Source organism: Mesorhizobium sp. M0016, from assembly GCF_040324035.1.
GTDB lineage: Bacteria > Pseudomonadota > Alphaproteobacteria > Rhizobiales > Rhizobiaceae > Mesorhizobium.
On sequence record NZ_JAMYVM010000003.1, the window covers coordinates 111,819 to 329,454 of the forward strand.

Annotated in this window: 248 protein-coding genes, 9 tRNA genes, 1 other RNA gene and 1 pseudogene (2 of these 259 only partly in view); 98 read left to right on the forward strand and 161 right to left on the reverse strand. The window is 61.4% G+C overall.

Annotated features, from left to right (window positions below; translation table 11 throughout):
• Window positions 1–718: the 3' end of a xanthine dehydrogenase family protein molybdopterin-binding subunit gene (locus NKJ88_RS05540; protein WP_352443687.1), read on the forward strand. Its footprint begins 1,586 nt before the window's first position; only the last 718 of its 2,304 coding nucleotides appear in the window; its start codon lies off the left edge, out of view; it ends in the stop codon at window positions 716–718.
• A 10-nt stretch (window positions 719–728) separates the two neighbouring features.
• Window positions 729–2,036, forward strand: coding sequence for a c-type cytochrome (locus NKJ88_RS05545; RefSeq protein WP_352443688.1), 1,308 nt, complete (start codon window positions 729–731; stop codon window positions 2,034–2,036).
• A gap of 15 nt (window positions 2,037–2,051) precedes the next feature.
• Here the strand turns inward: NKJ88_RS05545 and NKJ88_RS05550 are convergent, their stop codons facing one another.
• The gene (locus NKJ88_RS05550) at window positions 2,052–3,548 is read right to left on the reverse strand and encodes an AMP-binding protein (protein WP_502904729.1); all 1,497 of its coding nucleotides are present in this window, start codon (window positions 3,546–3,548) and stop codon (window positions 2,052–2,054) included.
• A 47-nt stretch (window positions 3,549–3,595) separates the two neighbouring features.
• The gene (locus NKJ88_RS05555) at window positions 3,596–4,411 is read right to left on the reverse strand and encodes a p-hydroxycinnamoyl CoA hydratase/lyase (RefSeq protein WP_023701859.1); all 816 of its coding nucleotides are present in this window, start codon (window positions 4,409–4,411) and stop codon (window positions 3,596–3,598) included.
• Window positions 4,412–4,563: 152 nt separating this feature from the next.
• On the opposite strand from NKJ88_RS05555, the gene NKJ88_RS05560 reads away from it, so the two are divergent.
• Window positions 4,564–5,037 (forward strand): MarR family winged helix-turn-helix transcriptional regulator, encoded by a 474-nt coding sequence (locus NKJ88_RS05560; RefSeq protein WP_031199558.1) that lies wholly within the window; start codon window positions 4,564–4,566, stop codon window positions 5,035–5,037.
• 305 nt (window positions 5,038–5,342) lie between these two features.
• Here the strand turns inward: NKJ88_RS05560 and NKJ88_RS05565 are convergent, their stop codons facing one another.
• On the reverse strand, window positions 5,343–6,425 hold the full coding sequence (locus tag NKJ88_RS05565; RefSeq protein ID WP_352443690.1) for a transposase: 1,083 nt from the start codon (window positions 6,423–6,425) through the stop codon (window positions 5,343–5,345).
• 297 nt (window positions 6,426–6,722) lie between these two features.
• Between NKJ88_RS05565 and NKJ88_RS05570 the strand changes: the two genes are divergently transcribed.
• Together NKJ88_RS05570 and NKJ88_RS05575 are read left to right on the forward strand one after the other, a co-directional pair.
• Entirely contained in the window at window positions 6,723–7,448 is a 726-nt protein-coding gene (locus NKJ88_RS05570; RefSeq protein WP_023824096.1) for a 3-keto-5-aminohexanoate cleavage protein, read from the forward strand.
• A 171-nt stretch (window positions 7,449–7,619) separates the two neighbouring features.
• Window positions 7,620–8,663 (forward strand): acyltransferase family protein, encoded by a 1,044-nt coding sequence (locus NKJ88_RS05575; protein ID WP_081726871.1) that lies wholly within the window; start codon window positions 7,620–7,622, stop codon window positions 8,661–8,663.
• Between the two features lie 314 nt (window positions 8,664–8,977).
• Here the strand turns inward: NKJ88_RS05575 and NKJ88_RS05580 are convergent, their stop codons facing one another.
• Window positions 8,978–9,829, reverse strand: coding sequence for a hypothetical protein (locus NKJ88_RS05580; RefSeq protein ID WP_023727808.1), 852 nt, complete (start codon window positions 9,827–9,829; stop codon window positions 8,978–8,980).
• A gap of 442 nt (window positions 9,830–10,271) precedes the next feature.
• Here NKJ88_RS05580 and NKJ88_RS05585 point away from each other — a divergent pair, with 442 nt between their 5' ends.
• The 6 genes from NKJ88_RS05585 to NKJ88_RS05610 all read left to right on the forward strand — a co-directional run bounded on the left by NKJ88_RS05585 (window position 10,272) and on the right by NKJ88_RS05610 (window position 15,114).
• On the forward strand, window positions 10,272–10,781 hold the full coding sequence (locus NKJ88_RS05585; RefSeq protein ID WP_023670324.1) for an Lrp/AsnC family transcriptional regulator: 510 nt from the start codon (window positions 10,272–10,274) through the stop codon (window positions 10,779–10,781).
• Entirely contained in the window at window positions 10,778–11,941 is a 1,164-nt protein-coding gene (locus NKJ88_RS05590; RefSeq protein ID WP_023824098.1) for a saccharopine dehydrogenase family protein, read from the forward strand. The genes NKJ88_RS05585 and NKJ88_RS05590 overlap by 4 nt, the downstream gene beginning before the upstream one ends.
• A gap of 108 nt (window positions 11,942–12,049) precedes the next feature.
• On the forward strand, window positions 12,050–12,838 hold the full coding sequence (locus NKJ88_RS05595; protein WP_023824099.1) for an ABC transporter substrate-binding protein: 789 nt from the start codon (window positions 12,050–12,052) through the stop codon (window positions 12,836–12,838).
• Window positions 12,839–12,966: 128 nt separating this feature from the next.
• Window positions 12,967–13,644: an amino acid ABC transporter permease gene (locus tag NKJ88_RS05600; protein WP_023693902.1), complete on the forward strand. Its 678-nt coding sequence runs from the start codon at window positions 12,967–12,969 to the stop codon at window positions 13,642–13,644.
• Window positions 13,641–14,315 (forward strand): amino acid ABC transporter permease, encoded by a 675-nt coding sequence (locus tag NKJ88_RS05605; RefSeq protein WP_023684787.1) that lies wholly within the window; start codon window positions 13,641–13,643, stop codon window positions 14,313–14,315. Before NKJ88_RS05600 ends, NKJ88_RS05605 begins: the two co-directional genes overlap by 4 nt.
• A 70-nt stretch (window positions 14,316–14,385) precedes the next feature.
• Complete coding sequence (locus NKJ88_RS05610; protein WP_023670319.1) at window positions 14,386–15,114, forward strand: amino acid ABC transporter ATP-binding protein; 729 nt, start codon at window positions 14,386–14,388, stop codon at window positions 15,112–15,114.
• Window positions 15,115–15,323: 209 nt separating this feature from the next.
• On the opposite strand, the gene NKJ88_RS05615 is transcribed toward NKJ88_RS05610, so the two are convergent.
• From NKJ88_RS05615 to NKJ88_RS05655, 9 genes are all read right to left on the reverse strand, one after another.
• Window positions 15,324–16,391: a cyclic nucleotide-gated potassium channel gene (locus tag NKJ88_RS05615; protein ID WP_023684786.1), complete on the reverse strand. Its 1,068-nt coding sequence runs from the start codon at window positions 16,389–16,391 to the stop codon at window positions 15,324–15,326.
• A 144-nt stretch (window positions 16,392–16,535) separates the two neighbouring features.
• Window positions 16,536–17,606, reverse strand: coding sequence for an adenylate/guanylate cyclase domain-containing protein (locus tag NKJ88_RS05620; RefSeq protein WP_023824100.1), 1,071 nt, complete (start codon window positions 17,604–17,606; stop codon window positions 16,536–16,538).
• 3 nt (window positions 17,607–17,609) lie between these two features.
• Complete coding sequence (locus NKJ88_RS05625; protein WP_023670316.1) at window positions 17,610–18,104, reverse strand: Rab family GTPase; 495 nt, start codon at window positions 18,102–18,104, stop codon at window positions 17,610–17,612.
• An 11-nt stretch (window positions 18,105–18,115) separates the two neighbouring features.
• Window positions 18,116–20,794 (reverse strand): OmpA family protein, encoded by a 2,679-nt coding sequence (locus NKJ88_RS05630; protein ID WP_352443691.1) that lies wholly within the window; start codon window positions 20,792–20,794, stop codon window positions 18,116–18,118.
• Window positions 20,795–20,801: 7 nt separating this feature from the next.
• Window positions 20,802–21,467 (reverse strand): hypothetical protein, encoded by a 666-nt coding sequence (locus NKJ88_RS05635; protein WP_023670314.1) that lies wholly within the window; start codon window positions 21,465–21,467, stop codon window positions 20,802–20,804.
• 196 nt (window positions 21,468–21,663) lie between these two features.
• On the reverse strand, window positions 21,664–22,065 hold the full coding sequence (locus NKJ88_RS05640) for a GFA family protein (RefSeq protein ID WP_023670313.1): 402 nt from the start codon (window positions 22,063–22,065) through the stop codon (window positions 21,664–21,666).
• A 20-nt stretch (window positions 22,066–22,085) separates the two neighbouring features.
• The gene (locus NKJ88_RS05645; protein ID WP_352443692.1) at window positions 22,086–23,144 is read right to left on the reverse strand and encodes a Gfo/Idh/MocA family protein; all 1,059 of its coding nucleotides are present in this window, start codon (window positions 23,142–23,144) and stop codon (window positions 22,086–22,088) included.
• A 103-nt stretch (window positions 23,145–23,247) separates the two neighbouring features.
• Window positions 23,248–24,033, reverse strand: coding sequence for a ThuA domain-containing protein (locus NKJ88_RS05650; RefSeq protein WP_352443693.1), 786 nt, complete (start codon window positions 24,031–24,033; stop codon window positions 23,248–23,250).
• Between the two features lie 187 nt (window positions 24,034–24,220).
• Complete coding sequence (locus NKJ88_RS05655) at window positions 24,221–25,735, reverse strand: tlde1 domain-containing protein (protein ID WP_032911240.1); 1,515 nt, start codon at window positions 25,733–25,735, stop codon at window positions 24,221–24,223.
• 530 nt (window positions 25,736–26,265) lie between these two features.
• Between NKJ88_RS05655 and NKJ88_RS05660 the strand changes: the two genes are divergently transcribed.
• The 3 genes from NKJ88_RS05660 (at window position 26,266) to NKJ88_RS05670 (ending at window position 27,933) form a co-directional block, all read left to right on the forward strand.
• The gene (locus NKJ88_RS05660) at window positions 26,266–26,817 is read left to right on the forward strand and encodes a cytochrome c (protein WP_031198104.1); all 552 of its coding nucleotides are present in this window, start codon (window positions 26,266–26,268) and stop codon (window positions 26,815–26,817) included.
• Window positions 26,818–26,947: 130 nt separating this feature from the next.
• Window positions 26,948–27,370, forward strand: coding sequence for a hypothetical protein (locus NKJ88_RS05665; RefSeq protein ID WP_023684778.1), 423 nt, complete (start codon window positions 26,948–26,950; stop codon window positions 27,368–27,370).
• A gap of 146 nt (window positions 27,371–27,516) precedes the next feature.
• On the forward strand, window positions 27,517–27,933 hold the full coding sequence (locus NKJ88_RS05670) for an FCD domain-containing protein (RefSeq protein WP_081731252.1): 417 nt from the start codon (window positions 27,517–27,519) through the stop codon (window positions 27,931–27,933).
• Between the two features lie 159 nt (window positions 27,934–28,092).
• Here NKJ88_RS05670 and NKJ88_RS05675 read toward each other — a convergent pair whose 3' ends face one another.
• On the reverse strand, window positions 28,093–29,025 hold the full coding sequence (locus NKJ88_RS05675; protein WP_023695542.1) for a dimethylarginine dimethylaminohydrolase family protein: 933 nt from the start codon (window positions 29,023–29,025) through the stop codon (window positions 28,093–28,095).
• Window positions 29,026–29,044: 19 nt separating this feature from the next.
• Entirely contained in the window at window positions 29,045–30,646 is a 1,602-nt protein-coding gene (locus NKJ88_RS05680; protein WP_031198106.1) for a zinc-binding metallopeptidase family protein, read from the reverse strand.
• Between the two features lie 83 nt (window positions 30,647–30,729).
• Here NKJ88_RS05680 and NKJ88_RS05685 point away from each other — a divergent pair, with 83 nt between their 5' ends.
• From NKJ88_RS05685 to NKJ88_RS05710, 6 genes are all read left to right on the forward strand, one after another.
• The gene (locus NKJ88_RS05685) at window positions 30,730–31,626 is read left to right on the forward strand and encodes a LysR substrate-binding domain-containing protein (protein WP_023684774.1); all 897 of its coding nucleotides are present in this window, start codon (window positions 30,730–30,732) and stop codon (window positions 31,624–31,626) included.
• A 103-nt stretch (window positions 31,627–31,729) separates the two neighbouring features.
• Window positions 31,730–32,821, forward strand: coding sequence for an ABC transporter ATP-binding protein (locus NKJ88_RS05690; protein ID WP_023701872.1), 1,092 nt, complete (start codon window positions 31,730–31,732; stop codon window positions 32,819–32,821).
• A gap of 83 nt (window positions 32,822–32,904) precedes the next feature.
• The gene (locus NKJ88_RS05695; protein ID WP_023705216.1) at window positions 32,905–34,020 is read left to right on the forward strand and encodes an ABC transporter substrate-binding protein; all 1,116 of its coding nucleotides are present in this window, start codon (window positions 32,905–32,907) and stop codon (window positions 34,018–34,020) included.
• Window positions 34,021–34,041: 21 nt separating this feature from the next.
• Window positions 34,042–34,875: an ABC transporter permease gene (locus NKJ88_RS05700; protein ID WP_023670301.1), complete on the forward strand. Its 834-nt coding sequence runs from the start codon at window positions 34,042–34,044 to the stop codon at window positions 34,873–34,875.
• Complete coding sequence (locus tag NKJ88_RS05705) at window positions 34,875–35,681, forward strand: ABC transporter permease (RefSeq protein ID WP_352443694.1); 807 nt, start codon at window positions 34,875–34,877, stop codon at window positions 35,679–35,681. Before NKJ88_RS05700 ends, NKJ88_RS05705 begins: the two co-directional genes overlap by 1 nt.
• A gap of 107 nt (window positions 35,682–35,788) precedes the next feature.
• On the forward strand, window positions 35,789–36,403 hold the full coding sequence (locus NKJ88_RS05710; protein WP_245261757.1) for a LysE family translocator: 615 nt from the start codon (window positions 35,789–35,791) through the stop codon (window positions 36,401–36,403).
• A 46-nt stretch (window positions 36,404–36,449) separates the two neighbouring features.
• On the opposite strand, the gene NKJ88_RS05715 is transcribed toward NKJ88_RS05710, so the two are convergent.
• Window positions 36,450–37,340: an alpha/beta fold hydrolase gene (locus tag NKJ88_RS05715; RefSeq protein ID WP_023742343.1), complete on the reverse strand. Its 891-nt coding sequence runs from the start codon at window positions 37,338–37,340 to the stop codon at window positions 36,450–36,452.
• Window positions 37,340–37,675 carry an antibiotic biosynthesis monooxygenase family protein gene (locus tag NKJ88_RS05720; RefSeq protein ID WP_031246330.1) on the reverse strand — a complete coding sequence of 112 codons (336 nt, stop codon included), beginning with the start codon at window positions 37,673–37,675 and terminating at the stop codon, window positions 37,340–37,342. The genes NKJ88_RS05715 and NKJ88_RS05720 overlap by 1 nt, the downstream gene beginning before the upstream one ends.
• A gap of 130 nt (window positions 37,676–37,805) precedes the next feature.
• Here NKJ88_RS05720 and NKJ88_RS05725 point away from each other — a divergent pair.
• A tRNA-Cys gene (locus NKJ88_RS05725) sits at window positions 37,806–37,879 on the forward strand.
• Window positions 37,880–37,899: 20 nt separating this feature from the next.
• Here the strand turns inward: NKJ88_RS05725 and NKJ88_RS05730 are convergent.
• Window positions 37,900–37,976: transfer RNA gene (locus NKJ88_RS05730), tRNA-Arg, on the reverse strand.
• 60 nt (window positions 37,977–38,036) lie between these two features.
• Window positions 38,037–38,342, reverse strand: coding sequence for an ETC complex I subunit (locus NKJ88_RS05735; RefSeq protein ID WP_023670294.1), 306 nt, complete (start codon window positions 38,340–38,342; stop codon window positions 38,037–38,039).
• Window positions 38,343–38,515: 173 nt separating this feature from the next.
• On the opposite strand from NKJ88_RS05735, the gene NKJ88_RS05740 reads away from it, so the two are divergent.
• On the forward strand, window positions 38,516–39,700 hold the full coding sequence (locus tag NKJ88_RS05740; protein WP_023742341.1) for a flavin-containing monooxygenase: 1,185 nt from the start codon (window positions 38,516–38,518) through the stop codon (window positions 39,698–39,700).
• Window positions 39,701–39,751: 51 nt separating this feature from the next.
• A tRNA-Pro gene (locus tag NKJ88_RS05745) sits at window positions 39,752–39,828 on the forward strand.
• A 6-nt stretch (window positions 39,829–39,834) separates the two neighbouring features.
• Here NKJ88_RS05745 and NKJ88_RS05750 read toward each other — a convergent pair.
• The 31 genes from NKJ88_RS05750 to NKJ88_RS05895 all read right to left on the reverse strand — a co-directional run bounded on the left by NKJ88_RS05750 (window position 39,835) and on the right by NKJ88_RS05895 (window position 56,992).
• The gene (locus NKJ88_RS05750; RefSeq protein ID WP_352443695.1) at window positions 39,835–40,962 is read right to left on the reverse strand and encodes a tyrosine-type recombinase/integrase; all 1,128 of its coding nucleotides are present in this window, start codon (window positions 40,960–40,962) and stop codon (window positions 39,835–39,837) included.
• Window positions 40,963–41,480: 518 nt separating this feature from the next.
• Entirely contained in the window at window positions 41,481–42,200 is a 720-nt protein-coding gene (locus NKJ88_RS32980; RefSeq protein WP_502904730.1) for a DUF7227 family protein, read from the reverse strand.
• A 74-nt stretch (window positions 42,201–42,274) separates the two neighbouring features.
• Complete coding sequence (locus NKJ88_RS05755) at window positions 42,275–43,039, reverse strand: hypothetical protein (RefSeq protein WP_352443696.1); 765 nt, start codon at window positions 43,037–43,039, stop codon at window positions 42,275–42,277.
• The gene (locus NKJ88_RS05760; protein ID WP_352443697.1) at window positions 43,036–45,096 is read right to left on the reverse strand and encodes a hypothetical protein; all 2,061 of its coding nucleotides are present in this window, start codon (window positions 45,094–45,096) and stop codon (window positions 43,036–43,038) included. The genes NKJ88_RS05755 and NKJ88_RS05760 overlap by 4 nt, the downstream gene beginning before the upstream one ends.
• 3 nt (window positions 45,097–45,099) lie before the next feature.
• On the reverse strand, window positions 45,100–45,417 hold the full coding sequence (locus NKJ88_RS05765; RefSeq protein ID WP_352443698.1) for a hypothetical protein: 318 nt from the start codon (window positions 45,415–45,417) through the stop codon (window positions 45,100–45,102).
• On the reverse strand, window positions 45,414–45,632 hold the full coding sequence (locus NKJ88_RS05770; protein ID WP_352443699.1) for a hypothetical protein: 219 nt from the start codon (window positions 45,630–45,632) through the stop codon (window positions 45,414–45,416). Before NKJ88_RS05770 ends, NKJ88_RS05765 begins: the two co-directional genes overlap by 4 nt.
• Window positions 45,633–45,690: 58 nt before the next feature.
• The gene (locus NKJ88_RS05775; RefSeq protein ID WP_352443700.1) at window positions 45,691–46,218 is read right to left on the reverse strand and encodes an HD domain-containing protein; all 528 of its coding nucleotides are present in this window, start codon (window positions 46,216–46,218) and stop codon (window positions 45,691–45,693) included.
• Window positions 46,215–46,502, reverse strand: a complete 288-nt coding sequence (locus tag NKJ88_RS05780) for a hypothetical protein (protein WP_352443701.1) — start codon at window positions 46,500–46,502, stop codon at window positions 46,215–46,217. Before NKJ88_RS05780 ends, NKJ88_RS05775 begins: the two co-directional genes overlap by 4 nt.
• Window positions 46,499–46,789, reverse strand: a complete 291-nt coding sequence (locus NKJ88_RS05785) for a hypothetical protein (RefSeq protein ID WP_352443702.1) — start codon at window positions 46,787–46,789, stop codon at window positions 46,499–46,501. Before NKJ88_RS05785 ends, NKJ88_RS05780 begins: the two co-directional genes overlap by 4 nt.
• The gene (locus NKJ88_RS05790; RefSeq protein ID WP_352443703.1) at window positions 46,776–47,681 is read right to left on the reverse strand and encodes a zinc-binding metallopeptidase family protein; all 906 of its coding nucleotides are present in this window, start codon (window positions 47,679–47,681) and stop codon (window positions 46,776–46,778) included. Before NKJ88_RS05790 ends, NKJ88_RS05785 begins: the two co-directional genes overlap by 14 nt.
• Entirely contained in the window at window positions 47,678–48,901 is a 1,224-nt protein-coding gene (locus NKJ88_RS05795; RefSeq protein WP_352443704.1) for a hypothetical protein, read from the reverse strand. The genes NKJ88_RS05790 and NKJ88_RS05795 overlap by 4 nt, the downstream gene beginning before the upstream one ends.
• Window positions 48,902–48,966: 65 nt before the next feature.
• Window positions 48,967–49,344, reverse strand: coding sequence for a hypothetical protein (locus tag NKJ88_RS05800; protein WP_352443705.1), 378 nt, complete (start codon window positions 49,342–49,344; stop codon window positions 48,967–48,969).
• Between the two features lie 220 nt (window positions 49,345–49,564).
• Window positions 49,565–49,774 carry a hypothetical protein gene (locus NKJ88_RS05805; protein ID WP_352443706.1) on the reverse strand — a complete coding sequence of 70 codons (210 nt, stop codon included), beginning with the start codon at window positions 49,772–49,774 and terminating at the stop codon, window positions 49,565–49,567.
• Window positions 49,775–49,813: 39 nt separating this feature from the next.
• Window positions 49,814–50,169, reverse strand: a transfer-messenger RNA (tmRNA) gene (gene ssrA / locus NKJ88_RS05810).
• 229 nt (window positions 50,170–50,398) lie between these two features.
• Window positions 50,399–50,470 (reverse strand) — tRNA-Ala (locus NKJ88_RS05815).
• Window positions 50,471–50,610: 140 nt separating this feature from the next.
• A tRNA-Pro gene (locus NKJ88_RS05820) sits at window positions 50,611–50,687 on the reverse strand.
• A gap of 52 nt (window positions 50,688–50,739) precedes the next feature.
• Entirely contained in the window at window positions 50,740–51,678 is a 939-nt protein-coding gene (locus tag NKJ88_RS05825) for a M28 family peptidase (RefSeq protein WP_352443707.1), read from the reverse strand.
• Window positions 51,678–53,039: a hypothetical protein gene (locus NKJ88_RS05830; protein WP_352443708.1), complete on the reverse strand. Its 1,362-nt coding sequence runs from the start codon at window positions 53,037–53,039 to the stop codon at window positions 51,678–51,680. Before NKJ88_RS05830 ends, NKJ88_RS05825 begins: the two co-directional genes overlap by 1 nt.
• Before the next feature lie 67 nt (window positions 53,040–53,106).
• Window positions 53,107–53,259: a hypothetical protein gene (locus NKJ88_RS05835; protein ID WP_352443709.1), complete on the reverse strand. Its 153-nt coding sequence runs from the start codon at window positions 53,257–53,259 to the stop codon at window positions 53,107–53,109.
• The gene (locus tag NKJ88_RS05840) at window positions 53,256–53,438 is read right to left on the reverse strand and encodes a hypothetical protein (RefSeq protein ID WP_352443710.1); all 183 of its coding nucleotides are present in this window, start codon (window positions 53,436–53,438) and stop codon (window positions 53,256–53,258) included. The genes NKJ88_RS05835 and NKJ88_RS05840 overlap by 4 nt, the downstream gene beginning before the upstream one ends.
• Window positions 53,431–53,634, reverse strand: coding sequence for a hypothetical protein (locus tag NKJ88_RS05845; protein ID WP_352443711.1), 204 nt, complete (start codon window positions 53,632–53,634; stop codon window positions 53,431–53,433). The genes NKJ88_RS05840 and NKJ88_RS05845 overlap by 8 nt, the downstream gene beginning before the upstream one ends.
• The gene (locus tag NKJ88_RS05850; RefSeq protein WP_352443712.1) at window positions 53,619–53,795 is read right to left on the reverse strand and encodes a hypothetical protein; all 177 of its coding nucleotides are present in this window, start codon (window positions 53,793–53,795) and stop codon (window positions 53,619–53,621) included. Before NKJ88_RS05850 ends, NKJ88_RS05845 begins: the two co-directional genes overlap by 16 nt.
• Before the next feature lie 28 nt (window positions 53,796–53,823).
• Window positions 53,824–53,900: transfer RNA gene (locus tag NKJ88_RS05855), tRNA-Glu, on the reverse strand.
• Window positions 53,901–54,051: 151 nt separating this feature from the next.
• Window positions 54,052–54,128: transfer RNA gene (locus tag NKJ88_RS05860), tRNA-Glu, on the reverse strand.
• Between the two features lie 239 nt (window positions 54,129–54,367).
• A complete protein-coding gene (locus NKJ88_RS05865; protein ID WP_352443713.1) occupies window positions 54,368–54,556 on the reverse strand; it encodes a hypothetical protein in 189 nt (62 codons plus the stop codon).
• A 19-nt stretch (window positions 54,557–54,575) separates the two neighbouring features.
• Window positions 54,576–54,652 (reverse strand) — tRNA-Glu (locus NKJ88_RS05870).
• Between the two features lie 3 nt (window positions 54,653–54,655).
• Entirely contained in the window at window positions 54,656–54,985 is a 330-nt protein-coding gene (locus tag NKJ88_RS05875) for a hypothetical protein (RefSeq protein ID WP_352443714.1), read from the reverse strand.
• Window positions 54,982–55,110 (reverse strand): hypothetical protein, encoded by a 129-nt coding sequence (locus NKJ88_RS05880; RefSeq protein ID WP_352443715.1) that lies wholly within the window; start codon window positions 55,108–55,110, stop codon window positions 54,982–54,984. Before NKJ88_RS05880 ends, NKJ88_RS05875 begins: the two co-directional genes overlap by 4 nt.
• 156 nt (window positions 55,111–55,266) lie before the next feature.
• Window positions 55,267–55,473 (reverse strand): hypothetical protein, encoded by a 207-nt coding sequence (locus tag NKJ88_RS05885; RefSeq protein WP_352443716.1) that lies wholly within the window; start codon window positions 55,471–55,473, stop codon window positions 55,267–55,269.
• Window positions 55,455–56,765 carry an RtcB family protein gene (locus tag NKJ88_RS05890; protein ID WP_352443717.1) on the reverse strand — a complete coding sequence of 437 codons (1,311 nt, stop codon included), beginning with the start codon at window positions 56,763–56,765 and terminating at the stop codon, window positions 55,455–55,457. The genes NKJ88_RS05885 and NKJ88_RS05890 overlap by 19 nt, the downstream gene beginning before the upstream one ends.
• Window positions 56,744–56,992 carry a hypothetical protein gene (locus NKJ88_RS05895; protein ID WP_352443718.1) on the reverse strand — a complete coding sequence of 83 codons (249 nt, stop codon included), beginning with the start codon at window positions 56,990–56,992 and terminating at the stop codon, window positions 56,744–56,746. Before NKJ88_RS05895 ends, NKJ88_RS05890 begins: the two co-directional genes overlap by 22 nt.
• Before the next feature lie 186 nt (window positions 56,993–57,178).
• On the opposite strand from NKJ88_RS05895, the gene NKJ88_RS05900 reads away from it, so the two are divergent.
• Window positions 57,179–57,367, forward strand: coding sequence for a DUF982 domain-containing protein (locus NKJ88_RS05900; protein ID WP_352443862.1), 189 nt, complete (start codon window positions 57,179–57,181; stop codon window positions 57,365–57,367).
• Window positions 57,368–57,781: 414 nt separating this feature from the next.
• Here the strand turns inward: NKJ88_RS05900 and NKJ88_RS05905 are convergent, their stop codons facing one another.
• From NKJ88_RS05905 to NKJ88_RS05995, 19 genes are all read right to left on the reverse strand, one after another.
• Entirely contained in the window at window positions 57,782–58,069 is a 288-nt protein-coding gene (locus tag NKJ88_RS05905; RefSeq protein WP_352443719.1) for a hypothetical protein, read from the reverse strand.
• On the reverse strand, window positions 58,066–59,067 hold the full coding sequence (locus NKJ88_RS05910) for a hypothetical protein (protein WP_352443720.1): 1,002 nt from the start codon (window positions 59,065–59,067) through the stop codon (window positions 58,066–58,068). The genes NKJ88_RS05905 and NKJ88_RS05910 overlap by 4 nt, the downstream gene beginning before the upstream one ends.
• Window positions 59,064–59,273, reverse strand: coding sequence for a hypothetical protein (locus NKJ88_RS05915; protein ID WP_352443721.1), 210 nt, complete (start codon window positions 59,271–59,273; stop codon window positions 59,064–59,066). Before NKJ88_RS05915 ends, NKJ88_RS05910 begins: the two co-directional genes overlap by 4 nt.
• Window positions 59,274–59,531: 258 nt before the next feature.
• A complete protein-coding gene (locus NKJ88_RS05920; protein WP_352443722.1) occupies window positions 59,532–59,729 on the reverse strand; it encodes a hypothetical protein in 198 nt (65 codons plus the stop codon).
• 115 nt (window positions 59,730–59,844) lie between these two features.
• A complete protein-coding gene (locus NKJ88_RS05925; RefSeq protein WP_352443723.1) occupies window positions 59,845–60,222 on the reverse strand; it encodes a hypothetical protein in 378 nt (125 codons plus the stop codon).
• Window positions 60,182–60,526, reverse strand: a complete 345-nt coding sequence (locus NKJ88_RS05930; protein ID WP_352443724.1) for a hypothetical protein — start codon at window positions 60,524–60,526, stop codon at window positions 60,182–60,184. Before NKJ88_RS05930 ends, NKJ88_RS05925 begins: the two co-directional genes overlap by 41 nt.
• Complete coding sequence (locus NKJ88_RS05935; protein WP_352443725.1) at window positions 60,523–60,858, reverse strand: GNAT family N-acetyltransferase; 336 nt, start codon at window positions 60,856–60,858, stop codon at window positions 60,523–60,525. The genes NKJ88_RS05930 and NKJ88_RS05935 overlap by 4 nt, the downstream gene beginning before the upstream one ends.
• Window positions 60,855–61,214 (reverse strand): hypothetical protein, encoded by a 360-nt coding sequence (locus NKJ88_RS05940; protein ID WP_352443726.1) that lies wholly within the window; start codon window positions 61,212–61,214, stop codon window positions 60,855–60,857. Before NKJ88_RS05940 ends, NKJ88_RS05935 begins: the two co-directional genes overlap by 4 nt.
• A 168-nt stretch (window positions 61,215–61,382) precedes the next feature.
• Window positions 61,383–61,592 carry a hypothetical protein gene (locus tag NKJ88_RS05945; RefSeq protein ID WP_352443727.1) on the reverse strand — a complete coding sequence of 70 codons (210 nt, stop codon included), beginning with the start codon at window positions 61,590–61,592 and terminating at the stop codon, window positions 61,383–61,385.
• Entirely contained in the window at window positions 61,589–61,804 is a 216-nt protein-coding gene (locus NKJ88_RS05950; RefSeq protein WP_352443728.1) for a hypothetical protein, read from the reverse strand. Before NKJ88_RS05950 ends, NKJ88_RS05945 begins: the two co-directional genes overlap by 4 nt.
• A complete protein-coding gene (locus tag NKJ88_RS05955) occupies window positions 61,798–62,124 on the reverse strand; it encodes a DUF6197 family protein (RefSeq protein ID WP_352443729.1) in 327 nt (108 codons plus the stop codon). Before NKJ88_RS05955 ends, NKJ88_RS05950 begins: the two co-directional genes overlap by 7 nt.
• 336 nt (window positions 62,125–62,460) lie before the next feature.
• On the reverse strand, window positions 62,461–62,595 hold the full coding sequence (locus NKJ88_RS05960) for a hypothetical protein (protein ID WP_352443730.1): 135 nt from the start codon (window positions 62,593–62,595) through the stop codon (window positions 62,461–62,463).
• Window positions 62,596–63,027: 432 nt separating this feature from the next.
• Entirely contained in the window at window positions 63,028–63,312 is a 285-nt protein-coding gene (locus tag NKJ88_RS05965) for a hypothetical protein (RefSeq protein ID WP_352443731.1), read from the reverse strand.
• A gap of 48 nt (window positions 63,313–63,360) precedes the next feature.
• Window positions 63,361–63,451: transfer RNA gene (locus NKJ88_RS05970), tRNA-OTHER, on the reverse strand.
• A 66-nt stretch (window positions 63,452–63,517) separates the two neighbouring features.
• Window positions 63,518–64,018 carry a hypothetical protein gene (locus NKJ88_RS05975; RefSeq protein WP_352443732.1) on the reverse strand — a complete coding sequence of 167 codons (501 nt, stop codon included), beginning with the start codon at window positions 64,016–64,018 and terminating at the stop codon, window positions 63,518–63,520.
• 194 nt (window positions 64,019–64,212) lie between these two features.
• Entirely contained in the window at window positions 64,213–64,797 is a 585-nt protein-coding gene (locus NKJ88_RS05980; protein WP_352443733.1) for a hypothetical protein, read from the reverse strand.
• 323 nt (window positions 64,798–65,120) lie between these two features.
• Window positions 65,121–65,348, reverse strand: a complete 228-nt coding sequence (locus NKJ88_RS05985; RefSeq protein ID WP_352443734.1) for a hypothetical protein — start codon at window positions 65,346–65,348, stop codon at window positions 65,121–65,123.
• A 48-nt stretch (window positions 65,349–65,396) separates the two neighbouring features.
• Window positions 65,397–67,847, reverse strand: a complete 2,451-nt coding sequence (locus tag NKJ88_RS05990; RefSeq protein ID WP_352443735.1) for a phage/plasmid primase, P4 family — start codon at window positions 67,845–67,847, stop codon at window positions 65,397–65,399.
• Window positions 67,844–68,293 (reverse strand): hypothetical protein, encoded by a 450-nt coding sequence (locus NKJ88_RS05995; RefSeq protein ID WP_352443736.1) that lies wholly within the window; start codon window positions 68,291–68,293, stop codon window positions 67,844–67,846. The genes NKJ88_RS05990 and NKJ88_RS05995 overlap by 4 nt, the downstream gene beginning before the upstream one ends.
• A 186-nt stretch (window positions 68,294–68,479) precedes the next feature.
• Here NKJ88_RS05995 and NKJ88_RS06000 point away from each other — a divergent pair, with 186 nt between their 5' ends.
• The 16 genes from NKJ88_RS06000 to NKJ88_RS06075 all read left to right on the forward strand — a co-directional run bounded on the left by NKJ88_RS06000 (window position 68,480) and on the right by NKJ88_RS06075 (window position 87,016).
• Entirely contained in the window at window positions 68,480–70,150 is a 1,671-nt protein-coding gene (locus tag NKJ88_RS06000) for a phage terminase large subunit family protein (RefSeq protein ID WP_352443737.1), read from the forward strand.
• 146 nt (window positions 70,151–70,296) lie between these two features.
• Window positions 70,297–71,649 carry a hypothetical protein gene (locus NKJ88_RS06005; RefSeq protein ID WP_352443738.1) on the forward strand — a complete coding sequence of 451 codons (1,353 nt, stop codon included), beginning with the start codon at window positions 70,297–70,299 and terminating at the stop codon, window positions 71,647–71,649.
• A gap of 2 nt (window positions 71,650–71,651) precedes the next feature.
• Entirely contained in the window at window positions 71,652–71,960 is a 309-nt protein-coding gene (locus NKJ88_RS06010; protein ID WP_352443739.1) for a hypothetical protein, read from the forward strand.
• Window positions 71,957–73,390 (forward strand): SGNH/GDSL hydrolase family protein, encoded by a 1,434-nt coding sequence (locus NKJ88_RS06015; protein ID WP_352443740.1) that lies wholly within the window; start codon window positions 71,957–71,959, stop codon window positions 73,388–73,390. The genes NKJ88_RS06010 and NKJ88_RS06015 overlap by 4 nt, the downstream gene beginning before the upstream one ends.
• 73 nt (window positions 73,391–73,463) lie before the next feature.
• Entirely contained in the window at window positions 73,464–74,594 is a 1,131-nt protein-coding gene (locus tag NKJ88_RS06020; RefSeq protein WP_352443741.1) for an ABC transporter C-terminal domain-containing protein, read from the forward strand.
• 19 nt (window positions 74,595–74,613) lie between these two features.
• Window positions 74,614–75,012 (forward strand): hypothetical protein, encoded by a 399-nt coding sequence (locus NKJ88_RS06025; RefSeq protein ID WP_352443742.1) that lies wholly within the window; start codon window positions 74,614–74,616, stop codon window positions 75,010–75,012.
• 18 nt (window positions 75,013–75,030) lie between these two features.
• A complete protein-coding gene (locus tag NKJ88_RS06030; RefSeq protein ID WP_352443743.1) occupies window positions 75,031–76,218 on the forward strand; it encodes a phage major capsid protein in 1,188 nt (395 codons plus the stop codon).
• 75 nt (window positions 76,219–76,293) lie between these two features.
• Entirely contained in the window at window positions 76,294–76,659 is a 366-nt protein-coding gene (locus tag NKJ88_RS06035; protein ID WP_352443744.1) for a hypothetical protein, read from the forward strand.
• 3 nt (window positions 76,660–76,662) lie between these two features.
• A complete protein-coding gene (locus NKJ88_RS06040) occupies window positions 76,663–77,388 on the forward strand; it encodes a hypothetical protein (RefSeq protein ID WP_352443745.1) in 726 nt (241 codons plus the stop codon).
• A 4-nt stretch (window positions 77,389–77,392) separates the two neighbouring features.
• Window positions 77,393–77,941: a hypothetical protein gene (locus NKJ88_RS06045; protein ID WP_352443746.1), complete on the forward strand. Its 549-nt coding sequence runs from the start codon at window positions 77,393–77,395 to the stop codon at window positions 77,939–77,941.
• Window positions 77,941–78,843: a hypothetical protein gene (locus NKJ88_RS06050; RefSeq protein ID WP_352443747.1), complete on the forward strand. Its 903-nt coding sequence runs from the start codon at window positions 77,941–77,943 to the stop codon at window positions 78,841–78,843. Before NKJ88_RS06045 ends, NKJ88_RS06050 begins: the two co-directional genes overlap by 1 nt.
• On the forward strand, window positions 78,843–79,286 hold the full coding sequence (locus NKJ88_RS06055) for a hypothetical protein (protein WP_352443748.1): 444 nt from the start codon (window positions 78,843–78,845) through the stop codon (window positions 79,284–79,286). Before NKJ88_RS06050 ends, NKJ88_RS06055 begins: the two co-directional genes overlap by 1 nt.
• Window positions 79,287–79,568: 282 nt before the next feature.
• The gene (locus NKJ88_RS06060; RefSeq protein ID WP_352443749.1) at window positions 79,569–80,369 is read left to right on the forward strand and encodes a hypothetical protein; all 801 of its coding nucleotides are present in this window, start codon (window positions 79,569–79,571) and stop codon (window positions 80,367–80,369) included.
• 83 nt (window positions 80,370–80,452) lie between these two features.
• Window positions 80,453–80,854, forward strand: a complete 402-nt coding sequence (locus NKJ88_RS06065) for a hypothetical protein (protein WP_352443750.1) — start codon at window positions 80,453–80,455, stop codon at window positions 80,852–80,854.
• 430 nt (window positions 80,855–81,284) lie between these two features.
• Complete coding sequence (locus NKJ88_RS06070; RefSeq protein ID WP_352443751.1) at window positions 81,285–86,636, forward strand: phage tail tape measure protein; 5,352 nt, start codon at window positions 81,285–81,287, stop codon at window positions 86,634–86,636.
• Window positions 86,636–87,016: a hypothetical protein gene (locus tag NKJ88_RS06075; RefSeq protein WP_352443752.1), complete on the forward strand. Its 381-nt coding sequence runs from the start codon at window positions 86,636–86,638 to the stop codon at window positions 87,014–87,016. The genes NKJ88_RS06070 and NKJ88_RS06075 overlap by 1 nt, the downstream gene beginning before the upstream one ends.
• On the opposite strand, the gene NKJ88_RS06080 is transcribed toward NKJ88_RS06075, so the two are convergent.
• A complete protein-coding gene (locus tag NKJ88_RS06080; RefSeq protein WP_352443753.1) occupies window positions 87,013–87,354 on the reverse strand; it encodes a hypothetical protein in 342 nt (113 codons plus the stop codon). The two genes, NKJ88_RS06075 and NKJ88_RS06080, sit on opposite strands and share 4 nt — an antisense overlap.
• 90 nt (window positions 87,355–87,444) lie before the next feature.
• Between NKJ88_RS06080 and NKJ88_RS06085 the strand changes: the two genes are divergently transcribed.
• From NKJ88_RS06085 to NKJ88_RS06145, 14 genes are all read left to right on the forward strand, one after another.
• Complete coding sequence (locus NKJ88_RS06085; protein ID WP_352443754.1) at window positions 87,445–87,930, forward strand: phage minor tail protein L; 486 nt, start codon at window positions 87,445–87,447, stop codon at window positions 87,928–87,930.
• The gene (locus NKJ88_RS06090; RefSeq protein WP_352443755.1) at window positions 87,927–88,421 is read left to right on the forward strand and encodes an NlpC/P60 family protein; all 495 of its coding nucleotides are present in this window, start codon (window positions 87,927–87,929) and stop codon (window positions 88,419–88,421) included. The genes NKJ88_RS06085 and NKJ88_RS06090 overlap by 4 nt, the downstream gene beginning before the upstream one ends.
• A gap of 1 nt (window position 88,422) precedes the next feature.
• Window positions 88,423–88,716, forward strand: a complete 294-nt coding sequence (locus NKJ88_RS06095; RefSeq protein WP_352443756.1) for an MPN domain-containing protein — start codon at window positions 88,423–88,425, stop codon at window positions 88,714–88,716.
• On the forward strand, window positions 88,713–89,270 hold the full coding sequence (locus NKJ88_RS06100) for a tail assembly protein (protein WP_352443757.1): 558 nt from the start codon (window positions 88,713–88,715) through the stop codon (window positions 89,268–89,270). The genes NKJ88_RS06095 and NKJ88_RS06100 overlap by 4 nt, the downstream gene beginning before the upstream one ends.
• Window positions 89,270–90,334: a hypothetical protein gene (locus tag NKJ88_RS06105; protein ID WP_352443758.1), complete on the forward strand. Its 1,065-nt coding sequence runs from the start codon at window positions 89,270–89,272 to the stop codon at window positions 90,332–90,334. Before NKJ88_RS06100 ends, NKJ88_RS06105 begins: the two co-directional genes overlap by 1 nt.
• A 48-nt stretch (window positions 90,335–90,382) precedes the next feature.
• Window positions 90,383–94,621: a TipJ family phage tail tip protein gene (gpJ, locus tag NKJ88_RS06110; protein WP_352443759.1), complete on the forward strand. Its 4,239-nt coding sequence runs from the start codon at window positions 90,383–90,385 to the stop codon at window positions 94,619–94,621.
• A complete protein-coding gene (locus NKJ88_RS06115; protein WP_352443760.1) occupies window positions 94,618–96,219 on the forward strand; it encodes a hypothetical protein in 1,602 nt (533 codons plus the stop codon). The genes gpJ and NKJ88_RS06115 overlap by 4 nt, the downstream gene beginning before the upstream one ends.
• A 67-nt stretch (window positions 96,220–96,286) precedes the next feature.
• Entirely contained in the window at window positions 96,287–98,464 is a 2,178-nt protein-coding gene (locus NKJ88_RS06120; protein ID WP_352443761.1) for a hypothetical protein, read from the forward strand.
• A gap of 110 nt (window positions 98,465–98,574) precedes the next feature.
• Window positions 98,575–99,351, forward strand: a complete 777-nt coding sequence (locus tag NKJ88_RS06125) for a hypothetical protein (RefSeq protein ID WP_352443762.1) — start codon at window positions 98,575–98,577, stop codon at window positions 99,349–99,351.
• Between the two features lie 91 nt (window positions 99,352–99,442).
• The gene (locus NKJ88_RS06130; RefSeq protein ID WP_352443763.1) at window positions 99,443–99,808 is read left to right on the forward strand and encodes a hypothetical protein; all 366 of its coding nucleotides are present in this window, start codon (window positions 99,443–99,445) and stop codon (window positions 99,806–99,808) included.
• A 5-nt stretch (window positions 99,809–99,813) separates the two neighbouring features.
• On the forward strand, window positions 99,814–100,038 hold the full coding sequence (locus NKJ88_RS32985; protein WP_502904735.1) for a DUF7940 domain-containing protein: 225 nt from the start codon (window positions 99,814–99,816) through the stop codon (window positions 100,036–100,038).
• Between the two features lies 1 nt (window position 100,039).
• Window positions 100,040–100,621: a glycoside hydrolase family protein gene (locus NKJ88_RS06135; protein WP_352443764.1), complete on the forward strand. Its 582-nt coding sequence runs from the start codon at window positions 100,040–100,042 to the stop codon at window positions 100,619–100,621.
• Window positions 100,622–100,727: 106 nt separating this feature from the next.
• The gene (locus NKJ88_RS06140; protein WP_352443765.1) at window positions 100,728–101,126 is read left to right on the forward strand and encodes a hypothetical protein; all 399 of its coding nucleotides are present in this window, start codon (window positions 100,728–100,730) and stop codon (window positions 101,124–101,126) included.
• Complete coding sequence (locus NKJ88_RS06145) at window positions 101,071–101,394, forward strand: hypothetical protein (RefSeq protein WP_352443766.1); 324 nt, start codon at window positions 101,071–101,073, stop codon at window positions 101,392–101,394. Before NKJ88_RS06140 ends, NKJ88_RS06145 begins: the two co-directional genes overlap by 56 nt.
• A gap of 103 nt (window positions 101,395–101,497) precedes the next feature.
• On the opposite strand, the gene NKJ88_RS06150 is transcribed toward NKJ88_RS06145, so the two are convergent.
• The 26 genes from NKJ88_RS06150 to NKJ88_RS06275 all read right to left on the reverse strand — a co-directional run bounded on the left by NKJ88_RS06150 (window position 101,498) and on the right by NKJ88_RS06275 (window position 120,692).
• Window positions 101,498–103,660: a ribonucleoside-diphosphate reductase gene (locus NKJ88_RS06150; protein ID WP_352443767.1), complete on the reverse strand. Its 2,163-nt coding sequence runs from the start codon at window positions 103,658–103,660 to the stop codon at window positions 101,498–101,500.
• Window positions 103,661–103,762: 102 nt separating this feature from the next.
• Window positions 103,763–104,290: a nucleoside triphosphate pyrophosphohydrolase family protein gene (locus NKJ88_RS06155; protein WP_352443768.1), complete on the reverse strand. Its 528-nt coding sequence runs from the start codon at window positions 104,288–104,290 to the stop codon at window positions 103,763–103,765.
• Window positions 104,287–104,913, reverse strand: coding sequence for a dATP/dGTP diphosphohydrolase domain-containing protein (locus NKJ88_RS06160; protein WP_352443769.1), 627 nt, complete (start codon window positions 104,911–104,913; stop codon window positions 104,287–104,289). The genes NKJ88_RS06155 and NKJ88_RS06160 overlap by 4 nt, the downstream gene beginning before the upstream one ends.
• Window positions 104,913–105,476 (reverse strand): hypothetical protein, encoded by a 564-nt coding sequence (locus NKJ88_RS06165; protein WP_352443770.1) that lies wholly within the window; start codon window positions 105,474–105,476, stop codon window positions 104,913–104,915. Before NKJ88_RS06165 ends, NKJ88_RS06160 begins: the two co-directional genes overlap by 1 nt.
• Window positions 105,473–105,883 carry a helix-turn-helix domain-containing protein gene (locus tag NKJ88_RS06170; protein ID WP_352443771.1) on the reverse strand — a complete coding sequence of 137 codons (411 nt, stop codon included), beginning with the start codon at window positions 105,881–105,883 and terminating at the stop codon, window positions 105,473–105,475. Before NKJ88_RS06170 ends, NKJ88_RS06165 begins: the two co-directional genes overlap by 4 nt.
• Window positions 105,864–107,909, reverse strand: coding sequence for an AAA family ATPase (locus NKJ88_RS06175; RefSeq protein WP_352443772.1), 2,046 nt, complete (start codon window positions 107,907–107,909; stop codon window positions 105,864–105,866). Before NKJ88_RS06175 ends, NKJ88_RS06170 begins: the two co-directional genes overlap by 20 nt.
• Window positions 107,893–108,153 carry a hypothetical protein gene (locus NKJ88_RS06180; protein ID WP_352443773.1) on the reverse strand — a complete coding sequence of 87 codons (261 nt, stop codon included), beginning with the start codon at window positions 108,151–108,153 and terminating at the stop codon, window positions 107,893–107,895. Before NKJ88_RS06180 ends, NKJ88_RS06175 begins: the two co-directional genes overlap by 17 nt.
• Complete coding sequence (locus tag NKJ88_RS06185; RefSeq protein ID WP_352443774.1) at window positions 108,143–109,102, reverse strand: metallophosphoesterase; 960 nt, start codon at window positions 109,100–109,102, stop codon at window positions 108,143–108,145. Before NKJ88_RS06185 ends, NKJ88_RS06180 begins: the two co-directional genes overlap by 11 nt.
• Window positions 109,099–109,473: a hypothetical protein gene (locus NKJ88_RS06190; RefSeq protein ID WP_352443775.1), complete on the reverse strand. Its 375-nt coding sequence runs from the start codon at window positions 109,471–109,473 to the stop codon at window positions 109,099–109,101. Before NKJ88_RS06190 ends, NKJ88_RS06185 begins: the two co-directional genes overlap by 4 nt.
• Complete coding sequence (locus NKJ88_RS06195; RefSeq protein ID WP_352443776.1) at window positions 109,470–110,051, reverse strand: 3'-5' exoribonuclease domain-containing protein; 582 nt, start codon at window positions 110,049–110,051, stop codon at window positions 109,470–109,472. The genes NKJ88_RS06190 and NKJ88_RS06195 overlap by 4 nt, the downstream gene beginning before the upstream one ends.
• The gene (locus tag NKJ88_RS06200; protein WP_352443777.1) at window positions 110,024–110,464 is read right to left on the reverse strand and encodes a Holliday junction resolvase RecU; all 441 of its coding nucleotides are present in this window, start codon (window positions 110,462–110,464) and stop codon (window positions 110,024–110,026) included. Before NKJ88_RS06200 ends, NKJ88_RS06195 begins: the two co-directional genes overlap by 28 nt.
• Before the next feature lie 56 nt (window positions 110,465–110,520).
• Window positions 110,521–111,417, reverse strand: a complete 897-nt coding sequence (locus tag NKJ88_RS06205; RefSeq protein ID WP_352443778.1) for an FAD-dependent thymidylate synthase — start codon at window positions 111,415–111,417, stop codon at window positions 110,521–110,523.
• Complete coding sequence (locus NKJ88_RS06210) at window positions 111,414–111,683, reverse strand: hypothetical protein (protein ID WP_352443779.1); 270 nt, start codon at window positions 111,681–111,683, stop codon at window positions 111,414–111,416. The genes NKJ88_RS06205 and NKJ88_RS06210 overlap by 4 nt, the downstream gene beginning before the upstream one ends.
• On the reverse strand, window positions 111,680–111,952 hold the full coding sequence (locus tag NKJ88_RS06215; RefSeq protein WP_352443780.1) for a hypothetical protein: 273 nt from the start codon (window positions 111,950–111,952) through the stop codon (window positions 111,680–111,682). The genes NKJ88_RS06210 and NKJ88_RS06215 overlap by 4 nt, the downstream gene beginning before the upstream one ends.
• Window positions 111,952–112,347, reverse strand: coding sequence for a hypothetical protein (locus NKJ88_RS06220; RefSeq protein ID WP_352443781.1), 396 nt, complete (start codon window positions 112,345–112,347; stop codon window positions 111,952–111,954). The genes NKJ88_RS06215 and NKJ88_RS06220 overlap by 1 nt, the downstream gene beginning before the upstream one ends.
• Window positions 112,344–112,598 carry a hypothetical protein gene (locus tag NKJ88_RS06225; protein ID WP_352443782.1) on the reverse strand — a complete coding sequence of 85 codons (255 nt, stop codon included), beginning with the start codon at window positions 112,596–112,598 and terminating at the stop codon, window positions 112,344–112,346. Before NKJ88_RS06225 ends, NKJ88_RS06220 begins: the two co-directional genes overlap by 4 nt.
• Before the next feature lie 159 nt (window positions 112,599–112,757).
• Window positions 112,758–113,891: an ATP-dependent DNA ligase gene (locus tag NKJ88_RS06230; protein WP_352443783.1), complete on the reverse strand. Its 1,134-nt coding sequence runs from the start codon at window positions 113,889–113,891 to the stop codon at window positions 112,758–112,760.
• The gene (locus tag NKJ88_RS06235) at window positions 113,888–114,061 is read right to left on the reverse strand and encodes a hypothetical protein (RefSeq protein WP_352443784.1); all 174 of its coding nucleotides are present in this window, start codon (window positions 114,059–114,061) and stop codon (window positions 113,888–113,890) included. The genes NKJ88_RS06230 and NKJ88_RS06235 overlap by 4 nt, the downstream gene beginning before the upstream one ends.
• Entirely contained in the window at window positions 114,058–114,270 is a 213-nt protein-coding gene (locus tag NKJ88_RS06240; protein ID WP_352443785.1) for a hypothetical protein, read from the reverse strand. The genes NKJ88_RS06235 and NKJ88_RS06240 overlap by 4 nt, the downstream gene beginning before the upstream one ends.
• Window positions 114,271–114,320: 50 nt before the next feature.
• Complete coding sequence (locus NKJ88_RS06245; protein WP_352443786.1) at window positions 114,321–114,536, reverse strand: hypothetical protein; 216 nt, start codon at window positions 114,534–114,536, stop codon at window positions 114,321–114,323.
• The gene (locus tag NKJ88_RS06250) at window positions 114,533–117,208 is read right to left on the reverse strand and encodes a DNA polymerase (RefSeq protein ID WP_352443787.1); all 2,676 of its coding nucleotides are present in this window, start codon (window positions 117,206–117,208) and stop codon (window positions 114,533–114,535) included. The genes NKJ88_RS06245 and NKJ88_RS06250 overlap by 4 nt, the downstream gene beginning before the upstream one ends.
• Window positions 117,205–117,411, reverse strand: coding sequence for a hypothetical protein (locus NKJ88_RS06255; RefSeq protein ID WP_352443788.1), 207 nt, complete (start codon window positions 117,409–117,411; stop codon window positions 117,205–117,207). The genes NKJ88_RS06250 and NKJ88_RS06255 overlap by 4 nt, the downstream gene beginning before the upstream one ends.
• Window positions 117,396–117,650: a hypothetical protein gene (locus tag NKJ88_RS06260; RefSeq protein ID WP_352443789.1), complete on the reverse strand. Its 255-nt coding sequence runs from the start codon at window positions 117,648–117,650 to the stop codon at window positions 117,396–117,398. Before NKJ88_RS06260 ends, NKJ88_RS06255 begins: the two co-directional genes overlap by 16 nt.
• Window positions 117,650–118,414, reverse strand: coding sequence for a hypothetical protein (locus NKJ88_RS06265; RefSeq protein ID WP_352443790.1), 765 nt, complete (start codon window positions 118,412–118,414; stop codon window positions 117,650–117,652). The genes NKJ88_RS06260 and NKJ88_RS06265 overlap by 1 nt, the downstream gene beginning before the upstream one ends.
• A gap of 64 nt (window positions 118,415–118,478) precedes the next feature.
• A complete protein-coding gene (locus NKJ88_RS06270) occupies window positions 118,479–119,159 on the reverse strand; it encodes a hypothetical protein (protein ID WP_352443791.1) in 681 nt (226 codons plus the stop codon).
• A gap of 93 nt (window positions 119,160–119,252) precedes the next feature.
• Complete coding sequence (locus tag NKJ88_RS06275; protein WP_352443792.1) at window positions 119,253–120,692, reverse strand: DEAD/DEAH box helicase; 1,440 nt, start codon at window positions 120,690–120,692, stop codon at window positions 119,253–119,255.
• Window positions 120,693–120,708: 16 nt separating this feature from the next.
• On the opposite strand from NKJ88_RS06275, the gene NKJ88_RS06280 reads away from it, so the two are divergent.
• Window positions 120,709–120,969 (forward strand): hypothetical protein, encoded by a 261-nt coding sequence (locus NKJ88_RS06280; RefSeq protein ID WP_352443793.1) that lies wholly within the window; start codon window positions 120,709–120,711, stop codon window positions 120,967–120,969.
• 5 nt (window positions 120,970–120,974) lie between these two features.
• Window positions 120,975–121,286 carry a hypothetical protein gene (locus tag NKJ88_RS06285; RefSeq protein WP_352443794.1) on the forward strand — a complete coding sequence of 104 codons (312 nt, stop codon included), beginning with the start codon at window positions 120,975–120,977 and terminating at the stop codon, window positions 121,284–121,286.
• 1 nt (window position 121,287) lies between these two features.
• Here the strand turns inward: NKJ88_RS06285 and NKJ88_RS06290 are convergent, their stop codons facing one another.
• From NKJ88_RS06290 to NKJ88_RS06310, 5 genes are all read right to left on the reverse strand, one after another.
• Window positions 121,288–121,554: a hypothetical protein gene (locus tag NKJ88_RS06290; protein WP_352443795.1), complete on the reverse strand. Its 267-nt coding sequence runs from the start codon at window positions 121,552–121,554 to the stop codon at window positions 121,288–121,290.
• On the reverse strand, window positions 121,551–122,006 hold the full coding sequence (locus NKJ88_RS06295; protein WP_352443796.1) for a hypothetical protein: 456 nt from the start codon (window positions 122,004–122,006) through the stop codon (window positions 121,551–121,553). Before NKJ88_RS06295 ends, NKJ88_RS06290 begins: the two co-directional genes overlap by 4 nt.
• On the reverse strand, window positions 122,003–122,626 hold the full coding sequence (locus tag NKJ88_RS06300) for a hypothetical protein (protein ID WP_352443797.1): 624 nt from the start codon (window positions 122,624–122,626) through the stop codon (window positions 122,003–122,005). Before NKJ88_RS06300 ends, NKJ88_RS06295 begins: the two co-directional genes overlap by 4 nt.
• Window positions 122,623–122,958, reverse strand: a complete 336-nt coding sequence (locus NKJ88_RS06305) for a hypothetical protein (protein ID WP_352443798.1) — start codon at window positions 122,956–122,958, stop codon at window positions 122,623–122,625. The genes NKJ88_RS06300 and NKJ88_RS06305 overlap by 4 nt, the downstream gene beginning before the upstream one ends.
• A 164-nt stretch (window positions 122,959–123,122) precedes the next feature.
• Entirely contained in the window at window positions 123,123–123,560 is a 438-nt protein-coding gene (locus NKJ88_RS06310; RefSeq protein ID WP_352443799.1) for a hypothetical protein, read from the reverse strand.
• Window positions 123,561–123,908: 348 nt separating this feature from the next.
• On the opposite strand from NKJ88_RS06310, the gene NKJ88_RS06315 reads away from it, so the two are divergent.
• Window positions 123,909–124,220: a hypothetical protein gene (locus NKJ88_RS06315; RefSeq protein WP_023824106.1), complete on the forward strand. Its 312-nt coding sequence runs from the start codon at window positions 123,909–123,911 to the stop codon at window positions 124,218–124,220.
• A gap of 380 nt (window positions 124,221–124,600) precedes the next feature.
• On the forward strand, window positions 124,601–124,861 hold the full coding sequence (locus NKJ88_RS06320; protein WP_023684764.1) for a hypothetical protein: 261 nt from the start codon (window positions 124,601–124,603) through the stop codon (window positions 124,859–124,861).
• A 307-nt stretch (window positions 124,862–125,168) separates the two neighbouring features.
• Here NKJ88_RS06320 and NKJ88_RS06325 read toward each other — a convergent pair whose 3' ends face one another.
• The 5 genes and pseudogenes from NKJ88_RS06325 to NKJ88_RS06345 form a co-directional block, all read right to left on the reverse strand.
• Complete coding sequence (locus NKJ88_RS06325; protein WP_023824107.1) at window positions 125,169–125,585, reverse strand: type II toxin-antitoxin system VapC family toxin; 417 nt, start codon at window positions 125,583–125,585, stop codon at window positions 125,169–125,171.
• Window positions 125,582–125,836 (reverse strand): FitA-like ribbon-helix-helix domain-containing protein, encoded by a 255-nt coding sequence (locus NKJ88_RS06330; RefSeq protein ID WP_023670289.1) that lies wholly within the window; start codon window positions 125,834–125,836, stop codon window positions 125,582–125,584. Before NKJ88_RS06330 ends, NKJ88_RS06325 begins: the two co-directional genes overlap by 4 nt.
• A gap of 123 nt (window positions 125,837–125,959) precedes the next feature.
• Window positions 125,960–126,664 (reverse strand): DnaA regulatory inactivator HdaA, encoded by a 705-nt coding sequence (hdaA, locus tag NKJ88_RS06335; protein ID WP_023670288.1) that lies wholly within the window; start codon window positions 126,662–126,664, stop codon window positions 125,960–125,962.
• A gap of 2 nt (window positions 126,665–126,666) precedes the next feature.
• Window positions 126,667–127,860 (reverse strand): AI-2E family transporter, encoded by a 1,194-nt coding sequence (locus NKJ88_RS06340; protein ID WP_023711891.1) that lies wholly within the window; start codon window positions 127,858–127,860, stop codon window positions 126,667–126,669.
• Window positions 127,832–128,373 (reverse strand): annotated as a pseudogene (locus NKJ88_RS06345) (CDP-alcohol phosphatidyltransferase family protein). The gene NKJ88_RS06340 and the pseudogene NKJ88_RS06345 overlap by 29 nt, the downstream one beginning before the upstream one ends.
• A gap of 187 nt (window positions 128,374–128,560) precedes the next feature.
• On the opposite strand from NKJ88_RS06345, the gene purM reads away from it, so the two are divergent.
• Genes purM through NKJ88_RS06365 form a run of 4 tightly spaced genes read left to right on the forward strand, consistent with a single transcriptional unit; the run spans window position 128,561 to window position 131,225 of the window.
• Window positions 128,561–129,640 carry a phosphoribosylformylglycinamidine cyclo-ligase gene (gene purM / locus NKJ88_RS06350; protein ID WP_023689059.1) on the forward strand — a complete coding sequence of 360 codons (1,080 nt, stop codon included), beginning with the start codon at window positions 128,561–128,563 and terminating at the stop codon, window positions 129,638–129,640.
• Window positions 129,637–130,344 (forward strand): phosphoribosylglycinamide formyltransferase, encoded by a 708-nt coding sequence (gene purN / locus NKJ88_RS06355; RefSeq protein WP_023684759.1) that lies wholly within the window; start codon window positions 129,637–129,639, stop codon window positions 130,342–130,344. Before purM ends, purN begins: the two co-directional genes overlap by 4 nt.
• 22 nt (window positions 130,345–130,366) lie before the next feature.
• Window positions 130,367–130,699, forward strand: coding sequence for a hypothetical protein (locus tag NKJ88_RS06360; RefSeq protein WP_352443800.1), 333 nt, complete (start codon window positions 130,367–130,369; stop codon window positions 130,697–130,699).
• A 10-nt stretch (window positions 130,700–130,709) separates the two neighbouring features.
• A complete protein-coding gene (locus NKJ88_RS06365) occupies window positions 130,710–131,225 on the forward strand; it encodes a SixA phosphatase family protein (RefSeq protein WP_352443801.1) in 516 nt (171 codons plus the stop codon).
• 192 nt (window positions 131,226–131,417) lie between these two features.
• Here NKJ88_RS06365 and NKJ88_RS06370 read toward each other — a convergent pair whose 3' ends face one another.
• The 6 genes from NKJ88_RS06370 to NKJ88_RS06395 all read right to left on the reverse strand — a co-directional run bounded on the left by NKJ88_RS06370 (window position 131,418) and on the right by NKJ88_RS06395 (window position 137,241).
• A complete protein-coding gene (locus tag NKJ88_RS06370; protein ID WP_023727317.1) occupies window positions 131,418–131,651 on the reverse strand; it encodes a DUF680 domain-containing protein in 234 nt (77 codons plus the stop codon).
• Window positions 131,652–131,887: 236 nt separating this feature from the next.
• A complete protein-coding gene (gene dapB / locus NKJ88_RS06375; RefSeq protein WP_023727318.1) occupies window positions 131,888–132,661 on the reverse strand; it encodes a 4-hydroxy-tetrahydrodipicolinate reductase in 774 nt (257 codons plus the stop codon).
• 62 nt (window positions 132,662–132,723) lie between these two features.
• Window positions 132,724–133,527, reverse strand: coding sequence for an agmatinase (speB, locus tag NKJ88_RS06380; protein WP_023727319.1), 804 nt, complete (start codon window positions 133,525–133,527; stop codon window positions 132,724–132,726).
• A 96-nt stretch (window positions 133,528–133,623) separates the two neighbouring features.
• The gene (locus NKJ88_RS06385; protein WP_352443802.1) at window positions 133,624–134,796 is read right to left on the reverse strand and encodes an amidohydrolase; all 1,173 of its coding nucleotides are present in this window, start codon (window positions 134,794–134,796) and stop codon (window positions 133,624–133,626) included.
• Complete coding sequence (locus NKJ88_RS06390) at window positions 134,789–136,036, reverse strand: Zn-dependent hydrolase (protein WP_352443803.1); 1,248 nt, start codon at window positions 136,034–136,036, stop codon at window positions 134,789–134,791. Before NKJ88_RS06390 ends, NKJ88_RS06385 begins: the two co-directional genes overlap by 8 nt.
• Window positions 136,037–136,038: 2 nt before the next feature.
• A complete protein-coding gene (locus NKJ88_RS06395; protein WP_352443804.1) occupies window positions 136,039–137,241 on the reverse strand; it encodes a diaminopropionate ammonia-lyase in 1,203 nt (400 codons plus the stop codon).
• A gap of 103 nt (window positions 137,242–137,344) precedes the next feature.
• Here NKJ88_RS06395 and NKJ88_RS06400 point away from each other — a divergent pair, with 103 nt between their 5' ends.
• Window positions 137,345–137,821, forward strand: a complete 477-nt coding sequence (locus tag NKJ88_RS06400) for an Lrp/AsnC family transcriptional regulator (protein ID WP_023689068.1) — start codon at window positions 137,345–137,347, stop codon at window positions 137,819–137,821.
• A gap of 57 nt (window positions 137,822–137,878) precedes the next feature.
• Here NKJ88_RS06400 and NKJ88_RS06405 read toward each other — a convergent pair whose 3' ends face one another.
• The 6 genes from NKJ88_RS06405 to NKJ88_RS06430 all read right to left on the reverse strand — a co-directional run bounded on the left by NKJ88_RS06405 (window position 137,879) and on the right by NKJ88_RS06430 (window position 144,881).
• Window positions 137,879–139,987, reverse strand: a complete 2,109-nt coding sequence (locus tag NKJ88_RS06405) for a molybdopterin-containing oxidoreductase family protein (RefSeq protein ID WP_352443805.1) — start codon at window positions 139,985–139,987, stop codon at window positions 137,879–137,881.
• A 225-nt stretch (window positions 139,988–140,212) separates the two neighbouring features.
• The gene (locus NKJ88_RS06410; RefSeq protein ID WP_023824113.1) at window positions 140,213–142,090 is read right to left on the reverse strand and encodes an ABC-F family ATP-binding cassette domain-containing protein; all 1,878 of its coding nucleotides are present in this window, start codon (window positions 142,088–142,090) and stop codon (window positions 140,213–140,215) included.
• A 135-nt stretch (window positions 142,091–142,225) separates the two neighbouring features.
• Entirely contained in the window at window positions 142,226–142,672 is a 447-nt protein-coding gene (locus tag NKJ88_RS06415) for a Ros/MucR family transcriptional regulator (protein ID WP_023670270.1), read from the reverse strand.
• Between the two features lie 167 nt (window positions 142,673–142,839).
• Window positions 142,840–143,073: a hypothetical protein gene (locus NKJ88_RS06420; RefSeq protein WP_023684750.1), complete on the reverse strand. Its 234-nt coding sequence runs from the start codon at window positions 143,071–143,073 to the stop codon at window positions 142,840–142,842.
• Window positions 143,066–144,034: a DMT family transporter gene (locus NKJ88_RS06425; RefSeq protein ID WP_245260073.1), complete on the reverse strand. Its 969-nt coding sequence runs from the start codon at window positions 144,032–144,034 to the stop codon at window positions 143,066–143,068. The genes NKJ88_RS06420 and NKJ88_RS06425 overlap by 8 nt, the downstream gene beginning before the upstream one ends.
• Window positions 144,035–144,047: 13 nt before the next feature.
• The gene (locus tag NKJ88_RS06430) at window positions 144,048–144,881 is read right to left on the reverse strand and encodes a hypothetical protein (RefSeq protein WP_023824114.1); all 834 of its coding nucleotides are present in this window, start codon (window positions 144,879–144,881) and stop codon (window positions 144,048–144,050) included.
• Between the two features lie 111 nt (window positions 144,882–144,992).
• Between NKJ88_RS06430 and NKJ88_RS06435 the strand changes: the two genes are divergently transcribed.
• Window positions 144,993–145,961, forward strand: a complete 969-nt coding sequence (locus NKJ88_RS06435; RefSeq protein WP_023670266.1) for a LysR substrate-binding domain-containing protein — start codon at window positions 144,993–144,995, stop codon at window positions 145,959–145,961.
• Window positions 145,962–146,201: 240 nt separating this feature from the next.
• Here the strand turns inward: NKJ88_RS06435 and NKJ88_RS06440 are convergent, their stop codons facing one another.
• Window positions 146,202–146,354 carry a hypothetical protein gene (locus tag NKJ88_RS06440; protein ID WP_023701894.1) on the reverse strand — a complete coding sequence of 51 codons (153 nt, stop codon included), beginning with the start codon at window positions 146,352–146,354 and terminating at the stop codon, window positions 146,202–146,204.
• A gap of 136 nt (window positions 146,355–146,490) precedes the next feature.
• Here NKJ88_RS06440 and NKJ88_RS06445 point away from each other — a divergent pair, with 136 nt between their 5' ends.
• From NKJ88_RS06445 to NKJ88_RS06455, 3 genes are all read left to right on the forward strand, one after another.
• Window positions 146,491–146,658 (forward strand): hypothetical protein, encoded by a 168-nt coding sequence (locus NKJ88_RS06445; protein ID WP_023684745.1) that lies wholly within the window; start codon window positions 146,491–146,493, stop codon window positions 146,656–146,658.
• A 50-nt stretch (window positions 146,659–146,708) separates the two neighbouring features.
• Window positions 146,709–148,790 carry an ATP-dependent helicase gene (locus tag NKJ88_RS06450; protein ID WP_352443806.1) on the forward strand — a complete coding sequence of 694 codons (2,082 nt, stop codon included), beginning with the start codon at window positions 146,709–146,711 and terminating at the stop codon, window positions 148,788–148,790.
• 160 nt (window positions 148,791–148,950) lie between these two features.
• Window positions 148,951–149,253 (forward strand): DUF982 domain-containing protein, encoded by a 303-nt coding sequence (locus NKJ88_RS06455; RefSeq protein WP_023670262.1) that lies wholly within the window; start codon window positions 148,951–148,953, stop codon window positions 149,251–149,253.
• 359 nt (window positions 149,254–149,612) lie between these two features.
• On the opposite strand, the gene NKJ88_RS06460 is transcribed toward NKJ88_RS06455, so the two are convergent.
• From NKJ88_RS06460 to NKJ88_RS06470, 3 genes are read right to left on the reverse strand one after another with little or no spacing between them, the layout of a single operon-like run.
• Entirely contained in the window at window positions 149,613–150,740 is a 1,128-nt protein-coding gene (locus tag NKJ88_RS06460; protein WP_196813603.1) for an acyltransferase family protein, read from the reverse strand.
• 34 nt (window positions 150,741–150,774) lie between these two features.
• Window positions 150,775–151,554 carry a methyltransferase domain-containing protein gene (locus NKJ88_RS06465; RefSeq protein WP_155923276.1) on the reverse strand — a complete coding sequence of 260 codons (780 nt, stop codon included), beginning with the start codon at window positions 151,552–151,554 and terminating at the stop codon, window positions 150,775–150,777.
• Between the two features lie 16 nt (window positions 151,555–151,570).
• On the reverse strand, window positions 151,571–152,167 hold the full coding sequence (locus NKJ88_RS06470) for an acyltransferase family protein (RefSeq protein ID WP_155923277.1): 597 nt from the start codon (window positions 152,165–152,167) through the stop codon (window positions 151,571–151,573).
• Window positions 152,168–152,644: 477 nt separating this feature from the next.
• On the opposite strand from NKJ88_RS06470, the gene NKJ88_RS06475 reads away from it, so the two are divergent.
• From NKJ88_RS06475 to NKJ88_RS06485, 3 genes are read left to right on the forward strand one after another with little or no spacing between them, the layout of a single operon-like run.
• Complete coding sequence (locus NKJ88_RS06475; protein WP_245260074.1) at window positions 152,645–153,577, forward strand: class I SAM-dependent methyltransferase; 933 nt, start codon at window positions 152,645–152,647, stop codon at window positions 153,575–153,577.
• Window positions 153,578–153,585: 8 nt separating this feature from the next.
• The gene (locus tag NKJ88_RS06480; protein WP_196813604.1) at window positions 153,586–156,855 is read left to right on the forward strand and encodes a glycosyltransferase; all 3,270 of its coding nucleotides are present in this window, start codon (window positions 153,586–153,588) and stop codon (window positions 156,853–156,855) included.
• Window positions 156,856–156,857: 2 nt separating this feature from the next.
• Window positions 156,858–157,640, forward strand: a complete 783-nt coding sequence (locus tag NKJ88_RS06485; RefSeq protein WP_352443807.1) for a hypothetical protein — start codon at window positions 156,858–156,860, stop codon at window positions 157,638–157,640.
• Window positions 157,641–157,675: 35 nt separating this feature from the next.
• On the opposite strand, the gene NKJ88_RS06490 is transcribed toward NKJ88_RS06485, so the two are convergent.
• From NKJ88_RS06490 to NKJ88_RS06500, 3 genes are all read right to left on the reverse strand, one after another.
• Window positions 157,676–158,461 carry a GGDEF domain-containing protein gene (locus NKJ88_RS06490; RefSeq protein ID WP_023824123.1) on the reverse strand — a complete coding sequence of 262 codons (786 nt, stop codon included), beginning with the start codon at window positions 158,459–158,461 and terminating at the stop codon, window positions 157,676–157,678.
• 397 nt (window positions 158,462–158,858) lie between these two features.
• A complete protein-coding gene (locus NKJ88_RS06495) occupies window positions 158,859–159,509 on the reverse strand; it encodes a hypothetical protein (RefSeq protein ID WP_023824124.1) in 651 nt (216 codons plus the stop codon).
• Window positions 159,510–159,953: 444 nt separating this feature from the next.
• Window positions 159,954–160,466, reverse strand: coding sequence for a DinB family protein (locus NKJ88_RS06500; protein ID WP_023673440.1), 513 nt, complete (start codon window positions 160,464–160,466; stop codon window positions 159,954–159,956).
• Between the two features lie 276 nt (window positions 160,467–160,742).
• Here NKJ88_RS06500 and bluB point away from each other — a divergent pair, with 276 nt between their 5' ends.
• The gene (bluB, locus tag NKJ88_RS06505; RefSeq protein ID WP_023824126.1) at window positions 160,743–161,378 is read left to right on the forward strand and encodes a 5,6-dimethylbenzimidazole synthase; all 636 of its coding nucleotides are present in this window, start codon (window positions 160,743–160,745) and stop codon (window positions 161,376–161,378) included.
• A gap of 12 nt (window positions 161,379–161,390) precedes the next feature.
• Here the strand turns inward: bluB and NKJ88_RS06510 are convergent, their stop codons facing one another.
• The gene (locus NKJ88_RS06510) at window positions 161,391–161,615 is read right to left on the reverse strand and encodes a hypothetical protein (RefSeq protein ID WP_023824127.1); all 225 of its coding nucleotides are present in this window, start codon (window positions 161,613–161,615) and stop codon (window positions 161,391–161,393) included.
• Between the two features lie 236 nt (window positions 161,616–161,851).
• On the opposite strand from NKJ88_RS06510, the gene ndk reads away from it, so the two are divergent.
• The gene (ndk, locus tag NKJ88_RS06515; protein ID WP_023701900.1) at window positions 161,852–162,274 is read left to right on the forward strand and encodes a nucleoside-diphosphate kinase; all 423 of its coding nucleotides are present in this window, start codon (window positions 161,852–161,854) and stop codon (window positions 162,272–162,274) included.
• 85 nt (window positions 162,275–162,359) lie between these two features.
• On the opposite strand, the gene NKJ88_RS06520 is transcribed toward ndk, so the two are convergent.
• Window positions 162,360–162,815 (reverse strand): MarR family winged helix-turn-helix transcriptional regulator, encoded by a 456-nt coding sequence (locus NKJ88_RS06520; protein WP_023711913.1) that lies wholly within the window; start codon window positions 162,813–162,815, stop codon window positions 162,360–162,362.
• 64 nt (window positions 162,816–162,879) lie between these two features.
• On the opposite strand from NKJ88_RS06520, the gene NKJ88_RS06525 reads away from it, so the two are divergent.
• Complete coding sequence (locus NKJ88_RS06525) at window positions 162,880–163,356, forward strand: cupin domain-containing protein (RefSeq protein ID WP_023711914.1); 477 nt, start codon at window positions 162,880–162,882, stop codon at window positions 163,354–163,356.
• A gap of 3 nt (window positions 163,357–163,359) precedes the next feature.
• On the opposite strand, the gene NKJ88_RS06530 is transcribed toward NKJ88_RS06525, so the two are convergent.
• From NKJ88_RS06530 to NKJ88_RS06555, 6 genes are all read right to left on the reverse strand, one after another.
• The gene (locus NKJ88_RS06530) at window positions 163,360–164,127 is read right to left on the reverse strand and encodes a YbaY family lipoprotein (protein ID WP_023824128.1); all 768 of its coding nucleotides are present in this window, start codon (window positions 164,125–164,127) and stop codon (window positions 163,360–163,362) included.
• A 70-nt stretch (window positions 164,128–164,197) separates the two neighbouring features.
• Complete coding sequence (locus NKJ88_RS06535; RefSeq protein WP_023689088.1) at window positions 164,198–164,671, reverse strand: molybdenum cofactor biosynthesis protein MoaE; 474 nt, start codon at window positions 164,669–164,671, stop codon at window positions 164,198–164,200.
• Between the two features lie 4 nt (window positions 164,672–164,675).
• The gene (gene moaD / locus NKJ88_RS06540) at window positions 164,676–164,930 is read right to left on the reverse strand and encodes a molybdopterin converting factor subunit 1 (RefSeq protein WP_031193534.1); all 255 of its coding nucleotides are present in this window, start codon (window positions 164,928–164,930) and stop codon (window positions 164,676–164,678) included.
• 1 nt (window position 164,931) lies between these two features.
• The gene (gene pgsA, locus NKJ88_RS06545) at window positions 164,932–165,528 is read right to left on the reverse strand and encodes a CDP-diacylglycerol--glycerol-3-phosphate 3-phosphatidyltransferase (protein ID WP_023673449.1); all 597 of its coding nucleotides are present in this window, start codon (window positions 165,526–165,528) and stop codon (window positions 164,932–164,934) included.
• 170 nt (window positions 165,529–165,698) lie between these two features.
• Window positions 165,699–167,774 carry an excinuclease ABC subunit UvrC gene (gene uvrC, locus NKJ88_RS06550; protein WP_352443808.1) on the reverse strand — a complete coding sequence of 692 codons (2,076 nt, stop codon included), beginning with the start codon at window positions 167,772–167,774 and terminating at the stop codon, window positions 165,699–165,701.
• Entirely contained in the window at window positions 167,771–168,535 is a 765-nt protein-coding gene (locus NKJ88_RS06555; RefSeq protein ID WP_023824131.1) for an SDR family oxidoreductase, read from the reverse strand. The genes uvrC and NKJ88_RS06555 overlap by 4 nt, the downstream gene beginning before the upstream one ends.
• 411 nt (window positions 168,536–168,946) lie before the next feature.
• On the opposite strand from NKJ88_RS06555, the gene NKJ88_RS06560 reads away from it, so the two are divergent.
• Window positions 168,947–169,597, forward strand: a complete 651-nt coding sequence (locus NKJ88_RS06560) for an outer membrane protein (RefSeq protein WP_023673452.1) — start codon at window positions 168,947–168,949, stop codon at window positions 169,595–169,597.
• Window positions 169,598–169,660: 63 nt separating this feature from the next.
• On the opposite strand, the gene NKJ88_RS06565 is transcribed toward NKJ88_RS06560, so the two are convergent.
• From NKJ88_RS06565 to NKJ88_RS06580, 4 genes are all read right to left on the reverse strand, one after another.
• Window positions 169,661–170,257: a glutathione S-transferase family protein gene (locus NKJ88_RS06565; RefSeq protein ID WP_023689091.1), complete on the reverse strand. Its 597-nt coding sequence runs from the start codon at window positions 170,255–170,257 to the stop codon at window positions 169,661–169,663.
• A 340-nt stretch (window positions 170,258–170,597) separates the two neighbouring features.
• On the reverse strand, window positions 170,598–170,987 hold the full coding sequence (locus NKJ88_RS06570; protein WP_023673454.1) for a hypothetical protein: 390 nt from the start codon (window positions 170,985–170,987) through the stop codon (window positions 170,598–170,600).
• A 331-nt stretch (window positions 170,988–171,318) separates the two neighbouring features.
• Window positions 171,319–171,861 carry a DinB family protein gene (locus NKJ88_RS06575; RefSeq protein WP_348528140.1) on the reverse strand — a complete coding sequence of 181 codons (543 nt, stop codon included), beginning with the start codon at window positions 171,859–171,861 and terminating at the stop codon, window positions 171,319–171,321.
• A complete protein-coding gene (locus tag NKJ88_RS06580) occupies window positions 171,862–172,095 on the reverse strand; it encodes a hypothetical protein (RefSeq protein WP_348528141.1) in 234 nt (77 codons plus the stop codon).
• Window positions 172,096–172,157: 62 nt separating this feature from the next.
• On the opposite strand from NKJ88_RS06580, the gene NKJ88_RS06585 reads away from it, so the two are divergent.
• On the forward strand, window positions 172,158–172,781 hold the full coding sequence (locus NKJ88_RS06585; RefSeq protein ID WP_031193538.1) for a TetR family transcriptional regulator: 624 nt from the start codon (window positions 172,158–172,160) through the stop codon (window positions 172,779–172,781).
• Between the two features lie 96 nt (window positions 172,782–172,877).
• On the opposite strand, the gene NKJ88_RS06590 is transcribed toward NKJ88_RS06585, so the two are convergent.
• From NKJ88_RS06590 to NKJ88_RS06610, 5 genes are all read right to left on the reverse strand, one after another.
• Window positions 172,878–173,324 carry a hypothetical protein gene (locus tag NKJ88_RS06590; RefSeq protein WP_023711921.1) on the reverse strand — a complete coding sequence of 149 codons (447 nt, stop codon included), beginning with the start codon at window positions 173,322–173,324 and terminating at the stop codon, window positions 172,878–172,880.
• A 155-nt stretch (window positions 173,325–173,479) separates the two neighbouring features.
• Window positions 173,480–173,878, reverse strand: coding sequence for a VOC family protein (locus NKJ88_RS06595; RefSeq protein ID WP_352443809.1), 399 nt, complete (start codon window positions 173,876–173,878; stop codon window positions 173,480–173,482).
• A gap of 109 nt (window positions 173,879–173,987) precedes the next feature.
• Window positions 173,988–174,425 (reverse strand): MarR family winged helix-turn-helix transcriptional regulator, encoded by a 438-nt coding sequence (locus tag NKJ88_RS06600; RefSeq protein WP_023731122.1) that lies wholly within the window; start codon window positions 174,423–174,425, stop codon window positions 173,988–173,990.
• A 192-nt stretch (window positions 174,426–174,617) separates the two neighbouring features.
• Window positions 174,618–175,466 (reverse strand): 23S rRNA (adenine(2030)-N(6))-methyltransferase RlmJ, encoded by an 849-nt coding sequence (locus NKJ88_RS06605; protein ID WP_023731123.1) that lies wholly within the window; start codon window positions 175,464–175,466, stop codon window positions 174,618–174,620.
• A 7-nt stretch (window positions 175,467–175,473) separates the two neighbouring features.
• Complete coding sequence (locus NKJ88_RS06610) at window positions 175,474–176,088, reverse strand: hypothetical protein (protein ID WP_023731124.1); 615 nt, start codon at window positions 176,086–176,088, stop codon at window positions 175,474–175,476.
• A gap of 182 nt (window positions 176,089–176,270) precedes the next feature.
• Between NKJ88_RS06610 and NKJ88_RS06615 the strand changes: the two genes are divergently transcribed.
• Entirely contained in the window at window positions 176,271–177,428 is a 1,158-nt protein-coding gene (locus tag NKJ88_RS06615) for an ATP-grasp domain-containing protein (RefSeq protein ID WP_352443810.1), read from the forward strand.
• Window positions 177,429–177,486: 58 nt separating this feature from the next.
• Here the strand turns inward: NKJ88_RS06615 and NKJ88_RS06620 are convergent, their stop codons facing one another.
• From NKJ88_RS06620 to NKJ88_RS06670, 11 genes are all read right to left on the reverse strand, one after another.
• Complete coding sequence (locus NKJ88_RS06620; protein ID WP_023672747.1) at window positions 177,487–177,780, reverse strand: addiction module antidote protein; 294 nt, start codon at window positions 177,778–177,780, stop codon at window positions 177,487–177,489.
• Window position 177,781: 1 nt separating this feature from the next.
• Entirely contained in the window at window positions 177,782–178,069 is a 288-nt protein-coding gene (locus NKJ88_RS06625) for a type II toxin-antitoxin system RelE/ParE family toxin (RefSeq protein ID WP_023727340.1), read from the reverse strand.
• Between the two features lie 52 nt (window positions 178,070–178,121).
• The gene (locus NKJ88_RS06630; RefSeq protein ID WP_023731126.1) at window positions 178,122–179,126 is read right to left on the reverse strand and encodes a Rieske 2Fe-2S domain-containing protein; all 1,005 of its coding nucleotides are present in this window, start codon (window positions 179,124–179,126) and stop codon (window positions 178,122–178,124) included.
• On the reverse strand, window positions 179,123–180,256 hold the full coding sequence (locus NKJ88_RS06635) for a GNAT family N-acetyltransferase (RefSeq protein WP_352443811.1): 1,134 nt from the start codon (window positions 180,254–180,256) through the stop codon (window positions 179,123–179,125). Before NKJ88_RS06635 ends, NKJ88_RS06630 begins: the two co-directional genes overlap by 4 nt.
• Window positions 180,253–181,509 (reverse strand): F390 synthetase-related protein, encoded by a 1,257-nt coding sequence (locus tag NKJ88_RS06640; RefSeq protein WP_023731127.1) that lies wholly within the window; start codon window positions 181,507–181,509, stop codon window positions 180,253–180,255. Before NKJ88_RS06640 ends, NKJ88_RS06635 begins: the two co-directional genes overlap by 4 nt.
• Window positions 181,506–182,330 carry an MBL fold metallo-hydrolase gene (locus NKJ88_RS06645; protein ID WP_352443812.1) on the reverse strand — a complete coding sequence of 275 codons (825 nt, stop codon included), beginning with the start codon at window positions 182,328–182,330 and terminating at the stop codon, window positions 181,506–181,508. The genes NKJ88_RS06640 and NKJ88_RS06645 overlap by 4 nt, the downstream gene beginning before the upstream one ends.
• A complete protein-coding gene (locus NKJ88_RS06650; protein WP_031239295.1) occupies window positions 182,327–183,331 on the reverse strand; it encodes an NAD-dependent epimerase/dehydratase family protein in 1,005 nt (334 codons plus the stop codon). The genes NKJ88_RS06645 and NKJ88_RS06650 overlap by 4 nt, the downstream gene beginning before the upstream one ends.
• Entirely contained in the window at window positions 183,328–184,266 is a 939-nt protein-coding gene (locus NKJ88_RS06655) for a 3-oxoacyl-ACP synthase III family protein (protein ID WP_245271483.1), read from the reverse strand. The genes NKJ88_RS06650 and NKJ88_RS06655 overlap by 4 nt, the downstream gene beginning before the upstream one ends.
• 142 nt (window positions 184,267–184,408) lie before the next feature.
• The gene (locus NKJ88_RS06660; RefSeq protein ID WP_023733866.1) at window positions 184,409–184,858 is read right to left on the reverse strand and encodes a DNA polymerase III subunit chi; all 450 of its coding nucleotides are present in this window, start codon (window positions 184,856–184,858) and stop codon (window positions 184,409–184,411) included.
• Between the two features lie 8 nt (window positions 184,859–184,866).
• Window positions 184,867–186,357: a leucyl aminopeptidase gene (locus NKJ88_RS06665; protein ID WP_352443813.1), complete on the reverse strand. Its 1,491-nt coding sequence runs from the start codon at window positions 186,355–186,357 to the stop codon at window positions 184,867–184,869.
• 49 nt (window positions 186,358–186,406) lie between these two features.
• Window positions 186,407–186,700 (reverse strand): hypothetical protein, encoded by a 294-nt coding sequence (locus NKJ88_RS06670; protein WP_155923279.1) that lies wholly within the window; start codon window positions 186,698–186,700, stop codon window positions 186,407–186,409.
• Between the two features lie 32 nt (window positions 186,701–186,732).
• Between NKJ88_RS06670 and lptF the strand changes: the two genes are divergently transcribed.
• From lptF to NKJ88_RS06710, 8 genes are all read left to right on the forward strand, one after another.
• Window positions 186,733–187,932, forward strand: a complete 1,200-nt coding sequence (lptF, locus tag NKJ88_RS06675) for an LPS export ABC transporter permease LptF (RefSeq protein WP_023672737.1) — start codon at window positions 186,733–186,735, stop codon at window positions 187,930–187,932.
• A 2-nt stretch (window positions 187,933–187,934) separates the two neighbouring features.
• Window positions 187,935–189,017, forward strand: coding sequence for an LPS export ABC transporter permease LptG (gene lptG, locus NKJ88_RS06680; protein ID WP_023695591.1), 1,083 nt, complete (start codon window positions 187,935–187,937; stop codon window positions 189,015–189,017).
• On the forward strand, window positions 189,017–191,467 hold the full coding sequence (locus tag NKJ88_RS06685) for an LPS-assembly protein LptD (RefSeq protein WP_023685694.1): 2,451 nt from the start codon (window positions 189,017–189,019) through the stop codon (window positions 191,465–191,467). The genes lptG and NKJ88_RS06685 overlap by 1 nt, the downstream gene beginning before the upstream one ends.
• Window positions 191,468–191,558: 91 nt before the next feature.
• Window positions 191,559–192,488, forward strand: a complete 930-nt coding sequence (locus tag NKJ88_RS06690; RefSeq protein ID WP_023685693.1) for a peptidylprolyl isomerase — start codon at window positions 191,559–191,561, stop codon at window positions 192,486–192,488.
• A gap of 12 nt (window positions 192,489–192,500) precedes the next feature.
• Window positions 192,501–193,529 (forward strand): 4-hydroxythreonine-4-phosphate dehydrogenase PdxA, encoded by a 1,029-nt coding sequence (gene pdxA, locus NKJ88_RS06695; protein ID WP_352443814.1) that lies wholly within the window; start codon window positions 192,501–192,503, stop codon window positions 193,527–193,529.
• Window positions 193,530–193,553: 24 nt separating this feature from the next.
• Complete coding sequence (gene rsmA, locus NKJ88_RS06700) at window positions 193,554–194,390, forward strand: 16S rRNA (adenine(1518)-N(6)/adenine(1519)-N(6))-dimethyltransferase RsmA (protein ID WP_023705356.1); 837 nt, start codon at window positions 193,554–193,556, stop codon at window positions 194,388–194,390.
• Window positions 194,391–194,458: 68 nt separating this feature from the next.
• A complete protein-coding gene (locus NKJ88_RS06705) occupies window positions 194,459–194,764 on the forward strand; it encodes a type II toxin-antitoxin system RelB/DinJ family antitoxin (RefSeq protein WP_023672731.1) in 306 nt (101 codons plus the stop codon).
• Window positions 194,761–195,054 (forward strand): type II toxin-antitoxin system RelE/ParE family toxin, encoded by a 294-nt coding sequence (locus tag NKJ88_RS06710; RefSeq protein ID WP_023672730.1) that lies wholly within the window; start codon window positions 194,761–194,763, stop codon window positions 195,052–195,054. The genes NKJ88_RS06705 and NKJ88_RS06710 overlap by 4 nt, the downstream gene beginning before the upstream one ends.
• Before the next feature lie 33 nt (window positions 195,055–195,087).
• Here NKJ88_RS06710 and gmk read toward each other — a convergent pair whose 3' ends face one another.
• The 7 genes from gmk to fabD all read right to left on the reverse strand — a co-directional run bounded on the left by gmk (window position 195,088) and on the right by fabD (window position 201,884).
• Window positions 195,088–195,762 carry a guanylate kinase gene (gmk, locus tag NKJ88_RS06715; protein WP_023672729.1) on the reverse strand — a complete coding sequence of 225 codons (675 nt, stop codon included), beginning with the start codon at window positions 195,760–195,762 and terminating at the stop codon, window positions 195,088–195,090.
• Window positions 195,763–195,768: 6 nt separating this feature from the next.
• Window positions 195,769–196,659: a YicC/YloC family endoribonuclease gene (locus tag NKJ88_RS06720; protein WP_023685689.1), complete on the reverse strand. Its 891-nt coding sequence runs from the start codon at window positions 196,657–196,659 to the stop codon at window positions 195,769–195,771.
• A gap of 263 nt (window positions 196,660–196,922) precedes the next feature.
• A complete protein-coding gene (mltG, locus tag NKJ88_RS06725) occupies window positions 196,923–198,182 on the reverse strand; it encodes an endolytic transglycosylase MltG (protein WP_023672727.1) in 1,260 nt (419 codons plus the stop codon).
• A 201-nt stretch (window positions 198,183–198,383) separates the two neighbouring features.
• Window positions 198,384–199,646: a beta-ketoacyl-ACP synthase II gene (gene fabF, locus NKJ88_RS06730; RefSeq protein WP_352443815.1), complete on the reverse strand. Its 1,263-nt coding sequence runs from the start codon at window positions 199,644–199,646 to the stop codon at window positions 198,384–198,386.
• 34 nt (window positions 199,647–199,680) lie between these two features.
• On the reverse strand, window positions 199,681–199,917 hold the full coding sequence (locus NKJ88_RS06735; RefSeq protein WP_006203723.1) for an acyl carrier protein: 237 nt from the start codon (window positions 199,915–199,917) through the stop codon (window positions 199,681–199,683).
• 221 nt (window positions 199,918–200,138) lie between these two features.
• On the reverse strand, window positions 200,139–200,876 hold the full coding sequence (gene fabG / locus NKJ88_RS06740; protein ID WP_023685686.1) for a 3-oxoacyl-[acyl-carrier-protein] reductase: 738 nt from the start codon (window positions 200,874–200,876) through the stop codon (window positions 200,139–200,141).
• Window positions 200,877–200,936: 60 nt separating this feature from the next.
• Window positions 200,937–201,884 carry an ACP S-malonyltransferase gene (fabD, locus tag NKJ88_RS06745; protein WP_352443816.1) on the reverse strand — a complete coding sequence of 316 codons (948 nt, stop codon included), beginning with the start codon at window positions 201,882–201,884 and terminating at the stop codon, window positions 200,937–200,939.
• 277 nt (window positions 201,885–202,161) lie between these two features.
• Here fabD and NKJ88_RS06750 point away from each other — a divergent pair, with 277 nt between their 5' ends.
• The 13 genes from NKJ88_RS06750 to NKJ88_RS06810 all read left to right on the forward strand — a co-directional run bounded on the left by NKJ88_RS06750 (window position 202,162) and on the right by NKJ88_RS06810 (window position 216,178).
• Complete coding sequence (locus NKJ88_RS06750) at window positions 202,162–204,090, forward strand: LTA synthase family protein (RefSeq protein WP_023695600.1); 1,929 nt, start codon at window positions 202,162–202,164, stop codon at window positions 204,088–204,090.
• Between the two features lie 312 nt (window positions 204,091–204,402).
• Entirely contained in the window at window positions 204,403–204,903 is a 501-nt protein-coding gene (gene rpsF, locus NKJ88_RS06755) for a 30S ribosomal protein S6 (protein WP_023672722.1), read from the forward strand.
• Window positions 204,903–205,151: a 30S ribosomal protein S18 gene (rpsR, locus tag NKJ88_RS06760; RefSeq protein ID WP_006203718.1), complete on the forward strand. Its 249-nt coding sequence runs from the start codon at window positions 204,903–204,905 to the stop codon at window positions 205,149–205,151. The genes rpsF and rpsR overlap by 1 nt, the downstream gene beginning before the upstream one ends.
• 267 nt (window positions 205,152–205,418) lie before the next feature.
• Entirely contained in the window at window positions 205,419–206,006 is a 588-nt protein-coding gene (rplI, locus tag NKJ88_RS06765) for a 50S ribosomal protein L9 (RefSeq protein WP_352443817.1), read from the forward strand.
• 186 nt (window positions 206,007–206,192) lie between these two features.
• Window positions 206,193–207,542, forward strand: a complete 1,350-nt coding sequence (locus NKJ88_RS06770; RefSeq protein WP_023672720.1) for a cyclopropane fatty acid synthase — start codon at window positions 206,193–206,195, stop codon at window positions 207,540–207,542.
• A 157-nt stretch (window positions 207,543–207,699) separates the two neighbouring features.
• Entirely contained in the window at window positions 207,700–208,677 is a 978-nt protein-coding gene (locus tag NKJ88_RS06775; protein WP_023705362.1) for a small ribosomal subunit Rsm22 family protein, read from the forward strand.
• Between the two features lie 221 nt (window positions 208,678–208,898).
• Window positions 208,899–210,392: a replicative DNA helicase gene (locus NKJ88_RS06780; RefSeq protein ID WP_023672717.1), complete on the forward strand. Its 1,494-nt coding sequence runs from the start codon at window positions 208,899–208,901 to the stop codon at window positions 210,390–210,392.
• A 230-nt stretch (window positions 210,393–210,622) separates the two neighbouring features.
• Window positions 210,623–212,026 (forward strand): DNA repair protein RadA, encoded by a 1,404-nt coding sequence (radA, locus tag NKJ88_RS06785; protein WP_023672716.1) that lies wholly within the window; start codon window positions 210,623–210,625, stop codon window positions 212,024–212,026.
• Window positions 212,027–212,074: 48 nt separating this feature from the next.
• Entirely contained in the window at window positions 212,075–212,740 is a 666-nt protein-coding gene (locus tag NKJ88_RS06790) for a CvpA family protein (protein ID WP_023672715.1), read from the forward strand.
• 108 nt (window positions 212,741–212,848) lie between these two features.
• Window positions 212,849–214,330: an amidophosphoribosyltransferase gene (gene purF, locus NKJ88_RS06795; RefSeq protein ID WP_023672714.1), complete on the forward strand. Its 1,482-nt coding sequence runs from the start codon at window positions 212,849–212,851 to the stop codon at window positions 214,328–214,330.
• 30 nt (window positions 214,331–214,360) lie between these two features.
• A complete protein-coding gene (locus NKJ88_RS06800) occupies window positions 214,361–215,116 on the forward strand; it encodes an SDR family NAD(P)-dependent oxidoreductase (protein WP_023705364.1) in 756 nt (251 codons plus the stop codon).
• Between the two features lie 77 nt (window positions 215,117–215,193).
• Window positions 215,194–215,823 carry a hypothetical protein gene (locus tag NKJ88_RS06805; protein WP_352443818.1) on the forward strand — a complete coding sequence of 210 codons (630 nt, stop codon included), beginning with the start codon at window positions 215,194–215,196 and terminating at the stop codon, window positions 215,821–215,823.
• 133 nt (window positions 215,824–215,956) lie between these two features.
• A complete protein-coding gene (locus NKJ88_RS06810) occupies window positions 215,957–216,178 on the forward strand; it encodes a hypothetical protein (protein WP_023689120.1) in 222 nt (73 codons plus the stop codon).
• Between the two features lie 152 nt (window positions 216,179–216,330).
• On the opposite strand, the gene NKJ88_RS06815 is transcribed toward NKJ88_RS06810, so the two are convergent.
• A complete protein-coding gene (locus tag NKJ88_RS06815; protein ID WP_352443819.1) occupies window positions 216,331–216,837 on the reverse strand; it encodes an OsmC family protein in 507 nt (168 codons plus the stop codon).
• Window positions 216,838–217,126: 289 nt separating this feature from the next.
• On the opposite strand from NKJ88_RS06815, the gene NKJ88_RS06820 reads away from it, so the two are divergent.
• A protein-coding gene (locus NKJ88_RS06820) for a S10 family peptidase (RefSeq protein ID WP_352443820.1) crosses the window boundary here: on the forward strand, window positions 217,127–217,636 show its 5' portion. The gene runs 996 nt beyond the window's last position; only the first 510 of its 1,506 coding nucleotides appear in the window; the start codon lies at window positions 217,127–217,129; its stop codon lies off the right edge, out of view.

A 217,636-nucleotide genomic window follows, 5' to 3' on the forward strand; every position in this document is an offset into this window, starting at 1 on the left:
TGTCTTCGTGGTCGAAAGTTTCATGGACGAACTCGCCCATTCGGTGGGCAGGGATCCGGTAGAGTATCGCCGGGCGCTGACGAAGAACCAGCCGCGGGCCGCAGGCGTGCTCGAGCTTGCGGCCGAAAAGTCGGGATGGGGCTCGCCGCTTCCGGCCGGCAGCGGCCGCGGCATTTCCCTGCACGATGCCTTCGGCAGCTTCATGGCCGCGGTGCTGGAGATCTCGGTTTCAGCGGCCGGCGAGATTACGCTGCAGCGCGCGGTGGTGGCCGTCGATTGCGGCATCGCCATCAACCCAAACACGGTCGAAGCCCAGATCGAAGGCGGGTTGATCTTCGGCCTGTCGGCGGCGCTCTACAGCGGCATCACTTTCAGCAATGGCCGCGTCGACCAGAGTAATTTTCACGACTACCGCATCCTCCGCAACAATGAGGCGCCGAAGATCGAGGTCTATCACGTCAAGAGCCTGGAATCGCCCGGCGGCATCGGCGAGACGGCAACGGTTTCGGCCGGGCCTGCCCTTGCCAACGCGATCTTTGCCGCGACGGGAAAACGCCTGCGCAGCCTGCCCATCGACCGCAACCAGCTGAAGAGCGACGGCGCCGATAAGACCAGCGTGTCGATGGTGCCGCCGCCCTCAGCACCCTTGCTGGCGGTGCTGGCGAACAGCAGGGAGCGCCCGGAGACCGGCATCGAAACCGAAGCCGAAGCGCTGTGAGGGCCAGGCCATGAGAAGCTTGGTCCGCATCCTCCTCGCTGTCGTGGTCGTCATCGCCGCCGGCGTTGCGATCTTCCTGTTCAAACCGGCGTCGCTGCCGGACGTCTCCGTGGCGGCGGCGAAACTGCCGACCGGTCAGGCGCTGATCGATCGCGGCGAATATCTGACGCGCGCCGCCGATTGCGTCGCCTGCCACACAACCGGAGGCGGCCAGCCCTATGCCGGCGGCGTTGCCTTCAAGCTGCCGTTCGGCACCGTCTATTCCCCAAACATCACCGCCGACAAGGAAACCGGCATCGGCGACTGGAGCGACGCGGAGTTCGCGCGTGCCTTGCATCAGGGCATCGACAAGCAAGGCCGCAATCTCTACCCGGCCTTTTCCTATGCGGCCTACGCCAGGATGACCACGGAAGATGCGCTGGCGATCAAGGCCTATCTGTTCAGCCTGCCGCCGGTGCACGCCGAGGCGCCGAAGAACGATCTGAGTTTTCCGTTCAACCAGCGTTATGTCCTGCGGTTCTGGAACCTGTTGTTCGTTCCCGACGGTCCGTTGCCGCAAGACGAAAAGCAGAGCGCGGAATGGAACCGCGGCGCCTATCTCACCGAAGCAATGGCGCATTGCGGCGAATGCCACACGCCACGCAACCTGCTCTATGGGCTAGACAACAGCAAGAAATTCGCCGGCGCCGAATTGCAGGGCTGGAAGGCCTACAACATCAGTTCGGACAAGACGACCGGCATCAGCAGCTGGAACGATCAGCAGCTGTCCAACTATCTCTCCAAGGGTCATGCGGAAGGGCGTGGTGCGGCCACCGGCAACATGGGCGAAGCCGTCGACTACAGCCTGCGCCATTTGACGCCGGAAGACATCAAGGCGATCGTCGCCTATGTGAAAACCGTGCCGCCGCAAGTCAGCAGCGACAAGGCGATCGTCGAAGTCGAGCCGCCGGCAACACTGACGACGTCCGTCGCCTACGCTCCGTCTGCCGATTCAGTGGCGCAAGGCGGGCTCGGCCTGAAGCTGTTCCAGGGCGCCTGTGCCAGCTGTCACGGATGGAACGGCGAAGGGCTGCAGACACCTTATGCGGCGCTGGGCGGCAGCCGCACGGTCAATGACCCCGATGGCACAAACCTCATCCAGGTCATCCTGAAGGGCGCGCATATGACGACGCCGCTCGGCAAGCAGGCGATGCCGGCTTTCGCCAATGCCTATTCGAATGTCGAGATCGCGGCGCTCGGCAACTATGTGCTGGCGCATTTCGGCGGCAAGCAATCCGCCATCACACCGGCCGACGTGGCCAAAGCGCGGGCGCAGTGAAGGACGGCGGTGGGGTCACCGGCAGCCGCGCAAAATGTGTTTCTGAATCTTGCCGGAGGCGGTGCGGGGCAACGCGTCGGTGAGCAGGAATTCCTTCGGCACCTTGTAGCGGGCGATGCGAGCCGCACAGTGCGCCGCGAGCGCCGCCGGATCGAGGACGCAGCCAGCCTTCAGCACGACGAAGGCACGCCCCACCTCGCCCCAGCGCTCGTCGGCGATCCCGACGACAGCGACTTCCGAAATGTCGGGATGATCGAGCAGCGCCATCTCGACCTCGGCTGGATAGACGTTCTCGCCGCCCGAAATGAACATGTCCTTGCGGCGGTCGACGAGGGTGACGAAACCATCTTCGTCGCGGCGCGCAATGTCGCCGGTGCGGAACCAGCCATCCGATGTAAAGGCCTGCGCCGTCTCATCGGGCCGGTTCCAGTAGCCCGGCGTGACATTGGGGCCTGACAGCCATATCTCACCCGGCTCGCCGGCTGCGGCGTCGTGGCCATCTTCGTCCACGATGCGCAGCGACAAAGACGGCGCCGGCAGGCCGGCGGAGCCGGCCTTGCGGGCGATCTGGTGTGCCTCGACCGGCATGCCGAGCACGGTGCCGGCTTCGGTCATGCCGAAGCCGTCGACCATGCGCACGCCCTGCTCCAGCCACCAAAGGATGTCGGCGGCGGGATTGGGCGCGCCACCGGTAAAGATGGCCGTCAGCGTGGCCCAGTTCGCCGGCGCGAACGCGGTGCCGTCGCGCAGCATCCGTGCCATTTGCGGGACGCAGAAATAGTGGGTGACGCCGAGGTCCGGGTCAGCCAGACGGCGGTTGGTGAGACCGGCCTCGAAGCCGGACGAGATCAGCACCGTGCCGCCCTGCAGCAAGGGCGGACGCAGGCTGGTGATAAGGCCGATGACATGGAACATCGGCGCGTCGCAGAGGAAGATGCTGGAATTGCCGACGCGGCCGAGCACGCCGAAATTGACCGCGGTGGCGAACGCATTGGCCTCGGTCAGGATGACACCCTTGGGCCGGCCCGATGTGCCGGAGGTGTAGAGGACGATCGACGGTACATCGCCCGCCGGCAAAGCGCGTCGTAGCGCGGGCGCTTGCGCTTCGACCGCCGCGGCAAAGGCCCTGACCTCCACAGGTACGCAGCCTTTTGGCAGCGCCGTAATCAGCGCCGCGTCGTGCAGCAGCAGCACCGGCTCGCAATCGGCCAGGACCGTCTGCTGCTCGACGGCGGAAAGGCGCCAGTTGACCGGCACGAAGATGGCGCCGAGCCGCATGGCGGCCTGCTGCGCGATGAGTAGATCGGCGCTGTTGCGGGCGAGCGTCGCGATGCGTTGTCCCGGCTCGATGCCGTAGTCTTCCAGCACAGCCATGGCGCGCTGGATGGCCTCGTCGAGCGTACGGTAAGTCCAGCGCCGCCCGGATGCGAGATCGACGCAGGCGACGCGCTGCGGCTGCGCGCCCGCGTGCAGCGCCACGGGGTCTGAAGTCGTCCAGGCCGGCATTCGCATCTTCTCCCGGATTGCGCCCTCACTCTCGGCTCAGTCGGTCGCCGGGATCACCTCGCCTTGTCATAGGCGCCGAGCCCGGGCTTGTAGCTCTTTTCGTCGATGAACTGGCGGATGCCTTCCTTGCGGCCGTCATTGTCGTAGGAATTGGCCGCTTCCTGCGCGCGCACCAGATAGTCCTCGGCATTGTCGTAGGTCATCTCGCCGACGCGGCGGATAGCATCCTTGGTCGCCTTCAGCGCCACCGGGTTTTTCTTCAGCAGGATGTTCGCCACCTCGGTAACTCGTGGCTTCAGCTCCGCCAGCGGCAGGCTTTCATTGACCAGCTTCCAGGCCGCCGCCTTCCTGCCGTCGATCAGCTCGCCGGTCAGCGCGTGATACATGGCGTCGCGCATCGACAGGAGATCGACCACCACCTTGGTGGCGCCGCCGCCGGGCAGGATGCCCCAGTTGATCTCCGACAGAGCGAATTGCGCCTCGTCGGCGGCGAAAGCGAGGTCGCAGGCAAACAGCGGGCCGTAGCCGCCGCCAAAGCACCAGCCATTGACCATGGCAATGGTCGGCTTGCGATACCAGCGCAGCCGCCGCCACCAGCCATAGGCCTCGCCTTGCGCCTTGCGGACGGCGCCCAGCCCCTTGGCCTCGGTTTCGCGAAAATACTCCTTGAGGTCCATGCCCGCCGACCACGCACTGCCCTCGCCCGACAGCACCAGAACACCGACATCGTCGCGGTATTCCAGCTGGTCGAGCACCTCCATCATGCGCCGGTTGAGCGCCGGGTTCATGCAATTTCGTTTTTCAGGCCGGTTGAAGCGCACCCAGGCGATGCCGTCCTCGATGTCGAAGGCAACGGTCTCTTCGGTCATGGCAACTCTCCTCCGGCTTGCGTTCCTGTGGCGGGGAGAAGAGTTGTGCTCTTCCCCTGCATCAATCGCTATGTGACATAGCTTTTAGAATTGCTATGTTGCATAGTCTTTTTTGCTTGACAAGAACCTTGGTCGCAGCGATCGGTTGCAGCATGGACGAGACATCGGACCGCAGCGGCAAGGTGGCTAGGGTGGCGCCTGAAGACAGGCTCGACGCACAGATCGGCTACAATCTGCGGCGCGCTTCGACCCTGGCGCTCAATGATTTCGCCGCCGAGATGGCCGATGCCTCACTGCGCCCGGTCACCTACGGGATGCTGGCGCTGATCGACGAACGGCCCGGCATCAGCGCCGGCGAGCTTTGCCGCCGGCTCGGCATGAAAAGCGCCAACATGGCGCCGCTGCTGGCCGAACTCGAGGAGCGCGGGCTGGTCGAGCGCAATGACCATGCGCAGGACAGGCGCGTGCAGGTGCTCGCTCTGACCAAGGCAGCCAAAGCCGCCATGCCGGCATGGCGGCTCAAAGTGCGCAACCACGAGGACCGGTTCCTGCAACGGCTGACGAAAAAAGATCGGGCAACACTGCTGCGGCTGTTACGGCTGATCTGGAGCGAGGACGGCGATTGAAAGGGAGGCCGGGGTGCTTCGGTGCTGATCGTAGCGATGATGGGCGCGGCGACGCCGAACACCACCTGAGGTTTACGCGAGACACCCCCCTCTGCCCTACCGGGCATCTCCCCTCAAGGGGCATAGGCGCTAAGATAGCTTTGGCATGGACTGAAATTTGCGCTTTCGTGGTGGTTCGCGCCAGCGATATCGCAAGGCATGGAGATTTTGGCGCAGGGCCGCCAAGGAAGGTTGAGTAAAGATGGTCGCGATCAGAGAGGCGACGATCTGGCGGGTGGCGCGCCACAGTAGCGGGCGCCCGTCGCTCAAGGGGGAGAGACACCCAACTCCTGCGAGAGGGGTTCGGTCACAAGCGCGATGAGGAAGTGTGCAAGGATCCAAGACCTTGCGATCCTTGGGTCTTTGGCGGGAGGAGAGCGCAGCCCGATCAGGCTCTTCAGGCGCTTGAAGGCGAGTTCGATGCGCCAGCGCATGCGGTAGAGCTTGAGGACCGTATCGGCGGGAAACTCCTCCCGGTCAAGCGAGGTCACAAGCAGGACGAAGCCGGCCGCAATCAGCGTCTGCGGTTGAACCTTGTTGCCCTTGGCCCTGGCTTCCTTGTTGATTTTGCGCCGCGCTTCTTGTGCCGCGGCCTCGGATTTGCGCAAGGCGATCAGGCGCATCTTCACAGGCTCGCCCTTCTTGAGTGCCAGCCGGGCAGGCGTTTCGCAGACTTCCTCCCGGCAGCTCTCCAGGTAGCCGATGAGATCGAACGCCCTGCCGTTGGCGTCGAGCCATCGCGCGTTTTTCCACGACGCGCGCACAACAACATCGCCGCCTTGCGCCATCACCTTGGCGATCCGCTCGGCCTGCAGATAGGCGCCGTCACCGATGCGGATCTCGCCCGCCACCACCGGCACGCGGTCGATCAACTCGGCCTCGCTCTGGTCGGTGATCTCGAGGAAGTCGAACTGCTCGCGCTCAAGCTCGAAGGCGCAGTGCATGCGCCAAAGACCATTGTTCTTCTTCTCATACGCACCGGCCTTGGCAACCGCTGTCGCATCGAGGATGCGGATCAGCCGGCCTTTGGCCAAACCTGCATCCTCGCGCTTCAAAAGGTGCCCAATCAACTGCTGCAGCCATGGTCCTGCATTGCGCAGCCGGCCGAGCAACGCCACGTCCGAAATGTCGGCAATCCCGCTCGCCGCCGCCCAGGCCACGACGCCCCGCATGCCAACCTTGCCAAGGCAGTAAGCCAGTGTCAGGCGCAACAGGTCGCTCGCCGACCTGACGCCGCGCGGGCGCAGGAACGCCTTCGTCTCGCGGGCACTTCCTGCGATCAACTCTTCGCCGCCCAGAAGCTCAATCGTCTCGGCCCAGCCGTCATCAACAAGCGATTCGTGTGTCATCGCAGCGTAGAATCACACCCGATTCCGCAAGGCAATACCTATCTTAGCGCCTATGCCTCAAGGGGGGAGATTGGACCTCACCTCTGCCTTCGCCAAATCTCCAACGTTGCGACGCCGTAGGCGCAGATGATCTCCCCTCTTGAGGGGGAGATGGCCGGCAGGCCAGAGGGGGGTGCGAAGGAACTCGGCATTGCCCAGGTTTGGCGCAACACTCTGCCAGCAGTCTTCACCGCGCCCGTTTCCTCTCCACCCTGCTCTTTGCTAGGCTCGCCCATCGGCAACCGGATCGCGAGAGCCATGATCGTCCAGACCTGCATCAACGGCGCGCGCGCCGCCGATTTTCACCCCACGCTGCCGCTCGATGCCGAGGCGATGGCGCGCGATGGGGCGGCTTCTATTGCCGCGGGCGCGGCCGAGTTGCATGTCCATGCGCGCGGAGCGGACCGCCGCGAAAGCCTTTCGCCGGCGGCGATGGACCCGACGATCGCAGCACTTCGCCGCGCATGCCCCGGTACGCTGATCGGCGTCTCCACCGGCGCCTGGATCGAGAACGACGACGTCAGCACGCTGGTCGCCATCGCCGCCTGGCGCGAACTGCCGGACTATGCCTCGGTCAATCTCAGCGAGGCGGCAGCACCCATCGTCATGGAAAGCCTGCGTCAGCGCGGCATCGGCATCGAAGCCGGTCTGGCTTCAGTCGCCGACGCCGAGCGTCTCGTCAGCCTCGACCATGGCGGGCGCGTGCTGCGCGTCCTGATCGAGATTTCCGAGCAGACGCTAGACGAGGCTTTTGCGGTCGCCGACGGCATCGAACAGGTCCTGGAGCGCGCCGGCATTCGCCGTGCCATCCTGCTGCATGGCGAGAACGCGACGGTGTGGCCGTTCGTGCGCCGTGCGGCGGATCGCAACTGGTCGACGCGCGTCGGGCTGGAGGATGGGAAGCATCTGCCGGATGGCACGGTTGCGGCCGGCAATGCCGCGCTGACGGCGGCAGCGGTGGCGATCTTCCAGGCCGGGCGATAGCGCATACAAGCAGCGCGCCAAGGCATCGCCGAGACGATGGCGATCGCAAGGCCCGGGCCGCGAAAGTCGGTGGAAGCTATTCAAATTTTATGTATTAATTAAACCGGCAGTTAATAGTCGCATCAACGGTCTCATCTATGTTAATATTCTCCCGCATCGGGGACTTTTTTAATGAACGTCATTCCGGATAATGATCACGCTGCGCCGCGTCGGATTCAACAATATACATCGATACAGACCCTGCGGGGGCTAGCAGCCCTTATGGTTGTTATCTATCATCTTCCGGCCGCACTAGGCGTGCTCGATTTGCCTATTCCCATTCTAAACAGCGGCGTCGACCTGTTTTTCGTCATCAGCGGTTTCGTCATGGTTCTCTCGACGGAGAACAGACATCGCGACCACCGTGCTTTTTTGATGCAGCGGTTCACGCGCGTCGTTCCGTTCTATTGGGTCATGACCTTCCTCATGGTCGCCGCACTTTGTCTGTTTGCCGGTCGTGGAGTGTCCTTTGAGCAGATTGCCAACAGCCTGCTTTTCGTACCCTATCTCGATACGGCCACAGGCTATGTCCAGCCAGTGCTTGGCGTGGGTTGGACGCTCAATCTGGAAATCCTGTTTTACATTCTGTTCGCGGCGACTATGGGTTTTGGTGCGCTGACGCAAATGGCCACCATTGGAGTTGTCTTTGCAATCGCCGTAGCCGCACGCATTATCTTCAAACCCGCCGCCGACACTGTGCTGTTTTTCTATACCACGCCAATCCTGTTTGAGTTCCTTGCCGGCATGGCTGTCGGCCATCTGGTCGGCAGACTGGTGCGTTTGCCCGCTTTCCTGGGTGCCTCGGCTGTCGGGTTCGCTATTGTGTCCACACTGGTGATGGTACTTGGCTTCAACTTGCCGCGAACCCTTGCTCAAGGTATCCCGGCGCTGATCCTTGTCGCGGGTTGCATCAGCCTGGAGAGCTACTTCCGACTTTTTGCTCCTCGCGTGCTGGCAAGGCTGGGAGATGCTTCCTACTCTCTCTATCTGACCCATCCTATCGTGCTGCTCGCGATCGCTCCTGTCGTTGCAACCGCCAATGTGTCACCATGGCTTGCAGGCATAGCTATTGTCACCGCCTGCATCGCCGTGTCCCTGGCGAGTTATAGTTTTATTGAAAGGCCGCTTTTGGCCATGTCGCGAATGAGCCTCTCCGCTTATCAGGTGAAGGCGTGAGTTGCGGCTACGCCGCAACTCGGTCGGCCTGCTACGCGGGTGCGTTGCTCACTACGACCTCGCGTCGCGTTCAAGCGACCACGGCGGCGGCAAGATCGTCTTCGAACTCCGTCGCCTAGTGCTGTCGCGCACATCCTCGACTGCCTGTCGCCCCAAAATGCACAGCGGTTTTGGGACGACGACATGCATGAACAGAGACTTAAGCGCGTCGCAGGGGTCCCGTTCAAACGCGACGTGCTCAAGTGCAAAAAAAGCTGCCCCGTTTGGACCCGAAGCAGCTTAGTGTTTTATGCGCCAGGGCAATTTGGCAGTAGCTATTTTGCGATCAAATAGGCATCGTCCGTATAGATCTTGCCAACTCCACCATAGTGACCCACGCCAAACACAAATGACTGAGGTGTACCTGATCCGTCTGAATCCCGCCCGACCGGCCACGTTGCGTTTGACGATGATTGCCAAAACACCCCGTCCAGATACCAATCGATGCCCACCCCTTCATAGAGATCCGCGCGCAGCTGAAACCAACGGCCCTTCGGTGCGGGAACATCATTAGCCGGATTGTAGGTCCCGGCTGCCGCATTTTCCACATGCAGCAGCAGCAAATCCTCAGTCTGACTGTCGCGCAAGTTGACCCACCACGTTGGTTCCTGCGAGAAAGGCGATTGCTCGGTCACCTTGAACTGGAAGATATTCGTCCAGCCATTGGCCGCCTGGTAATTGGACGGAATGAAAAACCACGAGACATAGGTCCCATCGATCCCTGATGGCGACACGGCCTGGAGCGGACGTCCGAAAGCGTCGTTCTTGGCCAGGCCGCCTGGAAAGAGCCACTCTTTGTAGACTTTGGAATGGGGCTTTCCAGCATTGATGGCAGCCACCGTCGTTTCGAACTTTCCGAAGCTGTTGCCGCCGTGCGAGGATACATTCCCCGCGCCGGTCGAGACCAAGCCGCTGACAATTGCGTTCAGGTTGGGATCAGCTTCCGCGGGATCCTCCGCCTGAACGAAAGACCAGTCGGTATAGCACGAGGCTCCGGTGCAAGGCCCCTCCTCCCAGTCCGCACGCCAGTAGGGCGCATTCTGGGCATATGCGGCGCCAATTGGCACCATGGTAGCAGCAATGGTGCAGATTGCAGTTAGCACCAACAGATGAAAAATCTTCTTCATATCGATTCACCATTCCTTTCCATGAAATTCGAAGCACACCTCTTGCGCCGTTTGCTTTTTCGCCTTCGAACACAGCGCCCCGAACGGCGCTGTCCCGCCAGCCTCAAAGGCGGCGATGAACCTTCAAAGGTATGCTGAAAACAAAAAACCCGCCTCGGAAGGCGGGCTGGCGGCGCGAATCAGCACCTACCCCAAATTAGTAGCATAGCTGCTGGAACAAAACAAGAACAAATGTGGCAACCTCGACGAAACTAGCGATTTCCCTCTTGTGAGGAGATGTCCAGCAGGACAGAGGCCCCTGATCCTGTCTAGCCCGAACGCACACGGAAGGGACACAGAGGGATGACATAGCTCTTGCTGCTGTAAAAAATTCCCCATAAGGTATTTTTCATATCCGAAAGAAAATCCCATCGTTTCTTTCCCTTTATGAAAGCCTTGCCTTTTGCGTGAGCATCTCGATCAAACCGATCGACGGCTGGTAAAGCTGTTGTCGCAAGATGCCCAGCCCGGCATCAACCGGCTCGCCGAGACGATGGCGATCTCAGTGCCGACGGTGCGCTCAAGGTTGCGCAATCTGCTCGACCGCAACCTCTTGAAGATCGTCGGGCTGCTCAATCTGACCGAACGCCCCGAGCTGATCTCGGCCATTGTCGGCATCAACGCTCAGGGACGTGGCCGCGCCCGGGAACTGGCGCAGCGCATTGCCGAACTGCCTTTCGTCAACTCGGCCTCGGTGGTTACCGGGCGCTTCGACATCATCGTCGACGTGACCGTCGCCGGCGATGTCGCCGACCTCTACCGCATCACCAGCGAGCTGATTCCGGGCGCCGGCATTCCCGGGGAAGTCGTGCGCAGCGAAACCTTCGTCGTCATGGCTTCATGCAACAAATGGGTCAGCCTTCCCGAAGGCTGCTGGTCGGAAGAAACACCGTCGCGCAAGGAGCCGGCATGAGAATAGCTGTTCTCGGCGGCCTCGGCCTGCAGGGACGGGCGGCCATCGCCGATCTCGTCGCCAGCGCCGGCGTCGAGGAAGTCGTCTGCGTCGATACGTCGGCCGACGGCCCTGCCCGGCTTGCCGGCCTGACCGACCTTTCCCGCGTGCGTTTCGTCATGCCCGAGGGCGCGATCGGTCCGGCGCTTGCCACCGTGCTGGCGGATGTCGACGCCGCCATCGATCTGCTGCCGCAACCATTGATGCGTGAGGCGGTGCAGGCCGCGATCGCAACGCGCACACCGCTGGTCACTACCAATTACGGCAAGGCAATCGCCGACCTGGCGCCGGAGGCTGAACAGGCCGGCGTTTCGATCATGACCGAATGCGGGCTCGACCCCGGCATCGACCTCGTGCTCTACGCGCGCGCCGCAAAGCAGTTCTCTAGGATCTCCTCGATCGATTCCTATTGCGGCGGCATCCCCGAACCGAAGGCGATGGCCAAGCCGCTCTGCTACAAGGTGAGCTGGAATTTCGACATGGTTCTGGTCAGCCAGAACCGCGACAGCGTCATGATCGAGGATGGCAAGCGCGTCGAAGTGCCGGCCGGGCGGCAACACGACAATCCCTTCATCCACGAAATCGAGGTCGCGGGCCTTGGCCGACTGGAAGCTTTCCCCAATGGCGACGCGCTGCACTATGTCGAGATGCTGGCAGCCGCCAAGGGATTGCAACGCTCGGGCCGCTATACGCTGCGCTGGCCGGGATGGTCGGCGTTCTGGGCGCCGCTGAAGGAACTCGGCTTCCTCTCCGAAGACAAGGTGCCCGGCACCAGCGCCAGCCCGCGCGAATTTCTCGGCCGGCTGCTCGGCCCGCAACTGCAATATGGCGCCGACGAGAAAGACCTTTGCGTGATGCGCAATGTCTTTTCCGGTCTCGAAGGTGGTCGCGCCAAGACGGTGACATCGGACCTGATCATCGAACGCGACCTGGCATCAGGCCTGTTCGGCATGAGCCTCGGCGTCGGCTATCCCGCCAGCATCGTGGCGCAGATGCTGGCGCGGCGCGAGATCGCCACACCTGGCCTGCTCAACCCGCTGCTGCATGTGCCGGACGAACCCTTCTTCGGCGAGCTGGCGAGGCGTGGCATCAAGGTGACCGAAACGGTGGCCTGGGAGTGACGATTTTCGAACGGTGGCTGCCGCCGGCAAACGGCGCTGCCGCTCAAAAAACACCCAAAAGGGTGGAATAACAAAGTGGAACAACAACGATAACAGGAGGAATGCCAAATGAAGATTGCCAAGCTTTTCATCGCCGGACTTGCGCTTGCGGGTCTGACCGCTGCTGCCAGTGCCGGAACCCTCGACGAGATCACCAAGCGCGGCGAGCTGCGCGTCGCGGTGCAGACGCAGGGACCGCCCTTCTCGCTGGTTGGCGCCAATGGCGAACGCACCGGCAGTTCGGTCGAACTCGCCGAACTGATGGCCAAGGAAATGGGCGTCAAGATCACCTTCCTCGACTATGACTGGGACGGGCTGATCCCGGCGCTGCTTTCGGGCAAGGCCGACCTGCTCGTCGCCGACATGACGCCGACGCTGGCGCGCGGCATGAAGGTCGCCTTCACCACACCTTACATGTATACCGGCAGCACCGTCTTCACCAAGGCCGACAGCAAGTTCAAGACAACCGAGGACTGCAAGGCCAAGGGCACCAAGATCGCCGTGCTGTTGGGCGCCACCGGCGAAAAGGAAGCCAAGAACGCCTTCCCGGATGCCGACATCAAGAGCTACAAGGGCGGCGGCCCGCTGCTGCTCGACGCGGTCAACAACGGCCAGGCCGATTGCGGCGTCAACGACGTCTCGGCGGTCAAGGGTCAGTCGACAGCCTATCCCGCCGGCACCTTCACCATCATGCCGGACCTGTTGTCGAAGGAGCCGCTTGCCTTCGCCACCCGCTACGACGAGCCGGACCTGTTGATCTGGATGAACCTGTTCCTCAACCAGGTCAGCATCGACGGACGCCTGCAGAAGAACCTCGACTACTGGGTCAATTCCGACGCCTGGAAGAAGGATCACTAAGCAGAGGTAAGCAGGGAGTAGTGAGTAGGAAGTAGTGAATGGTGAATGGTGAATGGCCATTCCGGACGCCCTTCACTGCTCACCACTCACTACTCACTACTGCCCATTACCATTCACAATTCACCGCCATGCTCGAAAATTTCAGCTTCCGCACCATCATCGAATATCTGCCTTTGTTCGGGCAGGGTCTGATCACGACCGTATGGCTGTCGGCGCTGTCCTTTGCGGGCGCGCTGGCCGTCGGCATCGTGCTCGCCGCCATGAACCTGCAGCGCGGCCAGCTGTTTCGCGTGCTGGCCAAGGGCTATATCGATGCCGTGCGCGCCACGCCGTTGCTGGCGCAGCTCTACTTCCTCTATTTCGGCCTGCCGCGTCTCGGCTTCGTCCTGCCCGAGCTGGTCGTCGGCATCATCGCTCTGTCGCTGAACAGCGGCGCCTATGTCGCGGAAATCATCCGCGCCGGCATCCTGTCGATCCCGCGCGGCCAGGTCGAGGCCGGCGTCGCTTCGGGCATGACCTATGTCCAGCGCATGCGCCTGGTCATCCTGCCGCAGGCGTTCAAGGTGACGATCCCGCCGCTGCTCGGCCAGGCGATCGTGCTGGTCAAGGATTCCGCGCTGTTGTCGCTGATCTCGGTTTCCGAACTGACGCGCGCCGGCCAGTTGCTGGCGTCCGACCGCTTCATGCCGGCCGAAGGTTTCATCACCATCGCCGCTTTCTATCTGCTGCTTTATTACGGCCTCAAAGGACTGGCGGGGCTGTCCAGTCGCTGGCTCGGTCTGCAGCCGGCAAGGAGCAGCACATGATCTGGCAACAGCTGCAAAGCCTGGCCGGCAGCTACCCCCTCGCCTTGCGCGGCCTCGGGATGACCGTGATGCTGTCGGCGATCAGCCTGGTGCTGGGCACGCTGCTTGGTTTCGGCCTCGGCATATTGCGCACCGGCGGCAACCGGCTGATCTCGAGCGTGATCGGCGCCTGGGTCGACCTGATCCGCGGCACGCCGTTCCTGGTGCAGATCTTCCTGATCTTCTTCATCCTGCCGGAATTCGGCATCGAGCTCGATGCCTTCACGGCCGGCATCATCGCGCTCACCAACCTCGCCGCGTGCTTCATCTGCGAGATCGTCGCCGCCGGCATCCGCTCGGTGCCGACCGGCCAGGTTGAGGCAGCTCTGGCGTCTGGCCTGTCGCGCTGGCAACGCATGCGCCAGGTGGTGCTGCCGCAGGCGATGCGCATCGTGCTGCCGCCGCTGGTCGGGCAATATGTACTCTTGATCAAGGATTCCTCCGTCGTCTCGGCGATCGGGCTGACCGACCTCACCCGCGTCGGCTGGCTTGTGGTGCAGCGTGTGCCCAACGGCCTGCTGGTCTTCTTCCTGGTCGGCGTCGGCTATTTCGTCGTCTGCTATCCGCTGATCATGCTCGCCCGCCGGCTGGAGCGCCGCATGGGCGCGGCGCATGGCGAGGTGCAGCTGTGACATCGAACCCAAAGGGCTGACCGCCATGACCAATCCAAGCCCGACCAAGACAAACCTGACCAAAACGGGCATGATCGACTTTCGCGGCGTCAACAAATGGTTCGGCTCGCTCAATGTGCTGAAGGACATCACGCTCAGCGTCGAGCCGCGCGAAGTGGTCGTCGTCTGCGGCCCAAGTGGTTCGGGCAAGTCGACGCTGATCCGCTGCATCAACGGCCTGGAAGCGATCAAGGATGGCGACCTCGTCGTCGACGGCCAGCGCCTCGGCGACCCCGCCACCAACATGACGCAGCTGCGCACCGAGATCGGCTTCGTCTTCCAGTCGTTCAACCTCTACCCGCACAAGACGGCGCTGGAAAACGTCACGCTGGCGCCGATCCATGTGCGCAAGATCCCCCGTGCCGAGGCCGAGCAGGCCGGGCGCGACTTGCTGGCCAAGGTCGGCCTCGCCGACAAGGTCAACGCCTACCCGTCACAGCTGTCCGGCGGCCAGCAGCAGCGTGTGGCCATCGCGCGCTGCCTCGGCATGCGGCCCAAGATCATGCTGTTCGACGAGCCGACCTCCGCGCTCGATCCCGAGATGATCTCCGAAGTGCTCGACGTCATGGTCGCGGTGGCCGAGGAAGGCATGACCATGATGGTGGTGACGCACGAAATGGGCTTTGCCCGCAAGGTGGCGCAGCGCGTGGTGTTCATGGACGCCGGCGCCATCGTCGAAAGCGGCACGCCGGAGGCGTTTTTCTCCGACCCGAAGACCGACCGCAGCCGGGCTTTTCTAAGCAAGATTCTAAGGCATTAGAGTTTAGCCAAAGCCGGTCGTCCGAAAGGCCGCGGGGCAGGAACTGTCGACGCACAGCGCCAAAAAAACGAGCCGCCGGTAGAGTGGATCGGCTACGTTTAGGTCTCCGGCTACGCCTCTGGGACCTTCCACGTGCCGTCCAGAACCTTCGCGCGTGGTCGATAGAGCCGTACCATCCAGTTCCAGCCGGGCCACCATCGGCTGTACGGTCAAGCCACCGGCGCCGCGCCGCGCCGCTCGAGCGCGGTCCTGCGGATGATTTCCGCGATCTCCGGGCTGCTGCTGCACAGCATCTGGAAATCCGCCGCGTGCAGCGATAGGAGTGAGACCGAAGTTGCGGCAGTGACGGTCGCCATACGCGGTTCGCCGCTGATCAGCGCCATCTCGCCGAAGAAGGCGCCAGGGCCAAGCTCCACCGGGTTCGGCGTCGCGACGCTGACGCGGCCCTCCACGACGAAGAACATCCGATCGCCGGTCTCGCCGCTGCGGCAGATCACGGCGCCCGCCGGCACCGTGCGGGGTCTTAACGCGCGCACGATCTCGACCAGCGTGGCCGGGCCAAGCTTCTGAAACAACGGAACGCCGGCAATCAATTGCCAATTGCGGACGAAATCCTCGCGACGGACTTCTTGATAAAAGCCGGAGGCAAGAATGCCGGCCCAGAGCCCGAAGATGCCGATGCCACACATCATGACAGCCCCGGCAAGGACGCGGCCGGCGAAGCTTTGCGGAATGTCGTCGCCGTAGCCGGTAGTGGACAGCGTGACCACCGCCCACCACATTGTCTCGGGGATGCTGCCGAACTTTTCCGGTTGGACGTCGCGCTCGATGACATAGGCCGCGAGTGCGACACCGAACAAAACCAGGCCGAAGACCGTGGTGACGCCGACCAGGTTGCGCGCTTCGTTGGCCAGAACCCTGCCAAGCAGCGGGAAGAAGGTCGAGTCGCGCAGCGGCTTCAGCAGCCAGACAGCACAGTAGAGGCTCCGGTCGGGCGTGCCGTCGAGCAGAAATGCGGCGACTGGAACCAAAACCGCGAGCACATCGATCGCGATTGCCGGCGTCCTGTCCCTGAGGTCTCCCGCCCAGCGCTTGAGCAGGGTCTCGGCCATCTGCAGAAGATAGGCGGCCCAAATGACAGCGAGCACGGCAGCCAGAGCCAGTCTGCTTCGTCCGGACATGTTCGGCATCGTGAGCGCAGCCACCGCCAGAAGCCCAGGCGCAGCGAGCACCGCATTTAGCGGTGCGTAGATTCTCAGAAAAGGCAGTACCGACATTCTATCCCACCAGCGGCCACTGTGCTCCAGAATAGAGGCCTCCCGGGCAAGCGCAAAGGGTGCTTTGCGATCGCAAGATCAGGTCACGCCAATGGCTTTCGGGCGCCGCTATCGGCGCTCCACGGTCGCACCGCAGGCGACGGATCAGCTCGGGAGCCGCCACATTCGCACGCGACCCGCACCGCGCAATTCCGTTTCCTCGAGTGGGTCGCAAGCAAATTTCGGTCCAAGCAGTTGGCAAGTTGCATCGGAAATACGGATTTCATCGGGCTCCGCGGACGTTTGAATACGTGAGGCGAGATTAACGGTCTCACCCCACAGGTCATAGGCGAACCGCCTCTTGCCTATGACGCCGGCGACGATCGGTCCTGAGTGAATTCCAATTCTCAGCCTTATCGGTTCTCCTGCGAAGCGTTCCCGCTTGACCGCCTTGCGCAGCTCAATCGCATAGCGCGTGAGGGCCTTTGCATGATCGGATCGCGCCGTGGGCAGGCCGGCGACCACCATCACACAATCGCCAATTGTCTTGATTTTTTCGCAGCCGTATCGCTCAGAGAGCCGATCCGCCGCCTTGAAGAAGTAGTTTAAAATAGCGAGCGTCGTCACCGCTCCGACGCTGCGCGCTCTTTCGGTAAAGCCGACGATGTCGGCAAAAAGCACACTCACCTCCGCATGGTTGTCGGCAATTTTCTTTTGCGCTTTCAACCGCTCCGCGATGGATGCCGGAAGAATGTTGAGGAGCAGGGTTTCGGCGCGCTGGTATTCACGCGCCAATCCCTCCTGGCTCTTTCTCAGTGCCTCGTTCGTCGATTGCAATTTTTCGTTGAGTTGACGCTCCCTCTCTTGCAGGAGCGTCATTTCATAGGCCTTCTGTTGAAGCCGCTGCCTGTTGTCTCGTTCGGCAGTGGCGTCCAGAAAAAGCAGCCACACGCACGCATTGTCAGCAAAAAAATGAAGGTCGGCGACACGCCCGCCGGGCAGTTCGATCATGTCCATGCGAAACGGAAGCTCCGGGCAAGGCAGCAAACCTTCCATGAATTCAAGCTGCCCCGCAACAGGCTTGCCGATGCGAAGCGATGACAGCCCGTAATGTTCAACATTACCGCCCTTGGCAGCTATGCAAAGCTCAGCGTCGATTTTCAGATAAGCGACAGCGTGCCCGTCGAAGAAGAAATTGAAAAACCAATTTCTGACTTCTTTTGGCAATTCATGCATGGTCTATTTGGTGACCATCAAGGCAAGTTGACGAAAGGCGTCATCGACCTGCTCGCCCGAAAGCGCACTTGTTAGATAGATTTGCCATCCACGTTGCCTCAACTCGTTGATCTCACCATCCGATATCGCCCACCGATCGGCCAGATCGGACTTGTTGAACAGCAATACGAACGGCATGGCGCCGAATTCGGCCTCGACCCGTTCGCGCAGCGTGAGTGCCACGGCAAGAGTAGCAGCGCGGGTTCCATCGACGACTAGCACGAGCCCGGTTGCACCGCGAACATAGCTGACGCGGAATGAGCCGATATCGTCCTCGCCGGCCAAATCCCACAAAATCAGATCCACGGTTTTGTCCGGGAGCGCGACGCTCTTCTTGTCGATTTTCACTCCAACGGTGGTCAAGTAGGTTTCTGAGAAGATGCTCTGCACAAACCTGCGGACCAGACTCGTCTTTCCGACAGCGAAACCGCCCAGCATGCAGATCTTTTTTTGCAACATGTTGGGCTCCGCTAGTCCAGGTTTACGGTAATCGAAACCCGGCGATTGGTGGAGCTACCGGTTAGACTGTTTTCAGGTACAGCCGGCTCAAAAGTGCCCGCGCCCCGAACCAGCAGCAATTCGGGAGCGACGCCCCGCTTGTTGAGAAGCGCACGAACTGTCTCGGCGCGGGCGGCGCTGATCGACGCGTTGGCCGTCTCACGGCCCGTGGTGTCCGAATGCCCGGTCAACATGAACCGCGCCGTTACGCCGGAATTGCGGGCACTCTGGGCGAATTCCTTTATTTGATCCGCCAACCTGTCGAGAACCGGCGTCTGCTCCGGTCCCGGCACAACCTTGCCGGAAGAGAAGAAAATATCGGTCGTCTGGATGGCCTGCCTCAAATGATTAAGTTCTGCAAGGTTCAGTTCACGCAGCTGCGAGACATCCAGAACCACTCCGTCCGCCGAAAGTTGTTCAGCGGCGGCCCGCGCGCGGTTGATCCAGCCGGCAGGAGCCTCACCCACGGCCACGATGCGACCCTGGATGATCGAGAGCTGAACGGTTTTCGGCGGGGACAGCGCCGCCGTCAGCCGCTTCACCACAAACTTCGGATCAAGGCTCTGATAGAATTGCCACTGTGCATGAACGCGGGCAGGATCAACGTCCGTTCCGGAGAGCAGGGCTTGCGGGTCGGCGGCAAGCGGGTCTCTCAAGCCGGAAATGTAGAAATGTCCGCCCCTCGCGCTTTGTTGGGCGACGATGATTCCCGATTGGGCCTCAAGTCGCGACACATAATACTGCCAGTGCTCCGCCGCGCGTGCTTCGGGGCTCACGTCACGAACCTTGGAGATGTCGAATTCGGGTCCGCCTGCCGAAAGCTGCCGGGCCGCTGCGCGCGCGCGATCGATCCAGGTGTCGGGAGCCTCACCCTCGGCAACGATGCGATCATCGACGATCGAAAGTCGTACTGTATCCGGCGGATACAGTGACGCCGTCAGCCGCTTCAGCACGAACTCCGGCTCAAGGCTCTGATAGAAATGCCACTGCGCATGAACCCGGGCGGGATCGACCTCTGTTCCCGACAACAGCGACTGCGGATCGGCGCCAAGCGGGTCTCGCAGGCCGGCAATATAGAATTGGCCGTCGCTTATCTTTTGGTCTGCAACGATGATGCCCGGCTGGGTCTCCAGTCGCGACACATAGGCGTGCCAGCGCTCCGCCTCGCGCACTTGGGGACTTACGTCACGAACCCCCGAGATATCGAAGACCGGCCCGCCTGCCGAAAGCTGCTGGGCCGCCGCGCGCGCCCGGCTGATCCAGGTGTCGGGAGCCTCACCCTCGGCGACGATGCGGCCATCGACAATCGAAAGTCGCACTGAATCCGGCGGAGCCAGCGACGCCGTCAGCCGCTTCAGCACGAACTCCGGCTCAAGGCTCTGATAGAATTGCCATTGCGAATGAACCCCGGCCGGATCGACTCCCGTGCCTGACAACAGCGACTGCGGGTCGACGGCAAGCGGGTCCCTCAGGCCGGCAATATAGAACTGGCCATCGCGTACCTGCTGTTCGGCAACGATGATGCCCGGCTGGGCCTCCACTCGCGACACGTAAGCCTGCCAGCGCGACACGTAAGCCTGCCAGCGCTGCGCTGACTGCCAGGAAAGAAAGTACCAACCGCCTGCCAGACTCAAAAGCAGCAGGGCAACGGCCGCCACCAGCCACGGAAATCCGTCGTTTGATTCCTCCTGCTTCAGCTCGACGCAGGTCTGCAACTGCGCCTCTACGCTGGCCAGCTGCGAACCGTCGCCGTCAAACTGCTCTAAGGCCTGTGAGCTTTCCTCATGGATGCGAAGCAACACATCGCGAACGATTTCATGCAATTCCTCCGGCGGATTTCCCCGGATCACCGAAACCAGGGTCGCAAACGGTCCAACTTCCGACCAGAGACGAAGCTCGCCGAAACGGATTGTGTCCAGGCCGCTCTGCTCTTTCTCGTTAAATGAGTCCTTTACAAAGTCCTGAATCGCACTGAGCATCGAAGAAATGAGCTGAGGATCTTCGCTCGTTGCATTGTGGGCCGTTACATGCGCTATCAAAAGGCCGGAATTCCGATGAATGAGAAACGCATGTTCCACACGGTAGACAAGGGAATGCTTCAGAACAACTGCCGAGAAGCTTGCCCCTGTTCTCCAGGCTTCAAGTCTCCACTTGAGCCCGTGCCAGGTGAATATGTGCCTTAGAGTTTCATTCAGCGACTGAAAGGTCTGGTCGATCTTTTCGCCGATCGACTTGCGAATTGCCGGCAGAAACACCGGGTACAATATGTCCGTCAGCGTGCGCGGGCTCTTCTGGATCGACCGTTGCACAGCCCGTTCGACAGCCGGCGCAAGCGCCTCGCCGAGTTGCGCGTAAGGCGCTCGTCCGGCAGCACTGGGAAGAACGTCGCCCACGGCCGCCGCAAGCTGCTCGGGTTCGTCGAGCAGATGCGTAACGCGTGAAAGCTCCGAGATTTCGCGGCTGACCAGCAACTGCCGCAGCGTTTCCATGCGCGGATCGGCGGTGGGAACCGCCTCGAACTGCGCACGGTAGTCCGGATCAACGTTCCGGGCAATTTCGATCAAAAGACGAGCCAGAGCCTCGCGATCAATCTCTGTATCGTTCGAGGCTGTTCTTTGCGGAAGGTTGAATGGGTCGACGGTGGACGTCAAGGTCCCATCAACTCACTTTCCAGCTACGGTCCGAGTTGCTCTTGCTCCCGACGGGATCCTGATTGAGACACTTTGCAACCTCGACAAACAGGCCAGCCAAAAGATTTCGGTCGGTCTTGACGTTGCTGAGGTCGGCAAACATCTTCTCGATCAGCATCTGAACGCCTTCATTCTTCTGCTTGATTTCCTCACGCAGCAAATGATCGTTTCGATTTATCCGGTCGGAAACGTCGCGCTCGAGCGCGCTCAACTGATCCGACAACGTGCGCACCTGCTTTTCAAGAGCCTGGTTTTGCTCGCGAAGATTCCGGTCGATCTCCTTGTCGGCATCGGCTCGTGAATCTTTTTCGCTCCGCAATTGCCCTGCAAGCGAATCGATCTGCTTCTTTGCATTCGACTCGTACATTTCGAGATTGCGCTTGGCCTCGGACTCGACATCCTTGAAGCGCTGCAACACCCGTTCTTCAAGCTTGGAAAAACGGCGGTCATAGTCCTGCATCTGGTTGCCGAACAGCAGGTCACGGATCTTGTCGACACCGACGGCGTCGCCGGCGGTTCCGTTTTCGCGGGCCTGAACTCCCATGAAGTTCAGCCCGTTTCCTTCTGTGTTACCTATCAGATTTACGTCCGCCTTCTTTTCTGAAGAAGCTGAATTCGAAGATTCCTTAGCCATCCATATACCCCCATTGAACACATGCCGTCAGGTAAGCATGTCAGCAATCGGGCCGCAAGCCGGATTCGTCTTGACTTATGCCTATTCATGGGGCAGCCGAGCGCGATGGCTAACGGCCCGGCAATGGCAATCAGGGGCGATGCCCTCTTGAAGGCGCGGAGCGTGCGGACGGTTCCGGGTATCCAAAAAGCGGCCTTCAGTCGAACGTCGCCAGCGGCTCGGCGTTGATCTCGACCCACTCACAGCGACGGCTTTCGTGGTAAAAAGACTGGAAGGGCGGCGGGAACGACGGGTCGGCGAAGGCGCCGACGGGAATGGCGATCACACCGGGCTGCGTGTCGATGCGATAGTGGACGGCGGCGCCGCACTCCGGGCAGAAATTGTAGATGACGCGGCCGCCCTCGTCGCCGGTGCGCGTGAACTGCTTCGCCCGCCCCTCGATCGATACATCAGCTTGCGCAAACCGGACATTGTAGCTGAAGGCGCTGCCGGTGCGGCGCTTGCAGTCGAGGCAATGACAGACCGAGATGCGCACCGGCTCGCCCGAACAGACGGCTGAAAGCTGGCCACAGAGACATTGCGCGCGGCGCGTGACCATTGTTTCTTCCTCCCTTCACATCACTGCGTATCGGCGCTGGCCCTCAGTTCCGTCCGCTTCTGTTCCGAAACCATGGCTAGATCCAGCACCTTCTGCAGTTCGGCGGCATGGTGGAATGAAGGCTCGGCCTGCACGCCGCTGCGAACCGCATCGACGAAGCGCTGGTAATTGGTCGGCACCGTGCCGGCGTCGAGCACCTGCCATTTGGCGTTCTCGATATCCTCGCCGACACACGCCTTCAGTTCCGAACCCTCGAGATTGTGCACGACTTCGATGCCGCCCTTGTCGCCATAGATGCGCAGGCGCAATTCGTTGATGTGGCCGGTCGCCCAGCGGCTGGCGTGAACGACGCCAAAGGCGCCGTTGGAGAAATCCAGCGTCATGGCGAAGCTGTCATTGGCGTCGAGGTCGTATTCGCCGATGCGGTTGCCTGGCGCCTTGTCGAAGGTGCGCAGCCGGCAAAACACGTGGTCGATGTCGAGTGCGGCGCCATAGCTGGCGAAATCGAGGATGTGGATGCCGACATCGCCGAGCACGCCGTTGGAGCCGTGGTCGCGCGACAGCCGCCACAGCCATTTCGGGTCGGTGCGCCAGTCGCCCCAGAATTTCGAGACCAGCCAGCTCTGCAGATAGGAGGACTCGACGTGGCGGACGGTGCCGATCTCGCCGGCCAGCACCATCTGCCGCGCCTTCTGCAAGGCAGCGACATTGCGATAGGTGAGATTGACCATGTTGACGATGCCGGCGGCCTCAGCCGCTTTGGCCATCTCGCTTGCCTTGCCGAAGTCTTCGGCCAGCGGCTTTTCGCACAGCACCGGCTTGCCGGCCGCGATCAGCGCCATGGTGGTCGGGTGGTGAATGCGGTCGGGCGTGACGTTGGCGACCGCATCGAACTCGCCCCACGCCAGCGCGTCTTCCAGCGACGCGAATCGCTTCGGTATCTTGAACCCGTCGGCAAATTCGCCAACGCGCTTTTCATCGACGTCGACAGCACCGACGATCTCGACGCCGTCGATGCCGCCGAAGCGGCGGGCATGCTCCTGCGCCATCCAGCCGGTACCCAGTATCAAAAGCCGCATTCTCTGCACTCCGAGCGAATTGGTTCGATTCAATCATATGGCGCAGATACGGTCTAGGAAACCCATGCGGAAAACCGCTACGCCTTTTTTCCTGGATTTTGCTTTAGCGGAAGCCGGCCTCGCCCGAAGCGTGCAGCTTGCCGCCGCGCTCGACGATCGGCTCCAGCGCCTTCTCGACCGGCACGTTCGGCGCCTCGAGGATCGCCGACTTGGTGCCCTGCGGATTGTGCGCCCAGTTCACCGCATTGCGCAGCACCTTGTGCACATTGGCGTCGTGATAGGTCGGATAGGTCTCGTGGCCCGGGCGGAAGTAGAAGACATTGCCGGCGCCGCGGCGATAGGTCAGCCCAGAACGGAACACCTCGCCGCCCTGGAACCAGGAGATGAAGACGGTCTCCAGAGGTTCGGGCACGGCGAACTGCTCGCCATACATTTCTTCATTCTCGAGCTCGAAATATTCGCCGACGCCCTCGGCGATCGGATGGCTGGGACTGGTCACCCAAAGCCGCTCGCGCTCGCCCGCCTCGCGCCATTTCAGCGTGCAGGGCGTGCCCATCAGCCGCTTGAAGATTTTCGAGAAATGGCCGGAATGGAGAACGATCAGCCCCATCCCCTCCCAAACGCGGCGGGCGACGCGCTCGACGATCTCGTCGGCCACCGCGCCATGGTCCTTGTGGCCCCACCAGACCAGCACGTCGGTCTCGGCCAGACGGCCGGCCGGCAGGCCGTGCTCCGGCTGCTCTAGCGTGGCGGTCGAGGCGGAGATCGTATTGTCGGCGTTCAGCGCCTTGGCGATGGTCGTGTGCATACCTTCGGGATAGAGGGCGGCGACCACCTCATTGGTCCGCTCATGGATGTTCTCGCCCCAAACGACAGCGCGTATTGTCATGATGTCCTCGTGGTGAAGCCGACCCGCAGCGGTCACTCATAGTCTGCCTGGGGGTCAAAAGGGAATAGGCAGTGGGGAATAGGCTATAGGGGCAGAAAAACAAGGAACAGGCGGTGGACGCTCCTGGGCCCTACTGCCTACTGCCTACTGCCTACTGCCTACTGCCTACTGCCTACTGCCTACTGCCTTACGCTCCTCGGCCTTCCTGAGCGACCCGCGTCAGCGGCTTGGTCAGGCGCGGCACGACGACGAGGCGTTTGATCTTGCCCTTCTTGTAAGCGGCAAGGAAGCGGGCGTAGTCCTTGAAGACGACACAGCCATTGGATTCCGCACGGCCGCCGCGCAGCATGTAGGTGTGGGCGAGCAGGCCGTCGCGGCCGTATTTGTTGCCGCCGCTGACGGGAGTGAGACGGAGCGCCTCGACGCCATGGAAGCGGGATTCGCGCAGCCGCAGATCATAGGTGTTGGGCGGCGTCGGGCCGACATTCTTCTTGTGCACGAAGCGCGGCTGGTCGACCATCGAACCCAGCCCCGAATGCGCCTCCAGCCGCGAGCCGTCCGGCATATAGACGGTCTTGGCCGAGATATCGTAGACGGCGACGCCGCCGCCCATTCCGGGCGTGGCGAACAGATCCTTGAAGGCGCGACCGACACCGCCCGCCGGGACGTCCGGCTTGGCATAGGCCAGCATCTCGCCGGCCTGTGTCTTCGACCGTTTGCCAGGTTTGATCCGGCTTGATTGGATGCTCTGGCTTTCTGGCACGCCAGGCAGTGCGGCAACCTCCGAAGTACTGCGTGGCGAGCGCGGCGACGAATTGCCCGGCGACTGGGGTGCGGGGCTCTCGGCCGTCCTGTCGGTCTGTGGCTTGACTGCCCTGGGTTTGCTGGCTTGCCGAGCCTCGGCAGGCTGAGCGGTTTCGGCGCGTGGACGCCAACCCGGCAACGCAATGTTGTCGGGCAGATCGTCCTGCGGCGGCAGCGAAGCGACCTGAACCTCGGCCTGCTCAGTATCCTGCCCTCCGGCGATTGCTTCAACGGCCGGCGGCGGGGCCAGCATGTCAGCGTCTTCCGGCAAGCTGTTGGCCAGCGCCAGCGCCAGGCGCGACGAGCGTTCGATCTCAGCCACTTCCGGCCCAAAGCGTTCCGAGGCGGGGCCATGCTGATCGGGCAGCCGGACTTCGGCGAAACGGGCAGCGACCGGAAGGCTAGCAAGCATGAAGGGCGCATTCGAGGCCTTGGCGAAGGCGGCAGCCAGCTTTTGCGGCGACAGCTCTGCCTTGGCCACCACGCCGTCGAAGCGCATGCCGCGCGAAGTGGCGAGAGCGACGCTGGTGTTTGGCGCAATGTTTGAGGCGACACTGCTCGGGGCCACAGCGTGCGCGGCCGGCTTCAGCCGCGCCATCTTGCCGTCATGCGCGAAGTTCGCGGCGGCATGCGCGCAGCCGGCGTCGCAATGGCTGAGCAGCGAGGCCTGTGATTTTTGCGCCGAAAGCCGCGGCGCCCACGAATTGGCGAGGCTGCGGCGCGAATCGGCAAGTGCTGCGTTCGGCAGAAGCAGACTGTGCGGAAGGCTGTTGGAGGCTGCGGTGAGCGAGGTACCGAGCGAATAGAGGCCGGCCATGGTTGCCACCGACCACAGCGCCAAGGCCGCGCCGACAACCGGCACTACCACCCAGCGCTGGCCGGATCTCTTCGAAGTCAAACCCCGTTCAGGAGTGTCGCCCCGGTCTTTCAAACGCAAAAACGCCATACAACCACTCTCAATCGGCATGCAGGCTTGCGACCCTCGCATCCGTGACATCCACAGTTCGCTGGTGCCCCCTGCACCTTTCGCGTCTGTTGCCGATTGAATCAAAAGATGGACAAAGTTGGTTAACCAATCCCTCCATCAGCCACCGATTATGCGGCGCCTGATACGAAAAAAAGAGCACTCCATGGTCTGCGCCACGGTATAATGCTCTCCCTCACCCCCGCCTTGCTGCCCGTTTTTGCGATCCAAGTCAAGGAAACGCTGCGTCAGCTTGCTGCAAGCCTGTGCTGATTGCCCGCTGATCGGCCTTCTCAATCAGTTGACCTTCCGGTGGCTGGAAGGTCTATCCGCTCAGACACGGAGACTTCCGGCGACGGAAATTTACCGATGAGAACCGGCATCACGACCGAAGAATCCGACTGCAGGTCGAACCCCTGCTGCGGCTGGCTGATCACAGATGGATGGGGCAAGGACATGGCGCCGTGAGATGGACTGTGAAAGCGGCGCTGCTGTGGCTGGTCTGTGCCCTTACGATGGCCGCCTCCGTCGGCGGCGGACCGATGGTCGCGGCCCGCCAGGCGTCGATGAAGGAGATGGCGGCGGCTGCGAAAACCATTGCCGGCATGTTCGACCGCAGGCAAGCCTATGACGCCGCAGCCTTCAAGGCGGCAGCGGACACGCTGCGCGCTCGCACCGGCCCTGCCCTGATTGCCGAATTTCCGAGCGGCTCGCTTGGACCGCCTTCGCAGGCCAGGCTGGAGATCGATCAGTCACGGGCGGAATTCGAGGCGCTGGCAAATCATATCGGGGCGCTGGCGCGCGCGCTGGCCGCCAAGGCCCAAAGCGCGCCGGCCGTCATCACTGATGACATGCGCATGGGCACCGGCACGGCAATGGGCGGCGGCAGCCTGCTCGGCAAGCGGCCGAGCACCGTGGAAGTCGATCCTACCAAAGTGCCGGCGGAGCATCTCCTGCACCTGATCCTGCAGGATTGCTCGAGCTGTCATTCGAAGTTCCGGCGGAAGCTACAGTGAAATAGACTTACCCGCCGGAGCGATACCCTTTGCTGGCCTGCGCCCCAGCCGCTTGCATACAAGTAAATTCGCTCGTGCTAATATATCGAAGTCATGCATATCCATGCATGACGAGCATCGGGAGGATGCAATGAAAACCATGAATCGCAGGTCTGCAATTGCCCTCGGTCTGACGACCGCCGCGGTAGCGCCTTTGTTCACCTTGGCGGCATCGGCAAAAATCAAGAAATACGGCCCGAAAGAGGGCAAGGAGATTGCGCCCGGTGTCAGGGTGGTGGAGGTCGGCACCGGCAATGCAGACATTCCCGCCTACAAGAGCATCGCAATTATCGACGTTGTGTTTCAGCCCGGAGCACATGCTCCTCAAACCGTGATGGACAACGACATGGTGTGCACCATTACCTCAGGTGCATTCACGATCAAGAAAGCGGACAAGGAATTCAAGCTCAAGACGGGTGATATGTACACCTGCTCCAAGGGCAAGACCGATGAAGCGACGAATACAAGCAAGGAGGTCGGCGTGCATCGCATCGCCGTATTGATACCCGCATAGCAGATGGAACTCCGGCCGGACCACGCCGTCGCGAGTCCGGCCGGCCAGACGAGGCGATCTCGTTCCGTCGTCAGCGCGGCCATCTCACGCCAGCCACTCCCTGATCGCCGGGCGGGCGGGAACGGCGCGCATGTGGTCTTCGCGCTATGGCTTTGTTTGGGCATGATCTTTTGGGGAAGCTGGCTTGGTTTCAAAATCAACGGCTAGGTCGAATGGCTGATCAATCAGCGCATCCACGTGGCCAATACGGAGATCGAAACCGCACGAGTTTTGCCGGCCACCAGGCGGTGTTCGAGGCGATCGAGCGCCGCGACCCGGAAGCGGCCGGCCAAGCGATGCGGGCGCATCTGGAAAACGCCCGGAGCAAGTTCAATTCAGGTTCGGGCAGATTGGACTGGCCGGCAGACGCGGCAGCGCTCTGGCGCAAAGCAAAAAGCCCGCCGTTCAAAGCCGGCGGGCTCCCTTCAATCATACAGCGCGATCCGGTCGCCGATAACCAGGACGACCGAATTTCGGCCTTCAGCGGCTGGTTGCGCTCAGGGGGCGGGCTTCGACGGGTTTGAAGCGACCAGCGATCCGAGTTTGCCGGCTTTGGCCAGACTCGGCTTTTCGTAAGTTTTCTTCACAGAATCCCTCCTCTAATGGCATCAATTTCCTCTGCCAGGCCTGTTTTGTCAAATCTGGCAGCAGTCCGTCACAGGTCCCGGCGGCAATTCGTGCCGTTACGCCGGCTCGCGCTTCAGCGCCTGCGCCATGCAGTGAATGCCGCCGCCGGTCTTGGAAATCTCGCTCATGTCGACGGCAGCAACCTCGAAGCCGCGCGCTTTGAGTTGGCCGATCAGCGACTGGCTCGACGTCGGCGCGATCACCCTGTCCTTGCCGAGCGACATGAAGTTGCAGCCGAGCGCCATCGTGTCCTGGAAGGGCACGTCGATGATCTCGTGGCCCTTGCCCTTCAGCCAGTCGACGATGCCGGGCTCGGTGCAGGCGAGGCACACCGCGGTGAGCTTCTCGGCGACCGGCACCACCATCAGGTCGATATGGACGTAATATTCGTCGATGAAGGCGAGGCGCGTTTCCCAGCCTTCCTTTTCGAACCAGTCCTGCACCTGGCGGGCGCCCTCTTCCTGCGTGCGGGCGCCGCCGCAGCCGATCAGCACCACGCCCTCCTCGATGACGTTGAAGTCGCCGCCTTCGAAGGTGCCAGCCGTGACCATGTCGTAGATGGGTATGCCGAGCTTTTCATAGGTGCGGATGGCGGCATAGTTCTCGCCGCGCCGCCACCAATTGGCCATGGCGGTGATGAAGGCGCCGTAGGGCGTCATGACGCTGGAGTCTCTGGAATAGACCTGCATCGGCAGTTCCGGCGTCGGCTCGTGCCAGTGGATGTTGACGCCGAAATGCTCATAGGCGGCGACGAGGTCCTTGTGCTGCGCCTGGGCGATCTGAACGTTGCAGGGCGCTTCGCGCAAATGCTTGCGCGAGAGCGAGCTGGTCGAGAGGTGGCGCAGGAAGTTTGGCGAGCCGAGCAACACGTCTGTCAGCACGTCGGTCTCGTTGGCAAAGCCCCATGATGTCAGCGGCTTGGTGCCGCCGGCGGGATTGCGGCGCTGCAGCGAGAACGGTTCGGCGATGATGCGATCATGGACGGTCATAAGGTTCTCCTCGATTTGACTATGCAGCTTGATTGGATTGGCTGCTCGGAATCCACCAATCGCGTCCGCGCGCGGTGGTGACATATTCCGGCCAGCGGAAATTGATCGGCGGGTCATAGTCGCAAAGCGGCGCGATCCAGTTGGAACCACCAATGCCGCCGCCGGTGCGGGTGACGAATTCGTCCATGGCTGCATCGCGCGCGGACTTGTCCTCGAGCAGGCGGAGGGCTGCAAGCGCAACCGTCTTGGCGGCGCAAATGACCATCGGGTCGATGGTGGCCGAGATACCGCCCAGCGCGTTCATCGCCCAGGATGGATAGGCATGGCCATTCGCCGAGCGCAGCGCCGGGCGGGCGACATAGAAGCGTGCGGTCGGCGTGTGCCACGACATGTCGGTGTAGTCGTCGGAGGTCGAGTTGATCTGCGACGGAGGCAAATCGCGGCGCAGGATTGCCTCGGCCTCTTGCGGCGCAACCAGCCGCTCCATCTCGTCGATGAAAGGGTTGTCGGTCGCGGTGCCGCCGGCATTGACCTGGACCTCGCGACCGATCGCTTTCGCCGCCTCGTCCCAGCTCGGCGCGCCGACGGTGGACAGCGCCTCATAGGCAATCCCCGCCATGACGTGATTGGCGAGGCCCGGCCGCGACTTCGTCACCCAATGGCGCTCATGGCGACAACCGCTGATCGCCGCGGCCGCGGCCGCATTACGGTCGAGCACCGCGGTGACCTGCTCTGCCATGGCAATGGTCGGCACGCGGATCATGTACTGGATCTCGGCCAGCCCCGCCGGCAGATTGTCGGCGGTCGCCTGCCCGGCGGTGAGGATCGCCTCGCTGATCGACCAGCCGCCCTGGTGGGGTAGCATGGAATCGCGCAGCGCCTTGGAGGCCATGTACATCGTCATCAGCGCGTCATTGGCGCCGGGCGCCCGCACCGCCGAATGCGCCTGCGGGATCGGCGCGCCATCGCTTGCGCGAACCCAGTTTTCGGGTTCGTCGCAGACAAAACGGTAGATCATCGCGTAGGCCGCGCCGCAATGCGTGTCCCAACGCGCCGTGTTGCAGAGCGGCAGCATATAGAAGGGATGGAACGAGATCATGCCGGCAAGGCCGTCATAATAGCCTTTGGCTGCATGGATCGGCTTCGAGCCCCTGACCTTCTCGGCCGGCTCGCCGGTGAAGCGCAGCGTCCCCTTGATGCCGTGGCGTTGCATTGCCGCCTTGGTGGCGAGAAGTCCGCCGAGGCCGGCAATGCCAAGCCCGGAATGCGGATCGGTGTGGCCGCCGGCCTCGCTGCCGAGGCCCGGCCGCGATCGCTTCACCGTTGCCGCGTCCTGGCAGTTGCCGGGCACCGCGTCGTATTCGCCGTACATGCCGATGGTCGGCCCCGGGCCATTCGTCCAGTGGGCGCAAAAGGCGGTCGGCATGCCGGCCGACCCTTCCTCGACCGAAAAGCCCTCATGCTTCAGCCGCGCGACATACCAGGCCGCCGACTGGTATTCGCGCCAGGCTGTTTCGCCGAAATCGAAAATGGTGCGCGTCCACGCCGACAGCGACGGCTGGATGCTATCGAGACAGGCAAGCGCGGTGGCTTGCGCCGAGGTCGTCACCGGTTTCTCCATGCGGCCCAAGAAAGCAGTGAAGCGGCATTGCAAAAAGTGATATGTTTTTCCGGTTCATGCAAATTCGGTTCACCTGAGGCCTCTTGCGAATACCTTCCACACAGGCGTTGCGCGCCCTCGACAGTTTTGCCCGTCACGGCAGCGTCTGGCGCGCAGCCGATGAACTGCATTTGACCCGCAGCGCCGTCAGCCATCAGTTGCGGCTGCTCGAACGCGACCTCGGCTTCGACCTGCTGGAGCGCATCGGCAAGGGCGTGGCGCTGACACCGCGCGGCCAGCGCTATGCCGCCGATGTGAGAAAGGCGCTGACGGTGCTCGGCGATGCGGTGACGCGCCAGGCCGGCACGGGCGTCGGCGGCTCGTTCGCCGTTTCCTGCACGCCGGGCTTCGCCTCTCTGTTTTTATGCACGCATATCGGCGAGTTCCGGCAAATGTATCCGGACGTGGCGCTGTCGATCCTGACGCCCAGGCGGCTGGACGATGTCAGCAATCCGGACGCCGATGCCTTCATTGCCTTTGGCGTCGGCAACTGGCCGAACCGCTCGGTGGAGTTGCTGTGCGAAATCTCGTTCACGCCACTTTGCAGCCCGACACTGCTCAACAAGGTCGGCGGCTTTTCAAAACCGGCCGACGTGCTGCGCGCCAATCTCCTGCATCTCGGCGACACCGAGGACTGGGCGCGCTGGCTGGCGCTGTCCAAGGTGGAAAACCCCGACACCGAAGGCGGCATCTTCTTCTCGGACATGAACCTCGTTTTTTCCGCGGCGATCGCCGGCCAGGGCATCGCCATGGGCGACGAGCTGACCAGCCGCCGGGCGCTGAGCGAAGGCCGTCTGGTGCGCCCCTTCGATATCGCGATCCCCTCGCCGCGCTCGTATTTCCTGGTGTCGGAACATGCCAAGGCCAGCCACCCGGTGCTGGAAGCATTCAATGGGTGGTTGAGGTCGAAGCTGTCGGAGAACCGGATCAGCCCGTACTAGCCTCCCATCCGTGAATCAAATTTGCCGATCAGGCGAAAACTATTCGGTTGCGGTGAGCCGGGGCCCTGCCCTACGCTCAAGCTACGACCAAGGAAGAGGCAGGATGCAGCAACCCGGCCGGGCCGCAGAGATCAAGGCAATCGGGATCGGCAAGAGCTTCGGCTCGTTCCGGGCGCTGGACGACCTGACGCTCAATATCGGCCGTGGCGAGTTTTTGACGCTGCTCGGCCCCTCCGGCTCGGGCAAGACCACATTCCTGATGATCCTCGCCGGCTTCGTGCAACCGACCGCCGGCAAGCTTTTCAGCGACGGCATCGACATCACCGAGCGGCCGGCCGAACAGCGTGCCGCCGGCATGGTCTTCCAGGGCTATGCGCTGTTCCCGCATATGTCGGTCGAGGCCAACATCGCCTTCCCGCTCAAGGTACGCAAGAAATCGGCTTCCGAGATCAAGCGCCGCGTTGCCGAGATGATCGAGCGCGTCGGCCTCAAGGGCCATGAGACGAAACTGCCGGCGCAGCTTTCCGGCGGCCAGCAGCAGCGCGTGGCGTTGGCCCGCGCTTTGGTGTTCGAACCCGGCGTGCTGCTCCTCGACGAGCCGTTCTCGGCGCTCGACAAGAGCCTGCGCGGCCAGATGCAGGCCGAGATGAAGCGGCTGCATCAGGAGACCGGCACCACCTTCGTCTTCGTCACCCACGACCAGAGCGAGGCGCTGGCGCTGTCGTCGCGCGTCGCCATCTTCAACCACGGAAAATTGCTGCAGGTCGGAGCGCCGGACGAGGTCTACGACCGGCCGGACAACCGCTTCGTCGCCGAGTTCCTTGGCGAGATCAACATGCTGCCGTTGAAGGGGGTCAAGCCCGCCGACAATGGCTCGACGGGCCTCTGCGAGGACCGCGCGGTCAACATGCTCTGCAAGGCCGAGAAGGTCCGTGGCGATGCGATCCTGGCGATCCGGCCCGAGCATATGTCGATCGCGCGCGAAGCCGCCGCCGGCGAGAATGGCATCGCCGCCACCGCCATCGGCTCGACCTATCTGGGTGCGGCGACCAAACTCGATCTGACGACGCGCCAGGGCGCCAAGGTGACCGTCTCGGTGCCGAACGAGGTCGCGGCGGCGGCGCTGAGCAAAGGCAATTCCGTCTGGCTGACCTGGCCGGCGGAAAAGGGTTTCCTCCTTCCGGACGGAGGATGACGACGAGAACGGCGAAGTCTTCCAGCAAAGAATCTGGAGCGCGCCATAACCACCGGAACCAACAACGAAAAAGGGGAACTAAAATGACAGACCAAAGCAAAAAACAAGCCATGGACGCGCTATCCGCCCGGGCTGTGCGCGGCGAGATTTCGCGCCGGCAATTCACCCAGCTTGCAGCCTTCGTGCTGGCCGGCACGCCGATGCTGCTGCGCTCGACCGGCGCGTTTGCGCAGGCCAAGGAACTGGTGCTGGTCAACTGGGGTGGCGATGCCCTCACCGCTTATGACGCCGCCTATGGCCAGGCCTTCACTAAGGAGACCGGCATCGCCGTCAAGATGGACGGTTCGGGCCCGACCGAAGGCGCGATTGCCGCACAGTTCAAGAGCGGCGCGCCGACCTGGGATCTCGTCGATGTCGACCCGTTCTCGGCCATCACGCTCGGCGCCCAGGGTGCGCTCGAGCCGATCGACTACGCCGTCGTCGACAAGAAGAAGATGCGAGAAGGCTTCGGCTGGGAATACGCGGCCTCGACCTATTTCTTCTCCTACGTCATCGCCTATGACTCGGAGAAATACGGCAAGGACGCGCCGACCGGCATGGCCGACTTCTTCGACGTGAAGAAGTTTCCGGGCAAGCGCTCGCTCTACAAATGGGGCGTGTCGAGCTGGGAAGCAGCGCTGCTTGCAGACGGCATCGCGCCGGCCTCGCTCTACCCGCTCGACCTGAAGCGAGCGCATGACAAGATCGCCGCTTTCAAGGAAAACGTCGTGGCTTACTGGGGCGGCGGCGCCGAGAGCCAGAGCGTGCTGCTCAACGGCGAAGCCTCGATGGCGATCGTGTGGTCGACCCGCGCCTCGCTGATCGAGCAGGACTCGGGCGGCAAGATCAAGTTCATCTGGGATCAGGGCCTGATTTCGCCCGGCGCGCTGGCCGTGCTCAAGGGCAACCCCGGCGGCAAGGACGCAGCGATGAAGTTCATCGCCAGCGCCCAGGATCCGCAAAAGCAACTGGTGATGTTCGACAAGCTCGGACAGGGTCCGGCCAATCCGGCCGCCGATGCGCTGATCCCCGCCGACAAGAAGCGCATCAACCCGGTCGATCCCGAAAACATGAAGAAGCAGATCGCGCTCGACATGGACTGGTACGCCAAGAATTACGGGGCAGCACTCGACGAATACACCAAGATCATCTCGGCCTGACCAGGCCGGGCACGAGCTTCGATGAGAGGCACCCTCTCCGACAGGATGGGCGCGGCGGTGCTGATGGCGCCGCTGCTTCTGTTCCTTGTGCTGGCCTACGCCTGGCCGTTCCTCGGCGTCGTCAAGTGGAGCGTCACCTTGCCGACACCGGGGCTCGGCCAGTATGGCGCGCTCGCCACCGATGCCCTGGTGCAGTCTGTGTTCATCCGCACGCTGCGCATCGCGCTGATCGTCACCGTGGTTTCCGTGGCGGCGGCATACGCCATCACCATGGTGTGGGTGCGCGGCAGCCCGGCACAGCGCATAATCGCTGAATTCTGCATTCTCGTCCCCTTCTGGATCTCGGTGCTGACCCGCGCCTTCGGCTGGGTGGCGCTTTTGTCCAACCGCGGCCTGATCAACACCTGGCTACAATCGATCGGCTTCATCTCCGAGCCGCTGGCGCTGGTGCGCAACGAGTTCGGCGTCATCGTCGGCATGACGCATTTCCTCATTCCCTTCGCGGTGTTCCCGCTGGCCTCCGCCATGCGCAGCCTCGACGAGCGCGTGCTGCTCGCGGCGCGCGGGCTCGGCTCCAGCCGTATGCGCACCTTCTGGACCGTGTTCGTGCCGATGACGCGCTCCGGCATCATCGGTTCGGCGATGATCGTGTTCGTCTTCTCGCTCGGCTTCTTCGTCACGCCGGCGATCCTCGGCGGCGGCCGCAGCGTGATGATCGCCGAGCTGATCTATCTGCGCATCTTCCAGAGTCCCGATTGGGGACTGGGCGCGGCGATCAGCGTCGTGCTGGTGCTGTTCGTCGGCGCGCTCATGGCGCTGCTGTTCCGCTATGTCAGACCGAAGCAACTGATCTGATGCCGACCTATCGCCCCGGTCCCGTCTCGCTGATCCTCGCCGTGCTGGTGGCACTGTTCCTGCTGCTGCCGCTGCTGGCGGTCATCCCGGTGTCGCTGACGCCAAGCCGCATGCTGGCTATGCCGACGGGCGAACTGTCGCTGCGCCACTACCGCGCGCTGATCGAGGATCCGCGCTGGCTCGACGCCATCCTGCTGTCGATCCGCATCGGCATCGTCAGCAGCGTCATCTCCACCGTGCTGGCGCTGTGCTTCAGCCTTGGCGTCTGGATGTTCCAGCCGCGCTTCACGGCCACCCTTGTCGGCTTCGTGGTGTTGCCGATGGTGGTGCCGCCGGTGGTCTCGGCGATCACGCTCTACTTCCTGCTGACGTCGATCTCGGGCATGAGCTCGTTCTTCGGCTACGACACCTGGCTTGGCGTCGCCATGGCGCATTCGGTGATGACGGTGCCTTTCGCCACGGTGCTGATCCTGGTCTCGCTCAGCCAGCTCGACCGCCGCATCGACCTTGCCGCGCGCGGCCTTGGCGCCGGCGTGTGGGAGCGCGCCACGCGCATCATCATGCCCAACATCATGTTCGGCATCGTCACCGCCGCGCTGCTGTCCTTCGTGCTGTCCTGGGAAGAGATAGGCGTCACCCTGTTCATCACCTCGGTCAACGCCATCACGCTGCCGCGGCTGATGTGGATGGGCCTGCGCGACAACATCGACCCGGCGATCGCCGCGCTCTCGGTGATCCTGATCATCATCACCGTGCTGGTGCTGGCGGTGAGGACTGTGGTGGTGAAGATGCGCGGCGGGCACTGAGCCAAGGTGGCCAAAAACAATCGGCGATAGCCAAGCCGCTGTGTGAAGGGCGTTACGGACGGTGAGCGCCGGGTACATTACGCGGCGTCATGGGAAACCTGCCGCTGGTGACATTTGCCTTCGTGTCGGTTCTCGGAATGGCGGTTCCGGGACCGGACGTCGTGCTCGCCATTACCAACGGCTCCCGCTACGGTTTTCGACGCGCGTTTCTCGGCATGGCCGGCGTCGTACTGTCTGATTTCGTTCTTATCAGCATCGTCGCGCTGGGCTTCGGCGCTCTTCTGCTGGCTTCGGAATTCTATCTCTCGGCTCTCAGGATGTTCGGCGCGGGCTATCTGCTTTTCGTCGCCATCGGTACCCTGCGCACCGCATCCCGACCTTCGTTCAACCCTAACCTTCCCGAAACACGCCATTCAGCCAAGGCACTCATTGGGCGCTGCTTCCTGGTGGCGGTCACAAATCCGGCGGCCTGGCTGCTTTTCCCCGCGATCCTGCCGCATTTTGTCCGCGTGGATGAGCCGATCGCGATCCAGTATGGCATCCTGGCCATTATCGCCGCGCTTGCCGATGTGTTTGTGCTGACGTTTTACGCAGCCCTTGGCGCGCGGGCTGCAAGGCTTCTGGCTGGGCCGAACGCCGTGTGGATCGACCGGTTTTACGGTATCGCCCTGCTTGGTCTTTCGAGCACTTTGATCCTGCAATCCCTCGGCCATCTGAGATAGTCGACACAGGAACACACAGGCCCGGATTTTAGCAATCGGCCCGTAGTCAGCTTGCGAAGAATCTCGACAGCCTTGCAGCCGTGTCTTCGGGGTGCTCTTCCGGGAAGAAATGCCCACCCTTGACCGAGCCGCCTCCGACGTTATCAGCCCATTGCCGCCAGATCGCCAACGGGCCGCCCTCCTCCGCATACCAGTTCTCCAACCCGCCCTCGCCGCTCCAGAGCGCAAGCAGCGGGCATCTGATGCGACAGCCATCAGCCTGGTCCTGCGCGTCGTGCTCGCGGTCGATGCCTGCGGCGGCGCGATATTCCTCGCAGATGGCGTGGGCATGGGCGGGATCACGCAGCGCCTCGATATAGGCGGCCCTGACCTCAGCGGGAAAAGCATCTGGAGCCGAGCCCCAGCCGGCGATCGCATTGTCGACAACTGCGTCGGGTGCTGCGGACAACAGGCGCTCAGGCAGCGGTTCCGGCTGGGCGAGCAGGCTCCACGGCCAGAAGGCCAGCGCCAACCTGGCATCGGCCCGATCCCAGGCGGAGGCCGTGGGGACGATGTCGAGAACGGCGACCTTCGATACGATTTCACGGTGGTCGAGCGCCATGCGGTAGGCGACGCGGCCGCCACGGTCGTGGCCGGCAACCATGAAGCGGTCGAAACCGAGTGCGTCCATAACCTGCACCATGTCGCGCGCCATCGCTCGTTTGGAATAGGCGGCATGATCGGCTCCGGAAGCCGGACAACCACTTTGGCCGTAGCCCCTGAGATCGGCGGCAACCACGCTGAAGTTCGGCGCCAATGCCACGGCAATGTCCCGCCACATAACATGCGTTTCGGGAAAGCCATGCAGGAGCAGCAGCGGCGGCCCTGAGCCACCGGCCCTGACGAAGATCGATGTCTCCTCCATTTGAACGGTCCTGGCGTCAAAGCCCGCAAACATCAGCTGCCGCCAACCATTCCGTGGCTGGAAAGGATGCGCAACACCTGGACACCCTTCGGCAATTCGATCAGGAACTCCTTGTCGCGGTCGAGATGGTGGATGCTTTGCGGATCGCCGCCGGTAAAGGCGGCCATCGCCTCGACGCTCTCCCAATAGGAGATGGTGATGAATTCCGAATGCGTCGGCGTGTCCTCGCGAAAAGTCTGCACGCCCAGCGCTTTCTCGATCAGCGGCTTGATACCGACCTCGTAGTTGTAGCGCTCATAGGCGTCGGCCTTGTCGGGCAAGGTCCTGCCGCGCCAGATGCGCGCAATGGTCGGGGTTGTCGGTGCCATCAGCAACAAACGCCTGAACGCGAGCCGCGTTCCGAACATCTCGACTGGTGGCAGCCGGATCGCGGTCCGAACCTGCGAGCAGAGGCCGGCCAAGTTGACTAGCTGTCGCGGTCAATGCACAAGGAGCCATGGTCTGAGGGCGGGACGGTGACGCATCGGTCTGCAAAACCGACGTAGTGGGTTCAATTCCCACTCAGGCCTCCACACTATCTCTTTGAAGTTGTTGGCGATCCCGACAGGATTCGAACCTGTGACCATCGGCTTAGAAGGCCGGTGCTCTATCCAGCTGAGCTACGGGACCGCTGGCCGGCATTTGATATCTTGGCCGGCTGATGTCTATGTGCCAGGCGCTGACCGCCGGTCAATGCGTCCAGGGTATCCTGCGGTCATAGCGGAAATTTTCCGCATAGGAAATCTGCCGGCGCTTGGTCTCTTTCGGCTCCTCGACACGGAAGGCCAGCCCCTGCTTTTCGGCATAGGCCACCGCTTCTTCCCTGGTATCGAAGGTCAGCCTGATCTGGCTCAGCATGTCGCCCGATGTGGTGTAGCCCATCAGCGGGTCGATCTTCTTGCGCTGGGCGGGATCGAATTCCAGCACCCAATGGCCGGTCTTGGCCTTGCCGGACTGCATCGCGGTTTTGGCTGGGCTGAAAATTCGCGCGGACATGGGCACCTCGTAGCTGCGTTGGCGGTAGCGCCGCCTTATTTCAGTCAATACTGTGCAACACTGCCGACGGCAAGGCCGAAGCGGCCTGCAACCAGGCCGCTTCGGCAGCGGCATAGGCTGGATACACTGGCGTAGCATCAAAAGTCATGGTCATGATGGCGACACAAAGAGGCATGGACGCAGGGATTTTGCACGCCGAGGCCGACAGCCAAGCGATTTTCGACGGCGCGATCGTGATCGGCGCCGGGGCAGCCGGCTTGACCGCAGCCCATGCGCTGCTCAAGACCGGCGTGCCTGTGATGGTGTTGGAAAAGGAAGCCCAGCTGGCCGAGCCATGGCACGGGCGGCACGAGCGACTGCATCTCAACACGCATCGCGACCTTTCGGCGCTGCCGGGCGTTTCCTTTCCTGCCGGCACCCCTGCCTTTCCGCACCGAAACACCATCATCGGCCATTTGAACGAATTCCACGCCATGCACCGGCTGCCGGTCGAGTTCGGCATCGCGGTCGAGGAGATTGGCTTCGAGGGCGACCACTGGCTTGTGCGGACCAGTGCCGGGCCGCGGCTGGCGCGCCATGTCGTCATCGCCACCGGGCGCGACCGGCAGCCCTTCATCCCGGCCTGGAAAGGCATGAAGGCCTTTGCCGGACGCATCATCCATTCGGCCGCATTCGGTAACGCCAAGGCCTATGCGGGCAAGAAAGTGCTGGTCGTCGGCGCCGGCAATTCCGGCTTCGACGTGCTCAATCACCTGGCGGCAGCCGGCACGGGACAGATCTGGCTGTCGGCGCGCAACGGTCCGGCACTGCTGCCCAAGCGCCTCGGCCAGATCGCCGTCCACCGGTTTTCGCCGATCCTGGCGCGGCTGCCGTTCAAGCTCGCCGATGCGGTGATGGCGGCGACGCAGCGATGGGCCTTCGGCGACCTCACGGCCTACGGCCTGCCGCCGACGCCTTCGGGCGGCGCAAGCCGGCTGGCGTCGGATTATACCGCCATCGCCACCGATGACGGCGCCGTCGATGCCATCAAGGACGGCAGGATCATCGTGCTGCCAACCGTGCGGGAATTTACCCGCGACGCGGTCGTTTTCGACGATGGCGCGACGATCCAGCCGGATATCGTCATCGCCGCGACCGGCTACCGCACCGGGCTCGAGGCCATGCTGGGCAAGCTCGGCGTGCTCGACCAAAAGGGCGTGCCGCTGTTCAACGGCGCCGACAGCGACCCGAAACTGCCGGGCCTGTGGTTCACCGGCATGCGGCCAAGCATCCGCGGCTGCTTCGCCAATGCTCGCATCCAGGCCAAGGCGATCGCAGCCAGGATTGCGCGGGAGCGCAGACCGCCAAGCCCCGTTTGATGTTTTAGGGGTTGCGCGACAGGGTCCGGAACCGTATACGCCGCAGGGCCTCGGAGTGTAGCGCAGCCTGGTAGCGCATCTGGTTTGGGACCAGAGGGTCGCAGGTTCAAATCCTGCCACTCCGACCACCTAACTCATTGTTTCTTCTTGGATTGCCTCACACGACGCGGCAGTGTTTTTTCGAAACCAGAGGGTCCTGTGTCCAATTCTGTGTAACCCTCTAATCTCCGAATAGCCTCCTTCAGCTGAGTCGGAGAGGTATGCGCGTACCGTTTGACCATCGAACTGGTCCTGTGGCCCAACAGCGCCATCGACGGAATTTCTCCCGTTTCGGTCTGGTTCAGCCACGACGCAAACGTATGTCTCAAATCGTGAAATCGAACTCCCTTCAGTTTTGCTCGCGTTGTCACACCCTTCCACCAGGTCTTTGTCGTGGTCATGTGAGTGTCCTCGTCGGACTGGATCGGCGACGGGAATACCCACACAGATTTCACCGTGCGTTGTGTGTGCAAAAGTGCGTCAAGGCACCTATCACTCAGGTAGACCAGCTTGATGTCGCCGTTCTTCGTCCGGTTCCACTCATGGTTGCCGACGATGATTTCACGTCGTTTGAAATCGATGTCGGCCCATTGTATCTTCTTCAGCTCACCCGACCTCATGCCGGTGTCGACCGCGAGGTAGATGAAAAGCTTCTGGTAGGTCGCCGTGCAGGCGTCGAGCAGCTTCTGAACATCACTTCCCCGCAACCACGTCTTCCGCTCCACGGCCTCAGGAAGGTCCTTCTGGCTGTATAGCGCTATGACGTTGGGGAGCTTCTCCGCTTCCCAATCTTCCGCTGTCTTATAGAGAGACGACAGGAAGCCCAGGTCCCGGCGGATCGCGACCGACCCAACGGTTCTGATCCTGGTTGCAACGTAGGCCTTGATGTCCTCAACGGTAAGGCTGCGAAGGGCAAAATCTCCGAGTACCCTATAGATATTCGAAATATTGCTGTTGTAGTTGACGACCGTCTTCGGTTGGAGCTTCGTCCCTTTTGAAAGGAAGAACCGATCACAGGCGTCGACGAACCGCAGGCCTGCCTCGGCTTCGGCTGCGATCTTGGCAGCTTCGGCCTCGGCGTTCCGCTGTTTCTCGACTAGGTCAGCCCTTATTTGGGCAAGCTTTCTAGTCTTTTCCTGAGTGCTGATACGTGACCTAACGCCGGCGACGGTGATGTAGGCTTGGATGTAGGGGGACTCGGGTCGCTTATATAACTCTGCCATGCTACGCCTAACTCATGTTTCTGTTGGAGCCAAAGGTTGTAATCTCGCGCCCGCACCTTCCAGTGCCGACCCACTTTAATCGCTCCAGGAAGCATGTTTCTCTGTGCCCAGTAGGCGAGAGTCCTCGTCGACACCTTCAAATCAGGTGCGATTTCGCTAAGTTCAAGATACATTTTGAGCGCTTCCCAAGTGTGAGACAAAACAATGTCCCCCGGAAGGTATTAGCCCTTCCTTATATTATTGCCGGTGCATATTATAACGACGTAGAATGTGGGTGTAGCTGTCTGGGACATCGAAACCGTTCTTCGATATCAGCTCAGCTGCGGACTTCATTCGGTTGATGGTTGGAGTCAACGCGAAGAAATCGCCGTCTTCATAATGAAGGTCTATTTCGGACGCAAGCTCTCTTAGGAGGTCATTTATCACCTCCGCAGTCGGAGCATCGATTACGCTACTCATGTGTATGCCTCAATGTTTCGGGCGATGTTGCGCCCCGGTGAAGTTGATCCACCTACTTTTTACCCTGTTTTAATTTGTAGTTTTCGGGAACCATGAACTGGGAACCCGACGACAACACCATTACGGTCGTGATTGGAGCATATCCGACATTCACTACACCGAGTGTCAGTGTACGTTGCGGGACAAACTGCAATTCTGCGATGCTTAGGCGTAGTTTTCGGGAGCGATTTGGTTCTCTCCCGATATTCGGAAATCGTCTCACCCCACTCTTTGCCTCTGGTCTTTCGAGCGTACTCGATTGGCAGGACCACGACGACAGACTGATCCATATCACAGAATGTATCAGCCTCTAACATATTGTCGGCCGACAAATTTACCTTAAAGCCCAGCTCGGAAGCTAGTTGGAGCGCTGTAAGATTTTCTAACGTCGGCGGCTTGTGAGTGAAGGCAATGACTGGTCGGTTTTGGTTGGCCTTGGCCAACTCAATCAGCTGCTCTGTATCAATTTTATCACCCTTCCCCGGCAGGTCCCCTGCTTGTCCATACCGCCAAAGCCCGTGTCTAGGCAATTTTTTAACCTTCTTGGTAAATTCCCCGAATGATACACCCTTTTGCTGCTTGGTGACCGCGTCCCAGTGAATACGAAGTGGACCGTGCTCCGCGTAGCAGCCGGCGCCAAGCAGCGGACAGCTGGTCGGGCACGACTCGTTCGAAATTGTTGCTACCGGAATTGGGCCAGTTTTGGAATTCGTACTCACCTCCGTCAAATGGAAGTGCATTTTTGAAGGTTCCTGTAAAATGCAAAAAGGCCCGCCGAAGCGAGCCTTTTTGAAGGGATAGGAGGGGTGGACGGCTAGGCGGCGAGCGGCTGGCCGGCGAAGGCGAACTCCGTGTGGACCTGGTCGATTTCGCCCACGACCTTGTAGGTCCAGGCTCGGCCCTTGGAGTTGTTGAAGTCGGAGGTGATCGCCACCACGTCGGCCGGGTTGACCTCGACGATGATCACCCTGCCCTGCCCGCCCTTGTATCTCGGCAGATAATGCCAGGAGCAGAAGTGCAGGCCCTGGCTACAGGTAGCGTCTCGGTTGTCGTCGACCTCGTTGCGGGGCATCGAGGGGCTGGCGCCGATCCGGTTATCGACAGAGGTTCCGTCCGCATTCAGGTGGAACGACGTGAAGTCGTCACGCACCTTCTTGTAGGCGAGGAAGTTGCCGTTGGTGGTGATCGGCATGTTGGCCTTCTCCAGCCACAGGAACAGCTCGTCGACCGCCGTCTTCGACGGGTTGAGATAGAGCTTGTCCATGAACCTGGCCCACGGGCCGATGTCCTTGCCGAGGGCCATGATCGCCAGGATGCTCTTGGTCAGGTAGGTGTTGACCTCCCTCTCCTTATAGAGAATGCAATCCAGGCCAACCGACACGTCGCCGTACTTGGCGGCGACCGCCTTCAGCTCCTCGCGATACGAGACGAGCTTGACCAGCTCGTCCTCATCGGCATCGGTGCCGAGCATGTCACGCACCTTCTCGTAGTTCGGGTGCGTGGCGTTCATGGAATGGGGGACGCCCTGGAGAAAGACCGTCAGGGCGTCCCCCGAGATGGTGTAGGGGATCGTATTCATCGTGCCAGAAGCTCCATGTAATAGTTGAATTTGGGCGTGTTGGAGATCGTGTGGTTGAAGAGCGGGAACTCCTCCAACATCTCCTGGTAGGCCTGGACGACCGGGTCGGCTCGTGACGCGGCACGGGAATATTCCGTGGGGTAATAGCGCCGGTAGACCTCCATCAGCGGATGATCCGACGCCATTGTATCCTTCGGCGCATCGGCATCATCGACCACCATCTGGCAGACCGATTTGATGCCCACCGGCACCGGAACGTCAGCGACCAGGGCCTTGCGGCAGTTGGCTACTCGTTCGGTGACGGTCCACCCGCTCTCCGGCAGACGCAAAGTCGATGCGTCCACCATGTTGCCGAGCTTTTCCTTGGCGAATTCGCCAAGGTCGATCATGTCGACATCATCCAGGATTTTCTGGGAGGCCTTGTTCAGGAGGTAGATCTGCTCCCCCCGAGCGATGACGCCGGCCTTCATCAGGCCATTGATCGCGTTGTGCAACTGGACCTTGCTGAGGCGTGAGCCGTTCAGAAAGAAGTCAGCACCGTCCTGCTTGACGAAGAACATGTCTTCGGTCGGGATCAAGGTATCGTAGCGAGCGGAGAGGTTCGACTGACGCTGGACGCTGTCCGTCGGCGACATGTATTGCAGCCGGCGAGCTTCGGTCTTGGGTCCACTGATCCACTTGAGCGGCTCGACGATGCTCAGGTCGATCCATACCGGGTTGCCCAGGTCCTGGAGCATTCGTGATGCCGTCTCCAGATCGTTGGCCCTGATCCAGATGATGTCCTTCTTGTCGACGTTGTCCATGATGGCCTGACGCATCCGGGATGGGCCAAACCTGGTGCCCTCGAACTCGACGTAGACCAAGGTCTCCAGCATCTCTTTCGGGGTGCGGTAGATGGCACTGATTAGGCCGGGCCGGTGTGCTACCGACTTGCGAAGCTCACCCATGGCGATCCGGCCGGCAAACAGCTCGGATGCGTGGGCACCGAACCTGTGAGCATCACAGGTGATCATCTCCCTGAGGGCTTTTCCGCCCCAGGTCAGATGGTTGCCGACCAGGTCGAACAGCGCCTTCTTCGGGCTGTTGAACGCCTTGCCTTCCGCGAGGATGGCGCATGCCTCCAGGTAGCTGGCGGCGGCGCCGACTTCGTCCTTCAGCATGTCGGTCATGCCGGCAATGGTGTCATTGATCCGCTTGGTGAGCGTGGCCACCGTGCGGCTGTCGTAGCCGAGAGCTTCGCGAGAGGTGGCAACCTCCAGGTCGCCAATCGGGAAGTCGATCATGACAGCCCAGTTGAACAAGGTGGTGGCGATATCCAGCGGAGCCGCCGAGATCGGGTAGAGGACGCAGCCCTGACGGGCCATGAGGCCGTCAAACGGCACGGTCGTCTTGTCGTAGAGCGTCCAGCCATCGCCCTGGTAGAGGACGACAGGCTCCGGGCGGACGAACTGCTCGTTCAGGATGTTGGGGAAAGGATCGAAGCCGAACAGCACGTCAGGAGCGACGGCGCGGAACCTGGCAACGTCCTCGACCTTGACTGGGAACGAGACCTCGATGCCATCCGGCTCTGTGGTCTCGCACATGTCGAGCAGAGCGATCTGCGGGACGCCATCGGTACCGATGAAGGCTGAGTAGGTCCGCTTGTATTCGCCGAGGTAGGCGATGACGGTGAAGACCGAGGTGTAGGCCCAAGGCGACTTCGAGCCCAGACCCTTGTTCCCGACCTCCAGATTGGAGCCGCGCTTCGACGAAGCGAACATGGTCGAGTAGAGGCCCATGATCTGCTCATGGGTGAGCGAGATGCCATAGTCGCGGACCTTGAATGTCGGTTCCAGCACGGAGGGCAAGAACACGTCGAAGGGCTGGTCGAGATTGCCCTTGGCGGCATGACCGTCCCTGGCGTTGGTGGTGATCTCGCGAAAGGGCGCCCTGATCTTGTCGGCGTAAATTCCGTTGATGACCGTGTCGAACAACATGGCGTTCATCTCGACCTTGTAGGTCGCCGTCTCGCCGAGATTGCCGGTGCGGGTCTCGTGCTGGGCCGAATTGATTTGCATGGGTTAATCCTCGAAGGTTTGGGCAAAGTCAGAGACTGGCTTCAGCACGGTCTCCAGGTTTGTCGTGTAGTCGCTGATCACATCCCAGCCGGAGTTGCCGTAGATGAACCAGACGTAGGCGAAGTGGACGGTCTCACCGGGGCGGTAGACCAGCAGGTAGTCCTCGTCGGTGGCGAACATTTCCTTGAAGATGGCGTCAGCATCCGTGGAACGTTCGATGACGGTCTCTTCACCGTCGTTGACGCCGAGCAGGTAGCCGGCCTCCAACAGTTCCTTGATCGCCCGCTTGGCGACCTGTCGTTCGATCTCCTGCCGCTTCATGACGCCATCCTCACGGTGGCGTTGAGGGCCGACGTGGTGTTGAACGCCAGCTGGTAGTCGGTGAAGTCTGCGATCTTGTGAGCGCCCTGATAGACGCTCCAGTGATCCCATCCGTAGTCGAAGGGCAGCTTCATCTCAGCTGCGACTTCGGGACCGAAGATGTCCTCGGTCCCGTCGAGTTGTGGCTCCACTGCGTAGAGCTGGAAATTTGACATGCGTTTTCCTCTCATGACTTGTCGTCATGCTGTGTGTTCCCTGGTGATGGTGGGGTGGTTAGTCGGCGGCGGCGAAGTAGGCGTTGACCATCTCGTTGGCTCGCTGCCAGAGGAGCGGATGCCCCTCCTTCAGGACCTGGAGCAAAGCCACCTTCTCGGTCATGTAGACCTTGGCGAAGGAGGCGTCGGCCTGCATGATCGACGAAGCGTTGTCGATGATGTCAGCCAGCTTGATGGTCTTGGCTTCGGGCGAGGCGCGAGAGGTGTGCTCAAGGTCTATTGCCCGCCGGGCGGCACGCTTGCCGTCCGAGGGCTTCGATGGGTCGGTGAGCTGCTCGACCAGAGCGGCAATGTCCCCGCCGAAATATCGGTCTATCTGACCGAGCGTGACCTTGGTGTCTTCGACCACGTCGTGCAGCCAGGCTGCACAGGTCGAGATGATAGGCCTGCTGGCCAGGGGATGCACCAGAGCGGCGACACGCTTCGGATGGTTGATGTAGTCCTCGCCGCAGTATTTCCGCTTCTGGCCTACCGCTGCGTGGGCGCCAGCGGCGAACATGCGGGCTTCGTAGATCAGGATGCTCATGTTGGTGCCTTCCGTGCAGCGATCACTTGCTTGCAAATCTCGTTCATCTGTTCGAGGCTCTTGTCCGCGAAGGTGATCTTGATCAGGTTGTGCAGATCATCAGGCGCACCGCCGAGTTGCTCGACGGGGTTGGCGAGTGCAGCCTCACCACGGGCCAGAGCCCGCCGGCCGCCGGCCTCGGCATGCTTCCATGCTTCGGTGTCGAGGTAGCGCTGCCCCGGCTCGTAGAACGCCATGATGAACCGGAGAGCGCCGGTCAGGTCTTCAACCAGTGGCCGGGTCATTGCTTCAGCACCTTTCCCACCGCCTCGTTGGCGATGATTGGTCCCCAGCCAGCCCCGGTCATCTCACGATGGTACTCGTCGGCTGCAATGTAGAAGCCCGTGTTCGTCCAGTAGCCGAGGTCGAGGATGTCGACGGTGCCGGCGGTGGGCTTTCCATGAGCCTTGGTGTGTTCGTCGAGGTCGAACTTGACGATGTCGGAATAGTCCGCAGGGGCTTTCAGGACGGCACCGGTCTCGGCGTTGGCCAATATCGTGCCCCAGCTGCCGGAGACGCTAATGTGACTCATGGATGTGTTCCTCCAGGTCTCTGGCCGTGAGGCCGTACATTTCGAGAAGGTCGGCGACCGCGCCGGGGTTGGCGCGGATGAGTTGCTCCAGGGTCCGGGGTGTTGTGGACATCCAGTCGTCGAACTTGCTCGACCGCAGTTCGAACTGCGGCTTGTAAGGCTGGAAGCCGGTGTCCTTGAGGTCGCGGGAGAACCGCAGCTTCTTGGTGTCGAGCTTGATCATCCGATCCTTCAGTTCGTTCAGGAACTTCAGGCTCTGGTACTCCCGGCTGGTGTGGTGGCCCATGTAGCCGACCGAGATGTTGGTGCATTCCGAAACGTGGTCGACATAGTTCGCCGTGTCGGTGAACAGACCACCGTCGTCCTTCTCGGTGCCTGGCAACTGCTCGACCAGGCTGTCGGCGAAGTCATCGGAGCAGCACCGGCCCCACTGGTGGGTGATGACCGAGTTGTTGCCGAAGCGGTCGAAGGCGATGGCCGCGTCGATGCCCTTCAGAATGTCCGGGGTCTTGTTGGCGATGTGCATCGAGCCACCGCCGCCGTTCTCTTCGTCGCGATGGAAGACGTAGAGGCCGGGGACCTTGGCCTTGATCATCTCCGTCATGACCCAGACGCCGGCTGTGCAGTCGGCGCCAAGACAGTTCGACTTGGTCGCCTCCGGCAAGCACACGATCTCGTCATTGTGGACGACCTTTTGCAGGCCCTCTTCCCAGTGAACGGTGTCGGTGTGCGAAGACCACAGGATGTTCGGCTTGTCGCCGATCTCCAAGATCAGGTTGCCGAATTTGTCGGTCTTGGTGCCGAGCGGCCGGATGAACTTGTTGACGAAGATTTCCTCCGTGGACGAGAACGCCGGCCGCTTGTGGCGGATCATCTCAATGAACGTTTTCATGCTGCTCGTGCTTCCTTGGCCAGGTATTCGTCCAGGCCCTCTTGAGAGAATTTGTCTCCCCGATAGAGGACCGCCTCCGAGGTGAGGTATCGCTGCCCATTGCCGAGGCAGACGAACGTGTGATGTCGGTGGCCGTAGTAGCCAACGTAGCGACCACCAGCGAGTGAGTAGGGAGTGGAGTCGATCCCGATGTAGTTTTGCTCGTAGGCACAGACCTTGCGGTACTGATGGGCGCAATCCTGACAGACTTCTTCGGGGTGCTGGCCGGTCTCGTAGAACGAGCCACGGTTCCGCATCTCCTTGCAGTGCCAGCAGTGTTTGGCATTGTTCTCGGCGACACCGGACTGACTCTGACACTCGTAGGTGCCCTTGCGGGTCACGACGAGGTAGCCATTGATGGGCTGAACGCTTTCGGCGAAGTCGATGTAGGGGCAGAGATACCCTTCCATATATTCGTCACCCTCATCGAACCGTCCTTCGGCCTTGCGGAGCAGAAGCCGAGCGCCTTCGAAGGCAGCGAAGTCGCAGCGATAGCCGAGCTTCATCAGCTCGGGGAGCAGCTTCTCTTCGTCACCATAGATGCGGGAGTAGATCTTCTTCTCCGGCCAGCAGACGGTTCGAGCGACAGGCTTGCCGTGACTCCCGACGATGTAAGCGATCTGGAGATCGGGTCCTCCGTAGGCCCAGGTCGGGTTCTGCCCTGAGGCATAGAAACCGGGGCTATGGCTCGTGCAGGAGTTGGGGCCTTCCTCGTAGACCTCGACGATATCGTCCGGGTTCGAAGCGAACCTGAGGTTCTCACTCAGGTCCTTCCCAGTGAACAACCACACCAGGCGCCGGCGCTCATCGATGTTCAGGCCGGTGTAGAATTCCAGCAGGTATCGATTGACGTGAATGCTGGTCCGCCGGTCGAGCTTCCCTGCATTCTCGCTGGCGAAGTAGGCGACCATGTCCGGGTCCTTGTCCGACACGATGGCGAAGTGATCCGGCTTCGCGAGAAGGGCATCGCCCCACGGGAGCGGCGGATGGTTCTTGTCCAGCTCGCGCTTACGCCAGTCGGCCGAAACCATGATGGGCCTCGGCTGATACTTCTTGTCGGGGTTGAAGAGCAGCATCGATGTCACGACGCCCGCCGCCATCTTGCCATCAGGGAAGATGCCAAGGTGTGGCTGCGGGATGGTGCCGTCGGCGGTCACTTCAACGATTTCGAACGAAGCCATTTTCACTTTTCTCCAAGAAAAAACCCGCCTCGCGGCGGGTCGGGTCGAACGACAGGGTTGGTGGATCAGGCCGCTTCGGCTTCGTCTTCCGGCTCGCTGGCCGGCAGCGCGACCGACTCCGACAGGAGCTTGCGTCCCTTCAGTGTGCCCTCGACCTTGGGCGACTTGGTGTCGAGCCGGATGATGTAGAGCAGAGTGCCGGTCGGGGTCAGGACGACATCGCCCTTGTCGACCGAGCCCTTCTTGGTGATGTAGTGCCGGGGTGAGCCGCCACTGACTGCGGCCACGGTGTAGGGTCTCACCTCTTCGACCTCGTCCTGGTTGAAGGCCTGGACGTTGGCGCCAGCGCCCTTCATTTCGAGGACGATCTGGCCGGCGCTGTTGTAGGCGAGGAACGAGCCGAAACGGTTGGGATCGGCGATGGTCTGGTAAAGCTTCGACATGGTGATGGTTTCCTTGGTTGGGAATTGAAGGCGGACAAAGTCCGAGTGTCTGCGGGGTTGTGGGGTGCCGTACGATCTGCCCTGAGGGTCAGATTTGTAGCGAGCGATGAGGTGAGTTTCGCCGGCGTCGATGACGATCATGGACGCTGTTCCGTAGCGGAGGCGGACGATGTCTCCTGGCTCGAAAACCTCGCTGGTCTCTTGTTCCTTGCGCCATGGTCTACGCACCGGTCGGCTCCAGTCTCGGGAGGCCGAGGGCGTCGGTGTTCCGGTCACAGAGGTCGCTGCCGGGGTAGCCGCCGGTATCGTCGTAATCGAGATGCCACTGGTGGTTCTCGCGGATCACCTCAACCAGTTGCTGGCGAGCTATTTCGACATTGCCAAGAACGGTAACGTCATCCAGAATTGTGCGTATCGCGTCGAGGGTCATGGGGTTCTCCAAAAGAAAAAGGCCCCGTAACGTGGGGCCAGGCGGGTCGTTCTGTTTCCAAGTGACCGGCTCATGTCGAACTACGCTGCGAGGCGCATTTCGGCGAAGGGTGCGTTGTCGTTTGCACTTAGTGGTTTGACCCGATGACGGCGGTATCATGCCGAAACGCACAAGCAGTTTTCAATTGACAGTCGATCCTATTTCAGCCCCATCAAGAACACATCAGCTTCAGATTATCACTTTAACTGAGCCCAATCTTTACGCGCTGGGTACTGATGTGTTTTTGGTGGAGCTGCGGGGTACTGCCCCCCGGTCCTGTCCAACCTATTAGTGCTTCTGACTTACGCTTATCCAAACCAGTCAATGCAACCCCGCGAGTTTCCCGAGTCGCGGCTCGGGTTGGATGACACCGACTGGTCAGGATAGGCGTAACTCGCGCTCTATCCACCAGATCACGGCCAATTACCGGCTTGCGCCAGGAAGGAGGGTGGCCGCTCTGACTGCCGGTGTTACGTGCGCCACCGCCGGCTGGGCTAATAAGTTGGCGGGAGCTACCCGCCGATGAGGACGATAGGCGTGGACCGACGCCTCGTTTTACGTCACCGCTTGCGCGGCCTGATTAGCGGGGGGCGACAGGGATCGAACCTGCTACCTCTCTCCTGCACGGAAAGCGCTCTCCCGATGAGCTACGCCCCCAAACCCAGGTCAGTTCTCGTTCCTCTGATTACCGGGAGCGAGCCGGTTGTCCGATATTGAGGCCTCGGGACCGGGCCTAGGGGCGACCTCATGCGGCGCCCTCCACCACTACCCGTTTTCGCACACGGGGAGCCTTGAATTGGTCTGAACGGTAGGATTTGAACCTACGACCCGATGCTTCCAAAGCACCTGCGCTACCGGACTGCGCTACGCCCAGGGACCATAGATAGTCGGTCAATCCCTGGGCGGTAGAGCTTACGGAGCTTAGTCTATTGGGTCTTGGTTTTGGCGTTCGACGCGACCCGACGCTTGCGCTTGTAGATGTCGATGTCGAGCTTGTCGTAGTCGTAGCCGGCGTCCCGCAAGATTTCAGCAACCGCCGTCGGGTCCCGACGGATCAGGTTGACGAAGGCGCTGAAGTCGTACTGGGCCTGGTCCCACTGCATGAAGTCGTACGGGTCGTAGGCCGGCTCGGCCGCCGCGTCCCGCTTGAATACGAGGGTGCTCTGGTCGAATTTGACCATGACATCCCGCAGCCACTTCAGATGGTTCAGGTCCTGGGTCTCGGCGGTGCTGTGCTGGCGATAGTAGCCGACGCCGATGTTCGTGCATTCCGACACGAGGGCGGCGTAGGCCTTGGTGTCGGTATAGACGCCCAGCGAGCTTGGCTTGTATTCGCCGCCGAGGATCGCCGCCAATGAGGTGGCGAACTCGTTCGATGCCGTGCGGCTACCCTGATGGGTGATCACCTCGTCGGTGCCCATACGGTCGAATGCAATGGCAGCGTCGATGCCTTCAAGCATCATCGGGGTATTCCTGGCCAGCCATGAGCTGCCCAGCATCCCCCTTTCCTCCGCACGAGCGAAGATGTAGCGGCCGGGGACGCCGGCCTCGATCATCTCCAACATCAACCACACGCCAGTCGTGCAGTCTGCTCCCAGGCAGTTGGAGAGCTTCTGCCCAGGAGCGACACGGGCAAATCCATCCTTCTTGCCGACTTCGATGTGCTGAAGCCTGCTTACGCGATGGACCGTATCGGTGTGTGAGGACCAGACGATATTGGGTTTGGACCCCACATCGATGATCTGGTTGCCGTAGCCGTCCTCGATGGGCCGATGAGGCACACGGAGATACTTTTCGACAAAGGCTTCCTCGTAGACGCTGCCGGCAGGCCGGCAGAACGTCAGCATTTCAAGGTACTTTTCCATTATGCTGCCAACTGCTGGAGGACACGGGCGTAGTTCTTGCCCTCGATGGTCACGCCCTGCTCACGGAGAGCGCTCGGGTGCCACCAGGCGCCGTGTTCCATCCACTTGGCCTCGGTCTTCAGCACAATCGCCCTGGTCGCCTGGCAGACGACGAAGTCGGTGTAGAAGTGCTTGTTGGAGACCCAGCCCAGGTGGGTCGAAACGCCTCCTCCGGTCGTGAGGTGGTACTCCTGGGAGATGACGCACTTGCGGTAGAAGTGAGTGATGACACCACGCGGCAGACGAACGTCACCGTTCACGACCATGTAGTCGTTCTCGTTGTCGGTCTTCAGCCAATAGCTGCCGTTGTGGTATTCGGTGTGCTCATCCCTGAGATCAGCGTGGATGTACTTCTCGTAACCATCGTAGGGCGCCAGGACGGAGGCCAACTTGTTAGTTGGTATGGTGTCTCCGGTGACGGCGCACTTATACTCGTAGATCGAGATGTAGCCCCCGGTGTTGGGTTCCTTGCGGTCGAAGCCCTCCTTACGGCCCATGACTAGGTACTCGCCGTTGTCGTAGCAGACGCCGGTGTCGTCGAGGTACGGGCAGGCCAGGTAGAGCTGGTCGGAGTGGCGGCGCTGCGGGAGCCGGGTCATGCGGGCGCCTTCGAAGCCACCCTTGGTGTAGCCGGCGGCGGTCAGGGCAGCTCGCATCTTGTCGTAGTTGCCGTACAACGAGCCGTAGATCATCTTCTCGGGCCAAACGAGGCCACGGCCGATCAGTTCGCCATCGGGGTCACGAATGTAGGCCAAGGCCAGGTCGGGGCCGGCATAGGCTCGGGTCGGATGATCCTTCATCCACGAGTTCCAGTGACCGCTGTCGATGGGATGGCTCATGCAGGAGCCGACGGGGCCGTCGTGGCTCTCCTCGTAGATCGACTGGATGTCGTCGGCGCTGTAGGCCAGCTGGAGTTCGACCTTCAGCAGCTTGTTGAAGATTGTCGTCGACTGGGTCGTGACATCGTCATCCGTCAGCTGCGGATAGAACTGCTTCAGATAGCGGCCGAGCTTGGTCGGCGACGAGCGGCGGCCTTTGGCGCCGGCCCATTCGTCGACGAAGTAGGTGACGTAGACCGACTCCAACGAGTTCTCCTCGTCGATCAGCAGGAAGTGATCCTTGATTGCCTCGAAGCCGAATTCGCTGAGGTCGAGCGTCGTCACACGCCGCCAATCGTCACGCCAGTTGTCGTTGTGCAGGTAATGGGTACGCTGCCAGTTGGGGCCGATGAGGGCCAGGCCATCGCAGGCGGCGTAGTAGTTGGTGTAGGCGGGGCCGGTGGGTTCGTTCGTCTTGTTGTCGCGGATCGTGTAGCTGGGCATTTTCTTCTCTCCAAAAGAAAAAGGCCCGCCGAAGCGAGCCTTGTTGATGCGGTTGATGTTGGGTGGGTTACTTTTCTCTGGTGTGGTCTCGACCGAGACCACTGCCGTGGCCGAGGCCGGCGAGGCGCCGGCCGCTAACCTTGCTGAAGAAATCGATCGCTTTGTTCAGGACACGGCGCTGGATGCGACGGCCTTGGATCTTCGTTTTGGCTTTACTCACGAGAACCTCTCCAGTCCGTTCCACATCTCGACCTTCTCGTTGCCACAGCAGTCAGCTTCGGCAACGGCCTTGGATGGGAACTGTTGTGCTTTCCTGATGTCGCCCGTGAAGCTCTTCTCGCTTCCGGGTCGGGCGACATATTTGCGTTGGGTGAGGTTCCAGATGACGGCCTTACGCATCCACCTTTTCCTCTTCGAGCTTGTAGAAGTGGCCCGACCACGTCGTGGCGTAGCCGGCGCTGCGGTTCAGCTCCTTCACACGGGCGGTGTGAAAGGGCTTGCCGTAAGCGTCTGTGCCCCAGACGGTGTTGGTGTAGGGCTCCAGCGTCCAGTTGCGGATGATGCCGGTGAACTGCACGGCTAATAGGCCCCGCACATCAGCAGCTCGTCCATGGCGTAGCCACAGTTGCGGGCATAGTCGCGGTTGTTGCCGTTGTAGGCGTTGCCGTAGAGGTTGTGGCCACCGCCTTCGTTGTAGCGTGGGGTGCCGCAGCCGGCGCACAGGAGTGCGGCGACCAAAACGATGATCTTCTTCATGTCAGTTTCCTCGTGAGGTGGGTGGACTTGGTACTCCCTGCGGGGATCGAACCACGCTTTTCCAGCCTGAGAGGGCTGGTGTCCTGACCGGTAGACGAAGGGAGCGAAGGGCCGCTGACGCCTCGTGTTCGAGCACGAGCCACCCTGATGGGGTGCAGTTAAGTCAGCGGGTTGCTGGGGAAAAGTGTTATGAAAACCCCAGCACTAGTGAATGAGCTGCTCGCACCGCTATCCTAGGTCGGTGCCATATTCAAATTGGTACTCCCTGCGGGGATCGAACCGCGCTTTTCCATCCTGAGAGGGATGGTGTCCTGACCGGTAGACGAAGGGAGCCTCTTGATCTCCTTCACGATGCGGATCGCATCGTTGTGTCGAATGTGGTGTCGAGCTTCCAAGGCCTGGATGGCATAGTAGCCACCCCTCCTCTGGCATATATCGGCCAGCTGCTGGACCTCGCGTTCTGACAGTTTGAGGGAGATTGTGAATTCATGCATCTGCTACTCCAAATCAACGCTGCGGATGATGAGAACAATAGCAGAACATTTCGTACGACGCTAGTGCGTTTTGTACGATCAGGCGGTGATTTTCCGGATCAGGGCCACGGCATCGCCGTGGCTCAGTCCCTTGTAGGTATTTTCGAGGTACTGGACCGCCGCATAGCGGCTCTGCTTGGCGATGAGCCGGATCAGGCTCAGGTCCGTCGGTGTGATGTGCAGCCGAATTTTGACCGAGACGCCGCAGTCATCGTTGATGACTTTCATCATTTTCTCCTTCTAGAATTGGTACTCCCTGCGGGGATCGAACCACGCTTTTCCGCCCTGAGAGGGGCGGTGTCCTGACCGGTAGACGAAGGGAGCGGATTAGTCTCCTACTCTTTCGGAGGAGACAAGTATTAATTTGTCCGCCGCTAATCTAGCGTAAGCAACGCGGACTTTGCCGACGACCGCGGCGTGGGTCTCTTCCCAGCCGTAATCGACGTGTTGACGCCATGTGGACATGGCTCGACCGATCAGGTTCAGCTCGTCGAACGTGAACTGCGGCGTGTTGAATTGCCGTTCGATCAGGTCGCTCATGGTTGGGTGAGGTTTCACCCAGATGTGGGCCACGGTGCTGGTCTCGCCCTTGGCACACGGCTGGTCGTGGCAGATGACCATGTCGCCGTCGCGGTTCTGGATGGCTCGGAGTTTCATGCCCCGACATCCACAACGCACTGGACCACGCCGGCCGGCCGGTAGGCCTCGCAGTCTTCCTTGGTCAGGCCGCTATCGAGGACGAAGACCTGGCCGAAGAGCCAGGCGGTGAGGAGGTAGGACATTTTTCAATCTCCGTTAGGTAGAGGTGTTCAACCACGAACCGGGCGTCGGCCTCGGTCTTCTCACGGCCAGATTGCACCTTGTAAGGGTGCAGCTGCATGTATCGGTAGAACGAGACCCGATAGTCCCACCGGGTCCAGAACCAGAAGATGCGGCGCTCAACGACCGAGGCTAAGCACTGATAGTTGTCGACCAGATAGTAGCTTCTCACGGCTCTCGTATCCCTTCTTGACGATGCGGAAGCCTTCGAGCCTGGGGTGGTTCCAGTCGATCTTGAAGGCTTCCGCAGTGTGGGTGGTGCCGTCGGTGTGCTTGACCTCGACGTGGTCGGTGGGGTCGGGCAGCTCTACGAAGGCCGTTTCCATGCCGTGTCTCCTGCCATGATGTTGCCGTACGGCAGGACACGGTCGGTGATCGTGGCCAGGTCGTACTTCTTGATCTGGGCGATCACGCCGGCTGCGGACTTGTAGGCCTCCGGCAGTTCCGACGGGTCGGGCATGCCGGTGTAGTAGCGGATGTCGATGTTGGCCGGCGGTTCCGGCATGTAGGAGCGGAGGAATTGCGTCCTGCTCATGTTGCGGCCGGCGCCGTGCGGGGCGAAGCTCAGGGCATCCTCGTTGTTGGTCGGAGCCGTGATCAGGATCGGCTCGGCCATGTTCATCGGGATGAGCGTCCGCTCATATCCGTTGTACGAGGGTGTCGCACCCTTGGCATGGTAGAAGAGCCCATCGTCCCGCTTGAAGACGAAGTTGTGCTCGTTCCAGAAGGCGTCGACCATCGCATTGCCCATCCGCCTGGCGATCTCGTGGTGGATGGCGAAATGGCTCTGGTAGGTCCATTCGCGGACGGTCTGGAGCGCATCCCAGTAGGCCAAGCCCTGCTCGGACGTGGCGTCGAGCCACGCAGCTGCCGGTGGGGCGCGTCGAGCCACGATGGCGGTGTGCCGGCGGGCGGCGAGCATGCCACGCTTGTAGAGCTGCGCCCCGAGCCCACGGGAGCCGTGATGGGTCACCATCGCCAGCTGGCCCGTGGACTCCAGGTGTCCAACAAACAGGAAGTGGTTCCCATCGCCCTGGGTGGCGAAATGGGCCTGGGCGATGTCCTCGCTTTGGGCGAGGAAGGGGTTGCCCTTCATCATGTCGAGCACATGCTTCGGCACCTTGATCAGGTCCGAGGACTTGCGCTTCTCAGGGCCGAACTTGGTCACTCGCATGGCGGTGTCGAGCAGCTTCTTCGGGTCGTCGTTGCGCTTGAAGACGGTGATCGCCATCGAGCAGCAGACATCGGCCGAGTGGAAGCCGGGATGGATCGCATCCTTGGTGGCGACGACGCCACCCACGGGGATGACACCAGCTGGGCAGGCATCGGGCATGACCACGGCCTTGACCACGGTCGGCAGGCGCATCAGCACGTCCATCGTTTCGAGGACTGACTGCTTGTTCGCCAGCTCGTCGTGGGTCGAGGCATCAAGGAACACGCCAAACGGCCGGCTGGTCGAATGGAATTCGAGCTGCGGGATGGGCGTGGGTTCCATCTTGGCGACCCATGCCTTGATCTGGTCTTCGGGAAGATCAAGGGAGTTCGCCACCCGGATCATGTCCGGGAACAGCGGGCCTGGCTTGAAGCCCCAGGCGATCAGGTCTTTGCCGGTGTACATTCTGCGAGCTTCCTTGTTTCGGACCAGCCACGCGAGGCTAGGACCATGGAGACGTAGCCGCCGACGTGGTTCTCGTCGAGGTGATTGGTGACCTTGAGGGCGCACCAAGCGCCGATCCAGAGGTTGAACACCTCCAGCTCGAACGCCTTGCCCTTGCGAGGCGTCTTGCCGTGGACGTTCTCGATCCGGTCGACGATCTGCTTGGCAATCAGTTTGAGGGTGCTCATTTGCGTTGTTCCTCGGTTGCGCTGTGGATCAGGTCCTGTAGAAACTGGACCTTGGTTTCGTGGTCGGTGCCTGGGCGCCAGATGATCCGAACCTTCCGGAGCGGACGCTTCCACCCCAGGCTGACCAGAGGAGTTGCTGAAATCATGATCTGGTTCTCTCCAGTGGTGCCCGTTCGAGACGGGATGATGAGATACAACGTGAGCAACGTTGAGGGTGCGGCGGAGCAGCTGCTTCAGTTCAAGAAGCATGGTGCTCACTGGCGCCGGGCGACAGAGGCTTGCATTGCCGCGATGGAAGGCCGAGCTACCGCCCAAGAAGTCAGGCGGTGCTTCAGGCTGGCGGCGAAGGCTGAGGGTGTGCTGCTGGCTGGGTAGAAAGCTTTTCACGCCAGACAGCTGCACCACCATAAAAGGTGCAGCCGGGCATCGGGCCTACGATCCTCGCGTCATAGTGCGAAGGGTCCCAAACCATTTCAGCGCCACATCCCACGACGGCGTGGCACGTGTTCTGGCTCGTCGCGCCGTAGAGTATGTAGGGGTACTCGTCGCCCAGCCATTTGTGCATCGTACCGAAAGCGTCCGTGGGAGATGCCGCTTCGAACCAAGTTTCCCTGATGTCGAAACCACGCTCGCGTAACCATTCGGCCGCTGCCGCAGACTGTCCCGGCCCATCGCTGGCCGGGAACAAAGGTACGTCGTCTCGATCCAGTTCAAGGATAACTGCGATGGAGGTCCGGAAACAGTCGCCGAGGTCAGGATCGGCTGTGTTGTATCGTTGCTTCTGAAACCTCATGGCTTTGCAGCCGGGATGACGAGGTCGAGAACAGCACGGGCGGCTTTTTCGGCGCACTCTTCGAGAAGCGCGGTCTTACTGGCATTCGTCCGGAAGTCGCCGTCGGACCCCTCATGGCCAAAGTCTTTCAACTGCATGGCTTGGATGATCAGTCTTTTCGCCGCCGAGCGCAGTGTGTCGCTCTTGGCTGCGGCTCTGGAAGCTCCTGTCTTCGATGACCGCGGAGCGAAAACAGCCGACCCATCGGATTGCTTTCCGTTAATATCGGTCCAAGTGGTGCTCATGATTTAACCTCCGTTTGACGAATGGTCTCGTCATCGACTGACGAAAGCGTGTTGAAACGTGACGTGTCCTTCGACAGCGCATGCTCCGTGGCAGGATGGGCCACAGCCGCGACTAGGGCTGCGCGCATCCTGTGGCGGCGAAACTGTTGAGGCGACATGCCTAGTTCGTCACGACTGAATGGATCGATGTTGTTAACCGCTACTAGAGCGCGCTCAACCATCGCATCCATGACCGCCACCCCCGCCGCAAGGACCGGGCTAGGGAACATTTCATACCCTGCTCCAATCTCGCCTTCCTCGCCGTCCGCCTCAATCTGTCGCTTCAATGTTTCCCTGTCAAAATGCAACCGCAAGGGCGCCACCGGTTGAGGCTGCGCATCGAACTCGTCGCCGAACGACTGACCGGGTATCGGCCCGCTATCACCCCACGCCACCCCTGCCTCATCTGAGGGCTGGATGGCGGAACGGATGCGGGTTTCGAAGTCGGCTTGCGCGGCGGCCTTGGCGCGATCGAGAGAGGCGTAACGACAGCCACAGCACAAAAAAGCGTGGTCATCGTTTCTGATGATCCATGAGTAGCCGAAACTAACGGCTAGCCATTTGACGGCGCGCCCGTCCAACCAACCATCTTCGTTCCACTCCAGCGGCTTGATCTTCACCCCCACCACTTCAGGGTGATCGACTGGAGTGACGAGGGCTGCGATCTCGGCGGCGAACTCGGAAAAATGCTGCTTGATTACGAAGTCCGGCACCCCGACTATTCGACCATACATTGAGGTCGCGTATTTATCGACCATCTGCGCCAACCCCGCCGCTTCCAGTTCTCCACTTCCTAGAGAGGTGCCCACGGCGAGATGGGCGCGGATGGCGGCAGCAGCAGGACCACAGGTCATTTGCGTGTATGGGAGCATGACGCCTTTGCGCTCAGGCTTCTCCCAATTCAGCAGCATGAGCAGCAACCTTTCTGCGTCAGTCAGCTTCGGTTTGGTGTCACTCATGATTTCTCTCCTGTGGTCGATCCGGCCAGGGCGGCATGGTCCAGACCAATGGCAATGTTTCTCGCCTTGGCCTCCGAAGCGTAAGGGCCGTGCAGTTCATCGGATTTCACATACCAGCCGCGTGTCATGTGGTTGCCGTTGCCGTCAGCCCTGACCTGTTCGCCGCGCACGCCAGAGGCGTAAAAGATGTTCTTGAAGTTGGTCACGACTGCTTTCCACCTATCGATCCGGCGGCATCACGGCATGCCGGGTAATAGCCCTCGCAGTTGCAGTATCGGTCGAGGTGTTTCTCGCAGGGCTTGAGCGTCTGAGCCGGCGCCCCGAGAACTAGGCGGACCTCCGCTGGTGTTTGAAGGGAGGCCAGATACGCACGTATCGCTGGCTCCAAACTATCCATAGGCCAAGCGGCATCCCTAGCTTTACGAGCCGCTTCTAATGCGGTTGCGTTGAGCATAGTGGCAGTGTCAGACATAGCGAAGCACTCCCAGGAGGGCGACGGCCATGATGCCGGTCACCAGCTTGAAGATTGATCGCGTGATGATCACGCGGGTGATGGCCTCATGCTCGTGAGTGAGCATGAACCTGGGCTCGTTCGTCGCCTTGTAGAAGACGACGTTGTGCCAGAACGAGCGGGCGAACTGATATCGGCCGATCATACCCATAGAACAACTCCGAACCAGACCAGGAAGATGGCCGCTGGTACGTTCCCGATTGCGGCAGCACCTATAGACAAGAGCATCAAGGTGAAGCCGGTGGAGCGAATGATCCGGTCGGCGGTCACCGGATCACCTCGAAGTGCTTCCGGAGGAACCAGCCCGAGCGGCCGACGAGCTTGACGCCCTTCTTGTCGTCGACAGCCTCGATCACGCCCTCGTCGCCGTGCTTGATCCGCTCAGTGTCGGCGCCGATGCGGCGGACACGGATGCCGCCCACGGGGACGCGGGGGACACGGGTCAGGTATTGGGGATCGACCGGCCAGCGGCAGTTCTCGCCGAACGGGATGCCGGGGATATAGAGGACGGGCCAGAATGGGCCTTTGACTTCCACGACTGTCCCGACCGTGTTCGGGTGCAAGTCCAGCTCCGGGTCGTTGATGGTGACCTTGTTGCCGACCTTAAAAGTTGGTGCGGAGGTGGTAGCCTTTGGCGACACCATAGAGCTGTTCCTTCCATTGATCAGGGTGATAGTCGTCGTGGACGCTCTGGAGATCGTCCAACAACGCCTCGCTGACATCGGTGAAGAGGCCGTGGTAGCGCTGGATGTCGCCCGGTGACTTGCCCTCCATGACGGAGGTGTATTTGTCAGCCGGGATCAGGATGCCGACAGCGCATCGATGGCCTGTGTTCGGGTCGAGATAGACACAGCCGGGGCAACCGCTACCGAGATCGGTCTTGGCCTGGGCGTTCTGGGCCAGGAGGTGGGTGGCCACGATGTTGAAGGCTTCTTGGTTCGCGGTCATGGTGTCAGCTCCATCCAATCAGTGCCGTATTCGCGGTTGTAGACCTTGAAGCCCACCTTCTCGTAGAAGGCCCTGAGCTGCTTGTTGGTCATGGGCTTGTCGCGGAAGGCGCCGACATACAGGACCAGCCGGCGCTTGTTTCTCTTTGCCCAGCGACGGAGGGCACGGAGCAGTCTCGTCGCGGCACCCTTGCCGCGATGCTCAGCTGGCGTGTAGAGGCCAGTGATGATCACGGAACCGGGTTCGCGGAAGGTGTCGATGTCACATTGGGCGCCATCGAGGTGGATGGTTTGGTAGAGGCCGTAAGGTCCAGACCTTTTGACCAGTGTCATGCCGGCACCGTCAGCTCGTAGTCACGAGCCACGGTCGCCATATTGGCGCGGAAGGCGTCGAGGAAGTCCTTGCTGGTGTCAGCAGCCTGATCGTGAGCGGACTGAAGTTCGTCGTAGAAATCCAGATCGGCCTCGATGAACCTGGCCGGCAGAGCGCCAGCGCGGAACAGTTTTCTGACGCTCGTGTCGTCGCTGCTGTCCAGACCTTCCGCTTCCTTGTTGGTCAGCAGCTGGCCGATGTCGCATTTGCGGCGATTAGGACCGCGGTACACGCAGCCGCCGCCTTTGGTCATCGAGGGCTTGCCCTTTTTGATGACGCCGAGATAGGCGGTGTCGAAGGCTTTCTGACGGTTCATGATCTTGTCCTCTTGATGAGATCCATCGTGTCAGCATTACGCTTGGTAATGATGCACTTGGCGTGTTGGGGGAACCGGTCGAGGTAGGACTTGACCGACTCGCCTGTTTTTCTGGATCGCTCAGCGGCGGACGGGACAAGCACAACGTCCTCGCCGCAGAGGCTGCATTTACGATGGGCCATCGAGCTTCTCCACGATGTCGTAGGCGCTTTCACTGAAGCGGACCCACTGTCCCTCGCCATGCCATGAGCCGAAGAACTCGTTGGGGCCTGGGTTGACCACACCTCTGATGGGTTCTCCCGAGGGATAATCGATCTGCTTGATCATCGCGGTCGAGCCGTTGCGGAGCCGGAACTTGCCGATGCAGGCGATCATCATCGTTCGATTTTCTCCACAATGTCGAAGGAGCAATAAGGGCGACCGTCGTCGCTCCACGTCCCATCGATGCGCCAACATGTTTGGTACATGACGCCATCGACGTTGCCCCGGATCGGCTCGTTGGGGCGTGAGGCAGGTGCATCATCGAGGGAGGTGACAATGACCACCTGGCCGGCACGGTTCTTGTATTTGCCGAGGAGCGCGATCAGCATGGTGCCCGCTCAATGGCGATGTCCAAGACGCGGAGGACGCCGGCGTGGGTGGTGTCCTTGTGGTCGTTGAACGCAGGGGCGTTGATGAACCGACCCTTGAACCGGTGGAGGATGATTTTGGTGACGAACGCGACCAAGCTGCTGAATGCTGGGTCGTCGGGGGTGTCGTCGGCGCGGAGTGTGCCGACGAGGCAGAAGCATGTGGCCTTCGGGTCAGCGGGGAGGACAGCCTTACCCGTCGCGGTTCGAGCGAAGTGACCTTGAAGCCAGTTCTCGGGCTCGGCGATGCGGGCACGGGCAGCGATGAGACGGTCGCGCATAGGTTCTCCTCGGCTGGGAGTAGTGCCAGCGGGTGATTAGAGTGGGAATGGGGTGCGTGGGCTGATGGCCGGAAGGGTGTTTGCTGAAAACATTCAACAATTCGCCCTGTTAAAAAGGCCTATCGAAAGCCCCGACTTTGTATAAGTCTATTGGATATAACCTTTACACCCATAGACTAAAAATTCCATGGCGTTTCAATGATCCGAATTAACGTGGACCGTACACCGTATATTCTAGCCCTCCTTTTCCTCCTAACGTGTAAGGAAGGAAAAGAAAAAGAAAGAGTATATATTAAGAGGGGACTACCAATAGACTAAGCGAAAATCCCCTTGTTTTTAAATGAGAATTCGCCGCCCGGCGAGCTTTGCGGTCTGAATTTCCACCTTTTTGAGGAAGGCGGTGATCTCCTCGCGAAACTCGCGCCGTTGTCTGGCAACAGCGGTCTCATAGTACGGATGCAAGGACGACATAGAGAGTTCCTCCCATGAGGATGATGAGTTGCGACAGCGGCCAGAGGTGATCTCGGCCGATTGGATTGTTTACGCCACGCATGTCGAACTCCGTTCAGTTATGGAGACCACATCCACCAATCGGGGGAGGACTGGAGCCACTGGCGTGGCAACAGGATGTGGTCACCATAAATGAGGGACGAGCAGTTTTATGAGGCTTGCTCAGGCCTGACGTGGGATGATTAGAGCATGATGGTAGGGCTCCTGTTTTGTAGGCTTGGTGAGCAGTTTTCCTGACTTGCTCAGGTCAATCCATTGGACCGAATTGGTTCAACCAGCTCGGCAACTGGCAGGCCGTAGTCTCGGACAATTGGCCTTCATCCTATTTATGTTACGGCGCCGGTGTCCTAGTGGCGCTCAGATACAGAACCAAGTCATTGGTCGACGCTCCGTTCAGCAGAGTTTGCCCATCTTGCGATATGGGCTCAGTCTTCGGTGGAAATCGCGGCCATACTCCCGAACCTGGATCATGGCGTTGGTGCGCTTCAGATGATCGAGCAAGCCGGCTTCACCCAGCTTGTCGAGCAGCTCCCTCATCATGTTCCATGCTGGAGGCACGGACATGTGATAGAGGATGAATTCCTTGAGCTTCGGTGGCAGATCACGCCGGAAGCGATGTTCCTCGTCGAGGGTCATTGCTTTCCAGTGGACGACCTCACCGGGACCTACGTTGTCCATGGCAATCCTCATGTTGTGCAACTGTCGCGTATGTCAGATACGGGATAGTCGACCCGGTGGGTGTCGAACCCACGCCTTCAGTTTGATAATCAAACGCCACGCCTTACGAGGCGCCGCTCTACCGCTGAGCTACGGGTCGATTTCATTGAACTCAGGCATAAATTATAGCCTAGGCTATACTCCACAGAACGTGGGCACCCCCGCCTCATTCCTGTGCCGACTTTATCTCCAGGTCCGCGATGGTGCCGCCTTGGGAGATAGCCAGCCGAATGGCCTCGCCGACCACATGTTCGTGGGAGCCGACGCAGCGGGCCAGAACCTGGCCGGTGAGCTTGTCGACGAAGAGCACATGCTCCCCCTCTTCATGGCCGTTTACAGGCGCATACAAGCGTTTCTCGTTTCGACGCCCGATGCTCGCGGCAACAGGCCGAAGGCGCTGTGGCGCCTCGCCTGCCGCCCTGTCGACGAATTTAGGCTCGGGTGGCCGGTGCTCATCCAAATCGGGCCTGGTTCTGGCCCAATTGACGCTGCCCTCGCTCATGTAGAGCGCATTGGGATCGAATGGCGCCGGCCGCATGTAAACGCGCCTCGCACCGGGATGTTGGGCTCGCATGGGAGCCTGCGCCAGATCGGGGAGAACCTGGCCCCCTGCCCTAGGCTTGGGAGCCACGACGAAGGTTGCCAGTTCAGCGAAGGATTTCAGCATGAGTTTCCCCTTGCGGGGATTTCGAAACCCCGCTCTTTGCGAATACCAAGAAGGCTCCGCGCTAATGTGCATGGGCGAGAAGATGCCCTCGACCCGCTGGAGGCAGGGTCGAGGGCAAGCGCCTAGGCCACAGGGACGTGAGGCCTAGGAAGAGGCACCTAGGGCGTGTGCCCTAGGTGGTAGTGGCGTAGGGCCTAGGCGGCGATCTTGGTCTCCTGTATCGAGACCATGCGGCCGGTGAGGTAGACCGCGAGTTCGTTCATCTCATCCATCGACATGCCGTCGATGAGGAGCTTTGCCGCGATCACCGGGCTGGGCAGCTCGGCAGGTGCGCCGGTCTCGGCTTCCACCGTGGTGGAAACCTCTTCGGCTTCCGGTTCTGTGGCGTCGGCTTCCGGTTCGACTTCCGCCACCGGGATGTCGGCCTTGCTGGCGTACTGGCAGACAAGATCGTATGCGGTGCGGCCGTTGACGTCCAAGGCCGTCATGTGATTGGCCAGAATGGTCGACATCAAGGCGACCGCGTCATCGATGCCGCTTTCGGCAAAGGTCGCCTTGTGGTCGACCGTCACCTGATGGAAGAGGTGCTTGGCCCGCGACCATGCGTTGTTGAAGTCTTTCGTCGGCTTGTCCTTGCCGAAAACTTGCGTTTCCAGCGTGGACTTCTTGGAGCCCTTGACCTGCCCAAGGCAGGCAAGCGCGGTGTAGTTCTTCCACTGGACAGAACTGTCGATCTTCTGGATGCGCCCAGCGAGCGCCGCAATCGTGAAACCGGTCATAACCCTTTTTCCTTCGTTTGTTCCCCCGTGGGGGAAAGTTTGCTTCAGACACACCTCTCCCAGTCCTGTCCCTAGAGGGGAGAGGCAAGAGAGGCGAGGCCGGCGGCCCCGGCCCGAAGGCCTAAATACAGAGTACCATACGGGGATGTTGTGGGTTCGACTAAGGAGTACACCTTTTTCCTTATGCAGCATGGGGTTGCGGGCACTATGGTCCCACATTCACCGCTAGAAAAATTTTGAAAATCCATTTTTTACCCTATAGACTTAGATACGAAAAAGGCCCGCCGAAGCGAGCCTTGTTCCTTGATCCAGTCGGGAGACCTTTAGTGGAAAGTGACGATGTCCAGGACATGTCGCATCCGCTCTTGATCCCCGTCCAGAACCACGAAGTGCTCTTTCAGGTGAGCTATACCTTCGTCGATATCCTGCAACTCGGCAATGTTGAGTTTTGCCAATTCCAATAGACTAAGAGTTGTGAACTCGCACACGCTCAGGCCGGAAGCCTGGAACGCCATCCAAAGCCTGTTGATGGTTTCATTTCGATGCGCCAAGATACAACTCCCTTTCCCATTCCCACCATGCCTTCTCAAGCACGACGACTACCTCGTCCGAGGAGCAAGTGTGATCGACTCGTACGAAACTGTCGGGGCAGCTAAAGCCTTCGGCTCTAAAGCCTCGTGAAACGCGAAAACGACCTGCAACTCTTTCATCATTTTCTGAAAACCCTGTAATGAAACACGCTGGGCAATGCCCATACCGATGCAGAAAGACCAATACTCGCCGTGTAACTCCCCCAACGAAATGCGTGTCTTGGACTGCCCCACCATCTTCGCCTGACCGACGATGATCGTGGGGCAATTGGCCAAAAAATATCGCACCGAGTTGTTGTCGGTTGCCATCTGGTCGACGCATGCGAGATGCGAGGACGGAAGCGTGTATTCGTTGTTCTTGACCAGCCGCTGGAAGCCCTCGACCGCCCAGGCAACGATTGCCTCTCGCTCGTGCTCCAGGATGATCTGGTCGAGATCGACGATCTTCTTGGCCGCGTCGACACGACGGTTCCATTCCAGGATCAGCCAACGGCGGTTGAAGCCGTCGGAGCTGTCCCTGGTCTTGGGCAGATGGTTCGAGGAGAACCACTGGGCGCACATCGGCCGGAATTCGAAGGCCGGCATGTTCTTGTGCTGGGCCGAGATCGTTTCGCCGGTGACGATCTTCTTGAAGCTGTCGCCTGGAATGGACTTGCTCTCCGACAGCTCGCCGGCAAAGTTCAGCACCTTGCCGTGCATCTGGGCCGGCAGGAACTTGTCACCCCAGTCGGTCGGCGGGATCGAGGACACTGCATTGGGCGGCAGCAGCCCCTGAAGGATCGCGGTGACCCTGGACTTGCCCGAACCCGGCGCACCGAACAGGCAGACCGCCCGCTGGTAGGTCGTGGCATGGCCGAAGATCGTCGAACCGATGGCTTCCTGAAGCGCGGCGACCTTGTCCATGTAATCCGGGTCGTGTCCCCAGCTGTCAGCCAGGAATTGGTTGAAGATCGGCATGTGGCCGGCCAGCTCGGGCATGTATCGGAACGGCAGGATGTAAATCATGCCCTGATCGGGGTTGTGATCGACCAATTCGAAGTTTTCGGTGAGGAAACCGTTGGCGAAGTTCAGGCCCTTGAGCATGTTCTGCTTGAGGGGCTTCTGAGCCAGGGACTGCATGACCTTGAGGACGCCTTGGTAGTCGGAATAGCGTTTGCAGGCCGGATACGTCCCGAATTCCATGGAAATGACCTTTAGGAGGTCACTTGGGTCCCTTTTATCCCAAAAAGCGCCCTTCCACTGCCACCAAGAGCCCATATCGAAGCGATGTTCGCCGTATTCGTCGACGAATTTGAGCACCGCGTCGGCAATTTCCTGATGATTTTCGCCCGCGATGTCACCACGACGCAGGGAATTGATCATCTTCTTAAGCGTGGCGATGGTGATCGAGCCCGCCGACTGGCCGGTGATGAACTTCATCACCCGCTCTTCGTCGAGAACGCTCATCGTTCCAGCAGCTCGGGCCACCTTGTCGAGCGCGACGTTGATGGAATTCAGCCTGCCCTCCGAGTTGTGGTCGGAGAACCGCTCGAACTCGACAGCCAGGTAGTTCAGGATTTTGTCGGCCGTCCACTTTTCGTCGTCCTCGGTGAAGGCCAGGCCGAGCTTTTGCTTGTCGTCGTCCGTCAGGCCCTCGTCCCAGCCGATCGGCAGGCCGACGCGCTTCTCGCCGGTGACATCGCGGACCAGGAACTCGATGATCTTGGACTGGGCTTTCTCGACCGAGAGCGGGTCACCAATGACCTTCTCGATGAAAGAGGTGACCCAATGCTCCATCTCGCCCAAAGCCTCCAGGAGCGAGCGCTCGCCCCGCGTAACGGCACGAGCGAGCAGGCCGGCATGCCAGACCATGGTGTTGTCGCGGGCGCCGGCCGGAACGAAGGTCGTGACCTTGTTGTTGCCGCCGCCGACCGAGACCTCGATGCCCAGGTCCTGCAAGCAGCCTCGGATCAGATCCTCGATGCCGAGCGGGAGCGCCGGAATGGCGCCGATCACGTCAAAGAGGTTGCAGTTGGCGGTGTAGGGCCGCTTGGTCTCGGGGTGGATCGAGGGCGGCAGCACGATCTGCGTACCCTTGGACAGGATTTCGCAGATCATCGTGCCGTCGGAGTGCTTGATGCGGCACGTCCGCTCACCGACGAAGCGGTAAATCTTGACCATGCCCTTCTTGCCCACGCGCGTCCAAGGCGTCGGCGGCAGCAGGCCGTTGAGGACGTGGATGATCTTCGGGTCGTCGGTGTCGATATCGATTGCGACGAGGCCGGAAGACGGACCCATCGGCATGCCGATGTTGCCATCATGGAAATGGTCGACCCAAACATCCATCTCTTCCTGGGAGGGCTTGGTGTCGGCGAAGAGCTGCCAGCGGTTGATGGCCGGGCGCTTCTCACCCTTGATCAACGGAATGGCAGGCAGGCCTTTGGCCCAATACAGCGGGGCGTTGTCGGCGAAAATACTCATGTGACTGCTCCATCCAACCGGCGCATCAGCTCGGTCACTTGATCTTTGGTGAGGACTTCGTTCATGAAGCCGAGGATGGTTGAGCGGAACTCGTTCAACTCCTTGAGCGTGAATGCCCGCTCTCTCATGCTGATCAGCTTCTCGAACAGCAGGGTCTTGGTCTTGAAGTAGGCGAGCTTCTCGGTCACGTCTTCGGAGCCGAGTGCTTGGCCGAAGCGTTCCAGATCGTTGATGATCTTGAAGATTTGGGTGTCGATGACCTGAACCTCGTCATCGTCCGCGAAGATGTCGACCGGGGCCGCTTGCACGGCGCGGGTGAAGAACTTCTTGACCACATCCGAGTACGGGCAGTCGGGACTTGTCAGATAATTGGGGTCTTTCTCAATGCTTTGAACGATGACGTTCAGCATCAAGACCGTTTCGTCTTTGACGGTCGGGTAGAACATATGTGTGCTCCAGTGAAGGAGCTTATCTCGTGTTAAAAAACCAAATCACAAGCCACCGCGGTTCTTAGTCTATAGGGTTTTGCCCTCGAACACTCATCCCCATTTACGCTGGGAATGAAGAACAACCCCTACCTAAAGGACTTCAGATCACAGGTACGGACTCGGTTCGCTGAAGACAGCGACAACATGACCATGTCCGACTGGATCATGAAGAACACCAAGCTCCGAAAGAAGCCCTTTTCGTTCGACGGATACGAGTTCCAGAAGCAGATCGTCGACGACATGCACCCGAACCTGAGCTGCATCAAATGCTCTCAGATCGGCCTGACTGAAGTCCAGCTCCGCAAGTTCGCTGCCTTCCTGGCCCGCAACGTGGCCGTCAGCTCTATCTTCACCCTGCCCGACGACATCCTGATGAAGCGCGTGTCCCAGACCCGCTTCGGTCCCATCGTCAACGGCGAGCGGGTCTTCAACCTCGGCTATGACAAGCCGATCCGGTCGATGGGCCTCTACCAGATCAACCAGTCCTTCGGCTACTTCACCGGCAACAAGGAAGGTGACGCAACCTCCATTAACGCGGACGCCCTGTTCCACGACGAAGTCGACCTGTCTGACCAGGAGATGCTGGCCCTGTTCCAGTCCCGCCTCCAGGGATCGGACTACCGTATCACCCAAGGCTTCTCGACCCCGACCTTTGAAGGCTTCGGCATCGACGCCTCCTACAAGGCCAGCGACCAGCACGAGTACATGCTTCGCTGCCACCACTGCCGGCACCACAACATCCCTGAATTCAACCCCAACTTCGTCCATATCCCCGGCCTGAGCGGTGACCTCAATGACCTATCTGAAATCGACAGCAACATGGTTGAGAGACTGGACCTCACAGGTTCTTTTCTCCATTGCGAACGGTGCCATAATCCTCTTGATGTACATGATAGCTCTCTCCGTTCTTGGGTTCCCCGTTTTCCGGGTCGCAAGTCTCGTGGTTATCGCGTTAGTCCTTTTTCTACTCCTCGTCTGACGGTCGAATACGTCGTCGAGCAGCTGATCCTCTACAAGCAGAAGGACGCCCTGCGCCGCTGGTACAACACGGTGCTCGGCCAGTCGTTCAATGACTCGAACGCTCGCCTGAGCGAGGAAGACATCCGCGCCGTGATGAAGGGCTCAAGCCCTGTCACCTATACCGGACCCGTGGTCATCGGCATCGACATGGGCATCGTCTGCCACATCGTGCTGATCGGGCTCGGCCAGAAGGAGCCGGTGATATTCGACTTCCGCCAGGTCGCGGCCGACAACCTCCTCGACGAGGTCAAGCAGATCAAGGAGACCTACGAGCTGGTCGGCGGCTGCATGGATCGCCACCCCTACACCCCGCTGGCGAACAGCATCTTCGACGAGACCGACGGCCTGGTGATCCCGGTCGAGTACGCTTCGTCGCCCACGTCCGCCGCCGTGCAGCTGGTCAAGGATGAGCTGGACAACATCTCCCACGTCCGCGCCAACCGGACGATCATGATCGACACCGTCGCCACCATGGTCCGGAAGCGCCGCTTCCAGATGATCGGCTACGGCAAGTTCGAACACCTCCTCGTGGCCCATCTCCAAGACATGGTCCGCATCGAGAAGGAAGACACTTCGGCCATCTGGCAGAAGCTCACCGGCAATGACCACTTCTTTCACGCCATTGCGTACGGCATCTTCGCGACCCGCGTCAACGACGCCCTCCTCTACCGCTCCGACGCGGACCCCCGCTCGATGTTCACCACATCAAACCTCATCGTAATGATGAAGGAAGGCGGGGCCATGGGTGTGCAAACCAGGCGCAAAGAAGCCATATCACTGGGAACCATTAGTTAGGACATCCTTTGGCCTCTACGCTGGGCAAACTACTCGCTATTGTTGCGCCAAAGAAGTCTGCCAAAAAGGGAGGTGTCGCCGCTACGGCGACGTTCAACCCGGCGGCAGCTGAACGTGTCCTGACCGCTCCGCTCTACCAGGAGCACTTGACCGACATCTTCGCGTCTCGGCAGTCGGATGACAGCCGCACCCTGCTCAAGGGTCTCTTCAAGACCGACCCCGATGTCTCGGCTGCTGTCTTCTCCTATCTCACGATGGCGAACACCGAGCCGCTGCTCCTCGTCCGCGACATGGACGGCCAGATCGACCGTGACCAGACGAAGGCACTCGAACAGGCGATGAAGTTCCTGACGGTGCCGACCGACTACACCCTCGGCTTCCAGCTGAAGAAGAACCTCAAGACCATCGCCGAAGAGATGCGCTACATGGGCCTGCTCCGTGGTGCCATCGGCGTCGAACTGGTCCTGGACGACAAGCTCGCGCCGTCCGAGCTGCGGACGGTCGACATGGCCAGCATCCAGTGGTTCGAGAAGAAGCCTGGGCAGTTCAAGCCATTCCAGAAGGTGCCAGGCGTAACCGACCCTGGCGTCAATCTCGACATCCCTACCTTCTTCGTCTCGTTCTTCCGGCGCGACCCGACGGACATCTACAGCTATTCGACGTTCGTCTCGTCGATCAACACCATCGCTGCCCGGCAACAGGTCATCAACGACCTCTACCGGATCATGCAGAAGACGGGCTACCCGCGCCTCGATATCTCCCTGGTCGAAGAGATCATGTTGAAAAACATGCCTTCGAACATCAAGAACGACACCGAGAAGCAGAAGGTCTGGCTCGAAGCTCGCATGAGCGAAGTGCAGACCACCTTCGGCAACATGCGTCCCGACCAGGCGTTCGTTCACTGGGACTCGGTCGAGCCGACGATCCTGAACGACAAGAACCCAGGCATGGGCGTCGACATCTCCAAAATCATCGAGACGCTGAACGCCCAGAACCAGGCCGGGCTCAAGACCATGGCGACCGTCATTGGTCGCGGCGCCTCTGGCGTCAACACGTCTTCGGTCGAGTCGCGGATCGCGGCCATGAACGCCGATGAGCTGAACGAGCCGGTCGCCGAAATCCTGACCAACGTCGCATCCTTCATCTTGCACCAGTCCGGTTACCAGGGCTTCGCCGAGCTGACGTTCGTCAAGGCCGAGCTGCGCCCCGACCTGGAGCTGGAACCGCAGCTGATGCTGAAGTCGTCCAGGCTTCGCCAGGACCTCAGTGACGGGCTGATCACCGACGACGAATACCACATCCAGATGTACCGCCGGCTGCGGCCGGATGCAGCTCCGGAACTGTCGGGCACCAAGTTCGCCGGCGATCCCGGCGCCATCGACGCCAGCAAGGCCTCACCGAACGGCGATCCGCTCGGCCGCTCGCTCTCCGCGCCTGGCAGCAAAGCAGCCAAGTCCAACGCGGTCAAAGCCGCTCTCTCCATGATCCTTGAGGCCTAACCATGAGCACCCTGAACATCACCCGAGGTATCACCCTGCACCAGCAACATGGCCTGGGTGCCTTCCCGCTGATGAGCGACCGCTTCTCGGCCTCGGAGATCAAGACCACGTCCGCAACAAGCGTGGTCTCGGATAACCCGGCAGCGGGCGGTGAAATTTGGAACCTCACGCCAGTCGGCGCCGATGTCTGGATCGCCTTCGGCCCTGGCACCCCCGTCGCAGTCGTCGGCTCCGGCATGCTCCTCAAGGACGGCAGCACGTATCAGTTCTCGGCGACCGCCGGCTACAAAGTGGCGGCAATCCTGGCATGATGCACACCCGGCTCAGACTTGGCTTCCAGCGGCAGCATAAGCGGTCCTCAACCCCAATTGTCCTCCCTACATTTCTTCCGACCGTCTCGGCCGCCCCATCCTTTGTCGTAGGCACCTCGAAGCTCCTCGCGACGTATGCCGGTGCTGCGGGGCGGGTTCAGCGCGTCTCGGATGATGTTGAAGCGGATATCCCTTTCGGCTCGAAGTTTGCGAACGTGTCCGGTCTGACGTTGTCATCCCATCAATGGAAAACGCTCTACGACCAAACAGGTAATGGGAACCATATCGCTCAGGCGATCAAGGCGAACCAACCATCAGCCAGCAACCTGCTGGTCAATGGACTTCAGCCTGCCGTCCACTTTGATAGCTCGCCACTCGCCGTCGGGGTGAAGTCAAAATACATGGGCACGGCCAGCGGCCCGACGACCGAGAAGTCGGCCTTCACCATGTTCCTACTCATGGTCCCGAGCTTCTCGTTCAACGACAACTACTATGCCTGTCAGCCTGATAGCGCCACTACGCTCTCGCTGTTCACGTCGTCGGCAAATGTCGGCCTTCGAGGCAACAACACCTCACCGTTCAATTCGACCCGTAAGATGCCTCGCATCCAGCCTCAGGTGCTCCGCTGGCGTGGTAGTTCCGCTGGCAAGCAGTTTGCCGTCAATGGGTCGGCACAGCTTATCGCGACCGCGCCCGCCGCCGGGACGGTCACAGGCATTGCATTTGGCCACCACAGCACTACCGCCAGCTATGATGGCGAGTTCGATCTCATGGCCGCAGTGGTCTACAATGCGGCGCTCTCGGATGCGGACTGCCTCCAGGTCGAAACGGCGCTTTATGCCCAGTGTAACGTCCTGACCACAGCGAGCAATCTCATCATTTTCGACGGCGACAGCCGCACCGAAGGCAGCGGCCACTTCCTTAATCAAACATGGGCAAAGCGTGTTCTCGGATCGCTGAGCAAACCTGCACATGCCATCAACATGGGCATTGGTGGGCAGACGCTGCAATCCATGGCAGGTGCTGTCGCAACTCGCATCACAGCTCTCTATGACGCATCCTACGCCAAGAACGTTGTAGTCATGGGCGGGCCGGCGATCAACGACTTCACGGCGGGCCGCACTGCGGCGCAAGCCCAGGCCGATGCTCAGTCTTACTGCGCCGGCGTCCATGCCAATCAGGCTCTCATCGTCGCTACGTGTCCATTCCGTTCGACCGAAAGCGGGACAGCTCGCACCGACTATAACACCTGGCTGCGAGCCAACTATGCGTCCCTAAAGTCCGGTGCGATCCTCGTAGACCTCGCAGCTATTCCTCAGCTTGCGAGCTACTCGACAGATTACTATGCCGACATCGTACATTTCAACGACGCGGGTCAGCAGCTTTGGGCTGCGGCGTTCAAGCCCGCTATCGAAGCGGCTATAGCATAACTCATCATACCTCATCGTCACGACTCACCTGAAGTTTGCATCCATACCCCTGGCTGCACATCTTCAGTGAAGAATGAAACAGGTAGTAAAGACCCCCGATATCCTAGCCCGTCTCCGCGCTGCGGTGGGCAACGACATAGCGGTCGACAACCTGGCTGTCTTCGAGGCGATTGCACTCAACACGCTCCCGCTCCGCAAGAAGCATCCGCTCTACAACAAGTCGGTTGTGGACCGTGGAATGCTGATGGAAATGGCCGCGTCTCTGTCGCAGGAGAGCGTTCCACTTCAGGTCATGCACGACTCCGAGGTCCTGCCGAAAGGCCGCGTCTTCCACGGACAAGTGGTCGACACCGGTGCGAATTCCGAGCTTCGTGTCTTGTTCTTCGTGGATGAGACCGAAACCGACACGATCAAGAAAATCGACGCCGGAACTGTAGACCAGGTTTCTGTGTCGGTCCTCTCGAAGAAGATCATCAACAGCGTTTCCGGGTTCGACTATCTCGGCGCCGACTCGACCTTCGACAACGTTTGGACTGGCACTGACCCTGATGGAAACACTCTGGGCGAGAACGGCTGCTACGGCAAGCTTGTCGGTCTCGACGTCTGGTTTGAAACGTCACTCGTAGGAAAGGGTGGGGCGCAGAACGCCCGCATCGTTCCTCGTGACCAAGCACACTTTGGGTCCTCGTATCAGAAACTCGCCGCCAGCGGTTTGGACCCGAACATCTTCATCTTGGCGGCATCTACGAGGAACGACCAAATGGATCTTACCACTCTCGTCGCCAGCCTGAACGAAAAGAGCGTCGAGCTTGCTCTGAAGGTCTCTGCCTTCAGTGCTCTCGAAGCGTCCGTGGCCGGCAAGGACACCGAGATCGCTGCTCTCAAGCTTCAGCTCGCTGATGCTGCGAAGCCCGAAGTGGCCGCTGAACTCGCCACTGTCAAGACCGATCTGGAAGCCAAGAACGCTGAGCTGGCCGTCGCGATGACCGCCCTCAAGGGCATCGCCACCAAGGTCACGACCGCTGCTGGCAAGCTGAACATCACGGTGCCTGAGACGGTTCCGGAGATCGAGGCTCTCCTGACCGAGACGACCACGAACATGGCCGCTCTTCTGGTCGCCGGCGGCAAGGCGCACGACGCTGCCGAAGGCGAAAAGAACGCGGCTCCTGCCAACCTCGGCGCCTTCCGCGTCCGCAAGAACTAACCCACGGAGATTTTGAATTATGGCCGGCACTCCTTTCCACACTTCTGTCAGTCTCGCGGGTTTTCACTTCGAAGACTTCAGCCTGACCTTCAAGCTTACGGCCGGCATCACTGCCGCTGACGTGGGCAAGGCTATCTCGATGAGCGCGGTCGCGAACACGGTCAAGCTTTCCGGCGATGGCGATGCAATCATTGGTCGTCTCGCGACGGTCGAAGACCGCACCATCGAAGGCACCCTCGTTGGCGCCGTCGAGCTGAAGTTCGCCAACACCTTGCCGATCAAGTCGGGTTCCACGGTCATTGTCGGTGACACCGTCATTGGCGCCGGCGCCGGCGAAGTCAAGGCAGGCACCGCCAACCACAACGTCAATTTTGTCACTGAAGTCGTTGGCCTCGTCGCCACCGTCGTCAAGCTGTAATCACGGAGAACGAAACCAATGTCGACCAAATCACTCACCGAGGTTCGTCGCCGTGGTGTGCATGAACTGAAGCCTCTGCGTAGTGCAAACTCGCAGGAGTCGGTTCAGGCAGCTCTGACGCTCGTTGCTGAAGCCCGCAGCTTTGGCCTCGGCCTCCGCGACTACCTTGACCTGGCCATCGATGTGCCAGCTTCCGAGACCCCGGAGCGCTATCGCGACAGCGAAGGCTATCTGTCGGGCTACGAAGCCTCGCTGGCCATTCTCGGCCTGCCGGTTGCGAACGACTTCTCCCGTGGCATCGTCCTCGACGCCGCGTCGGACACCTTCCAGACGTACGCCGGCACTCGCGCCCTGTTCCCACAGGTTATCGACGACCTGGTGCGCTACAAGTACCGTCAGGACCAGCTGGAGAATACCGCCGCCCTCGTGTCGCAGTCCCGCACGATCAACGGCATCGAGATGGTTTCGACCGTCGTCGACGACGCTGAAGGCGACTACCAGGTGGTTCGCGCAGTTGCTGAGCTTGGCCGCATCCCGGTCAAGACGATCCGCACCGGCGAAACGGCTGTCAAAATCTACAAGCATGGTGGTGGCTATCGTATCTCCTACGAGTTCCAGCGCCGCGCCCGCCTGGACATGCTCACGCCTTTCCAGAACCGTATGGCCCGCGAGACCGAGCGCTCGAAGGTTTGGACCGCCACTGGCGTCCTGATCAACGGCGACGGCGTCAACCCGGCCGCTGGCACCGTGGCTCAGGCCACGTTGGCATCCGGCACCTCGGCTGGCGTCATCAGCTGGAAGGCTCTGATGGCTTGGCTGATCAACCGCGCAAAGGCCGGCGTTCCTGTCGACACCGTGGTTGGCAACTGGGATGCTTACGTCGCCTGGCTGATGCTGTTCGCAGTGCCGACCTCGGCGAACAACCGTACGGATGCGAACAACCTCGCAGCCACGGGCTTCCAGATCGGTGGCGTTCCGATCCTGCAAGGCAAGGTGGACTTCGCTCTGTCGAGCGCAGTGCCTGCCAACCAGCTGATTGGCTTCTCGCGAGGCGACACCCTCGAAGAGCTGGTCGAAGCCGGTTCGAGCATCGACGAGTCCGAACGCGCCATCCAGAACCAGTCGATCACTTACGTGAAGACTGAGAACACCGGATACAAGCTGTCCTTCGGCGATACGCGCTCGATCTTTACCTTCGCCGCGTAACGAAACCGCACTTCGAAATGGGTCCACCGTTCAGCTCCTGGGCGGTGGACTTTTTCTTTAGAGGAACCTCCACCCATGAAAATCCTGTGTGAAACCAATGGTGAATTTCAGCTTATTGATTTCGGAAATGGCGGCAACATTGTCGCGGCTCACCGGCCCTCGGTTGTCAGCGGTTCTCCCTTTATCTCTGCTCGCGCCGCTCTCGGCCAGATCAAGGTCCTGGGAAATCTAGCAGACGAAGCGACGGACGAAGAGTTCGTCGAATACTTCGTCGCTGCCGAAGACGCTGAGCTGGCCGTCGCATCCTTTCTCGATGCCTACGCTCCCGAGGGGACCAAGAAGGTCGCCACGAAGGGTAAGGGCAAAGGCAAGGGAAAGACCGCCGAGCCCGAGATCGAACCTGAAGCCGACAAGACTGACGACGACAACAGCGGCGAGTAAGCCATGAACGACTTCCTCGCCGGCACCGATGTGACCTTGATGGTCATGCTGACTGACGCTGGAACTCCTCTTGTCCCGGACGCTGGGTCTATGACCTATACCGTTCGGGACCAGGAGGGTGTGGCGATCCCTGGACTTTCAGGCATCCCGATCACCACCGGCCCAACCACGTTCAGAGTGTCGGTCGTTGTCCCCGCCATCAACAATTCCATTGCCGCTGAGAAGCGGTTTGAGAAGCGAGTGGTCACCTTCAACTATCTCGTGGGCGGCGTGGGCAAGCAGCAGAGCGAAACCTACCGCCTCACCGCTTTCCTCAACCACATCGTCAATGGTGGACAGGTCAGGGGCTTCATCGGTGTCCAGCAGCACGAGCTGCCCGACGAAGAGATCGACCTGATGGTCGCCTACCTGAAGGTGGAGAAGGTGGTCGGCCTGGTCGATCTCGGGACCGCCCTCGCCTCTGGCACAACGCTGGAGCTGGCGGCGAACGAGATGATCCGCATGCAGGCTGTCCTCGATGTGCTGCCATCCCTCAAGCAGCGCATCGCCCAGTCCGAGACCAATGGCATCAAGGGCTTCTCACGCCCGGCCATCCGCGACTTCGCTGAGGTCGAGCAGAAGGCGAAGGATCGGTATGCCGATGCCCTCGCAGAGACCACCGGTCGCACCACCGACGCGACCCACACGTTGGCTGTCCTCACTCAGGATACCGACCCAGTCACGGGGTAACGCAATGACCATTGGCCTGAACAACAGCGGGCGTCGATTTGAAAGCCTGATGACCACCGTTGGTGGCTTTCCTTTCGTCGGCGACGTGCAGGCCATGGATGAGGGCCACGTCCCGTCCTACGACTACAGCGACCCCAGGCTGGTCCTGCGGGTTCGGCACCTCTGCCCAGTGGGCACGGGCGCCATGATCCTCGACGCCGCCGGCCGGCGATACCTGCTCGGCGAGCACGACTCGGCCAACGATTACAACCAGGTCCACTACCGCACCCACCGCATGTTCCACATGAGCCGACTGGTATCCTGGAAGCGGGAGACGCAAGTCGTCGACCTGGCTACCGGCCTCAAGAAGGGCAGCGGCCGGCAGCTGATCTCCAACATCTGGGTGCTGATCGAGCGCATGACCCGCGAACCCACCGGCGGGCCGATGGGGGTCAAGGAGCAAATCCGGCAGCTGATCACCGGCGAGGACATCCAGCTGGGTGACATCGTAGACGACATGATCGTGAAGCGGCTCGACGTAGTGCTCGGAGTGAACGTCGCGGAAATCCAGTAATGAGCGCGAAGAACCGCATCAGCATCAACTTCCGGATCGGCAAGAACTCTGGCAGCAGGGACGCGAGTGGCACCGGAGCTGCGGCTGCGATCACCGACGCGGTCGCAGCCGCGACCGGGAACTTCGCCATGGAACGTGTGCGGGTTGGCTTGAAAACCCTCAACGCACGGCTCCAGCGGACCATCGAGACTGAGTATGCTCTCGGTGTGAAATACGCCGCCGACAACCTGATGGGTCAGCTCTCAGCCTACGGCTCCGACCACAGCCCCAAGGTCTTCTCTTTCTCGGACGCCGCCGGCGCGGTGATCAACACCAAGATCGCAAACAGCAAGCGCTTCCAGATGTCCACGCAGCCATTCGCCCGTGGTCAGATCAGCTGGGCTCGCCTGACCGGCAACACCATCCGCCGCAAGGTCGCCGGCGGGCTGAGCGTAGATCGGGCCAGGCGGTTCTATCGAAACACTGGCAGGCTGCGCCAGGAGCTGCTGTCGCAGTCCAGGCAGATGGTCAAACGAACCGGCGTGGTCAGGATCACGATGAACAGCTCGGGGCGGTTCGTCACACGCGCCAGGGGCGCCACCATTCCGGTCGGCCAGCTCAGGATCACGCTGATGCCGAACGTGTCGAGATCGTCCCTCCCCGGCCTGATCTCTGGCAACCTTGGCGATGTGAACCAGAACATGAGCTTCGAGCGCTCGCTCGGAATGTCTTCCGATGCGATCACCAAGCTTCAAGGCCCGATGGCGGGTGGGCACAATCTGTCCCATCGCCCCCTTCTCCAACCAGTCTTCACCTACTGGAGCCTGTTCAAAATCCCGCAAAAAATCGCGGCCGCTCTCAACGACAGCATCGTCTCGGCAACCCAGAGCGGCGTCGAAGATTACAGCACTGGAACATCATAATGATTATCGAAGACGCATGGGTCTCCATCGTGAAGGTTTGCCAAGGCATCATCACCGAGGTGGAGGCACTCTACCCCGACACCGAGATCAATTTCTTCGACTGGGAAACGCACTCCAACGTCGCGGAGCTGCCGAACAGTGACCTGATCGGTCCAACGGCGCTCGCCTTCACTGAGCAGTCGCCGGGATTGTCTGAGGCGGTATTCGCTATCGCGGCCTCGACGTATGGTGACGACACGAACCTGTTCCGTCACCGGAAGATCATGTCGCTGATCTTCGAGCGGCTGCGGCCGACGAAGACGATGAAAATTTATGACGCCGGCTCGGCGTTGGAAAAGGGCTTCATGGTGTTCACTGACGGAACCACTCTGGTCCCGATGACGCGGTCGGAAGCTAGGCCGTGGCAGTATGTTCAGGTTCAAGCTCTGTTGGGTGAGGAATAGAACCCACTCCACCCTGAGCCTGCATCAGGGTCCGAATGATCGACAGGTTGCCGTCGATCTCTCCAGCCAGGGCGCACTCAATCAGGAAGACCACTTCATGGTTCATGCTGCGGCGATTGTATTTCGCCCGGCTCTGCAACAGTGCGTACAGCTCCGGTTCTAAGGTCGTCGTAAATCGAGTCATAACTCACCATTCTGGTTCGTGGCTTCTTAGGTGATATGGGGAGGAGTTTCTATCTTACAAGTGAGCAAACTCTCTATGTAAAACTCAAAGGAAACACCATGGCCGGCACCGCCCGCACCGACAAGTTTCTGCTTTCGACCGCGACCGTCATGGTCGGTGCTTTGGCAGACCTCCACGCCTTCCAGCCCAGCACTCACTCCATCGGCCTGGTGAAGAATTTCACGATCACCTCCGATCCGGCGTATGTCGAGCTGACGCAGGGCATCAAGAACAACATCGTCATGTCTGTCCGCAACCAGGACGGCATCAAGGCGTCTTGTGAAGTGTACGAGTACACTGCTCGGAACCTTGCCTACGGCGCCGGTCTCGATGCCTCCGGCACGTCCTTCGATCCGATGCCGAACATGTGGGCTTCCAGCAACTCGGTTGCTGCGGCTGGCCTGACTGTCGAAGTCGCTTCCGACATCACGACCGACCTCGCTGCCGGCGATTACATCTTCCTCCAGGATGGCATCGACGACGCTGTCCACATCGCCAAGGTCCTGACCGCCGTCTATGCGACGACCAAGACCACGATCACGTTCGCCACTGGCTACGCGACTCCACCTGTGAAGGTGTGGCCGATTGGCACCCGCATCGGCAAGATCAAGCGTATCGATCTGGGCGGTGTCTCGTTCCAGCCGGAGCTGGCCGTCAAGATCGTCGGCATCCTGCCGAAGGACAACTCGCCGTTTACGATCCTCCTGCCCAAGGTCAAGATCACCAAGGGTATGAGCGTCGGCTTCCAGACGGACAACTTCGGCAACCTGCCGTTCGAGTTTACGCCTTACGCCGGCGTTCCGACCGATCCGATGTACTCGTTCTACGGTGAGGCTGCGGCCGTTCTGTTCCCCCGCTAACAGTCGCTGTGTCCTTGTAGATAAGCACGTCACTCCCCACATGAGTGACGTGCTTTTTCTTTAACAAATAGCGGGAACTCCTTGTGGCAAATTCACCAACACTCACGATCAAACTGGACGAGGCAGAACGCGAACTGTTCATGTCTTTCGGCCTTCTGAACGAACTCTCCATCCTCGTCGGCGACCCCGGTCGCATCGCATCCGTCCCGGTCAACTCTGACATGCGTCGGGACATCCTCATGGCATGTCTGGCCGTCCGCAAGAAGAGCGGCAAGGTCGAGAAACCAGTGGCCGACTTCGACGATCTTGACATCTCCATCAGTGATGTCGAAGCGATCCTCACCTGGACCATGGATCACCTCATGGATTTTTTCGTGCGGTCACTCAAAAAGGTCAACCAGGTGATGGCAACGCACAAGACCGATCTGGACACCCTAGCATCCTCCTTGGCTGGCTCACCGGACTCTCCTTTGAAGATAGCATAATCTGGACGCTGGGCATCAAGCCCAGCGACCTCCGTGAGGTCCTATGGTCTCACACCCACTACGATCTCCAGACAATCGTCGGCCTTAGAACACAATACGAGCTAGCTCTCGGGTATCAGACCTTCGAGTCGTTCCGGTTGGTAGCTCAAGAGGTACTCGGCGGTGGCAGCAAGTCATCGTCCCCGGCGGTGCCGGCGTCCGATGCAATCGGCAGTTTCGACGAGCTGGCTGCGGCCTTCTCCAACATCGGTGGCCTCATACAGTAGGAGTGACTCGTTTCGAGTCACTCCCCTCTGCCCCGACCCAACAATTCCCCTCCTAAGTCCTTATCTAACCTGGATACTTCAGACAGTATCGGGGTTCTTGGTTGTCCAACGACGGTAGCATCAATGTTGACTATGGATTAGATGCTAGTCGCGCCTCCGCTGAGTTGAAAAAGCTCCAGGCCGATCTTCAAGGCGTCACCGCCAATCTCCTCCAAGCCCAGAAGATCATCGAGACCCGCACCGACAACATGGTGTCGAAGCTCAGCGCCGCCATGGCGAAGGTCAACGCCGGCTCGGCCAACTACACCCGCAACATCCAGCGGCAGGAAGCCGCCCTCGGCCAGAACTTCGCAATGGCCGGCAAGGGGGGTCTCAGCGGACAGGCAAACGAGGCTGCTCTTCGCTCCATCATTGCCGACGCGAAGTCGACCACGAAGGCGGTCACCGCCCGTCTGACCGACGAGCTGGTCAAGGGCTTCTCTCAGAACCTCCGCACCATGGACGCTGCCGTCCAGGCTCGCCTGCGGCAGGCTCAGTACAGCACCAACAAGCTGGTTCAGAACGCTTCCCCTCAGGTCCTGAACGCGAAGGCGATCCTCGACCAGCGCCGCACCGAGAGCATGCTGTACGAAGCAGCTAATGGCAAAGCAGCGCTGACCAGCCGGAACATCTCCGAGCGGATGAACGCCAATGGTGGCGCTGACATCGTCGGCATCCAGAGCCGGCTGTTGATTGGCTACCAGGCCCTGTCCCTCGCCTTCAATGCAGCGAAGGGTCTGAGCACGTTCGTAGTGCAGCTCGATGCCGAGTTCCACCAGTTCCAGGCGATCACCGGCGCGACCAATTCCGAGATGTCGGTCCTCAAGGATCGCCTGATCGAGGTGTCGCAGGCCAGCAAGTTTACAGCCCTTGAAATCGCAAAGGCCTCGACCATCCTCGGCCAAGCCGGTTTCTCCGCACGAGAAGTCGCTGACTCGATTGGCGCCATCAGCGTCCTGGCGACCGCCGCTGGTACCGACCTTGGTTCGGCCGTCGATGTCACGTCCAGCGTTCTATCGATCTTCAATCTGCAAGTCGACCAGACCGCCGACATAGCGAACACCCTGACTGCCGCCCTGAACCTGAGCAAGCTGACCATCGACAAGCTTGCGCTCGGCTTCCAGTATTCCGGTAACGTCGCCGCCCAGATGGGCGTCACATTCCAGGAGCTGACCGGAGTCCTTGGTGCTCTGTCCAACTCCGGTATCCGGTCGGGCTCCACGCTCGGCACTGGCCTTCGCCAACTGCTGATCGACATCCAAAACCCAAGCAAGGAGTTCAAGAAGACCCTCGACGGCCTGAAGCTGTCCGAGGAGGACGTGAACATCGAGAGCAACGGCCTCGTCAATGTCCTGAACAAGTTGAAGACCGCTGGCTTCACCAGCGCCGACGCCTTCGGTGCTTTCGAGGTTCGCGCTGCTTCAACCTACTCGGCGCTGTCGAACAACCTCGACCTGGCTTCCAAGCTCCAGGCTGAGTTCACGCTAAGCGCCGCCGCCGTCGAAGCCAACGCGATCCAGATGGAGTCGCTCGCCAACACCTCGACCAAGTTCGGTTCGGTCGTCGGCTCGCTGACCTACAAGGCATTCGCTCCGCTGCTCACGGTCTTGCAGAAGCTACTCGACGGGGCCGCGAAGGTGCTGTCGGTCCTCAACGAATTCCCAACTGTCCTGAACCTCATCGCCGTGGCGGCGACCGCCGTCGGCACCGCCCTCGCCCTGATGACCGCATCAGCGGTATTCCGCGGTCTCCTCCAGCTGGTGCCAATGATCGGCAGCTTCGCCGCTGCCACCGCTGGTGCCGCCGCCGCTACCGAGGGTCTTGGTGTCGCTGCCGCCGCTGCTGCGGCGCCCGCCGCCGGCCTCCTGGCTATCATCGGCATTCCGGTTTGGGTTGCCGTTGCTGCCCTCGCCACAGCTGCGGCTGTCGCTTACGTCGCGTTCGGCTCCAGCGCCCTCACGGCTGCTGACCGCGTCGACATCCTGCGTGGCCAGGTCCAGGAGCTGGAAGGCGATCTCGCTGCCACCACTGGCCAGGTCGAAGCCATCGACCAGACCATCGCCAATCTCGTGCGCCAGAAGGCGGCTCTTGATGCCGATCCTCTCCAGCGCCGGGCGAAGATCCTCGAAATCAAGCAGGCCTTCAAAGAGCTGGCCGGCGAGATCGACACCAGCACGGCTTCTGTCCAGGATCTGATCGAGGCCCTCGACAAGTTGAAGTCGGGTGACTTCTCCAAGAACGCCAAGGTGTACGGTGCCCTGATCGAGGCCGAGAAGGCTTTGCTCGAACAGAGCCAGCGCAATCAGTCGACCCTGCTGGCAACGTCCGACACCTACGCCATCGGTGACAAGGCTGCGAAAGCAGCTGGCATCACCGGCGGCTCTGCCAAGCGTTCTGACTTGCCGTACCTGGTCGAGCAGGCGCTCGGTCCTCAGTTCAAGGACATCGCCGCGTTCATCGCAGGCCTGAGCGGCCCTCCGAAGGACAGCTCCCAGGTGCAGGGCTACGGCGCTCAGATCAACCTGACCAAGGCTCAGAGCACTCGTGAGCTGAGCACCCTGATGGCTCAGAAGGAGCTGGGCAACTCGACGCCGGATATGGAAGCCCGCATCGAGCAGCTGACCAAGACCGTCGATTTGCTCGATGCGCTGCAAGCCGGCCTCACCCCGCTCATCACGCTGTCCACGCAGATCGACGCATCCAAGGCGAAGCTCGACCGGCTGAACACCGAAGACATGCTGAACGCGGTGAAGAACACCGAGGCGTTCGCCGACATCAGCCAAAAGGTCGTGTCGCTGTCGGCCGACCTGGCTCGCGACACCAGCAAGGCGTTCCGCGACACCCGTGGCAAAAGCTCCAAGCAGATCATGGACGGGCTCAATGCCCTGTCCGATGTCTACGCCGGCCGCATCGCCGACATCCAGCGTCAGGGCTCGACCTTCGTCAACGACATCATGAAGGCCAACCCGACCTTCGACCGCTCCAAGGTCGAGACGATGGTGAAGCAGTATTTGACCGACGCCACGGCTTCGATCACGAACCGCATCTCCGCTCGCGCCACCACCGAGAACAAGCTCTACCAAGCAATCCAGGAGGATGTGCTCAAGGAACAGCAGAGCACCATCGACAAGGAAATCCAGTCGCTCCTGAAGCTGACGGGCAAGAGCTACACCAAGGAAGAGCTGAAGATCATCGAAGACGCGATGAAGGCGAAGTTCGACCAGAAGCGGAAGCTGACGGCCGAAATCTTTGACGCCAAGATCGCAGCCGCCAGCGACGACGCCAACAAGACCGAGCTGGAGCTTGGCCTTCGCGAAGATCAAAAGCAGATCAACCAGGCTGAGCAGGATTTCCAGAACGCGATTGCCGATCAGGCTCAGCAGAATGCCGTCAACCAGCTGAAGGCCATGAAGGAAGCCGTGGACGCCGATGCCAGCGTCCTCGAAGGCAAGATCAAGAACCTGATCGAAGCTATCCGCAAGTCGCGCCCAGGCCCGGCCATGGACGCGCTGATCGCTCAGTTCAACACGCTCGCCGCCGAGCTGGCGAAGCTCCAGGCGTCCTCAGGCTCGCTCGACATCCAGGCGATGACGCTGACCGAAGGCAAGCCTCTGGCCGGCTCTGTGGCCGACCGCGCCGCTGCCGACATGAAGCAGTTCATCCAGATGGGTTACAGCCAGGCCGCAGCCTCCGGTTTGGTTGGCAACTTCATCACCGAGAGTGGCTTGAACCCCGGCGCGACCGGCGACGTTAGCGACAAGACCGGCCGGCCGACCGCGTTCGGCAAGGGCCAGTGGCGCTTCGACCGCTGGGACAACTTGCAGACGTTCGCCGCCGGCCAGCACGGCTCGCCGTACGACAGCTCGATCCAGAACCAGTTCGCGGATCAGGAACTGAAGACCAAGTTCCCCCAGGTCTACGCCGCCCTGATGGCTGCGAAGACGCCGGAGGAAGCTGCCCGTATCGTGATGAACGGCTACGAGAAGCCGAACGCCGACCCGGCGATCAACCACATCAACGACCGTATCGGCAACGCTGTCACTCTCGGCAAGGGCGACTACGCCGCCGACAACCAGAACATCGAAGACGCGATCAAGGACCGCACGAAGGCCGAGCTGGATGCCACGACCAAGGCGATCAAAAGCTCCACCAACTTCTCCGTCAAGAACGCAACCGAGCAAATCCAAACGCTGGTCGCTCAGTCGAAGCTGGCCTCCGACCCTGAGACGGTCAAGAAAATCCTGACCTCGGTCAACGATCAATATCAGCGGATCATCGACGCCAAGACCAAGGCGTTCGACCAGGAGAATGCTCAGGGCCTGACGGACAAGGACGAGGATGTCATTGCCCAGCGCACCGACATGCTGGAAGGCCTCCGCTCCGACCGCAACCAGAAGGTCGCCGGCCTGCTGGAGGAGTATTGGGACCAGCTCGACAAGAAGACCAACGAGCCGGTGCTTGCCGCTCAACGCGCCCTCGACGCCGCCCAGCTGCCGGAGAACGCCAACAAGTTCACTGGCTCCCAGATCATCGACCTCAGCAACAATGTGAAGCTCGCTGAGCGCAAGCAGCTGCTCGACCAGACCGCAGCGGCCGAGCAGCTCCTGACCCAAATCCAGAAAGAGCATGCTCAGGCTGAAGCCACCTATGGCGCCGCCTCGGCCGAAGCGAACTTCTGGCTGTTGCAGGAGATCGCGGCCAAGAAGCGAGCTGTCGATCTCGGCTTGCAGAAGAACGCTGTCGATGCCGCTACGGTGCAGCAGGGTCCGTCGATAGTCGCCGCGATCCAGAGCGCGAACCGTGCCTGGGAAATCCAGAATGGTCTCGTCGACGAAGCCGGCAAGATGGTCCCGCTCGCGTCTCAGGTCGAGAAGGCCTGGGGTCCGATCCTCGACAACCTGACCAACTCGTTCCAGACCCTGTTCATGGACCTGGCCAGCGGTACCATGTCGGCGACCGAAGCCTTCAAGGCATTCGGCCTGAGCGTCGTCCAGTCCCTGATGCAGGCCATCGCCAAGGCGCTCGCCCTCCAGGTGGTCATGAGCCTACTGGGCGGCAGCGGTGGCGGCGGCTTTGGTGGCGACATCCTGGGCGGGCTGCTGGGCTCCGTAGGCATGGCTCTGGGTGGTGGCGTGAAGGGCGCGGCCCTTGGTGAGATGATCCAGGGCACCGGCGCCCGTGACAGCGTCCTGCGCAAGCTTATGCCTGGTGAATTCGTGCTCCGTCAGTCGGCGGTCTCGGCCATCGGCACGGACAAGCTCGATGCGCTAAACAACGCCGGCAACAACATCCGCTCGGAGAGCCTGACGCCGCCGACGAACGACAACAAGTCCAGCGGCACCGTCTTGAACGTGTGGGTGGTCTCGCCTGACCAGGTGCCGGGTCCGAGCCCGACCGACATCATCGCCACGGTTGCCGACAACATCCAGCGTCGAGGCAGCTTGAAGACGCTCATCCAGCAAGTGGTGGCAGCATAATGGACACGTTCAACTTCCCCATGCACACCCTTGCGGCGAAGTATCCCGAGAGCAGCGCCAAGATGACTTTCGGCCGAGGCTACGAATTCGCCTCCAAGCCGAAGGGACCGGACCAGCTGACCTACACGCTGGCCTTCAAGGGCATGTGGTTCTTCCTGAACAGCAATGGCACTCTGGACTTGGCCACCCGGCCAACCCTTAACATGGCGGTGCTGGAGAACTTCTACGTCGCCCACCGGCTCTACGAGAAATTCATCTATCCCCACCCAGCGCTCGGCAACGTCACCGTTCGCTTCGACGTGCCGCTCGACTACAAGATCATGGAAGGTGGCAACGGCCTCGTTGAGCCGTTCACCATCCAGCTGCTGACCCAGCCTTAGGAAGCGCCGGCGCACTCGGTGTAGTAGTTCTGCGGGGAGTTGATGCCCACGTCGGTCACCTGACCGTGGCTGAAGGTCACGAAGGCCACCGTCGGCCCGTAGCCGCCGAAGCTGTTCTTGGCATAGAACGTCGCGCAGACTTGCCACTTCCCGTTGTTGCCCACGCCTGAGTTGCGCTCGATGTAGGGCTTAGTGACCTTCATCTCCTTGACTGAGAACGGGTCCTTGAGCCGGGGCGTGATCGCCGCGATAGCCTTCTCTCTGTAGCCGGCCGGCGCCGGCTCTGCCGCCACCGAAGCTGAAACACACCCACTCAACAGCGCAAGCGTAACGATCAAGTATCTCTTCATATCAAACCCCAGTTGCTTAACCCCATAGACTAAGGGGCACGACTGGAATGTTCAAGGCCTCGTCACTATTTAAAGACCATGACGGCACCGGTATCCCATCTTGCCGAGGCTCAGAAATTAACCGCTGACGCCCAGGTCGACCTCTATACGATCAAACTTCGAAACGAGGACACCTTCTTTCGCTTCAAAGAGGGGGAGACTAAAACCTGGCAGGGCAATCCCTACGAGGGAGTAGCCGTCAAAATCTCAGGCGACACTCGCACCGCAGACGGTGAAGAGTCCAAGCCGCAGCTGGTGGTCATGAACCCCCTCGGCGTCTTCAACCTCGCGGCCAAGCGTGGCGATCTCGACCTCGCCTTCGTCACCCGCAAGCGTGTCCTCCTCGTGAACCTGGAAGCCGACGCCAACATCTTCGAACAGCGGATGTGGCAGATCGGCCGCGTCCCCCAACTGATCTCCGGCCAGTCGATCACGTTCGAGCTGAAGAACCTCACTGAGGGTGCCAACTTCCAAATCCCTGTGCGGATTTACATGCCGCCGGAGTTCCCCACGGTGTCACTATGACCTTGAAGCACCAGCATCTCCTCGGTCTTCCCTTCGATTATGCGAACGTCAACTGCTACACGATGCTGCGTCGGTTCTATGCCGACAACTTCGGAATTCACTTCCCCAACTATGCCTGCCCAACCGAGTTTTGGAAGCACGGTCTGGACCTCTACATCACTCGCGCACAGCGGCTCGGCTTCAAAAGCCTCGATTGCCACCCGTCCGAGTACCAGTTTGGCGACGTTTTCATCATGTCTATCGCTTCATCTATAGGTAATCACTGCGGTATCCTGGTTGAAAACGGGCAGATGCTCCACCACTTCTACAATCAATTGTCCGACATCACTCCCTACAAAGGGGTTTATCGGAATACCACGGTCGCGGTGTTCCGTCACAAGGATGTCAAGCTGAGTGGATCACAGGACACCACACCACTTAAAGACCTCGTCTCTTCTAACACTCGGCGGAAAATTGATGAAGCCCTCAAGGATGTCAAAGTCCCTTCTTAGCATGTACGGCGGCGACGTTGAGCGTGTTGGGTTTGTCCTGAAGAACGGTAAAGTTATCGAGGTCCAGAATATTTGTGAGAACCCGGCTGAAGGGTTCGACGTGAGCGGCGAAGACATCGCACTGTATGCGTTGACCGCCCGTGCTACTTGGCACACTCACCCCAATGCCAGCCACAACCTGTCTGCCAACGACTTCAACACTTTCCTGAACTGGCCCGAGCTGGATCACTACATCATCGGCAACGACGGTATCCGCAAGTATATCGTTGAGGACGGTGAGGTCCTGATCGCATGAGGCAAGTCTATCTCCACGGATACCTGTCTGCCTTCCACGATGGTCCGATCTCGGTCGAGGGCAGCACCGTGGCAGAGGTGGTCGAGTCGATCACCCGGCAGCTCCCCGGCTTCGCCCCGCGCCCGGTCCTCGGCCGTCATCGCATCAAAGTGGTGGGCTGCGAGACGGTCCAGTCCCTGCACACTCCCCTTGGCGATCAGGAGATCATCCACATCGTCCCGCAGCTCAATGGCGGCAAGAGCGGTGGCCTCGGTCAAATCCTGATCGGCGCCGCCCTCATTGGCTTGGGCCTCTTCACGTTTGGCGCGACAACGTTCTGGGGCTCGATGCTTCTGAAGGTCGGCGCATTGGCCGTCCTGGGCGGCATCAGTCAGCTCCTGGCCCCGACGCCGGAGAACGACACCAGCAAAGATCAGAGCCGCTACCTTGGCTCCCCCAAGAACACTGTCGCCATCGGCACCCGCATCCCGGTCCTCTACGGCGAGGACCGCGTCTTTGGGCAGTTCCTATCCTTCGACATCAACGCCCGTGAATTCCGGAGAGGCAGCTCATAATGCGACCACAAGAACAGATCATCCGTGATGCCATTCAACTCATGGGCGGCTTCCGCCCAGCTGCCCGGTACTTGCGTGAGCAGGGTTACGACATCAGCGAGTCGGGCATCCGAGGCATGAAAGCCCGTTGGCAGGAACCCGAGTACGACGACGTGGAGCTGGAGCGCGAGTTCCCGCAGGCCTATGAGCCGACCCCGGCCATCGACATCGAGGAGCTGGTCGCCCGCCGCATTGGCCAGTTCGCCCGCAAGAAGGAAATCTACGACCGGGACAAGTTGATCCAGGTCCGCGTCAACCGCGACGGCCCCATTGGTCTTGGCTTCTTCGGAGACATGCACCTTGACGACGATGGCACCGATCTCGCCGAGGTCATGGACCACGTCTCAATCTTCGACGGTTCGGTCCCAGGTCTCTACGCTGGCAACGTCGGTGACGCTTTCAACAACTGGGTAGGTCGCCTTGAGCGGCTCTACGCCGAGCAGAGCACGACTTCGAACGAGGCACTGGCCTTGGTCGAGTACGTCCTGAAAAAGATCAACTGGCTCTATTACACCGACGGCAACCACGACCTGTGGAACAAGGGTGGCGACATCCTGAAGATGATCCTCAAGGGGAACACGCTGGTTCACAAGAGCACCAAGGTGCGGCTTGCTCTGCGTCTGCCGAATGGCCGGAATGTGAAAATCTATTCGGTCCACGGCTTCCGTGGCCGGTCGCAGTGGTCGGACGTGTTCGGCGCTGGCAAGCAGGCGCAGCTCGACGGTGAGCATCACGACATCTACGTCGCGGGTCACACCCACGTCTCCGGCTACACCCACGGCATGCGGCCCAGCTCGGAGCGTATGTGGCACGGTCTCCAGATCGCGTCCTACAAGAAGATCGACCGCTATGCAGAGGAACTCAATCTCGATCCGAAGGACCTCTACAACTGTCCCGTCGCCCTGATCGATCCTCACGCAACCAACGAGGTGAACTTCATTCGCTTCGAGTTCGATCCCCATGAAGGTGCCGAGCGTCTCAAGTGGATGCAGCAGCGGTACCAGGCTGGTAAATCAGCCTCCTAACTACCATATGCGGACGACCAAACACTACGGGTTGAAATGACGCTTCACATGAGCCGCCCCCTGTCTGGATCAGCAGGGGGTAGCAAGCCAAAGAGAACTCCTGACAACCTATTTTCTACAGACTCTGTTGAGGTCGTTCTTGGCCTTTCTGAAGGCCCAATCGAAGGTCTCGTCGACGGCGGTAAGACCTTCCTCATCGGCGAGACCCCACTTCAAAACGTAGACGGCGAAAACAACTTCGACTCGTTCGAGCTGATCATTCGTGAAGGCTCCGAGATCGGCGAAGAGATCGTCTCCCGGTCGGGCGGCTTCGGCTCCTCCACCGATGTCTCCACCGAGCTGACCACCAACGTCCCGGTCATCCGCCAGGGTCTCCACACCAACATCGACTACATCGACTTCCGAGTGGTGATCAACCACCTGGAGAAGGTCACCGACAAGGGCAGCTTCAACAACACCGGTAAGGTGAAGTTCGAGTACCGCGCAACGGGGGCCTCGTCCTGGATACCCGTCAGCACCCTGGCACCGCCATCCAGCATCATCGGCGACGGCTTCGCTGCCTTCTTCGGCATCCTGAACAAGGTCACGTCCAAGGCATCGCCGGGCGACCGCACGACCTTCTGGACCTCGTCCACGCCGATCACCACTGAGGACAGTGGTATCTGGTTCAACAGCGGTTCTCTCAATCACCCCAAGACCTGGAACGGCACGGCTTGGGTCGAGTTCGGCGGGATCGCTTCAGCGACCGTCGGTGCCTACCTGGTCTACACCTGGTCGGAGAAGTCCTCGTGGGGAGCCGACAAGGCGACCAAGGCCTACACTGGTGGGCTGCTGCCGCCGACCGGCGTCGAGCAAGGCGACTACTGGCTGAACGACAGCGACAGCATCGTCTACTTCTTCAACGGCTCGACCTGGATCGTGGCCGGCTCCTCGCTGGCGCCTGGCTCGTTCGGTGGGTCGGACAACGATACCGTCGTCAACGGCGAGCTGCTCATCACCGGCAAGACGACCAGCCCGTTCGTAAAGGAGTTCCGCTTCGCGGTGCCGAGGAGCGAGACCGACACCTACCAGCTGCGTGTCACGAAGACGAGCCCGGCCAACACGACCCAAAAGTTCTTCGACGTGACCTGGGAGAGCTTCCAGGAAATCACCGCGGCGCCTTTCAAGTTCCCTGGCCTTGCCACCGCCCAGCTCACGGCTCGCGCCTCTGACCAGTTCTCGTCGATCCCGGACTTCTCCGGCATCTACCGGGGCCGGATCATCCGCATCCCGAGCAACTACAACCCGACCACCCGCGTCTACACCGGCGTCTGGGACGGCACCTGGGTGCTCTCCTATTCGAACAACCCGGCGCTGGTCGCGAACGACCTGGTGCTCAACGACCGCTATGGCATGAATGCCTACTACCCGGTCGTGCTCAACAAGTACGATGTCTACGAAGCCGCCCAGTGGTGCGACACGCGCAACGCCAACGGCAACCCTCGCTTCACCTTCAATGGACAGATCACCGACCCGACCAACGGTCGCGAGATGATCGACTACATCTGCGGCATCTTCGGCGGCCGGTTCTTCGATGATGGCAACGGCAGCGCCGTCATCCGTCTCGACAAGGACACGAACGCCGTCGCGATCTTCGCGCCGGAGAATGTCGAAGGCGGCATCTTCACCTACTCGTTCACCGAGATCAGCACCCGCTTCAACGACATCACGGTCACGTTCGTCAACCCGGACCTGAACTACAAAGAGGACCGCCGCCGGGTCTTCGACCAGACGCACATCGACCGCTATGGCCGCATCCCGAGCAACTTCATCGCCGTGGGTTGCCGCAGCGCCGAAGAGGCGATCACCCGTGGCCGCTACAAGCTGATCACCGGCGTCTCTGAAACCATGATGGTCAACTTCAAGACCAACCGCATGGCTCAGTTCATGAACCCCTATGACATCGTCCTGATCTCGGACGATGACATGGACGCCGGCCTGTCAGGCCGCGTCAAGGAGTTCGCCAGCGCCATCCACATCACGCTCCGCGATGCGGTCTACCTGGAGCCGGGCTTCAACTACAAGATCGTGTTCCAGTCGATCAACGAGACCACCGGCCTGTATCAGGTCGAGGAACACAACATCATCCCCGGCACCAGTGGCGCCGTCAGCGACCTGACCCTTACGGCTCCGATCACGGCCGACCTCCCGGACAATGCGGTGTTCGCTATCCGCACGACCGACGACACGGCGGCACCAATGGCCTTCCGCGTCGTGAGCATCGCCGAGGTCGAGGGTGATCCCGACGCCGTCGAGGTGTCCGCGATCTACGTGAACCGCCTGAAGTGGCTGTACGTCGACGGCATCATTGAGGACTACGAGAACGCCCAGAACTACGACGTGCGGGCAAACGTCAAGCCTAACCCGGTTCCCAATCTCCGCGTGTCGGCGACGACCAGCATGCAGGGCGCTGTCCCGATCTACAATATCCTGCTCGACTGGGATAACAGCCCCAACAACCTGGTCACGCGCTACCAGGTCTTCGTCAGCAAGGACAACGGTCCTTTCGGCCTGCTCGGCGAAACGTCGTCCAGCGCCTACCAGTGGGACAACGTCCCGCTCGGCGAATACGTTTTCAACGTGGTGGCGATCACCGTCAGCGGTCGCGAGAGCGATCCGGCCGTCATCGAGCACCGCTTGGTTGGCGACTGGCGATCGATCCCCGGCGGCTCGGGCCTTCGCTTGCAGGACGAGCCTTTTGAGACTGTCTTCGAAAGCCGCTCGCCGAAGTTTGCGTGGGACCCGGCCACCTATCCTGAGCATCAGGATTACCGCATCCGCATCATCAACGACTCGTCCTTCGTCCTCTACGAGACGTTCACCACCGAGCTGTTCTTCGTCTACGAGCAGACCCTGAATACCACGCTGAACAGCGGCACCCCGGCCCGTTCGTTCACCATCGAGGTAACCTCTCGCGACCAGTACGGCACCATTGCCGGCGCTCAGCAGCTGTCGGTCAGCAACACCGCCCCGGCGGCGCCCTCGCACCTGATCGCCGATCCGAGCGCCGACCAGGTCATCATCCAGTTCGAGCAGCCGACGATCCGCGACTACGCTGGTGTCCTCGTCTACAAATCGACCGTCCCGGATTTCACGCCAGCCCCTGGCGACCTCGTCTACCAGGGCGCGAACAGCAACATCTCGATCCAGTGCGACCGTGGCCACACCTATTATTTCCGCGTGGCCATCTATGATTTCTTCGGAACGCAAGGGCTCAACTTCGCCCCGCAGCTGTCCGTCGTCGTACCGACCGAGGCTCAGGAGATCAGCGCGACCGTCGTGTCGATGCTTGCCGGCATCTCCGGCCAGGTCTCGTCGCTGTTCGACTACGTCGAGATGGTCGCCGGCAACTCGGCCATCCACAATGCCTCTTCCGAGATCGTCCGACAGGACATCACCCAGAGTGTGGCCAACGCCTTCGCCACCATCGCCAAGGAGTCAGAGGTTCGCGCCAACGCCATTCAGGCCGTCGCGAACGACGTGACCGTGCTCCAGACGCACGTCACCGACCTGGAGACGCTCTCCACCGGCCAGGCATCGGCCATCAGCAGCCTCCAGACCCAGGTCAGCGCCAAGCCGGCGGTGTTCCTCCAGGCGGCTGCACCGGCCACCACCGGCCCTACTGGCTCGATCTGGATCGACAGCGACGACAACAACAAGATCTACATCCTGCAAGCCGGCGCGTGGGTCGATGCCTCGGTCGCGGGCATGACGGTGTTCTTCCAGGCTAGCCCGCCTACCACGACCGTGCTGGGTGCCCTGTGGTACGACAGCGACGACAACAAGCGCATGTACCGCTGGAACGGTACTGTGTGGCAGGATGTGAGCGACAGCCGCGTGTCGGCCCTCGCGACCGCCATGACGGCGGTCGAGGCCGGGGTCGATGATGCAACTGCATCTGGGCTCTTCAAGATCGAGACTTCGGCCGGCTCTGGTTCGGTCCTTGCCCGCCAGACGATGTACGTCCGCGCCAGCTTGTCCGACACCTTCAAGCAAGCCGGCCTGGTCATCGAGGTCTACACGTTCTCGCCGGGCGTTTTGAAGACCCGCATCGTTCTGAACGCCGACCAGATCGTGATGACCGACGGCACCACGACAACCAACCCGTTCATCTACGAGGGCGGTGTCCTGAAGCTGGTCACAGCCAAGATCGGCACAGCCATCATCGACAAGTTCCAGACCACTTCTGGCAAGACCCAGATCGGCACGTTCACCGGCGGTGCCGAGGGCGTGAGGATTTTCACATGAGTTCGATCTTCGCGATGGAGTCACAGCCTGGGATCGGTCCCGTGCTGCGGATCATGAACGACGCCGCCTGGGACCCCTTCACCACCGACCCCTCCGAGATCGGCAAGATGCAGTTTGACAGCCGCCATGGCACCAAGCTCAGCTACGTCTACGACATCTACCTACAAAGCTATGACAGCCGCTACAACGCGGGCGGGTCCAACCGATACTATGGCTTCGACAACCACGATTTCGATACGGTTGTTAGCACCAGTTTTTCCGCCCTAGCAGACCGCTCCGCAGGTATCATCTGGGGCCAGTCCGGATCGGGGTCACAGCAAGTCCAGTTGTACAAGGAGTGGTGGAACTTTGGGTTCATGCCTATTGTGGAAATTCGGAGTCGCTTCAATCAACTCCCAGGCCACTTCGATGGCGCACATGTGCAATACGAGGTCCCTGACGGGATCGGGGGAGGCTATGGCAACGTCACCAGCGGTTCTGCTAATTCTATTGGAACTTCGATACAGATTTTCCCTGATATGACTAGCAAGGAATGCTACTCATACATCACGAAGACTGCGACGTCCGGCACTCATATCGATTACCTACTTTCAGTCTTCCAACTCCCCCTCCACAATGATCCTATCCCCGACAACTCCACCACTGTGATAGGTGGACAGGAGGTTCTTTGCATCCTGCCCACGAAGGCCAGACTGGCTCTACCGGGCCGGGATGTCTACGACACAAATCCAGAGAACTACATTTTTCACGAGGACAAAATCCCGGCGAAGATTATGCGCGCCGGCGACGTGAACGTAGCGGGCAGTGGCACCGCCGACATCATCTGCCCCCTGCCTTTGACACCGTATACCTACATGGACTTCATGGTGAAGAAGCAGGCGGACCCCGAGTTCTGGCACCCACCATATTTCAACGGTGTAGCATCCAATGGCGACTACGCCTTCAACTACGAAGTGAAGAGCGACCGCATCACCATCACGAACTTGACCAGCACTGCGATCACCGTTCGCTTCGTCATCCATGCGGACAGCGAGGCTGGCTACACAACCGGCGGCAGCAAGGTGCTGGTCGTCGAGCCCACCTATGTCCAGCTCAAACGCCCTGGATCATCGGACACTGCTCCGAGCATGAACGATATCATCGTCGACACCCGACTGGCATACATGCCCATCTTGGCTGAGGGATACTTACCGTGGAACTCCACGGGCTTCCCAACGGTGATCACCGGAAGCAACCGCTTCAAGGGCGAGCGGATGGCAACCGTCAGCATCCCCAATCCAGACCCTAAGCTCAAACTGTTCATTAAATCTGCCGTGCTCTTCGACCTTCGCGCTGAGAACCCGGCTGTTGGTGGATACCACAGGGTGTTTGCCGACAACACCGGCTCCTGGATTGGCCGCGCCAGTTGTGACAGCTCATGGGCGAACGTCCATGCCGACGAAACGGCAGTCGACTTTTACATGTCGGGGGACAACCCACGTTTCGTAGACTCCGGCGGCGCGTCATACATGACCAAGTTCCGCCCCAACGACACTCCCGTCAACACACCGGCCTTGGGCCTCCGCTATTACGTCTTCGGCATCCCCCAGAGCCTTTAGTCTATAGGGGTGCAGGAGCAGGGGCACGTCCCCATATAACTCCCACCCTCTCAACCCAGCCAGGTGCATGTTTTACTCAGCCGGAACTGTCTCGACACTCAATGGTTCAAAGACGATTTTGGGTGATGGCACTCTCTGGCAAGTGGCGAAAATTGGTGGAGGCATTCTCTTCCTTGAGGGTCAACTCCCGGCCGCAATCGATACAGTAACGGATGATGGTGAAGCCGAGCTGCTCGCTCCTTGGACCGGCGCCACGCTGTCCAACGCTCCCTACTACATCCTTCTCGCGACCGCCCAAGCGGCGAACGTCATCTTCTCGCACCAACTGCTAGCCGAGCTGTCGGCCGCTCTCTATGCGAAGACCCTTTTCAAACCCGACGCCTACGGCACCCTTGCCAATCGCTCGGCCTTCAACACCGCCGCCGCTGGTTTCATCTATGCGGTCCTGCCTACGGTAGAAGGCACCGGCCTGACGTTCTATTTCAAGCAATCGGTTACCTCGGGCGACTGGTCGCTCGGCGCTACGAATAGCGGCCCTGCTGGCCCTGCCGGTGTTGGCCTGACCTGGCTGACCGCCCCGTGGACCATCGGCAACGGCTATCTCGCCAACCAGGCCCTCGCCTACAACGGTTCCTCGTATCGCGTGAAGACGCCGCACACCGCAGCCTCGACCAACGAGCCTGGTGTCGGCGCATCCTGGACCACTTACTGGCATCTGATCGCTCAGAAAGGCAACACGGGCGCTACCGGTTCGACCGGCGCTACCGGTTCGACGGGCTTGACCGGCGACAAGGGCTGGGCACCCGCATTCTCGGCTGTGACCGACGGTGCTCGACGTGTGCTTCAGGTATCGGATTGGGTCGGCGGCACAGGGACGAAACCCGCCATCGGTGACTACGTCGGCGCAACTGGCCTGACCCCTACCCTCGCTTCAGCCGTTGATATCCGAGGGGCCACGGGCGCAACCGGCTCCACGGGCACGACCGGTTCCACCGGCTCTACAGGCGCGACCGGCGACAAGGGTTGGGCTCCTGTCCTGTCCGTTGTCTCCGACACCACGCGGCGTGTTCTCCAGGTCGCTGACTGGGTCGGCGGAACTGGCACGAAGCCCGCCACCGGCGACTACGTCGGCCCGTCAGGTCTCACGTCAGTCCTCGCGAACGCTGTGGACATTCGAGGTGCGACCGGCGCGGCCGGCGCCGGCTCGGGTGACATGACGATTGCTGTCTATGATCCGAACGGCAAAGCCGCTGACGCCTTCAGCATGACCAACATGGTCGAGGGCGCCACCAACAAAATCCTGACCTCAACCGAGCGGGCGAAGCTCGCCGCCATAGCCGCTGGGGCGACCGCCAACGACACCGACGCCAACCTCAAGAACCGCGCCAACCACACCGGTTCCCAGGTCGCCTCGACGATCTCCGACTTCGCAGCTGCGGTTGGTGCCATCCTCTCGGCCGCTATCGGCTCCACGGTCCAAGCCTACAGCTCGGTCCTCGCTGCCACGACTGCCGCGTTCACCACGGCCCTCGAAACCAAGCTGTCGGGCATCGCAACTGGAGCCACGGCCAACAGCACCGACGCAGCTCTGCGGGCTCGGTCGAGCCACACCGGCACCCAGACGCTGTCGACGATCTCGGACGCCGGCACCGCCGCGTCGAAGAACACGGGCGTGGCCGCTGGCAACGTCCCGTTGCTGGACGGCAGTGGCCTGCTGGACACGTCCGTCCTGCCGGCCATCGCGATCACCGACATCTTCACGGTTGCAAACCAGGCTGCGATGCTCGCGCTCGTTGCCCAGAAGGGTGACATCGCCATTCGGACGGACTTGAACAAGTCCTTTGCGCTCTCGACCAATTCGCCAACCACGCTGGCCGACTGGAAAGAGTTGCTCACGCCGACTGACGTTGTCCTCTCCGTCGCTGGCCTGACGGGCGCGATCTCCGCTGCGGCCCTCAAGACCGCGATTGCGATCACCGTTGCAGACATCACCAACGCTTCGGCCAACGGTCGTTCGCTGCTGTCAGCCGCCGACTACGCGGCGATGAAGACCTTGCTCGGCCTGGTCGTCGGCACCAATGTCCAGGCCTACTCTGCGGTCCTGGCTGGTACGACCGCCTCCTACACGACGGCTGAGCAGACCAAGCTTGGCTTGGTCGGCACGATGGCCAACCGGGCTGTCACGATCTCGACCGCAGCGGCCAGCGGCGGCGCCGACGGCGATGTCTGGTTGCAATACGTCTAATGGCTCGGATTGCAACTAACGTGGCTGGCGTCTGGAAGCCTACGTCGCCTTACGTGAAGGTCGCTGGTGTGTGGCAACCTGTTAGGCAGGCCTACACACGGGTCGCCGGTGTGTGGAAGCCGCTGTTCAATTTCAAGGATCAGCTCGACCACCTTGGCTTGTCGACCAATCTGAGGCTCTGCCTCGACGCTGGCGATGCTGTATCGCTGCCAGCGGCCTCGACCAAGTGGGTGGATCTTTCCGGCAACGGCTACGACTTCTTCCGTGGTGCAACCATCGGTGCTGAAACCAGTGATCCAACTATCAATGGCACCCCCGGCGGTCTGTCGTCCGCTGAGTATCTGTCCTTCGACGGCGGTGACTACCTGAAATACGATACCACTAACGAAACGTGGATGGAGAATTGCCATAAGGCCGGCGCTAAATTCACGTTCTTCGGCTGGTTCAATTTCAGCGGCTTTTCGGCAACGCAACGGCTGTGCGGCAACAGTATCTCGTCCAATGCCGCAAACACTGGCACCCGCTGGAATATGACGACAACTACCCAGCAGCTATTTATTTCCCGCGCTGGTGGGCAAGTCCTGGCGTTTGTAGCTAATCATGGCTCACCTACCGGATGGCAGTGCCTGGCCGTATCTATAGACGCGGCTGGTAACGCCGGCATCATGATGCAGAATGGAGCGTTCACGACGGGCACCGCTACTTACGCGACACCGTCTACCGGCGCGTCGACTGAGGGTTTTTGCGTTTGCGCCGCCGGAAATGGCGATGGCCCGCTACTAGCTGGCGGTCGCTGCGCTGGATTTATGGCTTGGGAAGGTCGCGCTTTGACCCAAGCTGAAATCACCAGTCTGTTCACCTCTACACGCGGCCGGTTCGGGGTTTGACACCGACCCGGCACGAGTCACTATGAGTCACGGGCGGCAAACACTCCCTTCCCCAACGTATTATATTGGTGGGACCAACTAGGGGTCCCTTATGCAACACGAAACGATCTCCCCCGCGAGATTTGAAGCGATGGAGCGTTCCATTACAGCCATGTCCGACCAGGTTGGTCGGGTGGCCTCGTACATGGAGCGACTCGTTCTCGTCGAGGAGCGCAACAGCACTCTGGCTATCTCGTTTCGGGAGCAGCGTGAGGAGACCAACCGACAACTCGAAAGCATCAATAACGTCTTCACCAAGGCCATGGACAAGCTGTCACTGGATCAGAAGGAAGATCGCGACAAGCACGAAAAGCTCTCGACCAACGTCACCCGCATCATGGCCGTTCTGGGTGTGGTCTCTTCCATCGTCATGGTCATCGTCCCGATCTTCATCGTCAATCTGGTCAACCGTCTGTAGCCACCATGTTCGCCAAGCTCACTCGCATCCATGAGAACTGGGACTCAATCCTTCTCAGAGCATGGAGCGTACGCTTCACCGTCTTGGCTGTGGCTTCCGAAATAATCAATCAGGCCTTCCCCTACCTGGATGGCTATCTCCCAATTCCCCAGCCTGTGTTTGGTCTGCTTGTCGGCCTCTTCGGTGGCCTCGCGATCTACGCCCGCTGCGTACCCCAGAAGGGCCTGTAACATGGCAATCAAATCTTCCGGCCGGGCTTCCAAAGCCATCGCCGCTGTCGTCGCTGTCGCCACCTCAATTGGCGGCGTTCTCTACGTCAACCAGACGCCGGCATCGGTGGAGCTGGCCGTCAACGCCTTGATCATCCCTTGGGAGGGTCTAGTGCTCAAGTCTCACTGGGACAAATACTCGAACCGGTATGACATCTGCCACGGCGACACGCTGATCAACGGCAAGCCGGTTCCGCCCCACATGACCAAGACCAAGGAACAGTGCCACGACATGCTCATGACCCGTGTGGTGAACGACTTCTACAAGCCGCTCACGCGCTGCATCAAGGGCTTCACCAGCCTGCCGGTGAGCCTCCAGGCCTCGCTGATCTCTGGTGCCTACAACTTTGGCGTAGGCGCACAGTGCAAATCCAGCGCCGCTCGGTTCGCTATGTCGGGTCAGTTCAACACGGCCTGCCTAGCCCAGATGGCCTTCAACAAGGCCGGCGGTCAGGTGGTGCCAGGATTGGTCAATCGACGGGGCATGGGTGACAAGCAGCGCATCGGCGAGGCCGAGCTTTGCGTGACGGGGTTGGCGAAATGATCGAGTTGGCCAGACCTTACGTCTTTGCATTTCTCCTCGGAGCCGCCGCTGGCGCCTTCACAGTTCTGGCCGTGGAGGGGCTCATTCTCTGGGTGTACCTCGCACAATGACCCTCATCGCTGAACTCTTCATGCGCTTCGTGTGGCCGGTCCTCAAGTTCGTGATCCCGGTCCCGATCTTCGCGGTGCTGGTGATCGCCGGCAGCGCCTGGATTTACAACGCCACCTCGATCCACACCGCCGTCCGCGAGGCGGTCACGGAATACGTTCACTCGGCCCAGGTCGATGCCCTGCAAGCGACCGTCGCCGAGAAGGATCGTCAGGTCACTGCGATCACTCAAGCCAAAGAAGAGCTTCAGGCCAAGGTCGACGCGGAGAACCGCGCTGATGCCCTGGCCGAGCCACAACGGACAAAGGACGACAACGCTTATGACGCTCAGGACAAAGCTGGTGCTTGCAGCCCTACTCTCAGCGATGCTGATATCGAGTTCCTGCTCAAGCCTTAACAAGCAGCTGCACGACGCCTCGGTCACCAAGGGCAAGATCGAAGCCGGTATCGACATCGGGGAAGATCCAGCAATCTGCGGTCAGACGGAAAAGGACGCACCCCTGGTCAAGGGTGTGTCGAAGACCGTCATCCTCAAGCAGCAACGACGCATCACGCACGTCCTCAACAACCGAATTACCTATTGCCACGAGTATCGAGGCACGTTGAGGGAGAAATTCCTCAATCCGGACCTGAAACCGGCCAAGAAAAAGAGAGGGGCGCAGTAGCGCCCCTTTTAGTACCTTGTAATCGTTTTGTTTTTCTAGGTCATCTCAGTCCAACCTCCCCCGCGAAACCTCTGTACGGCCTTCTACGGGGGAGACTTATTTCCTATTTGTTGAAGTCTATGGGGCATGCGCCCGCTTCGCAGTCAACGTGGACCTGATCCACGTCTTCCACCATCGCTTCGATGCCCGCGACGATCTCCGCGAACCGCTCAGCCGAAATCTCTTCCTCTGGCGTGTACTCATAGCTCAGCGAGTTGATCTGCGGCAGCACCGACACGGCTCTGACCGTCGGTACGTTGGCCCGCATCACCTTCTCGAACTGCGAGAAGGACACCACGGTCGGATCGTACTTCAGCGTGTAGCTGATCTGGTTGCCTCGGGTGTCGCCGAGCCAATATTTTTCCAGCAGCCTGATCCAGCGGAACTGTTCGGCCGGCGTTGCCTCCGCAGCGGTGACCAGCTTGTCGCCCATGCCGAGCGTCGTGATGACCGGCGCCGTCGGGAAGCCAACGATGGTCGTGCCGGCGTAGGTTTCCAGCTGCCGGATCGGATAACCCTTGGAGGCATACTCGGCCACCAGCGGGTCGTCGTTGCGGAACTGGACCCAGCGGAGGTACTGCCGGAGCGCAGGAAGGTGGACGCCCTCGGTAAGACCGAACAGCTTGCTGGTGGTGCCAGCCGGCTTGGCGGTCTTGTTGGTGTGAGGCACGACCACGCCCAAGACGAGAGCGTAGGCTTCTGCCTCGTCATCGACGGCATCGCCGAACCGCTTCAGCATGTTCCAAAATTCCGCGGCCTTCTCTGACATCGGGAAAGCCACTGCCTCGCGGAAGCCGAGACCGAACCTGGTCCACATCCACTCGTGCAACCCGGTCAGGCCGACGCCAATGCGGTTGGTGCGGGCCACTTCCAGATTGTAGATCGAGTCCATGAGGTTCACCCGCATCAGGGCGCGGGTTGCCACCCGGAAGGCGTCCTCGGCATCGTCGTCACTGCTAGCATGGAACGGCACCACATCGGCGATCACGCAGAAGGCTCCGAGCATGAACAGGACGATCTCACCGCATGGGTTGACGATGTAGTGGTAGCTGTGGGCGAGCACACGCTCGGTCAGCTCCTGCATGAGTTGGAGAGTCACGTCATCAGGCTGGTAGAGCTTCGAGCCGGCGAACGCCCGCGAACGGTACTGCTCGATGTCGGTGTCGTTCATCGTGAGCTTGTGAACGTTCAGGAAGCCCGGCTCGCCGGTGCCGTCGCCGTGCTGAGCTGCCATGACGGCATCCCAAACCGCTCGTGCGTGGAGCCGGTCGGCCTTTGACGACTTCGGGTGGTTCTCCAGCGCGTTCCAGAAGTCCTGGTCGACGGCCACGGAGTTGTTGGAGGACCAGAGGTGGGACTGGAAGAACCCAGTCGACCGCATGGCTTCGACCTCTTCACGGGTCTTGCCCCGAAACTCTAGCGGACGCTTCAGATCGATGAAGTCGAAGATGGTCGCGTCACGCCAGAACTTGGTGGCGATACGAGCTGCCCGGCGAGCGCCGCCCACCAGGACGCATTCGGCCTGGAAGTGGTCGGCATACATCGCCGCCTTCCACCGGGCCATGTCGGTGCCCCTGAGGCGCGACACGTTCACAATGGCGTCCATGAGCGGCCCCGGCCCTGAGGCCGGCCGGTTCTGCATCCCCTTGATCGGCGAGCCGAAGCCCCGCACGGCGGTGAAGTCCAGGATGAGGACGTGGTTCGTCAGCTGCTGGTAGGCCATCTTCTCGATCTGCTCGATGGCCTTGGCCCAGCCTTCACGGCTGTCGGGCACATGGAACACGACGATGTCGCGGCCCTCGTACAGATGCTTGGCGTCACGAAGGCTGAGGAAGCCCTTCACGCGCCCGCTGACCACGTCAGAGTGGCTGGGATCGAGGACAGGGACCACGTTCGGCTGCTTGGTCCAGTCGACAACCATCAGGTCGTCATCGTAGGAGCCGCCGACCCCGGAGCCCGACAGCAGGAGCTTGAAGTTGAGAAAGCGCAGCATGGCCGTAGAGCAGTTGGAGAAGACCTCCATTGGCCGACCTGGCTGGCCTACGTCGCCGTGCTGAAGGTGCCGACCTGACATGAGAGTGGATGCTTGAAGAAGGTGATGGGAGAGGGCCGGATAGTCGTTGACCTTCTGGTCAAGGAGAGAATTGCCGAGGGCAACTCTGTGGGCTACGTCGGGCCAGCGTTCGCCGGGGCGGTTGATTGTACGGTCGGCGACGGCTTTACCCATGCCGGGTTCATAGTCTCTGGACATAAAAAATTACCTCAGTCTTTCGGGGAAAGACTGAGGTAAGAAGTCTGGTTTCGGATGTGAGTGCTGGCGTCTCTAGGTCTATTGGAAGACGACCCTTTCAGCGGCGTCGTTTCGATGAGTGGTGGCCAGCTCCGCGTCGAACTTGTCGGGATAGCGGACCATCAGTTTGGCGATGTTGCGTTCACCAACCTCCTCGAAGGAAGTGCCGAGTTTGCGATAGAGCATCGCGAGATACCACTGGAGGTCGCCGGCTTCATCCATGAACTTCTCACGGTCGATCACGCCGGTGTAGAGATACCTGGCGAGCACTTCCATCAACTCCGAAGCCTCGCTATCCACGCCAAGAGCGGCGTGGATCACGTCGGGCTCGATGCCCTCCGGGTATTCGAGGATGGCGCCGTCGTCCTTCATGATGTCAGTCACGAGATCGTGGAAGATGGGCTTGCTCTTCCCATAGAACAGCGCCTTCTTGGCACCGTCGACCATGTGAGAGGCATCGATGCGAGCCTCCACAATGGCAACGAGGACCGACCATGGCACCAGCCCGGTGAAGACAGTGCCGGCAGCGGTGCGGGCGGACGAGATGAGATACTGCTTCATGGTCATAGCGTGGTGTTCCTGAGAGTTTCGAGGGGCGGCATCGTTGCTCGGAGCGCCTCTTCCATATGAGGACCAAGGTCCGAAACGAAAGTGGCGATGAGCGGCAGCTGGATGTGAGCGTTCGGCGACGACCCAGGCACGATGCCGGGGTTCAGCTCTTCGTAGTGCTGCGCCAGGAGATCGGTGGCTTCGTTCAGGCTGAAGCCGTCGCCGTCCTTCCACCGCAGGAGGTGGTCGTAGATGTCGTCGAACGGATTGCCCGGACGGTTCTCGTCCATGTCCCACATCTTCGGCAGGACATAGCGGTCGTCGATGCCGCTGGCCTGTTCGAAGAACTCCATCTGGAACGCGATGTTGCAACCGACGTGGGCGTAGTGATGCAGCCCGCTCTCGTCGTCGTGGGTCTCACCACGAGCGATCTTGTTCATGTGCCGGAAGGCACAATCCATGACCGTGTTCCAGGACCCACCCTTGCGCCAATTGTTGGCCGAGTATTTCTTCTGGCCGAAGTCCAGGACGCGAGCGACATCCTCGACCAGTCGGGTTCTCCCGAACCCGATGGTCTTGATGAAGATGGTCGGAACCAATGTGATCGGCGGCTTGCCGGCGTTGTAGCGAAGCATGGCCATCAGAGCACCTCCGCAAGCGTGTCGATCCAGATGACAAAATCATCCACACCTTCGATCTCGTGCTTCCTGTTGTGAGCGCGTCTCAGGATGAACGTCTTGTGACCAGCGGTCTGACCGATGAGCGCGTTCTTGTAGTTGTCCTCGATCCAGATGCCGGGGCGCAGAACCTCAAGCCACTGGGACTTGGACTGGCCAAGAGGCAGGCAGATCAAACGGGGGAAGGCATCGCCGAAGCAGTCATGAAGGTTCTTGGCGCGGCGGTTGACGATGTCTGGATCGTCCGAGCAGCTGGTGAGGACCGTCAAGGTGTGCCCTTCGTCCTTCAGCTGATTGACCATCGCGAGAGCGTCGTCGTATGGCTTAAGCTGACCAAAGGCTGGGGAGGAGTTGAAGGTCTCGATCAGGCGGAAACATGCCGCCTCGTCGATGCCAATCCACTGGCCCATGGACCAATCCCCTGGTCTTGGCTCGGTGGGCGTATGCCCGATGCTCACGAGGAAATCGCGGAAGCCGCCGGTCCAGTCGAGCAGAACGTCGTCACAATCAAAGATGAAGTGTTTCATAGCATCGGCACCATGGTTGAGAAGAAGGTTCGTGACACCGCTCGCGAGGCGCGAGGGATCAGGTACTGGACGACCCAACCATCGTTGGGGGTCTGGAACATTTCGTGGGTTCCAGCGTCGAACTTCTTCCGAGCATCGGCGATGATGGCATCGAACTTATCCGGCCAGCGGCAACCGGCCTTCTTCACTGCGATCACGTAGGGTTCGTAAGACGGACGCCCTAGTGTGCGGATGTCCAGGGGCTCTGGACCGACGGCCGGCCGGAATGGAGTGTAGGACGGCTTGCCGTATTTCTGTTGGAGGTAGAAGTAGTCGAGGCCAAGAACACGGGCGACACGAGAGATGTTGCCGTCCGTCTTCTTGAGTTCCTCATTGATTAGCTGCTCTTCACGGCTGTTCACATTCATTATTTTCACCCAAGTTGACGTAATAGTCTGCTTGGGGATATTTGTGAGTCACGAGCAGTATTTGCGAGATGCGAGATTTGAGTGTCTGTAGGGTATTCGCAGTATTCTCGGCCCTGTCCTTGTCCATAGACGCATCGATCTCATCGGCCATGAAGAGGCTGAAGACATTGTTCGTCAGGACCTGGCCGAGGCCTAGTCTCAGAGCCAGATTGGCGACAGCTTTTCCCGACCCTGAGAGGGTAGAGATTGACTGCCCGTCGACCGAGACATTGAACTCGTCGTCGACCTCGATGACCTGACGTTGACCGCCGGTCATCTGCTTGATCAGGTGGCTCGCCACTCGGTTGAGGGACGGCACCAGATGCTGCTTCACCATCGTGCGGAGAGTGGTCAGGGCCTCCTTCGCCTTCTTCCACTCACTGGACAGCCCCGCGAAGTAGGCGATGCTCTCCAGCGCCTGCCGGTAACGCTCGGCAAGCTCGTCATAGTTTTCCTTCGCGATCTCGTAGTTCATCGCGAGATGGTATGCGTCCTGGAGAGCCGGCAGCTGGATGACCGAGGCCTCCAACATCACTGACCGCACCAGCTTGGCAGCTCTCTCGGTCTTCCAGCTCTCGAACCCAATTGTGTCGTTCTCGAACTGGACCATTTTGGACTGATGGGCATTGGCCTCGGCGAGCATGGCCTGGAAGTCTGGCATGTCCGCAAGGCGCTTGGTGTAACCAGCGAGGGTGCTTGTGAGCGTTTCCCGCTGGGCGGCGGCAGCGTTGGCCCTGCGATGACCATCGATCTGTGGCCCCGTCAGGAGAGGCTTGCTGGCCTCGGGAACCACCTCTGGACTGACACCGCTTTCGAAGTGCCTGATCTTCACCAACTCGGCTTCGATCTGAGGCTCGTTGAGAGGAGCCGGATAAGAGTCCTCTTCAATGAACTCAGGCCACCGTTTGTCCCGCAGCTTTTGGATGTCAGCCGCAGCCACCGGCCACTTGTGTTCACATGAGGGGCACTCGTGTTGACCATGGCTTTCCAGGTGGGCGATCTGCTCCTGGTCGGCGCGATAGTCGAGGTAGGTGCTGTAGCCGACACACTGAGCGGTGTATCGGGCCAGCTGGTCTCGGGTGTAGGCCGGCGTCGGATATTGAGCCCTGAAGCGGACCAGCTCCTGCCACTTGTCATAGGCGGCGAGCTGCCCCTCGAACTTGTCCAGCTCTTTGTCCGAGTACGGCGACATCGCCGGCAGAGCATTGAGCTGGATCGACAAGGCCCGCTGCTGAGCCTTGGCCTCGTTCTGGCTGTCGAGCAGCGACTGGATGGCCGAGAGCGGCATGTCGATCTTGCTGACGGGACGAACCGGCGGTGCCCGCTCAACCGACAGCCAGCCTTGTAGCTGGTCGTACTCGGTCTTCAGGGTCCGGATCGAGACCATGTCGGCCTGGATGTCGGCAGCTGGCCGATAGCCTTCCGGCTCGACCGGCTCCACGGGCTCATGCAGGGTCGTCTTCAGATCTTCCGCCCTACGAGAGAACGCCAGCGCCTCGTCACCGGCCGACTTCGCCAAGTCCTCGATCACGCCGAGGCCTATAACGCTATCGACCATGCGCTTGCGCTCGGTCGGTCGCATCGCTCCCAGCTTCTCCAGGTCGCCCTGGTTGGCCACGCAAGCGATATCGAACACGTCCATGCCGAAGGTCAGCAGCTCGACGATCTTCGCGTTGACCGGCTTGGTGCCGACAGCGATCTGATCCGTGCCTCGGAAGAGCTTGGCGTTGGTGATCGTCCGCCACACGCGATACTCAACATCGCGGATCGTGAACGTCAGCTCACCATTGAGCTTCTTGTAGTCCGGGACCGTGCCCCGCAGGGCGGCGGTGCCGAAGAACAGCCAGCGGATCATCTCGATGATGAACGACTTGCCGGCCTCGTTCGGGCCGGTGATGGCGCCGAAGCCATCCTGGAACTCTACGGTCTCGGCCAATGTCCTCCCCGTGGTGGGAAAGGTGACCGAGTAACTAAGCGACTTCAGCATGCTTTTTCCATTCTTTGCAGAGGCCTTCGGCCCGGCCTTTGGAGACGCAGTTCCAGATGACGAGGGCATAGTTCCGCATCATGTGGGCGCGGGCCTCGTCGAACTCGCCGATGCTCTTCGCGGCGGCATCCCGAAGGATCGAGATCAGCGCCGTCTCGAAGTTGGTGAGCTTCTTGCAGGTCAGCCATTCCGACATGGCTTCGACGTACTCTTCAGCAGTTCGCGTGAGTGGATTAAGAGCCATCGGCCAGCCTCTTCATGTTGAACTGTTGCAGGAGTGTTTCGGTGATCTCAGGATTGACCTCCGCGAAAGCAGTGCGGAAGAGCTTCTCCATATCGAAGTCGCCGAGGACCACGGTGGGCATCTCCTCGTCGGCACCGTCGAGGCGCTTGATCGTCAGCGAGAGACAGTCGATTTCCTCGTCGAGGATTTCACCTGGCTCCAGGACGACGCGGACGCACTTGTCGTGCAACCCGCCGGTCAGCTCAGCCTTGGTCAGCGTGACGTAGAGATCGTCGTTGCTTTCCTCGCCATGGGCATAGGGCTGCATCGAGCCATTGACCTGGACGAAGATACCATCCCGTTCGAAGTCATCCTTCTTGTGGATGTGACCGGTAACCGCGATCTGGAAGCCGGCAGCGGCCAGCTGCTTGGTCGGGATCAGGTTCTCGCCGGCGCCGCCGAAGCTCTCAACATCCCAGTGGCCGAAAGCGATGGTTGCGTCTGTGTGGTTCGATTTCGAAACCATGTCGGCCGCTAGGATGGTCGGGTGCCAGGCGAAGAACGCCAGCTCGTCCCCGAACACCCACCGGGTAGTGACGATGAAGATGTTCTGCATGTGCTCGACGATGGCGGCGAACATGTCGAAGGCCGAATGCCGATCCAGATCGCGGACCCAATCATGGTTCCCCTTCAGGATGACGAACGAGCAGTCGGGGTTGTTGGTCGCCGCCTCGATGTAGGCCTGGGCAGCTTTCATGATCACGTCGTAGGAGACGTAGGCCTTGTCGAACAGGTCGCCCATGTTGACATGGACGTCGGCCTCGGTGTTGGCGAGGCTGTCCCTGAAGTCAGCCCAGACCCTGGCCTCACGGTCACCGCGACGGTGAAGAGGTACCCCATGAACAAAAGAGCGACCCAAGTGTGGGTCGCCCAATGTTTCGATTGTGAGATCGTTGTGTTTGATGATCATGCATCCTGACCTTTGCCCACGAGGGCTTTCTTGAAATCGCGAACCTGCATGCCGAACATCTGGCAGCTGACCAGATCGTCGTCGGGGGTGAGACGCTGGAGCGGGAACACAAGGACGGAGTCGTCCTTCTGGTCGAACCACACGTCGATCCGCTCGACGCCAACGAGGTCCGGATTGCTGGTGAAGCTGGTCAGCTTGTCGGCCAGCTCCTGGGCCTGCGGGTTCCCCATGGTCGACTGCGCCACGAAGACCCGCTTCTCGACGGCGTCCCGCATCTTCAGCTCGTACGGCAGGAGCGGCATGCAGGCGTACGCCGAGTGGCATACGGTCACGAGGAGGATAAATGCTACGGCTGCGGCAAATTTGATCATGATGCATGCTCCAAAACCGGGGTTGGTCGGAAGTGCTCGGTCGCCTTGAACACGGCATCGATCTGGTTGATCGTGTCGTAGATCGCGTTGTGGGCATCGCCGACGAACTCGGTCTTGAACGTCGGTAGGCTGCTGTCGCCGGCCATGCCTCGGATGTAGGAGTTCATGTCGGTGGCGAAGCGGAAGTGGAACGGGTTCATGATCTCGAAGTCGGTGAAGTACGAGGCGATGAACGAGAAGTCGAAGCTGGTAGGCTTCGCCCAGAAGCGGAGCGGTTGGATCGGCGAGTAGCCGGCCCAGTCAGCGAACGCCTGCATCACGGTGCGGGGGTCTTCCATCCGGGAGTAGATGTCCTGGAGGATCGAGCGCTTCTGCTCGCCCCACCATGAGCGGGTTCCCTCGTCCCAATAGCGGCCCGGTGGGATTAGCAGGCAGCGGTCGAACATCGATGTGGTGTCGACCGTCTTCTCCGCGAGGTTGAACTTCACGGCGGCGATCTGGAGGATAGGAGCATGGTCGGGTCGAGTACCACCGGTCTCGATGTCCACCATCACGTCGCAATAATTGCCAGGTTCCATTTGAATTCCTTTAGGTCAGCCCACGGGATGGAAGACTTCCCGTGATCCTTGACGATTTGAATGAGGTCGTACGGGACCCGGTACCAAATGTTCCGGGTGAGATCGTGCAGGTAGACGAAGTAGGAACCGCCGGCCGCAAGGATCATCTTCGCGGCAGCGGACTGCTTGGTGCGAAGAAGACCAAAAGGAAACGAGGTTTTTTCCTGGGTTGATTTAACCTCCGCGAAGGAGGTCTTGCCGTCGACCACAAGGATGTAGTCGCTCGGCTGGGGGCGGACATGACCCATTCGTCCTGTCCGCCCCCTCACTTCAGCTGCGTCGACAAGTCGGCAGTAGTATGCCCGCTTGCCTAGAGTGTCGTGGATTTCCTCGAACGTTTGTTCAGAAGCTTTGCCGGTGTTCTTTTTCGCCATGCTCGATATGTGTGAGCGGCACCGGTAGTGTTCGAGAGTTGTTAGGCGTTAGTCTATTAGATGTTCTCATTCGGCAGGGTCTTGCGATACTGAACCCAGCCGACGAAGTTGCCATGGAGATGCGGTTCCTGCCACACCTCGTTGTACGGATTGAAGGCATCAGGCGTGGCCTGATGCTCAGCCGGCGAGGCGTGGAGTGGTTCGGAGCCGACCAGACGATCATAGAGAGCCAGGTCGCTGGCGATGTCAGGCTTCTTGCCGTCGTGGGTCAGGTACGAGACCCGAGCACATCGAGCGACTGAGAGCTTGATCGCCAGTGTCTTGAGATCGAGGTTGTTGGCGATGCCATAGTCCCAGATTTCCTTGTCGTTGTCAGCGACGTAGGGAACGTGCCACTGGCCAGGGCCGAGCTTCACCGGCTTCGACCCCAGCATGGCTTCAATCATGCAGTCGGCCAGCTCCCGGATTTCCGGCTGAGCACCACTGTGGCGCCGGAGGCCGAAGAAGTTCGACCACTCGGTGGCGGTGACCACCACGTTGATATGGCTGAACGGTTCGAGCAGCCGGTTCACGATCTGCTTGTGGTAGCCGGCCTCGTCGAAAGCACGAGCGAACTCGATAGCTTTGTCACGAGCCTTGTTCCAAGCCTCGTCATGGTCGCGAGCCGACACCATCCCGTCAACAACGGATACGTAGACCGGAGCGTCGTGCTCCTCGTCGGCCTGCATACCCGGCTGGTTCTTGCCCCAGTGGATCGGCATGGCCGTGTCGTCGATGATGTCCTGGATCAGGCGCTCGACGGGGATCGCTCGCGAGGAAGAGGCGTTCCGGCTGAACACCCGATGGGTCATGAACTCGGCATGCACGAACCGTGGGTATCGGAGCTGCATGGTGGTGATGCGCTTGCCGGCGTTGGGGATCGAGTCGGCGATGATCTTGGCAGAAATGGTCATTGGGCTAGGCTCTCCGATACACGACCGACGCTGACGTTGAAAACCTGACCGATGTCCTGGTACCGGAGGTCAGGGTTGCACTCAGCGTACCACTTGATCTTCTTGGCCAGCGCCTCGGACATCTTGGCCGACGCCGCCGGTGCCCGGCGGACGCACGGCGCTCGATACATTTCCTCCTGGACGATGGTCAGGATTTCGACGCCGAACTCGATTGGAACGCGATTGGCCAGCTCTTCGAGCTTGTTCCTGGCTGTGATGATGCTCATTTGAATACTCCGTAGAGGCCTGGGGCCAGTTCCTGAACTTCTCCCAGGACCACGATCTCGTACCCCTGGTTTCCGTCACGCCAGTCGCCGGCGTTGTCGCGTTTGATGATCTTGACCTGGGCGGCTTCGCCGGCGAACCGGGTCATCTCGAAGCCGGTGACGGTACCGATCCACTTGAAGTTGTGATCGCTTGCCATGCAGCCGTCGCAGTTGAACTGGATGACGAGAGAGTCCTTGAGCTTGCGCTTCAGTCTGAAGTTGTCAAACATCACCAGGCCTTCGGCTTCGTTTTGCTCTTGGCCCTGATCTTCTCGATCCGACCATAGGCTTCGTCGACTGACGCGTGGCCCTCCTTGATGATGTTGGTGCCCAGAGCGTTGGCCACGCCTACGAGTGTGAACACGACGCCACCCAGCTCCTGGGTCACGTCGCCGACTGGCCGGCGGAAGACGTACCAGAGCAGCTTGAAGGCCTGCCAGCGGGTCACTTCCATAGCCTGAGCCAGCTCCAAGGCTTCCTCCAGGAAGCGATAGACACGGACCTTACCGCGAACATCAGGGTCTTCCGGGAAGCAGTCGATCAGGAATTGGGAGACGCGGCGCTGGAGAACGTCTGCGGCGGCGTTGGAATTGAAGACGAGAGGGACGGTGACGTGCTGGTTCATATGATGTGCTCCGATATGAGGTTGACCATGGCCTGGGCCGAAGGGAATGGTTGTCCCTTCGAGTACCAGCGGTCGTATTCTTTCCAGTAGGTTTCGTTGAGGGCGTCAGCACAGGCCTTGGCTTTGACCTGGGACTTGAACTGTATCTCCTGAGGAGGCGAACCATCGGTGAAGGACATCTTCGTGATGGTTCGCCCCTTGCGGAGACAGAGACGCCATTTGCCATCTTCCTGGCGGGCGCCGAAGGCCATCAGAAGAGACCTAGGGCTGTGCCGAACACCGCCCCAGAGAAGCAGAGGCTGATCACCAGGAAGGCGTAGGCGACCCACACGGGCGGTAGCTCCGGCGGCGGACCAGACCGCCGCTGTTGTTTCTCGGCTTCAAGCATGAACCAGATTGCGGGCCACATCTCAGTCCACCCGGTCAAAATCGATGGCGACGGGGAACCGCGGAATTCCAGCCGGCGTGTAGTTGAAGAACTTCACCTTCACCGACTTGCCGACCAGGCTGTCCTTGCGAGCAAGGAGGTCCTTGGCAAACGCCTGGGTTCCTTTGATGCCAGCCTTCGGTCGTTCGCCGCTCTCCGTGCGCTTGTCGCCAGGGAGCATGAACTCGACGAACTTCGCATAGCCCGCCCAATTGCCCAGGCCCTCGCCGATCATCGAGATTTCGAACTCCTCATCCTGGAATTCCTTCCGCTTCAGGAGGTTCTTCGAGCGCTTGTTCTCGTAGGGACCATTGAGGCGAACCATCTGGCCTTCGTAGCCGGCCTCGATCCAGTTCAGGTACAGGCCGTCGAGGTGGGCCTGATCGACCGCCGCCCTGGTGTCGACCAGCTTGATCGGGCTTCCCGAAGCCAGCCCGGTGAAGATGGATTGCAAGACAGGCTCACGCTCGCTGGCAAATATTGTCCGCAGAGCTGCCTGCCGGGTTGCGGTGTTACCCTGGATCGAGGGCAGATCGTAGACGTGGTATTCGACCAGCTCGGCCGACGCGGCGATCTGCTCGGCCGTCGGCTTCTGCTTCTTCACGGCCGACACGATCTGGTTGAAGTCGTCCTTCAGGTCGTGGTTGTAAAGCTCGCCGTCGAAGATCAGGCCGGGGTTCAGAGCGAAGACCTCAGCCAGGGCCTCTTCGATGTGAGGTACGCCGAGGAAGCGCTTGCCCTGTCGCGAGAACAAACCCTTGGCCGTTGCGATGCAGCGGACGCCATCGAGCTTGGGCTGAGCGAAGCAAGGGAAGCTCACCGTCTCGTACGGCTGCGCCAGCATCGGCTTGAACATCAACGGGGTGTCGATGTCGGCGATGTCGCGGTGATAGTCCCGCTCCAGCTTCTTGGTCATGTCTGCGTTGGCCTCGAACAAGGCCTGCTCGTGAGCAGTGGCCTGGCTCTTGGGAGTGCAGATGGTCATGGCCGTGGTGGTCTTCATCCCGTCCTGCAATCCGGACGTGGTGCGGTAGCCGTCGCCGACCACCTCGTAGAACCAGACCCGGACGTTGCCGACGCTGTCGCGCTTGTAGATTTGATCAGAAATAATTGTCATGCGTGTAGGCCTTTCATGGCTCTTTTCAGGTAGGCCAGCTCGGCGGCGTCGAACTTCTTCGATGCCCTGAACATGGCCAGTTGCCGGCGGCGCTGCTGCCGGGTGGAGTGGGGAGGCTCAGGAGGAGCCGTCATGTTGTTCGTCAGGTGTTCGGGTTCAGGAGGGCTCATGCTGATGCCTTTCGGTATTTGATGATGAAGCCAGTGAGCACCACGTTGGCGGCGCACATGCCGTAGGCGCCGACGGTGCTCCACCACTGCCCGAGAGCCGGGAAGTAGTAGAGGTTCCAGAAGCCCCAGGAGAGGAAGAAGCCGGTGGTGGTCAGCGTGTGGCCGGCGACCGCCTTCTTCTTCCAGATGTCGGCAATAGAAAGGGCCACGAATAGGCCCCCTGAGAGTTGGAATGCTGCGTTGATCAGGTCCATCATGGCTAGAACGACACCGGCTCGGAGGGAGCGGACCAGGTGATGGCCACCCAGCCTCGGCGCGGGTAGTGCGTCACGCCCTCGGCATCGAGGACGCGGTGACTGTCTCCGCGATCATCGGTCTTGAACCAGAGGCTGCGAGGGTTCTCGATCCGATAGGTGTCGCCATTGGCGTAGCGGTATTCGCGCCAGACTTCGGTAGTGATTTCAACGTTTGTCATGCTGCTAGTTTCCTTTGATCGAAGAGGTAGTCGACGACACCACGCATCTGGTCGTCATTTGCTCTTCCGTTGACCGGGCCGCATCCGATGTCGGGCAGCTCGTAGAGTTCGACCTGTCCAATCAATGCATTCTTCTTGTTCCAAGGCTCGAAGGTCAGACCCACGGATGGGCTGGCGTCGAGCATGCAGTGCTTGAACATGTCGGGGTGGGTGATCATGATCTTGCGGGCACCGTTCACGAACTCCGGAACGATGTCCTTGTGGACCGAGTAGAGCAGCTCATCGTGGATGGGCATGAGGAAGCGAGCCTCGCGGTCCTTCCAACCCTGCTGGCCCTTCCAGTCGTCGATCCTGATGATCGATCGCTTGGCGATGGTGGCGCAGGAGCCCTGAATGTAGGCGTTGACGGCCTGGTTGTGTGCCCGCTTCTGAATTTTGCGGGCGATCCACGAGATGATCGAGTTGAACTTCGACAGCTGGTCATCGTCCCGGTCGACCGGATACTGGAACTTGCTGCAAAAGTAGTCGTTCCACAGGTGGGTTGCCTCGAACCGGACGCGGCGGTGGCCGTCAGGCAGGGTGATAAACCCGTTCTGCTGCACCTCTGCGATCAGGTCAGTCCGCCAACGCTCGGCAACATGGAACCGCTCGCGGTAGCGCTCGGTCGCCTTGCCGGTCTTCTCCGTCGACCAGCCCATCCGCTCGCCGATGGTGCCCAGGAAGCCGGAGTACCAATAGTTGAAGTTGGCACCCTTCCCGACTTCCGTGCGCCAGTATTTGTAGGTCTTGCCGATGTCCAGGTCCTGACCCTTCAGGTCGGTGAACAGGCGGTTGGTGTTGGCCAGGTCACTGCCGTAGTGGTCGAGGAAGTCCTGGGCCTGCTTGAAGTCTCTCAGGCTCTTGAAGATATCCTCAGTGAGACCTGGAACGTCCACCGACAAGATGTCGGCGGCTGCACCGGCGTGAAGGTCTTGGTGGGGGATTTGTCCGAAGGCCTTGATGAATTCCGGGTCAGCAGAAAAGTCCCCAATCTCCACAAGCTCAATGCCAGACCAATCAATAGAGACGAGGACGTGGTCGTCGTAGTCGGCTTCGAAGAAACCTCGGACATAGGTGGACTCTCCTCGCTTGGCGAGCTGCATGACGTTCGGCACAGAGCCGGCCATGCGGCGGGTTGCCAGCATCGACGAGACCACCGGGTACATCTTGCCGGTCTCAGGGTCCATCAGCTGGGTGTAGGGCGTCAGGTAGAGCTTCATGCGCTGCTCGACGCCGGCGATCTCGTTGATGGCGTCGATGATAGCGACGGCATCCGGTCGGTCACCCAACCGCTCTTTCAGCTTGCCGCGAGCCTCACCGTCGGACTGGATCTTCCCCTCAGACCGGATCGCCTTGGTGTTGATCAGGTCGTAGAGCAGAACCCGCATCGGCATGTAGTGCGAGAAGTTCGGGCCATTGCTGCCCGGCTTCCCCTTGTCGATTGCCCAGGCGTTCGACACCGGCCCGCGAACCTGCTGGCACTGGGTGAAGTCGTCGTCGCTGTCGGGCATCGCCGCCCACTCGATGATCTGCTCGCGGTACTTCGGCTGATACCACTTCTCCTCCCGCAGCACGGCGCTCGGCGTGTCCGAAAAAGGTAGCATCTTTCGGACAGTGGCCTTCATCCGGCGAAGGATGTCGGCCATGGTCGACCGCTCCAGGTCGCGGCGGGCGAAGACGTTGGTCGTGTTGACCACCATGCCTCCGGTCCAGATGTTGGAGAACTTCTGGACCATCGGGTTCTCTTGGGAGAAGAACGTCGGGATGGCATCGGGCGAGTTCTTCGCCATGTAGGTCATCAGGTGACGGAACAAGCGAACGGCCCAGTAGGCGTCGTCGGCACCGTAGTCGCACACCTCAGGGCCGGTCAGCTCGCCCATGTGGGCTTTCTCGCCGAGCACCTCTTCGAAGGTCGTCATCTTGTGGTCGAAGAAAGCCTTGACCAGCTTCTTCAGGCCGTAGCTGTAGGCGATTTCCTTGACGAACCCGTTGTAGGAGAACGTCGAGGTAGAGGCCTTGCCGATGATCTTGTAGACCACGTCCGCCAAGGCCGGCGGCAGATCGTTGCCCTTCGCCGGATCGTAGAACCGCGACTCCTGCAACAGAGCGGGGATCAGCTTCCTGATCTCGCCCTGGCCGGCGCGGATGAAATCGTTGAGGTCGTACTCGTCCGCACCGAAGGCCGACACCGCCAGCTGCATCGAGCAGATGTAATTCGGGATGTCATAATCGTAGCAGGCCTTGAACACCGTCAACTCGTAGTTGGCGTTGTGAGCGATCCATAAACTCTCGGCCGGCAGGGCATCGAGCAGCATCTTGGCCTTGGACCAAGGGATGCGGTTTTCGATGTCGGCGTGGTTGAGGTTGATGTAGTAGGCGGTGTCGTCGCCCTCGACCCAGATCGAGAAGCCCGTCATGATCGTGCGTCGGATGTCGAACACCAGTTTGGTGGTCGCCGCCTTCTTGCCGGTCTTCGGATTGTATTTGCAGTAGGTGTTCAGCCCCTCGTGCCGGTTGCTGTCCTGGGTTTCGGTGTCGAGCCCGACAAACGTTGCGGCCTTGATCTTGGCGATCAGGTTGAACGCATGCTGCTCGAAATTGCTGGCGTCGATGAGCTGGGTCTTAACGGTCATCCAAAAATCCCCACATGGCTAACCTTCAGGTGCTGCTTGTCAGCCTTGGGCAGAATTCGCAGCGCCTCCTCGGCACCAATCCTGGTCCAGTAGCGGGGCACATCAGCCGTGCTATCGGACCACATCGCCCGCCCGTTGTGGCGGCTGAAGAAGTACGGCTTCTGCTGCGGGTGAGCCCGCACGTATTCTAGGACGTAGCGCATCTTGCCTCCTGAAAGGTCATGGGGTCGATAACGGTGAAATCGGAGCTGGTCTCGATCCAGGCACGGGCGCCGCAGCGGAGCTGGTCACCGCTGTAGACAAGCTTGGAGGGACCATTGATCTGGACCTCGCGGCCATAGAGCGTTCGGCCGTCGTCGGTCTTGATGGTGTAGACGGGGCGGTTGCCACCGTCCTTGGCATTCATGCCGATGTGTTGGCGGTTCACATGGATGATGGTCATCACAGGAACCACTGCTTCAGGTAGGTATCGGCCGCTTCGTAGTTGCGCTTGCCGACGGTCATGTGGTCGGAGATCACCGCAAGATCGACTGGAATAAACCCGACGATCTCCCAAAAATGTTTGACCAGAACTCTATTCTCCGCGAGCCAGGTATGGCACCGCTTGGGGAGGTCGATCTCAGGGAGTTCGGTCTCGGCGACACAAGCGTCCACAAGGGCTTGAAGCTGAGCCTTGTCGGCGTTCCTCCAGGTGACATCACCAAATCCACCGATGCCAGGAATGTTGTCAGAAGGATCACCAACGCACGTCTTGTAAAGGCGGACGAGCTTGGACGGCACGTCGGCCTTGGGCCTGGCGCCGGAGAATACGTGATCGGGGAACTCAGCCGAGAGTTGGAGGAAGTCCGCGTCCGTGGAGTAGACGGCGACCTGTTCTTTGCGTCGGCCATAATTGCGAGCGAGGGCAGCGATAACATCGTCGGCTTCATATCCTGGGACCTTCACTTGAATGACTGGGGTGTAATTGAGGACTTCCTGCACGGTCTCGAAGCCGGCGTAGATGTCCTTCTTCAGCGGGCTGCGGTTCCGCTTGTATTCGGGATAGACCTCACGGCGCTTGGCGTTGCCCTTGGCACCGTCCCAGACCCAGATGGTCGGTTCCTTGGCGTCGAGAAACTTGTCGAGCACTGTCCGGGGTGCGAGACCGGTGACGTCGGTCTCAAGCATGATCCGGAAATAGTTGTTGCCGTCATAGATGTTGATCATGGGGTGCCTCCGATAAAGGAAGGGGGAGGCAATGCCTCCCCCTTAGTCCTACTGTGAGGGGTCGTTAGACGACCACGGCCACGTCCGTGAAGACGAGAGTGCCCCAAGTTCCCTTGGCGTTCTTCTCGACGTTGTAGCCGATCTTCAGGGCGATCTTGGCGCCCCGGATGTCGATGCCCTTGCCGGCGATGTCGCGGATGAACTTCTGGAAGCCCTTCCAACCGGTCATGGAGATCGAATGGCCCAGCGTCTTGCCGTCCTCGATCAGCACGTCGCCCTTCTTGTTCTTGTAGTCACCGACCACAGTGAAGGGGATGTCTGCCGAGCGGAACTCGCCGGCCTTCGGATCGATACGCTGGGCTTTCGCCAAGGTGTCGAACCACGAGCCACCGCCGCGAGCGTTGGTGAGTCGGTCGTAAGTCTTCTCGTACGTCGCCGGATTGCCGTAGCGCACCGAGTAGCAGTACGAGATTTCGCTGAGGTCGAGGATGGCGTCAACGGTTTCGAACAGGGTAGTGTCGGCGCCGATCTGGAGGCCGTATTCGTTCACCTTGAGCCAGGCATCCACGTTGATGGAGCCGCCCAGCATGTCGTCGACGCCCAGGGCGGGGCCGCGCTGTGCCGGGACACTCGGCTGCTGGTAGTTCTGAACCTGTCCACCACCACCCATGTTGGCATTCGCTTCGGCCGGGGCGTTAGCGGCTGCGTTCTTGGCGGCGGCAATAGCTGCTTCGATATTCGACATTTGATAGTCCTTTGTGCAGTTGACATAAAAATAACGACGACACTTATTTGGTGTCGCCGTTGGTAGTTGCGAGAGCTTCTGAGCGTTAGTCTATTAGTAGTCCTTCATTGAGTAGTCCTTCTGATAACCGGATAGTTGCAGGATGGGATTGGTGGGATCGACCTTGTGAGCATCGACGCTCTTGCGATAGACAATGCCCAGCACATGCTGGTCGACACTGTCCTCATATTCGAGGATCGAGACCCGGAGAGGTGTGGTTCTCTTGCCCCGGATGCCTCGACGAACACCTTGCCGGAAGGCGGTGTCGCGGAAGTCCATAGCGGTGAAGATCATGTGGTCCAGCTCCTGTTTGCCGCAGAACTGCCAGTTGAAGCCGACGGCGGCGCACAGTGGTGAGCAAACAATGTCGTCGATCTCACCATTCTGGAACGCCAGATCGGCTTCATCTCCCTCCTTCATGGAGGTCTGGCCATTGATGATTGCGTACCGCCGGCCGGCTCTTTCCAGCATTCCAGCCAGACGCCGCTGCTGGGGCACCATGGAAGAGAACACGACCATCGGCTTGCCGGTATTGACGTGGTCCTCGATGTGGATCTGAAACAAGTCCTCCTTGCCCGGCATTTCACCCGGCATGATGTCGATGAACTTGCCGGGGTTGGTCAGGTCGGGGAACTCGTTCGGATGTTCCATGAGCTGTCGGGCTCGAAGGAACGCGACACCTGGCTGAGTGCCGTCGAGATAGAACTTCTCCAGTTCGAGCACCGCTTCGTCGTGGAACGTGTCGTACATCAGCCGCTGTTGAGGGTTCATCGCGACCACTTCAGGGATGATGACCGGCTCCTGGTCCCCGAAGATCGAGGCGAACGTTCGCCGGATCGCATGCCGGCCGAAGATCGCCGACAGCTTGGCGTGTCCCTGCCAGCCGATGATCTTTCCGTCGTAGTCCTTGACGGCATGCTGGTATTCGAAGGCCTCGGCCGAGGGGTAGTATCTCGGCTCGACGATGTGGATCGCGGGATAGGCTGAGCTGAGCTTGCCGTCGATGATCGACCCGGTCATCGGCAGGAAGTATTCGAAGTGGAAGTTCATGGCGTCGAACAGAGCCAAGGTCGCAGCCGAGTTGGCGTTCTTGAAGCCCATGTGGAACTCGTCGACCTGGAGGGCCTTGACGAATGAGGGCATCAGCTTCCACGAGATCGTGAACCGGCGGAAGCCCATCAGGAAGACCTTGGCACCAGATGCTAGTTGGGCTGCTATCTGTTTCGGAGTGCCATCGACGATGACGACATCCTCATCCTTGAAACCCGTGAAGCGGTGGATTTCTCGCTTGTTCTTCTTCAGGAGACGTTTGGGCATAGCCCAGCAACTGCCGACCTGGAGCTGGCTCCAGAGATACCATTGGAACACGACGACCGATGGGGTCTTGCCGGCGCCGGGGTCGGACAAGTTCATGACGCGCTTGTCCCTCATGTAGAAGGACAGGTCCGCGACTTGATCGTCGCGCAGAGTCGGTGTATCGAGGGCGTCCAACATGAGGGAGCCTTTCCAGATGAAACTGAGTGAGATCGATGCCAAGATCGCCGAGCTTCAGAAGCAGCGGGACAAGGCCCTCGCTGAAGAGCGAGAGGCAGAACTGGCAAAGAATTTCGATGAGGCTCGCGAGATCATCTCGAACCTGGCACCGACGTTGCAGAAGCTATTTGATCTCGGCTATTGCCCGCCTCGCCTGAAAGAGGCGCTGACGGATGGCCAGGGCAAGTTCAACCCCGGCATGTATATCAAGAGGCCGAAGAGCCCCCGAGAGGTCTAAACTCGTTGAACATCCGCTTTCACCCTTACAAGGACGAATTGATCTTCCCGGACATCGACGATGGTCAGAGGTTGGAGGTACACGTCTCCGAGATCGTCTGCGTGGACAACGGGACCAGCGGTGTCGGTGGTGTGATGCGGCCTTCGGTCATGCTGCGCATCGAACTAGCAGACGGCAAGGTAGGCGTGGCGATGACCTCGGCGCGGATGCTCTGCATGTTCGCCAAGATGATCGAGGCCCGCCACCCTACCCTGTTCGAGGACACCAAGCTTCGTTGGCGTGATCATTTTGCTCACTTGTTCACCAGATGGATCTGACTCATTGCTTGTCCGCCCATAGTTCCATCACCTCGGCGATACGTTCTACGGCGCTGAGGACACGCATGAACTGACGCTGCATCTCGTCGTCGCGGTCGAAATCGAACTCCCGCTTCTGCTCAGCTCGCAAATCGTTCTCGATGCGGAGCCGGCGGCGCTCGTCGTATTTCTGTTTCGGGGTCATTGTTGCTTCTTGTTTGGTGATACCAAACGCCTCGGCGCACTGCCTGGCTGCGGCTCGTTGAACTGGGTTGAGGTAAGAGGTCATCCGATCACCTCATGATAAAGTTTCTCCCAGTCCTCAGCGCTCGGAACCTCTTCCGCAGCCGACATACTGTCGTTCTGAGCCTTGGCGAAGTTCCTGATCCCCTGCAAATCGACCGAGTCCTGGATCAGGACGGTGAGGTATTGCTCGACCCCTCGTCTGGCATTGGTCACACGCTTCTCATCAGCCATCTGGGTTTCCCTGCTACCGTTTCTGGCGGCAAGCCTGGCATCCGCGTAAGAGCTGACTCTGCCCATCGCTACGGCCATCTGTACCTGCCGTGGGTCTGGTGGAGGCGGCGTCGGCGAGAGGGCCTCGCGGACGGCAGAGAGAGCGTCCTGGACCTGACGCACATTCTTGGACACGCCGTCGCCCAGGTACAGGTCTGCGGCCAGCGCCCTGGCTTCGCCGTAGGCCAGGACCTTCTTCAGAACGTCGTCTATATTAGGGGTCATCGTTTCATCATCCTTTGCCGGAGCCTTGCAGCGCCGATCTGTTCGAGTGGGAGGTGGGCCACGTCCTCGATCTGGGCCGATGTCTTGATCCGCTCGGCCTCCTGTCGAAGCACGGTCCACTGCGGACCCATGAAGATCAGGCGTCGGGGAGAAAACATTGCGGCCTCCAGAAGCTTGGACAGGGCCATTTGCAGCTCGTTCCGATAGCCGAAGACGACCAGCGGTTGGAGGTTCGTGAGGTTCAGCAGGGTCGAGAAGACTTCCGACCGGTACATCCAGAGCGGCGCCAGCGCGGCCGACGCCGTCGGGGTCGACAGGCGCAGCAGCTGGTGGACCAGCTTCTTGTTCTCGACCGTGTCCTCGACGAACATCGCCTTCTCGCCCAGCTCTTTGGGGGTCGGGAGGAAGGCGTTCACGAGGGGATCGTCTGGCAAGTCGCCATCAGCGGTGGACCCCAGGCTGATGTCGTGGGGACAGGTGAAGGCATGCCGGCGTGGCGGAATGACCTTCACGTCGAAGTCCATCTGCACACCCAGGATGTGATCCACGCGATCCTGCTGGATGAGGAGGGCGATGTCGCCCTCGATCCAGTGCAGGCCGTAGTGGGCGACCTGGATCATGCCGCCAGCTTGACTTCGACGCGGGACTTCGCGGCGCGGGTCATCACGTCTTCGTAGGCGACGAAGCCCTTCTCAAAGACCTCCTGGAAAGTCTCCTTGGTCAGCTTCGGCAGGACGCTCTGGTCGACGGTGAGCACCGTGCTTTTCTTGACCGACACCGACGGCTCGGACACGGTGACCTCACCAATGCCTGGGAACGGGTAGGTGTCGGCACCGAAGCCACGGATGGCTTCCTTCAGCTCCTCCTTGCGGGCTTCGAGTGGGGCGAGCTTCCTCTCGATCTGAAGCAGCTCGGCGACGATGTTAGCCTGGACTTTGAGATTTTGCTCCATGGCGTAGGGACTCCGTTGCGTAGAAGTGGGCGATCTTGCCCCGCGTGAATGGGTCCGGATGTGAGATCGAGTTTGAAAACACAAACCCCGCCAACATGGCGGGGCGCTTCTCCGGGGCGGATTGGTGGTAGGTCGAGATGATCCGAAAATATTCTCTGTATTTGTCAGTCATGCTTCACCGGTGGTGCTCCCCTTGGTGTGCTCATCCTGAAGCTAGTCGTCATTTCGACGAGAGTGCTCCCGAGCAGTTCAGATATCCGATTGAGCTGGCTGAGCGTAAAGTCGTAGCAGCCTAGCTCCATGTACTTCAGCACATGCCTGCTGACGCCAATGATGGCGGCTGCATCGCTGTAGTTTCGTGTCCCGCGAAAGATGCTCAGCCTCGTTCCGAGCGCCTTGTGCTGGGGAGAGATCGCGGTCATGTCCACTGCCTTGCGGGCACCCTTGGCGATGGGTATCCGCCGCAGCACCTTATGGAGCCGCGCCAGCTTGATGATCGTGTCTCGCGACCTACCGTATTTTTTAGCCAGTTCGGCGTACGAAAGGTCTGAATTCTCCAGGTCTCCGATGACCTGGGTATGCCACTCTAGGTTGTCCGCCATTTTGGAGCTTCTCTGTCTCTGTGCCCTGGAGTGTGTCGTTGAAGACAGCTAAACTCGGGAGCTATTGCCGCTAAACGCAGCGCCGAAACGGAGGAAATCCTTTTAAAAACAATTCGTTAGGTCACTTTGTCAGTCTGGTTTGGGACCAGAGGGTCGGGAGTTCGAATCTCTCCACTCCGACCATTTTTTCCCACAAAGCCAGTCCTTGCCCAAGGTCGCCAATGACTGCCTCGCCGGTAGCGCATGGCGGCACGCATTGCCCAAGCAGCAGCCGCTCGCCGATCGGACCCTACATTGGAACACCAGTTCGCTCCGAGAGTTGTGTATGTTCAACCCAAGGAGCCAACAATGAAAACCCTTCTCATCGCCTCGATGATCGCGTTCGCCGGAACGGCGGCTTTGATCGCACCGGCGCAAGCCGCCAGTCTGATTATCCAGTCCGACGACGGCGATCAATATTCGTCCGACGATGGCGATATACAGATTCGTCGCCATCACCAGCGCCACAAAGACTATAGCGACGATTATGGCGACGACTACAGCGACAACCAGGATGGCCAATGGCGGCGCCACCACCGCCATCACCGCTGCCATATCGAACTGGTCAGGCACTGGCGCCATCACCACAGGGTCGTCGAAGAGGTCAGGGTCTGCGGCTGATCCGATCGCTTCGGACCTGCTACGGCCGAGTTGGCGGCCGGAGCACCAATCTGACCTAAAGCGCGTCTCATTTGAACGGACTCACGCGACGCGCTTGAGGTCTTGTTTGATGCATGCGGTTCTCTCAAAACCGGGTCCACTTGAGCGACATGCATCAGGCGCCCGTGTCATCGAACAGCATCCCTTCGGCGGGTTTTGCTGAAAATCGACGCAGGGATAATCCCCTCGCTTCCACCTCTATCGCCGGTCTAAAAGCGCGTCGCGCTGAAACGTATCCAGGCGACGCGCTTTGATTTTTGTTTTGATGCATGTCGTTCTCTCAAAACCGGGACCACTTTTGAGCGACATGCATTAGACTCCGGGCAAAGGGGAGATTCTGGATGCTTGGTCTCGAGGCATGGCTTTCGCTGATTGGCCCTGCCTACTTCGCTTACATCGGCATCACGGTTCCGTTCGTCGTCGTCTGGGCCATTATCTGTGCAGCCCTGTGGATCTGGAACAACCGGCCGAGCAAGAGGCAAGGCCGTCCCCGCTCGTGGCCCGCCAGCGTGCTGTTCTTTGTCGTCGTCGCCGCGTGCTACGTGGCAGCGCATACGGTGGTCTATCTGCTGGTCCGGTATCTGGCGGCGTTGTGGCTATAGGGCACCCTTCCGGACACTCCGGTGACTGCTCTACGAAGGTAAGCTCGCCGGGCGAGAACCCCAATCATCACTCCCGGCGAGCCTACAACCCGATCAGGAACGCGACCAGGACCGGGGTCAGCCGGCAAGTTCCCAGGTGCAAGACGGATGCCAGATAATGTTTCCCGAAATGGGACAGCGGCCCTCATGCGGCGGTGGGCACGGAGAGATCGAGTGTATTCATTCGAACACGCTGTCGTCGCTGTAGAGGAAATCCTGCGGAAACGCATGTTCGCAGCTCGCGCTCTGGTCGGGCTGCCGTACCTGGTTACGGCTGCCAAGGATCGATGACAGGCACGCCGGCCGCATGGAATGGCGCCGTGTCACGCGAGGCGACATGAAAGCCGTTTGCGGAGGCGATTGCCGCGATGTAGCCGTCGGGCACAGGAAACCCCTTGCCGGCTGCCCTCGCCTTCACTGCAAGTCGGGCATAGTGCCGGGCCGCCTCGGTATCGAAAGGCAGGATGCGGCGCTCAAACACGGCGCACGCACCGGCGAAGGTTTCAGCGAGCGCAGCCTTGCGCCGACCCGCCGGCATGGCCTCGATGCCGAACAGCACTTCGGCGAGCGTCACACTGGAGAGGTAAAGCGTTTCCTCGGCCTGGTCATCAAGCCAGGCCAACACAGCTTGATGCGGTTCGGGCTTCATGGCCTCCGAAACGACATTGGTATCGAGGAGGATCATTCGAACCCCAGCGGTTCGGCCGGCGCCTTGTCGCGAGCCTGCTCCAGGACCTCCACGTCTTCATTGGTCAGCCCGGCGCGTCGGGCAATGTCTGCCAGAACGGAGCCGAGTTTCACACGGCCGTCCGGCCGCACCGCGTTTTCCAGAATGTCGCGTATCTCGGCCTCGGTGCTGCGACCGTGCAAGGCCGCCCGTACACGCAGAGCTCGGTGGGTCGCTTCCGGAAGATTTCGGACGGTCACTGCAGGCATTGATATCGCTCCGATGTCATTGATTGAAAGTATCATATTATTTCAGGTGATGTCACCATGCATGTTTTGAAAACGTCGCACGGGCGGGATCGACAATCGCCGTCCAGGGAATTGCAGCAGGATCTAAACCTCGAACTCGCCCTGCCCTTCGTCCATTGCGCTGACGGTTTCGGCGGCGAGCGCCCTGGTGATCGGCGTCTTGCGCTCGAGCGCGGTGCGGTCGAGGCGTTCGACCACGCGCATGGCGGTGGCCAGTGAGCGCTCGATGCGGCGCACCAGATATTGCACGACATGCGGCTCGACCTCGACCTGGCGGTCGGCGAAGAGTTTGGTGATGACACCAGCCAGAAGCAAATCGTCCGGCTCATGGATCTCGACCGTTGCCGCCGCCTTCAGCCGCGAGGCGAGATCGGGCAACGTCACCCTCCAGGCGGCGGGGAAGCGCCGCGCCGTCAACAGCAAGGTGGCCCCGGCGCCGCGCACTTCATTGATGAGATGGAACAGGCCCGCCTCGTCGATGGCTGTCTTGTCGACATCGTCGATCAGCGCCGGCCTGCCGCCAAGCCCGGTGATGGCATTGCCGATGCGCTGGGTATCGACCGCCACAGCGTTGGCCCGCGCTTGCCAGATCGAACCCAGATGTGTCTTGCCGGAACCGGCCGGGCCGGCGAGCACGATTACCGGCGACGGCCAGTCCGGCCAGCGGTCGACAAGGGCTGCCGCCTCGCGGTTGGTGGCCGACACCACCAGTTCGTCGCGCGAGTAGCCGGTGCCGTGGCCAAGGTCGAGCGGCAGCTGGCGCGGCGGTTCGGTCTTATGATCCGTCACGTTCAGCCGCGCGGCGACCGGTGGCCCCCGCCGCGAGCGGCGGGCAGCGGCGGGACGGGCTCGGTGGAGTGTCCCTTGTAGAGAGGCGATTCGAGATAGCGGGCAATGGCAAACCGCACCAGCACGGCAACCGCCGCCGAAGCAGGAACGGCGATCAAAAGGCCGACGAAGCCGAACAGGGCGCCGAAAGCGAACAGCGCAAACATCAGCCAGACCGGGTGCAGGCCGACGCTTTTTCCGACCAATCTGGGCTGCAGGATGTTGCCTTCGATGAACTGGCCGATGAAGAACACCACGGCGACAGCAACGATCATGGTCCAGTCCGGCCAGAACTGGACGAAGGCGACGCCGACGGCCAGGACCAGTCCGGTCAGCGAGCCGACATAAGGGATGAACGAGATCAGCCCGGCGAAGAGGCCGATGAGGATGGCGAAATTCAGCCCGGTCAGCGTCAGGCCGGTGGCATACATGCCGCCGAGCACCAGGCACAGCGTGCCCTGGCCGCGCACGAAGCCGGCGGTCGCGGTGTTGATGTCCCTGGAGATCGCCCTGACCGTCCCGACATAATCGCGCGGCACCCAGCTGTCGACGACCGCCACCATGCGATCCCAGTCGAGCAGCATGTAGAAAGCGACAACCGGAGTGACCACGAACAGGCTGACCACCGACACCAGAGCAACGCCGGAACTCCAGATCGAGGTGAAGACGGTGCTCAGCAGGCCGAAACCGGAAGTGAGCAGCGAATTCAGCCCGTCGCGCAGGCCATTGGCATTGACGCCGAATTTCTGCTCCAGCCATTTCGGATCGAAGCTGGTGATCAGCGACTGCAGCCGGGTCAGATATTCCGGCAGCTTGCTGGCGAAATCGGCCATCTGCGTGGCCAGTACCGGAACCAGGATGACGAAGGCCAGCACCAAAAGGACGATGAAGGCAATCAGGATGACCACCGTCGCCATCAGCCGGGAGAGGCCGAGGCGTTGCAGCCGGTCGGCGACCGGGTCGAGAAAATAGGCCAGCACCATGCCGGCAACGAACGGCAACAGGATGCTGGAAAAAATGTAGAGGAACAGCGCCAGGAAGATTGCCGTGCCCAGCCAGAAGAAAATCTGGCGGCGAAACGCCAGGGACGCAGCCGCGTCTGCTAACGCGGCAGTCGCGGCATTCTTGTCAACTACCCGGGGTGGAGCCTTCGCCATAGCCGCTCATATGCCTCAGCCAAGCCACGAGATAGGCCGCGGCCGAAGCCACGGTCAAGACCCCGGACAGCAATATGAGCGCAGGCCTGAGCGGGTCGAGGCGGAGGCCAAGGGCAAGTTCGCCCAGCACACGGCGCCAGCACGATCTGGGCGGCGGTGTTGGCCTTCGACACATAGAGCGGCTTCATCTCGACCGGATGCGCCATGACCGTGGACAAAAGCACGGCGCAGATGATCAGCGCACGCGTGACACCATGGTCACCACCAGCCACAGCGGCAATTGCCCGATGAAGCCCATGACCACGAACACCGAGACCAGAAGCACCTTGTCGGCCATCGGATCGAGATAGGCGCCGAGTTCGAATGCTGGTTGAAGCGGCGGGCGATGAAGCCGTCGACGCCATCGGAAATTCCGGCAACGAGAAATCCGGCAAAGGCCCAGTCCCAGCGCATGTTCAGCATCGCCAGCACCAGCACGAAGCGCAGGATGGTGATGAGGTTGGGAATGGTCAAAGGCATGTCCCGCCATGCTTGTTCTGCAGATCGATGGTGGAGATGGATTGTGGCTGCAAGGACCAGCGGTGAAGGGGCGACTGTCCACGTATTTATCTTGGGCAAAAGCCCGGTATCCTGTCGTCATCCTTGCCCCCCGAAACCATTCATGCGAAGAGCCGCCGAGGGAAACAGGGATGCGCCGACGATGAGCAAGGGCGACCGGGCCAAGCGCAAGAACGGGCTCACCTATGCCGAGGCGGGCGTCGACATCGATGCCGGCAACCTCATGGTCGAGAAGATCAAGCCGCTGGTGCGCGCGACGCGCCGGCCGGGCGCCGATGGCGAGATCGGCGGTTTTGGCGGCCTGTTCGACCTCAAGGCGGCGGGTTTCACGGATCCGGTGCTGGTTGCCGCCAATGACGGCGTCGGCACCAAGCTGAAGATCGCCATCGATGCCGGCAAGCACGACACGATCGGCATCGACCTCGTCGCCATGTGCGTCAACGACATCGTCGTGCAGGGCGCCGAGCCACTGTTCTTCCTCGACTATTTCGCCACCGGCAAGCTCGACCCCGACCAGGGGGCGGCAATCGTCGGCGGCATAGCAATCGGCTGCCGACAGGCCGGCTGCGCGCTGATCGGCGGCGAGACGGCCGAAATGCCCGGCATGTATCACGACAAGGATTACGACCTGGCCGGTTTCGCCGTCGGTGCTGCCGAACGCGGCCAGTTGCTGCCGACCGACGATATCGTCGAAGGCGACGTGCTGCTTGGCCTGGCTTCCTCGGGCCTGCATTCGAATGGCTTTTCGCTGGTGCGCCGCATCGTTGGCGTCAGCGGTCTTGCCTGGGGCGATCCGGCGCCGTTCAACGATGAGGCGACGCTGGCAGAGGCGCTGCTCGAGCCGACCCGCATCTATGTGAAGTCGGTCCTCAAAGCGATCCGTGGCACGCACGGCATCAAGGCGCTGGCCCACATCACCGGCGGCGGTTTCCCCGAAAACATCCCGCGCGTCCTGCCAAAGGACTTTTCCGCAGAGCTCGATCTCAATGCCATCGATGTGCCGCAGGTGTTTTCCTGGCTGGCGAAGACTGGCGGCGTGGCGCCGGAGGAGATGATGCGCACCTTCAACTGCGGTATCGGCATGATCCTCGTCGTCGCCTCCGGCCAGGCCGCACAGGTCGCAGCCGTGCTGCAGGAGGCCGGCGAGACGGTGACGCCGATCGGCCGCATCGTGCCGCGCCGCGACGCCGGCGTTATCTATCGGGGCTCGATCGGCCTATGAGCAGGAAACGCACGGTTGTTTTGATCTCGGGACGCGGCTCGAACATGACGGCGCTAATCGCGGCGGCGAGCGACCCGGCCTATCCCGCCGAGATCGTTGGCGTCATTTCCGACCGGGCCAACGCCGCCGGCCTCGGCATCGCGGCCGCGCGCGGTATCCCGACCAAGGTCATCGTGCGCGCCGACCATGCCAGCAAGGAAGCCCATGATGCGGCGATCGACGCCGCGCTGATTGCATTCAACGCCGAGATTGTGGCGCTGGCCGGCTATCTGCGCATCCTGTCCCGCGGCCTGGTCGAGAAGTGGCAGGGGCGCATGATCAACATCCACCCTGCCCTGCTGCCGGCCTTCAAGGGCCTGGATACCCATGCACGCGCATTGCGCGCCGGCATGCGTATCCATGGCTGCACGGTGCATTTCGTTACGCCTGAGATGGATGACGGCCCGATCATCGCGCAAGCCGCGGTGCCGGTGATGGTCGGCGACAATGAAGACACACTGGCCGCCCGCGTTCTGAAAGCCGAGCACCGGCTTTACGCGCTGGCGCTCGGCCTCGTCGCCGACGGCAAGGCGCGCATGGAAGGCGGCCGCACTGTGCTGGCGCATTTCGCTGACGATGCCGAAAACGGAACTTCGGTGGTGATGGCCCCCGACCCGCTGCGCGAAGAGCGCGATCTCGAACATCTGGCGCGGATCACGCCGTAGGCGCTTCAGGACCTGAAAGCCCTTGGATATTTTTGACAGCGCGATCCGGAGAAAAGGCGATCTCGCCGGCGTCTTTGAATATGACGACACTGAAGGGCCAGCAAACGCCACGGCTTATTTTTACCTATACGAAGCGCATGACGAGGTAGTTGGGCGGATCATCGGCGCAATTCATATTCGATCGGGTGCCTGGGCGATCACCGAAGCGGATATTGCCGTCCAATGGGACAATGATGAGAGGCGCGTCGGCTTTTTCGTCTTCGGCACTTTGTCGGCAGCCTTTGATGCCGCTACGGGCGCTAAATACGGTGGCGGATACGGCATGGACTTCCAGCGCGAAATTCCCTGGTCCTGAGATCTAACAGATGAAACAGCTGCTTCTTCTTCGCCACGCCAAGTCGAGCTGGGACGACCCGGCGCTTGCTGATTTCGACCGGCCGCTCGGGCCGCGCGGGCTGAAGACGGCGCCGCTGATGGGGCGCGAACTGGCCCGGCGCAGTTGGCTGCCTGACCTGGCGCTGGTGTCGCCGGCGCTGCGTACGCGCGAGACATGGCGGCTGGTCTCGGCGGAACTGTCGGCGAGCGTAACGGTGGAGTTCGCCGAGGCGCTTTTCGAAGCCACGGCTGGCGACATTCTGGCCGAGCTGCAGCAGGCAGTCGCATCGGCTAGCTGTCTCCTGGTGCTCGGCCATAATCCCGGCCTGGAGGACTTTGCCCGCCGGCTCGCCGGTCCGCGATCGGGTGTGGCTGCTCTAAGGAAACTTGAAGAGAAACTCCCGACCGGCGCCCTTGCCCGCTTTGTCATCGACGGCGACTGGGCGGATCTCGGCTTCGGCGCGGCCCGGTTGACGCATTGCATCAAGCCGAAGGATCTAAGCTAGACCAAGCTGCTTAACGGGCTAGCCGCAGGTGACAGCCGCAAACCGTGTTTTGAAAAGACCACGGTCAAACAAGGAGATAGGACCAATTGCTGGCGGATTGATTCAAGATCTTTGCGGCCCGAGTCGATTGCATAAAAACAAGAGCGGTGGGCCGGGCCCACCGCTCTTTGTGGTCGTAGATTTCTCAGAAAATCAACGACCCCAGATGCCCTGGCCGGATTCCGGCTGGTTCGAGTCGCCCTTGATCGTGAAATCGCCGAGGCTGGCCGGCTTGCGGATCGAGGCGGTATAATTGTGATCGATGTTGCCGGCGGGCGCTGTCACAGCAGGCTGGTTGACGCCGTCGGAGCCGTAGTGGTCGCTGCCTGCGAAAGCGGTGCCGGTGGCAAGGAGGATGGCAGCAGCGGTAAGTGCGATCTTGGTCATTTCAGGTAATCCAGATTTTTCAGTTCTGTCCGTCAAGTGGCGTGCCTTGGGAGGAATTCGCGTCGCTCGGACCACCCCGAAATGGGTGTGCGTTGCTGCCATTGCCAATCACAAAAATGTGCGAACCGAACCGTTCGGTTCGGTGTTGGAAGGCGCGAAATGGCGTAGTTGTTGCTATATTCTATTCTCTAGGCGGCTCCGACCTCCAACGCCCCTCGTTGCGTTACCCTTGCATCTCAAAAGGTCGTGAAGCCCAGTACGTCGCGCATGTCGTATTCGCGGGGCGGCCGGACGGCGACCCAGCGTGCTGCCGCAATGGCGCCGCGCGCGAACATCGAGCGGTGGCCCGCCGAATGGGAAAGCGTGAGCGTCTCGCCCTCGGCCAGCAAGCTCACGCTGTGCTCGCCGACGATGCTGCCGCCGCGCAGCACGGCAAAGCCGATCTCGCCGGCAGGGCGTGGACCTGTAAGGCCGTCGCGGATGCGTTTCGCCACATCGTCCAGCCTGACGCCATGTCCGCGAGCGGCCGCCTCGCCCAGCATCAGCGCCGTGCCCGACGGTGCGTCGACCTTCATGCGGTGATGCGCTTCCAGGATTTCGATGTCGGCGGCGGGACCAAGTGCTCGCGCCGCCTGCTCGACCAGCCCGGTCAGCATGCTGAGCCCGAGCGAGTAGCTGCCGGAGCGAACGATGGCGACGGACTTCGAAGCAGTAGCGATGGCGGCGAGATCGGCCGGCTCGAAGCCGGTCGAGCCGATGACCAGCGCCGGGCCGCCGCGGGCCGCGCAAGCTTGTGCAAGATCGACGGAGGCCGAAGGCGTGGTGAAATCGATGACGACATCCGCAAGCGCCAGTGCTTCGTCGCGCTCGACCAGCCCCTCACCGATGCTGCCCGGCCTGTGAAAGCGGGCGACGAGCGTCAGCCTGGGATCGGCCTCGACGGCCAGCGCCATCTGGCTGCCCATGCGGCCGAGCGCACCGGCTATGGCTATCTTCAACAGATGCGGCATGGCGGCTTTCACTGGAAATGCGAGTCACAACAATGATCTACATGCCGCCCTGCCAGATTGATTCAGCCGGCGCCATGCGTCTTGAGCATCATGCCGGCGATCTCCTTGACCAGCTTGGCGGCAACCAGCGCGGTGAGATTGGAGACATCCTGGCTTGCATTGTATTCGACGACATCGGCGCCGACGATGGGCTGGTCGATCCGCTGGATCAGGTTGATCACTTGCCGGGTTGTAAGACCACCGGGTTCGCGGTGCGACACGCCGGGCGCACAAGCCGGGTCGAGGCCGTCGAGATCGACCGAGAGATAGACCGGCGTCTTGAGATCGAGCTGCAGATCCTCGCTGAAATGCCGCGCCTCGATCATTTCGACGCCGAAGCGCTTGAGCTGGTCACGAAGCTCATCATTGAGGGTGCGCAGGCCGATCTGGATCAGCCGGCCAGCCAGCCCCTCCTCCAGGATGCGCGCGAAGGACGAGGTGTGGGACCGCCTGTTGCCCTGATAGGCATCGTAGATGTCGGGATGGGCGTCGATCTGGACGATCGTTAGCCTGGCATGGCGGCGGCGCACGGCACGCAGCACCGGCCAGGCGATGGCATGATCGCCACCGAGGCTGATCAACGGGTGGCCGGCATCCAGCGCGCGGCCGACCTCGGCCTCGATCCGCTCCCATGGACCGCCGGCGCCTGAAAAGTCGATGTCGCCGTGGTCGACGAAACTGTCCGCCACATCGAAGCCGGTTTCGCTCCACGAGCTGTGCGCGTCGCTTTTGAGTTCCCGCCGGATCAGGGCCGGCGCTGCGGCCGCGCCCTTGAGATAGGACGAGTTCTCGTCATGCGGTATTCCCAGAAGCGAAACCCTGGTCATCGGCGTGCGATCTCCGGCAACAGGCAATCTCCCTAAACCCGGCAGCTGGCTGGCGATAGCAGTGCCGCTTGGGCCAGTTGCGAAGGCGATCAGGCGTCATTTCCCGATCGCGCCGCACAGTCTTTGCCTGACGATCGCGATATGGAAATCCGTGCCGTGCAACAGCCCGTCATCGTTGAAGTCGTAGCTGGAATTGTGCAGCGGCGGCGAGGTCTCGCCATTGCCGAGAAAGACGAAGCAGCCCGGTACGTGATCGAGGAAGCGGGCGAAATCCTCCGAGGCGGTCATCGGCTCCGCCGCGATGCTGGCGGCGCCATAGGCCAGCACGCGCCTTGCGGCGACAAAGGCCGCGTCCACCAGGTCGGCATCGTTCTGCAGCGGCACGAATTCCCTGCTATAGGTCACGTCGGCGGTGACATTGTAGGCAGCGGCGGTGCCCGCCGCGATGACCCGCATCTGGCGCTCGATCTCGGCGCTGACCTCGGGACGAAAACTGCGGGCGTCACCGAGGATGCGGGCGAGGCCGGGCAATGCGTTGCGGGTGCCGTCGGTGATCAGCTCGGTCACCGAAACCACCGAAATGTCGGCGGGACTCAGCCGGCGCGAGACGATGGTTTGCAGATTGGTTACCAGCGCGCAGGCGGCGACCAGCGTCTCGTTCCCGGAATGTGGACGCGCCGCATGGCCGCCGATCCCCTTGAGCACGATCTCGAAATTGTCCTCCGCCGACATGAACGGGCCGGCACGGGTCTCGAAATGTCCAATGGGCAGGCCCGGCATGTTGTGCAGGCCAAAGATCTCGTCGAAGGGGAAGCGCTGCAGCAGCCCGTCATCGAGCATTGCCAGTGCGCCCTTGCCCCACTCCTCGGCCGGCTGGAAAACGAAACGCACGGTGCCGTCGAAACCGCCCTCGGCGGCGAGCAGCTTTGCCGCGCCGAGCAGCATGGTGGTGTGGCCGTCATGGCCGCAGGCATGCATGATGCCGGGGTTCTGCGAGCCATAGGCTGTCGCGGACTGCTCGGTGATCCGCAGCGCATCCATGTCGGCCCTGAGCGCAATCGCCCGGTTGCCGCTGCCGCGCTTCAACGTGCCGACGATGCCGGTGCCGCCGACCCCCTCTGCAACGTCGTCCAGCCCGAATTCGCGCAGCTTCGCGGCGACAAAGCCAGCGGTGCGCTTTTCCTCGAAACCGAACTCGGGGTGCGCGTGCAAATCGCGCCGCCAGCCCGTCATCTCCCGCTTCAGCGCATCACGATCGAGTTCAGCCATTTTTCTCCCCGACCTCTTTTGCAAGCTCACTGGCGACATCAAGCAGGATGTTGGCGCCGGCGACAAGCTCGGCATCTTCAGTGTGTTCGCGCGAATTGTGGCTGATGCCACCGGCGCTCGGCACGAAGATCATTGCCGCCGGCGCGAGGGGGGCCATCATCTGCGCGTCATGGCCGGCGCCCGATGTCATGCGCCTGACGCCGAGACCGCGGTTCTTCGCGGCCGCCTCGATCAGTTCGACGATGCCGATGTCGAACAGCACCGGTTCGAAGCGGGCGAGCCGCTCGACCGAGATCGATACGTTCTCCGAAACCTCAAGCTCCTCGAGATAGGCAGCAAGGGCCGCCTCATGCGCCTGCAGGCGCTGTTCGTCGGGATCGCGCAGGTCGATGGTGAAGACGGCGCGCGCGGGAATGACGTTGATGGCGTTGGGTTCGAAGCGCATCGTGCCGACCGTGGCCACGGTTGGCCCATTTGAAGCCCTGGCCCGATCGTGCAGGAAGGTGATGATGCGGGCGGCGGCGTGGCCGGCGTCGCTGCGCATCGACATCGGCGTGGTGCCGGCATGGTTGGCGGCGCCGTCGATGGTGATGCGCTGCCAGGAAATGCCTTGCAAATTCTCGACCGCGCCGATCGGCACGCCTTCACGCTCCAGCACCGGCCCTTGCTCGATATGAAGTTCGAGATAGGCATGCGGCTTGAGGAAGCCGGGTTCGCGGTCGCCGGCATAGCCGATGCGGGCGAGCTCCTGGCCGAGCACGCTGCCATCCGTGCCGATGGCGGCCAGCACGGCCTCGGCGCTGACGCCACCGGCATGGCATAGCGAGCCCATCATGTCAGGCGTGTAGCGCACGCCTTCCTCATTGGTGAAAGCGGCGACCGCGACCGGGCGCGACGGCGAAAAGCCCGAAGCCTGCAGCGTCTCGATCACCTCCAGCCCGGCCAGCACGCCGTAGCAGCCATCATAGATGCCGGCATCGATAACGGTGTCGATATGCGAACCGATGAGCAGCGGCGCCTGCCCGGCATTGTCGGGGCTTTGCCAGATGCCGAAGATATTACCGACCCGGTCGATGGCGACTTCCAGCCCGGCCTGCCTGAGCCAGCCGACAAAGAGGTCACGGCCCTGTCTGTCTGTGTCGGAGGCGGCGAGCCGGATCAGCCTATCCTCACTGTCGCGGCCAACGGCGCCGAGTTCCCGGATGCGGCCAAGCAGACGCTGTGCATCGATCCCGATCATGGCTATGCCTCGGCCTTCAGCTTGCCGGCCAGCACATCGGCGGGGCTCTGCCCGACCAGCTCGGGATAGCGATGCGGGTCTGTGGCGCCTTCGGTGTTGATCAGCAGCACGCGGGATTTGTCGTCGAGCCCGAGCGCGGCCTTGTGGTCGGCCACCGCCCGGATCAGCCCGGCCAGACCGACGCCGCCGCTTTCGCCGGCGACGATCACTGGATCATTGCCAGCCGGCCGTGCCAGCCGCCGCATCACCGCGACCGCCTCCTCCTCATCCACTGTCATGAAGGCATCGGCAACCCGCGCCAGAACGCGCCAGGCAACTTGCGAGGCCTCGTAGCATTCGAGCATCGCCATCACCGTCGGCTGATCGTGTGCGACCTTGACCAAGTGGCCCGCCCGGGCGGCTGCGACAACGCACGCGGCGCGGGCCGGCTCGACGACGATGAAGGTCGGCCTGGCGTCACCGAGCACGATGGCGAGATGGCCGGCCAGGGCGGCGGCAATGCCGCCGACACCGGCCTGCACGAAGACATGGGTCGGCGGCTGCGGCAACTGGCGCAAGGCTTCGCGCACGATCGCCGTATAGCCCTGCATGACCAGACCGGGGATGCGCTCGTAGCCCGGCCAGGAGGTGTCGGACACCACGGTCCAACCTTGCTCAGCTGAAACCTCGGCGGCCTGCCTGACCGAGTCGTCATAATTGCCGTCGACGCGGATCATCTCGGCGCCATAGCGGGCTATTGCTGCAATGCGCGCCTCGCTGACGCCGGCGTGAACGAAGATTGCCGCTTTCGCGCCAACCAACTGTGCACCTTGCGCGACCGAGCGGCCATGATTGCCGTCGGTGGCGCAGGCAACCGTCATGCCGGCAGCGACCGCCCGGACGTCGAACCGGTTGAGATCGGCCACGTCAACGGGCCGACCAAGCGATCGGCTCGCCTCCTCCAGCACCAGTCGAAAAACGGCATAGGCGCCGCCGAGCGCCTTGAAACTGCCGAGACCGAGGCGAAAGCCTTCATCCTTGATGTGGACGGCGCCGAGGCCGAGTTCGCCGGCCAGCGTCGGCAATGCATGCAACGGAGTTGCGAGGTGATTGTCGCGATGGGCAAGAAAGCGCTCGACCGTATCGGCACCGGCATTCCCCAGCGTTTCGGCATCGACCGGATCGAGCGGCCGGCGGTGCAAGGCATTGCTGTTGAGCAGGAACACGGGTGGCCTCCTTTGGGTGTGACGAAATCATATTGCAGCCGAGGCGCAAATAGCGCTGTTATTGGCGCTTCGAAATGCAAGTTTGTTTCGCCAGGATAGCGCTTTGCCTCGATCGCCTTCGCTCGACAGTTTCGACCTCGCCATCCTTGCCATCCTGCAGCGGGACAACACGACGCCGCAGCGGCTGATCGGCGAAGCCGTCAACCTGTCGGCGCCGGCGGTGCAGCGGCGCATCAAGCGCATGGAACAGTCCGGCGTCATTGCGGGCAATGTCGCCGTGGTCGACCCGGCGGCGGTCGGCCATCCCATCACCATCTTCGTCGAAGTGGAACTGGAGAGCGAACGCTCGGACCTGATCGACGCGGCCAAGCGGCAATTCTCGGCAGAGCCCGAAGTGCAGCAATGCTACTACGTCACCGGCGAGGCCGACTTCATCCTAGTCATCACCGCGGCCGACATGGGCGCCTATGAAGCGCTGACGCGCAGACTGTTCTTCGACAGCAAGAATGTCCGAAAATTCCGCACCTTCGTTGCCATGGACCGTGTCAAGGTGGGGCTGACGGTGCCTCTGCCGGGATAGCCAGTCACTTCTATGCAATTCCGGACGGAAACCGCTCACACTTTTCCTGGAATTGCTTTAGCCCGCCGGCCGCAGCCAGACCTTGTTGTCGTGGAAGGCCGCACCGCCATAGGGCGCTGGTGCGTCGGCGCCGGTGAGCACATTGATGCCTTCGCCACGCTCATGGGCGCTGTTTGGCCAGATGCCCTCGGCGATCACCACGCCGCGCTTGATGCCATCGAACAGCTTTGCGTGCAGCACCACCTCGCCGCGCCGGTTGCCGACCTCGATACGGTCGCCGTCGTCCAAGCCAAGCGCGGCAGCGTCGTCCGGATGCAACAGGAGTTCCGGCCGGCCTTCCTTGGCTCTCGACACCGGTGTCTCGGCGAATGTCGAATTGAGAAAATTGCGCGCCGGTGATGTCGTCAGCCGGAACGGATGCTCGGCATTCGCGACCTCGATCAGGTCGACATGGTCGGGGAATTCGGGGAGTTCCGCCACCGGCCCGAACAGGCCCATGCTTTTCGGCGGCCGGTTGGGCGCCGCCTGCCCGCTCCAGTTGGCGCGGAAGTGAAATTTCTTGTCGGCATGGCCGAAACCATCGATGAAATGCGCCGCCTCGAAATCCGGCTGCAGGTCGACCCATTTGTCTTCCTTGAGGCTGGCGAAGGAGCCCAGCCCGCGCTTGCCGAGGATGATGTCGATATGCTGCTGCTCGGTCAGGCCAAAGCCCGGCCGGTCGGAGACGCCGAGACGCTGCGCCAATTGCTCGATGACGAAGTGGTTGGTGCGCGGCCCTTCCGGCGGTTCGATCAGCTTGGGACCGAGCGTGATGTGCTGGTTGCCACCGCCCTTGTAGACGTCATCATGCTCGAGGAACATCGTTGCCGGTAGCACGACATCGGCAAGCTTTGCCGTGTCGGTCATGAACTGTTCGTGCACGCAGGTGAACAGGTCATCACGGAGAAAACCATGTTTCACCAGCCGCTGCTCGGGTGCGACATTCACCGGGTTGGTGTTCTGGATCAGCATCGCCGTCACCGGCGGGCCACCGTAAAGCGCGTCCGCTGCGCCGGTCAGCACCGGACCGATGCGCGACTGGTCGAGATGGCGAATATTGGGATCGCGCATCGCGGTGCCTTCCAGCACATCCTGGTTGAGCTTGAAGATGCCGGAATTGGAATGGAAGGCGCCGCCACCCTCATATTGCCAGGCGCCGGTGACGGCGGCGATGCAGGATGCCGCGTGCATGTTGACCGCGCCGTTGCGCTGGCGGGCAAAGCCATAGCCGAGGCGGAAATAGGTTTTCCTCGTCGTGCCGACGAGGCGTGCGAAAGCCTCGATCTCGGTGACGGCAAGACCGGTGATGGCGGACGCCCATTCCGGCGTGCGCGTCTCCAGATGCGCTTCCAGCCCCTTCGGATCGTCGGTGTATCTTTCGAGATAGGCGCGGTCGGCCATGCCTTCCCTGAACAGCACATGCATGACCGCGCAAGCCAGCGCGCCATCGGTGCCGGGCTTCAGCACAAGGCCCATATCGGCCTGCTTCATCGTCGCGTTCTCGTAGACGTCGATAACGACGACCCTGGCGCCACGCTCCTTCCGCGCCTTGATGGCGTGGGTCATGACATTGACCTGCGTGACCACGGCATTGGTGCCCCAGATCACCAAGCAGTCGGACTTCGCCATCTCGCGCGGATCGGGACCGCGCAAGGCGCCCGCTCCCATCATCCAGCCGGTCCAGGCCAGATTGGTGCAGATCGAGCCGAAGAAGCCGGAGTATTTTTTCGCATGGCGCAGCCGGTCGATGCCGTCGCGCTGCACTAGCCCCATCGTGCCGGCATAGAAATAAGGCCAGACGGTCTCGGAGCCGTATTTTTTCTCGGCCGCGATGAATTTCTCGGCGACGAGGTCGAGTGCCGCTTCCCAGCTGGATTCCTTCCAGACGCCGGCGCCCTTGGCCCCGGCGCGAACAAGCGGCTTCAGCAGCCGGTCGGGATGGTGGACACGGTCGGCATAGCGCGCGACCTTGGCGCAGACCACACCAGCCGTATACGTATTGGACTTGGCGCCATGGACACGGCCGATGCGGTTGCCATCGAGCAGTTCGACCTCGAGCGCGCAGGTCGAAGGGCAATCATGCGGACAGGCGGAGTGGCCGATTCTGACCTTGGCGTGCTGGTTCATGCGGCGTTTTTAGCGGGTTTCGCGGGCGGCGTGTAGGGCCAGATCTTACCCTCCCCTTGATGGGGAGGGTCGGCGCGCAGCGACGGGGTGGGGTGCGGCGCGGAGCCCCCCCCCCCCCCCCCTCGGGGGGGCGGGGGGCGCCGCGGGGGGGGGGGCGGGCGGCGGCGCGGACCCCCACCCCGCTCCGCTTCGCGGATCGACCCTCCCCACAAGGGGGAGGGTAAATCACTCCGCCGTGCCTTCCTCGTACTCGGCCGACATGGTCAGCCACTTTTCCTCGTGACCGGCAAGCTGCTGTGCCAGTTGCGAGCGCTCCTTGGCCAGCCGGGTCGCCGTCGATGGATCCTTCTCGTATACCGCCGGATTGGCGAGTTCATCCTCGATCAGGTCGATGCGCTTGCGGATGCGGTCCATCAGCGCTTCGGTGGCGCGGATTTCCTTTGCCAGCGGCTCGAAGGCGGCGCGGCGCGCCGCGGCATCGCGGCGGCGATCGGCCTTGGATGCCTTCTCGGCCTCGCGCTTGCCGCGTCGGTTGCCGGACACGCCGGTGACCAGCGTCTTGTAGTCCTCAAGGTCGCCGTCATACGGGTTGACCGCCCCGTCCTTGACCAGCCACAGCCGGTCGGCGGTCGCTTCCAGCAGATGGCGGTCATGCGAGATGAGGATGACGGCGCCGGGAAACTCGTTCAGCGCATGGATCAGGGACTCGCGGCTGTCGATGTCCAAATGGTTGGTCGGTTCGTCGAGGATGAACAAGTTTGGCCCCTCAAAGGCCGACAGGCCCATCAGCAGGCGCGCCTTCTCGCCGCCGGACAGGTCCTTGGCGGCGGTGTTCATCTTCTCGGTGGTGAGACCGAACTGGGCGACGCGGCCACGTACCTTGGATTCCGGCGCCTCCGGCATCAGCCGGCGGACATGCTCGTAGGCGTTTTCATCAGGCCTGAGATCGTCGAGCTGATGCTGCGCGAAGATCGCCACCTTCAGGCCCGGCGCCACCGTCATGGTGCCGGTTTCCTGCTTCAGCCGGCCCGAGAGAAGCTTGGCGAAGGTCGACTTGCCGTTGCCGTTGGCGCCGAGCAGCGCGATGCGATCGTCGGCATCGATGCGCAACGTCATCTTCTTCAGGATCGGCTGGCCCTCGGTGTAGCCGACATTGACGTTGTTCAAGGCAATGATCGGCGACGCCACCGTTTTCACCGGTTCGGGGAAAGAGAACGGCCGCACCGTGTCGTTCACGATCGCGGCAATCGGCTTCATCTTCTCCAGCGCCTTGATGCGCGACTGCGCCTGTCTCGCCTTCGAAGCCTTGGCGCGGAAGCGTTCGACGAAGGACTCCATGTGTTTGCGCGCGGCTTCCTGCTTGACGCGGCCCTTCTCCTGCAATTCCTTCTGCTCGGTGTACTGGCGCTCGAACTGGTCGTAGCCGCCGCGCCAGAAGGTCAGCTTCTTCTGGTCGAGATGAACGATGGAATTGACGGCGCGGTTGAGCAGGTCGCGATCGTGCGAGATCAGAAGCACCGTGTGCGGATATTTCGACACGTAGTTTTCCAACCAAAGCGTGCCTTCGAGATCGAGATAGTTGGTCGGCTCGTCGAGCAGCAGAAGGTCGGGCTCGGCAAACAGCACCGCGGCGAGCGCCACACGCATGCGCCAGCCGCCGGAGAAGGACGAGGCCGGGCGGCGCTGCGCGGCGTCGTCGAAGCCAAGGCCAGCGAGGATGGTGGCCGCGCGAGATTCCGCCGAATGCGCATCGATATCCGCCAGCCGCATATGGATGTCGGCAATGCGGTGCGCGTCGGTGGCGGTCTTTTCCTCCTCGAGCAATGCGGTGCGCTCGAGGTCGGCCTTGAGCACGATTTCGATCAGCGGCTCCTCGGTGCCGGGCGCTTCCTGCGCCACCTGGCCGATGCGGGTGTTCTTGGGCAGGCTTATCGAGCCGGTCTCGGAGGGAAAGTCGCCGGTGACGGCCTTGAACAGCGTCGTCTTGCCGGTGCCGTTGCGGCCGACGAGGCCGGCCTTTGTGCCGGCCGGCAAGGTCAGCGAGGCATGATCGAGAAGCAAGCGTCCGGCCATGCGGAGCGAAAGATCGTTGATGATAAGCATGCCGGGGCTTTTGCACGGGAGGGCGGCGCTTCGCAAGGGCCTGGGCGCCGGCGGGGGCATAAGGCATGAAAACGGCGCGCCTTAAGCGCGCCGTCCATTGCAAACAGCAGACTGACTTTTCAGAGGCTGCCTGGTTCAGGCTTTGGGTTTGCGCTTCGTCACCTTGGCCGCGGCGGCCGGAACGGCCGGCTTGCGGCCGAGGCCCGAAGACTTGGCCAGTGCCGAACGGGTCGCGGAGTAGTTCGGCGCCACCATCGGATAGTCCGACGGCAAGCCCCATTTGCCACGATATTCCTCCGGGCTGAGACCATGGTCGGTCATCAAGTGGCGCTTCAGCGACTTGAATTTCTTGCCATCTTCCAGACAGACGATGTGGTCGGGAAACACCGACCGCTTCGGATTGACAGCCGGGTTCAGCGCGGGGCTTTCCACGGCGGCAATGCTGCCCAGCTTGCGCACCGATGCGCTGACGCTGGCAATCAGATCCGGCAGGCCAGACGCAGGGAGAGGATTGTTGCCGACATAGGCCGAGACGATGTCAGCAGTCAGTTCAATAGCGGTCTTGCTGTCGATGGTGTGCAATTCTGTTTCTCCCGCCGGTCATGAAGTTGCCGGCTTTTTTTAAGACTTCTCTTGATGTATCGACCTAGCTGCGCCCCCCAACGGGTCGCTAAAGTCTCAATAAACGATCAAGAATCGGAACAGGAGGATGTTTCCACAACAGGTTGCAACGTTGCAAATTAGAAAATCTAATACTTGGAAACGGCCGACTTCGCGCCAGCAGATTTCAACTGCACGGACGCCGCAGGTTTAGAGTCGGCCAGTATGTCCAGAATGCGCTTCCAGCGGGCGCACCGGCCGAAATCTTTTTGCTCTATCGCCTTTTCGGCCTTCATGGCGGCGTAGAGCGGCGCCTCGGCGCCGAACTCCTTGAGCAGCCAGAATGCTTCCTGTCTGGCGAGGCGTTCATCGTCGTCAAGCATGTTCAGCCTCCGAGCGTTCTATGCCCACCGCAATACAGCTGCCGATGACGAGGACCGCACCGGCTATCGCGGTCAGCGTCAGCCTTTCGCCCGAAAGTGTCAGCAGCAGCGTCGATGCGATCGGGGTCAGATAGGCGATGACCGCAACCTTGCCGCCGCCTTCAAGCTTCAAGGCGCGCGACCAGAAATAATATCCCAGCCCCATCGGACCGGCACCGAGATAGAGGCCAAGCAGGAGGTGCTCACTGGATGGCCAGGCTGCGCCGTCGTGAATACACCACAGCAAGGTCAGGCCGACGCCGACCAATGCCGAAGGCAAAAGCAAACGCTCCGACGGTGTGGCCAGGCGGGCGACCGCAATCGAATAGAAGGCCATGCACAGCGCCGAGCCGAAGGCAGCGAGATAGCCGACGATGCTGCCCTGGAGAAAAGGCTGGCCGCGACCACCCGAGATCACCAGCGCCACGCCGACAAAGCCAAGCACGGCAGTCAAACCCAGAAGCACGGGGCGTTGCCGCTTGCCCAGCACGATGACCGCCGCCGCGACCATCAGCGGCCAGGTGTAGGCGACGAGATTGGCCTCGATCACCGGCATGGAGGCAAAGGCGATGTATTGCAGCACCATGGTGCCGACCAGGCCAATAAAGCCGACCGCGACCGGCGCCAGGGTGCCGTCAGCACCCTTGGCAAAGGCTGCGTCTTGCGTGTCCCCCTTCCGGCTCGCCAGATGGATGACGGCGAACACCAGAGCCGCTCCACAAAACTGCAGCAACTGCACGAGCGACACCGGATGGCTGGCCAGCAGGGATTTGCCGACCAGCGCGTTGGTCGACCACAGGGCGACCGCGCCGGCGGCGAAGACCAGGGCCGATGGCGAACCCGATCCATCCCGGAATCGGCGCGACGGTGCCTTGTCCTTATCGCCGACCATGATGTTACCGACGGCCAAACCGGTGTCCACTTCTATGCCCTGGCTACCATGATTCCCTTGATCCGCCCGGGACCGGCGCATCGGTCGCCGCCGCAACCGGACGCTCTTCCTCGAAGCGGCGATAGGCCGGCAGCTGGTTCGTCCAGACGTCTTCGGCCAGTTCGTTGACCCATTCGCGATCGTGATCATTGTCGGCTGCGAGATAGAACATGCGATTGTCGTCGACGTAGGGCTTGGCCACAGAGCGCTGGTTGAGGACCAGCGTGACGCGCGAGCCGAGCTGGATCGGCGCGGTGCGGTGCAGCACACCGAGAAACTGGCCGAGTGTGGCATAGTTCATCTTGTGGTCGATGCGCATGACCTGGTTGCGCGGGATTTCGCGGCCGGATTCAAGGATGGCGCGGCCGGTCTCGGAATCGTCACAGTAGATTTCGAGATGGCCGCCGACCAGCGGATTGCTGATCGACAGCGGAATGAGTTCGGTGACCGGGACACCGTCGCAATGCCAATCGACGGCGCCGTCCTTGGGATTCATGAAAGTGACGGTCGAGCCGACGATCGACAGCGGATAGGGCTCGAGCTTGGCGCCCATCATGTCGGACAGACGTTCCAGGCGCAGCTTGTCATGCAGCAACTCCTTGATCTCCGGGATAAAACGGTCGGCGCCGGTGATGAAGGTAAGGTCGAGGTGCTTGTGCACGGCGTGGCTGGCCTTGAGCTTCAACGCCGCCTCTTCGATCGCCGCCAGCAGCGCCGGGTCGTAGCCATGCAGATACTGCGCAACGCCGAAACCCGACACTTTCCAGGCCGTCTCATGGCCGATAATGGCTTCTCGGCTCATCGCGTAGCGCAGTTCAGGTATGGTATGGGCGTTCATTCTACTTCTCCAGGATGGGGGCATCACTTGGTAAACTGTCGATTAATTTCCCCACCCCTGTAAAATTAGGAATGCTGGTGCTAGTGTAAGCCCAGCTTAAGGTCGAAACGCGTGCGTCTGCTCAGTCAGGTCAACCTCAATTCGCTGAAGATTGTCGAAAGTGCCGCCCGGCACCGTAACTTCACGCGCGCGGGCGAAGAGCAGTTTATTACTGCTTCCGCCGTCAGCCAGCGCGTCAAAAGCCTTGAGGAACAGCTGCGCTTCAAGATCTTCCAGCGCGGCGGCAATGCGGTGTCGCTGACACCCGAAGGCGAGACCTATGTGTCGCGCGTTCGCGAGGCGCTGGAGCGCATCGTGGCGGCCAGCATGGAGGCGACCGGACAGTCGCAGGCGCATGTGCTGAAGATTTCGGTGCTGCCGACGTTCGCGGCGCGCTGGCTGTTTGCCCGCCTGCCGCTGTTCCAGCGGCAATATCCCGAAATCGAAATGCGGGTCTCGACCTCCTACGCCACCAATGAGTTCGCCACCTCCGAGTTCGACCTCGAGATCCGCTATGGCGACGGCAGCTTTCCCGACCTCAAGGCGGACCTGCTGTTCAAGGAGGATTTGACGCCGGTGTGCAGCAGGAAGCTGTTCCACGAGGTTCTCGGCGATAGGCCGCCGTCAAAGGTGACGCCCGACGACCTCAGGCATTTCACGCTGCTGCATTCCGACACCTGCACGCAGAACTGGCAGTCGTGGCTGGGTTTTGCCGGCGCGAGTTCCGTGCTCGGCGAGACCAAGAGCATCTATTTCGATTCCTGCATGATGTCCTATGAGGCGGCCAATGCCGGCATGGGCTTTGCAGTCGCCAACCGCGCCTATATGGCGAGCGAGATCCGCGCAGAGCGGCTGGTGGCGCCGTTTGCCGTGCATCACCCCAACACCGCCGGCTGGTATTTCGTCTGCCCGGTCACCGCGCCCTACACGCGCAAGGTGGAATTGTTCAAGCAGTGGATCATGGCCGAGGCGGCGCTGACGCAGTGCCAGTTGGACGCCGGGATTGCCGGCGGCCCGGTGCTGCGCAAGGCCATTGCCTGAGGTCGGATTCTTTCCGCGGCCTTGCGGGATTTGTGGTCTTTTCTGCTGGTTTTGCGCAGACGGCACGAGCAGACCGGCACGAAAACTGCCACCTCATGACGCAGGCGAGAGACTCAGCTATCTTCGGTTGTTGCGGCGGACCTGATATCCGCCTGGCCGGCGCTATCAGCTCACCTCCCAAGCGGCGCCGGCCTTCTTCTCCCGAAGGCCACCTTCAGCCTTGTCGTCCCGCTAAAGCGATCATTGCGCGGGCTGATCGCCGCCGGCCGCCGGCTTTGGCGCCGAATCCGTCTGCGGGGTTTGATCGAGCACAGGGGCTTTGGTTGGCTGGATGTCGCCGTCGCAGGCGGCGAGCGCCAAGCTGGCGGCCAACAAAATCAGAAGCCTCTTCATGGCGACCTCCTAGGTCTGCCCTCTCCTTCGTAAGGCAACGAGGTGGTTCGGCTTTGGTTGCACGCTCGCAAACGACGCCGCGTCGGCTGGAACCAAACGGCGGCTCTGAGGTTGGTTGCCCAAAGGAGATCGCGCCATGATCCGTCTGCTCATTACCGGACTTTTCGCTTACGCGACCTATCGCATCGCCAAGGAGATCATCAAGGACGTGCCCGACAATTTCGATCCGTTGCCGGTGCCTGGCGACGAACGCGCCGCCTTGCGGCGCCAGTCGGCGGCAACGGGTGTCGCGCCACGGCGGTAAGGGCGACTTCCGCCCGTTGCGAACAAAGCGGAAACGATGCTTGATAGGCGATGACCATCGCCATCAATGATTCGTCCTTGCAGCCCGCCTATCTGACGAAGCTCAACGCCAAGCAGCGGCTCGCTGTCGAACATGGCGACGGCCAGATCGCCGGGCCGCTGCTGGTGATCGCCGGCGCCGGCTCCGGCAAGACCAACACGCTCGCCCACCGGGTTGCTCATCTGATCGTCAAGGGCGCTGATCCCAGACGCATTCTGCTTATGACATTCTCGCGCCGCGCCGCCACCGAAATGGCCAGGCGGGTCGAACGCATCGCCGGCGAGGTGCTGGGCCGAGACGCGTCCGTCATCGCCGACGCGCTGGCCTGGGCCGGCACGTTTCACGGCATCGGCGCCAGGCTGCTGCGCGACTATGCGCTGACGATCGGCCTCGACCCGGCCTTTACCATTCACGACCGCGAGGATTCCGCCGACCTGATGAATCTTGCCCGGCATGAACTTGGATTCTCGAAGACCGAAAGCCGTTTTCCGACCAAGGGCACCTGCCTGGCGATCTATTCGCGCGCCGTCAACGCTCAGGCGCCGCTCGGCGAGGTGCTGGGTTCGGCCTTTCCGTGGTGTGCCGGCTGGGCCGAACAGCTGAAGGCGCTGTTCGCCCGATATGTCGAGGCCAAGCAGGCGCAGAACGTGCTCGATTACGACGACCTCCTGCTCTACTGGGCGCAAATGGCCGCCGAGCCGGAGATCGCGGCGCATCTGGGCTCGCGTTTCGACCATGTGCTGGTCGACGAATACCAGGACACCAACCGGCTGCAGGCCTCGATCCTTTCGGCGCTGAAGCCGGACGGCGCCGGACTGACAGTGGTGGGCGACGACGCGCAGTCGATCTATTCGTTTCGCGCCGCGGAAGTGCGCAACATCCTCGATTTCCCGCAACAATTCGCGCGAGCCGCCGATGTCATCATGCTGGAGCGCAACTACCGCTCGACCGTGACTATTTTGGCGGCAGCCAATGCGGTCATCTCGGAGGCGTCGGAGCGCTTCACCAAGAACCTCTGGTCGGAGCGCAAATCCTCGCAAAGGCCGAAACTGGTCAGCGTGCGCGACGAGGCCGAGCAGGCGAACTATGTCTGCCAGGCCATCCTGGCCGAGCGCGAGGCCGGCACGGTGCTGAAATCGCAGGCGGTGCTGTTTCGCGCCTCGCACCACAGCGGCCCGCTGGAGATCGAACTGACGCGCCGCAACATCCCCTTCGTCAAGTTCGGCGGGCTCAAATTCCTCGACGCCACCCATGTCAAGGACGTGCTTTCGGTGCTGCGTTTTGCCGAGAACCCGCGCGACCGCGTCGCCGGCTTCCGCGTGCTGCAGCTCCTGCCCGGCATCGGCCCTTCGGCGGCGAGCACCATCGTCGAGACCATGGCGACATCGCTCGATGACGCGATGGGGCTGGCCCGCTACCGGCCGCCGCAACGCGCAGCTGAGGACTGGCCGGCCTTCGTTGCGCTCTATTCCGGCCTGCGCGCGCGGTCGGGGAAATGGCCGGCCGATCTCGAACAGGTCAGGCTGTGGTACGAGCCGCATCTTGAGCGCATCCACGAGGATGCGACGACGCGGCGGGCCGACCTCATGCAGCTCGAGCAGATCGGTTCAGGCTATGCTTCGCGCGAGCGCTTCCTGACCGAGCTGACGCTGGATCCACCGGATGCGACCAGCGACCAGGCCGGGCCGCCGCACCGCGACGAGGACTATCTGATCCTGTCGACCATTCATTCGGCCAAGGGCCAGGAATGGAAGAACGTCTTCGTGCTCAACACCGTCGATGGCTGCATCCCGGCCGATCTCGGCGTCGGCACCAAGGAAGACATCGAGGAGGAGCGCCGGCTGCTTTACGTCGCGATGACGCGGGCCAAGGACGGCCTGCATCTGGTGACGCCGCAGCGCTTCTTCACTCACGGCCAGGCAGCGCGCGGCGACCGCCACGTCTATGCCTCGCGAACCCGTTTCATCCCGGCCTCGATCCTCGGCGCCTTCGAGCAGACCTCTTGGGCGAGCGTCCACGCAAAGGACGATCCGCGCCACAGATCTGAAGTCCGCGTCGACCTCGGCGCCCGCATGCGCGGCATGTGGAAATAGCCGCAACCGCGGATGCCGGCCGGGGAGCGACCTCAAGAAGCAAATCGGCCTGTCATGGCATCTCTCAGGGAACCTCGGGCCGCCAGCCGCGTTTTCTGGCGTCCAACCCGCGATCGGAGAGCGGCGACCGCCGCCTTTCCGCCCATCCAGAGAGGCCAGAATGCACGACGCGATGTTCTTCACCCCGGTTGCCGTTAGCGTTGGCGCCGGCCACAAACGCATGCTCGCCTCGCTGTTCGAGATGCATGATTTCCTGACCGAATTTCCGCCGTCACGCCGGCGCCTGAGCTATGGCGCGGCCGTGAGGGCCTGCGAGGCGGCACGCGCCGGCGAAATCTCGACTGAGGCCGCACGCGATGCCCTGATCACCTTTGCAGTCACGGCAGGGATCCTCTGGCCCGCGGTCCAGCCGGCCGTCTCGGTCAAGCCGGTCGCACACGGTTATGGCGGCTACGCCGTCTGAGACGGCCGGGACCCAAGCCCAAAACCGCGAAAATATAGCTTCGGTCTGCCTGCCGGTGTCGTCCGGCTTCGACCAGCCTTACCCTATGCAAAGATGCTCGGGCCTGCCGGCGAACGGACAGGCAAGCCGCCGATGATAGAGCAACGGAACCCGGGTCGTCGGTGCCGTATTTCCGCAGAATCCTCGCGGCATGAAGAACGGGCCGCCCAGCCGCGAGATTGGACACACATGCCCTCATTGTGGTCGAAAATCGGCTCGCCAGATATTTGACGCCAAGGGATGAACGGATTACTGACGGCGGCTGGCGGCGGATTACTGCCATTTGCCGGCATGGACCGCATGTCACGCCAAACTAGGTCTCAGGTTTGCTGAACCGCCAGTCCGTTCGGCAGCGCAGGGGCAGGCAGCGGCGCGACGGCGACAGGAGAGCTCGGCGCCATCGACCCGGATTGCCCCGACCTGCGGAACAGACTGCCTGCCCATCGTGTCGACGGGCGCTCTATCCATCGATGGCTTGCCCAGCTTGCGATCAAGACACAAATGCCTGTGGAAAGAATGTAAAGGACGACACCCGCTGAACGGCTCAACCATGCACCAAACAGGAGCGACACTGCGATCATGATCGGCCAATGCCACATATAGCTCGAATATGAGATGTCGCCTAGAAATGTGAGCCACTCGGCCGGGCGCCAGCCTGCCCTTTCCACGGACAGAGCACCCCATACGATCAGCGACGCGGCTGTTCCATAAACTGCAACGCGAAGCAGCCCGGTCGTGGTTCCGAGCGGCTGGGCAGCGTAAAACCCTGCCACAGCGACGATGATACAACCCAGGACCATACCGGCTCGCGGCAACGGCAAAGACAGCCGAGGCGCGATGTAGCCGATCAGCAATCCCGGCAGGAACTCCAAAGTGATAGGGGTGGCAAAATACCATCCGCGGTCCCAGCCGCGCCCGGCGGCAATCACTGCCACAATATGGGCCGCGCCCCAGACTGCGATCGCCGGTCCAGACCTCCTGCCGAACAGCATGGCCAAACCCGCGACCAGATAGAATTGGATCTCATTGCAAAGCGTCCAACTGAGCGGATGCAGAGGACTCGTCGTCAGCAGGCCGATATTCCTCAACGTCAGCTGCGAAAAATCGACCGGATAGAGACCGCTGCTCCCGAGTGAGACGGCGATTGTCGCACCTAGCGAAAGCCAATAGATCGGATAAATCCTGACAAAACGCCTTACAAAGAATTGCAGGGAATGAAGAGGATGGTCAGCCTGTTTCTGCCGCAGCAGACCGGCGGTGATCACTCCGCTGACGACGAAAAAAATATCGACCCCGAATGCCCCAAACTGCAAGAAAAAATTGTAGGCATAAGCGCCCCATTGATTCTTCCCGAATGACGACATTGTGCAAACATGCAGTAAAACAACCAGTGTTGCAGCGGTTCCTCTTATTGCCTGGACAGAAAGTGATTTTGAAAGAGAGTCCACCAATCACCTGCGGAGAAATGACGCGTCAGCCGCTTTAGGACTTTTGAGGGGCCGGATAGCGATCGCCGTCTACCACATCGTCCGCTTGCACCTGCGTCCAATCGAAATTCACCGCCTCGCGATCTTTGCGACACAGGATCGAACTATGGCAGTACAGTTCAGGGATCGGCCGGCGCTGGAGATATTCATCGCAGTCGTCACTGAAGAAGCCCATCATCGGGTTGCTCATCCCCATATCGAGAATCTCGAAACCAAGCGACTTGTTGAACAAGACGCGAAGGCCAAGTTCCGAGAACTGAAAGAAGTTCCACGGGCGCTCGTGGGCGGCGTAGGCGAAGGTCGTTTCGATGTAGGCAACGCCACCGACCTTCATGACCTTGGCAATCTCCTGCGCGATCACCCAAGGCATATAGAGGTGCTCAAAAACGGCGAGCGAATAGACCAAGTCGAACCGCTGGCTTTCGTTGAAATATGTAGACAGTCTATGGGCGTCGCCGGCCACGTCGACATTCGGCCCTTCATAGAAGTCAAAGCCGACATAGTCTGCCTTGTCGAAATGCGCCCGATAGTTTGCTCCGGTGACGACGCGCGACCCTAATTCGAGCACACGTGCGCCGGAATGATTGTAGTTAGAGGAAAGATATCCCATTGCGCCCATATGCGTGACGATCTTTGGCGGCGCCACGGTATGGTCGCCGCGTGTCGGCATGATCAAAAACCCAGGGGTTGGTTCAGCCTGCGCTGGTTCAGCAATTGCGGCCGGCACTTCGGGGCTGATTGGTTTACATCCCTTCAACAGTTCTCGTAGGCGCATAAGGATATCCTCCTCTTCAAGCTAGCGGGGGCTGATGCGGGAGCGCTCCGGAGAATTGAACTGGATGCGCCGCTTTCAAGCTGGCTGCCAACCGCCGATCACGGATAGTTCTGAAGGGCATTTCCACGAACACGGCGAGCAGCGCAGCGAAAGCGATGCAGATAACAAAGACCGCTGCGGCTCTTGATGCTCCTGATATCGGTAGAGTTGTGCGCATCACCTCGAGGACCAGCAGATGCGAAATGTAGAGAGGATAGGAAAGCTCCCCAATCAGGCGGTCGATTCTGCTGTCCTTGGTCAGCGTAAACAGCACCGGCAGCCCGCCAGCCAGGGCGGAGGAGGTGACAGGGGATGGCAGACTATTCAGGCCGCCGATATATGTGTCGATACCAACATAGACAAAGGTGAGGGCGAGAACCAGCCAATAGGTCGGGTAGATTCTAAGGGCGCGATTCGAATAAAACAACCATGCAGATTTGTAGCGGCCGCCCAGAATGAGGCCCATGTAGAAACCAGAAACCATATAGAAGGCCTGGACACCAACCAAGCCGCCGGTCATTTGCAAACGACCAAAGTCGGCGTGACCGAACATCACGCCCAGCGCTAGCAGCACACGAAGAATCCCCCAAGACACTACCGGCCGCGAATGAGATCGACAAATGCGTTTCTGGCGTTCGTTATGATAGGGGTAAGAACGCGGTGTTCGTGGCGGCAAATGTTGGCGTCAACGATCGCTGACTGCTGCATGCTCATGCTGGGCCCCCTTGAAGCGACAAGAACCGTCTTCAGAATCCACTTTCTCATCCCTACCAGCAGGCTGTGGGGAAACACAAGACATCGATCGACAACTATCCGATTTCTGGTAGGTTATCTTACAGCGCGCTAAATATGGAATAAGCTGTGAATATCGATTTTTCCAGAGAGTACGATGCATCCGCGATTCAAACCGCTCTCGATGGCTTTATTGATATTTACATTGACACTTTGCTGAAGATGTTCATATTTTTTTGAATGCCTTAAGTAGAGGTTATGAATCGAGAATCTTACCATTAATCCGCTCCAGCCTTTCTCTGGCCCAGGGTGTTTTGTCATGATCGCAAGCTGGGCGAGCCACCTGTGCATAGGGCGTCTGATACACTGGGTCGCCGGTACGGCAAACGGATCGACCGCGCCAATGGCAACTCCAGGCGTATCGGTCGAATTGCCCGCAGCAACTCCTCCGCAGGCATTGCGCGACGCAATCCTTGATGCAGCCGGCAAAGCGAAATCTGCACTTGAGATCGGGCCCTTCTTCGCACCCTGCCTCACCGGCGCCAACGTCACCTATTTCGATGTCCTGACCAGCGACGATCTGGCGGAGCGAGCCAGGAAAATCGGATACGGCACTGACACCATTCCAGCAAGGATTGACTTTGTTTCACCTGTTGGCGACCTGCGCATAGTCGATCGCAAGTTCGACGCCATCGTCAGTTCGCATTGCATCGAACATCAGCCCGACCTAGTTCGTCATCTAGTCGATGTCGGCAATCTTCTGGAAAATGACGGCAGGTATTTCATCCTTGTTCCCGACAAGCGGTATTGCTTCGACAGCCGGCTGCCGGCATCGACCATTGCTGATGTTATCGACGCCCATTTTGACGATCGGCGCGTCCATACGTTGGCCAGCGTCGTCGCGACACGCGCGCTGACCACCCACAATGAGGCGTCAAGACATTGGCTGGGCGATCACGGTCCGGCGCCGAGCCTGGATGAATTGGCCATTCGGACCCAACACGCCATCGACGAATGGAAAAACAGCAATGGAGGCTACATCGATGTCCATGCTTGGCAATTCACGCCTGCAAGTTTCGCGGAGATCGTCATGATATTGGGGAGGCTCGGCATGATTGGATTGGAAGTTGAAGAGGTCCATGAGACGCTCACCAATGGCATTGAGTTCACCTGTATCCTGAGAAAGTCCAATTCGTTGCCGGCGATTGCGCCGGGGTCGGTCTTGCAAACTCCCGATGCGTGCGCTGCATGAAGGCCACCATGAGCGACAGCGGAACGACGGAAACCTTCAACTTCCAGATTCCGGCAACTGGATCGCTGAATGTGCGCGCCAAAGCGAAGCCGATTGCAAAGCGTACCTGCATTATGGTGCTCGGCATGCACAGTTCGGGTACCAGTGCTGTGGCCAGGGCAATCAGCCTGCTCGGTGCCGAACTTCCAAGGAACATATTGCCCCCCGCCGCAGACAACAGGAAAGGCTTTTGGGAATCTGTGCCGTTGGTTACACTGCATGAGCGACTGCTTAAGGAAGCTGGGAGCCGGTGGGACGATTGGCGCGATTTCGAAATCGCAAGTCTCCCAAGATCGCGCATCCGACACTACAAGGTCGAAATCGCACGCCTCCTCGTTGAGGAGTTTGGTGAGCCCGAACTCTTCGTCCTCAAAGAGCCGCGAATATCTCGGTTCGCACCGCTTTATGCAGAGGTATTGAAGGCCATGGGGGTTGACGTGCGTTACGTGCTCGTCAACCGCAACCCGTTTGAGGTCGCCGCCTCCCTGGAAAAACGCTATCAATTTACCCTGGGCTTCTGCTGTCTGCTCTGGCTACGTCACACCCTGGATGCTGAGCACGCGACTAGGGGCAAGCAACGTGTATTTGTGTCTTATCAGGACCTGACCTCCGAGTGGCGGCCAGCGCTTTCGAAAATAGTCGACGAGTTGGATCTCGCTTGGCCACTCACCCTTCGAGAGGCCGCTGACAACCTCAATCGATATGCTTCTACCGACCATCATACTGCCAGCGCTGCGGAGCTTGTCGACGACAACCGCATTTCCCTCTGGGTCAACGAGGCGTATGCGGCCCTCAATTCTCTAGCCATCGACAAGCGCGACAAATCCGCGAGCCATAGCCTTGATAGGATCAAGGCCGAATTGGACACCCTTTCGGCGATTTCCGGCGACACCTTTTTTTCCGAACTGGATGCTCGCCTGAAAGTCCAGCGTGAGAGTGGGGCGTTGCACAGGGAACAGCGCGAAGGTGTGACTCAAGCTTCGGTCGCAGACCAAGCGCAACGATCGAAATTGGAATTCCTGTTCAGTCAGGAGAGACTTCAGAGCCTTATCTCGGATCTAGTGGCTCTCAAAATGCACCACCGAGAACAAGCGGCAAGTCTCGAGACCGCGAATAAAATGACGTCAGAACTCTGCGAGGTCATCGGACAGATCCATGCCAGCCGCTCCTGGCGGGTAACTCGGCCTATGCGCGCTGTCGCGCGCATTTTGCGAGGTCAGGCAACGTTCTCGGGACTGTTTCGAAGAATGTTCCATCAGAGCCATGATTTGAAGGCACCCTCAAAGGCCGATGTACCAACGTCGGCAGTTTCGAAATTTCTTTTCTACTCGCGGGTTATCTCAACAGAGACAATCAGCCGCGTTCGAACTCCACATGACGCACTTGTCGTTCTCAGGCGTGCGCTCAAATCGCTAAAGACAGGCGGTGCTACCGCTCTGTTGTCGGATCTCCGTCGACTGGGAGCGCAAGGCACTGGGGATCAGAGCTATGCGTCGTGGATCTCAGCATACGATGCCTGCTCTAGTCGCGACATAACTGTTATAAAATCATTCGTGTCACATCTGCCTGAGAAGCCGCTGATCTCGATCGTTATGCCGGTATACGATACGCCTGAGCACTTCTTGCGGGAGGCAATTGAAAGTGTTTTGGCACAACACTATGAGCGCTGGGAACTATGCATAGCTGACGACGCCTCTACCCAGGAATCCGTTGCCGCGATCTTGGGCGAATACGCAGCCCGAGACCCTCGCATAAAAATCATCTTCCGGCCCCAGAACGGGCACATATCCCATGCTTCCAACTCGGCCATTTCGTTGTGTACGGGCGAATGGATTGCATTCCTCGACCATGATGACACACTTGCACCGCATGCTTTGGTATGTATTGCCAAAGCACTCGCTGACAACCCAGATGCCAAACTCTTGTATTCAGACGAAGACAAAATAGATGAGCAAGGGAACCGCTGCGATCCGTATTTCAAATCGGATTGGAACGTAGATTTATTCAGATCGCATAATCTGGTCACCCATCTAGCTGTATACCATACGCAAACTGTTCGGGATCTGGGAGGCTGTCGACCGGGGTTTGAAGGAGCACAAGATTATGATCTTGCTCTCAGATTCACGGAAGCCATAAGCCCCGAGCAAATCGTCCACATTCCTCATGTCCTCTACCATTGGCGGACTCACCAGGGCAGCACAGCAAAGACCTCCGATTCCAAGCCATATGCGATGCTTGCCGGTGAAAGGGCCCTCAACGAACATTTGAAACGAGTTGAGCCAAACGGTGTCGCGAAACTCGCGGGTTTCGGTTTCTTTACACGCTACCCAATTGCCGGCCCGCTGCCTTTGGTAAGTGTGATAATTCCGACGCGTAACGCGTCGCTACTCGTTCAAAATTGCATAGGGTCGATCAAGAACCTGACCGGCTACAGCAATTTCGAAATCATTCTGGTGGACAACGGTTCCACCGATCCGCAGGCGTTAGAATATTTCTCACAGCTTTCAAGAGACGGCATTGTTCGCGTAGTCCGGGACGATGGTCCGTTCAATTTCTCCCGGCTTAACAACAATGCCGTTAATGTTGCTTCGGGCGAAGTTATTGCTCTTGTGAACAACGACATAGAAGTGATCGCGCCAGATTGGTTGACCGAAATGGTTGAACACGCCCTCCGCCCGGGCATCGGCGCTGTTGGAGCGCGACTACTCTATCCCAACGGGACACTTCAGCATGGCGGTATAATCATGGGGCTTGGAGGGCTCGCCGCCCATGCTCATCAAGGATTCGATCGATGGTCCCCAGGATATGTCGGGCGTGCGGCGCTCAATCAGAATTTTGCGGCGGTGACAGGTGCGTGTCTGGTGGTCACCAAGGCGAATTACGAATCGGTCGGCGGCCTCAATGAGACCAATCTTGCCGTCGCTTACAACGATGTCGATTTTTGCCTTCGTCTTCGTGAGATCGGGTTGCGCAACATTTGGCTGCCCGGCGCGGAGCTATTCCATCACGAGTCGGCAACGCGTGGCTATGAAGACACCGCAGAAAAAAGAGAGCGTTTTGGACTGGAGAAGGCTTACATGGTAAAGCGTTGGTCATCGATAATTGCGAATGACCCTTACTATAGCCCGAACCTTACTGTGGACCGGACGGATTTCTCAATCGCCTTTCCACCCCGCGTGAGCAAGCCATGGGAAGTCTTGTCGCAACCGACAGGTATTAATGGGCAGAGAGGGAGATGAATATGCTGGTAAACGAACGATACTCCTCAGAACTCCCCTCTAAACAAGCTGCGATAGATGTTTTTTCAGGTCGCTGGACATCGGGGTTCCCGCGTGAATCCGGCCTGAAGAGCGGCGGTGTTGTTCCGCTGTTCGACGATCCCCGAATTGCCTATCTCGTTAACAAGCTCGGTGCATCGATTGTCGGGATCAACGCCGTGGAACTGGGTCCTCTTGAGGGAGGTCATAGCTATTCATTGATCCGTGCCGGGGTTGGGGAACTTACTGCCATCGAGGGGAATTCATTTTGTTATTTGAAGACGCTTATCACCAAGGAGGTTCTGAATCTGACGAACCTTCACGTCGAATATGGCGAGGTGGAAAAATGGCTGGATACCGAAAGCAGGAAGTTCGGACTTATTGTAGCCAGTGGGATACTTTACCATCTCGTTGATCCTCTGCGCGCTTTGGTCAATATGACGCGGAGGTCCGACAGCATCTTCTTATGGACGCATTTTTTCGACGAAGAGTATATGCCGGCGGGAGATCTTCGACGTGTTGCATTCTCTGGGCGGGTGACCGCAGCTCAATATATGGGATATACGGCGGAGTACTACTGGCGCTCATATCTGGGTGCTCAGACCACCGATCTCTTCAACGGTGGTATTCATGACACCTCCGTGTGGATGTCACGTAAGGGCATTCTTCACACTTTTGCCCGCGCGGGCTTCGACGTTGAGGAATCGTTTGTCGCGGCTGATCACGTCAACGGCCCGTCGGCTTGTTTCCTGGCCCAGCGGCGTTGACTGGTGGCACCAATTGATTGGCTGAAGTCGTCAGTTCAATGCAACGTCGGATCACCAGCCAGCAGGGCGCGCGGCCCTGTGGTCTCGAAACTGACCTGGTCGCGGCCGTTGGATTTGGCCTTGTAGAGGTGCCGGTCGGCCGTCAGGAACATGTCGGCATAGGTGGTGGGTCCGCTGAAGGCGACGCCGCCGATGCTCACCGAGAGCGGACAGGGCCGCCCATCCGGGGCAAACTCGACCTCGCGGATGCGCCGCCGGATCCCCTCGGCAACTAGCCAGGACTGCGACGGGTCGGCGCCAGGCAGGAAGATGGCGAACTCCTCGCCGCCGATGCGCCCGACAATGTCGGCGCCGCGCAGCTGGGCCTTGATCGTCTGCGCAATAAGCTTGAGCGCCTGATCGCCGCAATCGTGGCCCAATCGATCGTTGATGGTCTTGAAATGGTCGGCGTCGACGATCAACAGAGCGCCGGCATCGACGACGGTCTGGCTGCGCGCCTGTTCGAGATAGGCCTCGACCAGCATTGAAAACGCGCCGCGGTTGAACACCGCGGTCAGGCTGTCGGTCGCCGCGACAATGCTCAGATTCTTCTGGGCGATCGCCAGCTGGCGCATCTTGTACATCAGGAAAGAGAAGAACGATCCACCCAGCACGAGCGGCAGTAGCAGGTCAGTGAGCATTGCCCAGCGCAGCGCATCGGGCGACAGCGACGGAAAATTGTAGGAATCGACTAGGAAGGCCGCCGCGATACAGATCGCCGTGCCGACAACCGTGACTGCTATGACCCTGCCCCAGCTCGTGGGCGACAGATCGACCCGCATGCCATTTCTCCCACTGTGTTCGCCATTTTGCAGCGGGAACACAAATGAAACCCTAAAATCCTACCCGCAATTCGAATGTGGTTAACCAGAACAATTCCAGGAAAAGCGTGAGCGACTTTCCCGGGAAAAGTGCGTAGCGCTTTCCTTTCGGAATTGCCAAGACAAAGGGATAGCGCGTTTCATCGTTTCCGTTAAACGATAAAACGCTCCGGCAACCGAAAGGCGCAATCGATTGCCTTGATATTAATGGCGACAAAAAGCCCGCCACTTGCGCGGCGGGCTTTCCGACTGGCCGGAGGCTTCTCGTCAGCGCATGTCCCTCGGGAAGTCTGGGCCATGCGGTAGGAGAGTGCCGTAAAGCCTCACGGCTGGTTCGACACTCCCGGCGAAACCTGTCTCAGCGACGCGAGATCATAAGGCATAGCTGCCGCAGATCGCTGTCGTAGGTGCCCTCGCTGGCGAGCACATCGACGCAGCGCTTCTTCATACGTGTCAGTTGGCTGTTCGACATGCTGGCGACGACACCGGGTGTCCCAGGGGTGCCTGGTGTTCCAGGAGTTCCTGGAGTGCCGGGGGTACCGGGCGTACCGGGCGTTCCGCCAATGCCGACGCCGACGCCGACGTTGATGCCGCTGCCGACGTTGACGCCGACACCGGCCTTGATACCTCCGCTGCCGCCGACCGTGGCCCCAACACCGGCCTTGATGCCACCGGCTCCGCCGACCGTCGCGCCAGCGCCGGCCTTGATGCCGCTGCTACCGCCGACTGAGGCGCCGAGGCCCGCAGTAACGCCGCTATTGCCGCCGACCGTTGCGCCAGCACCCGCCTTGATACCGCCGCTGCCGCCAACCGAGGCGCCGGCACCGGCCTTGACCCCGCCGCTGCCGCCGATCGAAGCGCCAACACCTGCATTGATGCCGCCAGCACCGCCGATAGATGCGCCGACACCGACGCCAATTCCGCCGCCTGCATTCGCGGGAGCGGCAAAAATGACGATAATTGCACCCGCCGCCAGTGTTCTAGCGATTTTCCGAGTGATATTAACCATGACACTCTCCTTGTTGCCGTTCTGCTTTGTGCACTGCAACATGCCAGCAAATCAAACAGACATATGCTTATGCACTCACAGCTACGCACGAGTCTTCCTTATAGTTTCTTTATTTTTTTCAAGAATAAGGATTGTAGTTCTCAAGGTGTGCACTGGTCTGCAAAAAAAAAATATGTTTTTGCTTCAATATTTAAACTTTGTTTAATTCTCTAAACAGAAGTTCCACCGGAGTTGGAGCGGGTTGTGGCTGCGGCGGCCTGGAGCCGAAGGCCCACAAAAGGCGGGCCACCGACAGCCCAGCCACCTGGCCCCGTCACCGGGCAGAGTTGTGCCGACAGGGTCCTCACAACCCGGCTGGAATCAGAGCTGGCGTCGGGCATGGATGGTCGGCGCAAATGTACCGGTAACGCTCCCGTGCGTTCAAACGGAAGCGCGGTCAGGAGATCAGGCGTAGGCGCGGCCTTCGTCGGTGCGTTGGAAAAACGCCAGGTCGAGCTGCACCGAAGGCCGGCCGAGAATGGTCAGGATGGTATGCGCCTGGCCGCGGTGATGGGTCTGGTGGTTGAAGACGTGTCCCAGCGCCGGCGCCAGCCGCTGCGAGACGGTGCGCATGTCGGAAACGGTCATGTAGGAGAAGCGGCCGGACAAAGCCTTTTCGGTCAAACCGCCGACCCAGTCGACGATCCGCCTGTCCTCAGCCTCACGCGCCAGCTTTAGGCCAGGCAATGCGCGGTGCAGGATGGCGTCGAGCTTTGCCGGCGCGTCGCCCTCGCCGGTGAAGCGTTTCATCCAGATGCGGTCGGTGGCCAGCAGATGGTTGAGCGTGCCCATCATCGAGCCGAAAAATGCGCCGACATCGCGGTTGAACTCTTCTTCGTCAAGTGCGGCGACGGCATCGTAGATGCGGCCATTGGCCCATTGATTGTAGGCCGCGAACATCATGAAATGCTGTTTCATCTTTTTCCCGCCGACGAGTTCCGCTTCAGCCGCAGGCGCCTAATTAGACCGCGAGGACGCAGCCGCCAATGACCATTCTGTTCTATGAACTCGTCGGACACGACGCGACCCGTCCGCTCAACCGGCATTGCTGGAAGGAGGCGGCGGCAGCAGCTTAGGGAATAGGCAGTAGGCAATAGGGTCTGAGCGCTGTACTGCCTACTGCCTACTGCCTACTGCCTACTGCCTACTGCCTACTGCCTACTGCCTACTGCCTACACAAGTCTCCTGATCGCCATGCCACCACCCCCCGATTTCACCGATGATTTTCGCGCCGGGCTGGTCACGCTGCTGCGCTGGCGCCGGGATGTGCGGCGCTTCGAGCGGACGGCTTTGCCCGAGGGTACGCTGGAGCGGCTGCTGGAGCTTGCCAGCGTCGCGCCGTCCGTCGGTCTCAGCCAGCCGTGGCGCTTCGTGGTGGTCGAGAGCGCCGAGCGGCGGGGCGCGGTGAGAGACTGTTTCGAGCGCTGCAATGCCGAGGCGCTGGCATGCTTTTCGGGCGAGCGCGCCGCGCTCTATGCCCGGCTGAAGCTCGCCGGTCTCAATGAAGCGCCCTGCCAGTTCGCGGTTTTCGCCGACCGCACGACGCAACAGGGCCACGGGCTCGGCCGCATGACCATGCCGGCGACAATCGACTATTCGGCCGTCATGGCGGTGCACACGCTGTGGCTGGCGGCGCGGGCGGAAGGCATCGGCATGGGCTGGGTGTCGATCCTCGACGCCGCCGAGATGGCCGCAATCCTGGACACCCCGCCTGAGTGGACGCTGATCGGCTATTTCTGCCTCGGCTATCCCAGCGAGGAGCATGAGATGCCGACGCTGGAGCGCGAGGGCTGGGAGCGCCGGCGGCCGCCCGTTGTTATCAGGCGGTAGTGATACTGACAGTCACTTCGCGCCGTCTTTGCCGACCAGCTTGACGCAGATCGGGTCGCCCTTCGGCATCGGCGTGCATTGCCATTCGGGCCCGAAACCGAAATTCGTATCTGTGCGGCGACCCGAAAAGAGCAGCAGAACAAGGCCCACGGCAGCCAAGATGCCGATAATCCAAAGGCTCCCTTTTATGTCGCCCGGTCTGAGGTGGAGGTAGGGCCAGCGCGTCCCGTCAAACATGGTCCGACGTCTTTCCGTTCAGCTGATTTCCCTTCGAACTCATCCGTACCTGCGCAATCGCCATTTTTCCGCAAAGTCTTGCCTTTGACCAGGGCGTTGCGAACAGCCATGCGGGCGGTCGCGGCCGAATAACGCTGCCGGGGCCCTTCCTCTTGGCAATGGGCCGGGCGGCTTGTATAGAGCCCGCCACTCCACATTCCATTCTCAAGACTTTCATTCAAGACAAGGACGACCCCATGGCGCTCGAACGCACCTTTTCCATGATCAAGCCGGACGCGACCCGGCGCAATCTTACCGGCGCCATCACCAGGATGCTGGAAGAGGCCGGCCTGCGCGTCATTGCCTCGCGTCGCGTGTGGATGAGCCGCCGTGAGGCCGAAGGCTTTTACGCCGTCCACAAGGATCGTCCGTTCTTCGGCGAACTGGTGGAATTCATGTCGTCGGCGCCGACCATTGTGCAGGTGCTGGAAGGCGAAAACGCCATTGCCCGCAACCGCGAAGTGATGGGCGCCACCAATCCGGCCAACGCCGCCGAAGGCACCATCCGCAAGGTGCATGCGCTGTCGATCGGCGAGAATTCCGTGCACGGCTCCGACGCGCCGGAAACCGCCGCGCAGGAGATCAAGTACTGGTTCTCCGACACCGAGATCGTCGGCTGAGCCGACGCGAACCAATGTATGCAAGAGGCCGGCACTTCGCCGGCCTTTTTCTTTGGTCAGGTCCCGGCTTCGGCTTCATCCGCTTTCAACGGATGAGCGGCGTGTCCCAGAGGTCGCCGAGCAGCGTTTTCAGCTCCGTGAAACGCTTCTCGCCCAGTTCCTCGGCCCATTCCCGTTCGACGTCGAGCAGGATGTCGGCCATCTTCTGGTATGCGGCGCGCCCGCGGTCGGTGAAGTGGACAACGGTCCCGCCGCTCTCATCGGGTGCCGCCGAGCGAGTGATATAACCCATCGCTTCCAGCGTCTTCAGCAGTTGATTCATGGCCTGCTTGCTCATCGCGGCGCGCTCGGCGAGCGCGCTCGGCCGAAGGCCATCCGGGCCGGGATATTGGATCACCGCCATATGCGGCGGGCTGAGGTCCTCGAAACCCGACGCCCTGAGATCCCTGATCAGCTTGCGGTGAATGGCCATGGCCGGAACGCGCAGCAGTGCACCGATCAGCGGTGGCTTCTTTGGCGGTTCTTCCCTGGATAATGGCATTGACACTCGGGTAAATCGAGTTTACTCATTTCGGTAAATCGGATTTACCACATGGGAGGGTGAAATGCTAGACAGAGCTAGCCAGATCAGCGTCAATCCGGCCGACGAGACAATCAGCCATGGCGGCCTTGCCGTGCGCTTCCTGCTTACCGGCGACCAGTCGAACGGCAGCATCGCCGCCTTCGAACTGACGGTCGCCGGCTCGCAGCGCCTGCCCGCCCCGGCGCACAGCCACGATCACTATGAAGAGACGATGTACGGGATCGAAGGCGTGCTGATGCTGACCGTCGACGGACACCGGCACGATATCGGGCCGGGCCAGGCGCTGTGCATTCCGCGCGGCGCGGTCCATCGCTTCGACAACGACACCGCCGCGACCGCCAAGGTGCTGTGCGTGGTGACACCGGCGGCGATCGGCCCGGAATATTTTCGCGAGGCCTTCGCCATCTTCAGCACTGGCGGCCCGCCAGACCGCACCAGGCTGATGGACCTGATGCGCCGGTTCGGCCTGACGCCGGCGCCCCCGCCGCCGCAGTCTTGATTCTTAGCTCGCTGCGTTGAAGCGCAAGATATCGTGGCCGTCCTTGTCGGCGATGATCAGCTTGCCGCCATCGACACGGTATGACGCCGCCTTGGCGAGCGCCTCGAACAGCGCCTTTTCCTCGGCCATGATCTCCGGCGCGCAGGCCTTGTAGGTCGAGCCGATGTCGCTGATGACGATGGTCTCGCCATCGACCTTGGCGGTGGCGAAATAGGCGTTGCACGGGCCGCTGCCGCCCGCCTTGCCGGCTTCGCTGACCCGGAACGTCGCCTGCGGCTCCGAAATCACGCCGATACCGTCGATATATTCGACTAGCCAGCTCTGGCCGAACAGCGAGGCCGAGGTCGGCTTGTCGCTCGGCGCCACCGTTTTCAGCACAATGGCCTGCGGCGCGTCGCTGAGCGGATCGACCTGATAGCGCGAGTCCGTGACGAACAGCAGCTTGTCGTCGGCGGTGATGCGCGCCTGCAGCGCATAGGTCATGTTGGGCCGGATCACCGTTGAATCGAAGCTGATCTCGAACTTGATCGGCACCTGGCCGGCCGGCGCTACCTTGCGCTCGCCGACAATGGCGGCCGGCGCATCGGCCAGCGATACATCGGCAAGTTGAACCGACAGCACGGCGTTGGGCGGCAGCGCGATGCGCTCGCGATACATCACCTCGCCCTTCAGGGTTTTCTCGGCGGCGACGGAAGGCTCGGGAACGGCCAGAACGCCCATAACCAGCGGCACAAAACCGAAGACGAAGAATTCGGCGATCCTGTCCAGCATGCCCTTGCTCCCTTTTTGGCCGATGCGATTTGGCCAAGGGAATGCGGTCAATACATGGCTGCGCCGAGATTTATTCGGGCCGCGCCTTCCAGCGCGCCGCAGCCTGGTCGTCGGCGTCCTTGGCCTCGACCCAGCCGCCATCGGTGCCGTCCACGCGGTGCTCCTTCTTCCAGAAGGGTGCACGCGATTTCAGGAAATCCATCAGGAAATTGGCCGCTTCGAACGCCGCCTGCCGGTGCGAGGACGCCGCCACCACCAGCACGATGTTTTCGCCCGGTGCGATCTTGCCGTGGCGATGGATGACGGTCAGCCCTTGCAGCGGCCAGCGCTGAAGTGCCTCGCGGGCGATCCGGCTGATTTCGGCCTCGGCCATGCCTGGATAGTGCTCGAGTTCCAGCGCCGACAGCTGGCCCTGCTCGTCGCGGCAAAGTCCTGAGAAGGACACCACGGCGCCGATGTCGGCGCGACCCCCGGTCAGTTTCGCGATCTCGGCGGCAACGTCGAAATCGTCGCGCTGGATGCGCACCGTCGGCGCGCCGGACATGGTGTCAGCCCCCGGTCATCGGCGGAAACAGCGCGATCTCGCGCGCGCCGGCTATCTTCTCGCGATGCTCGACATGTTCCTGGTTGATGGCGACGCGGATCACATCAGGATATTGCAGCGCGTGCTCATATTCCTCGCCACGCGATTTTAGCCAGCGCAGGAGGTCGGCCACCGTCTCGATACCGGCGGGCAGTTCGACATCCTCTTCCGGCTTGCCGATCCGTTCGCGCACCCAGGCGAAATAAATGAGCCGGGTCATCTCACTCGTCCATGATGTGCTTGAGGCCGGCGCGGAAATAGTCGTAGCCGGTGTAGAGCGTGACGAGGGCTGCGATCCACAGCAGCACCAGTCCGGTCTGCGTGGTCAGCGGGAAGATCTTGTCGCCGGCAGGCCCGGCCAGCAGGAAGGCGATGGCGACCATCTGGATGGCGGTCTTCCATTTGGCGAGCTGCGTCACCGGCACCGAGACTTTCAATGCCGCCAAATATTCGCGCAGCCCCGAAACCAGGATTTCGCGGCACAGGATGATGATTGCCGCCCACAACGACCAGCCTGCGATGCCGGCATGGCGGTCGGTGTCGGCGGCGAGCAGCAGCAGGCAGGTGGCGACCAGCAGTTTATCGGCGATCGGATCCAGCATCTTGCCGATGTTGGACGTCTGCTGCCAGGCGCGCGCCAGATAGCCGTCGAGATAGTCGGTGATCGAAGCCAGCAGGAAGATGATCAACGCCGACCAGCGGGCGAAGTCGCTCGATTTCAGATGCCCCTCGAGAAAAAAGCACAGCACCACCAGCGGCACCGCGACGATGCGGGCATAGGTAAGCATGTTAGGCAGGTTGAACGCGCGCTTGGCCATATCTCAGGGACTCTTTCTGCCTGCGTACTCAAATCAGAACCGGATGTAGGGGGTCAACAGGCGAGATTCGATTGGCCAGACGAAAATAGCGCGCGATTGCCGGGATTCGAGTGGCCTGCGAGAAAAGAACGGCTGCTGCCATTTGATCGGGACAGCGGCGTCACCGGCGCTCAGCTCTCATGGAAATGATTGTAGACGAGCTTGGCGACCTGCTCTGAAATACCGTCGACCTTGACCAGATCCTCGACTGCCGCGCGGCTGACCGCCTTCGCAGTGCCGAAGGCCAGCAGCAGCGCGCGCTTGCGGCCGGGACCGATGCCGGCGATCTCGTCGAGCGGGCTCTTGACCAATTCCTTCTTGCGCCGCGCGCGGTGCGAACCGATGGCGAAGCGATGCACCTCGTCGCGCAGCCGCTGGACGAAATAGAGCACGGGATCGCGGACGGGCAGCGAAAACGAGTCCCTGCCTCTGACGAAGAAACGCTCGCGGCCGGCATCGCGGTCCTGGCCCTTGGCGATGCCGATGGCCGCCACGCGATCCTCGATGCCGAGGTCGGCGAGGATCTTGCGCACCGCGCTCATCTGGCCCTGGCCGCCATCGATCAGGATGACGTCGGGCCAGGCCGGGAAGCTGCCGGAGATGTCTTCTTCGATGTCGTCGCCTGCTCCACCGGCTGCCGCGTCGTCGGGAACGACCTCGCCATGTTCCTTCAGCAGCCGCGAAAAGCGCCGTTCCATCACCTCGCGCATCATGCCGAAATCGTCACCGGGCGTGATCTCGGTCGAGCGGATGTTGAATTTGCGGTACTGGTTCTTCACAAACCCTTCCGGCCCGGCGACGACCATGGCGCCAACGGCGTTGGTGCCCATAATATGCGAATTGTCATAGACCTCGATGCGCACCGGCGGCTTCGGCAGGCCGAAGGTCTCGGCAAAGCCGGCGAGCAGCCGGCCTTGCGTGGAGGTTTCGGCCAGGCGGCGGCCGAGCGCCTCGCGGGCATTCTGCAGCGCGTTGTCGGTCAAATCCTTCTTCTCGCCGCGCTGCGGCACCGAGATCGACACTTTACGGCCGGCGCGGGTGGACAGCGCTTCGGCCAACAGTTCCTGATCCTGGACGCCTCGCGACAGAAGGATGTTCCGTGGCGTCGGCTTGTCGTCATAGAACTGCGCCAGGAACGAGCCCAGCACTTCCGCCCCCTCCAGTGCCGGATCGGCCTTGGGGAAATAGGCGCGGTTGCCCCAGTTCTGGCCGGTGCGGAAGAAAAACACCTGGATACAGACCTGGCCGCCCTCCTGATGGATGGCAAAGACATCGGCCTCGTCGACCGTGGCCGGGTTGATGCCCTGATGGCTCTGCACATGGGACAGTGCAGCCAACCGGTCGCGATAAATGGCGGCGCGCTCGAAATCGAGCTCCTGAGAGGCCTGCTGCATGGCGGCAGAGATTTCGGTCTTCACCTTCTGGCTGCGGCCCGACAGAAAATCCTTCGCCTCGCTGACCAGCTCGGCATAGTCGCTATGCGAGATCTCCCCGGTACATGGACCGGCACAGCGCTTGATCTGGTAGAGCAGGCACGGCCGGGTGCGGTTTTCGTAAAAGGAGTTGGTGCAGCTCCTGAGCAGGAAGGCGCGCTGCAGCGAATTGATGGTGCGCCCGACCGCGCCGGCCGACGCAAAAGGTCCGAAATAGTCGCCCTTGCGCGAGCGCGCACCGCGATGCTTGTAGATGCCGGGCGAGACGTGATCGCCGGTCAACAGGATGTAAGGGAACGACTTGTCGTCCCGCATCAGCACATTGAAACGCGGCCGCAAACGCTTGATGAGATTGGCCTCGAGCAGCAGCGCTTCGATTTCGGTGCGGGTGACGACGAACTCCATCGTCGATGTCTCGCGCACCATGCGGCCGATGCGGGCGGTGTGGAACCGGCCTTGCGCGTAGTTGGTCACCCGCTTCTTCAGGCTGCGCGCCTTGCCGACATAAAGCACGTCGCCGGCGGCGTTCATCATGCGGTAGACGCCGGGCGCATTGGGCAGCCGCTTGACCAGTGTCTGGATGACCTCGGCGCCGACCATGCCGTCGGCGTCGCCGGCATGCGGCGCCCAGTCTATCGCGGTGAAGGCGACATCGGGCCCGGTGGCCTCGGGCTCGACGATCTCCTCGACCGCCTCATCCTCAAGGTCGATGTCGGGCGGCATATCGTCAGCGGCGCCGGCGCGCGTCTTGTGTTTCTGGTCTGCGGGACTCATTCCACCATGCCTGTCACATCCGGCGTCTGCCATGCAAGATGCTGGCCGCCGTCGAGCGCGATCATCTGGCCGGTCACCGAGCGCGCCTCCCAGAGATAGCGGATGGTGGCGCCGAATTCGGCCAATTGCGGGCCGCGCTTCAGAATCAGGCCATCGACCTGCTTTTGGAAATCATCATCGTCCTGGCGGGCATTCTTCAGCGCCGGACCGGGACCGATGGCGTTGACGCGGATGCGCGGACCGAGCGCCTGTGCCAGCATTTCGGTCTGCGTCCACAAGGCCGACTTCGACAGCGCATAGGAGAAATAGCGCGGCGTCGGTCGCCAGACGCGCTGGTCGATGATGTTGACGATCAGCCCCTCCTGCCCCAACGGCAAGGCGCGGGCGAAGTTTTGCGCCAACAGCGCCGGCGTCTTCACATGGATGGCGAAGTGAAGGTCCCATGCCGCCCAGTCGAAGTCCTCGACGCTATCGTCGACGAACAGCGACGCATTGTTGACCAGAAGCGTGACCGGGCCGAGCGCTGCCTCGGCGCGGCCGACGAGATCGCCAACCGCATCCATGTTGGTCAGATCGGCGGCTACCACGCCGGCGCGGCCGCCTCCGTCCCTGATGCGCGCAGCCAGCGCGTCGGCCTCGGCGGTCGAGCGGTTGGCATGGATGGCGACGGCAAAACCGTGCGCGGCCAGATCCTCGACGATCGCCTTGCCGATCCGCTTCGCCCCGCCCGTCACCAGCGCCGTTCCGGCGGCTTCGATCATCTGTCAATCCTCAATCTGCGCCTCAATTCGGCTAGCGGCACATTGTGACGCGTCCAGGGGTTAAATGCCGTTTCCACCTGGGGCAGGAATGTGGCGAAACGGCTTTTTCGCCGCCGGCACCGCCCCGGATTCGGGTCGGCAGGACCGCAATATAGGACGCTGAACCCGTTGCACCAAGCCGAGTGCAGTGCAGCATCGCCTGCGTACTGACATTTCGCTGTTGCGAAGATGCAACGTCAAGCTTCGGCCTCATTCGTGCCGGGGAATGACCCATTTTCAGGTTCGCTGCCGCCGCATTTTGACACGACATTCGGAACCGTTGAGTGCCAGATCCGTTTCACCCCCCGGACGGGTTGATGGCGCTCAGGACAAACAAGCCTACGTGTCTTGTGGCTTAAGGAGTAAACAACAATGCAAACCAATCTCAAATTCGCGCCGCTCGCGGTTGCGCTCGGGCTCTTCGCCCTCAGCGGTACCGCTTTTGCTGCCGATGTCGTCTCGGAAGAGCCCCCGGCGCCAGCCCCGATCGCCGAGCTCCCCGTCGCTTCCTGGGCCGGCCCGTATGCCGGTCTCAGCGCCGGCTACGGCTTCAGCGGTCATGCCAAAGTCCAGGACGGCGGCCCCGACATCAAGACCAAGGGCTTTGTCGGCGGCGTTTTCGGCGGCTACCAGTGGCAGCAGGAAAACTTCGTGTACGGTGCTGAAGCCGATCTCGGCTACAATGGCGTCAAGGGTGACAGCGGCGGCGTCAATTCCAAGGGCGGCTTCGAAGGCTCGCTGCGCGCCCGTCTGGGTTACGCCGTGACCCCGGAAATCCTGCTCTACGGCACCGGCGGCGGCGCCCTGAAGAACCAGAAGGTCTCGGTCCCCGGCGACAGCGACAGCAACACCATGCTCGGCTGGACGGCCGGCGTCGGCACCGACATCAAGATCACCGACAATGTGTTCGGCCGTGTCGAGTACCGCTATACCGACTTCGGTTCCAAGAGCTTCGACAGTGTCGGCACCAAGGTCAAAGAGAGCGACAACCGCGTCACCTTCGGCGTCGGTATGAAGTTCTAACTGTCGTTCAAGCCACGACACAAGAAAGCCGGGCCTCGCGCCCGGCTTTTTTTGTTTCGCCCGTCAGGCCGGCACAGCCACCTTCAGCCCCGGAAACTTCTCATCGAAACGCGCTGCCCAGCGGGTCAGGCGGCCGCGGCCCTTTTCCCATTTGCCGGCGAAGCGCAGAGAGAGGTAGCCGAGGCAGGCACGCAACGCCAGTTGGCCAAGCGTGATCTTCTTCGGCAGCTTCGGCGGATTGGCGTTGAGGAAATCGAGTGCGGCGGTGATCTTGGTCCACTGGCGATCGAGCCAGGGTTGATAGACCATCTCCTCCGGACGCGTGCGCCGCTCATAGACCATCGACAGCGCGCAGTCGCATATGCCGTCGGCCAGCGCCTCCAGCACTTCGGCCTCGAGGCGCTTGTCGGCATTGCGCGGCAACAACAGGCTCTTCGAAGCGCGGTTGAGATGCTGGGTGATCGCGCGGCTGTCGTGGATCGAGCGGCCGTCGTCGAGCACCAGCACCGGAATCTTGCCGAGAGGATTGGCTGACATCAGTTCAGCAGGCTTGTCCTCGGTCTTGACCGGCACCAGCTCGACGGCAATGCCGGCATGGAGTGCTGCCATGCGCACCTTGGAACTGTAGGGGGATGAGGACGCGTAGAGCAGCTTCGGCATGATCGGTTCCCTGTTTTCGGACGGCCAGTGCATGTCGCTCAAAAATGCGATTCCGGTCTTGAGAACGACGCGCGTAAAACAAAGGTCTAGAGCGTGTCGCCTGAACCCCATCGAATGCGACCGCCTTAGTGTTGGCCGATCTTCCCTGAGGGAGCAACTGCCAGAAGGGCAAAACCAGGCGGCCAATCCGCCGACAATGAAATCGCCATGCATGTCTCACAGAAGTGGCGCCAATTTCGAGAGAACGACATGCATCAAAACAAGACCTAAATCACAACAAAAAAGCTCCCGGGAATCTGCCAGTCGGCAAAGTTCCCGGGAGCTTTGAGATGGACCGCTGTTACTTCTTCTTGGCGGCTGGCTTTTTGGCCGGTGCAGCCTTCTTCACAGCGGCCGTCGACTTGGCGGCGGCGGCCTTCATCGGAGCCTTGGCGGCGGGTTTTGCCGCTGCCTTGGCTGCCGGCTTCTTGGCGGCGGGCTTGGCTGCTGCCTTCGCAGCAGGCTTCGCCACAGCCTTGGCGGCCGGCTTCTTGGCGGCGGGTTTCGCTGCTGCCTTGGCGGCGGGTTTTGCTACTGCCTTAGCTGCCGGCTTTGCCGCTGCCTTGGCAGCCGGCTTTGCCGCTGCCTTCGGTGCTGCCTTCTTTACTGCTGCAGGTTTCGCGGCAGCTTTCGGTGCCGCTTTCTTTGCCGGCGCTTTCGCCGCCGGCGCCTTCGTCGTGGTCTTTGCCATGCGATGCCCCTTGCGTTTGTGCCGATGGCCGTGAGTGACCCGGCGAGCTAATGCATATCTGACTCGTGCGTATCTAGCCAGCGAAGCATTACATAGAATTTCGCAAATTAAGTTTCGGTTACGCTGAGAGCATTATCGCAATGATCGGCACAGAAATCGGCAAAGAATCTTCCCGCTTCGCAGCGAACTGTTGCGAGAGAAATCTCTGATATCGAGACTCACACGATCTTCTCGTCAAGCTCACATTCTCTTGCAACGCCGTCGATCTCACGCGGTCATCGGCGACCTATCGGATGGCAACAATCATCGCACCGCAGAGGCTGATCTTGCTTCATCCCAGCGGTCGCAGGAACAGCACTAAATTGAACGCGAGCTTTTTACTCGTATATTGCGAGTGGGTGGACGGAATCCAGGAAAGACAGCACTTGAAGGGACAGCCTGTTGTGTCGGACGTCTCCCCGACGAGAAGGGAGATCGCCAGCTTCGGCGCAAGAGATGCCAAACGGAAATGGGAAACGAAAGATCGGGAAATCCTCCTCCCGGGAAGCCGCGATCCCTTGGAAGCCAAGGGGTGCAGGCCCCTAAGCGCCAACCCGCTCGCGCACCTGCAGCCGGCGCAAGGCTCGGCGTGGTGGAGGTGGACGGCAAACGTATCCCACGGCGGCGCAATGCCGATCCGCATCAGGATCCGCCCGATCTCGCCGCGGTGATAGCCGCCATGCGTGACGATATGTGTCAGCATTTCCTGGCGTGACATCATCGCCCTGTCGCCGTCGGTGAAGGTGAAAGGCACAGGCTCTGACATGAGCTTTGGCGAGACGGCTTCGATATAGTCGAGATACCAACGATCCATCGCAGCGACATCAGCGCTCAATTAATCGAGTGCCGGTGTGTCCTCGGTGTTGTCGGACGCATAGCCATGACGCGTGCCGGAAAGATGCGCGGCGAATATCTTCGATACGACGAGGTTGTGGTTGATGAGACGGGTCGCTGTGTGACGCTGATCGACATGCTCCTGCTGGTCGAGGCCCGCAAGCTTCTCCAGCAATTCACCATTCGCCCAGGTTTGATAAACGTAGAGGCTGCGGAGCAAATCCAGCGCGTCCATGGTCTGTATCCTTTCCAAAAAATGTGAGTATGTTATCTATATTCTTGGCTGCTGGAGCAGACATGTCTACTCGCATTGCAAAGCCGCGCTCACGCATGCGCAAGCAGCCGCGCCAGGCGCGTTCGAGAGCGACGGTCGAGGCGCTCATCGAAGCCGGTGCTCATGTTCTGAGCGCGCTCGGCTGGGCCGGCTTCACCACCAACAAGGTGGCCGATGCGGCCGGCGTCAGCATCGGCTCGCTCTATCAATATTTTCCCGACAAGCTGTCGCTGGTCGAAGCAATTCGCCGGCGACATTTCGATCAGGTGCTGTCGGTGATCGCCGAATCAGCAGAAGGCGACAAGCCGCTCAAGCGATTCGCGCAGGAGCTGGTGCGCGGCATGATCGATGCGCACAGCATCCATCCGACGCTGCATCAGGTGCTGCTCGACGAGGCGCCGGGCGATCGCGGCTCACGCGCCGCCCATGCCTCGTTCCAATCGCGCTATCTCGATCACTACACGGCGGCGGTGGCGCAATATCGCAGGCGCAGAAAGGACAATGAGACCGTGGCCCGGGTGCTGTCCTCAGCGGTCGAGGGCGTCATCCACAATGCCGCGCGGCGAGACATGCTCGACGCGCCGGAACTGCAGAAGCAGTTGGTCGAGCTGATCTGCGCTTACGTATCTGGTGGGAAGGCGATGTGAGGCAGCGGCAGCAGTTCGGAGATTGGCGAAACCGGAGCGACATCAGATCTCCCCCTTGCAGGAGATGGCAGGTGCAACGGCGGTTCTTATCCGACCTTAGCGCAGGACGCGGCAGCGGCCGTTGTAGACCATCCAGCGGTCGAAGCCCGAGACGCAGAATTCGACATTGTCGCCGATCGAGGCAAAACCCTGGCCTTCCTCGATCAAGTACCAGATGGTGCGGGCGCGGCCGTCGGAAAGGCTGACGGTGGCGCCGCAATAGCGGCGGCCGATCGGCCATTCTTCGCTGGCCGGGAGATAGCGATGCTGGTGGATGCGTTGGAAATCGGTGATCGAAACATCCGGCAGATGCGGCACGTGATGCACCTGGTAGGAGAAGCGGCTGGAGATTTTGCTTAGCACCCAGGCCTCGCCGCAAACGCCGCTGTCCTCGTCGGAATAGACGGAAAGATCGGCGGCCTGCGCTGGCTGGCCAAAGGGTGCGGCCAGCGGCGTGCAAAGCGAAATCAGGGCAGCAACAGCGGATTTGGCAAAGCGAGTCATGGCAGCCTCTCAAAGGTCGACTGCGCCCACTTTGCGGATTCGGCGGCGCGCGGTCAAGCGGTCGCCCTGACGATGGTTTCCCGCTCCGCAACCGGTTTTGCCGGTGCGAAGCTGCGAAACCACGTCCTGACCTTCGAAAAAGCTCGCCTTGCCCATTAGGAAAAGCGGCCTGCCCATGGCCGGCGGGCCGCCGAAACCCGGTTCAGCCTTGCCAGGCTGCGATTGTACATGAAGCCACAATCCTGTTGGGCGTTGATGTCGGCGGCGCCGCCATTTTTAGCCGCCGCCTCATTCATCGCATCGACCGCCGCGCGGCTGTCGCAGGACACGGCCAGCATGACCTCGCTCGAGGTGGCCGGTGGGATGGGGCGATCGGTGAACTGACGCCATTTGGCATGGGTGAGCAGCATGACGTTGATCGTTTCGCTCAGCACCATGCAGGCTGCGGTGTCGTCGGTGAAGTGCGGGTTGTTGTCGAAACCGAGAGCTTTGTAGAAGGCCATCGACGCAGCGAGGTCGGCGACGGGCAAGTTGACGAAGATCATACGGGGCATAGGGTCTCCTTGACAGTACACAGTTGAAACCGGACCGGCGTTGCGCCGGACCATCCTCCGATGCCTTCTCTCAACGCACCGGTTTTGCTTTGCCGCGCAGCCTCTCGGTCTACGCCTTCTGCATCGCTTCGACCTCTTCGATGAAGCCGAGCAAAAACTGCATCTCGGCCACCGTGTATTTCTCCAGCAATGCGGCGCCTGCCTCGAAGATCGGATGGTAGCAGCGCCGGACGAGTTCCTCGGTCTTCTTGCCCGCCGCTGCCATGACCTTGCGCCTGTCATCGGGATCCGGCTGGCGGCTGACGAAGCCGCGCTTTTCCAGCCGGTCAATCAACGTCGTGACCGCCGCCGGCGTGAGATTTGTCTCCCTCGCTACGACGTTTGCCGGCCGCGGGCCGTGACTGATCGCGCCGAGACAGCGGCGCCCGGCAGCGCTCAGCACATAGATTTCGGCGACGGTCCCATCGAACGTTTCGACGGCATCCTGCCAGCGCGACATCGCGAAGCCGATCGCGTTGACCAGTTCCTCTTCTGTCGATCTTGGCATTCGATTCGAAATCTAATAATTAGATGTCTATCTATCTGATTTTGGGATTAGCGTCAACGCCGAGCCGATTAGATGTGCATCTCCATGGTTTCGGTTCGTTGAACACAGCTGAGCATTCGCGGATGGCGCCACCGTCAAAACCTCTAGCGACTTTGTGTCTTTGCCGCGGGCGTCGCCCGCTGCGAAGCGTCGCTACTCCCCGGCCAGCCATTCCAGCGACCAGTGCGCCGGCTTTTCGACCGCCAGCAATCTGTGCAGGACCGGCAGCACGATGCGCAGTTCGCGCTCCAGCGTGAAGGGCGGGTTGACCACCACCATGCCGCTGCCGTCGAGGCTTGGTTCACGCGATGCCGGCCGGATCTCGAACTCGATGTCGAGCAACTTTGGGACGCCGGATTGCTTGAGCGCCTTGCGGAAGGCGATGATCGCTTTGCGATCCTTGATCGGATACCACAGCGCGTAGATGCCACCCGGCCAGCGCCTGTGCGCTTTCTGCATGCCGTCGACCAGGCGGTCGAATTCGCCGGCTTCCTCGAACGGCGGATCGATCAGCACCAGGCCGCGCTTTTCCTTTGGCGGCAGATGCGCGCCAAGCGCCAGCCAGCCGTCGAGTTCGATCACCCTTGTCTGGAAATCGCCGGCAAACAGCGTCTTCAGCCTGGCGACATCTGCGCCGTGCAGTTCGATCGCCGACAACCGGTCCTGCTTTCGCATGAGGTGCCTGGCGATCAATGGCGAGCCCGGATATTTCTTCACCCCGCCATCGGGATTGAGCGAACGCACCGCTTCAAGATAGGGGGCAAGCAGCGCAGCCGCCGATTTTTCGATCGGGGCGTCGATGAGGCGGCCGATGCCGCCTTGCCATTCGCCGGTCTTTTGCGCTTCCGCCGACGAAAGATCGTAGCGGCCAAGGCCGGCATGAGTGTCGACGACACGGAACGCCTTGTCCTTCTGCTTCAGATAGTCGAGCAGAAGGCTGAGCACGACATGCTTGACGACGTCGGCGAAATTGCCGGCGTGATAGGCGTGACGGTAGTTCATGCCGCGCTCATGTCGAGGAGCCTCTGCCCCAACGCGGCGGTGGCGGCTTCGAGTTCGGGTTCTCCGGCCGGCGACCGCCGAAAGCCAGAGTAAGCAGGAAGCCGATCAGGCCGACGGCGATCAGCCCATAGCCAACCGGCCGTGCGCGTTGATCGATCTCACCGGCGCCGGAGCGCAGTATCAGATCCACTGCGCGTATCGGGATATCGTCGGCGTCGCCCGGGCCGGCGGTGAAGAGATAGGCGCCGGGACTGACGGTTTCGATCACGCCGGCCTCGTCGCGAAAGATCTTGTCGGGCAGTTGCGGGCTGACCTGGCGCGGATTGTCGGCGTGGTTGAATTGCAGCGTCGAGGCAAGCACCGTGCGCCCGGCTGTGGCGGCAGTCAGCGTCAGCACGGTGCGCTGCTGCGAGACAATGCGCTCGGCCTTTGCCGTCAGGTCGACCAGCACTCTGACCGGCGCGTCGCCAGCTTTCAGCGTCACCGTCACAGGCCTAAACCGTCCCTGGTCGTAGACGCGCCATGTGCCGATCTCGTGGCCGGAGAAATTGCTCATGGCCCAGGGATACACGAAGCCAATGGCGGCGCCGGCAAGCAGTATCAGGACAAACAGAAAGCGCATTGAGGAGATCCGGGTGTTCGACAGATTGCCAATAACGCCCTGAAGGCCAAAAAGCGATGGCTGACGCAGCGGAGCCACCTTTGTGGAGTCCGTTGGCGGCACGCAAGCCATGTGGCACTTATGGCGAATGAAGCCTTCCGCAGAAGCATTGACTCGTCTTTTCCAACCGATGCCGGTGGCTCATGCCCAATAGCACCGTGCTGATCACCGGTGCCCGCGCGCCGGTGGCGCTGCACCTGGCGCGGCTGCTGCATGGCGCCGGTTGCCGGGTGATCCTGGCCGACAGCCCGGCCCGGCCGATCGCCGCAGCGAGCACGGCCTGCGCCGCCTACCATCGCCTGCCGCCGCCGCGCTTTGCCGCCGACGCCTATGCCAAGGCGGTGGAAGCGCTTGTCCGCGCGGAAGGCATCGAACTCGTTATCCCGACCTGCGAGGAAGTCTTTTATCTCGGTCGTCTCTGGCAGCACCGCGCCATGCCGGCCCGCCTCTTCGCACCCGAGATGGCGATGCTCGCCCGCGTTCACGACAAGCATGCCTTCATCCGGCTGGCGCAGAGCCTTGGGCTCGACGTGCCGGAAACGATACTGCTGCAAAGCGAGGCCGATCTCGACGGCGTTCGTGGCCAATCGCGCGAATTGGTGTTCAAACCTGTGTGGTCACGTTTTGCCCGTGACGTACTGCTGCGGCCATCGCCGGACGAACTCGACGCCGTCCGCCCCTCGCCCGCCGCTCCTTGGGTGGCGCAGCGCTACATCGCCGGTGAAGAGATCAGCGCCTATGCGGTGGCGGTCGAGGGTGAACTCAAAGCGCTGGCGCTCTACAGTTCGCTCTATCGCGCCGGCATGGGCGCCGGCATCTGTTTCGAGCCAGTCGGGGATGCGGCTGCCCGGCGCTTCGTCGAAACCTTCGTCGCCGGCGCCGGCTGGACCGGCCAGATCTCCTTCGACCTGATGCGCGAGAATAACGGCACGGTGCTGCCACTGGAGTGCAATCCGCGCGCCGTGAGCGGCCTGCACTTCTTTCGCGATCCGCGGCGCTTCGCCGACGCGGTCCTGGAGGATGGCGCCGAGGTGAAGCCCGACGTGACGGCGCCGCAGACGGTGAGGCTTGCGATGTGGATCTACGGGATGCCGGCGGCACTGCGCTCCGGTGGTCTCGGCAGCTTTCGCCAGGCGATGCACGATGCCGATGAGCTGCTCGACTGGCCGGGCGACCCCGCGCCGAAGCGGGCGCAGTGGCGCACGCTGGCCGAGATCGCCGGCACAGCACTGCGCCAGCGCATCAGCCTTCAGGCTGCGTCGACGCGCGATATCGAGTGGAATGGGCCGGAGCAGGACTAGTCGAGTTGAAGCGGAACTTCCCGTTTTCAGCTGAGTGCGTAAGTCCTGCTAAGGTTGCCTAAACGGGATTAACTGGCTTTGCGGACAATTGCAGGCCAAGCGCCTTGGTTACGCCCAGCAATGTACTGAGGCGCGGATCGCCCTTTTCGCTCAGCGCCTTGTAGAGTGCCTCTCGGGTCACGCCGGCGTCCTTCGCTATGCTTGTCATGCCGCGGGCGCGCGCGACAATGCCGAGGGCGTGCGCAATATAAGTCGCGTCCCCGGTCTCGAACGCATCAGCGAGCAGTTCGGCTTGAGACTCAGCATCATCAAGATATTCGGCGGCGTCGAATGGTGTGGTTCTGAGGGTCATATCAAACTTCCTTTGCCATTTTCCTGGCTTTTCCGATGTCCCTGTCCTGCGAGCCTTTGTCACCGCCGCAGAGCAGGATAATGACCGTGTTGCCGCGCCGGACGAAGTACACGCGGTATCCCGGACCGTAATCTACGCGCAATTCTCCTATGCCATCGAAGAACTTGGCGTCTCCCGCCAGCCCAGCCTGAACGCGGACAATCCGTTGGGTGATCTTCTTTACGGCGCGAATGTCCGTGAGCCCTCTGAGCCATTTTCGGAATTCGTCAGTGGATCGAACTTCGATCATCCGTGAACTATAATTTACAGCAGAACTGGAATCAAGTGCCGTGAACTTTAGATTACAGCTCGATTTGGTGCACCCGCGGCTCTGCCGCCGCCGGTGGCATCTTGCCGTCGATGATCGCCGCTATGTCGCGGCGCAGGAAATCCAGCGGGCCGATCGCCGGCTGAACCTGCGGCGATATACGGGCGTTGTCGCTGGCCGATTTCAGCACACGGCGATCCTGCTGCAGGGCAAAGGCAAAGAGCGGCCGGAAAGCAAGCGCCTTGAGTTCGCCGAACAGGCCCTGTCGCGGGCCGATCAGCCAGCCGACGCCTTCGACGGTCCGTTCGTCCGCCTGACGCAAATGGAAAGTGGTCGCCAGCGCCAAGCCGCCCTTGCCCCAATATTCGAGTTCGACGATGCCGGGATGTCGGTAGCGGCCGATGGTCCTGGCGCGCTCGCCTTCCAGCAGCCGGCTGACCAGCCCCTGTTGGCGGTCCTCGCCGGTGTAGCAGCTTTCGACCCAGCCCTTGCCGCCGGTCACCTCGACGCGCACGAGATGGCGCTTTGCGGTCAGGCCGCGCAGCACACCCTTGTGGGTGAAGTGGGTGTGAGTGGCGTCGAGAATGTTCTCGGCGGCGTCGAGCACCGTCGATCGCGCCGAGCTTCGCACCCGCTTCACGACGACATCCTTGCCTTGCATGCAATGGAGATAGGGCTCGCCCTCAGGCGTGCCTGCCGAGACGAAGACGACGCCGTCGCGCTCGATCGCGCTGTAGCGGCGGATACGGTAATGCGGGACGTCGCCGACATGGCCGGGAATGGCGGTGCAGCGCCCTTCCCCATTGTAGCGCCAGCCATGATAGGGACATTCGATCTCGCCACCGACGACCTTGCCGGTCGAGAGTTCGACCAGGCGGTGAGCGCAGCGGTCGAAGAGGGCGGCAATGCCTTTCGCCGAGCGGAACAGCACCAGTGGCGCGCCGTCGAACAGGATGCGCTTCGGCTTGGCTTTGATGTCGGCAGACCGCATCACCGCCTGCCAATAGTCTTTGTCTTTCTGCTGCCGGGTGTCGCTCAAAGTTCAAATCTCCTGAGCAGGGGAATGCCAATCTTCGCGAGCACAAATTCCATGATCCGCACCGCCATGCGTTGGCGGCGCGGCAGATGGGCAGCATAGACGGCGTTGTATTCCACCGTCGCCACGGCGCCGCGCAAGCGTTTGAAGGCGGCGGCACCGGCGCTCATGTTGAAGAACAGGCTGTGCGCCATCGCATGATCCTGCGCCAGCGCCATCATCATGCGGTAAAGGCCTTCGCTCACCGGGAGGCCGGTGTCGTAGCCGACGATGGGCTGCGTCAGTGTCCTGCCGTTCTGAGACAAAGCGGCGACGGCGACCAGTTCACCGCCGGGACGACGCAGGCCTGCCAGTTGCAGGATGCCGCGACGGTGCGTCTCGCCGATATAGCGGGCCGTGTAGTGCGGGTTGAGCGGCGTGTATTTGTCGAGATAGAGCATCCGGTAGAGCGCTTCGGCGCGCGCATAGTCGGCCTCGGTGAAGTCGCCATTGCCGACCTGCTCGAAAGGCGTCGTGGGCAGCCGCTTGCGGTCGCGCTTCATGTCGTTGGTCATGGCCGAACCGTCGCCTGCGAAGATGTAGATCTGCCGCGCCGCCAGCATTCGAAAACCCTCCGCCTTCAGCGCTGCGATTGTCGAGGGATCGGCGATCTCGTTCAGGGAGCGGATGAGAACAGCGCGATCGGGAAAACGCGCGGTGAGATCGTCGCGCATCGCCGCGACCGCGTTGCGATCGAGCAGCGGCACCGGATTGGTCGAATAGAGCCAGTTGTTGACCTGAACCTGATGGTCAAGGCCGCTCATCCTGACCAGCGGCGCGCACAGGCCGATCAGCATCCGCATCGTTTTTTGCAGCAAGGGCGAGGAGACGAAATTGCGGGTCTCGTCGATGGCATAGTCGATATAGGCGCTGGACGGGCAGCAGATGTAGCAGTTCGGCGCTTCGCTTCTGTCGTTCAGCGTCAGCGGAAAGGAGCGGCCGGCGATCTCGAAGGTTTCGACAGCCACTGTCAGATTACGCACGAGGTCGCGCACCGGCACCTCGTTGAAAAGCTGAACGAAGGCTTCGACCTCACGCGGGTTGTTTTCTACCCGGTTCGTCTGATCGAGTGGCAACATAGCGAGCCGGTTCATGATGCCGCTCCCAGGTGGCATTCGACCCGACGCAGTTTGCGGCCGGTCTCCAACGGCAGGTCCCTGCGAACAAGGCTGACCGAAGCTGTCGCCTGGCGCGCCGCCAGCAAATTGCGCACGGACTGATGGGCGGCGGTGGCGGCTTCGTCGGCAAGCCCGGGGGCCAGGCTGAGTTCGATTGCATCTTCAGCGGTCTGGACCAGGCGGAAATCGTCGATGCGCCGGTCGGCCTTGAGCACCGCATTGCGTAGTATGTCGGGCGTGACGAGGAGCTGCCCGTGCGGCGAGGCGAGCCGGAAAGCGTCGTCCATGCGGCCGACGATCTCGTTCAGCGTGCGCAGCGGCGAGCCGCAGCGGCATGGCTTTTCGGACAGCCGCAGCAAGTCGTTCATCCGGTAGCGCGCCATGATCTGGGTCCGGCGGCGAAAGGCGGTGATCAGCGGCATGACCAGGCCGTCGCCGGCCGGTTCGAACTCGAAGAACACCGAATCCTCGGCCAGATGCAGCCCGCCCTGGCGGCAGGTGACGGCGAACAGCCCTTCCGTCGCCATGTAGATCTGGTCGAGCTGACGACCAAAGAATGCCTGGATGACCGGCCGGTCAACCGGGTCGAGCGTTTCGGCGGCGCTGAAGACACGCTGCGGCTTGAGCCTAAAGCCCTCGGCCGCGAAGTGCCGCAGCATCTTCGGCGGCGCGATGATCACCGTCGGCGCGAAATCTTCGAGAGCGCCGCGCCAGCTCTCCGGACCGCGCGTCAGATCGAAGAAGCGCAGGTCGATACGCCGCGATTTGCGCGCGCTATCGTAGAGCCCGGTGTTTTGCGGCAGGATCACCGCAACGCGCTGCCGGCGCCAGAGCAGATCGGGCACGGCTTTGGCCAGGATGGTGCCCAGCCAGCGGTATTTTTCCGCCTCGGAAATGACGAACAGGCCACGATTGCCCGACGTGCCGGTGCTGGAGCCGACAGTCAGCTCGCCAATGCGGCTATCGCCGGCCTGCGCCTTCCAGGCCTCGGCGGCCGAGACGCCATGAATGTTGAAGCGCTCGAAATTGCCCATCACCGTCGCCTTGTCGGTCACCGGCAGGTCGCCGAGAAGACGCGGCGCCTTGCCGTAGAACGGCGCGCGCGGCAGGTCGCGGTCGAGAAAGCGGCGCAAGGCTTGCGCCTGCCAGCGCTCGAAACTCTCGCGGCTTTTGCGCGAAACCCATTGCGTCAGCGCAAACGAGCGGATCGCTTCGGCCGGCCCGTTCACGCGCTCTCTCCGGCCACATCGTAGGCCGTCACCGCCGGATCATGACAAAGAACAACCTCGCCGCCGGTCGCCAGAAACCGACGCAACATTACGCTGGTCGGCTCGATCGCGGCGGCATCCTCGGCCAGCAGGGTTGCAGGCAGACCGGGAGTTCGGTTTTCCACCAATGCTCTGATCAGCCATTGCGCATCGACGGCGTAGAGCAGCGGCCGCTCCAGATTGGGGAACAAAAGGCCGCACTGGCCATCGGCATGGCCGGGCAGATCGACTGCGACGACGCTGCCGTCGCCGAACAGATCGGCGCCGCCTGGCACGCCGCAGCGAGGTTCGACCTGCCGCTTCGACGACAGCCCGTCGAGTCGGGCCTCGAAGTCAGACGGGAACAGTTCCTTGAAGACGCCATGGCGCAGATTCTGCCGGGAAGTCTTGGCCTTCGCCCGCGCCCAGGCGGTGTCATTGGCGATAAGCCGAGCGTTGGGAAACAGCGACAGGCCCGACATGTGGTCGGCATGGAAATGCGTGACAATGACGGTGCGCACGTCCTGCGGCGAGAGGCCGAAGCGCGCCAGTACCGCGAGCGGCTGCTCGGCTTCGTTGAGCTGGGGCCGGAGGATCGCACTGTAAAGACGCAGCGCCGTGCTGCGCCCACTGCCTTGTGTCACATGCGGCGTGTAGCCGGTATCGATCAGGACGGGGCCGGCTCGCGGATGCATGATCAGGCCGTAGCGGACACGTAGCCTGACCTTCGCCCAGCTGCCGCCGCGCAGGATCAGGCGCTCGGCTGCGCTGACAGAGGCGCTGTTGGCGAAGACGATCTTCACGCTGCCCTCCTGCTTTCCATCGCCTTGCCGAATGTGCGATCGAGCCCTTCCTCGAACGACACTTTCGGCGCCCAGCCGAGGATGCGGCCGGCCTTGGAAAGATCGAGGCTCTGCGCATAGGCGAACAGGCCAAGACCGTAGCGCGTCACCGGCGGTTCCGGGCGGCCGGGCAATATATTCGCTACCGCCTCCGCTATCCCGGCCGCCAGCATGGCGGGCCAGAGCGGCATTCTGCGCCAGCGCGGCTGCACGCCGGCGCGGGCGCAGGCCGCCTCGGCAATGCGGCGGACCGGCACCACTTCGCCGCCGGAGATGTTGAATATCTGTCCCTCGGCAGCGCTCCCGGCGGACAGCGCGGCAAGCACCGCATCGACGACATCCTCTATATAAGTGAGATCGATGCGCGCCTTGCCGTCGCGAAACAGCGGCAGCGGGCGCTGCCGTGCCACCTGCAGCAGACGCGGCAGCAGCGTGCGATCGCCGGGACCGTAGAGGCCGCGCGGCCGCAGCACCACCGGGCTGATCTCAGGCGCCGCCAGCACGATCTCCTCGGCCTGCCGCTTGGTGCGGGCATAGTGATTGACCGGAGGGGGCAAGGCCGCATTCTCGGAAACTCCGAGCTGGTCGCGATAGGCGAAACAGACCGTCGGGCTGGAGATATGGACGAAGCGGCGCACGCCTTGCCCGCGCGCGAAATCGCTGAGGTTGCGGGTAGCTGTGACATTTGCCGTCTGGAAATCCGCCAACCTGCCGAAGGGCGCGGAAAGTGCCGCGCAGTGGATGATCGCATCGACTCCGTAGAGAGCGCGCGCGGCAGCTGCATCGAACGGTTGAGACAAATCGAGCCGAACGACCCGATGACCAGCGGCTTCGAGCGCCGCGCAGCGTTTGGCGTCCCTGCCAAGACCCAGCGCCGGTGTACCCAGTGCAGCCAGCCGCGCCATGACATGCGCGCCGAGGAAGCCGCTGGCGCCGGTGACGAGGACGCGTCCCACGGTCATGCTTCCAGCGCCATGCCGCCGAACGACACGCCGGCCGAGGTGCCGAGGAACAGCACTTTGGCGCCGGGCACAATGCGTTGTTCGCGGCGCGCGACGTCGAGCGCAAAGGGGATGGAAGCGGCGATCTGATTGCCGTAGCGCGCCGCGATGTCGACGAGCTTTTCCCTGGCGAAGCCGGTCTGGCGCGCCATGTGGGCGAGCGCGAAAGGGCTTGCCTGATGCGGCACGACGAGGTCGACATCGTCGTGCCGCCAGCCGGCGCGATCGAGCAACTCCGCTACAAAGCCGTTGAAATGGCGTGACGTGACGCGAAACAGTTCCTTACCCTCCATGTGGAACAGGCTGTGGCGGGCGAATTCCTCGGGCTCACGATGAAAGTCGAACCGGGTGCCACCGGAGCCGATGCTGCAGGCCTCATAGGCGGAAGGGTAGGTGCGCATCAGGTTGGCCGCGACCCGACCCTCGCTTGGGGCCTGTTGCAGCACGGCGGCCGCCGCGCCATCGCCGAAGAGGGCCGCAATTTCCGGCTGGTCCTGCCACGGCAGGGCGCGCGAGGCGATTTCAGACGAGAACACCAGCGCCGTCCGGCATTGCCCGGCCTCGATCAGGCGCGACGCGGTCTCGAAGGCTGTGAGGAAGCCGAGGCAGGTGCTGTTGACGTCGAAAGCGGCCGCCGACCCATCGGCAAGGCCGAGGCGCTGCATGACCAGCGGCGCCGTCGACGGCAACGGCTGGTAAGGCACGCCGCAACCGCCGATGACCAGATCGACACTGCCTGCCTCAAGTTCGGCATCGGCAAGCGCCAGACGGGCTGCGGCACAAGCAAGGTCGACCTGCGATTCGGCCTCGCAGACATAGCGTTCGATGACGCCGGTCGCGGCCTCGAAATGTCCATCGCCAAACCCCAGCCGCGCATCGAGGGCGCGCGACGTCACGCATCGAGCCGGCACGGCCCGCCCCGTTCCGATGATCCTGATCCGCATTCTCAGCCCGCCGCTTGAGTTGCGCTTTTCGCAATCCTTAGATCGGATGGTTCGGCGATAACAGCGTCGTTTTCAAGACGCGCCGGCAAAGCGCTTACGCCTTGCGCTCCCAGCGCCGGTCCGGCGTCTGCTGCCAGTAGGTGACCGCGTGGCCAGCCTCCTTCAGCACCTTCCAATGCATCCGCGCACCTTCTACCTGGGCCGCGTCATGGCCGTCGAACAGGAACACGGCGCGTTCGTAGCCGGCGAGATCGGCGGGTGCGGCGCCATCGACGAGGAAGCGTATCTGCGCCTGGTTGGGGTTGGCGTCGCTTGTGGTGAGCAGGATTGGCTGTTCGGCCGGATGGGCTTCACGGTCGGTCGCGTGCGCGAGGAACGAATCGTCCCTGAATGTCCACAGATGCAGGTCGAGGGCGTCGCGCCGCTCCTCGGTCCCGGTCTGCACCACGGCGCGCCAGCCGCGATCGACGCTGCGCTCGAGCAGGCCGGGCAGCGCATCCTCCAGCGTCGATTCGGTCAGGTGGTAGAACAGGACATCGGCCATGCCCTGCCTTATACCTCGTAATTGTCGCGCACCAGCCGGTCGAGCAGCCTGACGCCAAAGCCCGAACCCCAGGATTGGTTGATCTCGCTCGGCGGAGAGCCCATCGCGGTGCCGGCGATGTCGAGATGCGCCCACGGCGTTTCCTTGACGAAGCGCTGCAGGAACTGCGCGGCGATGATGGCGCCACCATAGCGGCCGCCGATGTTCTTCATGTCGGCGTTCTTGGAATCGATCAGCTTGTCGTATTCGGGCCCAAGCGGCATGCGCCACAGCCGCTCCTGCGTCGCCTGGCCGGCCGCCGTCAACCTGTCCGACAGTTCGTCATTGTTGGAGAACAGGCCGGCATAGTGCTGGCCGAGCGCGACCATGATGGCGCCGGTCAGCGTCGCCAGATTGACCATGAATTTCGGCTGGAAGCGGTCGTTGCAATACCACAGCGCGTCGGCCAGAACGAGGCGTCCTTCGGCGTCGGTGTTGAGCACCTCGATGGTCTGACCCGACATCGAGGTGACGATGTCGCCAGGGCGCTGGGCATGGCCGTCGACGGCATTTTCCACCAGCCCGACGATGCCGACGACATTGGCCTTGGCCTTGCGCGCGGCTAGCGCCTGAATGAGCCCGATGACGGCCGCGGCGCCGCCCATGTCGCCCTTCATGTCTTCCATGCCGGAGGCCGGTTTCATCGAATTGCCGCCGGTGTCGAAGGTGACGCCCTTGCCGACGAAGGCGACCGGTGCGTCCTTGGCCTTGCCGCCCTTCCATTGCATGACAGCCATCCGGGCGCCGCGTGGCGAGCCTTGCGCGACACCGAGGAGCGAGCCCATGCCGAGCTTCTTCATTTCCTTCTCGGTGAGGATCTCGACCTCGACGCCGAGCGCTTCCAGTTCCTTGGCGCGGGCGGCGAATTCGATCGGGCCGAGCGTATTGGCCGGTTCGTTGACAAGGTCGCGCGCCAGAAGCACGCCGTCGATGACCGCAACCTCGTCGGCGAAGGCCTTTTTCGCCGCGGCAGGATCGGCGGTGTGGATGGTCACCTTGACCGGTTTCTTCGGCTCGGCATCGTCCTTGTCTTTCCTGGTCTTGTATTTGTCGAAGGAGTAGCTGCGCAGAATGATGCCGGCGGCAAGGTTCGCCGCTTGCCTGCCGCCAATCTTTGCGCCCGGCACATCGAGGATGACGGCCACCTCCGCTGCCTTGCGCAGGGACGCGGCGACGGTGCCGCCAAGCTTCAGCCAGGCAAAGTCATCGAGGCCGGCGACCTTGCCGGCGCCGACCGCCACCAGTCGGTCGAGCGATGTTCCCTGCGGCGCCAGCACTTCGACGACACCGGCGAATTTTCCGGAAAACTCCGCCACCGGAAACGCCCGCGCCAGCGTTCCTGAGGGGTCGCAGGCCTTTGCCGGTTCGCCAAGACCACCATCGTCGGCCGCCAGCACGAAGATGCTGCCCTTTTTGGGTGCGGCAAATTTGGCGAAGGCGATCAATGGTCTCAAAGTCATCAGGTCCTGCTTTCGGGAAACGGCTCAGATTTTCAGGAAAAATGCATTCTCAGGGAAGATGCGCGACATTTGGTCGTTTTCCTTGATTTGGCAAGACTTTGCCGGAATCAGGGCTCATATGCGCAGCGGAATCGATAACGATTCGTCGCGGCACGGCTCCGCTTTCCTGCCGCAACCTGTTGTTAACCATTGATGTTCTCCCTTTCTTATCCATTGCCGCCGACACTCCGGCCTGCGGGACGGGCGATGTGGGACGGAGAATCGGATCGAACCGCCTGAAAGAAATGGCCAAACGCACCCAGTTGTACAGCCGCAGCCGGACGACTACCTTGTCCGCGGGCATGATGCCGTTCGGCAAATCGAGAAAAGCCTTACATGAAGGTCGTTGAACGCTACATCATGCGTCGCGCACTGGCGGTGTTTCTCGCTGCGCTGATCTGGACGCTGGCCATTGTCTGGACGACGCAGGTGCTTGCCCGCATCGACCTGGTCACCGATAGTGGCCAATCGGCGCTGACTTTTTTCGAGGTCGCGGGCCTCATCATCCCCACCATCATCCCGATCGTGGTGCCATTCGCCCTGGTGGTGGCGGTGGCCCAGACGCTCAGCGTCATGAACTCCGATTCGGAATTGGCCGTCATCAACGCCGCCGGCGCCTCGCGCTGGACGATTGTGCGGCCGGTCCTGCTGATCGCGCTGGCGGCCAGCGTCTTTTCCTTCGCGGTCGACAATGGCGTCGAACCCTATGCCAGGCAGAAGAACCGCCAGCTGATCGCATCCTCGCGCGCCGATCTCTTGTCGCTGATCATCCAGGAAGGCACGTTCCGCAAGATCGACGACGGACTGTTCCTGCAGATCGGCGAGCGGCTGCCGGACAACCGGCTTGGCGGCATCTTCGTGGCCGATTCGCGCGAGGAAGGCGCCAATCTGATCTATTATGCCAAGAGCGGCAGCGTCGTCGAAAAGGGTGATGAGAAGGTGCTGATGATGAATGACGGCGTCATTCATCGCAAGACGCTGACCGGCGATCTGTCGGTCATCCGCTTCACGTCCTACGCCTTCGACCTTTCCGCCTTCATGTCGGCGGCGAACGATATCATGCTCCTGCCCAAGGACCGAACGACGCAATACCTGCTCAACCCGGATCCGAACGACAAGATCTTCCAGCGCAGGCCCGGCGCCTACAAGGCCGAGCTCGACCAGCGCTTTTCCGAATGGTCCTATTCGCTGGTGTTCGCGCTGATCGCGCTGGCGGTCGCAGGCGATGCGCGCTCACACCGCGAGGCGCGCATCCACCCGCTGATCACAGCCATCGCCATTGCGCTGTTCGTGCGCTGGCTGGGCTTCTTTGCCGCCGGCAAGGCGGACAAGATCCCGCAATACGCCTATATGGTCTATGGCGTGCCGGTCATCGCCTCGGCGGTCGCCATCTGGTTCATCGTCACCTCGCGAAGCATGGAACTGCCCGGCAGCTGGGCCGACTGGATGACGAATTTCGCCGGCCGCGTCAGCGATGGCTGGACGGCGCTCAAGCTGCGCCTCAATCGGCGCTACACATCCGGCCAGGGAGCCTGACGATGGGCTGGACCCTGGGCCGCTACTTCTTCTTTCGCTACGTGTCGATCACGATCTGGTTCTTCATCGGCCTTCTGGCGCTGGTGTTCCTGATCGACTTCACCGAGCTGTCCGGCCGCATCACCGGCCTGCCGGGCTTCACCTACGGCACGGCGGTCGCGATCTCGGCGCTGAGGATGCCGATGATCATGCTGCAGACGGTGCCGTTCGTCGGCCTGTTCTCGGCGATGGCGACGCTGGTGTCGCTCAACCGCAAATACGAGCTGGTGATTGCGCGCTCGGCCGGAGTGTCGGCCTGGCAGTTTCTGTTGCCCTGCTGCATCGGTGCGCTGTTATTCGGCATTTTGTCGGTCGGCGTGCTCAATCCGATCGCCGCGCATGGCTTCTCATGGTCGGAGCAGATGGAAAACCAGCTGCGATCCGGCAATTCGAACGCGGTGGCGGCCGATGCCACGCCGTGGATCCGCCAGAAAACCAACTCCGGCGACACCATCATCGGCGCCCGCGCCATCCTGAACCAGGGCCTGGAAATGGCCGACACCGTGTTCTTCGTCCTCGATCCGCAGGGCAATATCGTCGAGCGCAAGGACGCGGCGCGGGCCTTTCTGCGCGACGGCTACTGGGAATTGCAGGACGTCAAGGTGTTCAAGGACGGCAACATCCGTTCCGAAACGACCGACCAGTTGCCGACCAACCTCAAGCCGGAATTCGTGCAGGAACGGCTGGCGCGCCCCGAAACCATCCCGTTTTACGACCTTCCCGGCAAGATTGAGGTTGCCCGCTCCTTCGGCCTCAAGGCAAATGCCTTCGCCATGCAGTTCGATTCGCTGGTGGCGTTACCGTTCCTGCTTGTGGCCATGACGCTGATTGCGGCAACAGTTTCAATGCGATTTGCGAGGATGGGGCAGTCGGCAACGATGATTCTGGGTGGCGTCCTCGCCGGCTTTCTGCTTTATGTCGTTTCGGTATTGGTCAAGGCATTCGGCGTTGCGGGATTCGTGCCCACAGCCGTGGCTGCATGGGTTCCGGTTGTCGTGGCTATGTTCTTTGGGGTGACATTCCTGCTATACAAGGAAGACGGCTAGTGAGGGAGGCGGCTTTGCGCAGCCATAGGCAGGCCGGTTTGGCGCGCCTCTATTCGGCGAGCGCCTTGGCATGCCTGCTCGCCTGCGGCGTGCTGACGGCTCCTGCGCTGGCGCAGGACGTCACCGACGTGGCAACGAAGGTTCCTTCCGGCTCCCAGATGCTGCTGGCGGCAGACACGCTCGTCTATAACAACGACAACCAGACGGTCACCGCCATCGGCGGCGTCCAGATCGACTATGGCGGCAACAAGCTCGTCGCCCAGCGCGTCGTCTATGATCGAAACACCAAGCGGCTGGTTGCCAGCGGCAATGTCGAGATCGTCAACAGCGACGGCACCAAGATCAACTCGCAGCATATCGATATTACCGACGATTTCGCTGACGGTTTCGTCAATGCGCTGCGCGTCGAAACGCCCGAAAAAGCCTATTTCGCCGCCGAAAGCGCCGAGCGCATGGGCGGCGTGCTGACAACGTTCCACAACGGCGTCTATACGGCCTGCGAGCCTTGCGAAGACAAGCCGGACAAGGCGCCGACCTGGCGGATCAAAGCCAGGAAGATCATTTGGAACGGCGAAAAGAAGACGGTTCGCTTCGAGAACGCGAATTTCGAATTCTTCGGCTTCCCGCTGGCTTATCTGCCGGCGTTCGAGATCGCCGACCCTACAGTCAAGCGCAAAAGCGGCTTCCTGATCCCCAGCATCGGCTACAACAACCGTCTCGGCGTCGGCGTCAAAGTCCCCTACTATTTTGCCCTGTCGCCGACCTATGACCTCACCGTTACCGGCAGCGGCTACACCAAGCAGGGTTTCCTCGGCGAGGCCGAGTGGCGCCAGCGCTTCAACAATGGCCAATACACGCTGAAGCTTGCCGGAATCAACCAGCAGGACCCTGGCGCTTTCCGTGATTTCGCGGCTTTCCCCGGCGGCTACAATGTCAATTCGGGGCCAGCAGGCGATCCGAACAAATTCCGCGGGATGATGGGCACCAAAGGCCAGTTCGCCATCAATCCGCGCTGGGACTTCGGCTGGGATATCCTGCTTCAGACCGACAAGAATTTTTCGCGTACCTACACGATCGAAGGCTACAACGACGCCGTGCATCAATCGTCGGTCTACCTGACCGGCCTAAACGACCGCAATTATTTCGATGTGCGCGCCATGCGCTTCCAGGTTCAGGAAAACACACCGGACGGCAACGTCGCATCGCGCAGCGACAAGCAGCCCTGGGTGTTGCCGTCGCTCGACTATGCCTACATCCCCGACATGTCGGTGGCCGGCGGCCAGCTGTCGTTCAACGTCAATGCACGAGTCATTCGCCGCGACGATCTCGATCAGGCCTATTTTACCCCCTACGTGCCGGGCTCCGGCGTCCAGCGCGTGCGCGGCATCGAGGGCGAATCCGGTCGCCTCACCGCCGAAGCCGAATGGAAGCGTACCTTCACCACGGACGGCGGATTGCAGTTGACGCCCCTTCTGGCTCTGCAGGGCGACGTCGACTATCTCAACGCTTCTTCGGCTTCGCTGACTGCGGTAAACCAGATGGCAACGAATGTCGGTGCCGCCGACGACATGCGGTCTTCCTTCGCCCGTTACATGGCGACCGCCGGCCTTGAGATGCGCTGGCCGGTGCTGTTTTCGATGGCCGGCTCCAGCCATATCGTCGAGCCGATGGCGCAGGTCTTCATGCGCCCGAACGAGCAGTATGTCGGCGGGCTCGCCGTTCCCAACGAGGATGCACAGAGCTTCGTCTTCGATGCCACGACGCTGTTCGAGCGCGACAAGTTCTCCGGCTACGACCGCGTCGAAGGCGGCAGCCGCGCCAATGTCGGATTCCGCTATTCCGGCGCCTATGACAATGGCTGGGGCACCAATGCCATCTTCGGCCAATCCTACCAGCTGGGCGGCCGCAACTCCTTCAATTCGCCGGATCTGGTCAATGTCGGCGCCAATGTCGATGGGGCTGCTAATTCGGGCCTGGAGACTTCGACCTCCGACTATGTCGGCCTTGTCGGCTTCAGCAGCCCGAGCGGCTTCTCCGGTTCGCTCAGCGGCCGCTTCGACGAGCAGACCTTCGAAGTTCGCCGTGCCGAGGTGAAGGCCGCCTATTCCGGGCTGCCGGTTTCGCTGAGCGCCAAATACGCCTTCATCCAGGCGCAGCCGCTCTATGGTTTCACCACCGATCGCCACGAAGTCACGCTCGGCGCCTCGACGCACCTGGCCGAAAACTGGCGCGTCTTCGGCACCGGCACCTACGACCTGCAACAAAGCGTGCTGGTCAAGGACGGCGTCGGCTTTGCCTACAATGATTCCTGCTTCACCTACCTGATGACGTACTCGGAATCACGCGACATCAACACCAAGGAAGTGTCGCAGAATGTCGGCTTCAACCTGTCGTTCCGCACGCTCGGCGATTTCGGCTCGTCCCAAAGCTCGATCGACTCCATCCAGTAGAGCCGGCTGACGACATCGTTTTGCCGCATAAAGCGGGCACGGATTTCGCCAATATCGGGCTGGAATCGGCCAAAACCGGGCTAGAATTGGGATGCTTTCGATGAGGAAATACCTGTTTTCGGCAGGATTCGCGCTCCTGTTCGCGGCGACCTCGGTCTCTGTCACCACGATGGTACCGCCGGCCTTCGCCAGTGAAATCAAGTATGTCGTCAACAACATGCCGATCACCACCGGCGACATCGCGCACCGGGCTGCCTTCCTGAAACTGCAGCGCAAGAAGGGTGACGCGGGTCAGGAAATGATCGACCAGACGCTGCGTATGGCGGAGGCCAGGCGTCTCGGCATCCGCATCTCCGACGCCCAGGTAGAGGCTGCCTATCAGCGCTTTGCCTCGAGCAACAAGATGCAGCTCAAGCAGCTCGACGGTGTCATGGCGCAGTCCGGCGTGACCAAGGAGCATTTCAAGGAATTCATCCGCTCCCAGATGGCGTGGAACCAGGCGCTGAGCGCACGCTACAGCGGCGGCGGCGGGGAGGTGAGCGAACAGGATCTGGTCAAGCGCATGCTCGAAAAAGGCGGCGCCAAGCCAAGCGCCACCGAGTACATGCTGCAGCAGGTGATCTTCGTGGTGCCGAAGGCCGAGCGCAGTGCCACACTCGCCAAACGCAAGCGCGAGGCTGAAGCCATGCGCGCCCGCTTCAATGGCTGCAACACCACGCGTGAATTCGCCAAGGGCCTGATCGACGTCACCGTTCGCGACCTCCCCCGATTGCTGGCGCCGCAACTGCCGCCGGACTGGGCCGAGCAGATCAAGGCCACCAAGCTGGGCGGCGCCACGGCCGTGCGCGAGACCGATCGCGGCATTGAATTCATCGGCATCTGCTCGTCGCGCGAGGTTTCCGACGACAAGGCGGCCCAGATGGTGTTCCAGAGCGAAGGCAGCGGCGACAAGAACGCCGACGAGCTCTCGGCCAAATATGTCGAAGAGCTGAAGGCGAAAGCCAAGATCGTTACGCGCTGAACCGGCCGAGCCGTGCGTGAGACAGAGCTTCCGCTGGCGCTGAGCGTCGGCGATCCATCCGGCGTCGGTCCGGAAATCGCCATTGCCGCGTGGCAGAGCGCCCGCGGTTCCGGTGCCGCGCCCTTCTATCTTCTCGCCGATCCGGCGCTGATTGCCGCGCGGGCGCGCCGGCTCGGCGCGGCGGTGGCAATCGCCGAGACGGTGCCGGCCCAAGCGGCTGGTGTCTTTCAACACGCCTTGCCCGTGGTGCCGCTGGCGGCCCACTTCACCGATGATCCCGGCCGGCCCGACCCGGCCAATGCCGCCGGCATCATCGAGGCCATCGATCGCGCCGTCGCCGACTGCCTTGCCGGTCACGCGGCCGCGGTCGTCACCTGTCCGATCGCGAAGAAGCCGCTTTACGATGCCGGCTTCGGCTTTCCCGGTCACACCGAATATCTGGCGCATCTGGCCTCGCTCCACACCGGCGGCACGGTGACGCCGGTGATGCTGCTCGCCGGCCCCGAATTGCGCACCGTTCCGGTCACCATCCACATCGGGCTGGCCGAGGTGCCGAAGACGCTGACGACGGAGCTGATCGTTGCCATCGCGCGCATCACCGCCGGCGATCTTGCACGCCGTTTCGGCATCGCCAGGCCGAGGCTCGCGCTTGCCGGCCTCAATCCGCATGCCGGCGAAAGCGGCGCCATGGGGACAGAGGACGAGCGCATCATTCGTCCTGCGGTCGACATGTTGCGGGCGCAAGGCATCGATGCCTTCGGACCGCTGCCGGCCGATACGATGTTTCATGCGCGCGCTCGCGCCGGCTACGACGTGGCGGTCTGCATGTATCATGACCAGGCGTTGATCCCGGCCAAGGCGCTGGCCTTCGACGAGGCCGTCAACGTCACGCTTGGCCTGCCGTTCATCCGCACCTCGCCCGATCACGGCACAGCCTTCGACATCGCCGGCAAGGGCATCGCACGTCCCGACAGCCTGATCGCGGCGCTGAAGCTGGCCCGCCGGCTGGCCGATACCGGCGCAAAGCCCGCAGCTGCATGAGCCCAAAATCATGAGCCCAAAATCATGAGCATTGACGGGCTGCCGCCGCTGCGCGAGGTGATCGAGCGCCATGGACTGCAGGCAAAGAAGGCGCTTGGCCAGAATTTCCTGCTCGACCTCAATTTGACCGGCAAGATCGCGCGGGTCGCCGGCGACCTCAGCGACAGCACGGTGATCGAGGTCGGCCCCGGCCCCGGCGGGCTGACCAGGGCGCTGCTCGCTGCCGGTGCCGGCCGCGTCGTCGCCATCGAGCGCGACGAACGCTGCCTTGCGGCCTTGGCCGAGGTCTCCAACCACTATCCGGGCCGGCTCGAGGTGATCAGCGGCGATGCGCTGAAGACGGATTTTGCCGCTCTTGCCAAGACCGCGTCACAAGACGGCCCGGTGAGGATTGCCGCCAACCTGCCCTACAATATCGGCACCGAGCTGTTGATCCGTTGGCTGACCGTGGCGGACTGGCCACCCTTCTATCAATCGATGACGCTGATGTTCCAGCGCGAGGTGGCCGAGCGCATTGTCGCCGGTGCCGGCAGCGATGCTTATGGCCGGCTCGGCGTGCTGGCGGGCTGGCGGACCGAGGCGAGGATCGCCTTCGACGTGCCGCCGCAAGCGTTCACGCCGCCACCCAAGGTAACGTCCTCGGTGGTGCATCTGGTGCCGCGCGCCAGCCCTTTGTCAACCGACGTGAAAAAACTCGGTCGCGTCACCGAAGCCGCTTTCGGCCAGCGCCGGAAAATGCTGCGGCAGAGCGTGAAGAGCCTGGGTGGCGAGGCACTGCTGACGCGCGCCGGCATCGATCCGACCCGGCGTGCGGAGACGCTCAGCGTCGAGGAATTCGTGCGGCTGACAAACGCGGTTTGACCGGCGGCGCTAGCGCCGCCTAGCAATCGTCATTCAAACGCATTACATTGACGTCGAAGGAGATTGCCATGCCAGCAAATGCACTGGTCCAGACGCGTATCGACGCCGACATCCGGGATCGAGCTTCGGCGGTGCTCGAAAGCATGGGGCTGACGGTCTCGGATGCGGTGCGGATATTGCTCACCCGAACCGCCAACGAGGGTGCGCTGCCCATCGATCTCGTCACAAACAACGAGGCGTATGATTTATGGTTTCGCGCCAAGGTTCGCGAAGCGCTCGACGACACCCGACAAGACATTCCTGATGATCAAGTCGAGGCGCATTTTGCCGAGAGACGCGCCGCGGCGCGGCGTTCGGGTGAACCTAAATCTTGAAGATCGTCTGGTCGCCATTCGCGCTTTCAGATCGCGACGGCATCTTCGCGCATATCGAGGCCGACAATCCTGCGGCCGCGATCGCCACCGATGAGCGGATCGTCGCCGCAATCAACCGTCTTCGGGACCTTCCCCAAAGCGGCCGGATCGGCAGGCTTGCAGGGACACGAGAGATCGTCATCGTCGGCACGCCATATGTCGCGGCCTATCAGCTGACCAACAGCACGATTCGAATCCTGCGCGTGCTTCACGGAGCGCAGCGTTGGCCGGACGATCTGCCAGGCAGCTGATGCGGCTAATTTAGATTGCCAGCGGTGGACGAGCTATTCCGTCTTCTCGTCCAGCAACCCCGAGACGAAATCGAACAGCCCGGGCCGGCGGTCGCGCCGCAGCCTTTCCGCCGTCACGATGCCACGCACTTCGGCGAAGGCGCGGTCGAGATCGTCGTTGACGATGACAAAGTCATATTCCTTCCAGTGCTCGATCTCGTTGCGGGCGTTCTTCAGCCTGGTCTCGATCACGTGCTCCTGGTCCTCGGCGCGGCGCTTGAGGCGCGACTTCAATTCCTTCATCGACGGCGGCAGGATGAAGATCGAGACGATGTCGGCGCGCATCTTCTCCTTGAGCTGCTGGGCGCCTTGCCAGTCGATGTCGAAGAGCATGTCACGGCCCTGCGCCAGCGCCAGTTCGGCCGGCTCGCGCGGCGTCGCGTAGCAATTGCCGTGCACCTCGGCCCATTCGAGCAATGCGTCGGAATCGCGCAGCCGCTCGAACTCGCGCGTGGTGCGGAAGTGATAGTGGACGCCCTCGATCTCCGAGCCGCGGCGTGGCCTGGTGGTGACCGAGACCGATAATTCCAGGCTGCCGTCGCTTTCCAGCAGGTTGCGCGCGATCGTCGACTTGCCGGCGCCCGACGGCGACGACAGGACCAGCATCAGCCCGCGGCGGCGAATGCGGGATCCGAGATCCCTGGCAACCATCGGCTCCTTGCCACCCATTCGGGTTTACTCCAGATTCTGGACCTGTTCGCGAAACTGGTCGACCACCGCCTTCAGTTCCAGCCCGATGGCGGTGACAGTGGCGGCGTTCGACTTGGAACACAGCGTATTCGATTCGCGGTTGAATTCCTGCGCCAGAAAATCGAGCTTGCGGCCGATGGCGCCGCCATTTGCCAGCAGCGCTCTGCCCGACGCCACATGCGTCTTCAGCCGATCGATCTCTTCACGGATATCGGCCTTGGTGGCCAGGAACGCCGCTTCCATGTGCAGCCGGCCGGCATCGAGATTGGCCGACGCATCCATCAGCAGCCGCACCTGTTCGGCGATCCGCTCGCGGATCGCCGCCGGTTCGCGCGACGGGTCGGCCTCGGCTTGAAGCGTCAGCGCCTCAATGGCGTCGATATGGCCGGAAAGCAGCGAACGCAGCGCTTCGCCCTCGTTCTGGCGTGCCTGCTCGAGACCTGTAAGCGCCGTTTCCAGCGCGGACAGGATTGACGCGTCGAGTGCTGCCCGCACCTCCTCGGTTTCGCTGGTTTCAGGGATATCGAGCACGCCGCGCAGGGAAAGCAGACCGTCGGCAGTTGCCGGACCAACACCGAACTGGTCCTGCAGCCGCTTGGCCAAGCCCGCCAGATCCCTGAGGAAGGCTTCGTTGACTACCGGCTGCGCCTGCTGGCCGGCGGCGCGGCCGACGGTCAGCGTCGCTTGGAAATTGCCACGCGAAAAGCGCTTCTGCAGCGTCTGCCGCACAGTCGGTTCGAGCCGCTCGAAACCTTGCGGCAACCGCAACCTGACCTCGACGCTCTTGCCGTTGACCGACTTGACCTCCCAGGCGATCGAGGCGCCGTCATGTTCGGCAACAGTGCGTGCAAATCCGGTCATGCTCTGCAAATTCATGATGCGGCTCGTGTCTCCCTGATGGTCCGATTCTACAAATTGCGCATGCGTTCGATATCACGGGCGGCGCGAATGTCAGAATCGCAATACCGGCAAGATGTTGATTTCCGCTGTCGTTTTCGATCTCGCAGGGCTGAAATCGAGAAGCAGAGGCACCAGAGCAAGACCGAAAACGCTTCGAACCGCGCTGTTCGTTCAAAGCAGCAGCGCGTCCGCCTCTGTCCGCGTTGCTTAAGGTCGATCCGTCTGAAAGCGCCGACCTGCTACTGGGCGGCACCCGTATCGCCGCCGGCATCACCGCTGTCACCGGCGGCATCGCCACTTGCGTCACCGTTGTCGTCGCCATCCGCCGGCGCATCGGTCTGGCCCGGAGTCTTGGCGCCCTTGGCGGCGTCTTCAGCCTGCTTCTTCTGCAGTGCCCGGTAGCGGGCAACGTTCTCATTGTGCTCGGCAAGCGTGGTGGCAAAGACGTGGCCGCCGGTGCCGTCGGCGACGAAATAGAGATCATCGGTCTTCGACGGGTTGGCGACGGCTTCGAGCGCGGCGCGGCCGGGATTGGCGATCGGCGTCGGCGGCAGGCCGTTGATCAGATAGGTGTTGTAAGGCGTCTGTTTCTGGATGTCAGATTGATAAATCGGCCGGTCGGCGGGTTTGCCCTTGCCGCCGAACAGGCCGTAAATGATGGTCGGATCGGATTGCAGCCGCATGCCCTTGGCCAGACGGTTGAGGAAGACGGCGGCAACGCGCGAGCGCTCGTCGCCCCGGCCGGTTTCCTTTTCGACGATCGAGGCCAAGGTGACGAAGTCGTCGACATTGGCCAGAGGCAGGTCGGGCGCGCGCCGCTGCCAGACCTCGTCGACCAACTTCTTCTGGTCGGCGAGCAGCTTGTCGACCATCTGTTGGCGCGTGGCGCCGCGGGTAAAGCGCAGCGTGTCGGTGGCGAGGCTGCCCTCAGCCGGCTTGGCGGCCGGCATGTCGCCGGTCAGCGCATCCTGCTCGGCGATGCGCTGCAGCGCCTGTTCGACCGTCAGGCCCTCGGGAATGGTCAGCGAATACATCACCGACTTGCCGCTCTTCAGAAGCTCCATGATGTCGCGCATGGAGGCGCGCGGCTTTATCTCGTATTCGCCTGCCTTCAGCGCTGAATCATTGCCATAGACCCGCACGGCGATGCGGAAGATGCGGGCATCGCTGATCAGCCCACGCCGTTCGAGCTGGTCGGCAATATCCTGGACGCCGGTGCTCGGCTTGACCAGGAAGGTGTCGCCGGCCACCGACGGGCCCGGTTCGTTGAATGCCTGCTTGCCGAAATAGAGCGAAACGCCGGCGGCGAGGATCATCAACATCACCGCGGAGATGACGAAGTTCATGAACACGACGACTTGGCTGCGCGAGGCGCGCGAGCGCTTTGGTGGTGGTGTGCCGGCTTCCGGGCGCAAAGCTTCGGCTGCGGTCTTCGGCACGATCGGGCCGGTCTGCTGGTTTTGTCCGAATTGTCCGCTGCCGCCCGGATTGGTGTTCATTAGCGCCCTACCATCTGATCTCTTAGAGCGACCATGCGCCCGATTGGACGCACAGCGTGCCCTAACATTTCAAGCCTACGCATCGTGCTTTTAAAAAAGCGCCTTCGGTTTCAGGCCGATGCGACGAATCCCCAGCGGCAGAGTAGGCTTGAATATGGCAAAATTGACGACAGACCGCTGGCGCGCCGGTCGATACCGCAATCAGCCTGTATAACGCTGGAATACCAGCGAAGCGTTAGTGCCGCCGAAGCCGAAGGAGTTGGACAGCGCCACGTCGACCTGGCGATGCCGTGGCGTGTTCGGAACAAGATCGATCGCGGTTTCGCGTTCCGGGTTGTCAAGATTGATGGTGGCTGGCGCGATGTTGTCTCTGATAGCGAGGATCGAAAAGATCGCCTCGGCGGCACCTGCGGCACCCAGGAGATGGCCGATCGACGACTTGGTCGACGACATCGAGATTTTCGAGGCGGCGTTGCCGACCAGCCGCTCGACGGCGCCGAGTTCGATCGTGTCGGCCATGGTCGAGGTGCCGTGCGCGTTGATGTAGTCGACGTCGGCGGGCGTCAGCTTGGCCCGGTTCAGCGCCGCCGTCATGCAGCGGAAGGCGCCGTCGCCGTCTTCGGCCGGTGCAGTGATGTGATAGGCATCGCCGGTCAGGCCGTAGCCGGTGACCTCGGCATAGATCTTGGCGCCGCGCGCCTTGGCGTGTTCGAGTTCTTCCAGCACGACGACCCCGGCGCCCTCGCCCATGACGAAGCCGTCACGGTCGCGGTCATAGGGACGCGAGGCCTTCTCAGGCGTGTCGTTGCGGTCGGTGGACAGTGCCCGGCAAGCAGCGAAGCCGGCAAGCGATAGTCTGGTCACCGGCGATTCCGCGCCGCCGGCCAGCATCACGTCGGCATCGCCGAAGATGATCAGCCGGGCGGCATCGCCAATGGCGTGCGCGCCGGTCGAGCAAGCGGTGACGACGGCGTGGTTGGGGCCTTTCAGCCCATGCCGGATCGATACCTGGCCAGATACCAGGTTGATAATGTTGCCGGGAATGAAGAATGGACTGATACGGCGCGGTCCGCGCTCTTTCAGGATGATAGCGTTCTCGGCGATGCCCTCGAGGCCGCCAATGCCGGAGCCGATCATGACGCCGGTGGCGCAGCGCTCGGCTTCGGTGCTGGGCTCCCACCCGGAATCCTTCAGCGCTTCGTCGGCGGCCGCAATCCCGTAAAGGATGAAGTCGCCGATCTTGCGCAGTTCCTTGGGCTCGAGCACGGCTTCGGGATTGAGCGTGCCGTTGGTGCCGTCACCGCGCGGAATGACGTGGGCGATCTTGCAGGCAAGATCTTCCACTTCGAACTCGGTGACGCGCTTGGCGGCGCTGTGGCCGGTCAGAAGTTCCTTCCAGCTGTGCTCGAAGCCCATGCCGAACGGCGAAACCAGGCCAAGGCCCGTGACGACGACACGCCTCATCGCAGGTCCTCCCCGGTGATGACTGCGGATAGTGTCAGGCCGAAGCCTTGTCGATGTACTTCACGGCATCGCCGACGGTCAGGATGGTCTCGGCCGCATCGTCCGGAATCTCGACGCCGAACTCTTCTTCGAAGGCCATGACGAGTTCGACCGTGTCGAGGCTGTCCGCGCCCAGATCATCGATGAAGCTCGCCTGCTCCGTCACCTTGTCGGCATCGACGCCAAGATGTTCGATGACGATCTTCTTGACGCGCTCTGCGGTGTCACTCATTTGGGGCATCCTCGTCTTTTGTTTGTCTGTCTTCGTTAGCGGGCAGAATGCCGCTAATCAAGCTGAAAGATGGTCCTGCCGGAAACGCAACGATGCCGGACCGGTTTTTGCCCGAACCGCCGGGTTGCGGGCCGCATTACACGAAAAATGGCTGAGGTCCAAGGCGAAATGGTCTCTTTTCACAAGCCGGCCATGTCTTCTTATCACCCGGCAATATCCCGTCAGATCATGGCCATGCCGCCGTTGACGTGGATGGTCTGGCCGGTGACGTAGGCTGCCTCGTTGGAGGCGAGATAGGCGACGGCCGACGCCACTTCAACACTCGTGCCCATGCGGCGCGTCGGGATCGCGGCCATTATCGCGTCTTTCTGCTTGTCGTTGAGCTTGTCGGTCATGGCCGATTCGATAAAGCCCGGGGCGACGCAGTTGACGGTGATGTTGCGGGTGGCGATCTCCTGCGCCAGCGACTTCGAAAAGCCGATCATGCCGGCCTTGGAGGCGCAATAATTGGTCTGGCCAGGATTGCCGGTGACGCCGACCACCGAGGTGATGTTGATGATGCGGCCATGGCGGCGGCGCATCATAGGATGGGTCAGCTCGCGGGTGAGCCGGAACACGGCGGTGAGGTTCACCTCCAGCACGCTGTCCCAATCCGCGTCCGCCATGCGCACGAACAGGCCGTCCTTGGTGATGCCGGCATTGTTGACCAGTATGTCGACGCCTTCGAGTTCGGCTTCGGCCTTCTGGCCAAGCGCCTTGACCTCGTCACGGTCGGCAAGATTGGCCGGGAACAGCTTTACCCGGTCGCCGAGTTCGCCGGCCAGGGTCTCCAGTTTCTCGATGCGGGTGCCGTGCAGGCCGACAATGGCGCCTTGCGCATGCAGCACCCGGGCAATCGCCTCGCCAATGCCGCCCGATGCGCCGGTGACGAGCGCCTTGCGGCCGGTCAGTTCGAACATTTTCGTCTCCTGATCTTAAGAGAACACCCTTCCCACGGGAGGGGTTGAATCGCCAGTGTATTATGCAAGCGCGGCCAGCGCCGCCTCGACATCGGCCGGCGTGCCGACGGCCGATGTGGCGATGTCGCGGTTGATCCGCCGCGCCAGGCCGGAAAGCACCTTGCCGGCGCCGATCTCATAGAGCGTGGCGACGCCATTGGCGCCGAACCACTCCACCGTTTCGCGCCAGCGCACGCGGCCGGTGATCTGCTCGACCAGGCGGCGCGCGATCTCGTCGGGGTCGCTGGTCGGGGCTACAGTGACGTTGGAGACGACGGGCACGACCGGTGCATTCTTGGTCACGCCGGCCAGCGCCTCGCGCATGACATCGGCCGCCGGCGCCATCAGCGCCGAATGGAAGGGTGCGGAGACCTGCAGCATCAGCGCCCGCTTGGCGCCCTTTTCGGTGCACAGTTTCGCGGCGAGTTCCACCGCCGCCCTGGCGCCGGAGATCACCAGCTGGCCGCCGCCATTGTCGTTGGCGATCTGGCAGACCTTGCCGGATCCCGTTGCGGCCTCGGTGCAAGCGGCTTCGACGTCGGGCTGTTCCAGTCCGATGATCGCCGCCATGGCGCCCTCGCCGGCCGGCACCGCCGCCTGCATGGCGTTGCCGCGGATGCGCAGCAGCCGGGCAGCATCGGCGACCGAAACGAAACCGGCCGCGGCAAGGGCGGAATATTCGCCGAGCGAATGACCGGCAACGTAGGCAACCTTGTCCTTCAGCGAAAAGCCGCGCGCTTCCAGCGAGCGGATTCCCGCCAGCGAGACCGCCATCAGCGCCGGCTGGGCATTGGCAGTCAGGGTCAGCGCCTCTTCCGGGCCTTCCCAGATCAGTTTCGACAGCTTTTCGCCCAGCGCATCATCGACTTCCTCGAACACCCTGCGTGCCTCGGGGAAGGCGTCGGCGAGGTCCTTGCCCATGCCGACAGCCTGGCTGCCCTGTCCCGGAAAGGTGAATGCGACGGCCATTTGGGCGCTCTCCAGCGGCTGATTTTTACTGCCTGTGACGCAAGGCGGACCGCCAAGTCAAGCCCGGAGGGGGCATTTCGGCTCTCGCTTGAACCGGAGCTGACCTCGAGTCCCTGTTCCCAAAGGCTTTTTGCCGATCACACCTGATGAAAACCGCTCACGAATCGTTTGCTGGCTCTTCTTATTTTCGCCACAGGCGCTAGCTTTTGCATGACAGTTCTATGACAGAACGGTGGCGCGAGTGGAAATACGCGTTGCTTGGGCCGGGGGAAGAGACGTGGCTAGGATCAGGAAGGGCGCGGCCGTACCCGCGCCACAGTTCTTGGAAGACGATCCGTCCACCGGCTACCTGCCGGGGCGCAGATGGCCGGTCATCCGCTACGGTCTGGTCACGCTGCTTGCCTCCGCCATCCTGGTGTTCGCCATCGAATGGATCGTGCGCGGCGACTTCTTCGGCACGGTCGACTTCTTCCTGCAGCCATTCAAGCCGGGCTGGACCACCATCATTGTCTTTGCATTGGTGCTGATGGGACTGGACGCCGTGCTTGGCCGCAGTCACCAGAGCCTGATGATCGTGGCGCCGCTGACGCTGGCGCTGGCCTTTGTCGGGCATCAGAAGTCGCATTATCTCGGCGATCCGCTCTACCCAACCGATTTTCTTTATTCGCGCCAGATCATGGCACTGATGCCGCTCCTGGTGCGCGAACGGCCTTGGACGGCGCTCGCCATGGCGGTCGGCATCGTCGCCGGCCTGTCGCTGCTGATCTATGGCTGGCGGTTGTGGCGCCGCAAGGTTCCGATCCTCAGCCGCAAAGGGCGGCTGGCGCGGCTGACGCTGGCAGTGCCGCTGCTCGCCTTCTTCGTCTCAATCATGGACTACGCCACCTTCTCGTGGACCCGCGACCGGCTGCAGATCATCCCGATCATGTGGGACCAGAAGGAGAACTACGCCTCCAACGGGTTTGCGCTGGCCTTCGCGCTCAACGTGCCGATGGCGCATGTCTCGGCGCCGGCGGGCTATTCCGACAAGGCGATCGACGCGATCGACAGGCCTGCTGTGGCGGCCTCGGTACCGGATGAGAAACCCGACATCATCGTGGTGATGAGCGAATCTTTCTGGGATCCGACCAAGCTGCCCGGCGTCACAATCACGCCTGACCCGATCCCCAATGTGCGGGCGCTGCGTTCCGGCTATATGTTTTCGCCGGAATTCGGCGGCATGACCGCCAACATCGAATTCGAGGCGCTGACCGGCTTTTCCAATGCCTTCCTGCCGGCGGGCTCGATCCCCTACCAGCAATATGTGCGCACACCGACGCCGTCGCTGGCGACCTTCCTGAAAAGCGAGGGATACCGGGCGCGCGCCATCCATCCGGGCACCAACTGGTTCTGGAACAGGGGCGCCGTCTATGCCGATTTCGGCTTCAACGATTTCCGCTCGGAAGAGACGCTGCCGCCACTGGAAAAGCGCGGGCCGCTGGCTTCCGATGCGTCGATGACCGACGAGATCATCGCAGAGGCCGACGCCAGCGAGCGGCCGGTGTTCTTCTTCGCCGTCAGCCTGCAGAACCACGGTCCCTACGAGCCGTACCGCTATTACAATCCGACCCACAAGGTCGCGGCACCGATCAGCACATGGGCGCGGGAATCGCTGCTCAGCTACGCCGAAGGCTCCGCCGATGCCGACCGTGGCCTCGAACGATTGATCGAATGGGCGAAGAAGCGCGAGCGGCCGACGGTCATCGCCTTCTTCGGCGACCATCTGCCGCCGCTCGGCCCCGTCTATGTCGAAACCGGTTACCTGAAGGACAATGTCGCGCCGCGCAAGGAACCGACGCCGGAGGCGGCACTGGAGCATCATCAGACGCCGCTGGTCATCTGGTCTAACCGCACCGGTCCGGCGCAGGATATGGGCGCGGTGAGCCCGGCCTTCCTGCCCTACCACATCCTGACAACGGCCGGGATCACGCACCCCTACTACACCGGCTTCCTGGGCGCGCTGCGCGAACGCTATCGCGTCGTCGACCGCAATCTGCTTTTGACACCGTCAGGTGAGGCCACGCCGGACTGGGCGCGGCAGAAGGACGTTGATCCGGCGATCAACGACTTCCGCCTGCTGCAATACGACATGATGTTCGGCAAGCGTAAGGCGGCTCCGGACTTCTTCCCCGAAACGATCAACGGTGGTACCCCGCATACGAGTTGATGCCTGGTATTTTTCCAACCCTGCGACGCCAGGACGCTGTCCGGAGCATGCGTTACCCTTGCCTTCCAGCCAATTTGCTTTATAGACGCCCGCAATCTGCCGGTCCTTGCTGGGGGCTGAACGGAGGGCCGGAGGTTTTACCCAAAACCTTCGTGTGAAGCCAGAAGCGCTTCCGCCTCCCGTGTCTCCGCTCTCGACCGTCTCGAAATGCTCCTTTCTTCCCCGCCCCCTCGGGATCAGCGGGTCAGAGAAGTTGCAGAGGCTTTTGCCGCGAGGATCCGGGAGAGAAACGAAGAAAGGCACTGAACCACTATGGCTCTATACGAACATGTGTTCCTTGCCCGGCAGGACCTCTCGCAGCAGCAGGTCGATGCGCTTGTCGAACAGTACAAGGGCGTCATCTCCGCAAATGGCGGGTCCGTCGGCCGGGTCGAGAACTGGGGACTGAAGTCCCTCACCTACCGGGTCAACAAGAACCGGAAGGCTTACTACACGCTTATGGACCTCAACTGCCCGCCGGCAGCGCTCAACGAGATGGAGCGCCAGATGGGCCTGTCCGAGGACGTGCTGCGTTTCCTGACCGTCAAGGTCGAGGCGCATGAGGAAGGCCCGTCGGCCATGATGCAGAAGCGCGAAGAGCGCTCGGAACGCGGCGGCTTCGGCGACCGCGACCGTGGCGATCGTGGTCCGCGCTCGTTCGGCGACCGTGATCGCGGCGACCGTGGCGATCGTCCGCCGCGCTCATTTGGCGATGCCGGTGGCGATCGTGGTCCGCGCCGTCCGCGCGAAGGCGTTGAAGGAGGTGCAGAATAATGGTCGACATCAATCAGATCCCGACCCGGCGCCCGTTCCATCGCCGCCGCAAGACCTGCCCGTTCTCCGGCGCCAATGCGCCCAAGATCGACTACAAGGACGTGCGTCTTCTGCAGCGCTACATTTCCGAGCGCGGCAAAATCGTGCCGTCGCGCATCACCGCCGTCAGCCAGAAGAAGCAGCGCGAACTCGCCAAGGCGATCAAGCGCGCCCGCTTCCTCGGCCTGCTGCCCTACGTGGTTCGCTAAGATCTCCGAAGCAGGCGGTTCGCCGCCTGCTTCCTTCTCCCACGGCGACGGGCGCCGCAGGGGTAATTTGATGATGCATGTCGTTGTCCCAAAACCGGGCCCACTCTTGGCGACGTGCATTGAAATCCCGAGTTGAGGTGAAAAGCCTCTAACTGCCGCGACAGGCAGGACAGCGACACCGGCGCCAAGGCGCTCAGAGCTTCCTGACCTGTTCCATTCAATTCGGCGCCGATCCCGCGGTCGGTGCCCAGACGAAGGAATAAGACCATGCAAGTGATTCTTCTCGAACGCGTTTCCCGCCTCGGCCAGATGGGCGATACCGTCAAGGTCAAGGACGGCTTTGCCCGCAACTTCCTCTTGCCGCAGGGCAAGGCGCTGCGCGCCAACGAAGCCAACAAGAGGAAGTTCGAAGGGCAGCGCGCGCAGCTCGAAGCGCGCAACCTCGAGCGCAAGTCGGAAGCCAGCCAGGTTGCCGAAAAGCTCGACGGCAAGAGCTTCATCGCCGTGCGTTCGGCCGGCGAGACAGGCCAGCTCTACGGTTCGGTGTCGACCCGCGACATCGCCGACCTGCTGACCGCCGAAGGGTTCTCGGTCAACCGCAACCAGATCCAGCTCAACCAGCCGATCAAGACTATCGGCGTCACCAATGTGGCGATTGCGCTGCATCCGGAAGTCGAGGTCACCATCAGCCTCAACATCGCCCGCACGGCCGACGAAGCCGAGCGCCAGGCCAAGGGCGAGACGCTGACCACCGCCGAAGCCATCTATGGCGATGACATCAACGACAACGCACGGCCGGAGAACTTCTTCGACCCGAACACCGAGTTCGAAGGCGGCGAAGAAGACAACGCCTGATCCCGCACGGGGCCTGATCGGGAAGCGAGGGGAGCAGCGCTCCAATCACTTCCTCGTCATCCAGCCTTTCTGGACCAATGCCCGGGCCTCTCGCCCGGGCATTTTTGTGCCAAATGGAACTTTTCGAACCCCTATATATTGTTGCAGAATTGGTCCGCCAGTCTGACCGTGAGGGGACATTTGGTGATGAATATTCTGTTGAAGCGCGTTCTCGACCGCCTGGTGCGTACGGGCAATCTGAAAGTCACCGGGCCGAAGGGCTCGACAGTGGTTTTCGGCGACGGCAGCGGCGAGCCGGTGCATATGCACATCAAGACCGCGCATGCCGAGCGCGCCATTACCTTCGATCCGATGCTGGCCGTGCCGGAAGCCTATATGGACGGCGAACTCGACATCATCGAGGGCGGCGTACTGGGTATGATGCGCATCGCCTTCCAGAACATGGGCAGCGGCGGTATCGACGCCACCTGGTCGAAGGCCATCGAGGGTCTGCGCCACGCCTTTCGCCGCCTGCAGCAGATCAACACCGCATCACGGGCGCGCCGCAACGTGCAGCGCCACTATGATTTGTCGGGTGACCTCTACCGGCTCTTCCTAGACGACGACATGCAGTATTCCTGCGCCTATTTCGAACAGCCGGACATGACGCTCGACGAGGCGCAGATGGCCAAGAAACGCCATATCGCCGCCAAGCTCAGGCTAAAGGCCGGCCAGACCGTGCTCGATATCGGCTCCGGCTGGGGTGGGCTCGGCCTCTATCTCGCCAAGGCTTTCGATGTCGACGTGCAAGGCGTGACGCTGTCGACCGAGCAGCACGGCGTCGCCACCGACCGGGCGCATGCGCAAGGCTTGCAGGACCGCGTGCATTTCGACCTCAAGGACTACCGCGAACTCAACGAACGCTTCGACCGCATCGTCTCGGTCGGCATGTTCGAGCATGTCGGCGTCAACCACTTCCGCACTTTCTTCGACAAGTCGGCGACGCTGTTGAAGCCGGACGGCGTCATGCTCTTGCACACGATCGGCCGCTCCGGCGTGCCGTGGGCGACCAGCGCCTTCATCCGCAAGTACATTTTTCCGGGCGGCTACATTCCTTCGCTGTCGGAGGTGATGCCGGCGATCGAGAAGTCGGGCCTTGTAGTCACCGACATCGAGATTCTGCGGCTGCACTATGCCGATACGCTGAAGCATTGGGGCCAGCGCTTTGCCGCCAACCGGGACAAGGCCAAGGCCATCTATGACGAGCGCTTCTGCAGGATGTGGGAGTTCTATCTGGCGGCTTCGGAAGCCGCCTTCCGCTGGCAGGATCTGGTGATCTTCCAGATCCAGATCGCCAAGAAGAACGACACGCTGCCGATGACGCGCGACTACATGGCCAAATGTGAAAAGGCGCTCGAAATGCGCGAAATGGGGCATCGTCAGGAGGCGGCGGCCGCCGAGCCTGCTGTCGCCAGGTCTGTGCCTGCCAGGTCCGTTGCTGTCAGGTCCGTTGCGGCCAAGCCAGCGCGCCGTCGCAAGGTGGCGGATCGCGAATAACGCCTCGATTGCGATTGCCGCTTGCCATTGACGGCTCTGACACTGAAAAAGGTCTCGTTCTCGCGAGACCTTTTTTAATGACCTGCCTGCCCACCATCGCCACCACCCTTGTCGAGTTCGCCCGCGCCTCGGTGCTCGCGCCACGCGGAGCCTGAGCGTGGAACTCCCCGCCTCGCTGCGACAAGGCGTCGAGCGCCTGCTCGAAACGATACCGCTGGCGGTGCTGCGCCAGGCGGCGAAGACGCTGTCTGACCGCTACCGCGCCGAATTGCGCGACGGCCGCCTGCACATGGCCGAAGAGATGGCGGTAAAAGCCTATCTGGCGACGCGGCTGCCGGCGACCTACGCGGCGGTACGGGCCGGTCTCGACGAACTCGCCTATGCGCGGCCCGATTTCCAGCCAACGAGCTTGCTCGATGTCGGCGCCGGTCCTGGCACGGTGCTTTGGGCCACTACAGACCTGTGGCCCGACCTCGAAGAGGCGGTTCTGGTTGAAGCAAGCGCCGCGGTGCGCAAGGTTGGCCAGTCGCTCGCCCTTGATACCATCGCCACCAGGATGGACTGGCGCGCCGGCGACGTGACCATCGACCTTGCCGATCTCAAGCCTGCCGATCTGGTCACCTGCGCCTATGTGCTGGACGAGATCGCGCCGGCATCGCTGCCGAAGCTTGTCGGCCGGCTCTGGCAGTTGACCGGCGACACACTGCTGATCGTCGAGCCCGGCACACCGGCCGGCTGGCAGCGCATCCTGGCAGTGCGCAGGCAATTGCTGGAGGCCGGGGCGCACGTGCTGGCGCCTTGTCCGCATGAGGCGCCCTGCCCGCTTGAGCCGCCCGACTGGTGCCATTTTTCGCGCCGCGTCGCCCGCTCGCGCCGGCACCGCCTGGCCAAGGACGCCGACGTGCCGTGGGAGGACGAGAAATTCATCTACGTCGCGGCGTCGCGGCAAGCCGCGCCTGTACGTCAGCCGCGCGTGATTGCGCCGCCGAAATCGGGCTCCGGCAAGGTGCTGCTCAAACTGTGCCAGCCGGATGGCGGCGCCGGCGAGACACTTTTCACCAAGCGCGAGGGCGAGCTGTTCAAGGCAGCGCGGCGGCTGGACTGGGGCGATACATTGGACGGAAGAAGCGGGTAATCACCGAGATTGTTCTTGCTCTGTTCCAACGACTCGGATAGAAGTCAGCGCCTTTCTGAGTCAACCGGAATCGGGGCGCGGAAACACTCTTCTGTGGACGGTTTGCCGCCCCTGTGAACAACGGGGCATCGAGGTTGATTGGTCGTGCGGTGATGCAGAAAGGTCAGCACCGATTTATCTCGTTCTGATATCGAGAAGCCGGGATCAAAATCGGGGACATCATGGCAGAGGCAGCGCGAAAATTCGGCGTGGCGGAGCAGCAACCGCTTTATCGTGAAGCGCCGAACAACATCGAGGCCGAGCAGGCGCTGCTCGGCGCCATCCTCGTCAACAACGATGCCTTCTACCGCGTCTCCGACTTCCTCAAGGCCGGCCATTTCTACGAGCCGCTGCACCGGAAAATCTTCGAGGTCGCGGCCGAGCTAATCCGCATGGGCAAGGTGGCGACGCCGATCACGCTGAAAACCTTCCTGCCGGCCGACGAGAAGGTCGGCGACATGACGGTGGCGCAATATGTGGTTCGTCTGGCGGTCGAAGCCGTCACCGTCGTCAATGCCACCGATTATGGCCGCGCCATCTACGATCTGGCCACGCGCCGGGCACTGATTACCGTCGGCGAGGACATGGTCAACATCGCCTATGACGCGCCGGTCGACATGGCGCCGTCCGAACAGATCGAGGATGCCGAGCGGCGGCTGTTCGAACTGGCCGAAACCGGCCGCTATGATGGCGGCTTCGAGAGCTTCACCGACGCGGTCAAGACCGCCGTCGACATGGCCAACGCCGCCTATATGCGCGACGGCCATTTGTCGGGCCTCGCCACCGGCATGCGCGATCTCGACCGCCGCATGGGTGGCCTGCAGGCGTCGGATCTGATCATCATTGCCGGCCGTCCGGGCATGGGCAAGACGTCGCTCGCCACCAACATCGCCTTCAACATTGCCGAGATGTATGAGCCGGCGCAGCAGGCCGACGGCTCGTTCAAGGCAGCCAATGGCGGCGTCGTCGGCTTCTTCTCGCTGGAAATGTCGTCCGAGCAGCTCGCCACCCGCATCATTTCCGAACAGACGGAAATTTCGTCGTCAAAAATCCGCCGCGGCGAGATTTCGGAGATGGATTTCGAAAAGCTGGTCGCCTGCTCGCAGACCATGCAGAAGATCCCGCTGTTCATCGACCAGACCGGCGGTATCTCGATCGCGCAGCTGTCGGCGCGGGCGCGGCGGCTGAAGCGTCAGCGCGGCCTCGACCTCATCGTCATCGACTATATCCAGCTGATGCAGGGGTCGAGCGCGAAATCGTCACAGAACCGGGTGCAGGAAATCACCGAGATCACCACCGGCCTCAAGGCGCTGGCCAAGGAACTCTCCGTTCCGATCATCGCGCTGTCGCAGCTGTCGCGTCAGGTCGAAAGCCGCGAAGACAAACGCCCGCAGCTGTCCGATCTTCGCGAATCCGGCTCGATCGAGCAGGACGCCGACGTGGTGATGTTCGTCTACCGCGAGGAATATTATCTGAAGAACCGCGAACCGAAGCCCGGCACCGACGAATACATCAAGTGGGAACACGAGATGAACGAGATGCGCGGCAAGGCCGAAGTCATCGTCGCCAAGCAGCGCCACGGCCCGACAGGTTCGGTGAGCCTCGCCTTCCATGGCGAGTTCACACGGTTTTCCGACCTCGCCGAAGAGCATCATATTGCGGAGAGGTTCGAGTAGCTTTTTGGCCTACCGCAGCGCTCCGTCACACCCCCCTCTGGCCTGCCGGCCATCTCCCCCGCAAGGGGGGAGATCAGCAGCTTTGCGAATGGCGCTCATCTTGCGACGTTGGGGATTGGCGAAAGCAGCGACGATAGCCAATCTCCCCCCTTGCGGGGGAGATGTCCGGCAGGACAGAGGGGGGTGTGCAAGATCACCCTCCTTCGGTCATTTGCAGGCAGCATCACTCCATGGCTAAATCGCGCGTCCAGTTCATCTGCCAGAATTGCGGGTCGGTGCATCAGCGCTGGGCCGGCAAATGCGATGCCTGCGGCGAGTGGAACACACTCGTCGAGGAAGGCACGTCCGGCGGCATCGGCTCGGGACCGGCCAACACGCGCAATGCGCGCAAGGGCCGCGCCGTGGTGCTGACCAGCCTGTCCGGTGACATCGAGGATGCGCCGCGGATCATCTCCGGCATTGGCGAACTCGACCGCGCCACCGGCGGCGGTTTCGTGCGCGGCTCGGCGCTGCTGGTCGGCGGCGATCCCGGCATCGGCAAGTCGACGCTGCTTACCCAGGCCGCAGCAGCATTGGCGTCAAAAGGCCACCGCATCGTCTATGTCTCGGGCGAAGAGGCTGTCGCGCAGATCCGGCTGCGGGCGCAGCGGCTTGGCGTCGCCGACACGCCGGTCGAACTTGCCGCGGAGACCAATGTCGAGGATATCCTGGCAACAATAGCCGACGGCAGAAGGCCGGACCTCGTCATCCTCGATTCCATCCAGACGCTGTGGACCGACATGGCCGACTCGGCGCCCGGCACCGTCACCCAGGTGCGCGCCTCGGCGCAAGCGATGATCCGCTACGCCAAATCCACCGGTGCTGCCATCGTGCTGGTCGGCCATGTCACCAAGGAAGGCCAGATCGCCGGTCCGCGCGTCGTCGAGCACATGGTCGACGCCGTTCTCTATTTCGAAGGCGAAGGCGGCCATCACTACCGCATCCTGCGCACGGTGAAGAACCGTTTTGGGCCGACCGACGAGATCGGCGTCTTCGAGATGTCGGACAAGGGCTTGCGCGAGGTCGCCAATCCGTCGGAGCTGTTCCTCGGCGAACGCCACGCAAAATCGCCGGGTGCCGCGGTATTTGCCGGCATGGAAGGGACACGTCCGGTGCTGGTCGAGATCCAGGCACTGGTGGCGCCGTCCACATTGGGCACGCCGCGCCGTGCCGTCGTCGGCTGGGACGGCGCACGGCTGTCGATGATCCTTGCCGTACTCGAAGCCCATTGCGGCGTGCGCTTCGGCACCCACGATGTCTACCTCAACGTCGCCGGCGGCTACCGGATTTCCGAGCCGGCGGCCGATCTGGCGGTTGCCGCTGCACTGGTTTCGTCGCTCACCGGTCTTGCCCTTCCCGCCGATTGCGTCTATTTCGGCGAAATCAGCCTGTCGGGCGCAGTGAGGCCGGTTGCGCATGCGCAGCAGCGCCTTAAAGAGGCCGAAAAGCTGGGTTTTGGAAGTGCGGTTCTGCCCTTGGGCAGCGAGGAGGTTGTCGGGGGGATCGGGGCCGGCGCTTTCCAGCCGACCGAACTTGCCGATCTCGTCGCACGCATAGCCGGCTCACGGCGCAGCCGTGTCGACGTGGAAGATTGACGCGGCTCGCCCGAGCCGTGAAAAGACAATCTGAGTGGGGCGAAAGACATGCCGATTACGCTGCTGGACGGAATTCTCGTCGGCTTCACCCTGGTCTCGGCGATGCTCGCCATGGTTCGCGGCCTGTCACGCGAAATCCTGTCCGTCGTGTCCTGGGCGGCTGCCGCCGCGGCGGCATTCTTCTTCTACAAGCCGGTGCTGCCTTACGTTCAGCCCTATGTCGAAAGCGACAAGATCGCCATGGCGGCATCCGCCGGCATCGTCTTCCTCATCGCGCTGATCGTCGTTTCCGTCATCACCATGAAGCTTGCCGACTGGATCATCGATTCCAGGATCGGCGCGCTCGACCGTACGCTGGGCTTCCTCTATGGCGCCGCGCGGGGCGTCCTCGTAGTCGCCGTGGCGCTACTGTTCTTCAACTGGCTGGCCGGCGCCAAGGCCCCTGCCTGGATCGCCAACGCCAAGTCGAAGCCGCTGCTCGAGACCATCGGCGCCAAGCTGGAAAGCCTGCTGCCCGAAGATCCGGAAAACGCCATCCTGAAGAAGCTCAATCCGAATCAGCCGGCAGCCGAGACGCCTCCGGCGGCCGATGCACCGGCGGCGGATGCTCCGGCAACCGGTGACGATACGCCGGCGCCCGACGACGAGACCGACGCTCCGGCCGATAACGCACCCGCGCCCGCTGCTCCGGCTCCGGCCGCGCCGGCAAACTGATACGGACGGATGGTGCCGGACAGGCGCCATCCCGGCAGTTCCGGCCTGACTACGTTGCTTTCGCGGCGCTATCGCACTATATGGCCATTTTAGCGGAGCTTGAGCCCCATGGCAGTTTCGAAGGCAGACGCGGACGACGTGCTTTCCGCCGAAGCAGACGATCATTTCCACGACGAATGCGGGGTGTTCGGCATTTTCGGCCGGCAGGACGCTGCGGCCATCGTAACGCTAGGCCTGCATGCGCTGCAGCATCGCGGCCAGGAAGCGGCCGGCATCGTCTCCTATGACGGCACGCAGTTCCATGTCGAACGCCATGTCGGCCTGATCGGCGACACCTTCACCAAGCAGCACGTCATCGACAGCCTGCAAGGCAACCGTGCCATCGGCCACACGCGCTATGCCACGACCGGCGGCGCCGGCATGCGCAACATCCAGCCCTTCTTCGCCGAACTCGCCGATGGCGGCTTTGCCGTCGCCCATAACGGCAATCTCACCAACGCCATGACCGTGCAGCGCGCGCTGCAGAAGCAGGGCGCGATCTTCTCGTCGACCTCCGACACCGAGACGCTGCTGCATCTCGTTGCCACCAGTAAGGAACGCGATTTGAATTCGCGCTTCATCGACGCCGTGCGTCAGGTCGAAGGCGCTTTCTCGCTGGTCGCGATGACCTCCAAGAAGATGATCGGCTGCCGCGATCCGCTCGGCATCCGCCCGCTGGTGCTCGGCGACCTGGACGGCGCCTGGATCCTGGCCTCCGAAACCTGCGCGCTCGACATTATCGGCGCCCGCTTCGTGCGCGACCTGAAGCCCGGCGAAATGGTCGTGGTGACCTCGAAGGGCATCGAGAGCCTGTTCCCCTTCGAGCCGCAGAAGACCCGCTTCTGCATCTTCGAATATGTCTATTTCGCCCGCCCGGACTCCTCGGTCGAAGGCCGCAATGTCTACGAAGTGCGCAAGCGTATCGGCGCCGAATTGGCGCAGGAAAGCCCGGTCGAGGCCGATATCGTCGTGCCGGTGCCGGATTCCGGCACGCCGGCGGCAATCGGCTTCTCCCAGGCGGCAGGCATCCCCTTCGAACTCGGTATCATCCGCAACCACTATGTCGGCCGAACCTTCATCCAGCCCGGCGATTCGATCCGCCATATGGGCGTCAAGCTCAAGCACAACGCCAACCGCCGGATGATCGAGGGCAAGCGCGTGGTGTTGGTCGACGATTCGATCGTGCGCGGCACCACCAGCCAGAAAATCGTGCAGATGGTGCGCGACGCCGGCGCCAAGGAAGTGCATATGCGCATCGCCTCGCCGCCGACCAGCGCGTCGTGCTTCTACGGCGTCGACACGCCGGAGAAGTCGAAGCTTTTGGCATCGCGCATGTCGATCGAGGAAATGGCCGAGTTCATCCGTGTCGATTCGCTCGGCTTCCTCACCATTGACGGGCTCTACCGCGCCGTCGGCGAAGCCAGCCGCGACAATGAGCAGCCGCAATTCTGCGACGCCTGTTTCACCGGCCAGTACCCGACCCGCCTGCTCGACTTCGAAGGTCACGACAATGTGCGCACGCTGTCGCTGCTGGCGAACAACGGGGCGTAAAGCCCAACTGCTATCCTTGAAAGCGCTCGCATGACCCTCGACCTCTCCGGCCGCGTCGCGGTCGTTACCGGCGCCTCGCGCGGCATCGGCTACTTCATCGCCAAGGAACTTGCCGCCGCTGGGGCCCATGTCATTGCGGTAGCCCGGACCGTCGGCGGGCTGGAAGAACTCGACGACCAGATCAAGGCCGAGCGCGCGAAAACCGGCAAGGGCGAAGCGACGTTGGTGCCTCTCGACCTCTCAGACATGGCCGGCATCGACCGGCTGGGCGGCGCCATTCACGAGCGCTGGGGCAAGCTCGACATTCTGGTGGCCAATGCCGGTGTGCTCGGCGTCATCTCGCCGATCGGCCATGTCGAGGCCAAAACCTTCGAGAAGGTTATGACCATCAATGTCACCTCGACCTGGCGGCTGATCCGCTCGGTCGACCCGCTGCTCAGGCTGTCCGACGCCGGCCGCGCCATACTCATGTCGTCCGGGGCCGCGCATTCGGCGCGCGCCTTCTGGGCGCCCTATGCGGCCTCGAAGGCGGCTGTGGAAGCCATGACGCGTTCCTGGGCGCATGAGACGCAGAGCCTGGCGCTCCGCATCAATGCGGTCGACCCCGGCGCCACCCGCACCGCCATGCGTGCGCAGGCCGCGCCCGGCGAGGATCCGGAAACGCTGCCGCACCCGTCAGAGGTGGCAAAACGCATCGTGCCGCTGGCGAGCCCCGAGATGAAAGAGACGGGGCTGATCTTCCAGGTCAAGAACAACCGCTTCGTCGCCTACCGGCAGCCGGAATAAACCGGGTTGTAGCGGGATTAAACAGGCCTCCAGTTACGTTTCTTCGAATGTAGGACATTCGAAACCGGAGGACCGACATGCGTAGACTTCTTCTCGTTGCCGCCGCCGCGATTGCCGCCACAGCCGGCGTGGCGCTGGCGCAAGACGCCAAGATGAGTTTCTTCGTCACCAGCGTCGGTTCCGGCAAGGGCGCCGATCTCGGCGGTCTCAAGGGTGCCGACGCGCATTGCGCCTCGCTGGCGGAAGCGGCTGGGGTTACCGGCAAGGAATGGCACGCCTATCTCTCGAGCGCCAATGTCGATGCGCGCGACCGTATCGGCAAGGGTCCCTGGGTCAACGCCAAGGGCGAGAAGATTGCCGATGACGTCGCCTCGCTGCACAGCGACGCCAACGCCATCACCAAGCAGACGGCGCTCAACGAAAAGGGCGAGGTGGTCAACGGCCGCGGCGACAAGCCGAACCGGCACGACATATTGACCGGCTCGAAGCCCGACGGCACCAAGATCGCCGACCAGACCTGCGGCGACTGGACCTTGAGCGGGGCGGAGGGCGCGGCGATGATGGGCCACCACGACCGCACCGGCCTTGACGAGTCGGCGGCGGCGAAATCCTGGAACTCCTCGCATGCCTCGCGCGGCGGCTGCAGCCAGGAGGCGCTGAAAGGCACCGGCGGCGACGGCCTGTTCTACTGCTTTGCCGCGAACTAAGCGGGCTCGGGAGCGGTTCGTTCACGGGTCTGTGATGGTCCGGCGAGCCGCTCCCCCATCGCCCTGCTTTCGCCATCAGCCGGGAGTTGCTAGGGTCAACCGACTCCGACACCCAGCAAAGCGAGGAATTCCCATGGCTGCTCCCAGCGTAGCATTGGTCTGGTACCTGGTGATCGCCGGCCCGCAAGGCGGCATGGTGGTGCTGCCCAGCACCTTCGACACCCGCGAACAGTGCACCAACGCCATCACCGAATATCAGAAGCAGCCGACGCCGGCCGGCTGGGCGGTCAACTGCGTGCCGAGCGCCTCGCCCTTCACCGATGAGGGTGATGCGGAAGAGCCGGCGGCGCAGTAGCGCAATCTCCCCCCTCGAGGGGAGATGGCCGGCAGGCCAGAGGGGGTCGCCTCGCGTAGAGTGCCAACCTCCTTCCGCACAAAGGGCGTCGCGTCCAGTCGGCCCGACCCCCTCTGTCGCCTTCGGCGACATCTCCCCCTCAAGGGGGGAGATCAGGCGCGCGCACTCACCGTCAGCTCCGGCTTGCTGTTGATGGTCTGGAACACCACGCAATAGCGTTCGGTCAGCTTGATGAGCGAATCGATGCGCGCCTGCGGCTCATCCGTGTCGAGGTTGAAATTCAGCCGGATGGCGCGAAAGCCCACGGGGGCGTCCTTGGCCACGCCCAGCGTGCCGCGAAAGTCGAGATCGCCTTCGGCCTCGACGGTGGCTGCGCCGAGTTTGAACTCTAGTGCGGTGGCCACCGCCTTCAGCGTCACCCCGGCGCACGCCACCAGCGCCTCGAGCAGCATGTCGCCCGAACACAATTCGAGCCCGGAACCGCCGGTCGCCGGATGCAGGCCGGCGACCGCCAGCGCCCTGCCCGTCTCGACCTTGCAGGCAATCGACTGGTCGTCGATGGAGCCTTTGGCGCGAAGCGTGATCAGCGCTCGCGAGGAATCGTCGCGATAAGCCTCCTTGATCGGTGCCTGCATGGCCTTGAGTGCGGTGGCGTCCATGTTGCATTCCTTTTCGAGTCCGTCGCGCTTTGATAGCACTGATATGCTGGCGAGACAGCGCCCCCCTCTGCCTGCCGGCCACCTCCCCACAGGGGGGAGATCTGCAGCTTCGCCGATGGCGCTTTCTACGCCGGCGATTAGCGAAGGCGGTCGCGACATCCAATCTCCATCCCTGTGGGGGATGTCCGGCAGGACAGAGGGGGCGTGAAGGAACGCTAGCTCGCGAAGAGTTACTTTGACTTCGACCGCCCGAGCCATACCTAAGCAGAGTCATTCCCGCGGAGGCATCATGCCGTTCAAGCTGAAACTGATCTCGCTTACCCTGTTGGTGCTTGCAGCCTTCGCGCAGCCAGTCGTCGCCGAAACGCCCGAGCGCCCCGCACCGGCAGGCGGCGTGCTGTCGCTGCTGCCGGCACCGCAGACGACCAGCCATTCAATCACCATTGCCGGGCGCAAGCTGGACTATCAGGCTAAGGCCGGCACGCTGTCACTGCTATCCGGCAAGGGCGAGGTCACCGCGGAAATCTTCTATGTCGCCTATACGCTGCCGCCACTGGCGGGCGCGGAGAAGGCTCGCCCCATCACCTTCGTCTTCAATGGCGGCCCGGGCGCGGCATCCGCCTATCTGCATCTCGGCGCACTCGGCCCGCGTGTCGTCGCGACCGGCGCCGATGGCCAATTCCTGCCGCCGCCGCAAAAGCTGATCGACAATCCCGACAGCTGGCTCGACATGACCGACCTCGTCTTCGTCGATCCGGTCGGCACCGGCTACAGCCGCGAGGCCCCCGGCCAGGACACA

Bases quoted from the DNA above. Each gene is read 5' to 3' on its own strand.
- NKJ88_RS05760 (WP_352443697.1), bottom strand. From the start codon at position 45,096: ATGCAAATCAATTCGGCCCAGCACGAGACCCGCACCGGCAATCTCGGC.
- NKJ88_RS05940 (WP_352443726.1), bottom strand. From the start codon at position 61,214: ATGAACCGTCAGAAAGCCTTCGACACCGCCTATCTCGGCGTCATCAAA.
- NKJ88_RS06315 (WP_023824106.1), top strand. From the start codon at position 123,909: ATGAAAACCCTTCTCATCGCCTCGATGATCGCGTTCGCCGGAACGGCG.
- radA (WP_023672716.1), top strand. From the start codon at position 210,623: ATGGCTAAATCGCGCGTCCAGTTCATCTGCCAGAATTGCGGGTCGGTG.
- NKJ88_RS06305 (WP_352443798.1), bottom strand. From the start codon at position 122,958: ATGGAGCAAAATCTCAAAGTCCAGGCTAACATCGTCGCCGAGCTGCTT.
- NKJ88_RS05780 (WP_352443701.1), bottom strand. From the start codon at position 46,502: ATGACCCGGCCACTGGTTGAAGACCTGACCGGCGCTCTCCGGTTCATC.
- NKJ88_RS05620 (WP_023824100.1), bottom strand. From the start codon at position 17,606: ATGCATGAATTGCCAAAAGAAGTCAGAAATTGGTTTTTCAATTTCTTC.
- NKJ88_RS06265 (WP_352443790.1), bottom strand. From the start codon at position 118,414: ATGATCAACATCTATGACGGCAACAACTATTTCCGGATCATGCTTGAG.
- NKJ88_RS05615 (WP_023684786.1), bottom strand. From the start codon at position 16,391: ATGTCGGTACTGCCTTTTCTGAGAATCTACGCACCGCTAAATGCGGTG.
- NKJ88_RS06665 (WP_352443813.1), bottom strand. From the start codon at position 186,357: ATGACTTTGAGACCATTGATCGCCTTCGCCAAATTTGCCGCACCCAAA.
- NKJ88_RS05900 (WP_352443862.1), top strand. From the start codon at position 57,179: ATGAGATACAACGTGAGCAACGTTGAGGGTGCGGCGGAGCAGCTGCTT.
- NKJ88_RS05950 (WP_352443728.1), bottom strand. From the start codon at position 61,804: ATGCTGATCGCGCTCCTCGGCAAATACAAGAACCGTGCCGGCCAGGTG.
- NKJ88_RS06735 (WP_006203723.1), bottom strand. From the start codon at position 199,917: ATGAGTGACACCGCAGAGCGCGTCAAGAAGATCGTCATCGAACATCTT.
- NKJ88_RS05625 (WP_023670316.1), bottom strand. From the start codon at position 18,104: ATGTTGCAAAAAAAGATCTGCATGCTGGGCGGTTTCGCTGTCGGAAAG.
- NKJ88_RS06365 (WP_352443801.1), top strand. From the start codon at position 130,710: ATGAAACAGCTGCTTCTTCTTCGCCACGCCAAGTCGAGCTGGGACGAC.
- NKJ88_RS05610 (WP_023670319.1), top strand. From the start codon at position 14,386: ATGATCGACTTTCGCGGCGTCAACAAATGGTTCGGCTCGCTCAATGTG.
- NKJ88_RS05960 (WP_352443730.1), bottom strand. From the start codon at position 62,595: ATGTCGTCCTTGCATCCGTACTATGAGACCGCTGTTGCCAGACAACGG.
- NKJ88_RS06175 (WP_352443772.1), bottom strand. From the start codon at position 107,909: ATGCTGAAGTCGCTTAGTTACTCGGTCACCTTTCCCACCACGGGGAGG.
- NKJ88_RS06035 (WP_352443744.1), top strand. From the start codon at position 76,294: ATGAAAATCCTGTGTGAAACCAATGGTGAATTTCAGCTTATTGATTTC.
- NKJ88_RS06440 (WP_023701894.1), bottom strand. From the start codon at position 146,354: ATGAAGAGGCTTCTGATTTTGTTGGCCGCCAGCTTGGCGCTCGCCGCC.
- NKJ88_RS05545 (WP_352443688.1), top strand. From the start codon at position 729: ATGAGAAGCTTGGTCCGCATCCTCCTCGCTGTCGTGGTCGTCATCGCC.
- NKJ88_RS06185 (WP_352443774.1), bottom strand. From the start codon at position 109,102: ATGATCATCAAACACAACGATCTCACAATCGAAACATTGGGCGACCCA.
- NKJ88_RS05880 (WP_352443715.1), bottom strand. From the start codon at position 55,110: ATGTCCTACCTCCTCACCGCCTGGCTCTTCGGCCAGGTCTTCGTCCTC.
- NKJ88_RS06330 (WP_023670289.1), bottom strand. From the start codon at position 125,836: ATGCCTGCAGTGACCGTCCGAAATCTTCCGGAAGCGACCCACCGAGCT.
- NKJ88_RS06020 (WP_352443741.1), top strand. From the start codon at position 73,464: ATGAAACAGGTAGTAAAGACCCCCGATATCCTAGCCCGTCTCCGCGCT.
- dapB (WP_023727318.1), bottom strand. From the start codon at position 132,661: ATGCCGCATCTGTTGAAGATAGCCATAGCCGGTGCGCTCGGCCGCATG.
- NKJ88_RS06475 (WP_245260074.1), top strand. From the start codon at position 152,645: ATGATCGCAAGCTGGGCGAGCCACCTGTGCATAGGGCGTCTGATACAC.
- NKJ88_RS06385 (WP_352443802.1), bottom strand. From the start codon at position 134,796: ATGGCTGAACTCGATCGTGATGCGCTGAAGCGGGAGATGACGGGCTGG.
- NKJ88_RS06160 (WP_352443769.1), bottom strand. From the start codon at position 104,913: ATGGCCATGCTTCGCTACAACGCCGGCAAGCCGCCGATCACATTGGTT.
- NKJ88_RS05605 (WP_023684787.1), top strand. From the start codon at position 13,641: ATGATCTGGCAACAGCTGCAAAGCCTGGCCGGCAGCTACCCCCTCGCC.
- NKJ88_RS06560 (WP_023673452.1), top strand. From the start codon at position 168,947: ATGCAAACCAATCTCAAATTCGCGCCGCTCGCGGTTGCGCTCGGGCTC.
- NKJ88_RS05865 (WP_352443713.1), bottom strand. From the start codon at position 54,556: ATGAAAGTCATCAACGATGACTGCGGCGTCTCGGTCAAAATTCGGCTG.
- NKJ88_RS05560 (WP_031199558.1), top strand. From the start codon at position 4,564: ATGGACGAGACATCGGACCGCAGCGGCAAGGTGGCTAGGGTGGCGCCT.
- NKJ88_RS06660 (WP_023733866.1), bottom strand. From the start codon at position 184,858: ATGGCCGATGTCCTGTTCTACCACCTGACCGAATCGACGCTGGAGGAT.
- NKJ88_RS05600 (WP_023693902.1), top strand. From the start codon at position 12,967: ATGCTCGAAAATTTCAGCTTCCGCACCATCATCGAATATCTGCCTTTG.
- NKJ88_RS06100 (WP_352443757.1), top strand. From the start codon at position 88,713: ATGAGGCAAGTCTATCTCCACGGATACCTGTCTGCCTTCCACGATGGT.
- NKJ88_RS05755 (WP_352443696.1), bottom strand. From the start codon at position 43,039: ATGAATACGATCCCCTACACCATCTCGGGGGACGCCCTGACGGTCTTT.
- NKJ88_RS06405 (WP_352443805.1), bottom strand. From the start codon at position 139,987: ATGAACCAGCACGCCAAGGTCAGAATCGGCCACTCCGCCTGTCCGCAT.
- NKJ88_RS06535 (WP_023689088.1), bottom strand. From the start codon at position 164,671: ATGTCCGGCGCGCCGACGGTGCGCATCCAGCGCGACGATTTCGACGTT.
- NKJ88_RS06790 (WP_023672715.1), top strand. From the start codon at position 212,075: ATGCCGATTACGCTGCTGGACGGAATTCTCGTCGGCTTCACCCTGGTC.
- NKJ88_RS05795 (WP_352443704.1), bottom strand. From the start codon at position 48,901: ATGGCTTCGTTCGAAATCGTTGAAGTGACCGCCGACGGCACCATCCCG.
- NKJ88_RS06585 (WP_031193538.1), top strand. From the start codon at position 172,158: ATGTCTACTCGCATTGCAAAGCCGCGCTCACGCATGCGCAAGCAGCCG.
- NKJ88_RS06410 (WP_023824113.1), bottom strand. From the start codon at position 142,090: ATGCTTATCATCAACGATCTTTCGCTCCGCATGGCCGGACGCTTGCTT.
- NKJ88_RS05790 (WP_352443703.1), bottom strand. From the start codon at position 47,681: ATGAAAACGTTCATTGAGATGATCCGCCACAAGCGGCCGGCGTTCTCG.
- NKJ88_RS06260 (WP_352443789.1), bottom strand. From the start codon at position 117,650: ATGACCATCATCCATGTGAACCGCCAACACATCGGCATGAATGCCAAG.
- NKJ88_RS05965 (WP_352443731.1), bottom strand. From the start codon at position 63,312: ATGGACAACGTAGGTCCCGGTGAGGTCGTCCACTGGAAAGCAATGACC.
- NKJ88_RS05570 (WP_023824096.1), top strand. From the start codon at position 6,723: ATGATCGTCCAGACCTGCATCAACGGCGCGCGCGCCGCCGATTTTCAC.
- NKJ88_RS06485 (WP_352443807.1), top strand. From the start codon at position 156,858: ATGCTGGTAAACGAACGATACTCCTCAGAACTCCCCTCTAAACAAGCT.
- gpJ (WP_352443759.1), top strand. From the start codon at position 90,383: ATGAGCCGCCCCCTGTCTGGATCAGCAGGGGGTAGCAAGCCAAAGAGA.
- fabD (WP_352443816.1), bottom strand. From the start codon at position 201,884: ATGGCCGTCGCATTCACCTTTCCGGGACAGGGCAGCCAGGCTGTCGGC.
- NKJ88_RS06205 (WP_352443778.1), bottom strand. From the start codon at position 111,417: ATGACCATTTCTGCCAAGATCATCGCCGACTCGATCCCCAACGCCGGC.
- NKJ88_RS06320 (WP_023684764.1), top strand. From the start codon at position 124,601: ATGCTTGGTCTCGAGGCATGGCTTTCGCTGATTGGCCCTGCCTACTTC.
- NKJ88_RS05735 (WP_023670294.1), bottom strand. From the start codon at position 38,342: ATGTCCGCGCGAATTTTCAGCCCAGCCAAAACCGCGATGCAGTCCGGC.
- NKJ88_RS06200 (WP_352443777.1), bottom strand. From the start codon at position 110,464: ATGGCGAAAAAGAACACCGGCAAAGCTTCTGAACAAACGTTCGAGGAA.
- NKJ88_RS05650 (WP_352443693.1), bottom strand. From the start codon at position 24,033: ATGACAATACGCGCTGTCGTTTGGGGCGAGAACATCCATGAGCGGACC.
- NKJ88_RS06300 (WP_352443797.1), bottom strand. From the start codon at position 122,626: ATGATCCAGGTCGCCCACTACGGCCTGCACTGGATCGAGGGCGACATC.
- purN (WP_023684759.1), top strand. From the start codon at position 129,637: ATGAGCAGGAAACGCACGGTTGTTTTGATCTCGGGACGCGGCTCGAAC.
- NKJ88_RS05885 (WP_352443716.1), bottom strand. From the start codon at position 55,473: ATGGAAACGGCCTTCGTAGAGCTGCCCGACCCCACCGACCACGTCGAG.
- NKJ88_RS05800 (WP_352443705.1), bottom strand. From the start codon at position 49,344: ATGTCGAAGCTTTACCAGACCATCGCCGATCCCAACCGTTTCGGCTCG.
- NKJ88_RS05955 (WP_352443729.1), bottom strand. From the start codon at position 62,124: ATGCGCGACCGTCTCATCGCTGCCCGTGCCCGCATCGCCGAGCCCGAG.
- NKJ88_RS32985 (WP_502904735.1), top strand. From the start codon at position 99,814: ATGTTCGCCAAGCTCACTCGCATCCATGAGAACTGGGACTCAATCCTT.
- bluB (WP_023824126.1), top strand. From the start codon at position 160,743: ATGCCACCACCCCCCGATTTCACCGATGATTTTCGCGCCGGGCTGGTC.
- NKJ88_RS06040 (WP_352443745.1), top strand. From the start codon at position 76,663: ATGAACGACTTCCTCGCCGGCACCGATGTGACCTTGATGGTCATGCTG.
- NKJ88_RS06340 (WP_023711891.1), bottom strand. From the start codon at position 127,860: ATGGCGAAGGCTCCACCCCGGGTAGTTGACAAGAATGCCGCGACTGCC.
- NKJ88_RS06565 (WP_023689091.1), bottom strand. From the start codon at position 170,257: ATGCCGAAGCTGCTCTACGCGTCCTCATCCCCCTACAGTTCCAAGGTG.
- NKJ88_RS06495 (WP_023824124.1), bottom strand. From the start codon at position 159,509: ATGGTTAATATCACTCGGAAAATCGCTAGAACACTGGCGGCGGGTGCA.
- NKJ88_RS06155 (WP_352443768.1), bottom strand. From the start codon at position 104,290: ATGACCATGAAGCAGTATCTCATCTCGTCCGCCCGCACCGCTGCCGGC.
- NKJ88_RS06325 (WP_023824107.1), bottom strand. From the start codon at position 125,585: ATGATCCTCCTCGATACCAATGTCGTTTCGGAGGCCATGAAGCCCGAA.
- NKJ88_RS06510 (WP_023824127.1), bottom strand. From the start codon at position 161,615: ATGTTTGACGGGACGCGCTGGCCCTACCTCCACCTCAGACCGGGCGAC.
- NKJ88_RS05645 (WP_352443692.1), bottom strand. From the start codon at position 23,144: ATGCGGCTTTTGATACTGGGTACCGGCTGGATGGCGCAGGAGCATGCC.
- moaD (WP_031193534.1), bottom strand. From the start codon at position 164,930: ATGACCCGGCTCATTTATTTCGCCTGGGTGCGCGAACGGATCGGCAAG.
- NKJ88_RS06295 (WP_352443796.1), bottom strand. From the start codon at position 122,006: ATGACCCCTAATATAGACGACGTTCTGAAGAAGGTCCTGGCCTACGGC.
- NKJ88_RS06635 (WP_352443811.1), bottom strand. From the start codon at position 180,256: ATGAACCGGCTCGCTATGTTGCCACTCGATCAGACGAACCGGGTAGAA.
- NKJ88_RS05990 (WP_352443735.1), bottom strand. From the start codon at position 67,847: ATGAGTATTTTCGCCGACAACGCCCCGCTGTATTGGGCCAAAGGCCTG.
- NKJ88_RS06270 (WP_352443791.1), bottom strand. From the start codon at position 119,159: ATGTCGAATATCGAAGCAGCTATTGCCGCCGCCAAGAACGCAGCCGCT.
- NKJ88_RS06280 (WP_352443793.1), top strand. From the start codon at position 120,709: ATGAAACTGAGTGAGATCGATGCCAAGATCGCCGAGCTTCAGAAGCAG.
- NKJ88_RS05775 (WP_352443700.1), bottom strand. From the start codon at position 46,218: ATGAGCATCCTGATCTACGAAGCCCGCATGTTCGCCGCTGGCGCCCAC.
- rpsF (WP_023672722.1), top strand. From the start codon at position 204,403: ATGGCTCTATACGAACATGTGTTCCTTGCCCGGCAGGACCTCTCGCAG.
- lptF (WP_023672737.1), top strand. From the start codon at position 186,733: ATGAAGGTCGTTGAACGCTACATCATGCGTCGCGCACTGGCGGTGTTT.
- NKJ88_RS06780 (WP_023672717.1), top strand. From the start codon at position 208,899: ATGGCAGAGGCAGCGCGAAAATTCGGCGTGGCGGAGCAGCAACCGCTT.
- purF (WP_023672714.1), top strand. From the start codon at position 212,849: ATGGCAGTTTCGAAGGCAGACGCGGACGACGTGCTTTCCGCCGAAGCA.
- NKJ88_RS05640 (WP_023670313.1), bottom strand. From the start codon at position 22,065: ATGGTCACGCGCCGCGCGCAATGTCTCTGTGGCCAGCTTTCAGCCGTC.
- NKJ88_RS06500 (WP_023673440.1), bottom strand. From the start codon at position 160,466: ATGAAACAGCATTTCATGATGTTCGCGGCCTACAATCAATGGGCCAAT.
- NKJ88_RS06075 (WP_352443752.1), top strand. From the start codon at position 86,636: ATGGACACGTTCAACTTCCCCATGCACACCCTTGCGGCGAAGTATCCC.
- NKJ88_RS06245 (WP_352443786.1), bottom strand. From the start codon at position 114,536: ATGACAAACGTTGAAATCACTACCGAAGTCTGGCGCGAATACCGCTAC.
- NKJ88_RS06015 (WP_352443740.1), top strand. From the start codon at position 71,957: ATGATGCACACCCGGCTCAGACTTGGCTTCCAGCGGCAGCATAAGCGG.
- speB (WP_023727319.1), bottom strand. From the start codon at position 133,527: ATGACCAGGGTTTCGCTTCTGGGAATACCGCATGACGAGAACTCGTCC.
- purM (WP_023689059.1), top strand. From the start codon at position 128,561: ATGAGCAAGGGCGACCGGGCCAAGCGCAAGAACGGGCTCACCTATGCC.
- NKJ88_RS06195 (WP_352443776.1), bottom strand. From the start codon at position 110,051: ATGGAACCTGGCAATTATTGCGACGTGATGGTGGACATCGAGACCGGT.
- NKJ88_RS06620 (WP_023672747.1), bottom strand. From the start codon at position 177,780: ATGACCCTCAGAACCACACCATTCGACGCCGCCGAATATCTTGATGAT.
- NKJ88_RS06050 (WP_352443747.1), top strand. From the start codon at position 77,941: ATGAGCGCGAAGAACCGCATCAGCATCAACTTCCGGATCGGCAAGAAC.
- NKJ88_RS05595 (WP_023824099.1), top strand. From the start codon at position 12,050: ATGAAGATTGCCAAGCTTTTCATCGCCGGACTTGCGCTTGCGGGTCTG.
- NKJ88_RS05700 (WP_023670301.1), top strand. From the start codon at position 34,042: ATGAGAGGCACCCTCTCCGACAGGATGGGCGCGGCGGTGCTGATGGCG.
- NKJ88_RS06150 (WP_352443767.1), bottom strand. From the start codon at position 103,660: ATGGGTAAAGCCGTCGCCGACCGTACAATCAACCGCCCCGGCGAACGC.
- NKJ88_RS05875 (WP_352443714.1), bottom strand. From the start codon at position 54,985: ATGAAACTCCGAGCCATCCAGAACCGCGACGGCGACATGGTCATCTGC.
- NKJ88_RS06130 (WP_352443763.1), top strand. From the start codon at position 99,443: ATGCAACACGAAACGATCTCCCCCGCGAGATTTGAAGCGATGGAGCGT.
- NKJ88_RS06800 (WP_023705364.1), top strand. From the start codon at position 214,361: ATGACCCTCGACCTCTCCGGCCGCGTCGCGGTCGTTACCGGCGCCTCG.
- mltG (WP_023672727.1), bottom strand. From the start codon at position 198,182: ATGAACACCAATCCGGGCGGCAGCGGACAATTCGGACAAAACCAGCAG.
- NKJ88_RS05840 (WP_352443710.1), bottom strand. From the start codon at position 53,438: ATGCGTAAGGCCGTCATCTGGAACCTCACCCAACGCAAATATGTCGCC.
- NKJ88_RS06480 (WP_196813604.1), top strand. From the start codon at position 153,586: ATGAGCGACAGCGGAACGACGGAAACCTTCAACTTCCAGATTCCGGCA.
- pgsA (WP_023673449.1), bottom strand. From the start codon at position 165,528: ATGGCCAAGCGCGCGTTCAACCTGCCTAACATGCTTACCTATGCCCGC.
- NKJ88_RS06420 (WP_023684750.1), bottom strand. From the start codon at position 143,073: ATGCTTGACGACGATGAACGCCTCGCCAGACAGGAAGCATTCTGGCTG.
- NKJ88_RS06235 (WP_352443784.1), bottom strand. From the start codon at position 114,061: ATGAGCCCTCCTGAACCCGAACACCTGACGAACAACATGACGGCTCCT.
- NKJ88_RS05850 (WP_352443712.1), bottom strand. From the start codon at position 53,795: ATGAAGAAGATCATCGTTTTGGTCGCCGCACTCCTGTGCGCCGGCTGC.
- NKJ88_RS05635 (WP_023670314.1), bottom strand. From the start codon at position 21,467: ATGGCTAAGGAATCTTCGAATTCAGCTTCTTCAGAAAAGAAGGCGGAC.
- NKJ88_RS06465 (WP_155923276.1), bottom strand. From the start codon at position 151,554: ATGCGCCTACGAGAACTGTTGAAGGGATGTAAACCAATCAGCCCCGAA.
- NKJ88_RS05925 (WP_352443723.1), bottom strand. From the start codon at position 60,222: ATGGTGTCGCCAAAGGCTACCACCTCCGCACCAACTTTTAAGGTCGGC.
- NKJ88_RS05550 (WP_502904729.1), bottom strand. From the start codon at position 3,548: ATGCGAATGCCGGCCTGGACGACTTCAGACCCCGTGGCGCTGCACGCG.
- NKJ88_RS06605 (WP_023731123.1), bottom strand. From the start codon at position 175,466: ATGAACTACCGTCACGCCTATCACGCCGGCAATTTCGCCGACGTCGTC.
- NKJ88_RS05580 (WP_023727808.1), bottom strand. From the start codon at position 9,829: ATGAAGAAGATTTTTCATCTGTTGGTGCTAACTGCAATCTGCACCATT.
- NKJ88_RS06670 (WP_155923279.1), bottom strand. From the start codon at position 186,700: ATGCCCGCGGACAAGGTAGTCGTCCGGCTGCGGCTGTACAACTGGGTG.
- NKJ88_RS05575 (WP_081726871.1), top strand. From the start codon at position 7,620: ATGAACGTCATTCCGGATAATGATCACGCTGCGCCGCGTCGGATTCAA.
- NKJ88_RS06120 (WP_352443761.1), top strand. From the start codon at position 96,287: ATGTTTTACTCAGCCGGAACTGTCTCGACACTCAATGGTTCAAAGACG.
- NKJ88_RS06290 (WP_352443795.1), bottom strand. From the start codon at position 121,554: ATGACCTCTTACCTCAACCCAGTTCAACGAGCCGCAGCCAGGCAGTGC.
- NKJ88_RS05945 (WP_352443727.1), bottom strand. From the start codon at position 61,592: ATGATGATCGCCTGCATCGGCAAGTTCCGGCTCCGCAACGGCTCGACC.
- lptG (WP_023695591.1), top strand. From the start codon at position 187,935: ATGGGCTGGACCCTGGGCCGCTACTTCTTCTTTCGCTACGTGTCGATC.
- NKJ88_RS05890 (WP_352443717.1), bottom strand. From the start codon at position 56,765: ATGTACACCGGCAAAGACCTGATCGCCTGGGGCTTCAAGCCAGGCCCG.
- NKJ88_RS05920 (WP_352443722.1), bottom strand. From the start codon at position 59,729: ATGGGTATGATCGGCCGATATCAGTTCGCCCGCTCGTTCTGGCACAAC.
- NKJ88_RS06580 (WP_348528141.1), bottom strand. From the start codon at position 172,095: ATGGACGCGCTGGATTTGCTCCGCAGCCTCTACGTTTATCAAACCTGG.
- NKJ88_RS06590 (WP_023711921.1), bottom strand. From the start codon at position 173,324: ATGACTCGCTTTGCCAAATCCGCTGTTGCTGCCCTGATTTCGCTTTGC.
- NKJ88_RS06165 (WP_352443770.1), bottom strand. From the start codon at position 105,476: ATGAAACACTTCATCTTTGATTGTGACGACGTTCTGCTCGACTGGACC.
- NKJ88_RS05995 (WP_352443736.1), bottom strand. From the start codon at position 68,293: ATGTTCTACCCGACCGTCAAAGACGAAACGGTCTTGATGCTGAACGTC.
- NKJ88_RS06720 (WP_023685689.1), bottom strand. From the start codon at position 196,659: ATGAATTTGCAGAGCATGACCGGATTTGCACGCACTGTTGCCGAACAT.
- NKJ88_RS06000 (WP_352443737.1), top strand. From the start codon at position 68,480: ATGACCATGTCCGACTGGATCATGAAGAACACCAAGCTCCGAAAGAAG.
- uvrC (WP_352443808.1), bottom strand. From the start codon at position 167,774: ATGAGTCCCGCAGACCAGAAACACAAGACGCGCGCCGGCGCCGCTGAC.
- NKJ88_RS05675 (WP_023695542.1), bottom strand. From the start codon at position 29,025: ATGACCGTCCATGATCGCATCATCGCCGAACCGTTCTCGCTGCAGCGC.
- NKJ88_RS06805 (WP_352443818.1), top strand. From the start codon at position 215,194: ATGCGTAGACTTCTTCTCGTTGCCGCCGCCGCGATTGCCGCCACAGCC.
- NKJ88_RS06135 (WP_352443764.1), top strand. From the start codon at position 100,040: ATGGCAATCAAATCTTCCGGCCGGGCTTCCAAAGCCATCGCCGCTGTC.
- NKJ88_RS05910 (WP_352443720.1), bottom strand. From the start codon at position 59,067: ATGAGTGACACCAAACCGAAGCTGACTGACGCAGAAAGGTTGCTGCTC.
- NKJ88_RS05715 (WP_023742343.1), bottom strand. From the start codon at position 37,340: ATGTTTGCGGGCTTTGACGCCAGGACCGTTCAAATGGAGGAGACATCG.
- NKJ88_RS05770 (WP_352443699.1), bottom strand. From the start codon at position 45,632: ATGTCAAATTTCCAGCTCTACGCAGTGGAGCCACAACTCGACGGGACC.
- NKJ88_RS05765 (WP_352443698.1), bottom strand. From the start codon at position 45,417: ATGAAGCGGCAGGAGATCGAACGACAGGTCGCCAAGCGGGCGATCAAG.
- NKJ88_RS05935 (WP_352443725.1), bottom strand. From the start codon at position 60,858: ATGACACTGGTCAAAAGGTCTGGACCTTACGGCCTCTACCAAACCATC.
- rpsR (WP_006203718.1), top strand. From the start codon at position 204,903: ATGGTCGACATCAATCAGATCCCGACCCGGCGCCCGTTCCATCGCCGC.
- NKJ88_RS05905 (WP_352443719.1), bottom strand. From the start codon at position 58,069: ATGAGCACCACTTGGACCGATATTAACGGAAAGCAATCCGATGGGTCG.
- NKJ88_RS06140 (WP_352443765.1), top strand. From the start codon at position 100,728: ATGACCCTCATCGCTGAACTCTTCATGCGCTTCGTGTGGCCGGTCCTC.
- NKJ88_RS06520 (WP_023711913.1), bottom strand. From the start codon at position 162,815: ATGCCATTATCCAGGGAAGAACCGCCAAAGAAGCCACCGCTGATCGGT.
- NKJ88_RS32980 (WP_502904730.1), bottom strand. From the start codon at position 42,200: ATGCACTTCCATTTGACGGAGGTGAGTACGAATTCCAAAACTGGCCCA.
- NKJ88_RS06690 (WP_023685693.1), top strand. From the start codon at position 191,559: ATGCTTTCGATGAGGAAATACCTGTTTTCGGCAGGATTCGCGCTCCTG.
- NKJ88_RS06600 (WP_023731122.1), bottom strand. From the start codon at position 174,425: ATGCCAAGATCGACAGAAGAGGAACTGGTCAACGCGATCGGCTTCGCG.
- fabG (WP_023685686.1), bottom strand. From the start codon at position 200,876: ATGTTCGAACTGACCGGCCGCAAGGCGCTCGTCACCGGCGCATCGGGC.
- gmk (WP_023672729.1), bottom strand. From the start codon at position 195,762: ATGGGTGGCAAGGAGCCGATGGTTGCCAGGGATCTCGGATCCCGCATT.
- NKJ88_RS06525 (WP_023711914.1), top strand. From the start codon at position 162,880: ATGCTAGACAGAGCTAGCCAGATCAGCGTCAATCCGGCCGACGAGACA.
- NKJ88_RS06095 (WP_352443756.1), top strand. From the start codon at position 88,423: ATGTACGGCGGCGACGTTGAGCGTGTTGGGTTTGTCCTGAAGAACGGT.
- NKJ88_RS06615 (WP_352443810.1), top strand. From the start codon at position 176,271: ATGCCCAATAGCACCGTGCTGATCACCGGTGCCCGCGCGCCGGTGGCG.
- NKJ88_RS06555 (WP_023824131.1), bottom strand. From the start codon at position 168,535: ATGATCGAAGCCGCCGGAACGGCGCTGGTGACGGGCGGGGCGAAGCGG.
- NKJ88_RS05895 (WP_352443718.1), bottom strand. From the start codon at position 56,992: ATGAGCACCCTCAAACTGATTGCCAAGCAGATCGTCGACCGGATCGAG.
- NKJ88_RS06025 (WP_352443742.1), top strand. From the start codon at position 74,614: ATGGCCGGCACTCCTTTCCACACTTCTGTCAGTCTCGCGGGTTTTCAC.
- ndk (WP_023701900.1), top strand. From the start codon at position 161,852: ATGGCGCTCGAACGCACCTTTTCCATGATCAAGCCGGACGCGACCCGG.
- NKJ88_RS05590 (WP_023824098.1), top strand. From the start codon at position 10,778: ATGAGAATAGCTGTTCTCGGCGGCCTCGGCCTGCAGGGACGGGCGGCC.
- NKJ88_RS06450 (WP_352443806.1), top strand. From the start codon at position 146,709: ATGACCATCGCCATCAATGATTCGTCCTTGCAGCCCGCCTATCTGACG.
- NKJ88_RS05830 (WP_352443708.1), bottom strand. From the start codon at position 53,039: ATGCCCAGCTACACGATCCGCGACAACAAGACGAACGAACCCACCGGC.
- NKJ88_RS06010 (WP_352443739.1), top strand. From the start codon at position 71,652: ATGAGCACCCTGAACATCACCCGAGGTATCACCCTGCACCAGCAACAT.
- rsmA (WP_023705356.1), top strand. From the start codon at position 193,554: ATGAGCATTGACGGGCTGCCGCCGCTGCGCGAGGTGATCGAGCGCCAT.
- NKJ88_RS05740 (WP_023742341.1), top strand. From the start codon at position 38,516: ATGGACGCAGGGATTTTGCACGCCGAGGCCGACAGCCAAGCGATTTTC.
- NKJ88_RS06455 (WP_023670262.1), top strand. From the start codon at position 148,951: ATGCACGACGCGATGTTCTTCACCCCGGTTGCCGTTAGCGTTGGCGCC.
- NKJ88_RS06810 (WP_023689120.1), top strand. From the start codon at position 215,957: ATGGCTGCTCCCAGCGTAGCATTGGTCTGGTACCTGGTGATCGCCGGC.
- NKJ88_RS05805 (WP_352443706.1), bottom strand. From the start codon at position 49,774: ATGACCCTCGACGCGATACGCACAATTCTGGATGACGTTACCGTTCTT.
- NKJ88_RS05750 (WP_352443695.1), bottom strand. From the start codon at position 40,962: ATGGCAGAGTTATATAAGCGACCCGAGTCCCCCTACATCCAAGCCTAC.
- NKJ88_RS05680 (WP_031198106.1), bottom strand. From the start codon at position 30,646: ATGGAGAAACCGGTGACGACCTCGGCGCAAGCCACCGCGCTTGCCTGT.
- rplI (WP_352443817.1), top strand. From the start codon at position 205,419: ATGCAAGTGATTCTTCTCGAACGCGTTTCCCGCCTCGGCCAGATGGGC.
- NKJ88_RS05565 (WP_352443690.1), bottom strand. From the start codon at position 6,425: ATGACACACGAATCGCTTGTTGATGACGGCTGGGCCGAGACGATTGAG.
- NKJ88_RS06570 (WP_023673454.1), bottom strand. From the start codon at position 170,987: ATGGCAAAGACCACGACGAAGGCGCCGGCGGCGAAAGCGCCGGCAAAG.
- NKJ88_RS06625 (WP_023727340.1), bottom strand. From the start codon at position 178,069: ATGATCGAAGTTCGATCCACTGACGAATTCCGAAAATGGCTCAGAGGG.
- NKJ88_RS06045 (WP_352443746.1), top strand. From the start codon at position 77,393: ATGACCATTGGCCTGAACAACAGCGGGCGTCGATTTGAAAGCCTGATG.
- NKJ88_RS06275 (WP_352443792.1), bottom strand. From the start codon at position 120,692: ATGTTGGACGCCCTCGATACACCGACTCTGCGCGACGATCAAGTCGCG.
- NKJ88_RS05930 (WP_352443724.1), bottom strand. From the start codon at position 60,526: ATGACCGCGAACCAAGAAGCCTTCAACATCGTGGCCACCCACCTCCTG.
- NKJ88_RS06705 (WP_023672731.1), top strand. From the start codon at position 194,459: ATGCCAGCAAATGCACTGGTCCAGACGCGTATCGACGCCGACATCCGG.
- NKJ88_RS06310 (WP_352443799.1), bottom strand. From the start codon at position 123,560: ATGGCGGACAACCTAGAGTGGCATACCCAGGTCATCGGAGACCTGGAG.
- NKJ88_RS06060 (WP_352443749.1), top strand. From the start codon at position 79,569: ATGGCCGGCACCGCCCGCACCGACAAGTTTCTGCTTTCGACCGCGACC.
- NKJ88_RS06770 (WP_023672720.1), top strand. From the start codon at position 206,193: ATGAATATTCTGTTGAAGCGCGTTCTCGACCGCCTGGTGCGTACGGGC.
- NKJ88_RS06085 (WP_352443754.1), top strand. From the start codon at position 87,445: ATGACGGCACCGGTATCCCATCTTGCCGAGGCTCAGAAATTAACCGCT.
- NKJ88_RS06220 (WP_352443781.1), bottom strand. From the start codon at position 112,347: ATGAACCAGCACGTCACCGTCCCTCTCGTCTTCAATTCCAACGCCGCC.
- NKJ88_RS06530 (WP_023824128.1), bottom strand. From the start codon at position 164,127: ATGCTGGACAGGATCGCCGAATTCTTCGTCTTCGGTTTTGTGCCGCTG.
- NKJ88_RS06170 (WP_352443771.1), bottom strand. From the start codon at position 105,883: ATGAATGTGAACAGCCGTGAAGAGCAGCTAATCAATGAGGAACTCAAG.
- NKJ88_RS06105 (WP_352443758.1), top strand. From the start codon at position 89,270: ATGCGACCACAAGAACAGATCATCCGTGATGCCATTCAACTCATGGGC.
- NKJ88_RS06255 (WP_352443788.1), bottom strand. From the start codon at position 117,411: ATGCGCTACGTCCTAGAATACGTGCGGGCTCACCCGCAGCAGAAGCCG.
- NKJ88_RS06225 (WP_352443782.1), bottom strand. From the start codon at position 112,598: ATGGCCTTCGGCGCCCGCCAGGAAGATGGCAAATGGCGTCTCTGTCTC.
- NKJ88_RS06250 (WP_352443787.1), bottom strand. From the start codon at position 117,208: ATGACCGTTAAGACCCAGCTCATCGACGCCAGCAATTTCGAGCAGCAT.
- NKJ88_RS05690 (WP_023701872.1), top strand. From the start codon at position 31,730: ATGCAGCAACCCGGCCGGGCCGCAGAGATCAAGGCAATCGGGATCGGC.
- NKJ88_RS05785 (WP_352443702.1), bottom strand. From the start codon at position 46,789: ATGAGTCACATTAGCGTCTCCGGCAGCTGGGGCACGATATTGGCCAAC.
- NKJ88_RS06390 (WP_352443803.1), bottom strand. From the start codon at position 136,036: ATGATCGGGATCGATGCACAGCGTCTGCTTGGCCGCATCCGGGAACTC.
- fabF (WP_352443815.1), bottom strand. From the start codon at position 199,646: ATGAGGCGTGTCGTCGTCACGGGCCTTGGCCTGGTTTCGCCGTTCGGC.
- NKJ88_RS05695 (WP_023705216.1), top strand. From the start codon at position 32,905: ATGACAGACCAAAGCAAAAAACAAGCCATGGACGCGCTATCCGCCCGG.
- NKJ88_RS06595 (WP_352443809.1), bottom strand. From the start codon at position 173,878: ATGCCCCGTATGATCTTCGTCAACTTGCCCGTCGCCGACCTCGCTGCG.
- NKJ88_RS06430 (WP_023824114.1), bottom strand. From the start codon at position 144,881: ATGAACGCCCATACCATACCTGAACTGCGCTACGCGATGAGCCGAGAA.
- NKJ88_RS06490 (WP_023824123.1), bottom strand. From the start codon at position 158,461: ATGCGGGTCGATCTGTCGCCCACGAGCTGGGGCAGGGTCATAGCAGTC.
- NKJ88_RS05670 (WP_081731252.1), top strand. From the start codon at position 27,517: ATGGCTTTGTTTGGGCATGATCTTTTGGGGAAGCTGGCTTGGTTTCAA.
- NKJ88_RS06115 (WP_352443760.1), top strand. From the start codon at position 94,618: ATGAGTTCGATCTTCGCGATGGAGTCACAGCCTGGGATCGGTCCCGTG.
- NKJ88_RS05825 (WP_352443707.1), bottom strand. From the start codon at position 51,678: ATGGAAAAGTACCTTGAAATGCTGACGTTCTGCCGGCCTGCCGGCAGC.
- NKJ88_RS06090 (WP_352443755.1), top strand. From the start codon at position 87,927: ATGACCTTGAAGCACCAGCATCTCCTCGGTCTTCCCTTCGATTATGCG.
- NKJ88_RS06210 (WP_352443779.1), bottom strand. From the start codon at position 111,683: ATGAGCATCATCACAGCCAGGAACAAGCTCGAAGAGCTGGCCAATCGC.
- NKJ88_RS06610 (WP_023731124.1), bottom strand. From the start codon at position 176,088: ATGCGCTTTCTGTTTGTCCTGATACTGCTTGCCGGCGCCGCCATTGGC.
- NKJ88_RS06215 (WP_352443780.1), bottom strand. From the start codon at position 111,952: ATGTTTGACAACTTCAGACTGAAGCGCAAGCTCAAGGACTCTCTCGTC.
- NKJ88_RS06180 (WP_352443773.1), bottom strand. From the start codon at position 108,153: ATGGCTCTTAATCCACTCACGCGAACTGCTGAAGAGTACGTCGAAGCC.
- NKJ88_RS06370 (WP_023727317.1), bottom strand. From the start codon at position 131,651: ATGACCAAGATCGCACTTACCGCTGCTGCCATCCTCCTTGCCACCGGC.
- NKJ88_RS05980 (WP_352443733.1), bottom strand. From the start codon at position 64,797: ATGACCGGTTTCACGATTGCGGCGCTCGCTGGGCGCATCCAGAAGATC.
- NKJ88_RS05705 (WP_352443694.1), top strand. From the start codon at position 34,875: ATGCCGACCTATCGCCCCGGTCCCGTCTCGCTGATCCTCGCCGTGCTG.
- NKJ88_RS06055 (WP_352443748.1), top strand. From the start codon at position 78,843: ATGATTATCGAAGACGCATGGGTCTCCATCGTGAAGGTTTGCCAAGGC.
- NKJ88_RS05665 (WP_023684778.1), top strand. From the start codon at position 26,948: ATGAAAACCATGAATCGCAGGTCTGCAATTGCCCTCGGTCTGACGACC.
- NKJ88_RS06030 (WP_352443743.1), top strand. From the start codon at position 75,031: ATGTCGACCAAATCACTCACCGAGGTTCGTCGCCGTGGTGTGCATGAA.
- NKJ88_RS06815 (WP_352443819.1), bottom strand. From the start codon at position 216,837: ATGGACGCCACCGCACTCAAGGCCATGCAGGCACCGATCAAGGAGGCT.
- NKJ88_RS05555 (WP_023701859.1), bottom strand. From the start codon at position 4,411: ATGACCGAAGAGACCGTTGCCTTCGACATCGAGGACGGCATCGCCTGG.
- NKJ88_RS06445 (WP_023684745.1), top strand. From the start codon at position 146,491: ATGATCCGTCTGCTCATTACCGGACTTTTCGCTTACGCGACCTATCGC.
- NKJ88_RS05720 (WP_031246330.1), bottom strand. From the start codon at position 37,675: ATGGCACCGACAACCCCGACCATTGCGCGCATCTGGCGCGGCAGGACC.
- NKJ88_RS06650 (WP_031239295.1), bottom strand. From the start codon at position 183,331: ATGACCGTGGGACGCGTCCTCGTCACCGGCGCCAGCGGCTTCCTCGGC.
- NKJ88_RS06230 (WP_352443783.1), bottom strand. From the start codon at position 113,891: ATGACAATTATTTCTGATCAAATCTACAAGCGCGACAGCGTCGGCAAC.
- NKJ88_RS05975 (WP_352443732.1), bottom strand. From the start codon at position 64,018: ATGCTGAAATCCTTCGCTGAACTGGCAACCTTCGTCGTGGCTCCCAAG.
- NKJ88_RS06190 (WP_352443775.1), bottom strand. From the start codon at position 109,473: ATGATCAAATTTGCCGCAGCCGTAGCATTTATCCTCCTCGTGACCGTA.